Genomic DNA, 227835 nt, shown 5'->3' on the forward strand with positions numbered 1-227835 from the left:
GTGGCCTACGCCAAGAAGAAGAATGACGGTGGCGTGAACTTCTCGTCGTCGGGCGCCGGCAGTTCGCAGCATCTTGGCGGCGAGTTGTTCCGGCAAGAGACCGGCATCAAGGCCAGCCACGTGCCGTACAAAGGCTCCGCGCCGTCCATCGTCGCGATCCTGAGCGGCGAGGTCCAGTACACGTTTATCAATATCCCGTCGGTCATGGCGGTGAAGTCCAATAACCGCATGCGCGTGCTGGCCATCACCAGCGCCAGCCGCTCGCCGTTGATGCCCGATGTGCCCACCATGGTCGAGGCGGGCATGCCGCATATGACCATGGCCGCGTGGTACGGGGTACTGGCCCCGGCCGGCACGCCGGCGCCGATCATCAATCGGCTCAATGCGGCCATCAACAAGGCCGTGTCCGATCCGGCGTTCCGCGAGCGCATGCGGAGCGAGGGCGCGGAAACCATGATGGAGTCACCCGACTACTTCAAGCGCTTCCTGGCCGATGACATCGCCCGCTGGCACAAGGTTGTGAAAGCCGGCAACGTGAAGGTTCAGTAGGTTCAGTAACCCCCCGATTTTCCCCACCCCCGACATCATCCAAGGAGATTCCGCATGTCGATGTTCATGAACTGGCCCGATCTGCTCAACACGCTGAAGCGTTCCTACAACCGCCTCGGCAATACCAACCCGAAGATGCTGGAAGCCTATCGGAATCTGGCAGCAGCGCAAGGATCGAACGGCGCGCTCGACGCCAAGACGCGCGAGCTGATTGCGCTGGCCGTGGCCGTGACCACGCGCTGCGACGGCTGTATCTCGTCTCACGCCGCAGCGGCGGTCAAGGCCGGTGCCACAGAGGCGGAGATCAGCGATGCCCTTGGCACCGCCATCGCCCTCAATGCCGGCGCGGCCTATGTGTATTCGCTGCGCGCGATGGAAGCCGTCAGCCAGCTCAAGGAAGCCGCCTGATCCGGCGAATCGCGCGCACCAATAAGGAGGAGACAAACATGGCCGCATACGTCATCGACAGCGCCCTGTTCCGGGACCAGTTCAGTACCGCGCAGATGCGCGAGATTTTCAGTGATGAAACCACGGTGCAGCGGTGGCTCGATGTGGAAGCCGCGCTGGCCAAGGTGCAGGCGCGCCTGGGGATCATTCCCCAGCGCGCCGCCGACGAAATCTGCGCGAAGGCGCGGGTCGAGCTGATCGACCTGCCCGACCTGAAGCGCGAAATGGACCGTACCAGCCACCCGATCGTGCCACTGCTGCGCGCCATGAAGAAGGTGTGCAGCGGCGACGCGGCCGAGTACATCCACTGGGGCGCCACCACGCAGGACATCATCGACACCGGCACCATGCTGCAGGTGCGCGATGCGCTGGAGGTCATCGGCACCCGCTACGCGGAGCTGGAGGGCCATCTGGTGAAGCTGGCGCAGACGCACCGCGACCTGACCATGGTGGCACGCAGCCATGGCCAGCAGGCGCTGCCCATCACGTTCGGCTTCAAGGCTGCCGTCTGGGTCGAGGAGATGCGCCGGAACCAGGAGCGCTTCGCGGCCATGAAGCAGCGTGTGCTGGTGGGGCAGTTCTCCGGCGCGGTCGGCACGCTGGCGGCACTGGGCGACAAGGGCATCGCGGTGCAGGAGGCGCTGTTCGAGGAGCTGGGCCTGGGCTGCCCGCGCATCCACTGGCATGTCTCGCGGGATAGCATCGCCGAGCTGGCCTGCGTGCTGGCGATCTGCACCGGCACCATCGGCAAGATCGCGCATGAGGTGTACAGCCTGCAAAAGACCGAGACGGCCGAGCTGGAAGAACCGTTCGCGATGGGCAAGGTGGGCAGCAGCACCATGCCGCACAAGCGCAATCCGCCGACCTGCGAAACCGTGGTGGCGCTGGCCCGTCTGGTGCGCAACACCGCGCCGATGGCGCTGGAGTCGATCATGGCCGAGCACGAGCGCGACAAGATCGTGCTGCAGACGGAACGCGAGTTCATCTCGCGCCTGTGCTGCATGAGCGATGCGGCAGCGTTGAAGCTCGGCTACGTGTGTGCCAACCTGACTGTGCGCCCGGCCAATATGGAGAAGAACCTGTTCATCCAGCGCGGCCTGCTGATGTCCGAGGCCGTCATGATGGGCCTGAGCGACCGACTGGGGCGCCAGGAGGCACACGAGATCGTCTACGAGGTCTGCATGGACGTGTTCGAGCGCGGCGGTGACTTCCGCGAGGCGCTGCTGGCGAATCCGAAGGTGGCGGCCGGCATCGATGCGCAAACCATCGACAAGATGCTCGACCCGCACGGCTATACCGGCATGGCGGGGTTCTTTGTGGATCGGGTGGTGGGACAGCAAGCGCGCTGACACGCGCTGCGCAAGCAAGAAGCGGGTGCCGGGATTTTTCCGGCACCCGCTTTGCATTGCGGCGGTTTGTGGATAGGGATTACTGGCGGAAGTAGATAAAGCAGTCGGCGGCGTCGGCAAGGCTCTCGCAGGACAGGACCGTGGCGATCAACGCTTCCGTGCGCTCGGCGCCCAGCCCCGGCACCAGCAGCGTGCGCGCCTTGCTGGCGATGCGCGCTTCCTGCCGGTCGAGATCGGTCTCGGGACGGCTCGCATCGCTATGGCAGGCATGCACGCGGCCGTTTTCCAGCGTCACGGTCACCCGGGCGTTCGCGCGCGGCATCGCGGCTTCGCCATGCACACGAATGCGTTGGCGCAGCGCGGCCAGCGCAGGGTCGTCCAGCGCGGCGGTGAAGCTTTCCGCCGCAACGGTGCTGTGGCCGGCCAACGCCAGCGCGGCCATATGGGCGATGCTGAACTTGGCCTCCGATGGCGTGCTGGGATTGGCGATACAACACACATCCAGATACTGCGGCTCGATGGCGATCTCCACCGTCCCGATCTCGGCTGCTGCAGCGCCGAGCTGCTGGCGCAATTGCAGGCAGGCCTCGATCGGCGCCTGCGTGCCGTAGCAGGACGCGTGGTACTTGTAGACGATGCCGTGCACGCGCGAGGTGGTGGCATCGCACCAGATTGCGTCGGCATCCCACGCGCCGGCGTACAACGCCGCGAAGCCCTGCTCGCGCTCAAGGATGTCTGGCACTGCCTGGAAGCCTCGCGCCGCCAGCCGGGCGGCGCGCAGGCCAATCGCGGCAGCCTGCCCGGCGTGCAACGGCTTGCACATTGTGCCGAACAGCGCGCGCATGCCGCCCGCCTGCGTGGCGGCGATACCCAGCGCATGCGCGGTGCGGTCGACATCGAGTCCGAGCAGTGAGGCCACTGCCACCGTGGCGCCCAGTGCGCCGAGCGTGGCGGTGTTGTGCCAGCCCAGCCGGTAGTGATCTTCGCCCATGCACGACGCCACGCGGCTCTGCAACTCGACGCCTGCGGCAAAGGCCGCCAGCACCGCGATACCGTGATGCCGGCCCCCTTCGGCCTGCGCAAGAATCGCCGGCCACAGCGGCACCGACGGATGGACGCGGGACTGCAGGTGCGCATCGTCGAAATCGAGCACATGGGACGCCGTCCCGTTCACCAGCGCGGCCTGCACCGCGCTGGCGCGCGAGCCGTCGAGCAAGGTGGCGCATGGGTTGGCGCCCTCCTCCCGCACTTCGGCCAGCAGGATCTGGACCGGTGCCTCCCGCCACGCGGCATGCGCCACGGCGAACCAGTCGAGCAGGCTGTGACGGGCGATGCGCGCCACGTCAGTCGGCAGCCCGCCCGATGCCACGGACAGGCTGTGTGCCACCAGTTTCCGCGTCAGCCCTTGCGGCAGGCCCACGGGATGCAATGGAGGATGTGGCGCGTTCATTTCACCTCCATCGTCTTCAGCAGCTTGTCGCTGATACCCGCGCGGTAGCGGGCGATGTCATCGACAATGTACTGGCGGAACTTGCTGGTCGGCATGTCGACTTCACGGGCACCATCCTGCCGCACCACGCGTTGCAGTTCGGCATTGCGCAGCCCTTCCGACACGGCCTTGGACAGGCGCTGCACGATCGCATCCGGCGTGCCGGCGGGCGCCACCAGGCCGTACCACTGCGTCACCGTCACATCGATGCCCAGTTCGCGGAAGGTCGGCACATCGGGGAATGCCGGGGTGCGCTGCTCGCCCGTCAACGCCAGCAGCTTGAGCTTGCCGGACTTGACCTGCCCCATGATCGGCGGCGCGGTGGCGAAGAACAGGTCCGTGTGGCCGCCCAGCAGGTCCGTGATGGCGGGACCGGAGCCACGGTAGGGAATCGGCGCGATCTCGACGCCGGCCTTCGCCTTGACCATCTCCATGGTCACATAGCCCACGCTGCCGGGCCCGGACGACCCGTAGCTGATCTGCCGCACCTTGGCTTCGGCGAACGCAGCGGAGGCGTTCTTGTAGCGATGCGCGGCGGCGAACAGGCCATGCGGCGCCTGGACCAGCATGCCGATGGCGACAAAGTCCTCGGGTACCTTGTAGGGCAGTTCGCTGCCCCGGATCGCCGCCGCCAGCGACATGTTGCTGCTCATGCCCATCAGCAGCGTGTAGCCGTCAGGCTTGCTGCGCGCCACCTGCTCGGCCGCCATCATGCCGCCGGCGCCACCCTTGTTCTCGACGACCACGGGCTGGCCAAGCTTGCGCGAGAGCTGATCCGCGATGAGCCGGCCGTACAGGTCGCCACCGCCGCCCGGCGGGAAGCCCACCACGAGCTTGATCGGCCGATCCGGGTACTCCGCGTGCACAGCAGTTGCCGTGATGCATACCATCATGCACAGCAGCCAATGCACGCAACGCCATGCGCGTGTGGCCGCGCTTTCCCTATGCAAAGTCATCGTTGTCTCCTCCAGTCGTTATGCCGGCTGCCGCTGACGGCAAGCCTGCAACGATTCTGGACGAGCCCCTGCAAAGCGCACGGATGTTCCACGATTCGGAACGACGCGGCCATCAGGGCCGCGTTGCTGCAGGTGCGTCAATCGGCCGTGGCAGCCGTGACAATGATCTCCACCAGGATGTCCGGATGGCCCAGCTCGCACTGTGCGGTGGCCCGCGTGGAGGCGGCGTTCGGCGCCGTCCAGGCATCCCAGATCTCGTTCATGCCTGCGAAATCCCGCTCCAGGTTCTTCAGCCAGATCTGTGCCGTCAGCAAGCGGCTCTTGTCGGTGCCGGCTTCCGCCAGGAACTTCTCGATCTTGGCCAAGGTCTGGCGGGTCTGGCCGCGAATGTCCTGGGCGCGGTCGTCGGCGGTCTGGCCGCCTACAAACACCATGCCGTTGTACACCACGGCACGGCTACGTCGTTGATCCGTGGCGATTCGCCGGATTTCAGCCATAGGTTCCTCCTGATTGCAGGCTGTTGGTCATCATGCAGAAACGGTTGCAGCGGGGGCTTGCGCGGACTGGCTTGCGCCATCGTCGGCGCCGCCGGCCAACTCGCCCAACGTGATGGGCTTGAGCGGCGGGCGGATCCGGTAGTAGCCGACTTCCTGCGGCGGCACGCCCCGCCCTTGGGCGATCAGCTCGGTCACCGTCAGCCCGCAGAGGCGGCCCTGACATGGCCCCATTCCGCAGCGCCCAAACGCTTTGGTCTGATTGGGGCCCTGGCAACCCACCTCCACATACTTCCTGATCTGCCCTGCCGACACTTCCTCGCAACGGCAGACGATGACCGCGTCATCCGTCGGCATGCGATGGGCATCCTTGGGCCGGTACAGCGCGTCGAGGAACGGCCGGATGTGCAGGTGCTTCTGCAACGCGGCACGCACCTCTTGCTCCCTGAGCCGCCGGTCGGCCACGTTCGGTCGCTGGAGCCTGGAGGCAATCCCCATGGCGGCCAGACGCCCTTGCGCGGCGGAGGCCTTGGCGCCCACAATCCCCCGGCTGTCACCGGCGATATAGATGCGCGAGTCCTCGATCTCCCCGTACGCATCCGTCTCGGGAATCCAGCAAAGCTGCGAGTCGCTCCAGTTGTGTTTGGCCCGCAGCGCCCAGCTGATCTGGGTATTGGGCACCACGCCCTGATGGAGCAGTACCAGCGAGGTGTCGATGCGGTGCTGCATCCCCTGATGCGTAAAGCACAGGGCTTCGGCGCGATCCGTTCCCTCGATGGCGATCGCTTGTGCCCCCGCGTACACGGGCACGTTGTGACGGCGGAGCTGCTTGAGCAGGTCCATGCCCTTGCGAAGATCCCGCCAGCCGCGCAAGGCCGCTGGCAGGTGCGGAATGGCCCGCAGATAATCGGCGCGCTCGGTGGTATGCACCACGGCCTTCAGCGCGATGCCCGCCTGCAGGTACTGCGCCGCGAGCAGGTAGAGCAGCGGCCCGCAACCGGCGAGCACGGCGGGCTCCCGAGGCAGAGCGCCCGCGCTCTTGATCAGGATCTGTGCGGCGCCGGCGCCCATCACGCCGGGCAGGGTCCAGCCGGGCACTGGGAAGGGACGCTCCATGGCGCCGCTGGCGAGGACGATGGATCGCCCCTCGACGGCATGGCTGGCACCGTCGCGCAGATAGCTGATTGTCATGTCCCGGCCGACATTCCACACCGACGCGCCGGCGATATGCTTCGCCCCGCTCGCGGCGAAAGCCTGCGTGAGCGCTGCGCCCGCTGCGTAGTCTTCGCCGAGGATCGCGCGCAGCTTCGGGCTTGCCGCATCGACATTCCGATAGATCTGCCCGCCGAGAGCCGGCTGTTCATCGAGCACGGCCACGCTAAGGCCCCAATGTCGCGCTTCGATGGCTGCGGAGAGCCCCGCGGGGCCGGCCCCCACGACGACGAGATCGAGGAGTTCAGCGCTCATCGGCGTCACCCTCTTCCTCAATGGCAAGGGCCGAGGCGCCTTGCTGGCGCTTGATGACCATGCCCTCGCGCACCGTGGTCAAGCACGCCTGTCGGCTGGGCTTGCCGTCCACCTCCACCAGGCACTCGAAACAAACGCCCATCATGCAATACGGCGCACGCGGCGCGGCAGTGACCGGCGTGGTGCGAAACGGTGCCACGCCGCTCAACAGCAGCGCTGCGGCAACGGTCGCACCGGCCGGTACGGTCAGCGTCTGGTCCTCGAATGTCAGCGTGACGCTGCAGGAACGATCCGCCTCTACCGGCGCGAAGAGCGGCGCCGGGGCGGCATGATGATTAGTGGGCATTGGTAAAGCTCCTGCTCGGATCGCGGTAACGATCGCCGGCGAATTCCTCGATGTCGGCTGGCGCGGGTCCACGACCCGCAACCCAGGGACCGACGATGTAGCTGTGCGTGCCGGCCAGCGTCACGCCGCTGTGACTGGTGGCAACGAAGGCGCCCGGGCAAGTGGCGGATTCCTGGTAGATCGGGCTGCCATCGGGTGTCATCACGCGCAGTGCTCCCCAGGCGCGCACCAGGCGCACGTTGGCAAGGACGGGGAAGGTATCCACGGCACGCCGGGCAATCCATTCGATGGCGGACACGGTGGTCCCATCGTCAAAGCCCACGTCCTCGACGGAGTAGCCGAGCTGCACCGTGCCCTCCGCCGTCTGCCGCGCCTTGTTGGTGGGATACGGCAGGAACGGCTTGAGCCGTTCGGTGATCAGCACCTGGCCCCGGTTCGGCTCGACGGGCGCATAGAGCCCCACCTGCGGCGCCAGATGCTTGTTGCCAAGCCCGGCCGCGAGCACGACCCGATCGCCGCTCCAGGTCCGCTTGTCCGATCCCGTCACCACGAAGCCACCGCCCTTGCGCGGCGCCACGGCCGTCACATCGACGCTCGAGAACACCTGCGCACCCAGCGCTTTCAGGCCCGCGTGCAGCGCATGCAGCAGCTTGAGCGGGTTGACGTGGCCGTCCAGCGGGCACCAGCTGCCCCCCGCCACCTTGGGTCCAATCGCCGGGAGGCGGTGCTTCAGTTCGGCATGATCCAGCATCTGATAAGGCACGCCGGGGCCGGTATGCCGAAGGCCCGCCAGCATCGTCTCGCGGGCACGCATTTCCTTGTCGCTGAAACCGATCCAGAAGCCGCCCGTTTGCTGGAGGTCGACGTCGACCCCGGTGAGCGCCAACAGTTCGGCGGCAAGCGGCTGCCAATAATCGACAGCCTCCCGCGACCAGCGCGCGTACCGGGGAAATCCGTCACCCTTGCTCTGGACCCACACCAGCCCGAAATTGCCACGCGAGGCGCGGTTCGCATTGTCGCCCTGGTCCAGCAGCGTGACCGGCGCCCCGGCCTTGGCGGCGCCAAAGGCGATCGCCGCCCCCACCACGCCGCCACCTACAACAATCACTTCTTCCTTGCGCATGTCAGGCTCAATCGATACTGATGTGGCCGGCCTTGATGACCGCGCCCCATTTGGAGGCATCCGCCTTGATCAGGTCGGCAAACTGGGCCGGCGTACCCGGGGCAACCGTCGCGCCGAGGTTTTCGTGCTGCTTCATGATCTTGGGGTCTGCCAGGATCGCATTGATCTCGGCATTCAGCTTCTGCACGATGGCCGGCGGCATGCGGGCCGGCCCCACCACACCGCCCCAGGTCACCATCTCGACGGCAGGGAACCCGGCTTCCGCGATAGTCGGCACATTGGGCAGGAGCGGCGAACGGTTCGGACCGGTAATCGCCAGCGCGCGAATGCGGCCCGCGCGCACCTGCGGCTCCATCGAGGTGAAGTTGCTGATCATCATCTGGATCTGCCCGGCCGCCAGGTCCGATTCCGCAGCGGGCGCGCTCTTGTACGGCACATGGGTGATCTGGACGCCCGCCTTGGAGCGGAACAGCTCCGTCACCACATGCAGGGAGGTGCCGGTACCCGTCGAGCCGTAGAACATCTCGCCGGGATGGGACTTCGCATACGACACGAGGTCATTGACGTTGCTGATGGGAAGCGAGGGGGTGACGCCAAGCAGGTTGGGCTGCGTCCATTGCTTGGCAATCGGCGTGAAATCGTCGATGGCCCGGTACGGCAGACGCTTGGCGGCGAGGGCCGCCACCACGAAAGTGGAGAGATTGGCACCCCCGATGGTGTAGCCGTCCGGCTCCGCCTTGGCAATGACGTCGAGCCCGATGACGCCGGCCCCACCGGGCTTGTTCTCCACGATGAAGGGCTGGCCCAGGCGCTGGCTGAGTGCCGTGGTGAGAATACGCGCCGTCGTGTCGGCAGCGCCGCCGGCGGCCGCATTGACGATGAAACGGACGGGTCGATTCGGGTATTCGCCCTGCGCGAAAGTGGCGGACGCGGCAAGCGTCGCAATCAGCCCGATGGCCGTACGGCCGGCATTCAGCAAAGAAAACTTCACAACAGCCCCCCTTTTGGAAAGTCCATGGAGCAGATGTTATGAAGAAGCGGCCGCCGAACCCATGGCCCCGGCAGACGCGACCTATTCAGATTCGATATGGGTCCGGGCGCGTTCGGTCGCCTTCGAGACGTATCGGAGGAGATCCTGGGCCGGCTGGCTGAGCCGGGTGTCGCTCATCGCCGTGGCATAGAAGGTATAGCTCAGCGTGGGCTTCAGGGGCAGGACGATCCCACCCCGGGCGCGATGCAGTGCACCGGTCAGCGGATCGACAATCGACACGCCCATGCCGCGCAGCACCAGTTCGCTCATCGAATGGAACAGCGAGGCTTCCACGGTGATGTCCAGCTGCAGGCCCGTGGTGGCCAGCAAGGCATCCAGCCGCTTCTGGAACGTGCCGGACGGCCCCACGAAGGGCTTCCCCGCGAGGTCCTTCAGCTCCACGGCGGAAGCCTTGGGGGACAGCCATTTACGGGTGCCGATGCACACGCAGTCCGCACTGAACTCGGCAACGGTTTCCAGGTCCCCCAGGGAGAGAATGTCGGCCGTGAAGCCGATGTCGGCCTGGCGATTGCGCACGGCACGCGCCACTTCCAGATAGGAGGTCACGGACAGCGTGATGAAGACATCGGGATACTTGCCGCGCAGGAACTCGATGGCGTCCGGCATGATCGAGTGCCCGATGGACGGAATGGTGGCGATGGAAAGCCGCCCCATCTTCTGCTTACGCAACTGGTCCGAGAACCGCATGATCTCTTCCAGCCCGAGGAAGGACTGCTGGACCTTGGTCATGAGCGCGACCGCTTCCTCGGTCGGCCGCACCGTGCGGCCGTGCTTGAGGAATAGCGGAAAGCCCACGGTCTTCTGGAGTTCCGCCATTACCCGGCTCATGGAAGGCTGCGACATGCCGAGCGCATCGGCGCCGGCACTCATCCCGCCGTGCACGATGGCAGCGCGGAACGCCTCGATCATCTTGTGGGTAATGACTTTCTCGGACATGGGTCGCCCGCGGCCTGCTCAGGGGCCGCTTTGTCGCTGTACGGAGGAACAGTATAAGGGTGTGACCGGGAACGGCGCGGGGGTGACGGACACATGCCCGTCACCCCCGCCGGTCAGCCACCGCGTTGCACGGCGGCCGGAGGTATTACGAAGGCGATTACGAGCCGACCTTGAGTCGGCCGCCGCGGCCCAGGCCGCCCTTCACTTCCTGCGCCTTGTAGTTGCGCAGCGAGACCACCATGTTGTTGTAGGCGTCCATGAACGCTGCAACCGTGGCCTTGCCTTCCGGCGTGCGGGAGAAACCGCCAAGCCCGCCGGCCGCGCCGCCGCCAAAGGCGCCCAGTGCGGCGCCGAAGTTGGTGGCCGTGGCGTTGCCTTCGGAGATGGACAGCTGCACGCCCGAGCGGATGTCGAACATGGTCAGCGTCACGACCGATGCCTTGCTTTGCATCGCACCGCCAACCAGTGCGCCGGCGGCGCCGAACAGGCTGCCCACGCCGGCAGCCAGCTGGCCCGTGGCGTCGTTATCGATGATGATGGCCGGCTCCATGTAGAAGTCGGCGGCCACGCGCTGGCCCTTCTGCTGCTTCGAACCGGCCCGGAACTCGCCCGAATTGCGCTGCTTGTCGGTGATCGACGACAGCTTGCTTTCGGTGCGGTTATTGCCAACGGACGTGATCACGAAGCAGTTCGACTGCTGCACGGCCAGGCGGATCAGCGGCTCGATGGTCGTGATCTTGGTGGTGGCGCCGAAGCTTGCATACCACTCCTTGCCACGGCCATCGTCCACGGCGAGCGTGCCCAGCGGTGCGTCGCAGCGCTCCAGCGACGGATTGGCATTCACGCTGCTTGCGCCGCCCGCGGCGCCGGTGGCGGCCGTCGGTGCCGTACCAGTGGAGATGCTACCGCCGCCGCCCGGGACGGCACAGCCAGCCAGAACCAGGGACGCGGCCAGTGCGGCCAGGCGCAAAGAAGTCTTCTTGGGCATGAAATCGCCTGTTATTGGAAGTGATGGAAAGAGGAAGGGTGGGACGGCTTAGCGCAGATACCAGCCGGAAGGGCCCCACACCCAGTAATACGGGTAGCCGCTGTACCACGCGTACCAAGACTTGCGATACGCCTCACGCACCTGATACAGACTCTGTTCGTCCTTCTTGGCGGCCTGAGCTTGCGGAATCAGGTCGCGGGCTTCCTTGTTGCCCTTGGAGGCAGCGCGCGTCAGCCAGGCCTCGGCTTCCGCCGGGTCCGATCCCATTTCCTCGAAGCCCATCAGATAGATTCGCCCAAGCGCGAGCTGGGCCTGCACGTGGCCGTTGTCGCCGGCCTTGCGCATCCACTCGAGGGCTTGATGGCTGTTGCGCTCGACGCCGTCGCCGCGCAGGAGGCGCAGGCCCAGGTCATAGGCCGCGTTCGGATTGCGCTCCGCCACTTCGGTCAGGGCCTGCATGCGGCGCTCGGCCTCGGCATCGACGGGCGCGTCCCGGAATGTGCTCACGCGTCGGTCTTGTTCGGTGCAGGCATTGCCGTTGCACACGCGTACCGTGGGCGAGCGCGACAACTGCCCTTCCGCCGACTGCGCGGCGCAGCCCGCCAAGCCCAAAACTGTCACGAACAACAAAGGAACTGAAAAACGCATAGCAACCCACCCCGAACATATTTATTTTTTTTGCAATACCTCGAATACTTAGCTTTGTAAGTAAACGTGTAGATTGTAACGGCATTGCATGTGGGGATTGCAACACATCGTAATGCGAATCAGTGCTTTTGTTGCGTCGCGGACACGTTCTTATCAGGGTAAACCCCAGGAAAAGGAAGGAGGCAGGGCCTCCCGCCGCCCGGATCAGTCGATCTTCGCGCCCGATACCTTCACCGTCTGGCCCCACCGCTGTTGCTCTTTGATGATGGTCGCCGCGAACGCTTCCGGCGATTGCCACGCCGGCTCGGCGCCCTGCGCTTCCAGCTTGGCCTTGGTATCCGGGTCGGCCAGCACGGTGCGCAACGCGCCCGACAGCTTGTCGACGATCTCCCTCGGCGTACCCGCCGGCGCCAGCACCCCATAGAAGCCCACCACCTCGAAGCCCTTCAGGCCGGACTCCTCCATCGTCGGCACATCGGGCAGCGCCGGCGAGCGCTTGCCGGACGTCACCGCCAGCGCGCGGACCTTGCCTGCCCTGATGTACTGGGTGAAGAGCGGAATCGAATCGGCCATCATCTGGGCCTGCCCGCCCATGACATCCGTCAGCGCCGGCGCACTGCCCTTGTACGGGATGTGAACGATGAAGGTGCCCGATGCCTGCTTGAACATCTCCGGCATCAGGTGCGAGATCCCGCCGTTACCGCCCGAAGCGAAGTTGAGCTTGCCCGGGTTCGCCTTGGCATAGGCGATGAATTCCTTGAGATTCCGTGCCGGCACGTTGTTGTTGATCACCATGACCAGCGGGATCAGCGCGGTGCGCGCCACGGGCGCGAAGTCCTTCGGCATGCTGTATGGCAGCTTGGGATACAGCGAATTGTTGATCGACATCTGGCCCGTATTGGCGATCAACAGCGTATAGCCGTCCGGCGCCGCCTTGGCCACGCTGTCCGAACCGATATTGCCGGCCGCGCCGGCCTTGTAGTCCAGCACCACGGACTGGCCCAGCAAGGGCTGGAGCTTCTCCGACAGAATGCGCGCGTGCGTGTCCACCGGACCGCCAGGCGGAAATCCCACCACCATCCGGATCGGCTTCTCGGGCCAGGCGGCGTGGGCAACGCCGGCCGCGAAGGCCAGCGGGGTAAGGGCCAATACGGCCAGGGCTTGCCGGGCACGGCGGGCAGCGAACAACGTCATCGTCTTGTCTCCGGAGGCGGCCCCGCTCTACACGGCGGCGGACCGAAGCGCTATTGTGACGTTAATGTGACATTTTTGTGAAGGTCCATTTTTGTGAAGATCAGAACGCCTCATTGATCTGGAAATACACGCCTTTCGTATTGCGCCCCACGCCGGCATCGAAGCGAACATTGACCCGCGGCTTGAACTCGAAGCGGTAGCCGATGCCGCCATTCGGCAGCCAGTGCCCCCGGAACAGCGCCCCCACATTCGGGCTGACCGCCCCGGTGCCGAGCCAGAACACCATGCCCTGGCGCCCGGCGATATGCCAGCGGTACTCCGCCTGCACCCCCGCCATCACCTTGTCCCGGAACTGGCCCGAGAAGTAGCCGCGCATCCGCTTGTTGTTGCCGAGGGTAGCCATCATGTCCCAGGGCACGTCGCCCCAGTTCATGTTGGCGTAGGCGTCGAAGGCCAGCACATCGCGCTCGCGCATGCGGAAGTACTTGTTGAACGTGAGTTCCACGTTCTCCATATCGGTGTCGCTGCCGAGTTCGCGGCGGTAGACGGTGACGTTGGCCAGCAGCGATTCGCCCCGGTAGGGATTGGGGATGAAGTCCCGCGTGTCGTACGAGAAATGCGCGCTGACCCCGGAACTGAGCACGCGGGGGCCATGCGGGTCGGTCGCCAGCTTGCTGTCGGCGCCGCGCTCCAGCTTCACCGCATCGTCGTACTGCAAGCTCCATCCCGCCCCCACGTAGATGTTGGGACGCACCCGCATCATGATCTTGGGCTGCAGTACCACCTCCTTGCGCGTGAAGGCTTCCTTGTTGGCGTTGTCGATGGCACTGCCGTAGCCGATGCCCCAGTAGGCGGTGGGCATGTTGATGAGATCCGCCTCGATGAGAAAGCGGTAGCTGTCGTCGGCAAAGAACGTGTTGTTCTCGATCGAGATGCCGTAGGCGCCCTTCACGGTGCCGAAGCCGCGGATCGACAGCGTGGATAGCTGCGTCTCCTCTGCGGCGTTGCCCGGCTTGTAGAGGCCGATGGCCGCCGCGCCAATGCCGAAGCCCATTTCCGGGTTGTAGAACGGCCCCGGCAGCACGCCCAAGTCGATGCCCTGGCTCACGTCCACGGCGTCCGATGCGCCGAGCTTGGTGAGGATCCGGTCGATCCAGCCCTGCTTTTCTTCCTTGCTGGCCGGCGCGCCCACCGCTTCCACCACTTCCACCGGCTCGTCCGCCCGCCCGGGCATGGCGGCGCCTGCCAGGCCAATCGACACACATATCGACACACACAAGCGGCGGAGGTAACGGACATGCATGATGGAACCCCGAGATACTGCATCTTGGTGGAGCCACCGGGTGCATCCAAGTGAATCCTTTCGAAGCCGCCCTGCGTGTTTTTTTGCGATGTCCCGGGGAGGACTCGAATTCACTTAACGCGCCGCCCGAAAAGACTGAATTCCCTTGCCGGGCGGGCCGTCGCACAATCCGCGAATTGTCAGCCCCCGCGTGTGCCTGCGCGGGTTCGCCGCAAGGAGACCCCCACGATGAGCGCGCGCCGCTCCCGCCGCCGGACGCCTGCGCTGGGCCGCATCCTCGGCATGCTGGTGATGACCGGCGCCGCCACCACGGCGACGGCCTCTCCGTTCGACCTGCCGAGCACCATCCCGAACATGTTTGGGGTTGGCGTGGGCTCCACCACCGAGTACGCCGGCGGCAACGAACGCATGATCGGGGTGCTGCCGGGCCTGCGCTACACCACGGAAAGCGGCCGGCTGCTGGAATGGTATGGCCCCTACGCCCAGTTCAACTTCGGCAGCCTGACGGGCTTCCAGTACGGCCCCGCCGTCTCCCTTCGCCTGGGACGGAACGATGTGGATGACGCTGTCGTCTCCAAAATCCACGAGATCGACACCACCGGGGAAGCCGGCGGCTTCATCAGCTACGAGTACATCCATCCCGGCAGCATTCCGTACCGGCTGCGCGGGGGGATCAATGTGCTGACGAACGCGGGGATCGTGTATGGCGGGGCCCGCGTGTCGGCGACGGGCACCTTCTGGGTGCCCGTGCACACGCGGATGATGCTCGGGCTCGGTGTGGGCCTGACGTGGGTGAGCGGCAGTTTCAACCGGACCTACTTCGGCGTGACTGCGGAAGACAGCGCTGCCAGCGGCCTGCCCGTCTACACGCCCGGCGGCGGCCTGCAGCAGGGCACGGGCTGGCTCGGGGCGATCTATCGGATCGACCAGCACTGGTACGCGGGCGCGATGATCTACTACCAGCGCATCACCGGCAGCGCCGCCGACAGCCCGATCGTCACGCAGCGCGGCACGCGCAACCAGGTGACCTACGGCGCCGGCATCGCCTACGCCTGGCGCTAGGCCGCACCGCCTTTCATCACTTGGGAAACAGGAAGGTCACCACCGCGCGCCCGCCCCAGCCGTGCGGGCCGCTGACCGGCCCCTCGGCCCAGTACGTGGCGAACAAGGCGAAGCTGACCGGCCGATCCTTGAACTTGACGAGCTTGCTGATGCCCGCGTGAATCGGCACGCTCCATTGCGACTGCTTCCAGTCATACGTGGATTCCGTGTTCAGCGTGTAGGTCCAGGCCGTGGGGGTCGTGTACGAGACAAAGGGCTGGAGGAAGGTGCTGCTGACTGCCGGGCGCCCATTGTCCCCCGCCACCGACCAGATATGGTTGGCCAGCGCGCCATAGGTCCATGGCCCGTGCTGCAACAAGCCGACGGCCGTTGGCCCCAGCCCCCATTTCCGTCCGCTGAGTTGGTTCTCGGTGCCGGTCGGCAACAGCAGCGCCGGGCCTACACCCCAGATCAGCCCTGCTGCCGTAGGCTGCCTCGGCGAAAAGAACAGGCTTTGCAGCGTATCGCCAAGGCCGGTCTGTGTGCCGGAACCGGGGGCGAGGGACGATTGGTGCGTCACGGGCAGGATGGTGCGCGAGATCAGGTTCCAGTCCGCGTTGAGCGTGATCGGCACCACCGGCTGGATGTTCATCGTGAGCCGCTTGCCGTCATGCACGGGGCCGATGCCCCGGTCGTAGTTGAATTGCAGCGGCACGCTGATCAGGGCGGCCACCGGATTGCTGAGTTTCTTTGCCAGCTCCGCGGAGTCTTCGGCATGGGCCGGCAGCAGCGGGGCGATCAGGGTCAGGCCGGCAGCCAGCCGGCGGTCAAAAAGGGAAATCCGCATGCCCGTCAGTAAGGTGGATTCACAACCACGTATTGCGTGCCTTGCGGCTGATACCACGTGGTGCCGCACTGCTGGTACACCATGCCGCCATAGTTGACCGGCGCGCAGCCGGGCGGCACGGTGCGAACCATGGAGCCAATCACGGCGGAGGTCACGGCCACCGTGGCGGTCACGGCGGCGGCCGTCGCCACGGGGTGGTAGTCATTGTCCCAGCCGTTGTGGCAGCACCCGCCGCCCCCTTCCACGTTCACGTTTACGTTGCGGTTCGAATTGACGTTCACGTTGCGGTTGGAATTGACGCTGTTGACACTGTTGCTGCGCACGTTGTTCGCGCGCGCATCCACGTTCTGGTTGTTGACGTGCTGCGCGCCACCGCCGCCCCGCGCCGGCGCCGCCGCGGCACGATTGCCGCCGCCCGCGTGCCCGCCTCCGCCTGCGTGCCCGCCTCCACCTCCGGGACGCGCGTCCGCCAGAGGGGCCCACGCCGTGGCTGCGGCGAGGAAGATCACGGCCATCGACAGCAAGAAGCCCTTCCCAATAGCGTGGTGCATGATGCAGCTCCTTTACTGAGACTTCAGCGGAACGAACTTCGCCTCGGTGGCACCCTGGGGCGGCGTGAACGCGAAGCGGGATTCCTTGAAGCCCGGATTGATGCGCCACCGGATCAGCGAGACCGATTGCGGGCGTGCCTCATCGGCACGATTGGTGATGACCAGCTTGCGCGGCAGGGGCCGCGCGCCGGCGGCGATCCAGATCTGCCAGTCGACATTGCCCTGGCGGAAGGCATAGTGGTCGCAAACCTCGCCCTCCACCACGTCCTGGCCGGCATTCATCGCCGAGGTCATGTTGTCGAGCGGCGCCTGGGGCGTGCCCCAGAGGAACAGGTCCGCCACCGGCAGCTCGATGCCGTACCGCTCCTGCAGCCGGTTGCCCAGCGCGTCCAGGTTCTCCGTGAAGGGCGCCTTCGAGTAGTACTTCTGCTCGGGCAGGTAGAGCACGACCGTCTTGCCGTCGTAGATCAGGTCGCGCGCGGACCGTGCACTGCGCATCTCGGCGCGCAGCATGTTCGGGCGTTGCACGTCCACCTTGGCCGTGGCCATGTGGAGCAGCTTTTGGCCGTCCTGGAGCACCCGCTCGCCGGAGAGGTCCACCTGCGCCTCGAACGTCCGCAGCGTCTGGAGATAGGCGCCCATCTTCTGCAGCGCCTGCACCGCAGCCGGGTCCACGGCGTTGGCCGCCGGTGGTGCGGAGGAAGCCGGCGCCGGGGGCGGCGCGGCACTCGGTTGGGAAGCGCTGGTCGGCGGAGGGGCCGCCGGAGGCGTCGATGGCGCGTGGCTACAGCCCCAGAGCGAAACGGCAAGCACGCTCGATACCGCAATGCGTCTCATGGCAGGCTCCCTGAAATCTGGTTTCGTGCGTGATCGTTCCCCACTTCCTGCTCTGACGGAAGTCAATTTTTCTTAAATCGAATTAACAACAATCGATAATCGGGTAAGCCGCGCCCGCAGGCGAAAAAAAGGGCCGGCAGCGTCACCGCTGCCGGCCCTTCCCAACCAGACCCCTGGTCAGGCCTACTGCTACGTATTCGTCACATCCGTCAGCTTGGCTTCCGCGTCGCGCAGCGCGGTGCGCAGGCCCTCTTCCACCACCGGGTGATAGAACGGCATGGCCAGCATCTGGGCGATGGTCAGGCCCTGCTGGTACGACCACGCCAGCAGGTGGGCGATGTTCTCGGCACGCGGGCCCATCCACTCGGCACCAAGGAAGCGGCCCGTGGCGATGTCCGCATAGACGTGCATCAGGCCCTTGTTCTTCAGCATCACGCGGCTGCGACCCTGATCCTCGAAGCTGACCTCGCCGGTGACGAAGCTGCCCGGCTCCAGGCTGGCGAAAGTGTTGCCGACGATGGCCAGTTGCGGATCGGAGAACACCACGGCCAGCATGGCGCGGCGTGCCAGCGGGCGCACATCGGGCCAGCGCGCAGCGTTGTCGCCGGCGACCTTGCCTTCGTCGGCGGCCTCGTGCAACAGCGGCAGCACGTTGTCGGCATCGCCGGCAATAAACACCGGCGCGGTGCCGCACTGGAGCGTAAGCGGGTCGAAGACCGGCACGCCGCGCGCATCGAGCGCCAGCCCGGCATTCTCTATCGCCAGGTTGTCGACGTTGGGGCGGCGGCCCGTGGCGGCCAGCACGTAGGCAAAGCGCTCGGTCACGGGCTGGCCATCGGCATCCTCGAACGTGATCACCGCTTCGTCACCCTCGCGGCGCATGTCGGTCACGTGGGCGTCGGGCTGCAGCGAGAATTCCTGGTTGAACGCCTGCGCGGCATAGGCGCGGATGGCCGGATCGGTGAACGGGCCGACTGAGCCGCCCATGCCAAACACGCGCACCCGCACGCCAAGCCGGGACAGCGCCTGGCCCAGTTCGAGCCCGATCACGCCGGGGCCGAACACGGCTACGCTGGTCGGCAGGTCGTCCCAGGCGAATACATCGTCATTGACGATCAGCCGGTCGCCAAACACCTGGAACGACGGCGGCACGGCCGGACGCGAACCCGTGGCAATCACCACGCGGCTGGCGCGCACCGTGGTGTGGTCGTCGATCTCCAGCACCGTGTTGTCGATGAAGCGCGCGTGGCCGATCAGGCGGTCCGCCGCCGGAATGTTCTCGGTCCCGCGCACCACAAAGCCCACGAAGCGGTCGCGTTCGCTGCGCACACGGGCCATGACCTCGCGGCCATCGACGCGCACCGGGCCATCCACATGCACGCCGAACGCGCCGGTGTGGCGCGCCTCGTGGGCGGCCTCGGCGGCGGCGATCAGCAGTTTCGACGGCATGCATCCCACGCGGGCACAGGTGGTGCCGTAGGCGCCGCCTTCGATGATCACGGCGCGTTTGCCAGCCGCGATGGCGGCCCGGTAGGCCGCGAGGCCAGCGGTGCCTGCGCCAATCACGGCTACGTCGGTCTGGATGGTCGTCTTCATGATGCGATTCCTGGTAATGAGCGGTTTGCTGCTTTTTTTCTCAATCAGCGGACGGCATGACACCGGCGCCAGGCTGGGCGCCCGATGTCATCGGATCCGACGACTGTCGTGCTGCGGGAAATGTCCCCCCGGACACCGGCGGGAAGCCGGGCCAGGGGAGGCGTGGGGGGATGCGCTTAGCGCGTCAGGTACTGCTCGAGCGCTTCGGCGCCGCCGATCAGCTTGCCGTTGATGAAGACCTGCGGGGCGGTCATGTTGCCGGACACCGCGCCCAGCACCTTGCCGCGCACCTTGTTTTCCAGCGGCACGTCGATGTACTCGAAACCGTTGTCCGACAGCAGTTGCTTGGCCTTGGCACAGAACGAGCAGCCGACCTTCGAGAACACCACGACCTGGTCCGGGCCCTTCGCGTTCGGGGCGATGTGGTTCAGCATCGTGTCGGCGTCCGAGACCTTGAACGGGTCGCCCGGCTCTTCCGGCTCGATGAACATCTTGGCCACGACGCCGTCCTTGACCAGCATCGAATAGCGCCAGCTGCGCTTGCCGAAGCCCAGGTCCGCCTTATCCACCAGCATGCCCATGCCGTCGGTGAATTCACCGTTGCCGTCGGGAATCATGGTGATGTTCTGCGACTCCTGGTCCTTGGACCACTCGTTCATCACGAAGGTATCGTTCACGGACACGCACAGGATGTCGTCCACGCCATGCTTGGCGAACACCGACGCCAGTTCGTTGTAGCGCGGCAGGTGGGTCGACGAGCAGGTCGGCGTGAAGGCGCCGGGCAGCGAGAAGACCACGACGGTCTTGCCGTCGAACAGTTCGGCCGTGGTCACGTTCTTCCATTCATTGTTCTCACGTACACGGAAGGTGACTTGGGGAACGCGTTGGCCTTCGCGGGATTGCAGCATTGGTAAGACTCCTCTGGGTTGGATTGGCGCCACGTGTCGTAGCGATGGGATGGATTCTGACGATCGCCATGTGATTTGTACAATTCATCGTTCCTACCTCGGCGATTGATACAATCTATTATCAATCGGCGTTTTCCGATTGCTTTTCTCTATCGCACGGAATTTCCAAGGCTGCCCGGTTGACGTGAAATGTTGTAAAGAAGCGGGCCGCCGGGCTGCACGGCAGTTAGCATCCGGGCTTGTAAAGGCGGGTATGCCGCTTTTTGTGATGCATTTTTTGTTGCCCGATGTACGACTACATTTGCCCCGCACTGGTTACACGCGTATTTCCCACGCTACCGCCGCAAGGCGGACGTGGCGACATTCACGTGACGGAAACGATGCGCGTGGATGATGGCCTGGAGGTCGTCGGCATCGGCTTCGCCGACTTGCGCTATGTGATGTTCTTTGCCGATGTCCCCGAGGACTTGGCGGATGAGCCGGCAGGCCAGGCGGCCCGCTTCGTCACGGTGGTGCGCGTGGAGGCCGACCACGGCACGATGTTCCTGCCGGACTTCTGGCGCCTGCCCTGCCCGCACATGGTCTGGCAGTTCTCGGAGGCCCTGCTGCAGGCGATGCGCCACCATGTGGACGCCCACCCGTCGGTGCAGCAGTACGTCTGCGTGTCGCAGACCCGAAAGATGGATTTTTTGTGCGAACGCGTGATCCGGCAATTCACGCGCACGCCAGGCAGCGCGCAATTCCGCTGCGTGACGCGGCCGGAAGCTGACAGGACAGTCAGCAGCACAATCAAGAAGGAAGGACGCTATGGCTTTGCACGTCACGAATCATGTTCGGCCTGAGGCGCTCGCGCAGCAGAAACGCCTGATGTCCGGCATCCTGGCCCGGGTGGCCCAGGCCACGGCGGCGCCCACGTTCGCGCTGTCGCCGCGCCCGCTGTTCCAAGCGACCTTGCGCCTGCCGCCGCCCGCCACGCAAGGGCCGGGCTAGCCGCGTCCCCTTCCGAGAATATCTTTCAGAGGCGCTGCTTGCAGATGCCGAGCTGCTGCGCCATCAGGACGAGATCGGCGAACGTACGCGCACGCATCTTGCGCATGGCCTGCCCGCGATGAATCTTGACCGTGACCTCGCTGATACCGATCTGGCTCGCGATCTGCTTGTTGAGCAGGCCGGACACGGCCAGCGTCATGACCTCGGTCTCGCGCGGCGTCAGCGCCTCGTAGCTGGCGCGCAGCGTCACCGCCTGCCGCAGTTCCAGGCGGCGTGCACGATCCTTGTCGAGCGCGGCAGACACCGCGTCGAGCAAATCCTGGTCGCGAATCGGCTTGGCCATGAAGTCCTCGGCGCCAGCCTTCATCGCCGCCACGGTCATCGCAATGTCGCCGTAGCCGGTCATGAAGATGATGGGGATGTTGACGCCCATCTGGGCCAGCCGGGTCTGGAGGTCGAGCCCGCTCGGCCCGCGCAGCCGCACATCAAGCACGAGGCAGCACGGCACGTCGGGAATGGTGAACTCGAGCAGTTCGGCGGCCGAGGCGAACAGCGCCACCTCCATGCCCACCGAGCGGAACAGGTTGCCCAGGCCCGCGCGCAGCATCGCGTCGTCGTCGACAACCAGCACCAGCGCATTGTCGCGCGTGCTGTCGTCAGCGGGCTCCAGGCTATTCGATGTCACGTTTTCTCTCCCTGTCCGCGGGGGTGGTCCCGGGTATCTGCTGCGAATTATATCGAGGACAGCGAGATGCCCCGCCGGCCACCACGGACGCAGCGCCCCGCATTTCAACATAGTCAGCGCGGACATGCCATTCATACCATCGGGTTAGTTGGCCAAACGCGGCGCAGGCGCCACCATGTCATCCGCAAACACGACTGGCCGCGCGTGGCGGGTTTCCTGCCGCCCGGTGTCGACCGCCGCTTAGCCGATCGCACGAGAAACTAATACGATCGAACAGTAGCTGTCAGCGGGACAGGCGCTTAGTCTTCCGCCGGGCTGTTACCACCAGCATGCCCCAATCCCTTGCCAATGTTTCCTGGAGCAATACCATGTCCAATCCGAAGCTCGAAGTCCTGACCCCGCAAAACAGCCAGCTCATCATCATCGACCACCAGCCGCAGATGGCCTTCGGCGTCCAGTCGATGGACCGCCAGGCGCTGAAGAACAACGTCGTGGGTCTGGCCAAGGCGGCCAAGATCTTCAACGTGCCGACCACCATCACGACGGTGGAAAGCGAGTCGTTCTCGGGCTTCACGTACCCGGAGATCCTGGACGTGTTCCCGAACCAGAAGACGCTCGAGCGCACCTCGATGAACTCGTGGGACGACCAGAAGGTGCGTGACGCCCTGGCCGCCAACGGCCGCAAGAAGGTGGTCGTGGCCGGTCTCTGGACCGAAGTCTGCAACACCACCTTCGCGCTGTGCGCGATGCTGGAAGGCGACTACGAGATCTACATGGTCGCCGATGCCTCGGGCGGCACCTCGAAGGAAGCCCACGACTACGCCATGCAACGCATGGTGCAGGCCGGCGTGGTGCCGGTGACCTGGCAGCAGGTGCTGCTGGAGTGGCAGCGCGACTGGGCCCACCGCGACTCCTATGACGCCGTGATGAAGCTCGTCAAGGAGCACTCGGGCGCCTACGGCATGGGCGTGGACTACGCCTACACGATGGTCCACAAGGCCGCCCAGCGCACCGCCACGCCGCACGAGTCCGTGGCGCCGGTCGCCGCACGCTGATGTCCGCCGCCCCGCTGCCGCCTGCGGGAGCGGGGCGCTCCTCCGTCGCATCCTTCACATTCCTCGCCAGAACCGTCATGCAACCCCAAGAACAAATCGAAGCGCTCAATCCCTCGCGTCGCAAGCTGCTGGTCTCGGGCGCCGGCACCGTCGGCGTGGCTGCCGTCGCCGCGCTGTCCGCCACCACCCAGGCCAATGCAGCCGGCAAGCCGCAGGCTGGCGCCACCCATCACACTGCAGGAGGCAACACCATGAGCACCATCACCACCAAGGACGGCACGCAGATCTTCTACAAGGACTGGGGCTCGGGTCGCCCGGTCGTGTTCTCGCACGGCTGGCCGCTCAACGCCGACGCCTGGGACGCGCAGATGCTGTTCCTGGTGCAGAAGGGCTTCCGCGTGATCGCTCATGACCGTCGCGGCCATGGCCGCTCGGGCCAGCCGTCGCAGGGCAACAACATGGACACCTACGCCGATGATCTCGCCGCGCTGCTCGACGCGCTCGACATCAAGGGCGCCACGCTGGTCGGCCACTCCACCGGTGGCGGCGAAGTCACGCACTACATCGGCCGCCACGGCACCAAGCGCGTCGCCAAGGCCGTGCTGATCGGCGCCGTGCCGCCTATCATGGTCAAGACCGCCAACAACCCCAACGGCCTGCCGATGGACGTGTTCGATGGCATCCGCAAGGGCGTGACGGATAACCGCTCGCAGTTCTACAAGGACCTGGCCGTGCCGTTCTTCGGCTTCAACCGTCCGGGCGCCAAGGTCTCGCAAGGCACCATCGACGCCTTCTGGGCGCAGGGCATGGCCGGCGGCATCCTGGGCCAGTACGCGTGCATCAAGGAATTCTCGGAGGTGGACTACACCAACGACCTGAAGAAGATCGACGTGCCGACGCTGGTCATGCATGGCGACGACGACCAGATCGTGCCGATCGACAACGCCGGCAAGCTGTCCGCCAAGATCGTGAAGAACGCCACACTGAAGGTCTACCCCGGCGCGCCGCACGGCATGTGCGTGACCCACGCCGACCAGATCAACGCCGACCTGCTCGCCTTCCTCAACACCTGATCCCAGCCGCACCATGTCAGTTACCCGCCGGCATTTCATTGCCTCGGCTGCCGCACTCGGTGCGGCGGCTTCTTCGGAGCTCTTCGCCATGACATCCGCCACGCCAGACCTCATCCTTGTCAACGGCAAGTTCGCCACGCTCGACCGCGCCAACCCTCAGGCCGATGCCGTCGCCATCCAGAATGGCCGCTTCGTCGGCGTGGGCACGCGCCAGGACATCATGAAACTGGCCGGCACGCAGACGAAGATCGTCGACCTGAACGGCCGGCGGGCCATTCCCGGGCTGATCGACAGCCACATGCACATCATCCGGGGTGGCCTGAACTACAACATGGAACTGCGCTGGGACGGCGTGCGCTCGCTGGCGGACGCCATGCGCATGCTCAAGGACCAGGTCGCCCGTACCCCGGCTCCGCAATGGGTGCGCGTGGTGGGTGGCTTCACCGAGCACCAGTTCGCCGAGAAACGCCTGCCCACCATCGAGGAACTGAACGCCGCCGCGCCGGACACCCCGGTCTTCATCCTCCACCTGTACGACCGCGCCATCCTCAACGGCGCCGCGCTGCGTGCGGTGGGCTACAACAAAGACACCCCGAATCCCCCGGGCGGCGAGATCGTGCACGACAAGGCCGGCAATCCCACCGGCCTGCTGCTGGCCAAGCCCAACGCTACCATCCTGTACGCCACGCTGGCCAAAGGCCCGAAGCTGCCGCCGGAGTACCAGAAGAACTCCACGCGCCACTTCATGCGCGAAGTGAACCGGCTCGGCGTGACCGGCGTGATCGACGCCGGCGGCGGCTACCAGAACTATCCCGATGACTACAACATCATCGAGGAACTGCATAAGGAAGGCCAGCTCACGGTGCGGCTGGCCTATAACCTGTTCACGCAGAAGCCCAAGGAAGAACTGAGCGACTTCAAGACCTGGACCTCGACCGTCAAGCCGGGCCAGGGCGATGACCTCTACCGCCACAATGGCGCCGGCGAGATGCTGGTCTACACCGCGGCCGACTTCGAGGACTTCCGCGTCGAGCGGCCCGACATGCCCCCGTCGATGGAAGGCGACCTCGAGCCCGTGATCCGCCTGCTGGCCGAGAAGCGCTGGCCGTGGCGCCTGCACGCCACCTACAACGAGACCATCACGCGCGCGCTGGATGTCTACGAGAAAGTGGCCAAGGACATCCCGTTCGACGGCCTGAACTGGTTCTTCGACCACGCCGAGACCATCACCGATCGCAATATCGACCGCATCGCGGCATTGGGCGGCGGCATCGCCGTGCAGCACCGCATGGCCTACCAGGGCGAGTACTTCGTCGAACGCTACGGTGCCAAGGCCGCCGAGGCCACGCCGCCGATCAAGCGGATGCTGGAAAAAGGCGTCAAGGTGGGCGCCGGCACCGATGCCACGCGCGTGGCGTCCTACAACCCGTGGGTCTCGCTGTACTGGCTGACCACGGGCAAGACCGTGGGCGGCATGGCGATGTACCCGCAGGCCAACCTGCTCGACCGCGAAACCGCGCTGCGCCTCTGGACCGAGGCCAACACGTGGTTCTCGTCGGAAGTCGGCAAGAAGGGCCAGATCAAGGTGGGCCAGCTGGCCGACGTGGCCGTGCTGTCGCAGGACTACTTCAGCGTGCCGGGCGACGACATCCAGGACATCACCTCGGTGATGACGATCCTGGGCGGCAAGGTGGTCTACGGCGATAGCGAGTTCAACAAGCTCTCGCCCGAGATTCCGCCAGCCATGCCGGACTGGTCGCCGGCCCGCCACGGCAGCCAGTACCAGCCGCGCCCGCAAGCGAAGGCTCTCGCGCTGGCCACCGCCTGCGGCTGCGCCAGCTCCTGCGGCGTGCACGGCCACGCGCACGCCAAGGCGTGGACGTCGAGCGTGCCGACGGCTGACGAAAGCTCGTTCTGGGGCGCGCTGGGCTGCTCGTGCTGGGCGTTCTGATGCCCCTGTTCCTTGATTGCTGACCGGAGACCGGCCATGGCTGATACCACTTCCTCGATGAGATCGGCCACGGCCGGCTCGGGCATCCTGCCGCGCTGGGTGCGCTGGGTCGCGCTACTGCTGCTCTGCGGCGCCTATATCCAGGGCGGCCTCGTCAAGCTGTTCGACTTCCCCGGCGCGGTGGCCGAGATGGAGCACTTCGGCCTCACGCCGGCCGTGCCCATGGCCGTCGCCACGATCGTGCTGGAGCTGGGCGCCGCCGCGCTGATCCTGCTCGGCCGCTGGCGCTGGCTGGGCGCGCTGGCGCTGGCCGTGTTCACGGTCGCCGCCACGTTCATGGCCAACCGCTTCTGGAGCGCGCCGACCGAAGCCCGCTTCATGCTCGCCAACGCCTTCTTCGAGCATCTGGGCCTGGCCGGGGCCTTCGTGCTCGTGGCGTGGGAAGACCTCCGCAGACACTGATTCCATGGCCGATTCCCGCTCCTCCACCACCGCCGCCAGCCCTGCCGGCGGCACCTTCGCCCCGCTCGCCCAGAGCACGTTCGCCGTGCTCTGGGCCGCCACCATTCTCGGCAACATCGGCAGCTTCATGCGCGACGTGGCCAGCGCATGGCTGGCCACGGACCTTTCTTCCTCCCCCGCCGCCGTGGCCACGATCCAGGCCGCCGCCACGCTGCCCGTGTTCCTGCTGGCCATTCCGGCCGGCGTGCTGTCTGACATCCTCGACCGGCGCCGCTTCCTGATCGTCATCCAGTTCGGCATGGCGGCGGTCAGCGGCACGCTGATGCTGCTCGCCTTGAAGCAGGCGCTGACCATCGAAATCCTGATCGCCATGGCCTTCGCCGGCGGCATCGGCGCGGCCATGATGGGGCCCACGTGGCAGTCGATCGTGCCGGAACTGGTGCCGATGCAGGAGCTGAAGCGCGCCGTGGCGCTCAACGCGCTGGGCGTGAACATCGCGCGCGCCATCGGGCCTGCTGCCGGCGGCCTGCTGCTGGCCGCGTTCGGCGCGGCCACCACCTACGGGCTGGACCTGCTCAGCTATATCTTCGTGATTGCCGCGCTGCTCTGGTGGAAGCGCCCCGAGCGCGCCACCGACCCGCTGCGCGAGCATTTCTTCGGCGCCTTCCGCGCCGGCCTGCGCTTCACGCGCGCCCACAGCAAACTTCACGTGGTGCTGGCGCGCGCCGCCGTCCATTTCGCGTTCGGCAGCAGCATCTGGGCGCTGCTGCCGCTGGTCGCCAAGCAGTTGCTGCACGGGGGCGCCAGCCTCTACGGCGTGCTGCTGGGCGGCGTGGGCGCCGGCGCCATCCTCGGCGCGCTGATCATGCCCAAGCTGCAACGCCGGCTCGATGCCGATGGCATGGTGCTGCTCTCAGCCCTCGTCACGGCGGGCGTCATGGCGGTGCTGTCCGTGGCGCCGCCGGTCTGGATCGCCCTGCCGCTGCTGCTGCTGCTCGGTGCGGCATGGATTTCCGCGCTGACCACGCTCGGCGGCGTGGCGCAGGCGATTCTGCCGAACTGGGTGCGCGGCCGTGCGCTGGCGGTCTACCAGATGGTGTTCAACGGGGCGATGGCCGGCGGCAGCCTGCTGTGGGGCTTCGTGGCACAAGAGACCGGCACGCCGAACGCGCTGCTGATAGCGGCGGCGGGGCTGGTCGTGGCAGCGCTGCTCCTGCACCGCCTGCGCCTGCCGCAGGGCGAGGAAGACCTTGTCCCGGCACGGCACTGGCCTCAGCCGGAGATGGCGGGTGAGATCGCCCAGGACCGTGGCCCGGTCATGATCCTGATCGAGTACTGCGTCACCGCCGCGGACCGCGACGCCTTCCTGCGCGCCGTGCACAAGCTGTCCGACGAGCGCCTGCGCGACGGCGCGTTCAACTGGGGCGTGATGGAGGACCCGGCCGACCCCGAACTGCTGACCGAGTGGTTCCTGGTCGAATCCTGGGCCGAACACATGCGCCAGCACGAGCGCGTGCACCACGCCGACGCCGACCTCCAGCGCGATGTCACGCGCTACCACACCGGCGCCACGCCGCCCCGCGTGCGCCACCTGCTGGGCGTTGGCCTGCCCCCGGGCAAGCCGGCTGTCTGACCCCTCCCATTCATATCGAGACCATCATGAAGCTCTATCTCGTCTCCCTGGGCGCCGGCATTCTCGTCGGCATCATCTACGCGCTGATGCAGGTGCGCTCCCCGGCGCCGCCCGTGGTGGCACTGATCGGCCTGCTGGGCATGCTGATCGGCGAGCAGGTCGTGCCGCCGATCAAGCGCATGCTGGCCGGCGAGCCGGTCACCGCCGCGTGGTTCCACAGCGAATGCGTGCCGAAGATCACCGGCGCGCCGCCCAGCACGCTGACCGCCGCCAACAAGGCCGAGGCCGCCAACCCCAACGAGAGCCAGCGCTGACCCCATGCCGTACCGACGTCTTGTATCGCCGCGCGTCGCCGCGCTGGGGTTGGGGTTGGGGTTGGGACTGTGCGTGGCCGGCGGGCCTGCCGCAGCGCAGAGTTCCGTGACCATCTACGGCCGCCTCAACACGGCCATCGAATATAGCCGCGCCAGCACGGCCACCGACGGCACCGCGCTGGGCAGCGTGGTGCGGCAGACCAACTACCGCTCCGTGTTCGGCCTGCGCGGCGAGGAAGGTCTCGGCGGCAGCCTGAAGGCGCTGTGGCAGATCGAGAGCAACCTGTCGCTCGATACCGGCCAGGGCCAGATCGCCAGCCGCAACTCGCGCGTCGGCCTCCAGGGCGACTACGGCCTGCTGTTCATGGGGCACTGGCAGACGCCCTATACCGAGTCGACGGCGGCCTACGACCCGTACTACCCGACCACCGCCGGCTACATGGCGCTGATCGGCAACGGCTCCACGTCCTCGTCGGACAACGTGCAGGACACCAGTTCGTTCGATCGCCGCCAGAAGAACATCGTGCAATATCGCTCGCCGCAGTTCGGTGGCGTAAGCGTCTGGCTGGGCTGGGGGCTGCCGGAGGAGAAGACCACCGTGGCGCGCAATCCGGCGCTGTACTCGGCGGCGGCGGTCTACGAGCGCGGCCCGCTGAACGCCACCCTGGCCTACGAGGTGCACCAGCACTACCAGGCCGCCGGCCGCAACGACGACGCCATCAAGGTCGGCGTGGCCTACCAGCTGTTCGCCGGCACGCGCGTCTCCGCCATCTACGAGCACCTGCACTACCGCACCGACACCGGCGACCTCCAGCGCAACGGCTACTATGCCTCGCTGGTGCAGCAGCTCGGCCCCGGCAGCGTGCGGATCGGCTTCGCCTATGCCGCCAATGGCACGGGCTCGTCCACGGACACCGTCGGCTTTTTCCGGAGCGGCTCCGGCACGGGCGCCACGCAGGTGACGGTTGGCTACGACTACCCGCTCTCCAAGCGCACGGCCCTGTTCGCCTGGTATAGCCGGATCAACAACCGCCCGAACGCGGTCTACGACTTCGCCATCAACGAGCTTGGCGTCAGCGCGGGGGCCGATCCGCAGACCTTTGCCCTGGGCATGCGCCACTATTTCTGAAGCGCTGCAAGACATACCTAGGTATGAGTCCGCCGGCGCGGTCCGGCGCGGCTGCCGTGTGGGACGGGCGCCGACAATACCACCGTATGATATGGGCCGCGCCCGCCTGGCAGTATGCTGTGAGCAAGCGATGGGGGCCCCGAATCGGCCCCGTCATCGCTCCGGACTACTCAAGGAATCCCGTGTGACTGCCACCCCGGTGATCGCCATCGTCGACGACGACGCGTCGGTCCGACACGCCCTGGGACGGCTCGTGCGCTCGTTCGACCTCGCCGTCGCGCTGTACGGCAGCGGCGAGGAACTGCTGCAATCGGCCGCCCTCGATACGGTTTCCTGCCTGATAACCGACGTACAGATGCCCGAGATGAACGGGTTCGAGCTGTGCGAGGCCCTGCGGGCGCGCGACCTGCACATGCCCGTGATCTTCATGACCGCGTTCGCACAGGCGGGCTACGAAGCCCGCGCCGTGGCCGCCGGCGCGGCATGCTTCCTGCACAAGCCTTTCCTCGACACGGCTATCATTGCGTGCATCGAGCGCGCGCTGGCGCCCGCCCCGGAAGATCCCGGCGCCTAGCGCGGCGCAACGCCCCACCCCCGCCCCGTTGTCCGCACCAGCCCCACCGGTGCGGCGGCCAGCAATAGACGCCTCACGATGACGCCGTACGACACAAGCCAGGCCGCCGCAGTATCGCTGGACGAGTACGCCCTCACGCCGCTCTGCCACAACGGCATCGTCGCGCTCTCGCGCGGCTTCCACGTCGAGGATGGCAGCACCCTGCTGGTGGCGCACGCGGCGTCGGTACTCACCGAGGGCGAGGCCGTGCGCCGGTTCCACAATGAATTCGGTCTCGTCGCCCTGCTGCAACCGGCCTGGGCGATGGTGCCGCGCGCCTGCGTGCAGTACCAGGGCGGCGTGGCACTGGTGTACGAGGACACCGGCGCGGTGCCGCTGGCGAACTTGCCGCCCGCGCCGCTGCCGGTGACACGGCTGCTGTCCGTTGCCGAGAGTGCCAGCCAGGCCCTGCGCGCCGCGCACGAGGCGGGGCTGATCCACAAGGCGATCATGCCGTCGGCCCTGCTCGTCGACGCGCACGGCCGGTGCCGGCTCACGCGCTTCGGGCTGGCCGCCGCGCAGCAGTGTGACATCGCCGACGCGCTGGCGCCCCACACGCTGGCCGGGAGCGAGGGGCTGGCCTATATGTCGCCCGAGCACACCGGCTGCACCCGCAACGGGCTGGACGCGCGCAGCGACCTCTATTCGCTCGGCGTGGTGCTCTACCGCCTGGCCACGGGCCAGCTACCGTTCGCCGCGCGCGATCCGGCCGACGCCAACGAGTGGATCCACGCCCACGTGGCCAGCGAACCGCTGCCGCCCCATCGGCTGGCGGCCGGCGTGCCGGAAGCGCTGTCGCTGCTGATCATGAAGCTGCTCGACAAGCGCCCGAGCCGGCGCTACCAGTCCGCGGCGGGGCTGGAAGCGGATATCCGGCGTTGCCGGGCCGCGTGGAGCACGCTCGGCCGCATCGACGTCTTCGAACTGGGCCGCCGCGACCAGCCCGCCGAACTCGAACTGCCGGACCGGCTCCACGCCCGCGACGCCGAGCTGCGCGAACTCGCCGAAGCCTACGCGCACGTCGCCCTCACGGGCCAGCATGCGCTGGTGACGGTAAGCGGGCCGTCCGGCATCGGCAAGTCCGCCCTGATGCGGGCGTTTGTCGATGGCCTGCGCCAGCAGCAGGTCTGCTGCGCGGTGGGCAAGGCCGACCAGTTCCGGCACGAGACCCCCTACGCGGCTATCGCGGAAGCCTTCCACGGGCTGGTCATCGACATCCTCGGCCAGCCCGAGGAGCGCGTGCGCCACTGGCAGGCGCGCGTCAGCCACGGCCTGGGCCCGTATGCGCGCACCGCCGTGGGCATCGCGCCCGCGCTCGCGGCGCTGACCGGCCCGCTGCCCGCCCCGCCGAGGGGGAGCGGCGCCGATACGGCCGTGCATTTCGATCTGGCGATGCGCAACCTCGTCGGCACGTTCGGGCTGCCGGAGCGTCCGCTGGTGTTGGTGATCGAGGATTTCCAGTGGCTCGACCCATCTTCCCGGCAGCTACTGGCGCGCCTGCTGGACTGCGCCACGCCGCTGCCGCTGCTGCTCGTGGGCAGCACGCGGGCGGCGGGCGATGCGCTGGGTCAATCAGACGGTCGATCGGAAGATCCCCCACAAGATCGCCCGCAGGACCACCACCTCGCGCTGCAACCACTCGACGTGGAGGCTGTCGGCGCGCTGCTGGCCGAAACGCTGCGCGCCCGCCGCCGCGACCTCCAGCCGCTGGCGGGACTGGTCCACGCCAAGACCTTCGGCAACCCGTTCTTCGTCGGCCAGTTCATCAAGACCATGGTCGATGACCGGCTCGTCACCTACTCGCCCGACGAGGGCAGCTGGCAGTACGACTTCCAGCGCATTGCGCAGCACGCCTACACCGACAACGTCGCCGACATGGTGCTCCAGCGCCTGGAGCGGCTGCCGCCGCGCACGCGCCAACTGCTCGGCGGCATGGCGTGCCTGGGCCGGCAGTCCGACGTGGCGCTGGTCTGCGCCGCGTTCGAGGTGGAGGAAGGGGCGCTGCACGCCCTGCTGGCCCCGGCGCGCGCCGCCGACGCCATCGGCCTGCAGGAGCCCCACTACGTGTTCTCGCACGACCGCGTGCAGGAGGCCGCCCACGCGCTGCTGACGCCCGAGGAGCGCGACCGCGTGCACCTGCGCGTAGGCCGGCTGCTGCGCGATGCCTCCGATACGGCCGAAGGCACCCTGCGCGACGACACCCTGTTCCGCGCCACCGAGATGCTGGCGCAGGTGGTGGAGCTGATCACCGATGCCGACGAGGCCATCCAGTCCGCGCGGCTGAGCCTGGCCGCCGCCACGCGCGCACGCCGCGCCATCGCCTATCCGGCCGCGCTGGACGCCGTCACCGCCGGCCTCGCCTTCGTGCGCACCGCGCGTGTGCAAGGCCATGCCGGTGCCGGCGAGGTGGAATTCGCGCTGCTGCGCGAGCGCTGCGCGTGCCTGCTCCAGCAAGGCCGGCTACCGGAGGCGCTGACGCTGGCCGAAACGCTGCTCGATGCCGACGCGCCCGCCCGCCAGCTCGCCGAGGTCTACCGGCTCAAGACCGAACTGCATACCCGGCGCTCGGAGAACGCGCTGGCGGTGGAAACGGCCATCCGGGGGCTGCGGATGTTCGGCATTTCGCTGTCCGCGCATCCATCGGCAGCGGACGCCAACGCCGCCTACCGGGCCATCGGGGCGCGGCTGGATCGCCCTGGACTCAAGGCGCTGGCGCACCTTCCGCAGATGTCGGACCCCGATGTGAAGGCGGCCATGGCGCTGCTGGCCGCGCTCTCCGTGCCCGCCAGTTTCGTCGACGAGCACCTGGTTTTCCTGGAGCTGTGCGAGATGATGTGGCTGACGCTCGCGCACGGCATCAGCGGCCCGTCCACCGCTGCGCTGGGCTGGCTCGGCGTGCTGGTCTGCCACCGCTTCGCGGCCTACGAGGACGGCTTCCGCTACGGCGAGATGGCGCGGGAACTGGTCACGCGGCATGGCTACGTCGCGTATGAAGCCCGCACGCTGCTGCCGCTCGACCAGCTCAGCGTGTGGACGCAGCCGCTGGGCTACTCGACCGACTGCGCCCGGGCGGGCTTCGCGGCCGGCGTCGCCAACGGCGACGTGACCACGGCGTGTTTCCTCTGCTGCCATCTGGTGAGCAACCGGCTCGCACGCGGCGACACGCTCGACGAGGTTTCCGCCGAAATCACCAGCGGACTCAACTTCGTGCGGCAGACCGGCTTCCACGACGTGGAAGCCATCCTGCTGCTGCAACAGCGCTTTGTCGACGGGCTGCGCGAAGCCGAATTCCCGCTCGGCGCCGACGCGCCCACCGCGCTCGACGGCCACGACCTCGCCCGCACGCCGGCGCGGGAGCGCATGTCCACGCTGGAGTTCTGGTACTGGCTCTATCGCGCCACGCTGCAATACCTGGCTGGCAGGCACGCCGAAGCCGCCGCGAGCCTGGAGACGGCCGGGACGCTCGCGTGGTCCGCGCCGGCCCATATCCATCAGGTCGATTTCCATCTCTATCGCGCGCTGACGCTGGCCGCCAGCACGCCCGACGCGGCGGCGCGCGCCACGCTTACCGAGGACGCCAGCAAGCTGCGCCGCTGGGCCGACGCCAATCCGCTCACCTTCACCGACAAGGCGCTGCTCGTGGAAGCGGAGCTGGCGCGGCTCGATGGCGACGGACTGGGAGCGATGACGCGCTACGAGCAGGCCATCGCCCACGCCACGGCGCACGGCTTCGTGCACACGGCCGCGCTGGCGCACGAACGCGCCGGCCACTACTGCATGGCGGCCGGCCTGACCACCGCCGCACGCGGCCACCTGCGCGCGGCGCATGACCGCTATCGGCAATGGGGCGCGACGGGCAAGGCTCGCCACATGGCCGCCACCTACCCGCAATTGTTCGACGCGGGGCGTGGCCCGGCCTATGTGCTCGCCAACGGCAAGCGCATCCGCGACGTGGAAAGCGTGATCCGCGCCTCGCGCGCGCTGACCGACGAGATCCGGCTCGACAAGCTGGTGGACACGCTGATGACCATCACGCTCGAATACGCCGCCGCGCAGCGGGGGCTGCTGATCCGCCTCCATGGCAAGGCGCCGATCATCGAGGCGCGCGCCCACACCTCGCCCGCCGGTATCCGCGTGCAGCTGGCGCAGGGCGCCCCCGCCGCCGATGACCTGCCGATGTCGATGTTCCACACCGTCATCCGCACCGGCCGACCGGTGATGGTGGGCCACGCGACCGGCACCAACCCGTTCGGGCTCGACCCCTACTTCGCGGCCCACACGCAGTGCGCGGCCATCTGCATCCCGATGTCGCGCCACAACACGCTGATCGGCGCGCTGTACCTCGAAAATCGCCTGCTCGGCGACGGCTTCACGCCCGAGCAGACCGAGGTGCTCGAACTGATCGCCTCGCAGGCCGCTATTTCGCTGCGCACGGCACGGCTCTACGAAGACCTGCTGGCCGAGAACGACCGCCGGCAGCAAGTGGAACGCGCCCTGCGTGCGAGCCAGGCCTCGCTGAGCATGGGCGAGAGCGTCAGCCACACCGGTAGCTGGCGCTGGGACCTGCGGCTGCAAGCGATCTCTTGCTCCGACGAGATGCGCCGCATCTTCGAACTCGACACGGCGCGCGCCCACTTCGCGCTGGAGGATTTCGGCGCCCGGATGCATCCCGACGACCGCGCCGCCGCGCTGCACACCATCGTCCAGTGCGTGTCCGACAAGGTGCCCATCCACCTGGAGTACCGCATCGTGCGCGGCGACGGCGCGGTCCGCCATGTGGAAGGCATCGGCAAGCCGCTGGTGACGGACGGCGAGATACTCGAGTACGTCGGCACGGTCACGGACGTGACCACGCGCCGCCATGCCGACGACGCGCTGCGCAACGCGCAGGCCGACCTCGCGCGCGTGGCGCGTGCCACCACGGTGGGCCAGCTCACGGCCTCCATCGCCCACGAGATCAACCAGCCGCTGATGTCCATCGTCTCGAACGCCGGCGCAAGCCTGCGCTGGCTGGCGCGCAGCAAGCCCGAGATCGAGTATGCGCGCGAGGGCCTCCAGGCCATCGCCAGCGAGGGGCAGCGCGCCGGCGACATGATCCGCAGCCTGCAGGGGCTTACGCGCAACGCCGCGCCCGTGCTGGCCGAGGTGGACATGCACGAGTCCATCCTCCATATCCTCGCCATCTCGCGCAGCGAGATCGAACGCCGGCAGGTGTCCGTGCAACTGGCGCTGCATGCCGACGCCTTCTGCGTGTTCGGTGACGGCGTGCAGCTCCAGCAGGTGCTGCTGAACCTCGTGGTCAATGCCGTGGAGGCGATGGGCGACATCACCAACCGCGCCCGCCTGCTGACGATGGGCACGCGCATCGCCGGCGACAACATGCTGGAAGTCAGCGTTTCGGACACCGGGGCGGGTCTCGACGAGGGCGCCATCGACCAGGTGTTCGAGCCGTTCTACACGACCAAGGAGAACGGCATGGGCATGGGGCTGGCCATCTGCCGCTCCATCGTCGAAGCCCACAAGGGCCGGCTCCGCGCCACGGCGCGCACGCCGCACGGCACCGAGTTCTCGTTCACGCTGCCGCTGTGTTGGCCGCTGGGCGGGTGAGGGACCGGAGCGCCAGCCGCCGCACATTCCAGACATTCCATACCCGGGGATAGTCGTCACAAACCGATGCACAGGCGCCCCCATGCGCGGGGACGAGTGTGCTGGCGGCGGGACACGCCTAAGCTGGAGACCTGCCGGATGCCGGCCTGATCCCCGGAGAGATGTATGTCCCGAATCGCCTTCCCCTTCACGCTTCCTCTTGCGCGGCATGCCGGCTGACGCGGTACCGCTGGAGGCGCTCCCCGAGCTGTCCCGGGCGCGCGTGCAGTGGCTGGGCCTCGCGCTGGGCTGCGCAACGGGCGTGGACTTCGTCGCCACGTCGATGCTCGCCACCGGGACGCTCCACATCCGCGCCGGCATCTACGCCACGCCCGACGACTTCCTGTGGTGCCTGACCGCGTATGCCGGTGCGGCCATCGTCGCCAACCTGCTGACGCGGCGCCTCGCCGACGATCTCAGCTACCGCGGCTTCACGCTGCTCGGCCTCGTCATCGCCTTCGTCGGCTGCCTGCTGTGCGCCGCGTCGTCCAACGTCGCGGAGCTGTCCGCGGCACTGGCGGTGCAGGGGCTGGGCGCCGGCGGGCTGTTCTCGGCGTCGCGCGTGTTGATCCAGCTGATTGCCACGCCGGCGGAGCGCCCACGGCTGCTGACGGGCTTCGTGATTGGCACGATTGGCCTGCCGGCGATTGCGCCCTGGCTGACCGCCACGCTGATGCTCGACACCGGCTGGCGCATGATCTTCCTCGTGCAGGCGCTGCTGGCCGCGCTGACGGCCCTGTTCGTGTTCTGCGTCTACCCGCACCGCGCCCGCCCGCCACGCACGCCGGACCTCGACGACGTGGCCGGCATGGACTGGCTCACCGTGCTGCTGGTCGGCGCCGGCGCGCTGGTGCTGGTGCATGGCCTGGCCTCGCTGCGGCTCTATGCCACCGGCGACTCCCTGCGCGTGGCCGCCGCGCCGCTGGCCGGTCTGGTCGTCGTCGTGCTCGCCTTCATCCGGCTGCACCGCGCACCGGACGCCTGGCTCAGCCCGCGCCGCCTGAACGGCCGCCGCTACTTCACGGGGCTGGCCTATTACTCGATCTTTGCCTGCCTGAGTGGACTCTGGACCTTTACGGTCTCCAACGTGATGCAGCTCGGCCTCGGTTTCACGTTCGAGACCACCGGCATGGTGCTGACCCTGTCGGCGCTCGGCGGGCTGGTGGCCGGCGTCGCCTTCATGCTGATGGGATCGCGCCTGCCCGGCGCGCGGCGCTACCTGGCGCTCGGCTACGGCATGACGGCGGCGGCGGCGTGGCTGTTCGCCACGCGCCTGTCGGACGGGCTGCCCGTCTCCGCCGTCCTGCCAGCGCTGCTGCTGCAAAGCGTGGCGCTGCCGTTCACGCTGATCCTCGTCGCCAAACTCACCTTCATGGAGACCTCGCTCGAGGACTTCCCCCACGCGTACCAGTTCAAGAACATCCTCCGGCAGGTGGCGCTGATGGGCGGCACCGGACTGGCCGGGCAGTGGCTGCAGGCCGGGGAAGCCGTGGCGCGCACGCACCTCATTGGCCGTGTCACGCCCTACGGGCTGCCCGCCCCGCTCGACGCCACCGCGCTGGCCACGCTGTCGCAGTTAATCGACCAGCAGGCCGTGCTGGTGGCGTCGGCGAACATGCTGGCGGTGGTCGCCGTCATCTGCCTGGGCATCGCTGCCGTCGCCATCTGGCAGCGCGCGCTACGCTAGCGGCCTCTGGTTCGATACCACCTGGTCCTGCCCGGTCCGCGTACGCACGTCTACCGTCACGTACATCGACAACCCCACACGCAGCGGATGGGCGGCGAGTTCCGCCCGGTTCAGCGCGATGCGCACCGGCAACCGCTGCGGCGGCTTGATCCATTGGCAGATGGCGCCGTGGGCGGGTTGCGGCGTGAGCGCCGCACCGTTCCTTGCCGAGAATCCGGCCACCGTGCCGTGATAGCGCACCTTCGCACCATATGCGTCGGCGTACAACGTCACCGGCTGGCCGGCGCGCAGCCGCGCAAGCTGGTGCTTCTTGAACCGCGCATCGACCCACACCGCGTCTGATGGCACGCCCCGCGTGTCCGGGGCAACGATCGCCACCACTGCGCCGGCAGCGCGCGGCGCGGCATCCACGATCTTGCCGGCCACATAAGCGTCATCCGTGGATTCGAAATGGCGCCCCTCGATCCACCAGTGCCCGACAACGGCGGCGAGGCCCGCCATCGCACAGGCAGCGGCGCACGCGGCGGCAAGCGGCCGTCCCGCCGATGAACGCGACTGGATATTCATGACAACTCCTTGAATACGGGAACAGGACCCCCTCGGAGCGAATTGTTGGCACGCCGGTGCTGCGAGGATGGCGCGTCCGCCGGCTTTTTGTCGATTGGAACGCCGCTAGGGCGGGTGCCTATACCTTCGTGTCACACGCCGCAAACCTGTGGCCGATTGGCGGCATCCGGGCCCGCCCCTACGATGCGAAGACGCCTCCACCTCCCTGACGACCATGCATCCAACCTCCACCCCTCGCGCCGTGATCATCGGCGGCTCTCTCGGCGGCCTGTTCACGGCCCTCTGCCTGCGCGCCATCGGCTGGCACGTGGATGTGTTCGAACGCTCGCCCCAGGCGCTCGACAGCCGGGGCGGCGGCCTCGTCCTGCAGCCCGATGTGGCCGACGCACTCGGCTTTGCCGGCGTGCCGTTGCCCGAGGACTTCGGGGTGCCCTCGGGCGGCCGCATCTTCGTCACGCGTGACGGCGACGTGCGCCGCGTCTACATGCCGCAGACGCAGATCGCCTGGAACGGCCTGTACGGTCACATGCGGCAGGCGCTCGGCCCCCGCGCCGTGCATGCGGGCGAGACCTTCCTGGCGCTGCGCCAGCATGGCGCGCGCGTGACCGCCTGCTTCGCGTCGGGCCGCACGGAGACCGCCGACCTGCTCGTGGCGGCGGACGGGCCGCTCTCCACCGTGCGCGCGCAACTGCTGCCCGGCGCCGCACCGGCCTACGCCGGCTACGCGGCCTGGCGCGGCGTGCTGCCCGAGTCGGCCCTGCCAGACGCCACGCGCCAGCTCCTGCACAACAACTTCGCCTTCGAGGAAGGGCACGGCCACCAGTTGCTGACCTACCTGATTCCCGGCGAGAACGGCGAGACCGCCCCGGGGCAGCGCCGGCAGAACTGGGTCTGGTATCGCCCATTACCAAGCGGCCCGGCGCGCGACGCGGCGCTGCGGGACCGCGTGGGGCACCAGCACCTCCATTCGCTCCCGCCGGGCGTCATGCGCGACGGCGAGATCGATGGCCTGCGCCACGCGGCGGTGCGCGACCTCGCGCCGGACCTCGCCGCGCTGGTCACCGGCACGCCCGATCCCTTCCTGCAACTGATCCACGACTACGAGGCCCCGCGCATGGTGTTCGGCCGCGTGGTGCTGACCGGCGACGCGGCCTTCGTCGCACGCCCCCATACCGGCGCCGGCGCGGGCAAGGCGGCCGGCAATGCGGTGGCGCTGGGGCGTGCGCTGCACGCCAATCGCGGTGGCATCGACACCGCGCTGTCCCAGTGGGAGCGCACGCAGCTGCCAGCTGGCGCGCAACTCGTGCGCTGGGGCATGGCACTGGGCACCCGCATCATGGGCCGGCACGACGCCGCCTGACCCCCGGCGCGGTCGACGCGGGCGATGGAGGCGCTGCTATCATGCGCATCCATCACAAGACCCGTACGAGAGACATCGATGAACCGCCTGCCTGCCGTGCCGACCTCCCCCCTGCGGGCCGCCTTGCTGGCTGCCTTGCTCGCCCCGCTGCTCGCCATGTCGATCCCCGGCGCGGCGCTGGCCGAGACGCTGGCCAAGCCCGCGCTGGACCATCTGGTCGCCAGCCAGTCGGCCAAGCCGCCGGCCAGCTTCAACGCCTTCCTGACCGCCGCCGTGAAGACCGAGCCGAAGCTGGCCCCGGCCGTGCGGGCCTACCGGGCGAAGAAGCCGCTCAAGGGCGACGATCTCGTCAACATCGGCCGGCTGCTCGGTGTCTATAACCGGCTCCACAACGAAACCACCGTGCTGGACAGCATCACCGAGATGGTGGCGATCCGCACCGTGCGCGACGAAAAGGTGCCGCAGCACGAAAACCCCGCCATCATCGCGTTCGGCAAGGTGGTCGAACGCATGGCCCGGGACTTCGGCCTGACCTATCGCAACGTGGACAACCGCGTGTTCGAGGTGATCCTGCCCGGCACCGGCGCGGACACCTTCGGCATCCTCACGCACGCCGACGTAGTGCCCGTGGTGGCCGACGAATGGGTGCTCGACGATGGCACCAAGCTCGACCCGTTCAAGGTGACCCGCGTGGGCGACTACCTGTACGGGCGCGGCACCATTGACGACAAGGGTTCGATCGCGGCGGCAATGTACGCGATGAAGACCGTGCGCGAAAGCGGCGTGCCGCTGGCCCGCACGATCCGGCTGATGATCGAAACCACCGAGGAAACCGGCGGCGACGGCATGAAGTACTACCAGGCGCACACCACGCTGCCGGCGTACAACATCGTGCTGGACAGCAAGTACCCGGCGGTGGTGGCCGAGAAGGGCTCGGGCGCGCTGACGGTGCGCTTCGCGGACCGGCCGATGGACGGCAAGGCCCCCGCCATCGTGGCAATGGCTGGCGCGGCGTCCGCCAACGCGATTCCGCAGACCGCCACGGCACGCATCACGGGCGGCGATCCGGCCGCCGTGGCTGCCGCGCTGGAGAAGGCGCGCGAGCCGTTCATCGCCCAGCATGCCGCGCAGGGCAAGTTCTCGATCGACGTGACACCGGGCGCCGGCGGCGTGGACGTCAAGGTGACCGGCTCGTCGGCCCATGGCTCCCGGCCCGAAGAAGGCGTGAACCCGGTACCGCGCCTGGCGCTGTTCCTGCAAGGCGCCGGCGTGCCGTTCGCGGACAACCAGTACGCGCGCGCCATCCGCTACCTCGGCGACCTGTACGGCACCGGCTATCTGGGCGAGAAGATGGATGTGGGCTATCGGGACGATTTCATGGGCCCGCTGACGATGTCGCCCACGCTGATCCGCGAGCGCAACGGCAAGCTTGAAGTCACCGCCAACGTGCGTATGCCGCGCGGCGCCACCCCCGACGAACTGCGCGCCCGGGTGGCGACCAGGATCAACGCCTGGGCCAGCGCCACGCAGACGGCGGTCGAGATCCAGCACGACCAGGGCAACTGGATGGCGCGTGACCCCAAGGGCGCCTGGCTCTCTACCCTGCTGAATATCTACGGCGACACCACCGGGCTCGAAGCCAAGCCGGTGCCCACGGCCGGCAGTACCACGGCCAAGCTGATGCCGAACGCCATCAACTTCGGCCCGGCCATGCCCGGCAAGAAGTACACCGCGCACAACGCCAAGGAGTACAAGGAAGTGGCCGACCTGAACCTGGACATGCAGATGTTCACCGAGATGCTGGTCCGCATCGGCAATCTGGACACCATGCAGTAAGCCGGCGCCGGCAGATGCGGGCGGGGCGCGATGCCGCTTCCGCCCCCTGCCGGCTTTTACTCGCTTACAGCCCCAGGTCGCTCAGGCTCGGGTGGTCATCGGGGCGGCGGCCCAGCGGCCAGTGGAACTTGCGGTCCGCCTCGCGCATCGGGGCATCGTTGATGCAGGCAAAGCGCCGCTGCATCAGACCGTTCTGGTCGAATTCCCAGTTTTCATTGCCATACGACCGGTACCAGTTGCCCGAGTCGTCATGCCATTCGTACGCAAATCGCACCGCGATGCGGTTGCCATCGTGCGCCCACAACTCCTTGATCAGCCGGTAATCGAGCTCCTTCTGCCACTTGCGCGACAAAAAGGCCTCGATCGCGGCACGCCCCGTGACGAACTCCGCCCGGTTGCGCCATTGGCTGTCGACGGTATAGGCCAGCGCCACGCGCGCCGGGTCGCGACTGTTCCACCCATCCTCGGCCCCCCGGACCTTCTGGGCGGCGCTCTCGCGGGTAAAGGGCGGAAACGGCGGACGGGATTCGGGTTGGGTCGACATCGAAGCTCCTTGACGATGGGTTGGCTAGCGCCGGAATGAGACAGATCTGTCTACTATCGTGGAGTAGACAGATCTGTATGTCAAGGAGATTTTCGGGAGGTGGGCGACCGCGCCCGCCCCCCTACCGCTTCGTCGCCACCACCTCCAGGTACTCGCTCGGCACCACCATCGAATCCTTGCCGGCCACGTTCAGGCTGTTGAGCAACGTGGTCAGGTCGGCTTCCAGTGCGCTGGCCTTGTCGGCCGGCAGCGAGGCGAACGCCTTGTGGACCGGGCCGTACCACGTGCGGAACACCTCGATAAAGTGCGCCGCCGAGCGATAGCGGAAGTTGAACTGGCGCGGCGTCACGCGGACATCGACCCCATGCGGTGCGAACAGCGTGCGCAGGTGCTCCTCCACCCCCCATTTGGACGGCGGCGACACCCCCGCCGGAGGCGGCACGTAGGCGCCCAGCGTCTTGAACATCTGGCCGACGAAGCCCTGCGGCGTCCAGTTCGCCAGCCCGATGCGGCCGCCGGGCCGGGTCACGCGCGCCATCTCGGCGGCGCACTTGGGCTGGTCCGGGGCGAACATCACGCCGAAGGTGGAGAGCACGGCGTCGAAGCTCGCGTCGTCGAAGGGCAGCGCCTCGGCGTCGGCCTGCTGGAAGGAGACCTCCAGCCGCTCGGCCTTGGCGCGCTCGGCGCCGCGCTCCAGCAGTGCGCCGACATAGTCGGTGGACGTCACGATGCAGCCACGGCGCGCCGCCGCCAGCGTGGCGTTGCCGTTGCCGGCGGCCACGTCGAGCACGCGCTCGTCGCAGCGCAGGTCGCAGGCTTCAGCAAGCTGCTCGCCCACGATCTGGAGCGTGGTGCCGATCACGGCATAGTCGCCGCTGGCCCAGGCCACCTGCTGGCGGCCTTTCAGGGCGGCAAGGTCGGGCGAAGTCGCCGGGGCAGCGGCAGCGTCGGGGGTAGTCGTCATGATGGGAGTCTCCTGATTGTTCGCCCGGCAGGTCCGCCGGCTTACGCGCGCGACCGGTTGAACCCGGCCTCACGCGCGAGCACGATGGCCTGCGAGCGGTTTTCCACCTCGAGCTTCGAGAAGATGCTCGTGATGTGGTTGCGCACGGTTTTCTCGCACAGCCCGAGGTAGGCGGCGATCTGTGCGTTGTCGCGGCCCTGCGCGATCAGCACGACAATGTCGCGCTCGCGCCGGGTCAAGGTGTGGAACGCCGGGTCGTCGACCGGCACCGGCGCGGGCAGGAAGGCGCGTACTTCCTCGAGCCAGCGGTCCCATGCCGGCTCCGTCTCCAGCAGCAGGTGGTTGCCGCTCTCCAATGGCACGAAGCGCGCGTTCGGGATCATGCTGGCGATCAGCCGGCCTTCGTCGAACGGCACGCGCGCGTCGCGCACGGCGTGGAGCACCAGCGTGGGGCAGGTCACCAGCGGCAGCAGTTCCACCACATCAATGTCGTTGAAGATGCGCATGAAGCGCGCCGCGTTGGCCGGCGAGGTGGACACGCGCTCCAGCTCGTTGAACCAGCGGTGCTGCTCCGCCGTGCCGCCCGGGATGAACTGCGTGGTGAAGAACTGGCGGAAGGCCGGGTTCTCCTGCCCCCAGCCCAGCTCGGCCAGCCGCGCCATCAGCTCGGCTTCCTCGCGCATCTCGGCCCCGAGGTTGCGCTTGAGGCGCCCCCGGGCGTAGCCGCCGTGCAGCACGAGGTGGCTCACCCGTTCGGGATGCGCCACCGCGTACGCCACGGCGATCGACGCGCCCTGGGAAATGCCCAGCAAGGGGAAATGATCGACGCCGGTGGCGTCCACGATGGTTTCGAGATCACGCAGCCACGCCTCGAAGGACAGGTCCTCCACGTGGCGATCAGAAAGGCCACAGCCGCGTTCGTCGTAGCGCACGAGCGTGTGGTTCTCTGACAGCGCGCACAGCATGTGGCTCCAGACCGGACTCCCCACGTCGAATTCGAGGTGGCTCATCCAGTTGGCGGCCTTCACGAGCGGCGGTCCGCTGCCCGTGATGGCATACGCCAGTCGCACCCGGTCAAGGCTGGTGCAAAGGCGTATCTGCTGCTTCAGCATCGGCATGGTGGGATCGCGCGCGGGACAGGGTACGGCCGGTGCAGGGCGCCGGGGCGATAGCTCACCACGTCCGCTTGGAACGGGCGATTGACTAATCTTAGTCAACGATCCCCAGCGTGCAGGCAAAACCACGGCCAGCTGGCCCCGCGAAGTGCGGAAAGCCAGACGTGGTGCATACCGTGCCCGGCGCATTATCCGCGGTCAGGCGTTGCGCAGCAGACATCCGCCACCGGCAGCGCCCATCCGGGCCCCATCGGTGAACGGGTCGCGCTGACCCATGCGGGCGCCATCGGTGTAGGGGTCGCGCTGATCCATCCGGGCGCCGTCGGTGTAGGGATCCGGCTTGCTGGTGCGCAGGCCGTCCTGGTACGGATCGAACTTGCCGCCCTTGCAGGCAGACATGCCGGCCTGCGCCGCGGTGGTGGTGAAAGAGGAACGATCGCCGCCCAGCCCGGCATACGCCAGGTTGCACAGGCCGATGGCCAGCGAGGAAGCGGTCAAGAGGGTCTTGGCAAGATTCGTGTACATCGCAAACTCCAACTACAACGTCAGGAAGGCGATCACAGCTCAGGATGAAGGAACGGTGCGGGGATCGCCTGAGCCGCACTGCTCCTTGTTCGAGGGGCCGATTGTGGGCAGCGGGGTGCGGGCGAACATGAGGCGGGTGTCCCGGTTTGCGGGATTCGTCAGGGTCTATGCGGGGGGATTCCGTGGGACAAGGGTCCCGGGCGCGGGTAATTACCGGGGGGTGGCGGAGGCGCTGGCGCGCTTCCGCGGGGGCTTCAGCGAAATGAAGCGGCGAGAAACGGCAGTTAGAGGGTAAGCCCTAAAGCAGGACAACCGCCCCACTCCAAAACCCTCGAAGCGCGCCAAACCCGGGACACCCGTCTCATGTTGGCGGCGCGCGCCGCTGGAATGATCCGCCTACGTCCTGTCAGGCACCTTCTGCATGGACGCCGTTCATTCCAGAGGAGTTTTGCAATGCAAGCCGTATCCCTGTCAGCCGACACCGCCCGCTACGCCCGCTGTATCGCCGCATCCAAGCGCATCCGCTGGGACATCGACCGTGACGTCATCCGCGACCGCACCTTCGACCTCTCCCACAAGTTCCTGCCCGACGGGCTGTCCCTGACCGACGAACTGCCGTTCCTCAGCGCGGCCGAACGCCGCTTCGTGAGTCAGGTGCAAGGCCGCACCTACGCCAATATGTTCGGGCTGGTGGAGCGCTTCGTCTCGGCCAAGGTGGTGGAGCTGACGCAGGCCCACAGCTTTGGCGATCAGGTCGCGCTGGAGGCGCTGGTGCGCTTCACCGACGAGGAACTGAAGCACCAGGAGCTGTTCCGCCGCATCGAGCAACTGGCCGCGCAGGGCATGCCGGCGGGCTACACCTTCGCGGCGGACGCCAACGCCGTGGCTGCCTTCGTGCTCTCCAAGTGCACCTGGGCGGTGCTGGCGCTGACCTGCCATGTCGAACTGCTGTCACAGGCGCACTATCGCGGCAGCATCGGCACCGCGCCGGACCTGTCCGACCTGTTCAAGGACGTGTTCCTGTACCACTGGCGCGAGGAGTCCCAGCACGCCAACCTCGACGAGCTGGAATGGCTGCGCGAGGACGCCCGCATGTGCCGCACCTCGCGTGATGCCGCCATCGACGACCTGATCGCGCTGGTGGGCGCCGTGGACGAGATCCTGCAGGCCCAGGCCACCGCCGACGCGCACTACGTCATGCGCGTGATCCGTGGCACGCCGGACGCCCCGCGCGCCGCCGAGGTGGAAGCCGTGGTGCTCAAGGCGTACCGCTGGACCTACATCGTCTCGGGCATGCTGGAACCGCGCTTCAGCAAGCTGCTGGGCGGGATGGTCGATGCCGGGCAGATGGCGCGCATCGAGGCCGCCATGGGACCGCTGATGTACGCGATGCCCGCCGCCGGCGTGCCGATTCCGGCGATGGCGGCCTGACGGCGGTTCGATGATGGCGGACGGTGGCGTGGGCGGCCTGAGTACCGCCCGCGCCGCCTAGGCCACCGCCTGCATGGTCTGGCCGGCCTGCATGCCCGCCAGGTAGCGATGGATCTGCGCCACGACCGCAGCGCCCTCGCCTACCGCGGCGGCCACGCGCTTGGTCGAGCCCGAGCGCACATCCCCGATCGCGAACACGCCCGGCACGCTGGTCTCCAGCGTGTAGTCGGCGCGCTCGGTGCAGGACTGGTGGGCTTCATAGCCGGTCAGCACGAAGCCCTTGGGGTCCGTGGTCACGTTGCAGGACCGCAGCCATTCCGTGTTCGGCGCGGCGCCGATAAACAGGAACACGTGGCGCATCGGCCGGGAGATGCAGTCCGGGCCGCAGGAGCGCTCCCTGTAGCGCACCGTGGAGAGCCAGCCCTCGCCCTCCATCGCCGTGATCTGCGCGTGCGTGTGCAGGAAGACGTTCGGCAGGCTCTTCAGGCGGTCGATCAGGTAGCGCGACATGGTGGCCTCGAGCCCCTCGCCGCGCACCAGCATATGCACCTCGGCCGCGTGCGAGGCGAGATACACCGCCGCCTGCCCCGCCGAGTTGCCGCCGCCGACCAGCATCGCGTGCTCGTCCTTGCAGAGCTTGGCCTCCACCGGCGACGCCCAGTAATAGACGCCCCGCCCCTCGTACTGATCCAGCGATTCGATCTCCGCGCGCCGGTACTGGGCGCCGCTGGCAATCACCACGGTGCGCGTGGGCACCATGCGGCCATCGGTCAGCTCGATCCGGATCGGGTTCTCGCCGCAATGGAGCGCGCTCACCTCGAGCGGAATGGCCACGTGGGCCCCGAACTTGAGCGCCTGGACGAAGGCCCGCCCGGCCAGCGCCTGGCCCGAGATGCCCGTGGGAAAACCGAGGTAGTTCTCGATCCGGGCGCTCGCGCCGGCCTGCCCGCCCGGGGACCGGCAGTCGATCACGGCCACGGACAGCCCCTCGGACGCGGCATAGACCGCCGTCGCCAGCCCTGCGGGGCCGGCGCCGACCACCACCACGTCATAGATATGGTCCGGCGCGAATTCAGGCACCAAACCGAGGCATGAGGCGAGCTGGCCCTCGTCCGGCGCGCGCAGTATGCCGCCGTCGGGGCAAATCACCATCGGGAAATCGCTCGCGGGCGCGTTGCTGACGTCGAGCAGCGCCATGGCGTCCGGGTCGGTGTCGATATCGACCACCTTGTGCGGATAGCCGTTGCGGCGCAGGAAGGCTTGCAGCGCCAGCAGCAGCGGCTGGGTGCCCTTGCCGACCAGCACCGGGCCGCCGCCGCGCTCGATCAGGCCCACCCGGCGCAGGATCAGCGCGCGCATGATGCGCTCGCCCAGATCCGCCTCGGCCACCAGCAGCGCGCGCAGCCGTTCGGGCGGCACCACCAGCGCGGTGGAGTCCTCCAGCGCCACGGCATCCACCAGCGCCGGCTTGCCGGAGAGCTGGCCCACCTCGGCCAGGAACTGGCCCGGGCCCTCGTCGTTGATCGGGAAACTGTTGCCCAGCCCGTCGCGCTGGATGATCTGGAGCTTGCCGGTCAGGATCAGGTGCATGCCCGGCGCCGGGTCGCCGACGCGGAACAGCGTCTGGCCGGCCTTGAACGATTCCACCGCGCCAAAGCGCCGCACGCGCTCGATCTCGGCCGGCGTCAGGGTCGGAAACATCTGGTGCTTGCGGGTCTCCAGCACCGAAAACGGCGCCTCCAGCCCTACCACCGGCTCATGTGCGGCCTGATTGGCCACCTGATCGGCAACCGGGTCCGGACTGGCTTCGGGCTGCGAAGCTCCCTGCATCATCTCCATGCGACTCCCCTCAATTTCGGTCTAGGTAGGACAGGACTCGACTGCGTACTCGACTGAGATAGTAGCCGGCGTGGCTACGAAACACACATGAAGATTTTAGGAAGCGATGGCCACCGTTGCTTGCCGAATTGCCCGGCGCGCGGCACTTTGCACGGCGTCGTCACCCATGAAAAAACCGACTGGTTCCTAGAGATTTAAATCATGGTGAGAATATTCAGCGCTCGCTACACTGGCCCCGACAACGCCCCCACAGGCTACAGAAGCCAACAAGCAAGGAGACGAGATGTACCGTGATCGCATTCGCCTGGCCGCCCTGCAGGACCGGATCATGTCGGCCGATGCGGCCGCCGCGCTGATCCACGACGGCATGACGGTCGGCATGAGCGGCTTCACCCGCGCCGGCGACTGCAAGGCCGTGCCCTTCGCCCTGGCCCGCCGCGCCGCCGCCGACCCGCTCCAGATCACGCTGATCACGGGCGCCTCGCTCGGCAACGACATCGACAAGATCCTGGCCGAAAGCAACGTGCTGGCGCGCCGCCTGCCGTTCCAGTCCGACGCCACCCTGCGCCGCAAGATCAACGACGGCGAGGTCATGTTCATCGACCAGCATCTGGGCGAGACCGTGGAGCAGCTGCGCAGCGGCCAGCTCGCCCCGGTGGACATCGCCGTGATCGAAGCCGCCGCCATCACCGAGACCGGCGGCATCGTGCCGACCACCTCGGTTGGCAATTCGGCGAGTTTCGCGATGATGGCCAAGAAGGTCATCGTCGAGATCAACACCAATATGCCGGCCGCGCTGGAAGGGCTGCACGACATCTACTTCCCGGTGCAGCGCCCGTATCGCCAGCCGATTCCGCTGATTGCCGTCGAGCAGCGCATCGGCCTGCCCTATATCCCCGTCGATCCGTCACGTATTGCGGCCATCGTGCTCACCGCGCGCGACGACAGCCCGTCCAACGCGCTGCCGCCCGACGGCGACACGCGCCTGATCGCCGGCCATCTCAACGCGCTGTTCGAGCGCGAGGTGCGCGCCGGGCGGCTCTCCCCGTCGCTCCAGCCCTTGCAGGCCGGCATCGGCACGATTGCCAACGCGGTGCTGCACGGGCTTGTGGATTCGCCATTTCATGACCTGACGATGTACTCGGAGGTCTTGCAGGACAGCACCATCTCGCTGCTCGACGCCGGCAAGCTGCGCTTTGCCTCGGCGTCGTCGATGACGCTGTCCGGGCCGGTCTATCGCCGCGTGCTGGAGGAGATCGACCGCTACAAGTCGCGGCTGGTGCTGCGGCCGCAGGAGATCAGCAACCATCCCGAGGTGCTGCGCCGGCTGGGGTTGATCACCATCAACACCGCGCTGGAGTGCGATATCTACGGCAACGTCAACTCCACGCACGTGGGCGGCACGCACATGATGAACGGCATCGGCGGCTCGGGGGACTTCGCGCGCAATGCCTACCTGTCGGTCTTCGTGACCAAGTCCGTGGCCAAGGACGGGCGGATTTCCAGCATCGTGCCGATGGTCTCCCACGTGGATAACAGCGAGCACGACGTGGACATCCTCGTCACCGAGCACGGCCTGGCCGACCTGCGCGGGCTGGCGCCACGCGAGCGGGCGCTCCAGGTGATCCGCAATTGCGCCGACCCGGCCTACCGCGACGGCCTGCTCGACTATTTCCGCCGGGCCCAGACGCGCGGCGGCCAGACCCCGCACCTGCTGGAAGAGGCGTTTGCGTGGCATCTGAACTATCGCGAGCACGGCACCATGCTGCCGGCATCCCGGGCGACGGCCCTCGAGCCAATCGAAGCCGCGCCGCTGGCGGCCTGACGTTTCTGCACGACCGGGCGGTTTTTACATCCCGCCCGGCTGCCGGCTGCCTCCTACGGGCCTCCCACGGGCCCTTTTCGGCATGGAACGGCACTTGCACCGTGCCGGAAGGTGGCACGCTCCCGCCACCGCTGGAGACGCCATGCAAGAACCGGTTCGCCTGATCCTGATGTACGGCCTGATCCCGCTCTGGATCCTCGCGGGGCTGGGCGACTGGTGGTTCCATCGGCGCCAGCGCATCGAGATCAACGCGGGCGTGTGGGAATCGGCCCTGCACAGCCTGATGATGGTCCAGGTGGGCGTCCCGGTCCTGCTGGTGCTGTTCTTCGAGGTGAACGCGCTGCTGTTCGCCATCATGATCGTCGCTGTGGTGGTCCACGCGGTCACCGCCTGGGTCGACGTCCGATACGCGGTGACCCGGCGCACCGTGCCGCCGAACGAGCAGCACATGCACAGCCTGCTGGAGATGCTGCCGATCACGGCCGTGGTCATATTGGCCGCCGCCCACTGGGACCAGTTCCTGGCGCTGTTCGGCGCCGGCGCCGAGCCGCCCCGCCTCACCCTGACCCCGAAACGCGATCCCCTGCCGTCGTCCTACCTGATCGGCCTGTTCGCTGCGCTCGGCCTGTTCGTGGTGCTGCCTTATGCGGAGGAACTGCTGCGCTGCCTGCGTGCCCAAGCGGCACGCGCCAAGCCCGTGGCGCAGCACACCTAGCCCCGCTCGATGCCGGCGCCGGATGACCGCACCGGCAATGTGCCCTCAGCGCATCGATCGAAAAATTCGGCTAAATTGGCTGCCTTGGTCGTGCAAGCGACCTGAGCCACACACAACGTGAACGGGAGCGCCATGCGCGGTCATCACCTCGTAGGATGGGCACGTGTCGGTCGTCATCCCTAGCCGCCCCGCCGCCAGGTGGCGGGAGTTCGTCCGTTTCCTCGGACCGGCCTACCTCGTGGCCGTGGGCTACATGGACCCCGGCAACTGGGCCACCGACCTCGCGGGCGGTTCCGCCTACGGCTACACCCTGCTCTGGGTCGTGGCGATGTCCAGCCTCATGGCGATGCTGCTCCAGGTGCTGGCCAGCCGGCTCGGGCTGGTCACCGGCATGGATCTGGCGCAGGCGTGCCGGCACGGCGCCTCGCGCTGGTCGGCCTGGTCGCAATGGGTCCTGGCCGAACTGGCGATCTGCGCCACCGATCTCGCCGAAGTCATCGGCACGGCCATCGCCCTCAACCTGCTGTTCAACATCCCCCTGCTGGCTGGCGTGGCGCTGACCGTGCTGGACGTGCTGCTGGTGCTGATCCTGCAGCAGCGCGGCTTCCGGCGGCTGGAAGCCTTCGTCATCAGCATGATTACGCTGGTGCTGCTGTGCTTCGTGGCGATGCTGATCATCGCCGAGCCGTCCTGGTCGGAGGTGGGCTGGGGGCTGCTGCCTTCGCCGCGCTCGCTCACCGACGCCAACGCCGTGGTCATCGCCACGGGCATCATCGGCGCCACGGTGATGCCGCACAACCTCTACCTGCACTCGGCGGCGGTCAAGACGCGCACCGTCGAGGACAATGCGCCGGCGCTGCAACGGGCGCTGCGCTACACGGCCATCGACACGCTGGTGGCACTCGCCATCGCCTTCTTTATTAATAGTGCGATCCTGGTCACGGCGGCCGGCGTGTTCCACCGCAATGGCCACGCGGACGTGGCCGAAATCCAGCAGGCCTTCCACCTGCTCTCCCCGCTGACCGGCGCCGCCTGGGCCAGTGTGATCTTCGCCGTGGCGCTGCTGGCCTCGGGGCAAAGCTCGGCCGTGACCGCCACGCTGGCCGGGCAGGTGGTCATGGAGGGCTTTATCCGCACGCGGCTGGCGCCGTGGGCGCGGCGGCTGGTCACGCGCGGCGTGGCCATCGTGCCGGCGCTGATCGTGGCGTGGCTGTATGCCGACAAAGGCGTGGCGCAGCTGCTGATCGCCAGCCAGGTGGTGCTGAGCCTGCAACTGCCGTTCGCGGCGATTCCGCTGGTGCGTTTCACCAGCAGCCGCGCCCGCATGGGCGCCTACGCCAACCCACGCAGCGTGGTGATCCTGGCCTCGCTGACGGTAGGCATCATCATCGCCATGAACGCGGCCATGCTCGTGCTCACCTTCCGGGAATGGCTGGGTTAAAAAATTTTCGGAAAAGCTGTCACAAGCCGGGTTCACGGTACGTCTTACAGGGAAAGGCAAGCGCAAAGGGCGCACGCCAACTCCCTTGAACTACCGTGAGGAACCATCATGAGTGCATCGCGTATTAACTTCTTCCAGCTCGCCCCGGCCAACCTGAAGGCCATGATCGCGCTGTCGGGTACGGTCAAGCAAAGCTCGCTGGGCCCGCGTCTGGTGGAGATCGTGCAGTTGCGTGTGTCCCAGATCAACCAGTGCGGCGTCTGCGTGGACATGCACTGGCGCGACCTGATCAAGCAGGGCCTGGACCCGCGCCACGTGAACGCCATCGCCGGCTGGCGTGAAGCCCCCGCCTCGTTCTTCAACGCCCGCGAGCGCGCCGCGCTGGGCTGGGCCGAGGCCGTCAACGCACTGCCCCACCAGGACCTGACCGACGCCGCCTGGCCGGCCCTGCGCGAGCAGTTCAGCGAGCAGGAAATCGCCGAGCTGTCGTACACCATCGCCGCCATCCGCGGCTGGAACGTGATGAACCTGAGCCTGCGCAACCAGATTCCGGAAACGCCGGCTCCCGGCTTCTGATCGGGCTTTTGCTTCTCTAGCGCGCCAGGTTGGACTGCCGCGAGGCGCCGACAGCGGGATTCCGCTGCCGGCGCCTTTTTCGTATTTGGCGTTCGCTTGCCGCGTGCGGTGTCCGCATCATGCTTCGACCCCATCCCCTGCCAGCCGGCCTCTGCAGTCGCGCTAAATTGCCGGCGGTTAATTGCATAACAAGCGCTCGACACTCCCGCACTAACAGACTCTTTCGCTCCCGCCCGGAAGTGGCCTATGCTGTGGCCACTAACAGATCGAGAATCCGGGGAGGATGGCTCCCCGCGCGCCCAGCCATGGAAAAAACAGCATTCGTCTTTGCCGGTGGAGGCAGCCTCGGTGCCATCGAGGTCGGCATGTTGCGGGAACTGGTGAAGTGGGGCCTGGCGCCCGACATGGTGATCGGCGCCTCGGCCGGCGCCATCAACGGCGCGTATTTCGCCTGCCATCCGCACGAGGAAGGCACGGCCAAGCTGGAGAGCCTCTGGCGCGGCATTCGCCGGGCCGAGGTGCTGCCCTGGTCCTGGCGCAGCATGCTCGGCATGCTGGGCGGTCGGCGCGGGCATCTGGTCGAATCGTTCGGCCTCCAGAAGTTACTTTCGCGCCACTTCGGCGAATCCCGGCTCGAACATGCCAGCCTGCCGCTCTATGTGGTGGCGACGGACATGCATACCGGCGACGAAGTGGTGCTGTCCTCGGGCAATATCGTCGATGCGGTGCTGGCCAGCGCGGCCATTCCGGGCGTGTTTCCGCCGGTGCAGGTAGAAGGCCGCGCGCTGATCGATGGCGGCGTGGCCAACAACACGCCCGTTTCCACGGCCGTGCGGCTGGGCGCCACGCGCATCGTGGTGCTGCCGGCCGGCTTCGCCTGCGCCGAGCGCCGCCCGCCGCGCGGCGCCGTGGAACACGCGCTCAATGCGCTGTCCCTGCTGGTGGCGCGGCAACTCGTGCATGACCTGGAGCGCTGGGCCGACCACGCGCATATCGCCGTGGTGCCGCCGCTTTGTCCGCTCGATGTCTCGCCCTATGACTACACGCGCTGCGGCGAGCTGATCGACCGCGCCGCCGAAGCCACCGTGGCCTGGCTGCGTGCCGATGGCCTGAAGAGTCGCCGCGTGCCCGGCGCGCTGGAGCCGCATAGCCACGATGAGTCGTCGCCCAGCTGCAGCGCCGATCTTTCCCCGCCCCCGGAGGCGGACCACATCCACACGCACGCCGCCCCCAGCCACTCGCACAGCCACCCCGGCCACACGCATGGGTGACGGGGTACTGCCGGGCCGGCGCGACTGGATGCGGCGCGATGCGTCCGCCCAGCGCATGGAGCGGATCGAGGCGTTTATCGGCGGCCATGGCTACGACATGCATCGCCATGACACCTACGCGATTGGCCGCACGCTGACCGGCGTGCAGCGCTTTTCCTATCGGCGCGGCGTCTGCAACAGCCTGCCGGGCGGCACCATCGTCCTGCACCCCGACGAGCCGCACGACGGCCAGGCCGGCACCGAGGCCGGCTTCCAGTACCGGATGATCTATGTCGAGCCCGCGCACGTGCAGCGCGCGCTGGGCGGCCGGCCGTTGCCGTTCATCCCGGGCGGCCGATCGGACGACCCCCGGCTGTTCGCCGCCACCGAGACCCTGCTCCGTGCGATGGACAGCCCGATCGACCCGCTCGAGGAAGACGACGCGATCTACGACCTGGCCCACGCGCTGGCGGCCGTCGCCGGCGGCACTACGCCGGGGCGCCGGCAGGCGCTCGACTACCGTGCCGCCGAGACGGCCCGGACCTTCCTGCTCGACAACGTGGCGCGCATCGTCACGCTGGACGAACTCGAAGCCGCCACCGGCCGGGACCGCTGGCGCCTGTCGCGCGATTTCCGTGGACTGTTCGGCACCAGCCCGTACCGCTACCTGACCATGCGCCGGCTCGACATGGCCCGCCGGTTGATCGTGGCCGGCCAGACCCTGGCCGACGCCGCCGCGTGGGCCGGCTTCACCGACCAGGCCCATATGACGCGGCACTTCGCGCGCACCTTCGGCATCACGCCGGCGCGCTGGCTGCGCACGCTCGGGCGCACGCCGTAGCTGCACGATCGTACAAGACGGCCCGCCCGCCGGCGGCGCATGCTCGGGCCTTCATCCCATCCGAAGGAGCGCCCCATGTCCCCCACTCCCAATCCCACCCCCTATCGCGCCATCAACTTCGCCGAGAAGCTCGCCCTGTTCTCGGACCACTGGCAGCCGCGCGTGATTGCCGAGATGAACGACTACCAGTTCAAGATCGTCCGCATCGCGGGGGACTTCGTCTGGCACAGCCACGCCGACACCGACGAGACCTTCATCGTGCTGGACGGCCACCTGCGCATCGACTTCCGCGACGGCCACGTGGACCTGCGCGCCGGCGAGATGTACGTGGTGCCGCGTGGCATCGAGCACAAACCGTTTGCCGATGGCGAGGTGCGCATGCTGCTGATCGAGCCGCGCGGCGTGCGCAATACGGGCGACGACGTGGGCGAGCGCACTGCGCAAAACGACGTCTGGATCTGATGGGTGGAGGTTGGTGGGATGTTGGCCCGGCCCCAACCGTTCCTCGCAACGTGTTGGCCCACAACCCCCTGTTTTCCCCGTGAAAGTGGCCCGGCCTGCCCGCCCGGGGCCGAAATGATGGTGGCATGTTCCCTGCGAAAAGGAAGGACGAGCGCGGCGCCGCGATGCTCGTCCCGCAGCACCTTTTCAGCCGGAGCGAAAGCTCCTTTGGAGAACCATCATGAAGATCCCGCCACAGTTGCGCCCCACCGACGCCGCGCCCCTCCACCAGCCTCGTCCTCTTTCGCCTCTCACGCCCCTCGCCCTGCTCTACCGCATGCGTGGCGGCATCCTGCTGCTCCGCGTGCTGGCGCTCTGCGCCCACACGGCGGTGTATGCGCAGCCCGCGCTGGCCCCGGCCCCGGCCGTCACGCCCGAGCAGAAGTTCTCGCCCGGCTATCTCGAGGCGGTGTCCACCGGCTACGAGAACGGCCAGGCGCTGGGCGCTGTCGAAGGCATCGCCCCGGTGCGCCCGACCCGTACCGAGCGGACCGATCCCGCACCGGCAGCACCTTCCACGCCGATGATCCCGGCTGCCGTGCTGGCCCATCCGCCGGGCTCGCTGCGCCGTGTGACGGCCCATTAACCCGTCCCGGTTGCTCCCCTCCTGCTGCCGAGCAGTCTTTACACGCGCCCGCGCAAGGCTTGCATGGGCGTGAAGCGCACCCGCAGCACTCTAAATCCCGCAAGGCCAGCCCTGACAAGGGCCCGGCGGCGCGGTACGAATCTTGCCCCTCTTCTGGATTGCCAGTAATGGCACACCCGCAACTTCAGGAGATCAGCAATGGGCGACCACAACACCGAGCGTTATCGCCGGGGCCAGACCTGGCGGGCCTTTGAAAATGTCCGCGACGACGACGCTTACGATCCATGGCGCGACGATGCATGGAGCGACAACCAGGGGCTGCGTGCGCGCGATCAGGACTGGCAGCCCGAGTCCGCCCGCGATGAATGGGACGATGCCCGCCGGCGCCAGCGCCTGACCCCGGGACAAACCAGCGACGGCGGCCCGCCCCGCAGCGGCTATGCCGGCGCCTACCGCGACACTGGGTCCGGTTCGTCTTATCGGGAAGACAGGGAAGACAGGGAAGACCGAGGCGACCGTGACCATTGGCAGGGCAGCAACCTGCGCTATGGGCTCAACGGCGGCTACGCCAGCAGCGACTCCCCCGAAAGCGACGCCCAGCGCCGCCAGCAGGAATACCGCAGCCGCCGCCAGGCGAGCGAGTTTGGCGACTATGGGGACTTCGAGGACTACGGCGGCCCGCAAGGCAATCGCGGCAACCGAGGCTACCAAGGCAATCAGGGAGCACGCGGCTACGGCGGCGAGCGCGGATGGGAACAGGGTCGGGGTCAACGCGACTATCAGCAAGGGCAGCAAGGTCAGCGCGGCCAGCAGGGCTTCGGCAGCGCCGATCAGCAATGGCTGCGCCGCGCCCAGCAGCGCGAACCCTGGCAGGCCGGCGGGTCCGGGCATGACGCCTACTTCAACGACCTGCGCAGCGACACCCGCTACTGGACCGAGCCACGCGACGAGTGGGGAGGGTCTGATCGCTACGCCGGCCGCCAGCCCTACGCCCAGTCCTACGGGCGCGACTACCCTGGCACCAGCGCCGGCACCAGCGGCTACGACGAGGAACTCGGCTACCGCTCGCCACGGCGCTGGTCGGACGACGACGATGACCGCGATCAAGGCGAGGAGCACGGCGCGCTCTACAATCTCGGCCACCGGATCGGCGAAGCCGTCAGCAACTTCTTCGGCCACGACGACGATGACATCGACAAGCGCAACGTCCCGCGCGGCTACACCCGCACCGACGAGCGCATTCGCGACCAGATCTGCGAACGGCTGACCTTTACCAGCGGCGTGGATGTGGGCGAAGTCAGCGTCGACGTGGACAAGGGCAAGGTCACGCTATCCGGCACCGTCCATCAGCGGAGCCAGAAATATGCCATCGAGGACATCGCCGATAACACGTTCGGCGTTACCGAAGTCGAAAACAACATCCGCGTCGAGAAGCGCGAAGCGCCCGCCGGCGGCACCAGCGCCGGCTCCAACGGCTGGTAAGTCCATCCCCACCGGCCGGAGCCACCCATGGTGACGCGCCCGGCCGGCCAGCCCCAACCCCAACCGCAGCCCCAGCCACGCTCCTACGCGGGCTGGCTGTGGCTGGCTGCGCTGCTGGCAGCGGGCGCGCTGGGCTGGCCCTACGTCAAACCCTATATAGATAGTGCGCTGTACGCGGTGCGGCTGGCATCGATGCCGGCGCCCACCGCGCTGGAGATGCCGGTGCAGGGCGTGGCCCAGCGCGGGCTGCGGGACACCTGGCACGGGGCGCGCTCCGGCGGGCGCAAGCACGAAGGCATCGACATCTTTGCCGCACGCGGCACGCCGGTGCTGGCCGCCACGGAGGGCATCGTCTCGCGCGTGGGCACCAACAGCCTGGGCGGCAACGTGGTCTGGGTGCTCGGGCCGGGCCGTCAGATGCACTACTACGCGCATCTGGATGACTATGCCGATGTGAGCATCGGCGACCGCGTGGCGCCGGGCGCAGTGCTCGGCTACGTCGGCACCACCGGCAACGCGCGCGGCACACCGCCGCACCTGCATTTCGGCGTCTACACCGGGACCGGGGCGATCAACCCCTATCCGTTGCTGCGCGCGCCACCCGTGCCAACTTCCCCGCCATCCTCCTGATCAAGCCGCCAGCCGGAACACGCTGACGCTCTGCTCCATGCGCAGCGCCTGTTCCTGCAGCGCCTCGGCGGCGGCGGCGGCTTCCTCGACCAGCGCGGCGTTCTGCTGCGTGACCTGATCCATCTGCGTCACCGCCTGATTCACCTGCGTGATGCCGCCGCTCTGCTCGTGGGAGGCGCGGCTGATCTCGTCCATCATCGTCGTCACGCGCTGCACGGCCGTGACGATGCGCTCCATGGTCGCGGCGGCCTCCCCGGCCAGCGCCGTGCCCGCCGTCACCCGGCTGGTCGACTGCGAGATCAGCGCGCGGATCTCCTTCGCCGAATGGCCGGCGCGCTGGGCCAGCGTGCGCACCTCGCTGGCCACCACGGCGAAGCCCCGGCCCAGTTCCCCCGCGCGCGCCGCCTCCACGGCCGCGTTCAGCGCCAGGATATTGGTCTGGAAGGCGATGCTGTCGATCACGGCGATGATCTCGACAATCCGCTTCGAATCCGCCTCGATCTCGCCCATGGTCTCGCGCACGCGCGACACCGACTCCCCGCCCGCCACCGCAATCGCCGACGCCTCCGCCGCCAGCGCGCTGGCCTCATTGGCGTTGCCCGCGTTCTGCTGGACGATGGCGGTCAGCTCCTCCATGCTCGCGGCGGTCTGCTCCAGCGACGACGCCTGCTCCTCCGTGCGCTGCGACAGATCGGCATTGCCCTGCGCGATCTGCCCCGCCGCCACCAGCACGTTCTGCGCGCCGTCCTTGGTCTCGCCGATGATGCCGCGCCACGTCTCCACCATCGACATCAGGTGCCGTTTGACGTCGCTCAACTCGTCCCGGCCATGGGCGTCGATGCGCACGGTGAGGTCGCCGGCGTTGATGCGCGCCACCAGCGTCGCCACGTCCTGCACATCGGTGCGCATGCCCTGGCTGAAGCCGGCAAACAGGTAGAGCGCGCCGCCCACCGTGACCAGCGCGATGACGACCAGCAGCACCAGCTGGCGCTGCTCGGCGGCCACGCGCTGGGCCAGCATCTCGCCCGTCAGCGCGGCGAACTCCTGATTGAGCGCCGACACCGCCTCGATCGCCGCCGTGCCTTCGGAAAAATACGACTTCGCATCGATCGTGATGCCGCTGGAACCCAGCATGCTCACCTTGAGCGTGCGGTAGAAGTTGTCCATCGCGGCCAGCTTGGCGGTGGCGGCTTCCATGCGGTCCTTGAAGGCCGGCGCGCCGCGCTCGGCACGGGCGATGTCGCGCCGCACGGCTTCCAGGCCGTCCTGGATCTGCTCGGCCAGCGCGGCGAGATCGGCCTGCTGGGCTGCATCGGAATAGCCGCCCTGCGCGATGATGCCCGCGCCCCGGCCACGCGCCAGCGCGCTCAGCTCGGCCAGCTTCGGCATCGGGCCGACCATCAGGTTGATCAGGTAATAGGAGCCGGCGTCCGGGTCGAGCGCCAGCGAAGAGCGGTCCGCCACATCGCCAATAAACAGCCGCGTCTGCTTGACCAGCGCGGTATGGCGCTCGAACAGCGGCGCGGCGGGGGTTTCCAGACCGAGCTTGCGGATCTGCGCCCAGGCTTCGTCGAGCTTGGCCGCGTCCGGCTTCACGTCGAATGCCGTCACGCTGGCCACCTCGGCGCGAAGTGCGCTGAGATGCCCATCGGCCTTGCCGTTGGCGGCATCGAAGGTCGGCCGGAAGGTGGCGTTGCCGAGCAGCAGCCCATTGGCGGCGCCCCGGCGCACCTGCGTCTCGCGCATGAAGTCGAGCGCGCGGCCGACGAGCGTCAGGCCGCGCCGTTCATCCTGCGTGGCACGGATCGACTGTACCGACTGATTCAGCACCGCGACCAGCGCGCCGCAGAGCGGAATCAGGAACAGGATGGTCAGCAGCACCAGCTTGCGCGTGATCGTGAGACGCGCCATCAGATGCTTTGCAGGGGTGAGGAAAGCGGTCACGGGGCTCCTTGATGTCGAGGACTGATTTCACGCTGTATCGGTCCCGATTCGAAGGAATAAAGCCACTTTCCCCGCTATTTTTCGCACTGCACAAACACGGTGCCGCCGCCGCACGCGCACGGTGCGCAAAGCACGGCGGCGGGGCGAAAATCAGGCCGTGGCGCCGCCGTCGAGGCCGATCACCTGACCCGTGATGTAGCGGCCCGCCGGCGAGGCGAGCAGCACGGCCAGACCGGCTACGTCACTCGCCTCAGCGATGCGCCGCATCGGGATGGCACCGCTCAGGGCCTTCTCGCGCTCGGGGTCGCCCCACAGCGCGTCGCGCGAAAAATCGGTGCGCACCGGGCCCGGGTTGATGCTGTTCACGTTGATGTTGTGCGGCGCCAGCGTCAGCGCGAAGTTGCGCATCACGGCATCGATGGCGCCCTTGGAGACGCTGTACAGCGGCAGGAAGGCCGAACCGCGGCGGCCGGCGATGCTCGACATGAAGACGATCGAGCCATCGCGGCGTTCGATCATCTGCGGTGCGAGTGCGTTGACCAGCACAAAATTGCCGCGCACGTTGCCGGCCATCACGTCATCGAACTCTTTCTCGCCCTGCTCCAGCATCGAGCCGACCACGCCGCTGGCGGCGGCGTTGAGCAGGAGGGCATCCACGCGGCCGAAGGTGGACAGCACCTTGTCGGCAAAGGCGCGCACGCTGACGAGGTCGGCGATATCGCAGGGGATGCCGGTGGCGTCGATGCCTTCGGCCTTCAAGGTGGCCGCCACGCGCTCGGACACCGCGCCATCGCGGCCCGAGACCACCACGCGGGCGCCTTGCTGACCCAGCGCGCGGGCCATCTCGAGCCCCATGCCTTTGGTGGAGCCGGTAATCACCGCGACGCGGCCGGACAGGTCGAACAGTTTGGACATAGCAGGAATCTCCTTGGATCGATGGGACGACATGACAACAACGATGCCAGCCACTTATCTTAAATGATGATCAGCATCTATTGAATAAAGTATGGACGTCATCTAAACTGCGGTCAAGGCAAGTTTCAGTCAGATTTCCAGAGGGAGGCGTCAGATGGCGCGCGCATCACGAGCAGTGGCCAGCCAGCACAAGGTGGCCATCGAAGAAGCATCGGCAAAGTTGATCCGGGAACGCGGGCCGCACGCAGTCAGTGTGGCAGAAATCATGGCGAATGCCGGGCTGACCCACGGCGGCTTCTACGGCCATTTCGCGTCGAAGGACGACCTCGTGGCCGTGGCCTGCCGGCGCGCGTTCGAGGAAGGCGACCAGCGCTGGGACCGGCGCATCGCCAGCGCGGACGGCGACCGCCAGGCCGCCCGGCGCGCGCTGGTGGCGGCCTACCTCACCCCCGTGCACCGCGACCACGCCGCCGAGGGCTGCGCCGCCGCCGCGCTGGCCGCCGATGTGGCGCGCGAGGATGCCGACAAACCCGTGCGCCCCGTGTACCGCGAAGGGCTCTCGGCGCTGATCGACAAATGGCGCTCGACTGCCCCGGCCGACCTGCCCGAAGCCGACGCCCGCCAGCAGGCGCTGGTGGAGGTGTCGGCCATGGCCGGCGCGCTGATGCTGGCCCGCGCCACGACCGGCGACCCGCTCTCCGAGGCAATCCTCGATGCCACGCGTGCGTGGCTGCTGGGCGAGGATGTTGACGAACCGGCCGCCGAGCCTGCCCCCGAACCCGCTGCCGGCTGAGGCCGGCGCGGACACCTTTTCTCCACACATCCGACCCACCCAAACCAAGACCCCCATGTTTGCGCAAGCCCTTTCCAGCCGGCTGGACCGGCGCGGCATCCACTATGCGTGGATCGTTGCCGCCATCACCTTCTGCGTGATGCTGACCACTTCCGCCGCGCTCGGCCTGCCCGGCGCGTTCCTGAAACCGCTGACGCAGGAGATGGGCTGGAACACCGACCAGATCTCGTCGATCCTCGCCTTCCGCTTCGCGCTGTTCGGCCTGATGGCGCCGTTCTCGGCCATCCTGATGGAACGCTTCGGCGTGAAGAATGTGGTCTGTGCAGCGCTCGCGCTGATCGCGGGCGGCATGGCGCTGGCCACGGTGGCCACGGAGTTGTGGCAGTTGTTCGTCGCCTGGGGGCTGATGCTCGGCATCGGCTCGGGCATGACCGCGCTGGTGCTGGCCGCCGTGGTGGCCAATCGCTGGTTCACCGCGCGGCGCGGGCTGGTGATCGGCATCCTCACGGCGAGTTCGGCCACCGGCCAGCTTGCGTTCCTGCCGGTTGCGGCATGGCTGATCGAGTATATGGGATGGCGCACGGCGGTGGTTCCGGTGCTCGTGGCCTGCGCCGCGCTGGCACTGCTCGTCTTCGCGCTGATGCGCAACCGGCCCGGCGATGTCGGCCTGCCCGCGTTCGGCGAACTGCCCGGCACGGCGCCGGCGCCGTCCGGCCCGCCCATGCCGCTCACGCTGCGCGGCCCCTTCGTCGTGCTGCGCGACGCCGCGCGCACGCAGACCTTCTGGTTGCTGGCCGGCACGTTCTTTATCTGCGGATTGTCCACGAACGGCCTGATCCAGACGCACTTCATCGCCCTGTGCGCGGACTTCGGCATGACGGCGGTGCCTGCCGCCTCGGCGCTGGCCATGATGGGCGCATTCGACTTCGTCGGCACGATCCTGTCTGGCTGGCTTTCGGACCGGTACGACAGCCGCAAGCTGCTGTTCTGGTACTACGCGCTGCGCGGCCTCTCGCTGTTCTGGCTGCCGCATTCGGAATTCACACTCTACGGCCTGTCCATCTTCGCGATGTTCTACGGCCTGGACTGGATTGCCACGGTGCCGCCGACGGTGAAGCTGGCCGCCACCACGTTTGGCCGCGAGCGTGCGCCGATGGTGTTCGGCTGGATCTTCGCCGCCCACCAGATCGGCGCGGCCACGGCGGCGTTCGGCGCAGGGCTCTCGCGCACGCTGCTGCTGACCTATTCGCCCGCACTGTACGTGGCAGGCGGGGCCTGCCTGGTGGCTGCGTTGATGGCGCTCGCGGTGCGCCGCAAGGCGCCGGCCGCTACCCCGCCTCAGGCGGCGGCGCAGGCTTAACACCAGCCTCGCCAGGTTCGGTTGGCGGCGGTGCGACGGCCACGAAGGCGTCGATCAGCGCCGCCGCCGGGGCGCGCTTGAGCGCCGACTGCCGCACCAGCACGCCGATCTCGCGGAACAGCGGCGGGCCGGGCATCGGCACTTCCTCGATGTTCGGCGTCTGCCGCAACGGCACCAGATCGGCGGGGATGATCGCGCAGCCGAGTCCCTCGCCCACCATCTGCAGGATCACGGCCGGCTCGTCCAGCTCCATGCCTTCGCGCACCCACAGCCGGTGCCGCTTGAGGTAGCGGTCCACCAGCTGCCCGCCCGTGGAATGCCGGTTGTAGCGGATGAACGGCACGGTGGCGAGCAGCGTCTTCAGGTCCGCCGGGCCGCCCACCGGCGCAATCGCCACAAAGCGCTCGTGCAGCAGCGGCACCCATTTCAGTTCAGGCGGAATGCCCAGGCGGGGCTTCACCAGCACGGCGATGTCCAGCTCGCGCGCATCGACCTGGGTCAGCAGCTGCGTGGACATGCCGGGCACGATGTTGACGTGGGTGTCCGGGTAGGCCATGCGGAAGCGCTGCATCGCCTTGGGCAGCAGCGTCGACTGCACCGTGGAGACCGCGCCCAGATCCAGCGGCGCCGTGTCCGGCCGCGCCTGGGCGCTGCCCTTCATCGACGCATAGAGCGCCACGAAGCGCGTGGCGTCCGGCAGCAGTTGCCGGCCCTCCTCGCTCAGCGCGACGGACTTGCCCGAGCGGTCGAACAGCGCGTAGCCGAGATCCTCCTCCAGCCGGCGGATCTGCGTGCTCACCGCCGACTGCGTCAGGCCGAGCCGCGCGCCGGCGGCGGAAAACGACGCCGTCTCGGCGGCCATCAGGAAGGTGCGGAAGTAGCGGATCACTGGCGTGGGCGCACAGGCAGGGATATATCGAAATCTCTGATACTCAGACCAGAAATCATTCGTTTCATATTACGAGTTCTGCTGATTACAATCAACGCCAGATCAAAACATCCCTGCCCACGAAAGGATTGCCATGAGCACGATGCCCCTGTTCCACCTTGCCTTCCCCGTGCACGACCTTGCCGCCGCGCGCCAGTTCTACGGCGACCTGCTGGGCTGCCCGGAAGGCCGCAGCTCCGACGCCTGGGTCGATTTCGACTTCTACGGCCATCAAGTGGTGGCGCATCTCTCGCCGGACGAATGCGGCCATCGCGGCACCAGCGCGGTCGATGGCGACGATGTGCCGGTACGCCATTTCGGCGCCATCCTGCCGATGGAGACGTGGGAAGCGCTGGCCGACAAGCTGCGCGCCGCCAACACCAAGTTCGTGATCGAGCCGCATGTGCGCTTCAAGGGCCAGGTGGGCGAGCAGGCCACCATGTTCTTCCTGGACCCGTCGGGCAACGCGCTCGAGTTCAAGGCATTCGGCGACCTGAGCCAGGTTTTCGCCAAGTAATCGCCAAGTCGTCCCCATCAAACCCAGACCCACAAGAGAAGAGCGAGACATGACCGAATTCGTTATCCAGCCGGCCCCGCAGGCCAGCGTGGCCGTGGCCGGTAGCCAGGCCCGCTTCCCGATCCGTCGCGTGTTCTGCGTCGGCCGCAACTACGCCGCGCACGCCCGCGAGATGGGCAAGGATCCGGACCGCGAGCCGCCGTTCTTCTTCACCAAGCCGGCTGACGCCGTGGTGCCGGCCGAAGGCACCGTGGCCTATCCGCCGCTGACGGAGAACCTGCACCATGAGATCGAACTCGTGGTGGCCATCGGCAAGGGTGGCGCCAACGTCACCCCGGCGCAGGCGCTGGATCTGGTGTGGGGCTATGCGGTCGGCGTCGACCTCACCCGCCGCGACCTGCAGGACGTGGCCAAGAAGATGAGCCGCCCCTGGGACTGGTCGAAGGCGTTCGACGCTTCCGGCCCCTGCGGCCCGCTGCATCCGGTGTCGAAGGTCGGCCATCCGGCCAAGGGCGCGATCTGGCTCAAGGTCAACGGCGAGGCCCGCCAGCAGGGCGACCTCGACGAACTGATCTGGCCCGTGGCCGATGTGATCGCCTATATCTCGGAGAGCATGACGCTGGCCCCGGGTGACGTGATCTTCACCGGCACGCCCGCCGGCGTGGGCGCGCTGAACCCGGGCGACGTGGTCACGGGTGGCGTAGACGGCCTCGGCGAGATCGCTTTCACGATCGGCAAGCGCTGATCCGAGGCTTCACACGGTCGCCAGACGGCGCCGATCCACACGGGGATCGGCGCCGTTTTTCTTTATCAATCATCGATTTACGATGTAGACACGGGCGGCACACCAGACACCCCTCTGCCCCACAATCGAAATTTCTTTAAAAAGTCCTTGCCTATCTATCTAGTAGTAGATAATATTTGGCTCATGGACGGCGCTGCACCACCCGGCAAACAGAAACAAGCCCCGCGATGCAGTCCAAGTCCACGCAGTACATGTAGTTGGTTGGTACCGGAAGACGGTCTTTTTTTTAGCCCTGACCCTCTACCTACCAGTAGATAGCAGCAGCTAGGACCGTTACAACGCAGCAAGACATCGGCCCCGCGATCCACCTCTAACCGAGATCGCCCGGTCAAACCAAAGACAAGGAGCAACACCATGAACGCCAAGACCATCCTCTCCGCCGCCGCCCTCGCCGCCGCTTTCGTGACGGGCGCCGCCCAAGCCGCTCCCGGTAACAGCACCGGCGAAGTCTACGGTTACAGCTATCGCATCAACGACCAGCGCAGCCCCTTCACCGATGGCGCCCGTGCCAGCGGCGTGAACGAACCCCGCAACCCGTTTGTCGACGGTGCCCGCGTGAATGACCAACGCAGCCCGTTCAGCGACGGCGCCCGCGTCGGCAAGACCGACCCGTACACCGATGGTGCCCGCACCGTTGCCGGCCTGGACACCCAGGGCGTCTCGGCCAGCCCGGCCCGCACGGTGGATGCCTTCACTGACGGCGCCCGTGCCGGCAAGTTCGACCCGTACACGGACGGCGCCCGCATCGTGGCTGGCCTGGACCGCACCGGTGTGTCGAGCGAACCGTCGCGCAGCTTCGACGTGTACACCGACGGCGCGCTGGCCTGAGCCTAGTGCGGCGCCGCGCGCCCGGTAATCGCCTGGTAGCGAAACCGGGCGCACGGCCTAGATCGAACAAGGAGTTTCATCATGAGTTTGCGTGACAGCGCCCTGATCCTGGGCGGATGGGTAGTGCTCTGCATTGCCAGCGGATCACTGCTTTCTCTCGTCGCGCAGTCGCTGTCGGTCTGATCTGATCCGATCTGATCGGCGGCGGCATGAACCGGAGGGTCTCCCATAAGGGAGACAGTCGCCATGAAAACGCAACCCGTACGCGAGCAATTGCTGGAACACGCGTCAGTGCTGATTCGGCGCCGGGGCTACAACGGTTTTAGCTACCGCGATCTGGCGGAGCTGGTTGGCGTCAAGACGTCTAGCATCCATTACTACTTTCCGTCGAAGGACGACCTGGTACTGGAGGTGGTGCGGTGCTACCGCGAGACCGCCACGGCGCGGATCGGGGCCATCGACACCACGCTGCCGCTGGCCGAGCAGGCCCAGCGCTACATCGAGCCGCTGCGTGGCGGCTCGGACAACGGGCAGGTCTGTCTGGTCGGCATGCTGTCCGCCGAGGTGATGATGCTGCCGCCGGCCATCGGCGCGCTGCTGCAGGATCACTTCCGCATGCACGAGGCGTGGATTGCCGAGCTGCTGCGCCGCGCCGAAGCCGAGCGTGGCCAGCCCTACCCGCTGCCGCCGTCGGCCTTCGCCAAGGTGTTGTATGGCGCGATCCAGAACGGGATGATCACGGCGCGGATGTCGGGGTCGAGTGACCGCCTGGACGCGGCGGCGGATATGCTGCTTGGCGCCGTGGCGCACCCCGTGCCGGTATCGGCAAAGGCCGAAGAGGCCGTGGCGGTGTAAGGTCCAACCTCCGGAATCAGGCGCGTGGCGCCCGTCGCTTTGCGGCGGGCGCCTTTGTCGTTTTGGCTGGCGCTTTCCTGGCTGCCACTTTCTTTGCCGCGACCTTCTTCGCCGGCACCTCCCCCAGATCCAGTTCGATCCATGTCGGCGCGTGATCGCTCGCGCGCTCTTCGCCCCGCACCCATTTGTCCACACCGGCATCGACCATGCGCGGCGCCAGTTCGGCATTCAGCAACAGATGGTCGATGCGCAGCCCCGAGTTGGTCTGCCAGTGCTGGCGGAAGTAATCCCAGAAGGTGTAGATGCGCTCGTCCGGGTAGCGCGTGCGCAGGGCGTCCGTCCAGCCTTGCGCCAACAGGCGGCGGTAGCACTCCCGGCTCTCAGGCTGCAGCAGCGCGTCCTTGAGCCACGAGCGTGGGTTGTAGATGTCTTCGTCGGTCGGCACCACGTTGAAGTCGCCGGCCAGCACCACCGGGTGGCCGCTGTCATACAAACCCTGTGCGTGACGGATCAGGCGTTCGAACCACGCCAGCTTGTAGTCGAACTTCGGTCCCGGCTGCGGGTTGCCGTTCGGCAGGTAGAGGCAGGCCACCAGCACGCCGTTGATGGCAGCTTCCAGGTAGCGGCTGTGGGTGTCGGCCTCGTCGCCGGGCAGGCCGCGGCGCGCTTCGATCGGGTCCGTGCCACGGGCGAGGATGGCCACGCCGTTCCAGGACTTCTGCCCGTGCCAGATGGCGCCGTAGCCGGCGGCGCGGATCTCGTCGATCGGAAACGCCGTGTCGATGGTCTTCAGTTCCTGGAGACAGGCCACGTCGGGCGCCTCGCGCGCCAGCCAGTCCAGCAGCGCCGGCAGGCGGGTGCGAATGCCGTTGATATTGAAGGTGGCGATCTTGAAGCGGGACATCGGCTCTCCTGTGCGAAGTGGCAACGCCATCGGCAAGTTTCAGCAGGTTTCGATAGCGTCGCGTGCTTTCCTTCCGGCGCAAAGACTGTATATTTATACAGTTCTTTCGTTGCCCTTGCCTGCTGCGCCTTGTCCGCCACATCCACCCCAGAATCGCGTGCTCTGCCCCGCTACACGGTTGCCGTGCGGGCGCTGTGCGAGTTCACAGCCAAGGCGGGTGACCTCGACCTGCGCTTCACGCCTTCGCCCACCGCGCAGGAAGGCGTGGCCGGCCACGGCGTGGTCACGGGCCGGCGCGGCGCGGGCTATGAGGCCGAGGTGTCCCTCTCCGGCACGTTCGAAGGGCTGCACGTGCGGGGCCGCGCCGATGGCTACGACCCCACCGCCAATCGCCTCGAGGAAATCAAGACGGTGCGCGGCGAAGGCGTCGAGGTGCCCGCCAACCACCGGGCACTGCACTGGGCGCAGGCCAAGGTCTACGGCTGGCTGCTATGCCAGACGCGTGGGCTGGCCGAGATCGACATCGCCGTGGTCTATTTCGACATCCTGAGCCAGCGCGAACGCGTGGAGCAGGAGCGCCACGACGCCGCCACGCTGCGTGCCTTCTTCGAGGCCAGTTGCCGACGCTTCCTGCAATGGGCCGAGCGCGAGATCGCCCACCGTCAGGCACGCGATGCCGGGCTGGTGGCGCTGACCTTCCCGCATGGCGATTTCCGGCCCGGCCAGCGCGTGCTGGCGGAGTCGGTCTACAAGGCCAATGTGGCGGCGCGCACGCTGCTGGCGCAGGCGCCCACGGGCATCGGCAAGTCGATCGGCACGGTGTTTCCGGCGCTGAAGTCGATGCCAGGGCAGCGCCTCGACAAGCTGTTCTTCCTCTCCGCCCGCACCACGGGCCGCGCGGTGGCATTGCAGGCCGCCGCACAACTTCGGGGCGAGGGCGACCGGGGTTGCGACCCATTGCCCCTGCGCGTGCTGGAGCTGACCGCCCGCGACAAGGCGTGCGAACACCCCGATCTGGCCTGCCACGGCGAATCCTGCCCGCTCGCGCAGGGCTTCTACGACCGCCTGCCCGCCGCCCGCGAAGCCGCCGCCGTGCCGCTGCTCGACCGGGACGCCGTGCGCGGGATCGCCCGCCAGCACAGCGTCTGCCCCTACTACCTCGCCCAGGAGATGATCCGCTGGAGCGATCTGGTCGTGGCGGACTACAACTACTACTTCGACCGCAGCGCCATGCTGTACGCGCTGACCGTGCTGAACGGCTGGCGCGCCAGCGTGCTGGTGGACGAGGCCCACAATCTGGTGGAGCGCGGTCGCGCCATGTACACGGCCACCCTCGACCCCGCGGCCTTCCGGGGCGCGCGGCTGGCTGCGCCCAAGGCGCTGTCGCGGCCGGTGAACCGCCTCCATCGTGCATGGCAGGCGCTGGCGCGGGCCGAATCGTCAACCCGCGCGAACTTCGAAACCCACTCGACTGCCCCCACCGCGCTGGTGGAGGCGCTGGCCCACCTATGCGGCGCGATCCTCGAACATCTGAGCGCCCATCCCGGCCAGCACGACGCCACGCTGGAGCGCTTCTACTTCGACGCCCTGCACTTCCTGCGCCTGACCGAACAGCTACCCGACCACGGCGGCCAGCACTCGCTGTTCGAGATCACGCGCACGCCCGGCCCGCGCGGCGGCGTGCAGGCCCAGCTCTGCGTGCGCAACCTGCTGCCCGCGCCGTTCCTGCGTCCGCGCTTTGCCGGCGCGCATGCCACCACGCTGTTCTCGGCCACGCTCCAGCCGGCGGACTACTACACCGACATGCTCGGCCTGCCCGCCAGCGCGGTCTGGGTGGAGGTGCCCTCGCCCTTCCACGCAGACCAGCTCGACGTGCACATCGCCCGCCATATCTCCACGCGCTATACCCAGCGCCAGCGCTCGCTGCCGGCCATCGTGCAGTTGATGGCCGACCAGTACGCGCGGCGGCCCGGTAACTACCTCGCCTTCTTCAGCAGCCACGACTACCTGCGCCAGGCTGCCGATCTGCTGGCCGCGCAGCATCCGGAGATTCCGATCTGGGCCCAGGCGCGCGGCATGGACGAGGCGGGGCAAGCGGCGTTTCTCGGGCAGTTCGCGCCGGGCGGGCGCGGCATCGGCTTCGCGGTGCTGGGCGGGGTGTTCTCGGAAGGCGTGGACCTGCCCGGCGACCGTCTGATCGGCGCCTTCGTGGCCACACTGGGGTTGCCGCAGGTCAATGATGTGAACGAGCAGTTGCGCGAGCGCATGGCGTCCGCGTTTGGCGACGGCTACGCCTATGCCTACCTGTATCCGGGGCTGCGCAAGGTGGTGCAGGCCGCCGGGCGGGTCATCCGCACGCGTGAGGATCGGGGCGTGGTGTGGCTGATCGACGACCGCTTCGGCCGGCCGGAAGTGCAGGCGCTGCTGCCGGCGTGGTGGGAAATCGACACCCCGGCACGTAAATCTGTCGCGCCGATGGCAAAAACCGGTATCGGCACGCTGCACGCGGCGGCGCTGCCACTGGCAGAATGACGGCAGCGCCTCTGGCGCGGTTCTCGCTTGCCCTTACTTGCCCCAAAGGGGGTAAGCCTCGACGGAGACCCAAGAATGAGCATGACCAAGGCCTTTGCCGCCACCGAGCCCACCCGCGCGGAGATCGACGCGCTGCCGGGTGCCACGCTGCTGGAGTTCGGCGCGCCGTGGTGCGGCTTCTGCATGCGCGCCCAGCCGCTGATCGAGGCCGCGTTCGGCAAGCATCCGTCCATCCAGCACATCAAGGTCGAAGACGGCAGCGGGCGCCCGCTCGGCCGCGCGTTCCGCGTGAAGCTGTGGCCGACGCTGGTGTTCCTGCGCGATGGCCAGGAAGTGGCCCGGCTGGTGCGCCCTGCCGACGCGCAGGCGATTGCCGAGGCGATGGCGCAGATCGACGGCGCGTCAGTGACGCACTGATCACATAGATCAAGCCTCCAGCGGCATCGCGCTGGTGCACTTGATCTCGTCCAGGCAGACGCTGGACTTGACCCCGCTCACGCCGGGAATGCGCATCAGCGTGTCCAGCAGGAAGTCGGACAGCGACTTCAGATCCTTGGCCACCACCTTCAGCACGTAGTCGATATCGCCGGTGACGGAGAAGCACTCCTGGATCTGGGCGAGTTCCGCCACCAGCCCCTTGAACTTCGACAGGTCGCGGATATGACCGCGCTCCATCGTCACATGGATGAACGCGGTGACGCCAAAGCCCAGCGCGGTGCTGTCCAGCCGCGCCTCGTAGCGCTTGATGATGCCGTTCTCCTCCAGGCGCCGGTGACGCCGCAGCGTCTGCGCCGGAGACAGGCTGATCGCCTCCGCCAGTTCCAGATTGCTGGCCCGTCCGTTCTCCTGCAGCACCCCCAGCAAGCGGCGATCCGTGCGGTCTAGCTCGGTATTCTGCATTTCCGTTTCCTCAAAGCGCGATTTTGCGAAATCTTATCTCATATTTCAGGGTTTCCCTGCGTCCCGAACGAAATCCTATTTACTGGCGCGGGTTATACACTCGATTCCAGTTCGGACGGCTTTGAAAGTCGCTGAAATACGATTGCCAGCCCCCTGCTGGACTCCCTTGCCCCCACTTCCTTGTAGAGCACACCATGGCCGATCTCTTTGAAAACCCGATGCAGCTGATGGGCTTCGAGTTCGTCGAATTCGCTTCGCCGACGCCGAACGTTCTGGAGCCCCTGTTCGAAAAGATGGGCTTCTCGCTGGTGGCCCGCCACCGCTCCAAGGATGTGCTGCTGTACCGCCAGGGCGACATCAATTTCGTCATCAACAACGAGCCGCACAGCGAGGCCGCCTATTTCGCCGCCGAGCACGGCCCGAGCGCCTGCGGCATGGCCTTCCGCGTGAAGGACTCCCACAAGGCGTACAACCGCGCGCTGATGCTGGGCGCCCAGCCGATCGAGATCGCCACGGGCCCGATGGAGCTGCGCCTGCCCGCGATCAAGGGCATCGGCGGCGCACCGCTGTACCTGATCGACCGCTTCGAGGACGGCAAGTCGATCTATGACATCGACTTCGAATTCCTGGACGGTGTGGACCGCCGCCCGGTGGGCCATGGCCTGCGCCTGATCGATCACCTGACGCACAACGTCTACCGTGGCCGCATGGCCTACTGGGCGAACTTCTACGAACGGCTGTTCAACTTCCGCGAAATCCGCTACTTCGACATCCAGGGCGAGTACACCGGCCTGACCTCGAAGGCGATGACGGCGCCGGACGGCAAGATCCGCATTCCGCTGAACGAGGAGTCGTCCAAGGGCAGCGGCCAGATCGAGGAATTCCTGATGGCGTTCAATGGCGAGGGCATCCAGCACATCGCCTTCCTGACGGACAACCTGATCGAGGTCATCGACAACCTGCAACTGGCCGGCGTGGAGCTGATGACGGCGCCGAACGACTATTACTACGACGCGCTGGCCAACCGCCTGCCGGACCACGGCCAGCCGGTGGACCAGCTCAAGGCGCGCGGCATCCTGCTGGACGGCACCACCGAGGGCGGCAAGCCCCGCCTGCTGCTCCAGATCTTCTCGAAGGCCGCGCTGGGCCCGGTGTTCTTCGAATACATCCAGCGTGCCGGCGACGAAGGCTTCGGCGAAGGCAACTTCAAGGCGCTCTTCGAATCGCTCGAGCGCGACCAGATCGAGCGCGGCACGCTCAAGGTCTGACCCTCCCTCCGTTTCCCGTTTCACCTGTTTCACCTGGTCCGGCGTCCTCCCGGGACGCCTGACCCCTCCCCGCCGCCGGAGCTACCCGCGCCGGCGGCCTTTTCATAGCGTCCGACCTCCCGGGTCAAAAGAGACGTGATCGCCATTCCACCAGAGTGGCCAGATAGGTAGAGGACACAAACCCATGCACGCCCCCCAACAGGACGGCACGCTTCAGCGTGGCCTGAAGAATCGTCACATCCAGCTGATTGCCCTTGGTGGCGCCATCGGCACCGGGCTGTTCCTGGGCATCGCCCAGACCATCAAGATGGCCGGCCCGGCCGTGCTGCTCGGCTACGCGCTGGCCGGCATCGTCGCGTTTTTCATCATGCGCCAGCTTGGCGAGATGGTGGTGGATGAGCCCGTCGCCGGCTCCTTCAGCTACTTCGCCAATAAATACTGCGGCCACTTCGCCGGGTTCATGTCCGGCTGGAATTACTGGGTGCTCTACATCCTGGTGAGCATGGCCGAGCTGTCGGCCGTGGGCATCTACGTGCAGTACTGGTGGCCGGAGCTGCCCACGTGGATCTCCGCGCTGGCGTTCTTCGTGCTGATCAACGTAATCAACCTGTCGAGCGTGAAGTCGTTCGGCGAGATGGAATTCTGGTTCTCGATCATCAAGGTGGCGGCCATCGTCGGCATGATCGGCTTTGGCGGCTATCTGCTGATGTCCGGCGGCGCGGGCCCGGAGGCCTCCGTGGCCAACCTGTGGCAGCACGGCGGCTTCTTCCCGAACGGGCTGGGCGGCCTGGTGATGGCGATGGCCGTGATCATGTTCTCGTTCGGCGGCCTGGAACTGGTGGGCATTACCGCCGCCGAGGCGGACAACCCCGCGAAGAGCATCCCCAAGGCCACCAATCAGGTGATCTACCGCATCCTGATTTTCTACGTGGGCGCGCTGGCGGTGCTGCTGTCGCTCTACCCGTGGGAGAAGGTCGTCACCGGCGGCAGCCCGTTCGTGCTGATCTTCCACGCGCTGGATAGCGCGGCGGTGGCCCATGTGCTGAACCTGGTGGTGCTGACGGCGGCGCTGTCGGTCTATAACAGCGGCGTCTACTGCAACAGCCGCATGCTGCTGGGCCTGGCGCAGCAGGGCAACGCACCCAAGGCGCTGATGAAGGTGAACCGCCGCGGCATTCCGCTGGCCGCGCTGGGCGTGTCCGCGCTGGCCACCGGCGCCTGCGTGCTGATCAACTACTTCATGCCGGGCGAAGCCTTCGAGCTGCTGATGGGCCTGGTGGTATCGGCCCTGATCATCAACTGGGCCATGATCAGCCTGATTCACCTGAAATTCCGCCGCGACAAGCGCCTGGCCGGCCAGACCACGCGCTTCCAGAGCCTGGGCTATCCGCTGACCAACTACCTGACCCTCGCCTTCCTCGCCGGCATCCTTTATGTGATGTATCTGACACCCGGCCTGCGGATCTCGGTCTACCTGATTCCGGTATGGCTTGGCGTACTTGGCGTAAGCTATCGCCTCCGGCAAAAGAACGCCGCCGCCGCGCTGCGCGCCCCGAGCGTGCAGGCGCAATGAGTCTCCGCCCCCTGAAACACAGCCAGAGCTTTCCCATGTTCGAACACATCGAAGCCTTTCCGGGCGATCCGATCCTCTCGCTCAACGAGGACTTCCAGCAGGACCCGCGTACCAACAAGGTCAACCTGAGCATCGGCATCTATTTCGACGGCGAAGGCCGCCTGCCGGTGATGCAGGCCGTGGCCGAAGCCGAAGCCGCGCTGCTCGCGGACATGGGCCCGCGCCCCTACCTGCCGATGGCCGGCATTCCCGGCTACCGCCAGGCCGTGCAGGCGCTGGTGTTCGGCGAAGACTGCGCGGCCCGCGCCGAAGGCCGCGTCGCCACGGTGCAAACGCTGGGCGGCTCCGGCGCGCTGCGCGTGGGCGCCGACTTCCTGAAGCGCTACTTCCCCACCGCGCAGATGTGGATCAGCGACCCGAGCTGGGAGAACCACCGCGTGGTCTTCGAGCGCGCCGGCTTCCAGGTCAATGCGTACCCGTACTACGACCCCGCCACGGGCGGCCTGCAGTTCGACGCCATGCTCGCGGCCATCGAAGCCATTCCGCAAGGTGGCATCGTGCTGCTGCACGCCTGCTGCCACAACCCGACCGGCGTGGACCTGAACCAGGACCAGTGGCGCCAGGTCATCGCGGTGCTCAAGGCGCGCAAGCTGCTGCCCTTCGTGGACATGGCCTACCAGGGCTTTGGCGCGGGGCTCGACGACGACGCCTTCGCCGTGCGCGAACTGGCCCGCCAGAACGTGCCGGCGCTGGTGGCCAACTCGTTCTCGAAGAACTTCTCGCTGTACGGCGAGCGTTGCGGCGGCCTGAGCGTGATCTGCCAGAGCGCCGACGAAGCCAGCCGCGTGCTGGGCCAGCTCACCGGCGCCGTGCGCGCCAACTACAGCAACCCGCCCACCCACGGCGCCCGCGTCGTCGCCCGCGTCCTGACCACGCCCGCCCTGCGCGCCAGCTGGGAGCAGGAACTGGCCGCCATGTGCGAGCGCATCGCCCACATGCGCCAGGCCATCCACGACAAACTGCGCGACCACGTCAGCGGCGAGGCCCTCTCCCGCTACATCACCCAGCGCGGCATGTTCACCTACACCGGCCTCTCCGCCGATCAGGTCGAACGCCTGAAGGCCGAGCACGGCGTGTACATCCTCCGTTCCGGCCGCATGTGCGTGGCGGGGCTGAACGAGCGCAATGTGGGGGTGGTGGCGAGTGCGATCGGGGACGTGTTGAAGGGGTGAAAGCCTTTCCGCTTGTGCAGCATGCGAAACAGATCGGGCCGCTCTTGCGGCCTGTTTTGTTTTCTAGAGTGCGCTGGATTCGCCCCGGCAGCATTCCGCCATCCGGTTTACCATCGCGGATCTTCCCAAGATTCCGACAGGAGCCCGTGCATGGCCGCAGCAGATTTGTCCGCCTTCCCGATCACCCGCAAGTGGCCGGCGCAGCATCCCGAGCGCCTGCAGTTGTATTCGCTGAACACCCCCAACGGCATCAAGGTTTCGCTGATGCTGGAGGAGCTGGGCCTGCCCTACGAGCCGCATCTGGTGCGTTTCGACAAGGATGACCAGACCACGCCCGAGTTCCTGTCGCTGAACCCGAACAACAAGATCCCGGCGATCCTCGACCCGAATGGGCCGGGCGGCAAGCCGCTGGCGCTGTTCGAGTCGGGCGCGATCCTGATCTACCTGGCCGAGAAGACCGGCAAGTTCATGTCCACGGACCCGGCGGTCCGCTACGAGACGATTCAGTGGGTCATGTTCCAGATGGGCGGCATCGGGCCGATGTTTGGCCAGATCGGCTTCTTCCACAAGTTCGCCGGCAAGGACTACGAGGACAAGCGGCCGCGTGACCGCTACGTCGCGGAGTCGCGCCGGCTGCTGGGCGTGCTCAACGAGCGGCTCAAGGGCCGGCAGTGGATCATGGGCGATGACTACACGATTGCCGACATGACCACCTTCCCGTGGGTGCGCAATCTGGTCGGTTTCTACGAGGCCGGCAGCCTCGTCGGATTCGACGACTTCACCGAAGTGCGCCGTGTGCTGGACGCCTTCCTGGCCCGCCCCGCCGTGCAGCGCGCGGTGAACATCCCCAAGCGTCCCGAGTAAGACCCTTTCCCGGGCGCAGGAATCAGGCAGGAATCAGGCGGCGAAGCCCAGCAAGGTGCTCACCGCCGCCGCTTCCTCGCGCACCGCGCGGCCGGTCGGCCCGTCGATCGATGGGTCGAAGCCGCCCGTGGCACCCAGCGCGGTCAGCACCGCGCACACCCGCCCCGTGTAGTCCCGCACCGGCGCCGCCACGGCGCTGATCCCCTTCAGATTGGTATCGCGCACGGCCGCGCAGCCATCGGCGCGCACCGCCGCGCGTAGCGGGCCGAGCGGGTCCTGGGCGTCAAGCAGCGCGCGCTGCTCCGGCGTGGCCGCCTGCAGTTCCGCCTCCGCCAGCGCCTGCACGCGCTGGTCGTCGAGCAAACCCAGGAACACGCGGCCCGTGGCCGACCACAGCAGCGGCATCACCGATCCCACCCGCACGTTCACGGTCACCGGCAGAGCCGGTTCCTCGAACCGGACGATGGTCGGCCCCTTGTTGCCCATCACCGAGATGAAACAGGTGATCTCCAGCCGCTCGCGCAGCCGGATCAGCGACGCCTCGGCCAGCCGAATTGGGTCGGACTGCCGCATCGCGGCCAGCCCGATCTGGAGCGCCTCCAGCCCCAGGTGGTACTGCTGCGTGCCGCTCTCCTGCGCCACCAGCCCTTCCTCGATCAGGCTCGCCAGGTAGCGATGCACCTTGGCCGGACTTTCGTCGATATGGGCCGCGATGGCCGTCAGGCTGGCACGGCCGCCCAGGCGCGCCAGCCCCTTGAGCACGGCCATGCCGGTCTCGGCGGCCTGCACGCGCTGGCGGCGTTCGCGGGGGCGGGCTTCGGGCTCAGGACTCCCGGGAATGTCGGGTATGGCTGGCATGGCGTTGGGTTAACCCCCATTCAACGATTACGCATTGCGTATATGATTTACGCAAAACAAGGCCACATACTATCCGGCCAAATACCAAGGAGACAAGCACCCATGCCCCGCCATCGCGCTGCCGGCCTCATCGCGGCATCCCTGACCTTTGCGTTTTCCGCTGCCTTCCCTTCGGCCCACGCCGCCGACGCCTATCCGAGCAAGCCGATCCGCTGGATCGTGCCCTACCCGGCTGGCGGCGGCTCGGACTTCCTCGCCCGCACCATCGGGCAGGGGCTCTCCGCCAAGGTCGGCCAGCCCGTGGTGGTGGACAACAAGCCGGGCGGCAACACGGCGATTGGCGCGTCCGAGACGGCGCGGGCGGCAGCCGATGGCTACACGGTGCTCTCGGCCGATAACGGCACGCTGGTCTTCAACCCGGCGCTCTACAAGACGCTGTCGTACAACCCCGCCAAGGACCTCGCGCCGGTGACGCTGCTGGGCCGCTTCCCGATGATCCTGGTGGTTGGGCCGGGCACCACCGCCAAGACCGCGCAGGAGTTCATCGCCCAGGTCAAGGCCGCGCCGGGCGGCGTGAACTACGGGTCCGCCGGGGCCGGCAGCCCGCACCACCTGGCCATGGAACTGCTCAAGGTGGAGGCCCAGCTGACCATGACCCACGCGCCGTATCGCGGTGCGGCGCCCGCGCTGTCCGACGTGGCGGCCGGCCAGATTCCCGCGATGATGGTCGACTACGCCGCCGGCGCCGGCTTCATCAAGGGCGGCAAGGTGCGCCCGCTGGCCGTGGCCAACGCCACGCGCCTGCCGCAACTGCCGGACGTGCCGACTTTCGCCGAACTCGGCTACCGGAACGTGGAAGCCGCCGCGCTGGTCGGCATGGTCGTGCCGGCGGCCACGCCGCCCGAGGTGATCGCCACGCTGAACAAGCAGGTGGTGGCGGCCGTCAAGGAGCCGGCCATCCATAAGAAGCTGGTCGATTTCGGCGTGGAGCCGGTCGGCAACACCCCGGCGCAATACAGCGAGCTGCTGCGCAGCGAGATTGCGCGCTGGACCAAGCTGATCCACGACCTGAAGATCACGCTCGATAACTGAGGTTCGCTGTATGTCGTCATCCGCCACGCCCCCGTCGTCCTCGTCCTCCGCCACCGCCGCCCGCCCGGGCGGTTGTCCCATCGACCACACCGCGCTGCGGGCGCCCAACGGCTGCCCCGTGAGCGCCCACGCGGCCACGTTCGATCCGTTCGAGGACGGCTACCAGCAGGACCCGCCCGACTACGTGCGCTGGTCGCGCGAGCAGGAACCGGTGTTCTACAGCCCGAAGCTGGGCTACTGGGTGGTCACGCGCTATGACGACATCAAGGCGATCTTCCGGGACAACCTGACCTTCAGCCCGTCCATCGCCCTGGAGAAGATCACGCCCACGGGCGACGAGGCCAACGCGGTGCTGGCCACCTACGGCTATGCGATGAACCGCACGCTGGTCAACGAGGATGAGCCAGCCCACATGCCGCGCCGCCGCGCGCTGATGGAGCCGTTCACGCCCGCCGAACTGGCCCACCATGAGCCGATGGTGCGGCAACTGACGCGCGAATACGTCGATCGATTCATCGACAGCGGACGCGCTGACCTGGTCGACCAGATGCTCTGGGAAGTGCCCCTGACCGTGGCGCTGCACTTCCTCGGCGTGCCCGAAGAGGACATGGACCGGCTGCGCCAGTATTCGATCGCCCATACGGTGAACACCTGGGGCCGCCCCAAGCCCGAGGAGCAGGTGGCCGTGGCGCACGCGGTAGGCAATTTCTGGCAGCTCGCCGGCAAGATCCTCGACAAGATGCGCGAGAACCCGGACGCGCCCGGCTGGATGCAGTACGGCCTGCGCAAGCAGCGCGAGCTGCCCGAGGTGGTCACCGACTCCTACCTCCATTCGATGATGATGGCGGGCATCGTGGCGGCGCACGAGACCACGGCCAATGCGTCCGCCAACGCGATCAAGCTGCTGCTCCAGCACCCGGATGCCTGGCGCGAGATCTGCGCGGACCCGGCGCTGATCCCCAATGCGGTGGAGGAATGCCTGCGCCACAACGGCTCGGTGGCGGCCTGGCGCAGGCTGGTCACGCGGGATGCGCAGGTCGGCGGCATCGCCCTGCCGGCCGGCAGCAAGCTGCTGATCGTCACCTCGTCCGCCAATCACGACGAACGGCATTTCGCCGATGCGGACCTGTTCGACATCCGCCGGGACAATGCCAGCGACCAGCTGACCTTCGGCTACGGCTCGCACCAGTGCATGGGCAAGAACCTCGCGCGCATGGAGATGCAGGTCTTTCTGGAGGAGCTGACGCGCCGGCTGCCCCATCTGCGGCTGGCCGAGCAGTCGTTCAGCTACGTGCCGAACACCTCGTTCCGGGGGCCGGAGCATCTCTGGGTCGAATGGGACCCGGCGCGCAATCCCGAGCGCACCGATCCGTCCGTGCTGACCTGGCGCGACGCCGTGCGGATTGGCGAGCCCTCCGGGCAAGCCATCGCCCGCACTGTGGTGGTAGAGCGGATCGACCCCGTGGCGGACAACGTGGTGCGGCTGCGGCTGGTGGCGCCCGATGGCAAGGTGCTGCCGCGCTGGGCGCCGGGTGCGCACATCGACGTGGAGTGCGGCCATACGGGGATTTCGCGCCAGTATTCGCTGTGCGGCGATCCGGCCGACGCGGGCGCCTTCGAGATCGCCGTGCTGCGTGAGGTCGATAGCCGGGGCGGCTCGGCCTGGGTCCATGACGTGCTGCGCGCCGGAGACCGGCTCCGCATTCGTGGCCCGCGCAATCATTTCCGGCTCGACGAGGGCTGCCGCAAGGCGATCTTCATCGCCGGCGGCATCGGCGTGACGCCGGTCAGCACGATGGCGCGGCGGGCCCGCGACCTGGGCATCGACTATACGTTCCACTACTGCGGCCGCTCGCGCGCCAGCATGGCCCTGCGCGAGGAACTGGCCGCGCTGCATGGCAACCGGCTGCACGTCCATGCGGGCGACGAAGGCCAGCGCGCGGACTTCGCCGCGCTGCTCGGCACGCCCGACCCGCAGACGCAGATCTACGCCTGCGGCCCGGCGCGCATGATCGCGGCACTGGAAGACCACTGCGCCGCGTGGCCGGAGGATGCGCTGCGCGTGGAGCACTTCGTGTCGGCGCTCGGCACGCTCGATCCGTCGCGCGAACAGCCGTTCACCGTCGAACTCAAGGATTCCGGCCTGACAGTGGAGGTGCCCGCCCACCAGACGCTGCTCACCGCGCTGCGCTGCGCCAACATCGACGTGCAGAGCGATTGCGAGGAAGGCCTGTGCGGCTCCTGCGAGGTGCGCGTGCTGGCGGGCCAGATCGACCATCGCGACGTGGTGCTCACGCGCGGCGAACGCGAGGCGAACAGCCGGATGATGGCCTGCTGCTCGCGCGCGGTGGGCGGCGGGAAGTTGGTGCTGGAGTTGTAGCGCGCCACGTCAAGGCCGGCGCCCCCGCCATCCGTGTGCTACCGCACAGACTCGCCAGCCCCGGCGCCGTCACCTGCCGCGCCCACGCCTAGTATTCAAGGCTCAATCCCGGGCCTGAGGAGACCGTCATGGCGCGCTACCAGATTGCTGCTGCGCTGGCCCTGCTGCTTGCCGGCTGCGCCACGAGCCCGGGTACGCCCGGCAGCACACAGGCGTCGCGCACGGAGAACTGCAAGGCGACCTCCGAGCAGGAAATCTCGGCCCTGTTCGACCGCTGGAACCGCTCCCTGCAGACCGGCGACCCCCGCAAGGTGGTGGCCAACTACGCGGAACGATCGATCCTGCTGGCCACGGTGTCCAACAAGCCGCGCGTGACACCGGCCGAGAAAGAGGACTACTTCACCCACTTCCTGCAGAGCGGGCCGTCCGGCAAGATCGACTTCCGCACCATCGAAATCGGCTGCAACACCGCCGTGGATGCCGGGCTCTACACCTTCACCTTCGCCCGAACCGGCGCCACGGTGAAGGCGCGCTACACCTACACCTACCGCTGGGACGGCACGCAGTGGCTGATCACCAGCCACCATTCGTCGGCCATGCCGGAGAAGACCTAACGCGGCCCGATATTGCGCCGCAGCACGACTACCATCGGTCGCATCCGTCACAACACGCGCGTAGTTGCTATCCTGAAGTGGAGAGCCCACACACAGGAGACGCCCCCATGTGCCGCTGGCTGGCCTATTCCGGCCGTTCCGTCCCGCTCGAGGCTGTGTTGTTCCAGCCCGAGCACTCCCTGATCGACCAGAGCCTGAACTCCCGGCTGGGCCACACCACGACCAATGGCGACGGCTTCGGCGTGGGCTGGTACGGGCGGCATTCGGAGTTGCCGTTCCGCTATCGCGGCCTGCACCCGGCGTGGAGCGACACCAACCTGCGCGAGGCCGCCCGGGCGGTGCGGGCGCCGCTGTTCGTCGCCCATATCCGTGCGGCCACCGGCACGCCCACCCAGGAAACCAACTGTCACCCGTTCCGCTTCGGGCGCTGGCTGTTCGTCCACAACGGGCTGATCCGCGACTTTCCGCTGGTGCGGCGCGACCTGATGATGGCGGTGGCGCCGCATCTGTTCCGCTGGATCGAGGGTTCGACCGACTCCGAGGTGATGTTCTTCCTGGCGCTGACGTTCGGGCTGGAGCGCGACCCGCGCGGCGCGCTGGAGCAGATGGCCGGCCTGATCGAGGAGGTGGGGCATCGCCACGACGTGGAGCACCCGCTGAACATGACCGTTTGCGTCATGGACGGCCAGCAGATCGTGGCCGTGCGCTATTCCAGCGAAAACGCGTCGCGCTCGCTGTTCCACAGCACCTCGTTCCGGCAGCTACGGGCGCTCTATCCGGAAGACCCGCGCATCATCGCCGCCGGCGACGACGCCTTTCTGGTGCTGTCCGAGCCCCTGATCGACGTGCAAGGCGTCTGGGAGGAGATCCCCGAGGCCACGATCCTGGTGGGCAAGGGCGGCGAGATCCAGCACCTGCGGTTCACGCCCCGGCTGCCGGTGCGGGCCTGAGCGGGCCTGAGCGGGCCTGGGCGGGCACCCCCGGCCGGGCCCGGATCGTCGTTACCCGTCGCTTACTTCCCGGGCATTTTCATCAGCCGCTTGGCCTCTTCGATGTTCTGCTCGGCGCGCTGGGTCATCACGGCCAGCGCTTCCGCTTGCGATTTCTGGGCCATTTCCGCCAGTTCGCGCATGTTGTTGAACGCCGTCTGCAAGCCTTGCTGGACGAACTCGCCCTGCCGGGCCATGGCCGCGGCAGGATCGCCGCCGGCGGTCAGCTTCTGGGCCGCGGCCTGAATCTCCTGCATGCTCTGGCTCAGGATCTCGGCCTGCTTTTGCACCAGCGCCTGCATGCCTTCGTAGGCAATCTTGTTGGCCTCCGTGATGGCGTCGATATCCTTGCGCCGGGCTTCGATCACCGCCGTCATGTCGACGCCGGGCAGCTTGTACTGTTCGAGCAACTTGGTGAAATCGGTAAACGGATTGGGCGATGTTGCCATGACGCATCTCCTCGTTGAGGTGGGGGAAAGCCGAAAAACCGGGCAGATCGTGCTGGCCGATCGCGGCGCGGTTGCCTAAGTGTAGGTGCTACGGGCGACGGATACGATGCTCGCCGGCCATCCCTCAATGAAAATCCCGGCTCTCCGCCATCAGCTTGCCCAGCAGCGGGCTCAGGTCGACCAGTTCCTGCGCCACCAGGTGCCTGACCTCGCCCTGCCTTTGCCAGGTGCCGATCACGCCCAGCAGCTTGGCGCCGAGCACCTCCTTGCGCTGCCGCTCCACCAGGTCGGGCCAGATGATCACGTTGATCGGCCCGGTTTCGTCCTCGATGGAGGTAAAAATGGTGCCGTTGGCCGTGGAGGGGCGCTGGCGCACCGTGACGATGCCGCACGCGCGCACGCGGCGGCCGTTGCCCAGCCGCGATAGCTGCTGCGCCGTGAGGAACTTGAGCGCCGTCAGGCGGCGGCGCAGCAGGGTCAGCGGGTGGCATTTCAGGGAGAGCCCCAGGCTGGCGTAGTCGGCGGCCACGTCTTCGCCGATCTTCGGCTCGGGCAGCAGCAGCTCGGCTTCGGCCGGGGGTGCCTCGTGCAGCAGGTCGCGGTGCACGGACTGCACCGCCGCGCCGCGCGCCAGCCAACGCGCCTGGCGCCGGTGGCCGGCCAGCGACACCAGCGCGTCGGCCGCCGCCAGGACGTCGATGTCGTGCTTGTCCAGCCCCGCGCGCCGCGCCAGGTCTTCCACGCTCTCGAACGGCCGTTCGGCCCGCGCCGCCTCGATGCGCAGCGCGGCATCCTCGCGCATGCCGCGCACGCGGCCCAGCCCCAGCCGCACGTCGCGGTAGCGCTGGCCGGGGCGGCGGGCCTCCAGCGCGCTCTCCCAGCCGCTGACGGTCACGTCCACGGGCTGCGTCACCACGTCATGCCGGCGCGCGTCCTGCACCAGTTGCGACGGCGAATAGAAGCCCATCGGGTGGCTGTTCAGCAGGCCGCACAGGAAGGCATCGGGATGATGGCACTTGAGCCACGCGCTCACGTAGACCAGCTTCGCGAAGCTCGCCGCGTGGCTCTCCGGGAAGCCGTACTCGCCAAACCCCTCGATCTGCTTGCAGATGGCCAGCGCGAAGGACTCCGGATAGCCGCGCGTGGTCAGCGCGCGCACCAGCGCATCCTGGTGCTTCTTGAGATCGCCGCGCCGCCGCCACGCCGCCATCGAGCGGCGCAGCTGGTCTGCCTGCCCCGGCGTGAAACCGGCCGCGTCGATGGCGAGCTGCATCACCTGCTCCTGGAAGATCGGCACGCCCAGCGTGCGGCCCAGCACGCGGCGGATCACGTCGTTGAAGTAGGTCGGCAGCTTGCCGGTGCGGCGCAGCGCCTCGCGCCGCTTGAGGTAGGGGTGCACCATGCCGCCCTGGATCGGCCCCGGCCTCACGATGGCCACCTCCACCACGAGGTCGTAATATTTGCGCGGCTGCAGGCGCGGCAGCATCGACTGCTGCGCGCGCGACTCGATCTGGAACACGCCCACGGTATCCGCCTTGCAGATCATGTCGTAGGTGGCGTCGTCGGTCTCGGGCAGGTCTTCCATGCGGCACGGCAGCCCGGCCCGCTCGGGCTCGGGATTCGGGATCATCGCCAGCGCGCGCCGGATGGCGGTGAGCATGCCGAGCGCGAGCACATCCACCTTGAGCAGCCCCAGCGATTCGAGGTCGTCCTTGTCCCACTGGATCACGCTGCGGTCGGCCATGGCCGCGTTCTCGATCGGCACCAGCCGCGACAGCTTGTGCCGCGCGATCACGAAGCCGCCCACGTGCTGCGACAGATGGCGGGGAAAGCCGCGCAGCTGCTCGGTCAGGCTCGCCCATTGCCGCACGGCCGGGGAGTCGGGGTCCAGGCCGTAGCGCGTAATGCGCTCCAGGAACGCCGTGCCGCCATCCCACCACGCCTGGCCCTTGACCACCTGCTCCACCACGCTCGGGTCGATGCCGAGCGCGCGCCCCACGTCCCGCAGCGCGCTACGGGAGCGATAGGTGATCAGCGACGCCGCCAGCGCGGCCCGATGCCGGCCGTACTTCTCGTAGATGTACTGGATCACCTCCTCGCGCCGCTGGTGCTCGAAATCGACGTCGATATCGGGCGGCTCGTCGCGCTCGCGCGAGAGGAATCGGCCGAACAGCAGGTTGGCCTGCTCCGGGCTCACCTCGGTGATATTCAGGCAGTAGCAGACCAGCGAGTTGGCGGCCGAGCCCCGGCCCTGGCACAGGATGCCGCGCTGGCGCGCGAAGCGCACGATGTCGTGCACGGTCAGGAAGAACGGCTCGTAGTGCTTTTCCTCGATCAGTTCGAGTTCGCCCTCAAGCTGCGCCTCCCACTCGGGCTCCATGCCGTGCGGAAAGCGCTCGCGGCTGCCCCGCTCCACCTCCTTGCGCAGGTAGCTGATCGGCGTCTCGCCGTCGGGCACCAGTTCCTCGGGGTATTCGTAGCGCAGCGTGTCCAGCGAGAACCGGCACTGATCGGCGATCTTCAGCGTCTGCGCCAGCGCCTCGCGCGGATAGAGCCGCGACACCACCTGCCGCATGCGCAGGTGCGCCTCGGCATTGGGCGCCAGCGCCATGCCGCAGGCGGGCAGCGGCTGGCCGAGCCGGATGGCGGTCAGCACGTCGGCCAGCGGCTTGCGCGAGCGCACGTGCATGGTCACGGCGCCCGCCGCTACCAGCGGCACGCCGGTTTCCGCCGACACGGCCTGGAGCCGGGTGCGATGCAGCGCCTCGGCATGGCCCTGCAGCAGTTCCAGCGCGATCCACACGCGCGTGCCGAACGTCTCCCGGCACCACAGCGCCTGCGCGCGCAGCACATCGGGATCGGCGCAGTAGTCGGGCAGCAGGATGGCGAGGCAATCGGGCATGCCGCGCAGGTGCGCCTGATCCGGCTCGGGGCTGGCGAGGTCGGACGGATACAGCAGATAGCTGCCCTTCTCGGCCCGCGTGCGCCCCAGCGTGATGAACTCGCAGAGATTGCCGAAGCCCTCGCGGTTCTGCGCCAGCAGCAGCAGGCGCGGGGGCGGCATGGGCATGGCATAGGGCTCGGGGGGCTGCCCGGGGGAGGCCGTCAGCGTGAAGCGGCTGCCGAGGATCACGTTGAACGCATCGGCGGCGGCGGCGCGCGCCTCCAGCACGCGGTGGCGGTGCGCGGCGGCATCGGGGTCGTCGTCCGGGTGGTCGCCCGGGTGGTCGTCCGGGTGGTCGCCGATGAGCGGCAAGGCGTCGGGGTCGCCCTCCTCCATGTCGTCCACATCGTCCATCCCCTCCATTCCATCGGGTGTGAAGGCATGGACCAGCTCGGCATCATCGAACTCGCCGTCCGCCTGCCCCGCCGCCAGCCGGCGGGCGCTGCGCGCCACGGCCTCCCACATCTCCTCGCGCAGCACCTTGATGGCGTGATGCGCGCGCGCCGTGCCCGCCACCGAGCACTCGTCGGTCAGCGCCAGCCCGCTGTAGCCGAGCTGGAATGCGCGCGCGATCAGTTCCTGCGGATGCGAGGCGCCGGTGAGGAACGTGAAGTTCGACACACAGTGCAGCTCCGCGTAATCGGGCAGCGAGGGCAGCAGCGAGGAGAGGCCGGGAAGCGACGACAGCATGTGGAAAACGTCAGGAATATTCAGGCGAAATCAGGCGAACAGCCCGTGCAGGAACCAGCGGTATTCGCCGCCCTCTTCCTGCCCGCTGCGGGTGGGATGGCCGGGGCGCTCGCGATAGACCCAGCAGCGCAGCCCGTCCGCCCGTTCGGCGATGAAATAGTCGCGCGTGGCCAGTCCGCCATCCCACCAGCCGGCTTCGATGCGCTCGGGGCGGGTGAGCATGACCAGCGGGCCTTCGTAGACGGGCCGGTGCCGCTGCACGCGCAGCGGCCGGGGCGCCTCCAGCAGCCACAGCGGCCGTTCGGGCGGCAGCGTGCCGGTGGCGGGCGCGCGGGGCGGCGGCTCGTCCACCGGGCCCCACTGGTTGGCACATTCGGGGCGATGGTCGGCCAGCGGGCGAGGCTGCAGCACGTTGTCGCGGCCGAGGCGGGCCATCAGCGTATCGATCAGCCGGCCCAGTTCGGCCGGCGCCGCGCCGGGCTCCGGGAACAGCGAATCGCTCTGCGGCAGGCAGGTCTCCATCGCCTCCACGCGCAGCGCCAGGCCGCCCACGGGCGCGTGGAAGCGCACCTTGTCGAGCTTCTCGCGCAGCAGCTTCGACAGGTGCACCGGGTCACGGCTGGGCTGCGCCAGGCCCAGCGGCACGAGCGTGCTGTCCATGTCCTCGCCCAGCCGGTAGCGCTCGTGCTCCAGCACCAGCACGCAGCGCGTAACGCCGGCCTGCTGCGCCGCCAGCCAGCCGGACAGCGCCAGCAGCAGCCGCTGCGCGCCGGCCAGCACCCCGTCGGCCGCTTCGATGCGCCCCGGCAGCTCCATCCGCTGCGCGAAGGCGGGCGGCGCCTCGAACCATGCAAACCCGGCCGGCGCCTGATCGTAAGCCTGATCGAGCCGCGCCAGCAGTGCCGTGCCGATGCGGCGCGACAGTCCCGCGCGCGGCAACTGCCTCACCTGCCCCAGCGTGCGGCAGCCCACGCCCTCGAGCCAGCCCGGATCGGCCAGCGTCTGCAGGCACGCCACGGGCAGGGCATCGAGCAGGCGCGTCATGCGGGCAGGCTGGATGGCGCGGCGCGCGGGCCGCACGATCCCGCGCCGCGTCCGGCGCAGCGGCTGCCGGGCGAGCCAGGCCGCGCCCTGCGCCGTGGTGCCGCAGCCCAGTTGCGCGAACGTGCCGAGCTGCCGCACCCGCGCGCGGATGGCACGGCACAGCGCGCGGTGCCCGCCGAACAGGCGCAGGCTGGCGGTGACGTCGAGCATCACGGTGGCCGATTCGGCATCCGGGTCGATCGTCACGGCCGGCGTGAAGTGGAGCAGCGTCAGCGCCACGTCGGTCATCAACGCCTCTTCGGCCGGGAGGCTGCGCTCCAGTTGCACGACCTCCGCCGACAGCGCCTGCACGCCGCCGCGCCGCATGCCGTACGCCACACCGAGGGCCACGGCCGGGCCGTTGGCCAGCACCACGCGCTCGTGCGCCATCACCGCCACGGGCAGCGCCTGTTGCAGCGTGCCGGAGGCGGGGACGGACGGCGCACCGGCGGCCTCAGGCCAGCTCGGTTGCAGCGCGTCCAGCGGCAGGCGCGGCAGATGCACCGCGATCCAGAACGTCGGCAGCATGATGAGGGGGCACCACGGAAGGCGCGGTGGAGGTGACAGGAGCGGTGGGAATGACGGGCGTGGCGATGCGTGCGGGCACGTGCGCCATGCCGCCCAGCGACAGTTGCAGCGGCGCGTCCCGCACGGGGCCACGGCGCTTGTGGAAGGCAATCGACAGCATGTTGCCGGGCAACGGCGACAGCGCCAGCCGCAGCACGGCCGGCGACGATTCCTGGAGCACGCGCAGGGGCCGCAGCACCCAGACCACGGTATCGCCGGCCTGGGCCAGCACCTGAAGCCGGCGCAGCGCCTCGGGCCGCGCGGCGCCGAGCCACACCAGCACCGCGCCGAACGCCTGGCTGCGCAGCATCTGCTCGGCCGCCCAGAGCATGTCCGTGCGGCGCGAGGCCGGCGGGGTGGCCGCCGGCGGCCGTACCCAGTAGAGCTGGCGCGCCGGCAGGCCGGCCAGCCCCGCCGCCAGCCCGGCGGCATTCGGCAGATAAGGCGGATTGACGAACGCCACCCGCCGCCCCGCCGCGGCCAGCGTGCGCAACGCCGGCATCAGCAGGCGCAGTTCGCCCACGCCATCGTGCGCGAGCAGCAGCTCCGTAACCGCGCCAGCGGGCCAGCCCCCGCCGGGCAGCTCCTGCGCCAGCGCGTCATAGCCGCTCGGGCACACGGGCAGCCGGCCGGCATGGCCCAGTTGCCCGGCGCGCCACAGGCCGGGGTAGCGATGCTCGAGTTCGGCCACCGAGGCCCGGTGATCGGGCACGGGCTCGGGAGGCGAAGGCAGTGGAGACGCACCATCCTCCTCGGCAGGCAGGATGTGCGGGGGCGCAGTCATGGTGATGAATTCGGCACACGCGGCGGGCGTGCGCCATCGGAAGATTGACGATTACTGTATGTTTATACAGTATCGACGCTGGCGCAAGAGGGGCATGGCCGAAGTGGAACGCGCGCCGCCTCGTTGGGCGAAAAGTGGCCCAAAAGGCCCCAAATCTCCCACTACAGTGGGGCAACTGCCACGAAACGACGTGGCGGATTGCAAACAAATGTCAATCCGGATTGTGCAGCGCGGGGCAGGTGCGGAAAAATGCGCCCCTATGAAACGGAATACACGTCAATGTGTGCATCTGCTGATCGCCGGTTTGCAGCGCGAGGGTCCGCTGCGCCGCGACGCGCTGGCCGACGCCTGCGGCTTGTCCCCGGAGGAGACCACCCGGGCGCTGAAGGCCGCGCGGCAGATGAGCGTGATCGACCATGTGCCCTACGGCCCGGGCACCCTGCCGGCTGCCGTCTACTACCAGCTGACGGGGCGCGAACTGCCGCCCGCGCGCAAGAGCACGCGCATACCGCCCGCGCCCGACAACCGCTTCCAGCCCCTGCTGGACGCCTGGTGGAACAGCGACGAACTGGACCGGGTCTGAGGCGTCCGGCTTCGACGCCCCTCCCCGCGCCCTACTTCTCCCGCCGATACCGCGCCTGCATGATCTGCATCCATTCGCCGTCATCGCCCTGCATGAATGAGGTCAGCGTGCGGTTGTCATCGTCCTGGAAGGCGATCACGTCGCGGAATTTCGAGGTCTTGCCCGGCACCAGCTTGCCTTCCGGCGTGAAGGTCGGGCCATCGGCGCGCAGCGTCAGCGTGCGGCCATCGGCCTCGAGGTCACCCTCGTAGATCCACATGTGGGTCATCATCGACCCGATGAAGGTGCCCACGAAGTGCTTGCGCGTGGGGTCATAGCCCAGCGTCATCACCGTGACGGCCTGCCCGCAGCCGGGCATCTCGCCCTCGGAGCGGCCCTGCACCCAGAGGTCGCCCACGGCGCCCACCTGTTCGGGAATCTTCCACTTCTGCGGCGGGGTGTCCGGCCCCATCACCGCCTCGCCTTCGGCCATCCATTTGCCCACCAGCTTCTGCAGCCAGCGGTGTTCGTTGGTCGTTTCGGTCTGCATTGCAACGGTCTCCTGTTGATCGGTTTGATTCAGTCGATGATGTCGCTGCCTATTTGTGTACAGCGTACACAATAGCTTAGGAGATGGTCCCGTACGTGTAAAGACGCGCCAATGAAAAAGCCGCCAAGATGACAGCATTGTCATCTTGGCGGCTCGCAAACCCTTGTATTTACTGGGGCAGCCGTACCTTCGGCACGATGAACTGGTTGCCGGGCGCGCGCATGACATCACACTGGGCGTCGCCCTTGCGCGTCTCGCCGGCCTGGTTCACGAACTCGACGTTGCCGACCACGCTGTAGAAGTCCTCCGCCACGCGCCGCGTGGTGCCGCGCACCCAGCGGAAGCGGTCGGGGTTCGGCAGCCTGGCCTTGACGGCCTCCATGCAGGCCACGGGTGCCTCGGGTGCCTCGGGGCGTCCGCCGCGCTGGCCCAGTTCGATATTGACGGGCGCCTCGGTAGCGAAGGCGAAGGTCGAGAGCGTGGCAGCAGCCAGCGCCACCAGCATGCGGCGCCCCTGCCGTGAAACCGGCAACGTCATGGAATCCCTCCGAAAAACGAAAAACGGCCGACACGCGTGGCGTGCCGGCCGGCCGTCATTGTACTGCGACGTCAGGGCTCAACGTCAGGGCCAACGTCATACCGCGCCTACACCGACATGTCGCGCGGCTCCGGCTTGCTGTCGTCGAACCAGCGGTACAGCACCGGCACCATCACCAGCGTCAGCAGCGTGGAGGTGATCAGGCCGCCAATCACCACCACGGCCAGCGGACGCTGCACCTCGGAGCCCGGTCCGGTCGAGAACAGGAACGGCACCAGGCCCAGCATGGCGATAGTCGCAGTCATCATCACCGGGCGGAAACGCTGCGTAGCGCCGCGCACCACCGCGTTGCGCAGCGACATGCCCGACTCGCGCAGCGTGCGGATGTACGACACCAGCACCACCCCGTTCAGCACCGCCATGCCCCACAGCGCGATAAAGCCCACGGACGCCGGCACGGACAGGTACTCGCCCGTCACGAACAGCCCGATGATCCCGCCGATTGACGCGAACGGCAGCACCGTGATGATCAGCGTGGCAAAGCGCAGCGAGTTGAACAGCAGGAACAGCAGGAAGAAAATCGCGGCGATGGTGATCGGCACGATGATCTTCAGGTGGCCCATGGCGCGCTCCATGTTCTGGAACTGGCCGCCCCACTCGAAGTAGTAGCCCTCGGGCAGCTTGACCTTGCTCTCGGCCGCGCTCTGGAGTTCGGCCACGAAGCCGCCCAGGTCGCGGTCCTTCACGTTGATCATCACCACCACGCGGCGCTTGGCCATTTCGCGGCTGATCTGCGCCGGGCCGTCGCTGACCTCGATCTTGGCCACGGACTCCAGCGGCACCTGCACGCCGCCCGGCGCCGGCACCAATAGCTGGCGAATGGCCTGCACGTTGTCACGGAAGTCCTCGGGCAGGCGCACCGCCGCCGCGAAGCGGCGCTCGCCCTCGAAGATGTCCGTGGCGCGCTTGCCGCCGATGGCAATCTCGATGATGTCGTGGATGTCCGACACGTTCAGCCCGTAGCGCGCAATCGCCTGCCGGTCGATCTCGATCGACAGGTATTGCTGGCCCGAGATCCGTTCGATCCGCACGTCCTGCGAGCCCTGGATGCCGCCCGCCACGCGCGCGATCTCGCCGGCCAGCTCGCGCAGCTTGTCGAGGTCATCGCCGAAGATCTTTACCGCCACGTCGGAACGCACGCCGCTGACCATCTCGTCCACGCGGTCCGAGATCGGCTGCGCCATCACGACCTGCACGCCCGGAATGGCCTTGAGCTTCTCGCGGATGGCATTGGCGATGTCGTCCTGGGTCCAGCCGTCCGGCCACTCGTCGCGCGGCTTCAGGCTGGCGATGGGGGTGGACTCGTTCTGGCCCTGCGGGTCCGCCGGGCTCTCGCCCCGCCCCACGCCGGACACCACGGACTTCACGCCCGGCACCTCCAGCACCAGCTTGTTGGCCATCTTCTCGAGCTTGATCGACTCCTCCAGCGAGATGTTCGGCACACGGTCGATGGCGGGCACGATGGAGCCCTCCTTCATCTCGGGGATGAACGAGGTACCCAGCAGCGGCACGATCAGGATCGTCGCGACGAACAGCCCCACCGCCGACAGCACGGTGGTCTTGCTGTTCTGCAGCGCCCAGTGCAGCATGCGCAGGTAGTTGCGCTTCATGAACGCGATGAGCTTGGTGTCATGCTCGGCGCCGCCCTTGAGCAGGTAGGCGGACAGCACCGGCGACAGCGTCAGCGACAGGAACAGCGAGATCGCCAGCGCAATCGAGATCGTGAAAGCCAGCGGCGCGAACATCTTGCCTTCCATGCCGGACAGCGTCATCAGCGGCAGGAACACCAGGATGATGATGCCTACCCCCACGATCACCGGCGTGGCCACCTCCTGCACCGCCTTGACGAGGATCTCGGTGCGGGTCAGCCCCGATTTCTCGGCGTGGCCCAGCCGCTCGAACGCGTTCTCCACCACCACCACGGAGCCATCCACCATCAGGCCGATGGCGATGGCCAGCCCCCCGAGCGACATCAGGTTGGCCGACAGCCCCACCTTGTTCATGACGATGAACGTCATCAGTGGCGTGAGCACCAGCGTGGCCAGCACAATCACCGACGAGCGCACGTCCCCAAGGAACAGGAACAGCACGATCACCACCAGCACCACGCCTTCGAGCAGCACCTTGGTCACGGTCCAGAGCGCGGCGTCCACCAGTTCGCTGCGGTCGTAGTACGGCACGATCTGCAGCTTGCCGGGCAGCATGCCGCGCTCGTTGATCTCGGCCACGCGGGCCTTCACGCGGCTGACCACTTCCTTGGCGTTGCCGCCGCGCATCATCATCACGATGCCGCCCACGGCCTCGGTCTGGCCGTTCTTGACCAGCGCGCCCTGTCGCACCTCGTGGCCGATGGTCACCTGCGCCACGTCGCGCAGGTAGACTGGCGTGCCGTTGACCTCCTTCAGCACGATACTGCCGATGTCGTCCACGCCCTTGGCAAGGCCCACGCCGCGAATCAGGTACTGCTCGGCATAGTGCGGCAGCACGCCGCCGCCCGAGTTGGCGTTGTTGCGCGCCAGCGCCTGGTAGACCTGCTGGATGTTGACCCCGTAGTGGCGCATCCGCTCCGGGTTGACCAGTGCCTGGTACTGCCGCACGTAGCCGCCCTGCGAGTTGATTTCCGCCACGCCGGGGATCGAGCGCAGCAGCGGCCGCACCACCCAGTCCTGGGCGATGCGGCGCTCGGCCAGCTCCTCCTGCGTCAGTTCGCGGTTGCCATCGTCGGCGCGATCCAGCGTGTACTGGTAGACCTCGCCCAGGCCCGTGGAAACGGGGCCGAGCACCGGCGTCACGTCTGCCGGCATGCGCCCGCCCACCTCGATCAGCCGCTCCATCACCAACTGGCGCGCGAAGTAGACGTCGGTCTTCTCCGTGAACACCAGCGTGATCAGCGACAGGCCCGCCTTGTTCAGCGAGCGCATTTCCTCGAGGCCGGGCAGGCCGGTCATCGACATTTCGATGGGCACCGTGACAAAGCGCTCCACCTCCTCTGGCGAGCGCCCGGTGGCTTCGGTGGCGATCTGCACCTGGACGTTGGTCACGTCCGGGAACGCATCGACCGACAGCTTGCTGGCAGCGCGCAGGCCGAAGAAGAACAACACCACGGCAATCACGCACACCACCAGCCGCTGTTTGATAGCGGCTTCAACTAGGGATGTCATCATGGCCGCTTACCCCTGTTCCAGGCGCTTGCGTTCATTGTCCAGATGGAACGCGCCCTCCACGACCACGCGGTCGCCCGGCTTGATGCCGCCCTGCACGACGCGCATGCCGTCGCTCTCGGCGCCGAGCTTGACCTTGGTGATGCGGTACTGGCCCGGGGAGGTCTCCACGTAGACCTGCTCGTCGTTGCCATCGCGCACCACGGCGGACTCCGGCACCACGAGCTGGTCCACCGGCTTGCCTGCAATCAGCATGCTGGCCAGCATGGCGGGCTTCAGGCGCCCTTCCTTGTTCTCGAGTTCCGTGCGCACCAGCACCGTGCGCGACTGCGGGTTCACGGTGCGGCCGACGTAGATCAGCTTGCCCGTGATGCGGCCGGCACCATTGGCCACCGACGGCACATCGATATCGACACTCTGGCCCTCGGCCACCTGGGCGGCCTGCTGCTCGGGCACCTCGGCGACTACCCAGACGTGCGAGAGGTCGGCCACGGTGTAGAGCGCGTCGGCGGGCTGCACCACCTGGCCCTGGGCCACGTTGCGCTCCACCACGGTGCCCTGGATGCTGGAGTAGACCGGCGAGTACGAGTCGATGCTGCCGTTCTTGGCCAGCGTGGCGATCGACGCCACGGACATGCCCAGCACGCGCAGCTGATCGCGGTAGGCGCGCATCTCGGCGGCGGCGATGGCGTATTCGCTCTCGCGGCGTTGCAGTTCGGCGCGGCCGATCACGTCGGCGGCAAACAGCTGGCGCGCGCGCTCGGCATTGCGGGCCTGCAGCGTGCTCTGCGCCTCGGCCTTCAGGAAGGCCATCTGGGCGGCGCCCAGCTCGCTGCTGTGCAGGCGGGCGAGCACCTGGCCGGCCTTGACCTCCTGGCCGAGGATGCCGTACAGGTCCGTCACCCGGCCGGTCACGCTGGCGCCGATGCGGGACACGCGCTGTTCGTCGAAATCGATGCGGCCGGACACGCGCAGCATCTCGCTGAACGGGGACGTGGCGACGGGCGCCACCTTCAGCGTTTTCTGGAGGTTCTCTTCGGGCTTGACGATGCCGGGCGGCAACTTGGGCGCCTCGGCGGTCGGCTCGGGTTTATCGGAGCAGCCGGCCACGGCCATCAGCATGACCGCGGCGGCGATCAGGGAAAGCAGGCCACGTGGACGATAGGGATGATGGGGGCGCATGATCAGTTCGGAGTCGGCGGATTCGGGGAGTCGGACATCGACGGCGCAGCGGGTGCACCGGGCGCACCGGGTGCGACACCGGCAGCGGTGCCGGGGGCGGTCGACATAAGCTTTTCAATCTGGATGGCGGCAACCTGGAGTTCGTACTGCGCGGAAATCAGTTCGCTACGGGCGTTGCGCAGCACGCGCTGCGCGTCCAGGTAGTCGAGAATGCCCCGCTCGCCGAAGCGGTAGGCGGCCTCGGCCACGCCCAGCGCGGACTCGGCCTCGCGCACGATGCCGGACTCCAGCGCCGTGACCTGCGCCTGGGTGATCTCGTACTGGCGGTAGGCGGTTTCCAGTTCCTGGTTCAGCTCGAACTCGCGCGCCTCCAGCGCGGTGCGGGCCTGGGTGGCCTGCGCCGCCGCCTCGCCCACCGGGCCGCTGCGGCGGTCCCACAGCGGAATCGTCATCACCAGGCCAATCTGCGACACGTTGTTGTCGGGCTGGCGATCCGTGCTGGCACGCACGGCCACTTCCGGCCAGCGCAGCGAGCGCTGGTAGTCCACACCCAGCCGGGCGCGCTCCAGCTCCATGCGGCGCTGGGCCAGTTCCGCGTTGCCGGCCTGCATGGTGTCGCGCAGCACGGGCAGGTTCGGCACATCCGGCGCGTTGCCCAGGGTGCCGGTCAGGCGGAAGTTCGACGGCAGCGCCCCGCCCACCTGCTGGCGCAGCGCGGTCTTGGCCTGCTCGACGCGCAGCTCGGTGGTCTGGAGCGTCTTCTGGGCGGCCAGCAGTTCGGTCTCGGCCTTGATCAGCTCGTAGCGCGGCGCTTCGCCCACGTCCACACGCACCTTGGCGCGGGAATGGATCTGGCGCATCAGGGACAGGTCTTCCTGCGCGGCGGCCAGCTCGGTCTCGCGGCGCAGCACCTGGTAGTACGAGGTCTTCACGCGCGCGGAGAGGTCGCTGCGGAACCCCTGGCGCACGGCCTGCGAGGCTTCGAACCCGCGTCCGGCCATCTCCTGGCGCAGGCTGCGCTGCTGCGGATAGTCGAACTTCTGCACGAAGGCGTAGGACGGCGCGTTGCCGCTGGCGACACCGGCCTCCTTGCCGTGAAGTCGACCGTACATCACTTCCACCTGCGGATTCGGATAGGCCCGCGCGGTGCTGATGGCCGCGGACGCGGCATCGACATTGGCCTGCGCGGCCTCCACGCCCTTGTTGGTGGACTGGGCCAGCGAGAGCAGGTAAGGCAGGTCGAAGCTGTCGGCAGCGGCCATCGTGGCCGGTGAGGCGGCGCGCGGCAGCGTCACGGGGCCGGACGGCGCGGCAGGCTTGGTGGTGGCGGACTGCGCCACCTTGGGCGCGGCGGCGGAGCCACCGGGCACAGGCTGCGCGGCCATTGCCGGCGCCGCTACCAGCGATAGCGACGCGACCCAGGTCAGCGTTTTATTGATAGTCATGTCGGAATCAATCGAGCGATACAACTGCCCGACGCCGCCACGATGGCCAGGCGCGTCCTCGGCTGCGGCGGGCGCGAGAGGACCTGCATGGCATCACGCCGTGACGGCTCGGATCACGGACGCTTGGGGGCGCTCAGGGGCAATGGACGGGACGACGGACGGCTGGTTAAGAGTAGTCGCTCAATGCCATGAAGACAGAGGCGACCGTGTCAGAGACAGCGCGCGGGGTGGCCCGGGAGATCAGGCGAGGAGATTGGGCGGCCGGAACAGGCCGTCCGGTTGGGACGCGGAGCGTCCCGGCAGGATGGGCGCCACGTCGTCGATCGACTGGGCCAGTTTCATGTCGGGGAGATCGAACAGCGCGCTGGATTCCTCGATTTCATCGAGCAGGTCCAGCGGGTCGAGCAGATCGGCCGACCAGATATTGCAGTAGCCGGGCGGCGGCGCGTTGTCGAACAGCGCCTCGGCCTCCAGCGCGGCATCGCCGGGCAGGACGATCTGGGCGAGGTCGTCACCGGTTGCCAGCATCGCGTCATAGTCCGGCATGGCCGCCTCCACCTTCGGCGTGCCCGCGAGCGCACCCGCCGCTGCCGTAAAGGACAGCGCGGACAAGCACAGGGCAGTCAGCACGAAGAGGATGAAACGTCTCAAAACGGGGGCGCGATGGGCGTTGGGGCGATTGGGGGCACTCACCGGGACGGCGCTGGGGTTCTTGCAGAACACGCACCAGTACCGGCGTTGCTGCGGTACAGCATTGTAACCGAACGCAACAATTGACTGGTCAGACGGGGTAGTAGTTCCCCTAGGACCGTCGCCCCGATGCCCGCGGTCATCCCCAGCAGCGGTGCTACGATCGCCGCTTTGGAACCCGCAGCGCGCCGGCGCACGCACGCGCCGCCATCGTCATATGCATCGAATTTTCCGTAGATCGCTGATCCGGCTGACCATTTTCCTGAGCTTCGCCACCGGCACCCTCGCCGCCCACGCCGAAGGCATCGACCTCGACTGCGACCCCGCCCTGGCCGCCACCGCCCTCCCCGCCCACCGCCTGATCTGCGACCACGCGCTGCTATCCATGGGCTACCGCCGGATCTTCGCGGACCAGCAGCGGTTGCTGCGGGAGCAGAAGATTACGGACGCGGATGTGGCGGCGTTCCGCAAGCAGCGGGATGCGTGTACGTCTTTGGAGTGTCTGGATGTGGTGTTTTCGGGGTGGAAGGTGAAGGCGGGGGCGGTCAAGGGGAGAAAGCCCTGAGCTGGCGGCGCCTGGCGGGTCGATCTCTTCCCGCGTGTCGCGGCCAGCGCAGGCTCAACTCGCAATGAGATTCAGAAACCGTTGCACGCCAGGATTGTCGTTGCCGCGGAAGAACTGCTGCGGAGGCGCATCTTCCACTACCACGCCACCTTCCATGAATACGACGCGGTCAGCCACGTCCTGAGCGAAACGCACCTCGTGTGTCACCACCAGCATCGTCATGCCTTCCCGCGCCAGTTCGCGCATGACCACGAGCACATCCTCGCGGAGCACGGGGTCGAGTGCGGACGTTGGCTCATCGAACAGGATCACATCGGGATCCATGGCCAGGCCGCGTGCAATGGCCACGCGCTGCTTCTGGCCACCGGACAGGCGTGACGGATACTCATTGGCCTTGGCACTCAACCCTACGCGCTCCAGCAGCGCCATTCCCCGTGTCATGGCCACCTTGCGGTCGACCTTCTTGACACTCACCGGGCCTTCGATCACGTTCTCGATAACCGTGCGATGCGGGAAGAGGTTGAACGACTGAAACACCATCGCGGATCGCTGGCGGATCGCAGCGATCCGCTTCCTGTTCTCGCGCGAGAGCTCCCGATTCGGAAAGCACTCGACTTCCGTGCCGCAGACCCGTATGGATCCGGCGTCGGGCTGCTCGAGAAAGTTCAGCGATCGCAACAGCGTGGTCTTGCCAGACCCGGAGGGTCCCATGATCACGACGACCTCGCCCTTGGCGACGCTGAAGTCGACGCCAAGGAGTACCGGCGTTCCACCGAATGATTTGGTCAGGCCACGTACGCAGATTGTTGCTTCCGTATTGTTCATAGATAACGCTTCGACGCCCTGCTTTCCAGCACTGTCTGCAGGATCGTCAGGATCTGGTTCACTACCCAATAGATAAGCCCGACCATCAGGAACATTTCCATGTACCGGAAGGTGGTCGCGCCGACCTGCTCGGCGACCCGGGTCAATTCCACCACCGTGATCGTCGACGCCAGCGAGGTATCCTTGATCAGGGCGATCATGCGGCTGCCCACGGGCGGAATGGCAATGCGAAGCCCCTGCGGCAGGATCACGCGCGACATGGCCTTCCAGTACCCCATGCCGAGCGACATCGCGGCTTCCCATTGGCCCTTGTCCACCGCGCCGATACCCGCCCGGAAGTTCTCGCTCAGATAGGCCGCGGCAAACAGCGTGAGTGCAAGCAGTGCAGCGGGAATCGGGTCGAGCGTCACACCGTAGTGCGGCAATCCGAAATAGAGCAGCAGGATCTGTACGAGCAGCGGCGTGCCCCGGAAAACCGACACGTAAGCGAAGGCCAACGCCCGCAGCGCAACGAAGCGGGAGAGCCGGGCGAGGGCCAGCAGCAGGCCGAGGATCGACCCGAGCGTGAACGCGCCGAGCCCCAGGAACAGCGTCATCAGGACGGCGTCCTTGAGCAGTGGCAGCGAACGGAGGAATAGCTCGCCCATCACTTACTCCTTGTCTTCGTTTGCCCTGGCAATGGCACCACGCATGTCATAGTCACCACTTACCCACCGCTTCGCCAGCCGGTCGACCGTGCCATCCGCCAGCATCTCGCCAATTGCCTTGTTGATCGCCGCCGCCAGGGCTGGCTGGTTCTTCGCGAGCGCAGGCGCCGAGAGCTGGTAGGTCAGCGGTTCGCCGACCTCCTTCAGGGGAAGCTTGTTGACCGTCGCGTATCGCAGCCCGCCAAAATGCGACACGATCACCGCATCGATGCGCCCGTTGGCGAGATCGCTGAACAGCAGTCCGCCGTTGTCGTAGGAGCGCAGCTCGGAAGACGTGAGATGCTTGCGTGCCCAGGATTCGTTGCTGGAGCCCGTTGTCACGCCGACGCGTTTCGCGCCGAGATCGCCACGTCCCTTGATGGTCGTAGTGTCGGCACGCACAAAAATCCGGAAGTCCTCCGCACCGTACGGCGTGCCGAAGTCCACTTGCTTGCTGCGCTCGACCGTCGGGGTCAGGTCGTTCATGACCACGTCGTACTTACCCGCCTTCAGGCCTTCGATGAAGTTCTTTCCCGAGTCGGCGATGAACACGACCTTCTGTACACCCATGCGCCGTGCCACTTCCTTGGCGATCTCGACGTCGTAGCCGGCAGGCTGGTTCTTCTCGTCGAGCATGCTCCACGGCGGGCTGCTTTGGGTGTTGGCCACACGCAGCACGTTGTCTGCCTTGATCTTCGGAAGGAGATCGGTAGCGTGAGCGGCCGGCCATAGGCCCATCATCACACCCACCAAGAGTGCCTGCCTGAGTCGCATTGTCAGAGGCCAACGTTTCATTTTTTATCCTGTTGCTGTGTGTGTGGGGGGGGGGAGAAATCAGACCGGCCGATGGCCGGCATACTGTTCGAAGCCGTGCTCAAGGTCGGCGATGAGTCGCTGCGTGTCCTCAAGACCAATGGACACGCGGAAGATCGGCTGGTCGGTGGGTGGGAATCTGCGAGCCTTCTGGATCCCTGCCGGGTAGAACGCGATCAGACTATGCGTCCCGCCCCAGCTTGCACCGATCGAAAACACCTTGAGCGCGTTGAAGAACGCTGCGACCGCCTGTTCCGGGGCAGGTTTGAGCACGAATGAGAATAGGCACCCGGCAGCCGTGAAGTCCCGCTTCCAGATCGTATGCCCGGGGTCGTCTGGCAAGGCAGCGAACAGCACGCGATCGACAACTGGGTGGTGCCGCATCCATTGCGCCACCTCCAGTGCGCGCCTGCCCTGCTCGGCGAAGCGCAAGGGGAACGTCTCCAGACCGCGCAACACCAAAAAGCAGTCGTCCGCACTCACGGCAAGGCCCAGGGTGGCTTGCGCCTCGCGCAGTTTTTCGTACAGCGTGAAGTCGTTCGTGCTGATCGCACCCATCAGCAGGTCGGAATGCCCGCCGAAGAACTTCGTGGCGGCCTCGATACTCATGTCCACACCATGCAGGAGCGGCTGGAACCCAAGCGGACTCGCCCAGGTGTTGTCCATCATGGTGAGGATGCCGCGCCGCCGGGCCTCGGCGGCAATTTTCGGTACATCGGGCATTTCCATCGACACCGTCCCCGGAGACTCGAGGCAGATCATCCGTGTCGACGGCAGGATGTAGGAAGCGATGTCGCTGCCAATGTCGGCCGGATAGACATCGACATCCACACCAAGACGGGCCAGCCAGTCGCCCGCGAAGGCCTTCAGGCCGCCATAGCACGCGTCGGAAATCAGGATGTGGTCGCCGCTTTTGACGAATGGCATGATCGCGCTGACCAGCGCGGCCTGCCCAGACGGAACGACGACGCAGTGGCTGGCGCCTTCCAGCGCCGCGATCCTGCCCTCCAGCTCGCGGTGGGTCGGGGTACCAGTCACCCCGTAGCTGAATCCATCTGGCTGGCGTGATTTTCGCGCAACGAAATCTTCATACGAATCGAATACGATCGTGGACGCCCTGAATACACCAGGAGAAAGACTCTCAAAAGGTTGGTTACGGTAGTCGGCCGGTGGCGTGCTCATTTTTCAATGCCAGTGAATATGTGCCAGCATTTTTGACCACGATTTCAAATCCATCCACCTGCGGGACTTTTCAATCGAGAAGCCTGGCTTATTGGCCAATGAGCCATATCACCTTGCCTTGCGCCCGGGAAAATCCAGATATTCGCTATCTGGAATATCGCAATCAGTGGAATCCCCATCAGGGTATTGGATAAGCTTTCCGGCGGTGGGCGGGATTAGGCATCCAGATATCTGTTGATTTTGTCGGTCTCAGACTGAAGTTGCAGGCGCAGGTACCTCAGGAACTCCTGCCCGTTCGTGGAAACCGGCCGCCCCGGTCGCATGATGAGCAGCGTGCGCGCATCGATCGCCACTGCCAGGCGGCGGACCACAAGTCCGCGCGCCATATAGTCCAGCGCCGCAATCGGATTGACCAGCGCCAGGCCAACTCCCGCCAGTGCCAACTCACAGGCAGTCGCCGAGAGCGGCGTCTCGATGACACGGCGGAGCGTCACGCCATGTTCGACCAGCGCGCTCTCGAGGCGAGTCCTACCCAGATCCTCCGGGTTCATGTCGATGAAGGCGTCCGAAGCGAGGTCGCCCAGTTGAATCACCCGCCGCGCGCGCAGCGGGTGTTCAGGCGACATGGCAACCACGCCGGAAAACGTCGAAAACACCGAATGTTCGACACTCTGGGTCGCCACCTCATCATTCATGAGCCCGAAATCAACCAGGCCAGCGGAGACGAGCTGGAAGACCTCCTTCGAACTGCCGACCTGCAGAGACATTCGCACATCTCGCTTTTGCGGCGCGAAGGCGGCGATTGCCCGGCTCACGAAGGAAACGCCGAAGGCTGGGTACGAGGCCACCGATAGCCGCCCGACGCCGAACATTCTCAGGCTTCGGATGCGGTGTTCGATAGCCTCGTAGCCGACGAAGAACTTGTCCACCTCCGTCATCAGCGCGTGCGCTTCCTGGGTCGGCTGCAGGCGGCCGCCAATCCGGTCGAACAGACGCAATTCGGCCAACTCCTCAAGCTTGCGGATGGCCTGGCTCACGGCCGGCTGGGACACCCCAAGCAACCGGGCCGCTTTGCCGGTCGATCCCGACGTGATGACCGCCCGAAATGCCTCAATTTCCCTGATATACACCTATAAGCTCCGCTTCTGTATCAAGAAGGTAAATGAGTGGACTGCGAATATGGGGACGTGAAAAATCCGGCCACGCACAAGACGGCATCGAGATTTTCTGGATAACCGTTCTCCGGACAAGGCTCAAGAGAAAAGAGAAGCTCAAATCCGGTGCATCCGCCCACAACACCTGCACCATTATGGAACAGCACTCCATAATGGTACATCTCTCCCGGATGCTTGCGCGCATACCTTTCCACTAGTATCTCGGAGGACCATAATATGAAGAAGTCGCTTATCGCACTGGGATTAATGAGTGCAGCGGCGAGCCCCGTGTCGGCGCAAAATGCCATGACGTTGTATGGCATTATCGACGCAGGCATCACCTTTACCAACAATGCAGGCGGGCACCAGTTCTGGCAGGTACAGAGCGGCGTGGCCCAGGGGAGTCGCTGGGGGATAAAGGGCGCGGAAGATCTCGGCCAGGGCGTCAGGGCGATCTTTCAACTCGAAAGCGGCTTCAATGTCGATACCGGCAAGCTTGGACAAGGTGGCCTGATCTTCGGCCGGCAGGCGTATGTCGGGCTATCCGACAGCAAATACGGTACCGTCACTGTCGGCCGCCAGTACGATCCCGTTGCCGACCTGGTGCAGCCGGCTGTGATGAACGGCTCGAGCGGCGCCTTCTTCTCCCATGCGGGTGACATCGACAACAGCAACAACGGTTTCCGCGTCAGTAACGCCGTCAAGTACGTCACCGCGCCGCTGGGCGGGCTTACCTTCGAGGCACTCTACGCATTCGGCGAGCAGGCGGGCAACTATCGCGGCAACAGCACGGTCGGCGCGGGCGCCAGCTATGGCAGCGGCCCCGTCTATCTTGGCGCCGCATACTTCTACGCACGCAACCCGGCGACCCAGTTTCCCGATGGCAACTGGGCCCCCAACACGACGAATCCTGGCGTATCGGGTCGTGGGCCGTTCGGCTATGTCGGCAATCCCTCGAACATGGAAACGTACGCGGCCGGCGGCACCTATTCGTTCGGCCAGGCCGGCCTTATCGGCATGGACTTCTCGCATGTCAGCTTTGACGATGCCAACGGCGTCACCGGCAATACCGTGAAGTTCGACAACTACGAAATCTGGGGTCGATACTATTTCACGCCAGTCCTGCAGACGACGCTCGGATACACCTTTACACGGGCCAAGGTCGACGCCACGGGCGGGAGCCCTAAGTACCATCAGCTCAACGCACTGCTGGACTACTACTTCTCGAAGCGCACCGACGTCTATCTGATGGGCATCTATCAGCAATCCGCAGGTGGTGCCCGGGCCGATGTCTATGACGGCGCAACGGGAAGCCAGTCGTCCACGACGCGACAGGTGGTGGCGCGTGTGGGGGTTCGCCACAAGTTCTAAGCGTGCCGAACCTAAAAAAACGCCGCGATCCCTTCGGACCGCGGCGTGTCAATGTGCCGATCGGGCGGCACCCACTATGCCGCCCGTGCGCCTGTATCAGGCGCCGATCGGCTTGCCTTCGTTGTGCCGGATGACGACCGTGGACGAGCGTGCCGGGAGGCTGGCGCTCGGCCATTTGTCGTTCGGATGCTGGATGTTCACGAAGAACGTCGTCAGATCCGGCGTGTACGCGAGACCGGTGATTTCACAGCCGTGCGGGCCGACCAGGAAGCGCTTCACCTCGCGCGTGGCCTGATCCACGTAGTGCATCGAATTGGCGCCGAAGATGTTGGTCACGCTGGTCCCCGTGCCTGCATCGGTCTGCACCCACAGGCGGCCCTTCGGGTCCACGCGGATGCCGTCCGGGCTCGAGAACGTGTCGCCCACCATGTTGCCCTTCAGGTTCGCCGCCGCGATGGACGGGTCGCCGGCCAGCAGCAGGATTTCCCACGTGAACTTGACCGCCAGCGGCGAATCGCCGGTTTCCTTCCAGCGGACGATGTGGCCGTGCGAGTTGGTCACGCGCGGGTTGGCCGCGTCGGTCACCTGACGGCCGCCGTTGTTGGTCAGCGTGCAGTAGATCGTCCGGTCCAGGCCCACCGTGATCCACTCCGGGCGGTCCATCAGCGTGCCGCCGGCCACGCGCGCGGCGGCCTTGGTGTTGATCAGCACGTCGGCCTGGGTGTTGAAGTCGATTGCCACCGGCGCCGGCGGCACGACCGACTGCGTGAAATTGCCGGGGTCCGAGGCACCCGCCACGAGGCCATTCTTGCCCTGGGACAGTTCGATCCAGTCGCCCGACCCGTCGGCATTGAACTTGGCCACGTACAGCGTGCCGTTGTCGAGCAGGCTGGCGTTGTTCAGGCGATTGGTCGCGTCGAAAGCGGCGCTCGGGATGAACTTGTAGATGCAGCCCGGCGTGCCATCGTCGCCCATGTAGAACGCCACGCGATTGCTCGAATCGGTCATGAACGCGGTGTTCTCATGGTCGAAGCGGCCCATGGCGGTGCGCTTGACCGGCATGCCCGAGATCTGCTGCAGCGGATCGATCTCCACCACCCAGCCGTAGCCTTCCTCGGCTTGCGTCGGGTCCAGGTAGTTATCGGTGGTTTCTTCGCAGGTCAGGTAGGTGCCCCACGGCGTGTGGCCGCTGGAGCAGTTGTTCAGCGTACCGACCACGGTACCGCCCACCACGCTGGCGGCCGGGCCGGAGACGCGATACAGCGAGTTGCCGGTGTAGCGCTTGTTGTACGTCGAGTTCTTCTTGACCTGCCAGGCATTGGCGACGAATTCGACCTCGATCACGGACACGCCAACGGACGACAGCGCCAGGCGCTTCTGCTCGGGCGTGGCGGTGCCGGCGTTGTACGAGCCCGGGAACAGGATGGCGCTATCCATGGCTTCGTGATTCATCACGAGCAGGCCGCCCTTCTGCGGGTCCGTGCCCGGGATCTCGAAGTAGTGCATACCGTCGTGGTTGCCGCCGGCCTGGCGCTCGGTTTCGGCCGACGACTGGAACGCGCCCGTGTAGCCCAGCGAGCCCGCTTCCACCGGGTCGCCCGCCGAGAACAGCACGGTATATGAATAGTTGGTCGGCAGCGTCACGGTGTCGGCGGTCACCTTGTCGGCCACCGGCGTGAAGTTGATGCTGTAGTCCAGCGGCTGCACCGGGGTCGGCGTTGGGGCCGCGCCGGGTCCAGGAGCCGGCGCCGGCGCGGGAGCCGGAGCGGGATCATCATCGCCACCACAGGCCGCCAGCAGGCTGCCGCTGCCGAATGCCGACAGCAGCGACAGGCCCAGCCCGCCACGCAGCACCTTGCGGCGCTCGGGGTTGGCGGCAACGATTTCCTCCAGCGTCTGGCCAGGCACGGTGACCGAGCCCTGGGCTTCGCGGCGCGGGGCGCGGAACTTATCGGTGATGTACGACATGAGTAGAGACCTCCAGTTGTCAGGGAGACCGCCGGGCTTCTGTTGTCCCGGCGGCGACTTGCCGGGGCAGATACTAGCGATCACAAATGACGGTTTCGTTACATCATGTCTGCACATCAATGCATACCCGGCACTCCAGATTGAGAGACATTTGGGGCGACCATGATCGCCCACCTTTTTTGCACTTTTGCGACGCCCAGGGTGCGCATTCAAGTGATGGTTATTGCGCTTTCAACACCTTGTCACACTCCGTTCATAGCATGGCGTCCGGCCTGAACGATTAGAGGTCGTTCCCACTCGGCGACATGGCGAGCCTTGCCATCGGGTTGCCGACCACACAAAAAAGGACGAGAAAATGCTGGACAAACTCAACGCATCGCGCCGCAAGGCCCTGAAACTCCTCGCCGGCGCGCCGATGCTGCCGCTGGGCATGGGTTCCATTTCCCTGCTGGCCGGTTGCGGCGGCGACAGCGACGCTGCCACGCCGGGTACGCCGAACACGCCCGCCACGCCGGGCGCCACCCCCGCGACGTTCGCCTCCGCCGAATTCACGGGCATGGCCGCGCCGACGCTGGCCGATCCGGCCGCGATGTCCACCACCACGGTGGGCTCGTCGCTCAAGGTGACCATGAGCGACGGCACCAGCCAGACCTACAAGCTGGCCTACCAGCCGTTCTTCATCACCGGCGACCAGGTGCCTGACGGCAACGGCGGCAAGATCCTGGCCGGCGGCTACGTCAACATCAATAACCAACCGATCACGGACGTCTCGGTGGCCGGCAAGGAACGCCAGTTCTTCTCCGACTCGCCGGACGGCACGTCGCTGCTGAAGATCGATGGCGCCAAGGTGGCCGGCGTGACCGGCAACACCGTGTTCGCCGTGGTCCAGTTCGAATACAACACGGCCGACCAGGCCGGCGTGAGCACCTACGGCTGCCTGCCGTCGCCGATCGCCATCCTCACGCTCGACCAGAACCCGACCACCGGCAAGCTGTCGCTGGTCAAGTACCACAACGTCGACACCTCCAGCGCCAACGGCCTGTGGATTACCTGCGGCGCGAGCCTGTCGCCGTGGAACACCCACCTTTCCAGCGAAGAGTACGAGCCGGACCCGTGGACCACGGACGCCGCCCTGATCGCGCAGTACGCCAAGTACTCCACCAACCTGTACGGCAACGCGAGCATTCCGCTGAACCCGTACCTGTACGGCCACCTGCCGGAAGTCACGGTGAACGCGGACGGCACGGGCTCGATCAGGAAGCACTACTGCCTGGGCCGCATCTCGCACGAACTCGTGCAGGTGATGCCGGACAACCGCACCGTGCTGATGGGCGATGACGCCACCAACAGCGCCATGTTCATGTTCATCGCCGACAAGGAGAAGGACCTGTCCGCCGGTACGCTGTACGTGGCGAAGGTGGGTTCGGGCTTCTCGGTCGATCCGGCCGCCGCTGGCGCCGCGCTGACCTGGATCAAGCTCGGCCACGCCACCAGCGCCGAAGTGGAAGCCATGGCCAAGTCGCACCGTCCGCAGGACATCATGGACGTGAAGTGGGCGGATCCGGTGGACGCCAGCTACACCAAGATCTTCGCGAACGGCATTGCCCAGTGGGTCAAGGTCGTGCCGGGCAAGGAGCACGTCGCCGCGTTCCTGGAAACCCACCGCTACGCCTACCTGGCCGGCGGCAGCATGGGCTTCACCAAGATGGAAGGCACCACGGTCAACATCAAGGACAAGATCGCCTATTCCGCCCTGCAGAACGTTCAGGACTCGATGGTGCTGAACAACGCCAAGGGCTGGAACGCCGCCAGCAACATCAGCGTGCCGGCCGCGCTGAAGGCCGGCGTGGTGATGCAGCACAACCTGACCGGTGGCCAGACCGACACCAGCGGCGCTGCCATCAGCAGCGAATGGGTGCCGGTGCACACCAAGGCGCTGATCGCCGGCAAGGACATCGCCGCTGACGCGCTGGGCAACACGGCGGATCCGGAAACGATCGGCAACCCGGACAACCTGAAGTTCTCGGAAAAGCTGCGCACGCTGTTCATCGGCGAAGACAGCGGCCAGCACGCCAACAACTTCCTGTGGGCGTACAACATCGATACGAAGAAGCTGAGCCGCCTGATGTCGGTGCCGTCTGGCGGCGAGTCGACGGGCCTGCACGCCGTGGACGAACTCAACGGCTGGACCTACATCATGAGCAACTTCCAGCACGCGGGTGAATTCATCAGCACCATGCCCGCCGGCGTGAAGACCACGCTCGATCCGCTCGTGCGTGCCAACTACAAGGACAAGTTCGGCTCCGCCGTCGGTTACCTGACCGCGGATGCCACCAGCGTCAAGCTGGGTTGATGTCCTGATGTACCCGGGCCATCCGCACTGCCGGGTGGCCCGGTCATGTGGCAAAAATCCCACGCCCCCAGGGCACCATCCAGTCCAATTCCCGATCAACGCCAGCAATTCACGCGCAACGGGAATATGTCATCTTTAGCCTATTGAAGTCCTGAATAAGGGCGGATAAGGTTCGGCGAATAATATTTTCCACGGTGATATATGTTATTCGCGACATATATTGCACGCCCCAATCTGGAAATCCAAATGAGTCATTTCGAAACGGGACGCAGCACGCCTTCCTTCGCCCTCGATGCCGGCCCCCCCAGGTCCGTTGCGCACGCACGTCCGGTGTGTGCGGCCCCCGTTTCCACCGTGTAGTAATTGTCGGACCGCCCCGGGGCCACAAACCCTCTCAAAGCCCGGGGGCACCGACATTTCTGGGGGTAATTCGTCCAGGGCGTGACGGGGTCAACCGCGCTGCCGCCAGAGCAGCCGGGCGCGCCAGGCCAGTGGGGACGAACTACCCGGTATTCCCATGTCCCGGAGAATGTTCAACATGAGCAGCGTGATCAACGATGGTGGCAGCCCGTCCTACGGGCGAGCGCCGTTCTTTTCCAAGGAAGCGACCTACGCCAAACCGGGATTTTCCCGTTGGATGGTCCCGCCCGCCGCGCTGGCGGTGCACCTCTGCATTGGCCAGGCCTATGCTTTCTCGGTATTCAATGCCCCCCTTTCCAAGGTCATCGGTATTACCGAATCCGCGGCTGACGACTGGAAACTGACCACGCTGGGTTGGATTTTCTCGCTGGCCATTTTCTTCCTCGGCATTTCCGCCGCCTTCGCCGGCAAATGGCTGGAACGCGTGGGCCCGCGCAAGACCATGTTCACGGCGGCCTGCTGCTTCGGCGGCGGTTTCCTGATTTCGGCCCTCGGGGTCTATACGCACCAGATCGTGCTGCTCTACCTCGGCTACGGCGTGCTCGGGGGGATCGGCCTCGGCCTCGGCTATGTCTCGCCGGTCTCCACGCTGATCCGCTGGTTCCCGGACCGCCGCGGCATGGCCACCGGCATGGCCATCATGGGCTTCGGCGGCGGCGCGATGATCGCCGCGCCGCTGTCCGTGGCGCTGATGAACACCTTCAAGAGCGCCACCTCGGTCGGCGTGACCCAGACCTTCCTGGTCATGGGCGTGGGCTACTTCATCTCGATGACCATCGGCTCGCTGGCCATCCGCGTCCCGCCGCCCGGCTGGAAGCCCGCTGGCTGGACCCCGCCGGTCACCACCAACAAGATGATCACGCGTAACCACGTGCACATCGACCAGGCGCTGAAAACACCCCAGTTCTACCTGCTGTGGGTGGTGCTGTTCCTGAACGTGACCGCCGGCATCGGCGTGCTCGGCCAGGCTTCGCTGATGATCCAGGAAAGCTTCAAGGGCTCGGTCACCCCGGCTGCCGCCGCGGGCTTCGTGGGCCTGCTGTCGCTGTTCAACATGGGCGGCCGCTTCTTCTGGGCCTCGTCGTCGGACTGGATCGGCCGCAAGAACACCTATTTCGTGTTCTTCGCGCTGGGTGCCGTGCTGTACTGGCTGGTGCCGCAACTGGGTGGCGCCGGCAGCATCGCGCTGTTCGTGCTGGCCTACTGCGTCATCATGTCGATGTACGGCGGCGGCTTCGCCACCATCCCGGCCTACCTGGCGGACATGTTCGGCACGGCCTACGTGGGCGGCATCCATGGCCGTCTGCTGACGGCCTGGGCCGCCGCCGGCATCGCCGGTCCGGTGCTGGTGAACTACATCCGCGAATACCAGGTGGCGCACGGCGTGACCGGTGGCGCGGCGTACACCATGACGCTGCACATCATGGCCGCCCTGCTGGTTATCGGCTTCCTGGCCAACCTGCTGGTCTCGCGCGTCAGCGAGAAGCACCACATGAGCGACGCCGACGTGGCCGGCATGGCCGGTGTGGCGGGCGGCGCGCACTAAGTATCTAGAACGGAGTCATCCATGGAAAACCAATCTCTCAACGCGCAACCGACCAATACGGGTCTGCTGGCGGTGTTCTGGCTCTATGTGCTGGTGCCGCTGGTCTGGGGGGTGTCCAACACCATCACCCAGGCGCTGAAGCTGTTCCACTAATACCGGACAGCCAGTGACTCAGTGACGGAAGGGCCGCGGCAACGCGGCCCTTTTCATTTCCTCCTACACTTGTCGGGTTGCCCCGCGCGGGGCCCGTTCCTTCCTTTCCACCCAGTTGAATGGAGTCGCCATGAAGATCGATCTATCGGGCAAGACCGCCCTCGTCACGGGTTCCACGGCCGGCATCGGCTTTGCCACGGCCAAGGGGCTCGCCGAGGCCGGCGCGCGCGTCATCGTCAACGGCCGCAGCAGCGCCAGCGTGGAACAGGCGCTGGCCAAGCTGAAAGCCGCCGTGCCAGACGCCCAGGCGGTAGGCTTTGCCGGCGATCTGGTCGATGCGGCGGTGTGCGACAAGCTCGTCGGCACCCATCCCGACCTCGACATCCTCGTGAACAACCTCGGCATCTTCCAGCCGCAGGACTTCTTCGACATCCCCGACAGCGAATGGACGCGCTTCTTCGACGTCAACGTGCTGACCGGCGTGCGGCTCTCGCGCGCCTACGCCCAAGGCATGGCCACCCGGAAATGGGGCCGGATCGTGTTCATCGCGTCGGAGTCCGGGATCAATATCCCGGTGGAAATGATCCACTATGGGGTCACCAAGACCGCCCAGCTGGCCATCTCGCGTGGGCTGGCCAAGCGGCTGGCGGGCACCGGCGTGACGGTCAACGCGGTGCTGCCGGGGCCGACGCTGTCCGAAGGGGTGGAGGCGATGCTCAAGGACGAGATTGCCAAGACCGGCAAGAGCGCCGAGGAAGTGGCGGCCGACTTCGTGAAGGCGCACCGCAGCTCGTCGCTGATCCAGCGCGCGGCCACGGTGGAGGAAGTGGCCAATATCATCGTCTACGCGTGCTCGAAGCAGGCATCGGCCACGACCGGCGCGGCGCTGCGGGTGGATGGCGGCGTGGTCGATACGATCATCTGAGGCCGCCCGCCCCCAGCAATTCCACCGCACGCGCCAGCACCGGCGACGGGTTCCCCGGATGCCAGATCGCCGAGTACTGCGCGTGCGCCGGCGCCCCGGTGAGCGGCTTGAGCACCACACCGGGCACCGCCGCCGTGCCGAGCGTGCGCGGCACCAGCGCCACGCCCCGGCCCAGCGCCACCAGGCTGATGACGGACAGCAGGTGCTTGGCGTAGTGGCGGAAGTTCGGGCTGAAGCCGCCGGCCAGGCAGGTGGCCGCCGTCAGGTCGAAGTAGCCCGGCGCGCTCTCCCGGGGAATCACGATGAACGGCTCGTCGGCCAGCGCCGCCACGTCGATCTTCGCCCGACCGGCCAGCCGGTGCGTGGCGGGCAGCGCCGCCGCCAGCGGCACACTGGCCACGAGGTGCGCCGCCATCTCGCCCACCCCCATCGGCACCTGCGCGAAGCCCAGGTCGATGCGGTCCTTGCGCAGCGCCTCCACCTGCTCTGACGAGCCCATCTCCTCCCACACCGTTTCCACGCCCGCCAGTTCGCGATGCAGCCGGGCGAACAGCGCCTCGATGCCGATGTAGACCACTGCCGCCACGAAGCCGATGCGCAGCGTGCCGGTCTCGCCCTGCTGTGCGCGCCGCACCACCTGCAAGGCCACCTCGGCCTGATTCAGGATGCGCCGCGCCTCCTGCACCAGCGCCGCGCCGGCCGGCGTCAGCCGCACACTGCGCTTGTTGCGGTCGAACAGCATCACGCCGAGCTGTTCCTCGAGCTGCTGGATGTGCTTGGTCAGCGGCGGCTGCGAGATGCGCAGCCGCTCCGCCGCGCGGCCGAAATGCAGTTCCTCCGCCAGCGCCATGAACATGCGCAGGTCCCGAATCTCCATCGTCGCTTTCATGCTTCCCGCCCCCTTGCGTGCGCCACCGGACAGCGGCGCCAGTCATTCTATTTTGGAATCAGTCTGTTCCCAAAAATATATTGGACGCATCCAAACGCCATTTGCACAATGGCCGGATTCCAAGACAACCCTACAATTCCGGAGACAGGCGCAATGCCCCGCATCCCCACCCTGGCGCTGGACGCCATGACCCCTGCCCAGCGCGCCGTGCACGACACCATTGCCGGCGGCCCGCGCGGTGGCGTCCGCGGACCGCTGGCGGTCTGGCTGCAACGCCCCCAGCTCGCCGCCACCGCCCAGGCGCTGGGCCAGTACTGCCGCTACGACTCCTCCCTGCCGCCGCGCCTGTCCGAGCTGGCCATCCTCTGCATGGCCCGCGCCTGGCGCGCCGAGTACGAGTGGTACGCCCACAAGCCGTTGGCGCTGAAGGCCGGCGTGCAGCCTGAGGTGGTCGAAGCCATCCGCACCGGCCGCACCCCGGCTTTCGCCAACGAGGACGAGGCCGTGGTCCATGCCGTGATGCAGAGCCTCGACGAGACGCGCCGCATTCCCGACACGCTCTACAAGCACGCCATCGACGTGCTCGGCCAGGACGGCGTGGTGGACCTCGTCGGCCTCGCCGGCTACTACACGCTGATCTCGATGACCATCAACGCGTTCGAGGTGGTGCCGCCCGAAGGCACGCCCAGCGAACTCGATCCGCTCTGAACAGGAATCCCGAAACATGTCATCCACATCGTCCAAGAGACTCGAAGGCAAAGTCGTCATCGTGACCGGCGCGGGCTGCGTCGGCCCGGGCTGGGGCAACGGCCGCGCCGTTGCCGTGCGGTTTGCCGAGGAAGGCGCGCGCATCTTCGCCGTCGACAAGAGCGCCGACGCCATGGCCGAAACCCTGGAGCGCGTGCGCGCCATCGACGGCGACGTGGAAGCCCATTGCTGCGACGTGACCGACGCCGCCGCGGTCAACGCCATGGTCGAGGCCTGTATCGCCCGCTTCGGCCGGGTGGACGTGCTGGTCAACAACGTGGGCGGCTCGGCCAAGGGCGGCCCCGTGGAACTGAGCGAGGAGACCTGGGACGCCCAGCTCGACTTCAACCTGAAGAGCGTGTTCCTGACCTGCAAGGCCGTGCTGCCGCACATGGAGGCACAGGGCGGCGGCGCCATCGTCAACACCGCGTCCACCTCCGGCATCCGCTGGACTGGCGCCGCGCAGGTGGGCTACGCCTCGGCCAAGGCCGCCGTGATCCAGTTCTCGCGCGTGGTGGCCGTGCAGTACGCCCCGAAACGCGTACGCGTGAACACCGTGATTCCCGGCCAGATGCATACGCCGATGGTCGAAGCCCGCCTGGCCGGCCAGCGCGCCGGCGGCAACGTGGACGCGCTGCTGGCCCAACGCCAGGCCCGCATCCCGCTCGGTTTCATGGGCGACGGGCGCGACACCGCCAACGCAGCCCTGTTCCTCGCCTCGGACGAAGCACGCTTCGTCACCGGCACCGAGATCGTCGTCGATGGCGGGATGAGCGTGCGCTGCGACTGAGCAGCATATAAAAACAGATAGAGGAGACACCCGCTCATGGCATCGACACCGCGCGCCGCCGCTTCCCGGCGACGCATCCTGCTGGCCACGTTCCTGGCGGCCAGCCTCGGCCTTCCCTCTTTCACGCAGGCCGTCCAGGCCGACACCTACCCCGACAAGCCGATCCGCATGGTCGTGGCGTTCTCGCCGGGCGGCCCCACCGACATCATCGCCCGCGTGATCGCGCGCAAGCTTGGGGAACGGCTGGGCCAGCAGGTCGTGGTCGAGAACCGGCCCGGCGCGGGCGGCAATATCGCGGCGGAGCAGGTCGCCAAGTCCGCCGCGGACGGCTACACGCTGCTCTACAACAGCTCGTCGATCGCCATCTCGCCGGCGCTGTTCCAGAAGCCCGCGCTGAATCCGACCGAGATCTTCACGCCGGTGGCGTACGTGGCCACGGTGCCGCTGGTGGTGATCGTCAACGCCGCCTCGCCGATCCGCACGCCCAAGGACTTCCTCGCGCAACTGAAGGCGCGGCCCGGGCAGATGAGCTTCGGCTCGTCCGGCAACGGCACCATCGACCACCTGACCAGCGTGCTGTTTGCCGCGCGCACGGGCACGCAGTTCAACCATATCCCCTACAAGGGCAACGCCGCCGCGCTGCCAGACCTGCTTTCCGGCCGGCTGGACTTCATGATGTCCGGCAGCCTCAACGCCGCGCTGCCGTTCATCCAGGACGGCAGGCTGCGCGCGATTGCGGCCACCACGGCGCGGCGCGTCTCCGTGCTGCCCGATGTGCCCACGCTGGCCGAAACCATCGCGCCCGGGTTCGACTCCGGCACGTGGCAGGGCATCGTGGCGCCGCGCGGCCTGCCCACTACCGTCGTCACACGGATTCACCGCGAGGTGGCCGCCGTATTGAAGGACCCCGACACGCTCGCCGCACTGCACGCGCAGGGCGCCGAAGCCACCGGTGGCACGCCAGAGCAGTACGGCGCGCTGATCCGCAACGAATATGCGCGCTGGACCCGCGTGGTCAAGGAAACCGGCGCGCGCTCCGACTGACACCAATATGCCGACTTCTGCCGCCAGCACCTCGGGCATCTGGGACTGCCACTTCCATATCTTTGGCCCCTACGACGCCCATCCGCTGCCCCCCAACCCCATCTACACGCCGCCGCCCGCGCCGTTTGCCGAGATCCGGGCGATCCACGCCGCGCTGGGCATCGCCCATGGCGTGATCGTGCAGGGCGCCTGCTATGGCAACGATCACAGCGCGCTGCTTGCCGCGCTGGATACGGCCGATGGCACCTATCGCGGCATCGCGACCATCGATCCCGATATCGACGAAGCCCAGCTAGCCGACATGACGGCGCGCGGCGTGCGGGGTATCCGCCTCGGCCTGATGTCCCACCTCGGCGGCGCGCCGGACATGGGCCAGATGCGCGCCGTGCTGGAGCGGATTCGCCCGTACGGCTGGCACGCGCTGCTACACGGCCAGATCGACGATGTACTGGGCGCGCTCGCGGTGCTGGCCCCGCTGGGCGTACCGCTCGTGATCGACCACATGGCACGCGTGCAGGCGCGCGACGGCGTGGCCTATGCCGGCTTCGCGCGGCTCCAGGAGACCCTCGCCCTGCCCCACCTGTGGATCAAGCTCTCCGGGCCTGACCGCATCACCGATGGCATCGCGCCCTATCTCGATGCCGTGCGCGTGGCGCGCGCCCTGCTGGACACCGCGCCGGACCGCGCGATCTGGGGCACCGACTGGCCGCATCCGAACATCCGCTATCCCCGGCCCGACGAGGCGCAACTGCTGGACTGGATTCGCGCGCTGTGCGGCGACGCCGCCACCGCCGACGCCGTGCTGCGCCACAACCCCGCCCGGCTCTATGCCTGAAACAGGAACCCCCATGCACGACAACGACCGCATGCCCATCGGCCGCTATCCGGACGCCGCCGTCCAGGTCCTGCAGCCCGCCTTCGAGCATTACCGCCTGGTGCTGGCCGCCGTGGAGCGTATTGCCACCGGCGGGCGTTGGAACGAAGGCCCGGTCTGGTTCGGCGATGGCCGCTACCTGCTCTGGAGCGACATCCCGAACAACCGCATCATGAAGTGGGAGGAGGAGACCGGCGCGGTCAGCGTGTTCCGCGCGCCCTCCGGCCATGCGAACGGCAACACGCGTGACCGCCAGGGCCGCCTGATCACCTGCGAGCACGGTGGCCGCCGCATCACGCGCACCGAGTATGACGGGCGCATCACGGTGCTGATTGACAGCGTCGACGGCAAGCCGCTCAACTCGCCCAATGACGTGGTGGTGAAGTCCGACGGCTCGATCTGGTTCACCGATCCGCCGTTCGGCATCGCCGGCTACTACCAGGGCGAGCGCGCGCAAGCCGAGCAGCCCGAGCGCGTCTACCGCTTCGACCCCGCCACCGGCACCGCCGCCGTGATGGCCGACGACATCAGCGGACCGAACGGCCTGGCCTTCTCGCCCGACGAATCCACGCTGTACGTGATCGAATCGCGCGCCCGCCCGCGCCGCATCCGCGCCTTCCAGGTCAGCGGCGAAGGCAGCCGGCTCGGCGAATCGCGCGTGCTGGTCGATGCAGGCCCGGGCACGCCGGACGGCTTCCGCGTGGACGTGGACGGCAACCTCTGGTGCGGCTGGGGCATGGGCACGCCGGAACTGGACGGCGTGCGCGTGTTCTCGCCGCAGGGCGAGGCCATCGGCCATATCTCGCTGCCCGAGCGCTGCGCCAACCTCTGCTTCGGCGGGCGGCATCGCAACCGGCTGTTCATGGCGTCCTGCACGTCGATCTATTCGCTGTACGTCAACACGCAAGGCGCCGTGGGCGGCTAGACCCGCGCGCCACTGACCCTGTCAATCTGGAGGAGACCCCCATGCGCATCCGCATGCTTGCCCCGGCGTTCGCGCTCGCGGCCCTGGCCACGCTGGCCACCCTTGCCACTGCACCCGTCGCCCACGCGGCGCCCATCACGCGGCTCGTTGTCGCATTCCCGGCCGGCGGCCCTGCTGATTCGCTGGCGCGCGCCATCTCGCGCCAGCTGGAACTCGAACTCAAGCAGACCGTTGTCATCGACAACCGCCCCGGCGCCAACGGTGCCATCGCGGCGAGCTTCGTGGCGAAGTCGCCCACCGATGGCTCGGTGCTGTTCCTGACCAGCGCCGGGGCCATCGTCATCAACCCGTCGCTCTACGCCAGCCTGCCCTACAACCCGCAGAAGGACCTGACGCCGATCTCGCTGGTGGTGAACACGCCCGAAGTGCTGGTCGTGAAGCCCGACGCGCCCGCCGCCAACGCTGCGGCATTCGTCAAGCAGGCGCAGCAGGCGGCCAAGCCGCCGAGCCTGGCGTCCACCGGCGTCGGCAGCATGCCGCATATGACCATCGAGCTGTTCAAGGCAGCCACGCGCGTGAACTTCCTGCACGTGGCGTACAAGGGCGCTGCACCAGCCATCACCGACACGCTCGGCGGTCAGGTGGATGCGTTCTTTGGCGATGCGTCCGGGCTGATGCCGTTCATCACCAGCAAGCGGCTGCGGCCGATTGGCGTGGCGGCGCCGAAGCGGCTCGGCTTCCTGCCCGATGTGCCGACGCTCGGCGAGCTGGGCATCGCCAACGTCGAGGCCAGCAACTGGTACGGGATGATGGGGCCAGCCGGCACGCCGCCTGATGTGGTGAAGCGCGTGAACGAGGCCCTGCGCCGCACGCTCGACAACCCCGGCGTGCGCACAAACCTCGAACAACTTGGTCTGGTCCCCGCCCCGGGCAGCGCCGCCGAGTTCACCACGCTGATCCGCAACGACACCGCCAAGTGGGGCCGCGTGGTCAAGGAACACAACATCCACGGAGAATGACATGGGCACGATGACACTGTACTGGTCGCCCCGCTCGCCGTTCGTGCGGCGCGTGATGGTGACCGCGCACGAACTGGGCATCGCCGACCGCATCCGCTGCACGGACGCCGTGGTGGCCATGACCGCCTGCAACGCAGACGTGATGGGCGTGAACCCGCTCAACAAGATCCCGACGCTGGTGCTGGAGGACGGCGGCGTGCTGTCCGAATCGACGCTGATCTGCGAATACCTCGCGGCCGGCTCGGCGCTGGTGCCGCAGGAGCGCGCGGCCCGCCTGCGCGCGCTGCGCTGGCACGGCGTCGGCCATGGGCTGACCGATCTGCTGGTCTTGTGGCGCAACGAGCGGCTACGCCCGACGGCGCAGCAATCGGCACCCATCCTTGACGCCTGGGCCGCCAAGCTGGCGGCGACGCTGGCGGTGCTCGACGGCGAAGCGGCCATCCTGCGCGAGTCGCCCATGTCGCTCGGGCATGTCGCCATCGGCTGCGCGCTGGGCTATCTCGACTTCCGCTTTCAGGAACTTGACTGGCGCGCACAGGCGCCAGCGCTGGCACAGTGGTTTGCCACATTCGACCAGCGTGTGTCGATGCGCGAGACCGTGCCGTCGGCGTAGCTGCGTCAAGCCGCGTCGGTACTCCAAGACCGGATCAGGTCGACCGTGCCGGCATCCGCCGCGCAGGCCGCTTCGCCGATCTCCCGGCCCCAGTAGCGCTCCGAGCCATCGGCCAGCCGCCACGCGTGCAGGCGGCGCGTGAACAGTTGCAGGTCGTATTCCTCGGTCACGCCCATCGCCCCGTGCACGGCGTGGGCGCTGCCGGCCACCGGGGTCACCGCCTCGCTGGCATTGAGCTTGCCCACCGCTGCGCGCATGCGGTCCGGCCAGGCGTCGTCCGACGCGCACGCGATCTGCGCCGCCACGCGCGCCGCCGCCACCTGCTCGGCCATCACGCTGACCTGATGCTGGATCGCCTGGAACTTGCCGATGGGCCGGCCGAACTGCGCGCGGTCGTTGGCGTACTGCAAGGTCATGTCGAAGACGCGCGCCATCGCGCCGGCCATCTGCGCGGCGTGCAGGCAGGCGCCCAACGTGCGCAGCAGCCCCGGCGCCAGCGGAAAGGTCGTTGACGGGGAGCGGCCGATGGAGACCGTCAGGTCGCCGTGCACGCCGGTCTCGGATACGTCCGCTGCCTCGCGGGCGACCAGCGCGCCCTGACCGCCGTCCTGCACGAGGAACCACGCGGCGGCGGCCCCGCACGGCGCATGGGTGCGCGGCGCGCCGTCAAACGTCGCCAGCGCGATCGGCCCTTCCGGCAATTCGATGCCGGCCCGGTGCAGCACGGCCCGCGCGAACATCGTCTGCGCGAGCGGCAACGGCATCGCGTGCCAGCCCATCGTAAAGAACAGCGGGGCGACGTCCGCCAGCGAGAGCCCCGCGCCACCGGCGTCCTCCGGCAGCAGGCAGTCCGCAAAGCCGCTGTCGCGCAGCACGTTCCACAGCGACGCCGCGCCCTGCCCCGCTTCCACGGCGCGCACATGCGCCGGCGTGCAGTGGTCGCGCAGCAGGGCCGTCAGCGCGTCGGAATAGGCGTTATCCATCTCGAAACTCCTTCAGCGCAGGCCAAGCCCGCGCGCGATCATGCCGCGCAGGATCTCGCGGGTGCCGCCCCGCAGCGAATAGGTCGGCGAAATCTGGCTGACGTAGGCCGCCGTGCGATACAGCGCCGTGTCGGCGGCCAGTTCCGGATCCTCCCCGAGCGCCGCTTCGGCCAGCGCGCCCACCGACTGCTCCAGCTCGGTGCCGAGGTCCTTGACCAGCGCGGCCTCCACCAGCGGGCTTTCCCCGGCGGCGAGCCGCGCCGTCACCGCCAGCGACATCGCGCGCAGCGTGGCGAGCCGGCCGACCAGCCGGCCGACGGTGACCGTGTCGCGCCGGATCGACGGCAGCCGGCGCAGCGCGGCAATCCATGCATCGAGCAGCACCACGCTCGAATAGAGCCGCTCCGGGCCACTGCGCTCGAAAGCCAGCTCCGCGTTGACCTGCTCCCAGCCCGCGCCTTCCTGCCCCACCAGCGCATCGGGCGGCAGGGTCACATCCTCGAAGCTCACTTCCGAGAAATGCGCGTCGCCAGCCAGGTCGTGGATCGGCCGGATCGTGATGCCCGGCGCGGCAAGGTCCACGATGACCTGGGACAGGCCCTTCTGGCGGTCGCCCGCCTCACCCGAGGTGCGCACCAGCGCCAGCATGTACTGGCAGCGGTCGGCATTGGTCGTCCAGATCTTGCGGCCGTTCAGCCGCCAGCCGCCTTCCGGCAGCGGCACCGCGCGCGTGCTGACGCTGGCGAGATCGGAGCCGGCGTTCGGCTCGCTCATGCCGATGCAGAAGAACGCCTCGCCCCGGCAGATGCGCGGCAGGTAGAAGGCGCGCTGGGCATCGTTGCCGTAGCGCAGGATCAGCGGCCCGCTCTGCCGGTCCGCGATCCAGTGCGCGGAGACCGGCGCGCCGCATGCCAGCAGCTCCTCCACGAGCACGAAGCGCGAAAAGGCGTCGAGTCCGGCGCCGCCGTAGGCCGCCGGCAGCGTGATCCCTACCCAGCCGCGCCGCGCCAACGCACGGCTGAAGCTGGCGTCGAAGCCCATCCACGAGCGCGCGCGCACATCGGGCGGCAGCGCGGGCAGATGTTCGGCGAGAAAGGCCTTGACCTCGGCACGGAAGGCCGCAGCCTGCGGCGGCAGCGCCGTGAGCTGGAACGTTGCGAACAGCGCACTCACATCGAACTCCTGTTTCAGTCCAGCGTGACGCCGGAATCCTTGACCACCTTGCGCCAGCGATCCAGCTCCTGGGCCACGTACTTGCCGTAGGCCTCGGGGCTGGTCCCGCGCGGCTCGGCGCCCTGCGCGGCCAGGCTGGCACGTACCTCGGGCGCGGCCAGCGCCTTCAGCGTGGCGGCATTGAGCTTCTTGACGATCTCGGGCGGCGTCTTGGCCGGCACCATCATGCCCTGCCAGGCGCCCACCTCGAAGCCCGGCATGACAGTCTCGGCCACGGTCGGCACGTCCGGCAGTTGCGAGCTGCGCGTGAGGCTGGTCACCGCCAGCGCCTTCATGCGCTTGTCGCGGATGAACGGCAGCGACGAGTTGATCGTGTCCGTCATGAACTGCACCTGCCCGCCGGCAAGGTCGGTCAGGGCCGGCGCGCTGCCCTTGTAGGGTGCGTGGACCGCGTCCAGCCCGTTGGCCTGCAGGAACAGGAAAGCGGCCAGATGCGTGACATTACCGTTGCCGGCCGAGCCGTAGGTCATCTTGCCCGGGTTGACCTTGAGCCAGCTGACGAACTCGGCCACGGTGTTCGCAGGCACCTTCGCGTTCACCTCCAGCACCAGCGGCACCATGGCGGTCATCGCCACCGGCGCGAAGTCGCGCTTCACGTCGTAGGGCAGCTTCTTGTACAGCGCCGGACTCAGTGCGATGGACGAGGTGTTGTACAGCACCGTGTAGCCATCGGCGGGCGCCTTGGCGACCATCTCGCCGCCGATATTGCCGTTGGCGCCGGGGCGGTTGTCCACCACCACCTGCTGGCCGAGGTCTTCCGACATCTTCTTGGCGATCACGCGCGAGACGAGGTCTGTCGGGCCGCCCGGTGGGAACGGCACCACGAGCTTGATCGGATGATCGGGAAATTCCGCCGCGTGCGCCGGCATGGCGGCCGGCGCGCAGACCAGCGCGGCTACGGCGCAGATGCGGCGCAGCGTGGGGTGATGCCTGGCATTTTTGCTCTGAACTGGCATGTTGTCTCCTCCTGGGTATGCGTGGGGGCCGCCGCCGGCGGGCTAGCGCCCTGCCAGCAGACGGCGCGCGGTGTAGGTCATCACCAGCTCGTTGCGCTGGTTGAAGACCTCGATGCTCGAATCCACCACCGCGCGGCCGCTCTTCGACGTCGGGCGGATGCCGGTCACGGTCACGGTGGCGCGGATCGTGTCGCCCACCACCACCGGGCCGTGGATCTTCTGCGTCAGTTCCAGCATCGCCAGCCCGGTACCCTGGATCATGGTCTGCAGGATGAAGCCCTCGATCAGCGCATAGGTCAGCGCGGCCGGCACCGGGCGGCCCTGAATCGCACCGCCCTCGTAGCCGGCCTCGATAAAGATGGCCTCCAGCATGCCGGTGGTGGAGATGAAGTTGACCAGATCGGTCTCCGTCACGGTGCGGCGGAAGGTCTCGAAAGCCTGCCCGACCTCGATGTCCTGCCAGTAGTAGCCCTGCCCGAGGCGCTTGGGCTGTGCTTGGGTCATGTTCGTCTCCTTGTGGATCTTGTTTGGAATGGGGGTATCAGCGCGGCTTGGCCGCGAACGCCGCGCCGTCGCGCGTCAGGGCGTCGATGTCCTGCGCGTCCAGCCCAGCCTCGCCGAGCACGGCGCGCGTGTGTTCGCCGAGCCGTGGCGGCAGCGCCGCGCGGGCGCGCTCGCCGTCGAAGCGCACCGGCGCGCCCGGAAAGCGCAGCGTGCCCATCGACGGATCGCTAACCTGCTCGAAGAAGCCGGTGGCTTTCAAGTGCGGGTCATCGATCAGCTCATCGAGGTCGTTCACGCGCGCCACGGGAATCTGGAGGCTCTCGCAGATCTCGAGCCAGTCGTCCGTGGAGCGTTCCCTCACCAGTTCGCCGGTGATTTCGTAGAGGGTTTCGATATGGCGCGTACGCGCCGCGATGTCGGTGAAGCGCGCGTCGGCGGCCAGATCGTCGCGACCGGCGCTGCGGAAGAAGTCGCGCCAGTGCGCGTCGGTGTACGGCATCATGCAGACGTGGCCGTCGGCGGTCTGGTAGGGCCGGCGCAGCGGCGCCAGTACGCGCGGATAGCCGGCGGTGCCGCGCGGCGGCTCGAAATGCTGGCCGTAGAGATGCTCGACCATATTGAAGGCCACCATCGACTCGAACATCGGCACTTCCACCATCGAGCCCTTGCCGCCCTGCCGCGCGCGCCCGGTGAGCGCCGCCGAGATCGACAGCGCCGCCACCAGCCCGCTGGTCTTGTCCGCTGCGATGGTCGGGAAGTAACGCACCGTGCCGGTCTGCGCGGCCATCAGCGCGGCATTGCCGGACAGGCCCTGGATGATGTCGTCGTACGCGGGGCGCCCGCCGTAGGGGCCATCCTCCGCAAAGCCCAGCAGGCTCACGTAGACCAGTTGCGGATGCCGCGCCATCACGCTGGCGGGGTCCAGATCGAGCTTGCCCAGCTTCTGCGGCCGCATGCTGTGCATGAAGACGTCCGCCGTGGCCAGCAGCCGGTGCAGCGCGGCCTGCGCTGCGGGCAGCTTCAGGTTCAGCACCACGCTCTTCTTGCTGCGGTTCACGCCCAGGAAGATGGCCGACATGCCGTCTTCGGTGGCGGGGCCGGTGCGACGCGTGGAATCCCCCTCGGGCGGTTCCACCTTGATGACCTCGGCGCCCAGGTCGGCCAGCCACTGGCTGGCGTACGGGCCCATCACAACCGTGGACAGGTCTACCACGCGAATGCCTGACAGCGGCAGCATGGGCGTCTCCTTATATCTTTTGGCTTTGAGCGACGAGGTTACCGCTGGCGAACCCTTTCCGTCTAATATTAGTTTTTTAGGAACCGATATCGATTAGATATCGCCATCTCGCCATGGACCTGCGCCAGCTCCAGCAATTCGTCGTGCTCGCCGAAACCGGCAACTTCCACCGGGCGGCCGAGCGCCTGCATATGGCGCAGCCGCCGCTCTCGATCTCCATCCGCAAGCTGGAGGCGGATCTGGGCACGCCGCTGTTCGTGCGCACCACGCGCGGCGTGCGCCTCACCCAGGCCGGCGAGGCGGCGCTGGCCGATGCCCGGCGCGCGCTGTTCCACGCCGATCAGGCCCGGGCGGCTGCGCTCTCCGCCGCACATGGCGAACGCGGCGCGCTGCGCGTCGGATTTATCGGCTCGGCTACCTACGCGCTGCTGCCCCGGCTGATTCCGGCCTTCCGCGCGGCGCATCCCGGCATCGAACTGATCCTGCATGAGTCGACATCGGCCTCGATCCTGGACCGGCTCGAACGCGGGCAGGTGGATGCCGGCCTCGTGCGCTTCCCGATCCTGAGCGCCGGCCCCTTCACGCTCACACCACTAGAAGAAGACACCTTCGTGGCCGCCGTGCCGGCCGACAGCCGCTTCGCCACGCAGGAGTCCATCGCGCTCAAGGCACTGGCTGACGAGCCCTTCATCATGCATCCGAGCGCCGAGGTGCCCAACCAGCAGGCCGTGGCGATGCTGCTGTGCCAGCAGGCCGGATTCGTGCCGCGCGTGACGCAGGAGGCGGTGCAGGTGCAGACCATGGTCAGTCTGGTGGAAAGCGGCCTGGGCGTGGCGCTGGTGCCCGGCGTGACGGCCCGCTACACCAATCGGCGCGTGCGCTTCCTGCGGCTGTCGAGCCCCCGGCCCGCCGCGCGCATCGGCATTGCGCTGGCCACGCGCGAGGGCGCCGATGACCGCCACGTGCAGCACTTCACCACCGTGGCGCGGGGCATGATGCAGGACGGCTAGCGCCGTTCCGCAGCGCAGCACCGGTCATACAGGCCGTGCATGGCCGTAATGAAACTTGCGCCATGCGTGTCCGATTCACGTTGTGACCGGTGGCCGCCGCCCCTTACAGTCTGGCTTGCATCCCACGTCGTCAACCTCGGGAATCCAGCCAGTGAAGAAGCTTCTGATTGCAAATCGCGGCGAGATTGCGCTGCGTGTCCAACGGGCGGCCCAGGATCTTGGCATCGCCACGGTGGCCGTCTACGCCGCCGACGACGCCCAGTGCCGCCACCGCATGCTGGCCGACGAATCGGTGGCGCTACCGGGCAGCGGCCCGGCGGCCTACCTCGATATCGACGCGATGCTCGGCGCCGCGCGCGCCACCGGCGCCGATGCGATTCACCCCGGCTACGGCTTCCTGAGCGAGCGGGCCGACTTTGCGCAGGCGTGCGCCGATGCGGGCATCGTCTTCGTCGGCCCCACGCCCGAGCAGCTTGGGCTGTTCGGCGACAAGGGCCGCGCGCTGGCACTGGCGGGGCGCTGCGACGTGCCGGTCATGCCCGCCACGCCCGGTGGTGCCACGCTTGACGCCATCACGGCGTTCTTCCACGCCCAGCAAGGCAACGGGATCGTGCTGAAAGCCGTGGGCGGCGGTGGCGGGCGCGGCATGCGCATCGTGCGCGAGGCGGAGGCGCTCGCGGAAGCCTACGCGCGCTGCCGCTCGGAAGCGCGCAGCGCCTTCGGCGTGGACGAGATCTACGCGGAGCGGCTGGTCGAGCGCGCGCGCCATATCGAAGTGCAGATCGTGGGCGATGGGCGAGACGTGGTGGCGCTGGGCGAGCGCGACTGCACGCTGCAGCGGCGCTTCCAGAAGCTTGTAGAGATCGCGCCGAGCCCGGTGCTCACGGCGGGCCTGCGCGAGCGCATCCTCCATGCCGCCACGGTGATGGCGCGCGAGGTCGGCTATCGCAGCCTCGGCACGTTCGAGTTCCTCGTGGAGACCACGGAAGCCGGTGAGCCGCGCGGCTTCGTCTTTATCGAAGCGAACCCGCGCCTTCAGGTCGAGCACACGATTACCGAGCAGGTCACCGGCGTGGATCTGGTGGCGACGCAGCTTGCCCTCGCGCAGGGCCGCTCGCTGCGCGAGGCGGGACTCGATCCGCAGGCGCCGCCCGCCCCGCGCGGCTTTGCCATCCAGCTACGGATCAACGCCGAAGCCACCGACGCCCAGGGTCTCGCGCGGCCCGCGCAGGGCCGGCTCGAGCGCTTCGATCCGCCCAGCGGCCCGGACGTGCGCGTGGATACCCACGGCTACACCGGCTATGCCCCGCCGCCGGGCTATGACTCACTGCTGGCCAAGCTCATCGTCACCGCCGCCGCGCCGCGCTTCGACGACGCCGTGCGCCGACTGCGCCGCGCGCTGGCCGAGTTCCGCATCGACGGCGTGCCGACCAATATCGACCTGTTGCGGGCGCTGGTCGCGCGCGAGGACTTCGCCACCCAGCACGTGCATACGCGCCATTTCGAGGCGATCCTGCCAGAACTGCTGGAGCACGCGAGGCGCATCGCTGCCACGGCTGCCACCCGCGATGCCACCAGCGGCCAGCCCGCCGGCGTACCGGCCAGTGCGCTGGCAGCGGGCAGCGAAGCAGCGCCCGGCGAAGGCCTCATCGCCATCCGCGCGCCGATGAACGGCCGTGTGGTCGAGATGCGCGTCAACGAGGACGCCATCGTGCAGCCAGGCCAGACCGTGGCCATCCTCGACGCCATGAAGATGGAGCACACCATCGTCGCCGAGGCCGCCGGCCGCGTGATCGACGTGCGCCTCGGCGCCGGCGCGCAGACCACCGAGAACCAGATCCTGCTGGTGCTGGAGCCGATGGAGACCACCGGTGCAGCGCAGCACCGCACCGCAGGCGCCGATCCGCGCGCCGTACGACCAGACCTGCAGCGCGTGTTCGACCGCGACGCCTTCCTCGCCGACGCCGCCCGCCCGGACGCCGTGGCCAAGCGCCATGCCCGTGCCCAGCGCACCGCGCGCGAGAACGTGGCGGACCTGTGCGATGCCGGCAGCTTCGTCGAGTACGGCGCCTACGCGGTGGCGGCGCAGGCCAGCCGGCGCAGCGCCGAGGACCTGATCGCCAACACCCCTGCCGATGGCCTGATCACCGGCACGGGGCGCGTCAACGGCGCCCGCTTCGCACCCGAGGCAGCCCGCTGCGCGGTGCTGGCCTATGACGCCACCGTGCTGGCCGGCACGCAGGGCAAGCGCAACCACATCAAGACCGACCGCATCCTGCAAGTCGCCGCGGACCAGAAGCTGCCCACGGTGATCTTTGCCGAAGGCGGCGGCGGCCGGCCCGGCGATGTCGATTTCCCGACCGTGGCCGGGCTCTACCAGCCGTCGTTCGCGGCGTTCGCCAGCCTGAGCGGCGAGGTGCCGGTGATCGGCATCGCGGCGGGCCGCTGCTTTGCCGGCAATGCCGCACTGCTCGGCTGCTGCGACGTCATCATCGCCACACGCGACGCCAACATCGGCATGGCCGGCCCGGCGATGATCGAGGGCGGCGGGCTGGGGGTGTATCGCCCCGAGGACATCGGCCCCGCTGCCGTGCAGTTCCAGAACGGCGTGGTGGACCTGCTCGTCAACGACGAGGCCGCTGCCGTGCAGGCCGCCAAGCACTATCTGTCGATGTTCCAGGGCCGCACGCAGGGCTGGCAGGCGCCCGACCCGCTGCTGCTGCGCGGCGTAGTGCCCGAAAACCGCCTGCGCGTGTACGACACGCGGGCGGCCATGCAGGGCATTGCCGACGTGGACAGCCTGCTCGAACTGCGCGCCGGCTACGGCACGGGCGTGCATACGGCGCTCGCGCGCATCGCGGGGCGCCCGGTCGGCATCGTCGCCAACAACCCGCGCCACCTCGGCGGCGCTATCGACGTGGACGCCGCCGACAAGGCCGCGCGCTTCATGCAACTGTGCGACACCCACGGGCTGCCCATCGTCTCGCTGATCGACACGCCGGGCTTTATGGTCGGCCCCGAGATCGAGGCGCGCGCGCAGGTGCGGCACGTGTCCCGCCTGTTCGTGCTCGGCGCCAAGCTGCGCGTGCCGTTCATGGCCGTGGTGCTGCGCAAGGGCTACGGACTCGGTGCGATGGCGATGGCAGCCGGCGGCTTCCGCGCGCCGGCCTTCACCATCTCGTGGCCCACCGGCGAGTTCGGCGGCATGGGGCTCGAGGGCGCCGTGCGGCTCGGCTTCCGCAAGGAACTGGAGGCGCTGCCCGAAGGCCCCGAGCGCGACGCGCTCTATCAACAGCTGGTAGCGCAAATGTACGAGCGCGGCCACGCGATCAACGCCGCCGCCGGGCTGGAGATCGACGCCGTGATCGATCCCGCCGAGACACGCCGCTGGCTGCTGGCAGGGCTGGAACCCGCCCCGCGCGACATCCCGCCGCGCCGCTATGTAGACGCCTGGTAACCCCCTGTTCGTCCAACGCCCCGGAGACACGATGGAAGAGACTGCCTTCTTTGCCGACCTGGACGCCCGCCACGCCCGCATCTGGCCGGCTGGCCTGCCTATCGCCCCGCACTACCCGCACGGCGAGATCGGCCTGGGTGACACCCTGCGCGCCTGGGCGCGCGTGCAGCCAGACCGCCCGGCGCTGGTCTACTACGGCACCACGCTGACCTATGCCGAACTCGACGACCTCAGCGAACGCTGCGCGGAGCTGCTGCGCGGCCACGGCGCCGGGCCGGGCGAGCGCGTGGCCGTGCTGCTCGGCAACTGCCCCCAGTTCCATATCGTGTTCTACGCGATCCTCAAGATTGGTGCGGTCTACGTGCCGGTCAATCCGCTGTTCAAGGAACACGAGCTGGCCTACGAGCTGAACGATGCCGGCGCCACCACCGTCATCGCGCTCGATTCGCTGGTGCCGATGCTGATGGCCGTGAAGGCGCAGACGCCCGTGGCCACGGTGTTCCGCACCTCGCCGGGCGAGTTTCTGCCGGCCCAGCCGACGCTGCCGGTGCCCGCCGGGCTGGATGCGCCGCCCGTCGAGCACGCCGGCACCATCGACCTGATGACCGCCGTGCGCCTGTGCACCGGCAACGTGCGCGACGCGCAGGTGGATCTGGACGCCCTGGCGGCGCTCAACTACACCGGCGGCACCACCGGCATGCCGAAGGGCTGCATGCACACGCAGCGGGACATGCTCTACACCGCCGCCGCCTCGCTGGCGGTGGCCAGCGGGCAGGCGGGCCGCGACCCGGCCCAGCCCTCTTCGGACGTGATGCTGAACTTCCTGCCGATGTTCTGGATCGCCGGCGAGAACCTCGGCCTGATCTACCCGATCTTCAGCGGCGCCACGCTGGTGCTGCTGGCGCGCTGGGACCCCTCGGCCGTGATGGCCGCCGTGGACCGCTACCGCGTGAACCGGACCTTCATGGTGGTGGACAGCATCGTCGAACTGCTCCAGCACCCGGACCTCCCCCGCCACGACCTGCGCACGCTGCAACACACGCGCGTGGCGTCGTTTATCCGCAAGCTCACGCCGGACCTGCGCCGCCAGTGGCAGGCGCTGACCGGCGGCATCCTGGCCGAGGGTGCCTGGGGCATGACCGAGACGCACACCAGCGACACCTTCACCACCGGCATGCAGACCGACGACATGGACCTGCACGGCCGCCCGATCTTCGTGGGCCTGCCCGTGCCCGGCACGCGCATCAAGATTTGCGACTTCGAGACCGGCACGGTGCTGCCGGTGGGCGAGGAAGGCGAGATCGTGGTCAGCACGCCCTCGCTGTTCAAGGGCTACTGGGGCCGCCCGGAGGCCAACGCCGAGGTGTTCCGCAACGGCTGGTTCCATACCGGCGACATCGGCGCCTACGACGAGGCCGGCTATCTCCACTTCCTCGGTCGCCGCAAGGAGATGATCAAGGTGCGCGGCATGAGCGTGTTTCCGTCCGAACTGGAAGTGCTGCTGGGCCGGCATCCGGCCGTGCTCGGCTCGGCCGTGGTGCCGCGGCCAGACCCGGAGCGCGGGCAGGTGCCCGTGGCCTTCATCCGGCTGCGCCCCGAGCATGCCGCCGTTTCCGGCGACGACCTGCTGCACTGGTGCCGCGAGCATATGGCGAGCTACAAGGTGCCGGAGATCCGCCTGGTGGCGGAACTGCCGATGACGGCCACCGGCAAGGTCCGCAAGGTGGAACTGCAGGCGCAGTTCGAGCAGAACTAACAAGACAAAAGAGGAGACACCCGATGAACACGCCGCGACGCACCCTGCTCAAACTGTCCGCCGCCACGCTCGGCGGCCTGGCCCTCGGCCGCCCCGCCTGGGCGCAGCAGCCCACCCCCGCCGGTCCGATCCGGATCGTGCTGCCCTACCCGCCCGGCGGCTCCACGGACGCCATCACGCGCTTTATCGCGGACAAACTCGGTGCCTCGCTGAAGACCAGCGTGATCGTGGACAACCGCCCCGGCGCCGCCGGCATGATCGGCGCGGCGGCTGTGGCCTCGGCGGCGCCGGACGGCCGCACGCTGCTGTTCACCAACACCGCGCTGATCCAGAGTCCGCTGATCCAGCCGCAGCCGCTCTACAACCCGATGACCGACTTCGAGCCGCTGACGCTGGTGGCCGACGCCGCGCAGGTCTTCGTCGCCAGCGATGCCATCCCCGCCAAGACGCTGGCGGAATACGTCGAGTACGCGCGCCAGAACCCCGGTTCGGCCTACGGCAGCCTGGGCGTGGGCTCCACCGGCCATCTGTACGGCGAGCTGCTCAAGCGCCGCGCCAACCTCAACATCGTGCACGCGGCGTACAAGGGCGACACCGCCGCCATCGCGGACCTGCTCGCCAAGCAGTTGCCCGCCGGCTTCGTCTCCACGGTGATGGCCAAGACCTATGGCGACGCCGGACGCATCAAGGTGCTCGCCACGCTGGGGCCGGCGCGGGTGCCGTCCATGCCGAACGTGCCGACCTTCGCCGAAGCCGGCTTCACGGGCTTCGAGTCGATCGGCTGGATCGGCATGCTCGCCCCCGCCAAGACGCCCGCCCCGCTGGTGCAGCGGCTGTCCGCCGAGATCGCGACCATCGTCAAATCCCCGGCCGGCGCCAGGATGCTGGCCGATAGCGGCATGCTGCCGCGCGGCACCACGGCGCCGGAGTTCGGCGCCCTGCTCAAGCGCGACCAGCAGGTGTGGCAGGCGCTGGTCAGCCAGTCGGGGATCAAGGTGGCGTCGTAAGGCGATGCTATAGGCCGGCGTCTCCCGATATACTCCCCGCATCGTTTCGGGGAGAGCGCGCGTGGATCGATTGCAGGCCATGAAGACCTTTGTCACCGTGGTGGAAAGCGGTGGCTTCACCGCGGCCGCGCGCAAGCTCGATATTTCGCTGTCGGTGGTCAGCCGCATCGTCACCGACCTCGAAGCCCACCTTGGCGTGCGGCTGCTCACGCGGACCACGCGGCTGGTGCGCCCGACGGACACCGGCGCCACCTACTACGAGAACTGCCGGCGCATCCTGGACGAGATCGACGAGGCCGAACTCGCCACCACGGGCGCCCACGCGGCGCCGCGCGGGCAGCTGTCGATCACGGCCTCGGTGCTGTTCGGCCGCCGCTTCGTCACGCCGATCGTGGTCGAGTACCTGCGGCGCTACCCGGAGGTGGACGTCCACTGCCTGTTTATCGACCGCATCGTCAATTTCGTCGACGAGGGGATCGACGTCGGCATCCGCATTGGCGAGCTGCCCGCCTCCTCGCTCCAGGCGGTGCCGGTCGGCCATGTGCGGCGCGTGGTCTGCGCGTCGCCCGCCTACCTGGCGCGGCAGGGGGTGCCGGCCTCCCCGGCGGACCTGCCGGCGCACACCGTGATCCAGACCACCGGCATCTCCACCTTGCCGGAATGGCGCTTCCTCGCCGGCGGCGAGATGACGCCCACGCGCCTCGCCCCGCGCATGGCCACCACCACCAACGATTCGGCCATCGCGGCGGCCGTGGACGGCTTCGGGCTGGCGCGCGTGCTGTCGTACCAGATTGCCGATGAATTGCGCGACGGCCGCCTGCAGGTCGTGCTGGCCGACTTCGAGCCGGCGCCGCTGCCGATCAACGTGATCCATCGCGAGGGCCGCCACGCGATGCACAAGGTGCGCGCCTTCCTGGACCTCGCCATCGAGACGTTGCGCGCCGCGCCGTCCCTGCGCTAGAGCGGCTCGGCAGGCGGCAACTGGGCATTCTTCGCGTTGGCGCAAGAGTGCCTTCTGCCGGCGGCGGTTTTTCGTGCGCCGAAAGGCACCTATAGTCGGACCATCCCAACCAGGATCCGACATGAAACTGTATGCCTACCCCCTCTCCGGCCACTCCCACCGCGTGCGGCTGTTCCTCGCCCTGATCGGCCAGCCAGTCGAACTCATCGACGTGGACCTGCGCGCCGGCGCCCAGAAGGCCCCGGAATTCCTCGCCCTGAACCCGTTCGGCCAGGTGCCCGTGCTGGTGGATGGGGACACGGTGCTGCCGGACTCCAACGCGATCATGGTCTATCTGGCCAAAACGCTGGGCCGGACCGACTGGCTGCCCGAGACCCCCGCCGGCGCCGCCGCCGTGCAGCGCTGGCTGTCCGTGGCGGCCGGTGACCTCGCCGCCGGGCCGGCCTCGGCACGCCTGATTACGGTGTTCGGCGCGCCGCTGAACAGCGAGCAGGTCATTGCCCGGGCGCATCTGGTGCTGGGCCGCATGAACCGCGCGCTGGCGGGCCGCCAGTGGATTGCCGCCGATCAGCCGACGATTGCCGATGTGGCGCTGTACAGCTATACCGCCAGCGCGCCGGAAGGCTTTGTCGACCTGAGCGACTACACCCACGTGCGGCAATGGCTGGCGCGCGTGGAAGCGCTGCCCGGCTTCGTGCCGTTCCAGAAGACCGCCGTCGGGCTCGCCGCCTGATTGCTGCCCCCGCCATCCACCCTACCGGAGCCCAACATGTCCTCCCACGCCGCCCTCCTCCCGGATCTGCCCTGGCATACCGGCGAACGCCTGCTGCAGGAGCGCGCCGGCGTGCAGGCGCGCATGGCAGAGGTCGGCCCGCGCGTGGTGCGGGACTACATGCCCGACCAGCATCGCGACTTCTTCCAACAGCTTCCGCTGGTCGTGCTCGGCACGGTGGCGCCGGATGGGCGCGTCTGGGCGACGTTGCGCGCCGGGGCGCCCGGCTTCCTCCACTCCCCGGACCCGCGCGTGCTGGACGTGTCGGCGGCGCGAGAGCCCGCCGACCCGGCCGACGCCGGCATGGACGACGGCAACGCCCTCGGCCTGCTCGGCATCGATCCCATGACGCGGCGCCGCAATCGCATGAACGGCCACGTGCAGCGCACCGGCCCGGACGGCTTCCAGCTGGCCGTGGGCCAGAGCTTCGGCAACTGCCCGCAGTACATCCAGCAGCGCGCGTTCGATTTCACGCGCGACCCTGACGTGGCGTCCGACCAGCCGCCGCAGGTCCTGCCGGCCCTGGACGAGCGGGCGCGCGCGCTGATCGCCGGCGCGGATACCTTCTTCGTGGCGTCCTACGTGGATCTGGCCGATGGCAGCCGGCAGGTGGATGTGTCGCACCGGGGCGGGCCGCGCGGCTTCGTCCGGCTCGATGCGGACGGCGGGCTGACGATTCCCGACTACTCGGGCAACCGCTTCTTCAATACGCTGGGAAATCTGGCCGCCAACCCGATTGCCGGACTGGCCTTCGTGGACTACACCACCGGCAACCTGCTCCAGCTTTCGGGCCGGGCCGAGGTGCTGACCGACTCCCCGGAGATCGCCAACTGGGAAGGCGCCGAGCGCCTCTGGCGCGTGATACCGGACCGCGTAGTCTGGCGCGAGGCGGCGCTGCCGCTGGTCTGGCACGCCCCGGACGCTTTGCCCCGGCCATAGCCCTGTGACACAATCGCGCGACGCCTGGCCCCGGAGTCCGCGATCATGTCCCTGGAAGCGCTGCAAAACATCAATCCGCAATCGCTGCTCGATACGGCGATCAGCCTCGCCGCCGCGTTCGTGCTCGGCGGCATGATCGGCTACGAGCGCCAGTACCGCCAGCGCACGGCCGGGCTGCGCACCAATGTGCTGGTGGCCGTGGGCGCGGCGATCTTCGTCGATATGGCCAACCATCTCGCCGGCCACGATGGCGCGGTGCGCGTGGTGGCCTACGTGGTGTCCGGCATCGGTTTCCTGGGCGCCGGCGTGATCATGCGCGAGGAAGGCAATGTGCGCGGCCTCAACACGGCGGCCACGCTGTGGGGCTCGGCGGCGGTCGGCGCGTGCGCCGGGGCGGACCTGATCATGGAGGCGGCCATCGGCGCGCTGTTCGTGCTGGCCGCCAACACGCTGCTGCGGCCCGTGGTGGACCGCATCAACCGCCAGCCCATCGACACGCCCGCCGTGGAAGTCACCCATACCGTGCACGTGATTACTGCGCGCGAGCACCAGAAGCTCGCCATGCGGCTGCTGGAGGAAGCGCTGGATGCGGCCGACTTCCCCACCCGTGACCTGGAGGTGCGGGCGTTCGGTGAACAGGATGTGGAGATTGAAGCCGTGCTGGCAGCCGCCTCGGTGGAGGGCGACGCGCTCGACGCGATGGTGGCCAGGCTGGGCGCCACGAGCGTGGTCAGCCAGGCCTTCTGGAGCGCCAGCACCACCGAGTAGCAGCGCCGGCGCCGGGGTTCAGCGGCTTATGCGGCTTTAGCGGTTGGCGGCGAGCGCCGCCACGGCGGGCAGGGCCATCTGGCCAAGCACGCGCAGCACGGTGATCTGGTCACCGGTCCAGCTTTCCACGGCGGTCAGGTAGTTGAAGGTGCCGATCACCCGGCCGCCCTCGCAGAGCGGCACGTTGACCACGCCATTCAGGCCCAGGCCACGGATCACGGCGATGTCGTCGAAGACGGCGGCCAGCGCCGCGTCGCCCTCGCCGACGAACACCTCGCCGCGCACCAGCAACTGGCGCGTCCAGGACGTGTCGCCCTTGACCTTCTTCCCACCCACCGGGTAGGCGGCCGGATCGGACGACCACAGCCGCCCGATCTCGCCGGTCTCGGCCTGCCACGTGTTGATCGTCAGCAGGCCGGGGCCGAGCAGGTCCAGCGTGGCCTGCCCCACCGCATCCATCACGGCCACCGGCGTCGCCGCGTGGCGCAACTGGTCGCACAGCGTGTTAAGCCGCGCCAGATTGGCTAGATTGACCATCGCGACATTCGCAACCATCGACCCTTACTCCGCCTTGATGCCGAGTTCGCGGATCAGCTTGCCGTAGCGGTCCGCGTCGCGGCGCAGGATCTTGCCGAACGCCTGCGGCGTGGACGTGGTGGTCTCCACGCCGATGCTGTCCATCTTGGCCTTCACTTCCGGCAGCGTCATGATCCGGTTGATCTCGCTGTTCAGGCGCGTCACCAGCTCGGCCGGCATGTTCTTCGGGCCGAAGGCGCCGTACCACACGGACAGCTCATAGCCGGGCAGCGTCTCGCCCACCGTGGGTACGTCCGGCAGCAGCGGCGAGCGCTTGGCTTCGGTCACCGCCAGCAGGCGCAGCTTGCCGGCCTTCACGTGCGGCAGCGTCTGGGTGCCGGCGGAGAACAGCAGTTGCGTCTGGCCCGCCACGAGGTCCACCACGGCCGGGGCACCGCCCTTGTACGGCACGTGGAGCATGTCCACGCCAGCCATCTTGGCGAACAGCACCGCGCTCAGGTGGTTGGTGGAGCCGGAGCCGGCGCTGGCGTAGGCCAGCTTGCCCGGATTGGCCTTGGCGTAGGCAATCAGTTCCTTGACGTTCTTCGCCGGCACCGACGGATGCACCACCATGGTGTTCGTCACGTAGGCCAGCAGCCCCAGCGGGGTGAAGTCCTCCACGCCCTTGAACGGCATGTTGGGCATCAGCGAGGGGTTCATCGCGTGGGTGCTCATCGAGCCGATCAGCAGCGTGTAGCCGTCCGGCTGGGCCCGGGCGACCGTGGCCGAGCCGATATTGCCCGAGGCGCCGGGGCGGTTGTCGACGATGACCGGCTGGCCGAGCGACTTGGTCAGGTGTTCGGACAGCACGCGCGCCAGGATGTCCGTGGAGCCGCCGGCGGCCCAGGGCACGATCAGCGTGATCGGTTTTGTCGGATAGGCATCGGCGGCACCAGCCCCCGAAATGGCGGCGAACGACATTGCCAGCGCGGCGGCGCCGCACAGCAGGCTCTTGACTACGGACCTCATGACTGCAACTCCCTCTGTCTTCGTGCGGACCGCCCCGTGCGGGCCGACTGTTTGTGCGATACCGCTATCGCGATACCTTCCATGCCTGCCGCCCCGTCAGCGGCCCACGGCATAGCCTTGCATCCCACGCGCATTGGCGCCCGCGCGCAGCACCAGCCGGCCCTGGGCATCGCGCTCGCGCGAGCAGGCCGACATGCGGCCCTCGGACCAGTCGTCGCCCACGCGCACCTCGTGCCCGCGCGCGCGCAGCGCCTCCAGCGTGGCCGCCGGAAAGCGCGACTCGATGCTGATGCGGTTGAGCACGGTCTGGCGCGGCCAGAACGAACCCGGGAAATGATCGATATGCCAGGCCGGCGCGTCGATGGCCTCCTGGAGGTTCATGCCATGCACGGCATGACGCAGGAAGAATGCCAGGGACCACTGGTCCTGCTGGTCGCCACCAGGCGTGCCGAAGACCATGTACGGCTCGCCGTCGCGCAGCGCCATCGACGGCGACAGCGTGGTGCACGGGCGCTTGCCCGGTGCCAGTGTGTTCGGCAGGCCCGGCTCGAGCCAGGTCATCTGCAGGCGCGTGTTCAGCGCGAAGCCGAGCGACGGAATCGTCGGGCTCGACGACAGCCAGCCGCCGGACGGCGTGGCCGCCACCATGTTGCCGTGGCGGTCGATCACGTCGATGTGGCAGGTATCGCCCACGAACAGCTCGCGCTCGGCCCATTCGGTCACGGGCGGCAGCGCGGCAAAGGTGGGCTCGCCCACGCCGAAGCGCACGTCGGCGGTGGCCAGCGTGCGCGTGGCGACGTCGAGGTCCGGCATGCGCGGCGCCTCGCCCTTCAGCGTGCCCGCCGTCATGGTCAGCGCGGCCTGCTCGCCGATGCCCGCCGCGCGCGCGGCCAGGTAGTGCGGATTGAGCAGCGCGCAGAGCTTGCTTTCGGTGAAGCGGGGGTCGCCGTACCAGGCGGTACGGTCGGCCATCGCCAGCTTGGCGGCCTCGGCAATCTTGTGGACGAATTCGGGGGACGTGGGCGCGTGGGCTTCCAGCCCGGCGTGGCGCAGCATGCCGAGCTGCTGCAGGAACATCGGACCCTGGCTCCAGATATCGCACTTGGCCACGGTATAGCGGCCGAAGTCCAGCGTCACCGGGGCTTCTACCGTGGGCGCCCACTGGGCGAGGTCGTCGTAGCGCAGCAGGCCGGTGTGCTTCTCGCCGGTGGTGTCGCGCACCGGGGTGTCGCGGCAGTAGGCGTCGATGGCCTTGGCCACGAAGCCGCGGTACCAGCAGTCCATGGCGGCATCGATCTGGCCCGTGCGGGAGTCGCTCGCGGACTGGGCCGTCTCGATAATGCGGGTATAGGTGTCGGCCAGCACCGGCAGCCGGTGGAGCGCGCCGGGGCGCGGCACCTTGCCGTCCGGCAGCCACGTATCAGCCGAGCTGTGCCATTCGTCGCGGAACAGCGACTGCACGGCCAGGATGGCCTGCGAGATACGCGGCACCAGCGGGAAGCCATCGCGCGCATAGCCGATGGCGGGCGCGAGCACGTCCGCCAGCGACCACGTGCCGTGGTCGCGCAACATGGTCAGCCACGCGCCGAACGCGCCGGGCACGGTGGCGGGCATCAGGCCGATGCCGGGCATCAGCTCCATGCCCTGGGCGCGCAGCGCCTCGGGGTCCGCCAGCGCGGGCGCGGGGCCCTGGCCGCAGACCGAGCGCATCGCGCGCGTCTTTTCATCCCAATACAGGATCGGCACTTCGCCGCCCGGGCCGTTCAGGTGCGGTTCCACGACCTGGAGCACAAAGCCCCCGGCGACGGCCGCATCGTAGGCATTGCCGCCCCGCTCGAGCACGCCCATCGCGGTCTGCGTGGCAAGCCAGTGGGTGGAGGCGGCAACGCCGAAGGTGCCAACGATTTCCGGACGGGTGGTGAACATGGCCTAATGACTGGTATCGAATGCATTTGAGTATAGGAGCCCGAAATAACTGCAAACGGCGAAAAAATTATTGTTGCATTACCATTTGGTTATATCGCTCCTTCGCCATCATGCCCATTTCGTCCGACAAGCTGCTCCACAACGTGGTCTCGCGCCTGCGCCTGCGCCATCTGCCGCTGCTGCTGGCGCTCGAGCGCCAGCGCTCTGTCTCGCGCGTGGCCGCCGAACTCAATCTCTCCCAGCCGGCCGTGACCAAGGCGCTGCGCGAGATCGAGGACATTTTCCTGACGCCGCTGTTCACCCGCACCCGGCAGGGCCTGGAGCCGACACCGACCGGCGTGGCCGTGCTGGCCCACGCGCGCACGGCGCTGGCCGATGCCGAGGCGCTGGGGCGCGAGCTGACGGTGATCGAGGCCGGCCTGCGCGGGCGGCTGCGGATTGGCGTGATTCCCTACGTGGCGCGCGGCGTGCTCGATGCCGCGCTGGACTTCGGCCTGCGCCACACGCCGCGCATCTCGATGCTGGTACGGGAGGGGACCACCGACGAACTGGTCAACGCGCTGCGCCAGCACGAACTCGATTGCGTGATCGCGCGCTCGTTCTACCTGGCGGGCGAGGATATCGTCCAGCAGCCGCTGTATCGGGAGGAACCGGTGCTGGTGGTGCCGGCGGACGCCGCCGCGCGGCTCTCCCGGGCGGGGCTGGACTGGAAACGGCTGTCGGAGCGGGACTGGATCCTGCCGCCCCCGCACACGCCGGTGCGCCGCACCATCAATACGATGTTCGCGGTGGCCGGCGTGGCGCCGCCGCTGCCCACGGTCGAAACCTACTCGATCAAGCCGATGGCCACGCTGCTGCGCCGCCAGCCGGACGCCATCACCATCGTGCCGCGCTCGGTGGCCGCCGAACTGGTGGAACTGGGCGGTGCCGCCACCCTGCCCTTTGCGCTGAGCTGGGACTTGCCGCCCGTCGGCCTCATGTGGCGACGGGGGCTGGAAGACAACGAATTGATGACGTCGCTGGTGGAGGCGCTGCGAGAAGCGGCTCAATAGTCACTTCACTCAGAGTGCGTGCCCTCCGTGCGAGGGGACGCCATGTCTCATACATTCATGGACAATGTGCTTGTCGTGATTGACCCCTCGACATTTGTACCCGCACCCGCGACGGCTTCGTCGCGGGCTTTTTTTTGGTCAAAGCATCTTCCGCATCAGGGCGTTTTCCAGCGTCACGCCTCGACAGACTGGGAAATTCCGTTCGACCACGTGAAAACCGTGGCGCGCGAAAAAGGGCTCGGCCGTCTTGCTCACGTTTGAGGTGAGTGCCGTTATCCCCAGATTCACGGCCTCCTCGTGAATACGCGTCATCAGCAGGGTCCCGATTCCCTGCCGGGGATGGAAACCCGACACATAGAAGTGATCGATGTAGCCGTTGGGCTGAACGTCGGCATAACCGACGATCTCATTTTCGAGTTCGACGACGAAGGGCCGGAGCTTTTGGACCCGCGGTGCCCATAGGGCCATGTCAAAGTCGGCTGGCGCCCAGGCTGCGATTTGCTCGGGGGAATAGTCCCTGGCGGCGATTTCGTGGATGGCGGTGAAGAACACGCGGAACAACGCTGGTTCATCGCCTGGTTGGAATCTTCGGAGGTTCACGGGGGTCTTCGCAAGGCGACGTTGGAAAGCACGAGTCTGTCACACGTGAGCCGCGAGGCGGCGTGGATTGCTGTGGCGTACGGGGTGTGGATCGCGCTCCGCTAAGAGCGATTCGCGTGCGCTGTCTTACCGCATCATGCGTACCCGCCTTTCCGCAAGGTCATAGGGTCCCCGCTTGAAATTGCATACATTGCCAGCCGTTTCTGAGATGACATCCAGGGCCCGCGAGAAACCGGATTGCCGATATACGGCCGAGTAGATGAGGGGAGGAGGCATTGGATCGGTCCGGACTACGCGCAGCAGGCCGTCATTGATATCCGAGGCGAAGTAGTCGACCGCTAATTGACTGACGCCCAGTCCCTCGATCGTTAACTCCCGCAACACCGTGAGGCTGTTGGTGGAAAAGACCTTCTTGAACTGGAATCCGTGTTCACGGTTCCAGGAACCATAGAACGCATTCTTTGCAGAGCCGGCCGCCTGTTGCAACACCGGATATTCGGCAAGCTCATTGGGCTTGAGTGGGCGATCGGGGATGTCCAGCTTTGGGCTGGCCATCCAGAGATCCTCCACCCGGCCAACTTCGACACACCGGTAGGCATCGCCCCAGTACGTCCCGGGCAAAATGGTCAGATCAATCGTATTGGCTTCCAGCGCGGCGAACAGGCTTAGGCCAGCATCGACCACGGGCTCGATCTCGAGTGCGGGGTGCGTCAACTTCAATTCGCGCAACAGGCGTGTCAGCCATGTCAGCGCCACGAGTTCGGTCACGCCGATGCGGAACGTGCCGCGCACTTCGTTGTCCAGCCCGACCTCTCGCGCAATTCGGTCCTTGAGCACCATCGACTCTTCGGCAATCGGCATGAGCCGCGCGCCAGCCTGCGTAGGGACGAGACCCTTGGGCATGCGGTGCACCAGTTGCACGCCCAGTGCCTGTTCGAGTTCGATCACGCGCTTCGAGACGGCTGATTGCGTCGTAAACAGCTTGGCGGCCGCGACGGTGAATGACGCGCTCGTGACGCTGAAATAGAAGGCTTCAAGTTGCTTTAATGTCACATTCACGGTTTTCTCACCCATTGAATGACGGATTAGGCACCACTATGAAGCAATCCAGGAATTTAAAGAATAGCAAAGCAATCTTATTACTCGTTTGTGGCATGCGGAGAGGGCTCACATACTGGTGTCCATCGATCCACCAGTGAACCGCCCATGCTGAAGCTTGCCGACAGACTCAACCGCATCAAACCATCCCCCAGTTCCATGGCAGGGCAGCGCGTCCGCGAGCTGCGGGCCGCCGGCCGTGATGTCATCGGCCTGACGGCCGGAGAGCCGGACTTTGCCACGCCCGCGCACATCTGCGAGGCCGCCCTGGCGGCGATGCAGTCGGGCAAAACCGGTTACACCGATGTGGGCGGAACGTCCGAACTGCGAGAGGCGGTTGCGCGCAAGTTCTCACGCGAAAACGCGCTGAGCTACAGGCCCAGCGAGATCATCGTCAGCACTGGCGCAAAGCAAGTGATTTTCAACGCGATGCTATGCACGGTGCAGGCCGGCGATGAAATCATCATTCCCGCGCCGTACTGGGTGTCCTATCCTGACATCACGCTGTTCGCGGGCGGTACGCCCGTATTCGTTCCCGGCACGCCGGAAATGGGCTTCAAGCTAACGCCACAGTCGCTGGAGGGCGCCATCACGCCGCGTACCCGCTGGCTCATGCTGAACGCGCCGAACAATCCGAGCGGCGCCGCCTATAGCCGTGACGAACTGGTCGCGCTCGGCGAAGTCCTGAGCCGCCACCCCCATGTGTGGATCATGACCGACGACATCTACGAGCACCTGATGTACGACGGCACGGGGTTTTTCACCATCGCGCAGGTGTGCCCGCAACTGGCCGACCGGACGCTGACGATCAATGGCGTATCGAAAGCCTATGCCATGACCGGCTGGCGAATTGGCTATGCCGGCGGGCCGGCAGCGTTGATCAAGGCCATGACCAAGCTGCAATCGCAAAGCACTTCGTGCGCCAATGCCGTGGCGCAGGCCGCTGCGCTCGCCGCGCTGGAAGGGCCGCAAGCCTTTATCGCGGCGAACCGCGACGTCTATCGGCAACGCCGCGACTTCGTGGTGGAAGCGCTGAACCGTATCGAGGGCATCGCGTGCAAACCGCCAGCCGGTGCCTTCTATCTCTTCGCGTCATGTGCCGGCCTTTTCGGACGCCGGACCAGCGAAGGCCTCGCCATCCGGAACAGTGACCAATGGGCAGCCTGGTCGCTTGACGCGGCCAACATCGCCTTCCTGCCTGGCTCTGCCTATGGGGTCGATACCCATTTCCGGCTCTCGTTCGCCACCAGCATGGAAGTGCTGGCAGAAGGCACCCGGCGCATTGCGCACGCGGCCGAAACCCTGCTTGCGTAGCGCCGCCACGAAGACACCTTACAAACATGCAGAGATCCGCAGAGATCCGCCGACAGTTCCGCCAGCGCAACACTTCCTCTACAACGACGAAACGAAACATCATGCGCAGCCTGCCCAGCCCCCTGATTCGCCCAGCTTTTCTGAAGCTCCTTGCCGTCTGTGTCTCGCTTGCCGCCACAAGCGTTGCGACGGCGGAGGAAGCCTGGCCAACCCGGCCGATCCGCATTCTTATCGGCTTCTCGCCGGGGGGCTCGAACGATATCGTCGCCCGCTTGATCGCGCCGAAACTTGCCGATGCGTTGGGGAAGCAAGTGCTGATCGACAACCGGCCGGGAGCGGGTGGCAACATCGCCGCCGACACCATGCTCAAGGCCCCCGCCGATGGCCATACGCTCATGATCTGCACCACAGGCATGTTGTCGATCCAGCCAAGCCTGCAAAAGATGAGCTATGACGCCCAGACGGACATCGTGCCGGTGTCGCTGATTGCCAACACGCCATACGTGGCCCTGGTCAACGCGTCGCTGAATATCCACAACGTCAAGGAGCTGATCGCCTATGCCAAGGCGAACCCCGGCAAGCTCAACTACGCCTCTTCTGGCAATGGCACGGCGGGCCACCTCGCGGGCGAGATGCTCAAGCTGCGTACCGGGATTGATATCGTGCATGTGCCTTACAAGGGCACCGGCCAGGCCATGGCCGACCTGCTCGGTGGCCAGGTATCCCTCATATTTGACCAGCCGATCAGCTCCTTGCAGTACGCGAAGTCGGGCAAGTTGCGGGTACTCGGCGTCGCCGCCTCCCATCGGCTGGACGGGTTGCCCGATGTGCCGACGTTTGCCGAAGCGGGCGTGAAGGACTTCGAGCCCGTGGCCTGGACCGGCCTGTGTGCGCCGAAGGGGACGCCGGCTCCGGTGGTCGCACGGCTGCAAAAAGAGGTGCAGCAGGTACTGCGGCAGCCCGATATCGCGCAGCGACTGCAACAGGATGGCATGGAGGTCGTGGGTAACTCGTCGGAGAAGTTCCGAGAATTCCTGAAGGCCGACAGACAGAAGTGGGCGGGCGTGATCAAGGCCGCCAACGTTACCGCAAACTGAGAATCCCGATGAAAGACAGCCAGGACTTCCGCGCCATCGTGACCGATATCGCGCGTGTATCACCGGACCTCGTAGCACGTGCTTCGCAATTCGCCTCCTCGCTGCTGGCGGATGTCAATGGCCGCCGCGGCGGCATGCACGGCCGCGTGGCGCCGCTGGATCCTCGATCCCGCTTGTGCGGGACGGCGCTGACTGTCGAGGTTCGCCCCGGAGACAACCTCATGATTCATGCCGCAATTGCGATGGCAAGGCCCGGCGATGTCATCGTTGTCGATGGCAAGGCGGATCAGACGTGCGCCCTGATGGGCGCGATCATGGCGAACCAGTGCCGGGCCAAGGGCGTGGCAGGGGTCGTTCTGGACGCGGCCGCGCGTGATCGCGACGAGATTGGCGAACTGGGTTTCCCGATGTACGCCGTCGGGACGAATGCCAATGGCCCGACCAAGCTTGTCCCCGGCCTGATCAATCACCCGGTCCAATGCGGCGGCGTGACCGTACGCCCGGGCGATCTGATTGTCGGAGATGCCGACGGCGTGGTCGTGATCGAACGCGAGAAAGTCGCCACCATACTTGAACTTGCGGCGGATAAGCTGGAAGCAGAACGCAAACGGATTGCCAATATCCAATCCGGCGCGGAGACAAGCCCCGCCTGGCTTGCCTCTGCGCTATCGGCCTCGGGGGTGCTTGCGCCGGGGCAGGTGCTATAGAGCCCCACTACACAGGCCGCACCGTAAAAATAAAATCCACTTCTATCGACGCGCCTTTTGGCAATTGCAATACACCAACAGACGAGCGAGTGTGTATGCCGACGTCGCCAAGCACCGCATACAAGACGTCAGAGGCGCCGTCGGCGACTTCGCTTTGCATCGTGAAGTCTGGCGCGCTTCGCACAAATACGGTGATGCGCGGCACCGCCTGTATGGCGTCGAGCGTTCCGCAGCTTTTCTTGATTAGAGACAGGGCACGCAGCGTCGAAGTCCCTGCTGCACGACGCGCTTCGTCGAGCGAAATGGAGTCGCCCACTACGCCAACGAAGCGCACCGTTTCCCCAACTCGCGGGATTTGGCCAGCAACGTAGGCTACGTTCCCATCCACCAAAACAGGCGTGTACTTTCCACCGATCTTGATTTCCTCGTCCGGATCAAATCCGAATTCCGCCGCGATCTGCCGCAGCTTGTCGTCTCTTGTCATGAGCACCTTCACCAACGCTGTCGAAAGGGTAAAGCGTAATCGATTGCGCTGCGTTTGTCTGAGATGACGCCGGCCGTCTAATCGAATTCATCGTACTGTGGCAGTTGGTCAGTAATCGAATACCACGGCGCCTTGGAGCCCACGAAGATATGCGCACTGGGACGAATGCTGGGCGTGTCGGCGAGCGTGCCCAAGGTGACGTGGACGAAGGCGCCATCACGAACCACCGAGAACATCAGGCTTCCGCATCGCTTGCAACGGACATCGTGAGACGCCTTTGCGTCACCGAAAATCAATACCTCGTCCTCGCCTTGCGTGATCTGCAATTTTTCGCGCTCGATCCCTGCGAAGGGCTTGAACGCGGAGCCTGTCGAGCGCCGACAATTTGAACAGTGGCAGTTCAACGCGTAGGCGAATTCGTCATTTACCGAGTAACGGACCGCACCGCACAAGCATCCGCCAGCGAGCAATGGTTTCATGGCTGCCTCCTGGCTTCCGCACCACCCCCAAACCCCAGCCACACCACATGCCCGCGCACGTCCTCCGGCCAGCCGGCGATCAGTTCGTCCATGCGTTGCCGGTCATCCGCGAACAGCGCGCGGGACGCTTCCTCGAAGCCCGGAAGATCCCCGGCGATGGCGGACATGAAGTGATACGCGCGCTCCCGCGCTACGCGGCGGTTATCGCCATGGGCATTGGCGCGGCGTGCCTCTTCCACGAGCTTGCGCAGCGCCACGGAGGCGCCGCCCGGCTGCTGGGCGAGCCAGTCCCAGTGGCGCGGCAATAGCGTGACCTCGCGCGCCACGACGCCTAGTTTGGGGCGGCCCCTGCCGCGCGGCGCGTCCGGGGTGTCTTCCTGATCGGCGGCATCGGCACGCCCACCTTCCGGGCTAAAACGGGCGACGATGTCCGCATCGCTGCCGCGTGTGTCGATGTCGATGGTGCGCCCGGTGGCGTTGTCGAACACCAGCACCGGGCCGCTGGGTTGCCCGTCCATCGCCCGCCTGACCGCGAGCGCAACCACGCCGAACGGGCCGGAGGCGAGGCGGCGATGGCCTTCGAAGGCGGTATGGGACGGAAGATGATCGATTGGGCTCATGGTGGCTCCCCGTGATGACGTCCACAATTTATACCCGGATAAAATTAAAGTCAATATTACCCGGGTATAAATTTACCCTGAGGTGGCGAGGGAATAACAGCAGGGTGTCCTGCGTTTACGGGGCATGCGGCCGCAACCAGGCCGCCACCCTTCGCGAGGAGCCCCGTGCCCAGTCATCACCGATCCCCATCACCACCGCTAAAGTTCCTCCTGCCGTTATTGGCCGCCCTTGCGCTGCCCGCCGTCGCCGCCCCGCTCGCCGGCCCTGACAGCGCCGCGTTCCTGTGGGAAAGCGATGCCGCCATGACAAAAATGATGGACGACATGGCGGTCAAGCCCGGCGGCAACGTCGACGAGGACTTCGTCGCGATGATGATTCCCCACCATCAGGGCGCCATCGACATGGCCATGGCCGAGCTGCGCCACGGCAAGAACGAGCAGCTCCGACGCATCGCGCAGGAAATCATCGTCGACCAGTTGCAGGAGATTGCCGCGATGCGGCTCGCGCTCGGACAGCCCCTGCCCCCATCCGCGCCGGCGCCCACCCGCCCGGATCCGGCCCAATCGGCCAGCCAACCCACCACCCCCAGCCATTCCGCTCACGCGCACTGATGCGCCCACGACCATGACAAGACATTCCCTCAGGAACACCCTCTCCCTCATGCTGCTGCTCGGCGCGGCCAGCGCGGTTCTGGCCGGGCAGGCGCCGGGACCGTCGACGGCCCCGGACGTCCCCATCAGCCACCGCGACCGCCTCTATGCCGCCGAGCAGTTCTCCAACACGGTTTCCGTGACGGACCCGGCGGACAACCGGCTGCTGGGCGTCATCCGCCTGGGCGACCCTGCGCCGGGCAACTTCAGCCCGCTGTATCGCGGTCAGGTGCTGGTCCACGGGATGGGCTTCTCGCCGGATCACCGCACGCTTGCCATCGTGTCGATTGGGTCAAACTCGGTGTCGTTCATCGACACGGCTACCAACGCCGTCAAGCACGTCACCTACGTGGGACGGTCGCCGCACGAGGCGTTCTACACGCCGGACGGCAAGGAGGTCTGGGTCACCGTGCGCGGGGAGAACTACATCTCGGTGATCGACGCCGCCACGTTCCAGGAAAAGACCCGCATCACCGTGGCCGACGGCCCGGGCATGCAGATCTTCTCGCCCGATGGCAAGTACGGCTACATCTGCTCGTCGTTCAATCCGGAAACGGCCGTGGTCAGCGTGGCCGACCATCAGATCGTGGGGCGCGTGAAGCAGGAGAGCCCGTTCTGCCCGAACATCGCCGCCACGCCTGACGGCAAGCAGGTCTGGTTCACGCTCAAGGACGTCGGCAAGGCCCAGGTGTTCGAGGCCCGCCCGCCCTTCCGTCTGATCAAGACGCTGGAGACTGGCCCGATCACCAACCACGTGAACTTCGCCCACACGGCGGCGGGCGACTTCGCCTACATCACGGTGGGCGGGCTGAATCAGGTCAAGGTGTTCCGGACCGATGACTTCTCCCAGGTCGCCACGATTCCGGTGGGCAGCCTGCCGCACGGCATCTGGCCCTCGGGCGATGGCACGCGCATCTACGTGGGGCTGGAGAACGCCGACCAGCTGGCCGCCATCGACACCGCCACCAATCAGGTAGTCGCCAACGTGCCCGTCGGACAGGCGCCGCAGGCCATCGCCTATGTGCCGAACGCCGTGCCTGAGGGCGACGGCACGCAGGGGCTCCAGCCGCTGGGGGTGGCCGGGCAGACCACGCAGCTGAAGCTGCATGGCGTCGCGAACGGCAAGCCTGTGGCCACCGACCATGCGCCGACCAGCGTCACGCTGTTCGATCAGGGGCTGCTCCAGGTCCTGCAGGCATCGGCCACCGGGTTGCAGCCCAAGCGCCCCTATGTGCTGGCGCTCGCCACCCGCGCGGATGGCAGCGGCCCGCTGGAGCCGCTCGCCGCCTTCATGGCGAATCCGGCGGGCTCGGCCATCGTCAATGCGATTGGTCCGATCCGGCAGGTGGTGCGGGACGATGCGGGGGCCGGCGCGCGCCGCTATCTCGTGATCGCCCCGTCCGAGAACGGCAAACCCGGCGCGCCTGTGCAGGTGCAGGCGCTGTAGCCGGTCCGGGGGGCCGGGAAGGTACGGCGGATGATACAAATGGCACGACATTTGCGTAGTACCTGGCAAATGCGTAGTACCCATCCCGGCCGCGCCCCACATTCCCAGCACAATGCCCCTTTCCGCCTCAACCCTCGTCCTTCGGGCCAAGCAGCTCGAAATCGAGGCCGTCCGCCTGATGGCAAGCCGCGTGGAGTTGGCCGACCTGATCGGCCAGCTGATCCACGCCTTGCAGCGTGAACGGGGGGCCAGCAGCATCTTCCTGGCCTCCGGTGGGCAACGGCTGGCGCAGGAGCGCCAGACGGCGATGGGCGAGGCGGTCCACATCGCCTCCCGGCTGGGCGAGCGCTTCGCCAGCCAGCTGGAAGCGGGCCATACGGGCACGGCGTCGATGGTGTCGTTGATGGCCTGGGTCCAGCTCGATCTGGCCACGCTGCCGGCGCTGCGCCAGTCCATCGATCAATGCCAGACCACCGCGCACGACGCCGTGGCGGCGTTCAGCCGCCTGATTGCCGCGCTGCTGGAGCTGATCTTCCATCTGGCCGATGTGGCCATGTATCCGGGCATCGCCCGGCCGCTGGTGGCCTTCGTCTACCTCGTGCAGGGCAAGGAAGCCGCCGGGCAGGAGCGGGCCGTCGGGGCGCAGATGTTCGCCTCCGGCACCTGTGCGGGCACTGCGCCGCAGCGCGTGCAGCAGTTGGTGGAAGCCCAGCAGCGCAGCTTCCAGATGTTCGAGCGCTTCGCCGACCCGTCGCTGCTCGCCGCATGGCGGCAACGGCAGGCCAGCGCCGCGGTCGCCGCGCAGGACGGCATGCGCCGCACGCTGCTGACCACGCCGCCGGGCACGGCGCTGGTGCACGACGACAGCGAGAAGTGGTTCGAAGTCTGCAGCGAGGTCATCACGGGCATGTGGACGCTGGAGATGCAGGTGGTGCAGGACCTGCGCAAGGCCTGCGAGGCGCAAATCAAGCGTTCCCAGGCCGATCTCCAGGATTCGGCCGGGCTGCTGCGCCAGCTACTGGACAACCCACCGCCCCATACCCATGCCGTCGAGCGCTTTTTCGATGTGGCCGAGCAACCCGCCGCCGCCCCTGTGCTGCCGGGCATGCCCGATGCCGGAAACGGACCCGCCGAGGTGCACGCCACCACCGTCACGTCGCTGGAGCGCCTGCTGCGCCAGCAGTCGGCGCGGCTGGCCCAGACCGAAGTGGAACTCGATGCCGCCCGGCGCGCGCTCAAGGAGCGCAAGGTGATCGAGCGCGCCAAGAACGCGCTGATGACCCGCATGGGGCTCAGCGAGGACGCCGCGTTCCGGGCCTTGCAGAAGGCGTCGATGGACAACAACCGCCGGCTGGCGGACATTGCCGAAGCGACCCTCTCGCTCACCGGCCTCGCCCTGCCCCCACAGGACGACGATGAGCACCAGGATTGAACCCGCCCGGCCGCGCGCACCAAAAGCGGGCGGCCCATGCACTACCAACGCCCCCTAGATCGTCACTTGCCCCAACCCGGCCCAACCCGGCCCCACCCGGCCCCACCCGGCGGCGGGCATGGAACGTGCGTCAGCACTGACATCGGGCTGATGACGGCCCGGCAGTGCATCACCTTGTAAAGCATCAAGGATGACGGCGTCCTGTCACGTGCCGGCCATAGGCCGGGCGGACGGACGCCGTTTGTCTTTTCTGAGCCAAACGAAGGAAACGGAGAGGAATACCCCATGGCCTATCTCGCCCCCACCGAGTTCGTCACCAAGATGGTCGATGCCGGAGAGTCCAAGCTGCTGATGTCCACGCGTGACACGCTGATCCGGTCCTATATGGCCGGCGCCATCCTGGCGCTGGCGGCAGCCTTCGCGGTGTCCATCACCGTCAACACCGGCAACGCGCTGGTTGGCGCGCTGCTGTTCCCGGTTGGCTTCTGCATGCTGTACCTGATGGGCTTCGACCTGCTGACCGGCGTCTTCACGCTCGCGCCGCTGGCCGTGCTGGACCGCCGCCCGGGCGCCACCTGGAGCGGCGTGCTGCGCAACTGGGGCCTGGTGTTCTGTGGCAACCTCGCCGGCGCCGTCACCGTGGCGTTCTTCATGGCCATCATCTTCACCTTCGGCTTCTCCGAAGCCCCGAACGCCATCGGCCAGAAGATCGGCCACATCGGCGAAGGCCGCACCGTGGGCTACGCCGCGCATGGCGCCGCCGGCATGCTGACGCTGTTCATCCGCGCCGTGATGTGCAACTGGATGGTCTCCACCGGCGTGGTGGCGGCCATGATGTCGACCTCGGTGTCCGGCAAGGTCATCGGCATGTGGATGCCCGTGCTCGTGTTCTTCTACATGGGCTTCGAGCACTCCATCGTGAACATGTTCCTGTTCCCGTCGGGCCTGATGCTGGGCGGCAACTTCACCCTCATGGACTACCTGATCTGGAATGAAATCCCGACCGTGCTGGGCAACCTGGTGGGTGGCCTGACCTTCGTGGGCATCACGCTCTACAGCACGCACTACAAGTCGGCCAGCAAGCGCGCGCTGGGCTGATCGGATCACTACCCGGTATCGAGGCGACCGCGCCATGTCCGGCGGGCTCCAGGTCAGCGTTGGCCAACACTCGGACGCTGGCCGGAAGGCGGTCAACCAGGACTTCCATGGCGTGACCCACCCCGCCGGCCACCACCGCGTGACCAAGGGGGTCGCGCTGGCGCTGGCGGACGGCATCAGCAGCAGCGCGGTCAGCCAGATCGCCAGCGCCGCCGCCGTCCGCACCTTCCTCGAGGACTACTACTGCACCTCCGAAGCCTGGACCGTGCGGCGGGCGGCGCAGTGCGTGCTGGCCGCCGTCAACTCCTGGCTCCACGCGCAGAGCCGTCACAGCGAAGCCCGCTTCGACCGCGACCGCGGCTACGTCTGCACATTCAGCGCGCTGATCTTCAAGGCGCGGGAGGCCCACCTGCTGCACGTGGGCGACGCGCGCGTCTATCGGCTGCATCGGCACACGCTGGAGCAGCTCACCGTCGATCATCGGGTCTGCGTGTCGGCCTCTGAGGCCTATCTGGGCCGAGCGCTGGGTGCGAGCCCGTCTGTCGAAATCGACTATCGGACGTGGGGCGTGGAGCCCGGCGAGATCTACCTGCTGGCCACCGACGGCGCCTACGAATACCTGGAAGCCGCCGATGTCCACCAGGCCCTGACCGCCAGCGACGACGACCTGGACCGCGCCGCGCAGACGCTGACGGCGCTGGCCCTGACGCGCGGCAGCGAGGACAACGTCACGCTGCTGCTGGCCCGTGTCGACGCCCTGCCCGAGCCCGGCGCCCGCAACGCGATGGCGCAGACCGGGCACCTGACCCTGCCGCCGCCGCTCACGCCCCGCATGCAGTTCGAGGGCTACACCATCGTCCGGGCGCTGCATGGCAGCGCGCGCAGCCACGTCTATCTGGCGACGGACGACCACAGCGGACAACACGTCGCGCTGAAAACGCTTGCCGTCGATCAACGCGACGATGCGGCCCATCTGGAGGGCTTCCTGCTCGAGGAATGGGTCGCCCGACGCATCGACAACCAGCACGTGCTGCGCCCCCACGCGGCGGACCGGCCCCGCAAGCACCTGTTCGTGGCGATGGAGTACCTCGAAGGCCAGACGCTGGCGCAATGGATGATCGATCATCCCCAGCCCGACCTGGACGCCGTGCGCGGCATCATCGCCCAACTGGCCACCGGCCTGCAGGCGTTCCACCGGCGCGAGATGCTGCACCAGGACCTCCGCCCCGAGAACGTCATGATCGACCGCTCGGGCACCGTCAAGATCATCGATTTCGGCTCGGTCCACGTGGCAGGGCTGGCCGAGGCCACGCGGCCGCCCCACGCCGCCATGCCGGTCGGCACGCTTCAATACACCGCGCCGGAGTACTTCGTCGGCGATGACGGCACGGCGGCCTCCGACCTGTTCTCGCTGGCCACCCTCGCCTACCAGATGCTGACCGGCAAGCTACCCTACGGCCTGCAAGTCACGCGCATCCGCGACCGCGCCGACGTCCGCCGCCTGCGCTACACCAGCCTGCGCGAGCAGCGCCCCGAACTCCCGGCCTGGGTCGACGACACCCTGCGGCGCGCCCTGCACTCCAACGCGCTGAAGCGGCACGAAGCCCTGTCGGAATTCGTCCAGGCATTGCGGGCGCCCACCGAGCCGCTCTGGCAACGCGCCACGCCCCCGCTGCTGGAGCGAAACCCGCTGCGGTTCTGGCAAGCGCTGGCGGCACTGCTGGGGGTGGCGGTGGTGGTCTTGCTGGGGCTGCGGGTAATGGGGGTGTAGCGGAATGGACGTAAAAAACCCGCCCAGCCTTGCGGCCGGGCGGGAAATCGCTTCCACGGGAAGGTCGGCGAAAGGGTTAGCGCACGGGTTGGCGCACCGATTTGAATGCCGCGCGGAGTTCCTCGGCAAACAGTTGCGGCTGCTCCCAGGCGGCGAAATGCCCGCCCTTGGCGGCCTGGTGGTAGTACATCAGCGAGGGGTAGGCCTGCTTGCTCCAGCTTTCCGGCGCGCGGTAAATCTCGTGCGGGAATACGCTGATCGCCACCGGCACCTTGATCTCGCGCGTCTTCTGCGCGTCGGCGCTGAAGTTGTTGTTATTGTTTTCCCAATAGAAACGCGAGGACGAGGCGCCCGTATTCGTCAGCCAATAGAGGGTGATGTCATTCAGGATCGCGTCCCGGGACACCACGCGCTCGGGCACGCCGTCGCTGTCGCTCCATTGCACGATTTTCTCGTAGGTCCAGGCGGCCAGGCCCAGTGGCGAATCAGACAACGCGTAGCCAATGGTCTGCGGCCGGGTCACCATCATTCCGCCGTAGGCGGCATTACGGCCGAAGAAGGTGCTCAGCGACTGGTAGGCATCGCGCTCCGGAGCGGTCAGTTCCGACGGCGGCGCATCGCCGCTGAGAATCGACTTCATCAGCGGACCCGGCACGGTGGCGGGCATATTCAGATGGATGGCCAGCAAGCCCTTCGGCGCCTGCCGCGCGAGGGCATCGGAAATGACCGAGCCATGGTCGCCACCCTGTGAAACATAGTGCGTATAACCAAGCCGCTTCATCAGGACATCCCACGCGCGCGCGGTGCGGTCCGGCCCCCAACCCAGTTCGGTGGGCTTGCCCGAAAAGCCGTAGCCGGGAATCGACGGAATCACGACATCGAACGCGTCATCCGCCGAGCCGCCAAAGGCGGTGGGGTCGGTCAGCGGGCCAATCGTCTTGGTGAACTCGAAAACCGAGCCCGGCCAGCCGTGCGTCAGGATGACCGGCAGGGCCTTGGGGTTGCGCGAGCGGACGTGGATGAAATGAATATCCACCCCGTCGATCGTCGTGACGAATTGGGGCAGCGCATTCAGTTCCTTCTCGGCCTTGCGCCAGTCATATTGGGATCCCCAATATTTGACGAGTTCCTGAACCTGCGCCGTCTGGATGCCCTGGGATTGATCGCTGACGATTTCCTTGTCGGGCCAGCGCGTGGCCGCAATCCGCTTGCGCAAATCGTCGAGCTGGCGCTGGGGCACATGCACCTTGAACGGACGAATACTCTCGTCGGTGCTGGCGCGCTGCGCGGCGGCAGCCTTCGGCGCCGAATCCGCGGCAAATGCCGGCTGCATGGCGCCGGCAAAGCCAAAGGCCGCGAGCACTGCCGCGCCAGAAATGGCCCGGCGGGCCAATGCGAATTGCCAAACGGATGGGGTCACTGCACGGGACATAAAGATTTCTCCTGGTTGATTCGCCCAATGCAAAGAAGTGGGCTTGTAGGGGGCTTGTACGAACCCACGCAGTGTGACCGCCAAGTGCCCGCCCAACGTGTCGCCAATGCACGGTTTTGGCTCGCCATGTATCCTCACGCGGCCAGATACATTGCGATACAGAGTCGGATGGATGGCGCGCCGGCCGGCTGATATAACTGGCCCGAAATTCGGCACCGGTACTCCCTTCGTCCCCCTCCTCAAGACCAAGAAAAAAGTGATGAACTTCGAATCATTCGCCTCCCCCGCCTTTTTCACGAATCCGTATCCGCTGTACGACCAGATCCGCAGCGCGGGCGCCCTGCTGCCGCTCGGGCGCAACATCTTTGTCACCGGCCACTTCGCGGTGATCGATGCCTTGCTGCGCGACCGCCGCATGGGCAAGACCTACCTCCAGAGCGTGGAGGCGCGCTACGGCGAAGCCGCCACGCAGGACCCGGTGTTCCAGGCGCTGAGCCGCACCTTCCTGATGATGAATCCGCCGGCGCATACCCGGCTGCGCGCGCTGCTCATGCAGGCGTTCAATCGCAAGCAGGTGGAGGGGCTGCGAGAGATTGTCGAAACCACCACGCAGGCGCTGCTCGACCGTATCGGCGACAAACTCGGCGCCAACCCCGGCGACAAACCCGAATTCGACCTGATTGCGGATTTCGCCTTGCCGCTGCCGGTGGAGATCATCTGCCGGCTGCTGAATATCCCTGCCGCCGATGGCGTCGCACTCGGCACGGCCGCCAGCCGGCTGGCCTCCGCGCTCGACCTCGCGCCGCTCAACGCCACCCAGCTCGCGGCGGCGAACGAGGCAGCGCTCGAGCTGGAGGCGTATTTCCAGACCGTGGTGGCGCGGCGACGCGCACATCCCGGGGAAGATCTGATCTCCAGCCTGCTCGGGGCGGAGAACGACGGCGCCACCCTGAGCGAGGCCGAGATCATCTCGAACGTGATCCTGCTGTTCGTGGCCGGCCATGAAACCACCTCGAACATGATCGGCAACAGCATGATCGCGCTGTTCCGGGCGCCCGCCGAGCTGGCGCGCCTGAAGTCGCAGTTGTCTGACGCCCCGGCGGTCTCGCAAGCCGTGGCGGAATGCCTGCGCTATGACGGCGCGGTGCAGATGGTGGTGCGCACGGCATTCGAAGACGTCACCGTCGAAGACGTGACCGTACCGCGCGGCAGCATCGTCTTTATGCTGATCGGCGCCGCCAACCGCGATCCGGCCGTGTACACCGACCCCGACCGCCTCGACCTCGCCCGCGACGCCACGCCCTCGCTCGCCTTCGGCGGCGGCATTCACTACTGCCTCGGCACCCGGCTGGCCACGCTCGAACTCGAATCGGCGATTGCAGGCGTGCTCGCCCGCTTCCCGGACTTGCAGCCGGTTGACCTCGATCAACTGTCCTGGCACCGCCGCAACAACCTGCGCGGCGTGGAGACGCTGCGGGTTCGCACGCGGTAACGCGGGCGGCGGCTCCCCGGGGCTGGGGTATCCTTGCGTGTCCCTTCCGCACCTACCCCAGCCACCATGACCACCCCCACGCCCAGCACGCCCCCCGATATCCGCCTGACCAGCTTTTCCCATGGGGGCGGGTGCGGGTGCAAGATCGCGCCGGGGGTGCTGTCCGAGATCCTGCGGAGTAGTGGCGGGTTGCCGATGCCGCCGGAGTTGCTGGTAGGCATCGAGACCGCCGATGACGCGGCGGTCTACCAGTTGAACGACGACCAGGCGCTGATCGCGACTACCGATTTCTTCATGCCGATTGTCGACGACCCGTTCGACTTCGGCCGCATTGCCGCCACCAATGCCATCAGCGACGTCTACGCCATGGGCGGGCGGCCGATCATGGCGCTGGCGCTGGTGGCGATGCCGGTGAACCAGTTGCCGTTGGAGGTGATCGGCCGGGTGATGGAAGGTGGGCAGGCGGTGTGCCGGGCGGCCGGCATTCCGATTGCCGGCGGGCACACCATCGACTCGGTCGAGCCGATCTACGGGCTGGTGGTGATGGGTCTCGCGCATCCGTCGAAGATCCGCCGCAACCGCGACGCCCGCGCCGGCGACGTGCTCGTGCTCGGCAAGCCGCTCGGCGTGGGCGTGCTGTCCGCCGCGCTGAAGAAGGGCCAGCTTGCCGATGACGGCTACGCGCGGCTGATCGACACCACCACGCGCCTGAACACCCCCGGCATGGCCCTCGCGGCGTTGGACGGCGTGCATGCGCTGACCGACGTCACCGGCTTCGGCATCGCCGGCCACACGCTGGAGCTGGCGCGCGGCGCCGGGCTGCGCGCGGTGCTGGACTGGTCCGCCCTGCCCCTGCTGCCCGAGGTGGCGGCGCTGGCCGGGCAAGGCCATGTCACCGGGGCGTCGCGCCGGAACTGGGAGGGCTATGGCGCCGAGGTGCAACTCGATGCCGGCCTGCCTGCCATCGCCCAGGCTCTGCTGACCGACCCGCAGACCAGCGGCGGCCTGCTGGTCAGTTGCGCGCCGCAGGCGGTGGATGCCGTGCTGCGCATCTTCCGGGAACAGGGTTTCGGCGAGGCCGCCGTGGTCGGCCGCATGGAGGCCGGCACCCCCGGCCTGACGGTCCGCGCATGAAGCCCGTCGTCCGTGTGGAGGATCGGCACGCCTTCGATACGCTGATCGATGCCCGCTCGCCCGCCGAGTTCGCCATCGATCACATTCCCGGGGCCGTGAACTACCCGGTGCTGGACAACGAGGAGCGCCGCATCGTCGGCACGCTCTACAAGCAGGCCGGCGCCTTCGAGGCCCGGCGGGTAGGCGGCGCGATGGTGGCGGCCAACCTCGCCCGCCATCTGCGTGAAGCCTTAGCGGATCGCCCGGCGAACTGGAAGCCGCTGATTTATTGCTGGCGCGGCGGGCTGCGCAGCGGGTCGATGACGACGTGGCTGCGCCTGGTCGGCTGGGACGCCCAGCAACTGGCCGGCGGCTACAAGTCCTGGCGCCGGCATGTCATCGACACCCTCGCCGTGCAGGCCCCGCTGCTGCCGCTGGTGGTGGTGTGCGGCGCCACGGGCAGTGCCAAGACGCGGCTGCTGCACGCGCTGGCCGCGCAGGGCGAGCAAACCCTGGACCTGGAGGGGATGGCACGGCACAAGGGATCGCTGCTGGGCGCCCTGCCGGATCACCCCCAGCCCTCGCAGACCGCCTTCGAAACCGCCCTCGCGGCGGGGGTCGAAGGGCTGGATTTTTCGCGCCCTCTATATATAGAGGGCGAAGGCCCGCGGATCGGCCAGCTGAACCTGCCGGTGCCGCTGGTCGCCCGGATGCGCGCCGCCCCCTGCGTGGAGATCCAGGCGGCGCTGCCGGCGCGGCTGGACTTCCTGCTGCGGGACTACGCCTACCTCGGCGAGCGGCCCCAATGGCTGGCCGACCAGCTCGCGCATCTCAAGCCGCTGCATGGCAAGGACACCATCACCGCCTGGCAGGCCATGGCCCACGCCGGCAACCTGCCCCGGTTGTTCGCCGAACTGGCGACGCGGCACTACGACCCGGCCTACGCGCGCTCCCAGCGCAAGCACTTCTATGCGTGGGATGCGCGCACCGTGATCACGGCGGACGACCTGTCCCCCGAAGGGATCGTGGCTCTGGCGCGGGAGATTGCAGCAACAGAAGCGGCAAAGCGAGCAAAACAGGGCGGATAAGCCACCGCCAGCAAGCCGGGCGAACTTCCTTCACAATAGCGCCCTGACGCCACACCGGAGCACGCTGGCAGCCCCGAGGCAGGACACAGATCCCGCCCGCCAGTGCGTGGTGATCCATAAATGCTTGCGATCTCTCTCCTTATGTCCGCGCCCTCCGGAAACTTCGACACCCTACCCGACCTCTCCTCCGACTCCGACGCCTCCACCCCCCGCAACCGCTCGGCCGACCGCCGCGCGCTGCTGGCATTGGGCGTGGGCAGCTTCGCCATCGGCACCGGCGAATTCGTCATCATGGGCCTGCTGCCCGATGCCGCCCGCGACCTGGCCATCTCCATTCCCCAAGCCGGCCACCTGATCAGCGCCTACGCGCTGGGCGTGGTCGTCGGCGCCCCGCTGCTGGCCGTGCTCGGCGCGCGCTGGCCGCGCCGCAACCTGCTGATCGCGCTGATGGCGTTCTTCGCCGTCGGCAACTTCGCCAGCGCGCTGGCGCCGACCTATGCGTCGATGATCGTCGCGCGGCTGGTGACGGGCTTCCCACATGGCACCTACTTCGGGGTGGCGGCGCTGGTGGCCGCCGGCCTGGTCCCGCGCGAGAAACGCGCGCAGGCCGTGGGGCTGGTCATGCTCGGGCTGACCATCGCCACACTGATCGGGGTACCGATTGCCGCCGCCATCGGCACATGGCTAGGCTGGCGCGCGGCTTTTGTGATCGTGGGCGCCATCGGCGTGCTGACGGTGCTGCTGGTGCTGGCCTGGGTGCCCTTCGTGCCGCCTGACCGCCACGCCAGCCCGCTGCGGGAGCTGGGCGCGCTGGCGCGCAAGCAGGTCTGGCTGACGCTCGGCATCGGCGCCATCGGCTTCGGCGGCCTGTTCGCCGTGTTCAGCTATATCAAGCCGACCATGCTCGAAGTCGCCCACCTGCCCGCCGGCGGCATCCCCGTGGTACTGGCGCTGTTCGGCGTGGGCATGGTGGCGGGCAACCTCGCCGGCGCCAAGCTGGCGGACAAGGCGCTGATGCCGACCATCGGCGGCGTGCTGGTCTGGTCGGCGCTGGTGCTGGCGGCCTTTGTCTTCACCGCGCCGCATCCGTGGCTGGCGTCGATCAACGTGCTGCTGATCGGCACGGGCGTCGCGCTGGGACCGGCCTTGCAGATCCGGCTGATGGATGTGGCGGGGGATGCACAAACCCTGGCCGCCGCGCTCAATCACTCTGCCTTCAACCTGGCCAACGCGCTGGGCGCATGGCTCGGCGGCGTGACGATTGCCGCCGGCTACGGCTGGACCTCCACCGGCTGGGTGGGCCTGCTGCTGGCACTGGGCGGGCTGCTGGTCTTCGGGTGGTCGCTGCGCAGCACGTCCCGCCGGGGCGTTACGGCCGCTGCATAGCGGCGTCTTCCACCACGCGGTGGACGAATTCCAGCTTGGCCACCACCTGCGGGGACAGCGTGAACGGGTAGCTGTCCGGCACGCCCAGGCTCCGGTTCAGGCTGTTCAGCGCGTAGGTGAGCGGGAACCAGCGGTTCATCAGGCTGCGGAAGGACGAATCCTCCACCGGCGTCTGATCGGTCAGCGTCGGCTCCTGCGCCCCCTCGGGCCGCAGCACCAGCCCGCAGGACACGGCGGTATCGAGCGTATCGACGATATGGAGGTAGTGGGCCCAGGTTTCGGCCCAGTCCTCCCACGGATGCATGGTGGCGTAAGCGCTGATGAAGGCGTCCTGCCAGTCTGGCGGCAGGTTGCCCTCGTAGTAGTGCTGCAGGGCCGTGTTGTAGTCCACCCGCTCGTCGCCGAAGCGCGCGCGGAACGGCTCAACCCAGCGCGTGCCCACCACCAGCCGCGTGAAGTAGTAGTGCCCCACCTCGTGCCGGAAGTGGCCCAGCAGCGTGCGATAAGGCTCGTGCATGGCGGTGCGGGTCTGCTCGCGATGGGCGTCGTCGGCCTCGGCGATGTTGATCGTGATGCGGCCGTTGTCGTGGCCAGTCAGGACCCTGCTGTGGTCGTCGGCGTCCTGGAGGAAGTCGAACTGCAGGCCGCCATCGGGGTCATCGTCGCGCGAGTCGATCGGCAGGTTCAGGGCCAGCAGGGTATAGAGCAGGCGCCGCTTGGCCACCTCCAGCCGGTACCAGTAGAGCCGGTTGTCCGGCACATCGAGGTTGGGGATGGTATCGGTCAGCACGCAGGACTGGCACAGGGTCTCCTCGTTGTTCGCCGGCACCATCCAGTTGCAGACCGCCTCCACGCGATAGTTATGGCAACGCCGGTAGATCGTGCCGGCCGTGTCCGGTTGCAGGCTGCGCCAGCCGGCGTCGTCATCGCCCTCGAACGCGGCGATCTGGGAAATATCCGGCAGGAAACCGAGCGTGGCGTTGCAGCGCTCGCAGGTAACGTTTTCAAAAAAGACGAGGTTGCCGCAGCGATTGCAGTGGAATGTCTTCATGGTCAGAGAGTGTTGGCCAGTCGGACCCGGCCCCGGGTCAGCATATCGCAAGAGCCATGCCGGAGCGGCATGATCGACGCAAGATGACCGAAAAAGCCGTGTGATCCATCCGCTTGCGTATAATCCGGGCTTCCGTGGCCAACGCGCCACGGACCGGCCCCGGGCCAATTCAATACCGGTCGGCGCGCAGCGCCGCCCACCTTCGCGGAAGTGCATCAGCCCCCCCGGCGGCCGTCACTTCTTGTTGTTCCCCTTGTTGCTCCCCTTCGTGCCCCCGACATGCGCAAACTTCCCAGGCTCGCCCTCAGCCTTGTGCTGGTTGCTCTGATCCAGCTACTCCCGTTCTCGTACTCGTCAGCCTTCGCCGCCGAATCGGCGTCGGCCGCCGAGGCCCCCGCAGCCGTCACCCTGACCCACGTCGAGGCGATGGCCGAACTGAAGCGTCTGCAGATTGCGCAGGACGAGATCAAGCAGCAGGCCTCCGGCAATTCGAACAACCCCAAGCTCGACGGGCTGGACGACGCCCTGCGCCAGCTGGCCGCCGATGTGGACAAACTGACCGCCACGCTGACCGCCCAGCGCGCCGCGCTCCAGGCCCAGCTCGATGTGCTCGGTCCGCCACCCGACGCGGGCACGGCCAAGGAAGCCCCCGCCGTGGCGCGGCAGCGCGCCGAGCTGAACGCGCGCAAGGCGCAGCTCGACGAAGAGCGCAAGCAGACCGCCGACAGCCAGGAAAACATCGCCAACCTGAAGGATCAGGTGGCCAAGCTGCACCGCAGTCAGTTGCGCGACCAGCTCGCGCTGCGCTCGGACAGCATCCTCAATCCGCAGTTCTGGGCGCCGCTGGTCAAGCGCTCCGCCGAAGACCGCGAGCGGCTGGGCGCGCTGCGGGACGATGTGGTGCCGCTGCTGGCGCTGGCGTGGGAGCCCGCACAGCGCGTGGGCACGGTGCTGTGGCTGGTGTTCGCGCTGGCGGTGTGGTCGCTCGGTCGCCGGCTTTTGGAGCGCGGCGCGGCGTGGTTCTGCCTCACCCAACTGCCCGAGACCCGGCTGCGGCGCAGCGCGCTGGCGCTGGCCACGGCCCTGACCACGGTGCTGACGACGGCGCTCGCGGCGCAGATCGTCTTCTCTACCTTCACGCGCGGCTACGAACTGACGCCGGAATTCCAGGAACTGATCGCCCAACTGGGCAAGCTGATGATGACCAGCGCGCTGATCGCCGGCCTGGGCCGGGCGCTGCTGTGCACCAAGCATCCGTCCTGGCGCCTGCCGGCGCTGGCCGACCCCGTCGCGCTGGCCATGAAGCCCTTCCCGACCGTGCTGGCCGGGCTGTTGCTGGTCTCGGGCACGCTCGAACTGCTGAGCCGCATGGCCGATACCAGCGTGCAGGTCACGCTGCTGGGCCGGGGGCTGGTCTCGCTGGTGGTGGTGCTGACCATCGGCGCCGCGCTGCTGCGCGCCAACCGCGTGCGGACCGAACTGGCCGCGGCCGGGGAGCGCCCCGAGGCGCGCGCCACGCTGGCCGGCCTGATCCACGCCGCCGTGACCGTGGTGGTGATCGTGTCGATGGTGGCGCTGCTGATCGGCTATATCAGCGTGGCCCGCTTCCTGACCTACGAACTGGTCTGGTTCGACATCGTCCTGTGCACGCTCTACCTGCTCACCCAACTGACGCGCGATGTCTGCGAGACGATGTTCTCGTCGGCGCACCGCAGCGGGCGCGTGATCAAGCAGCTGTTCGGGGTGGATGACAGCCATCTGGACCAGGTATCGACGGTGCTCTCCGGCATCGGCGCCAGCCTGCTGTTGCTGGTAGCCGTGCTGGCGCTGCTCACAGGTGGCTTTGGCACCACACCGGCGGATCTGCTCAACACGCTGCTGACCGTGCTCGGCGGCGAGAAGCTGCGCAGCCTGAACATCATGCCGGACCGCATCCTGAACGCGGTGATCGCGCTCGTGGTGGGGATCTGGCTGATGCGCGCCGTGCGCCGCTGGCTGGACCAGGAACTGCTGCCCAAGGTGTGTGGCGAGCCGGGCCTGCGCGCCTCCCTGATCACGCTGTTCAGCAACGTCGGCTACGTGCTGCTGGTGCTGCTCATGCTGTCGCTGCTGGGGGTGAAGTGGGAGAACCTGGCCTGGATCGTCAGCGCGCTGTCGGTGGGTATCGGTTTCGGCCTGCAGGAGATCGTGAAGAACTTCGTCTCGGGCCTGATCCTGCTGACCGAGCGGCCGGTGAAGGTGGGCGACATGGTCAGCCTGGCCGGCGTGGAGGGCGATATCCGCCGCATCAACGTGCGCGCCACCGAGATCCAGCTCGGCGACCGCTCGACGGTGATCGTGCCCAACTCGCAGCTGATCTCCCAGAACCTGCGCAACGTGACGATGAGCAACAGCACGCAGGGGGTGGCCACGCTCCAGCTGACCTTCCCGCTGAACATCGACCCCGAGGAGGTACGCGACCTGCTGCTGGACGCCTACCGCGGGAACGAGGCCATCCTCGACATTCCCGCTCCCTCGGTCACCTTCAGCCAGCTGGCGCCGAACGGCATCACGCTGAGCGTGACGGGCTACGTGAACAGCCCGCGCATCGCCGCCAACACCAAGAGCGACCTGCTGTTCGAGATCCTCAAGCGGCTGCGCGCGGCCGATATCGCCCTGTCGGTGCCGCAGACGCTGCGGCTGGAGAACACCGCCGCCGCGCTGGGCACCTAGCCTGCGGTCCGGGTCGGACCCGGTGTAGAGTGCGGGAGGCCGCCAGCCGGCTGCCTCCCCTCCCCCCTTCGACAAGGAACCGGACATGACGCTGCAAATCGACCGCCTCGACCATCTCGTCCTCAACGTGAAAGACGTGGAAGCCAGCGCCGCCTGGTACGAGCAGGTGCTCGGCATGCAGCGCGAGGATTTCGCGTCGCGCACGGGCACGCGGGTGGCAGTGAAGTTCGGCCAGCAGAAGATCAACCTGCGCCCGGTGGGCGAAGACACCGTGGCGTGGTTCACCGGCGTGCACCCCACCGCCGGCAGCGACGACCTCTGCTTCATCACGCATATGCCGCCGGCCGAGGTCATGGCCCACTTCCTGGCCCACCGGGTGCCGGTGGAGGTGGGGCCGGTGCAGCGCTCGGGCGCGCTCGGGCCGATGACCTCGGTCTACTGCCGCGACCCGGATGGGAATCTGGTCGAGGTGGCCAGCTATCCGGCTGCGACCTGATTGCGACCTGGCCGGCTTTTAAGTCTGTCTTAAGCTTCCGTACCTACAGTGGGGCCATCCCACCCACCACCACACAGGTGACGCGATGACCCCTCAAGATACCCAGGCACTCGACAACTTCCTGACCCAGCTGACGCAGGCCCGCCTGCAGGCCAAGGACCCGCAGGCCGCCGCGATGATCGCCGACGCCGTGGCGCGCCAGCCAGACGCCGCCTACCTGCTGGTACAGCGCGCCATGCTGCTCGACCACGCGCTGGCCGACGCCCGCGCGCAGATCGCCGGGCTGCAACAGCAAGTCCAGCAACTCCAGCAGGCGCAGGCCGCGCAGGGCTACGGCGCGCGCGGCTTTGCCGATGGCGACGTGGCCTGGGGCAACAGCGTCGGGCGCGGCGTGGCGCCGGCCGCTCCGGTCCAGCCGGTTTCCGTCGCCCCCGCAGCTCCGATGCAGCCGGCCCCGCCCGCGCGCGGCGGTTTCCTCAGTGGTGGGTTCGGCAGCGCGCTGGGCAGCATCGCCACCACCGCGGCCGGCGTGGCCGGCGGCGCGTTCCTGTTCCAGGGGATCGAACACCTGTTTAACGGCGGTGGTAGCGGTGGCGGCAACAGTGGCAACGGCTTCCTCGGGGGCCAGCCGTCGGAAACCGTCGTCAACAACTACTTCGACGATGGGCAGGGCTTCGGCAGCGGCACGGCCGACAGCGGCAACCTCGACGCCGGGCTGGACGACTTCCTGGACGACGACTCGTCGCAGGTCTGAGGGCGGAGGAAGGTGGCGCTACACTGGCGCCACCGCCCACCTTCGCGAGCCCCTCATGTCCGAACAGCGCCTGCTCTATCCCCCGATCGAACCCTACGCCACTGGCATGCTGGATGTGGGCGACGGGCACGTGGTGTATTACGAACGCGTGGGCACGCCCGGCGCCAAGCCGGCCGTGTTCCTCCATGGCGGCCCCGGCGGCGGGATCTCGCCCGACCATCGCCGCCTGTTCGACCCGGCGCGCTACGACGTGCTGCTGTTCGACCAGCGCGGCTGCGGGCGCTCCACCCCGCATGCCGGGCTGGAAGCCAACACCACCTGGCACCTCGTGGACGACATCGAACGGCTGCGCGAACTGGCCGGCGTGGAGCGCTGGCTCGTGTTTGGTGGCTCGTGGGGTTCCTCGCTGGCACTGGCCTATGCCGAGACGCATCCCGAACGGACCAGCGCGCTGGTGCTGCGCGGCGTGTACACGGTCTCGCAGGCGGAGCTGGACTGGTATTACCAGTACGGGGTCTCCGAGATGTTCCCGGACAAGTGGGCGCGCTTTCAGGCGCCCGTGCCGGAAGCCGAGCGCGGCAACATGATGGCCGCCTACCGCAAGCTGCTGACCGGCGCCGACGAGGCGAAGCAGCTCGAGGCCGCGCAGGCGTGGAGCGTCTGGGAAGGGGAAACCATCACGCTGCTGCCCAGCCCGGACAACAGCGCCAAGCATGCCGACGCGCATTTCGCGCTGGCCTTCGCCCGGCTCGAGAATCATTACTTCACGCACCGCTGCTGGTTCGAGGACGGCCAACTGTTGCGCGATGCGCATCGGCTGGCCGGCATCCCCGGCGTGATCGTGCATGGCCGCTACGACATGCCGTGCCCGGCGCGCTACGCGTTCGCGCTGCACGCCGCGTGGCCCGAGGCGGAGTTCCATCTGATCGAGGGTGCCGGGCATGCCTGGACCGAGCCCGCCATCATGGACCAGCTGATCGCCGCCACCGACAAGTTCGCCGTGCAGCCCTGACGACTGCCGGTTTCCGATGACTGCAAGGGCGTCGCCGCACGCCCGTGTTGGGTAGCTCACAGACCCCTCGCGCGCGTGTCCGGCGCGAGCTTTCACCCCCCACGGCAGCGACCTATCCTGAACTCACGGGCGCCCCCGGCACCATGCGGCACCAAGCGGCGGCAGCCCGGATTCATCGAATGCGGGAGCGGTCATGACGCTGCGTAGCCTGTTGTTCATCGCCTCCATCGGACTCGCCTGGGCATCGCCCGCCCCGGCCGCCGGATGCCAGTACGACATGCAGTGCAAAGGGGAACGGATCTGCCAGATGGGGCAGTGCGTCTCCCCCGATGCCGAGGAGGCCGCCGAGCCCGCGCCAAAGCCGCCCGCCGCACCCGCCGCCCGCGCCACCCCTGCCCCCGCGCCCGCCGCTGCCCCGCGCCTGTGCTGCACCGTCGCCGGCAAGCTCAAGCTGGCCCCCGGCACCGACAACGGCCTCGCGGCCGGCGAGGCCTGCCAGGGCATGACCAGCTCGGGCAAGCCCGTGCCGGGGTCGATCTGCTAAGGATTGGCGGAGCGACGCGCGGCGGCAACGGCTGGCCCTCGGCGCTCAGCTCGTCGTGGCGGTACAGCTGAAGTTTGCCGCGTCGTTCTGCTGCGCCTGCGTCGAATTGGCCGGCCCCGTGTACTTCGGATAGCTGCCGTAGACGCACACCGGCCGCGTGCGACCGTTGGTCGCCGTGGTGCTGGCACCCTTGTTGCCGTCCGTCGCCACCAGGCCCGCCGGCGCCGCGCCGTTGACCACCCATCCGTCCAGCGCCGCGAGCCAGTCCACCGTGCTCTGGAACTGCCCGCTGCCGTGCCCAAAGCCCGGAATCAGGTAGAAGCGCGAGAACGTGTCCGCCGTGGCTTGCGTGTAGCGCTGCACGAGCCGCGTGTAGTAGTCGATCGAGTTATACGGCGTGATCGACGAATCGTTGGTGCCGTGGAACATCAGCACCTTGCCGCCCTTGGCGCGGAACGCGTCGAGGTCCACATAGCTCGCGTCCAGCATGTCGCTGACCTGTGTGATGCGATTCTTCCAGTCGGCCGGATCGAAGCCCTGGATCGAATCGATCGACAGATTCCTGGTGATGATGTACCGCACCGTCGTGTCCGAGATGGTGTACTGGAACGCGTCGCCGCTGGGCGGGGTGCTATAGGCCGGCTTGCTGCCGAAGCCTTGCTCGGTGAACGTCGTGCCGTCCAGGATCGGCCACTTGCCGTAACTGCTGATGCCGCCAGGCAGCGTGAAGCCGAGGTTGAAGCGCGAGTTCAGGTGCGCCACCGTGGCGATCTGCGCGTCGGAGAGGCAGGTGTCCCCGGTGTCGGTGCCGCCGGCGCAGCGCAGCGGGTTGCTGACATCGGTCAGGACGAACTTGCTGGTGAGTGCGGTGCAAGCCGCGCCGTTGGGGTTGCTCACGACGCCGTCGGCCACGCCGTCCAGCGTGTCGCAGGCATTCATCGCCGCCGTGAACAGCGTCTTCATCTTCGCCGCACTGATCCAGCCGGCACCGCCATTGAGATACAGCGCCTTGGCGAAGTCGTTGCTGGCCACGTGCATCATCGTCACGTTGTAGGCGGGATAGCCGGCCACCACGCCGTCGTAGTCCTCGGGGTAGAACTGCGCCGCAATCAGCGCCTCATGCCCGCCCTGCGAGCCGCCGACGAAGTAGCTGCGTGCAGGGGCAGCGCCATAGCGCGCCTTGACGATGGCCGCCACGGCGTCGTGCGTCTTCTTGATCTGCAGGCGCCCGAAGTTGGCGAGCGCCTCGTCGTTGAGCGCAAACGCGCCACCGCCCGAAGCATCGTGGCCGCTGTCGCTGCCGTAGGTGACGTAGCCCTGCCGGATGGCATTGGCCACGCTGGCCGGCTGCGCCGTGAACGCACCGTCGCCGGTGACGACAGTGCCGTCGAGCCCGCCACCGCCCATCTGCAGCGTCTTGCTGTTCCAACTGGTGGGCAGGTTGACCTGGAAGTTGATGTCGGGCGCCGTCACGTCGACGGGGCGGATCGCGCCGAGCACCTTGCAGTACTCGCCATTGACGTTGCCCGCGGCGTCGGCCGCGATCCATTGCGCCGACTGGACCACCGCGCCGCTGGTGCTCAGGCCGATGTCCGGCGCACCAATCCTCATCGTCGCCAAGGCGTTGCACTTCTCGGCGGCGCTGGCGTTGGCGGGTGTACTGGGGACGGTGGTCGTCGTGCTCTGGGAGGGGGCGGCGGCGTCATCGCCGCCACATGCGGCCAGCGACGCCGCGACTGCCGTGGCCAGCGAGAACGCGCCGACCGAGAAAACCTTTCGGGAATACGCCATGCTCAAGTCTCCTTCTCATCTCTTTTTGGACGACAACAGGCCACACCGTGCGCGCGGGGCGCACAGTGCAGTGGAAACCGTGAAGAGGGATGACGGGCCGCGCACGCGTCGTGGGCGACGCGGCGGGCCGGCTAGGTGGCGATCTACCTGGGCGTCGGGCCGCCGGCAGCCTGCCCGGCCCAGTCGGCGCCCTGGCCTGCCCCGCCGCTCACCGAGTAGAGCGCGCCGGGCGCGTTGCGGGTCTTCTGGAAGTCTTCGAGCGATTGCCCGCGCATCGCCGCGTAGATGTGGAGGTTCGAGACCCCGCTGACGGCGCCGAGCTTCTCCAGCAGGAAGAAGATCACGCCGTAGTGGATCATGCCGCGCCAGTCGCGCCGGGTGATGAGGTCGCGCTCCTCGGCGGTGAGGTCGGCTTCGTCGAACGTGGCCGCCGGATCGGCCCGGAAACGCTCGCGGAACGCCGGCAGCACCAGCTGGTGCAGGTAGCGGTTGATGCGGTAGGCGCGCACGCTGGTTTCCAGCGAGAACGGGTAGGTGCCTTCCAGCTGCTCGATGCCGCGTAGCTGGTGGCCGATGCGTTCGCGCTGGCGCTCGGCCCGGGCTTCCTGCATCGCGCGGTCGTCGGCGGCATGGTTTTCGTAGACGGCTACGGCGATGCCAGTCATCGACGGCAGGTAGTAGTCGCGATGCTTGCATTCGATGCGGGCCGCCATCGCGCCGCGCATCACCATCCACATCACCACCTCGGCGCTCTCGAAACCGCCCAGGCGCGCGTAGTCGGCATGGGTCAGCTCCAGCAGCGCCTCCGGGTCGGACTCGAACAGGTCCAGGAACTTGTGGTCCCACGCGGTGTTGTTGAAGCCGCAGCGCTCGCCATGCACCTGGTGCGACAGCCCGCCGGTGGCCACCACGGCCACGCGCAGGTCTTCCGGATAGCTCTCCACCGCCCGGCGGATGGCCTGACCAAGCTTGTAGCAGCGGCGCGCGGACGGCGCCGGGGCCTGCAGCACGCCCACCTGCAGCGGAATCACGCTGACCGGCCAGCCGGCCTCCGCGTCGTGCGGCACCATCACGGACAGCGGCGAGAAGCAGCCGTGATCCAGCGCCTTGTGCTGGAAGAACGACATGTCGAACTCGTCCGCCATCAGCGACGCGCCAACGTGCCGCGCCAGCGCCGGATGCCCGCTGACCGGCGGCAGCGCGCGCGGCCCGCCGCCCTCGTCGGCCGGCGACCACGACTCCCCCACGCCCAGCGCGAACGCCGAGTAGTGATCGAAGAAGAACGACGTGACGTGGTCGTTGTAGATGACCAGCAGGACGTCGGGCCTGGCTTCGGCCAGCCACGTGCTCACCGGCGCGTACGCCGCGAAAATGGGCGCCCAGGCGGGGTCCTGTTGCTTGCCTGCATCCAGGGCGAAGCCGATGGTCGGTGTATGGGAGGACGCAATCGCGCCGATGATGGTGGCCATATCAAGCTGTCAGGCAGTCACGGCGCGAGGCTGCGCCTTGGTGGAAACAATGGAGATCGCCGCCATGGTGGCGGGAATCGCCAGGATGGCGATCACCGCGCTGAAGCCCCAGCCCATGGACAGCAGCACGCCGCCCGCCATGGAGCCGGTGATGCTGCCGAAGCGGCCGATACCGAGCATCCAGCTTACGCCGGTTGCCCGCACCGGGGTCGGGTAGCAGGACGGGGCGAAGGCGTTCAGGCCGGTCTGCGCGCCGCTCATGCAGAAGCCGGCCATCAGCACGTAGAACGCGAACATGGCCGAGGTCACCGAGCCGGAGGCCAGCATCAGGATGAACACGGCGCCCAGCACGTAGGCGGTGCCGATCACGCGGCTCGGCGTGATGCGGTCCATCAGGAAGCCCACCACCAGCGCGCCAACGGTGCCGCCGAGCTGGAACAGCGCGGTGAGGTTGGCGGCACGGTCGATCGGCAGGCCGGCGTCCTTGATCAGCGTGGGCAGCCAGCCGCTCAGCAGGTAGATCACCAGCAGGCCCATGAAGTAGGTGATCCACAGCGACAGCGTCATGCCACGGAACGCGTTGGAGAGCAGCGTGCGCACCGGCTGCTTGCCCGAGACCTGGACCTCGCTGATGGTGAACGTCGTGTCCGGGGCGATGGTGCTGCCGCAGACGCGGCGCAGCGTGCGCGCAATCCGCTCCGGCGACATGTTCTTCACGACCATGAAGCGCGCCGACTCCGGAATCAGCAGCAGGTAGATCGGCAGGCAGGCCAGCGGAATCGCGCCGCCCACCATCAGCACCGCGCGCCAGCCGTAGTGCGGCAGCAGCGCGGCGGCGCCGAAGCCCACCAGCGCCGAGCCGAGGTTGAAGCCCGTGAACATGGTGGCCAGCAGCATGCTGCGCGAGCGCTCCGGCACGTACTCGGAGAGCAGCGTGGTGGTGCTCGGCATGGCGGCGCCCAGGCCCAGGCCGGTCAGGAAGCGCAGGAAGGACAGCATCGCCACGCTGTCGGCAAAGCCGCTCAGCAGGTTGAAGGTGCCGAACAGCGCGATGGAGCCAATCAGCAGCTTCTTGCGGCCGAAGCGGTCCGACATCGGCCCCACCAGCAGCGCGCCGATGGCCAGGCCGATCGGGGCGGCGCTCATCACCATGCCGAAGGCGGCCTTGGAGATGCCCCACTCCCGGGTGATGTCCGGGGCCAGGAAGCCCATGATGGCCACGTCCATGCCATCGGTGGCCACGATCATGAAGCACAGCACCAGCAGCAGCCACTGGTACCCCGACATTTTTCGCTCGTTGATATGGGCCCGGATATCGAGCCGTTGTCTGGTTGTCATGCCGTCTCCTGCAGCAAACCGCTCAGCGGTTCTTGTTATCGAGATGTCTAATCGCCGCGGGCGCGGCCCGCCGTGACGCAGCGGCTCACGGCAACGGCAGTCTACGTTTGGGGCGGCCGGGCAGTATTGCTTTCTGACTTGGGCCGCGTTGCCGTTTGCTTATCGGGACGGGAAAACGGGGGGGTGGGAAACCCTGATGTTGGCGGGCGAGGTGCCAGGGGTGTGCCGGGCGCCTCAGCGCCAGACGGCGCTGGACGCCCGCAGCTGGGCGATCAGCGCGTCGGCGCCAGGCGAGAGCCGCGCCCCCATCCGCGTGGTGATGCCGATGTTCCGGGAGGTGCCCGGCATCGGCAGGTCCAGCACGCGCAGCCAGCCGGCGTCGATCTCGTAGTGCAACTGGAGCGCGGACAGCGCGGTGATCATGTCGCCACGCAGCAGCAGGCCGCGCACCAGGGCGAGGTCGCCGGTTTCCACCAGCGGCTGCGGCAGGGGGTGGCCGTGGGCGGCGAAGACGTCGTCCAGCGCCTGGCGCGAGGGCGAGCCGCCGCGCGAGACCACCCACGGGTACGGCGCCAGATCGTCGAGCGAAAGCCGCTTGCGGCTGGCCAGCGGATGCGCGGCGCGCGCGATCAGCGAGATGCGATCCTCGAACAGCACTTCCGTGGCCAGCCCCTGCGACGGGTCCGGACGCAGCGCGCCGAGGATGAAATCGATGCGGCCGCTGAGCAGGCCGGCCGTCAGCTCCTCATAGGGGCTTTCCAGCGACTGGAAGCGCAGCTTCGGATGCCGCCCGTGGACCTCTGCAATCGCCATCGGCAGCAGTTGGGTCCGCCCCAGCGGCAGCGCGCCGATGGTCACCGCGCCTTCCAGCACGCCCTGCAGCGCCGCCATGTCCGCGCGGATATGGCGCAGATCGGCCAGCGCGCGCTCGAAGCGCACCACCCAGCGCGCGCCGTGGTCGGTCGGCACCATGCCGCGCGCCGTGCGCGTGAAGATCTGCTGGCCCAGCGCGTCCTCAAGCCGGGCAATCGCCTGGCTCACCGCCGACTGCGACACCCCGATGGCCGCCGCCACGCTGGGCATGTGGTGCACCTCCGCCAGCAGCGCGGCCACCTCCAGGCGCCGTTCATTGTGCAGCGCTTCCAGGCTGGCCACGGGGGCGCCCTGCCGGCCCCGCATGCGCATGGCGTCGTCCCGCACCTCGCGCAGCGCGGCCTCGATATGCTGCGCCCGCACCAGCACGATCTCCCCCGCCCGCGTCAGCAGCATGCCGCGCCCCTTGCGCTCGAACAGCGCCACGCCCAGCGCCGATTCCAGCGCGGCCACGGAGCGGGCGATGGCCGACGAGGCCCGGTGCAGCGATTCCGACGAACGGCGCACGCCCCCTGCCGCCGCGACTCCGGCGAAGACGTGGAGGTGATGCAGGCTGACGGTATCGGTGGAGAGCATGGGGGCGGATCGGGGCGGAGGGCTGGGGCGGTTGGCCGGGTGGCGCCCGGCGCGATAAGCAGATTAGAACAGTTGTCATGCGACATCGCAACCAAGCCCGCCGGGTGCGCGCCGATACTCGCTGCACCTTGTCGTACCCGGAAACCCGCCGCCCATGACGCACGCTTTCACCCTGGATTCGGATCTGCGCGCCGTGCCCTGCATGCTGATGCGGGGCGGCACCTCGCGCGGCCCGTTCTTCCTCGCCAGCGACCTGCCGGCCGACATCGCCGCGCGCAACCGCGCCCTGCTGGCCGCCATGGGCAGCCCCGACCCGCGCCAGATCGACGGCTTGGGCGGCGCACATCCGCTGACCAGCAAGGCCGGCATCGTCACGCGCGGCAAGCCCGGCCAGGCCGACCTCGATTTCACGTTCGCCCAGTTGCAGCCGGCCAACGACACCGTGGACACCACGCCGAACTGCGGCAACATGCTCGCGGCGGTGCTCCCGTTCGCGCTGGAGAGCGGCCTGCTGGCCGCCGAAGGCGACGTGACCCGCGCGCGTGTGCTGACGCGCAACACCGGCATGCTGTGCGACATCACCATGCAGACGCCCGGCCGCAGGCCGCGCTATGCCGGCGACGCCCATATCGATGGTGTGCCGGGCACCGCCGCGCCCATCGTGATCGACTTCCTCGACACGGCCGGCTCGGTGTGCAGCGCGCTGCTGCCCACCGGCAACGCCATCGACACCCTCGCCATCCGCGACCCGCAGACCGGCGAGCCGCTTCGCGTGGCCGCCACGCTGATCGACAACGGCATGCCGATGGTGCTGCTGCGCGCCGCCGATCTCCAGCGCACCGCCTACGAGTCCGTTGCCGAACTGAACGCCGACAGCGCGCTCAAGGCGGTGATCGAGGCGCTGCGGCTGGTGGCCGGCGAGATGATGGGCCTGGGGGACGTGTCGGCCAAGAGCTATCCGAAGATGTGCCTGATCGCGCCACCGCGCGACGCCGCCGCGAGCATCGCCACGCGCTGCTTTATCCCCCGCGTCTGCCACGAGGCGATTGGCGTGCTGGCCGCGATCACTGTCGGCACCGCCTGCGTGCTGCCGGGCACCGTCGCGGCGGGCGTAGCCGTGCTGCGCGGCGCCGGGCCGGTCCACACCATCAGCGTGGCGCACCCGACCGGCGAATTCACCGTAGAACTCGAGACCGACCCGGCACGCCCGGGGTCGATCGTCAGAAGCGCGCTGGTGCGTACCGCGCGTCCCATCATGCGCGGCGAGGTGTTGATTCCCGCCAGCGCGTGGCCCCTCCCCTGACTGGATTCCTGACTGGACCTGTAACGCATGATCATCGACTGCCACGGCCATTTCACCACGGCACCCAAAGCCCTCGAAGCCTGGCGCCAGCGCCAGATCGCCAGCCTGACCGCGCCGGCGCTGGCGCCCTCGCCGGACGCCCTGCACATCAGCGACGACGAACTGGCCGAGGCCATCGCCCAGAATCAGCTGCGGCTGATGCGCGAGCGCGGCTTGGACCTGACGATCTTCTCCCCGCGCGCCTCGTTCATGGCGCACCACATCGGTACCTTCGAGACCAGCGCCACCTGGGCGGCCATCTGCAACACGCTCTGTTACCGGGTCAGCCAGCTGTTTCCCGATCACTTCGTCGGCGCGGCCATGCTGCCGCAGTCGCCGGGCGTGGACATCGCCACCTGCATTCCCGAGCTGGAACGCTGCGTGCGCGACTACAACTTCGTCGGCGTGAACCTGAACCCGGATCCCTCGGGCGGCCACTGGACCTCGCCGCCGCTGTCGGACCCGTACTGGTTCCCGATCTACGAGAAGCTGGTCGAGTACGACCTGCCGGCGATGATCCACGTCAGCACGAGCTGCAACGCCTGCTTCCACACCACCGGCGCGCACTACCTCAACGCCGACACCACGGCCTTCATGCAGGTGCTGACCAGCGACCTGTTCCGGCGCTTCCCGACCCTGAAGTTCGTGATTCCGCACGGCGGCGGCGCGGTGCCCTACCACTGGGGGCGCTTCCGGGGGCTGGCGCAGGAGATGAAGCTGCCACCGCTGCGCGAGCACCTGCTCAACAACGTGTTCTTCGATACCTGCGTCTACCACCAGCCCGGCATCGACCTGCTGACGCGGGTGATGCCGGTCGAGAACGTGCTGTTTGCCTCCGAGATGATCGGCGCCGTGCGCGGCATCGATCCGGAGACCGGCCACTACTACGACGACACGCGCCGCTACATCGACCAGGCCGCGCTGACCGACGCCGAGCGCCAGCTGATCTACGAAGGCAACGCGCGGCGGGTCTACGGGCGGCTGGATGCCCAACTCAAGGCCAAAGAGCAGGCCAGGGAGCAGCGCACGGCCAGCTAGAACGATCTTTCACACGAGCCTTAAAAAAACCATAAGGAGGAGATGCATGAAACTGGGAAAACTGGGAAAACTGGGAAAACGAGGAACGGCGGCAGCGGCGCTTGCGCTGGCGGCCGGCGTGCCGGCGGTGACGAGTGCACAATCCGTCACCTTGTACGGGGTGGTCGACACCGGGGTCGAGTACATCAACCACGTCGGCGCGGCCGGCAACTCCGTCGTCAAGATGGCCAACCTGAGCGGCACGGTGCCGTCCCGCTGGGGCCTGCGCGGCACGGAGGACCTCGGCAGCGGCATGAAGGCCAACTTCGTGCTGGAGTCCGGCTTCGCGCCGGACAGCGGCACCTCCAACCAGGGCGGCCGCCTGTTCGGCCGGCAGGCGTGGGTGGGTCTCTCCAGCAACTGGGGGCAGGTCAGCTTCGGCCGCCAGTACACCATGCTGTTCTGGGCCACGCTGGACTCGGACATCCTCGGACCGAACGCCTACGGCTCCAGCTCGCTCGACAACTACCTCCCCAACACGCGCGCCGATAATTCGATCGCCTACAAGGGCAAGTTCGGCGGCTTCACGGTGGGCGCCACCTACAGTTTCGGGCGCGATACGGTGAACGCCGGCCCGAGCCCCTCCGGCGCCAACTGCGCCGGCGAGAACGCGGCGGACAGCAAGGCGTGCCGCGAATGGTCGGCGCTGCTGATGTACGAGACCAACTGGTGGTCGGTGCACGCCGCATACGATTCCCTGCGCGGCGGCCCCGGCGCCTTTGCCGGGCTGACCTCGAGCGGCCTCAAGGACGACCGCCTCTCGCTAGGCGGCTACATGCTGGTCGGCAAGGCCAAGGCCGGCCTCGGCTGGATCGGCCGCCGCAACGAGGCGCTGGCCGCCCTGCGCAGCAACCTGTTCTACGCGGGCGTGGCGTACGACATCGCACCGGCCGTCACGCTGGCGGCGGAGGGCTACTATCTCCAGTACCGCCACAGTAACGACAAGGCCTGGCTGGGCGCGCTGCGCGCCAGTTACGCGTTCTCCAAGCGCACGTCCGTCTATGCCACGGGCGGCTATATCGACAATCATGGTTCGCTGTCGCTGTCCGTCGACAGCGCGTCTACCGGGGCCAACCCGGTGGCGGGCGGCAACCAGCTCGGGGCAATGGTGGGGGTCAAGCACACATTCTGATGTGCAAGAGCGGTAGCAAATAGCAGCGACAGTGGTAGCGGCATGCGGGCCCCGCCCCCTTGGGCGGGGTGCCGTAGCCTGGTCCAGGCCAAAGTGCAGCAAAAAGCCAATGAATACTTTGGCGGGCCGATGTGACTGTTTTCGCGGAGGATGACGCACTGGTTGTACCTGCCGGATCGCTGGTCTAGACTGCACTCGGCGGCCTGTCAGGAGACCAACGATGCTGCCTACGCCCCTCTCGGAACGGATGCTCTCCCGCGGCATGCTCGACGTGCTGATACGGGCCGGCCTGATCGCCGTGCTCTCGGTGTTCTGCTTCCGGATCTTCTACCCCTTCCTCGACCTCGTCCTGTGGTCGGTCATCCTCGCCATCACGATCTATCCGCTACACGTCCGGCTACGCGCCCGCATGGGCAACCGCAGCGGCCGTGCGGCCACGCTCATCGTCCTGCTCTCGCTGGCGTTGATCATGGTGCCGGCCTACCTGCTCGGGATCGCGCTGCTCCAGTCAGCGGAGGAGGCCATGAACGCCGTGCGCGGCGGCAACATGCGCATTCCGCAGCCGCCGGACTTCGTGGCCGGCTGGCCGCTGATCGGTCAGCGCCTGCACGATGTCTGGATGCAGGCCGCCACCGACATGACCAGCCTGGTGCAGAAGTTCCTGCCCGAGTTGCGCGACACGAGCCTGCTGCTGCTGGGCAAGCTGGCCGGGCTGGGTGTGGCCATGCTGGTGTTCATCTTCGCGCTGATCATTGCCGGCGTGATCATGGCCTATGGCGAGACAGGACACCGCAGCTCGGAGCAGATCGCCTCGCGCATCTTCGGGGTTGACCGCGGGCCGCGCATCGCCGCGCTGTGCACCGCCACCATCCGCGCCGTGGCGCAGGGCGTGGTGGGCATCGCCTTCATCCAGATGCTGCTGATCGGCATCGGCTTCATCATGAAGGGCGTGCCGGGCGCCGGGGTGCTGGCGCTGGTGGTGCTGCTCCTGGGCATCATGCAGCTGCCGGCCACGCTGATCACCCTGCCCGTGATCGCCTACGTGCTCTACAAGGAAGGGCCGAACGTGGCGACCATTACCTTCGCGATCTACGAGTTCATCGCCGGGCTGGCCGACAACGTGCTCAAGCCACTGATGCTCGGGCGTGGCGTGGATGTGCCGATGCCCGTGGTGCTGATCGGCGCCCTGGGCGGCATGGTCACCGGAGGCGTCATCGGCCTGTTCATCGGCCCCGTGATGCTATCCGTGGGCTATCGGCTGTTCTGGCTGTGGGTGGAAGAGCCGCCCGTGGCCAGCGAGCCCGTGGCCATCGAGGTGGTGTCCGGCGCGCCCCTGCCCGGCGCACCTGGCACACCCACCGTTGCCCCCGTAGAGATCCCGCGGGCCTGACGCGGACGTGCGCGTCCATGCCCGGCCCGCTCCGCACAAGGCATCTGGTGCTGCTTGGCGTCTGTTGCGTGCACGGCTGCGCGCGGCTGGGCGCCGACATGACGCCGCAGCGCGAGGACTGGACCGCGACTTGGCGCAGCGAGGCCATCGACACGGTCACGGAAACCGGCGCGCAGCCTGACCTCCGCGAGTGGTGGCAGGTCTTTGCCGACCCGGCGCTCGAACGGCTTATGGCCGAGGCCGATGCCCACAATGCCGGGCTTCAGATTGCCGGCCTGCGCGTGCTGGAGGCGCGCGCCCAGCTTGGCATCGCGCAGGCTGGCCGCTTTCCGCAGGTGCAGCAGGTGGGCGCCGACGTGCTGTACACGGACCGCCGCCAGTCCGGCGGCCGAAATCCCGCCAACAGCCGCTTCTGGCAGTACAGCGCCAACTTCGATATCGGCTGGGAACTGGACTTCTGGGGACGCTTCGCGCGCGCCATCGAGTCCGCCGATGCCGCCTACTTCGCCGCGCAGGCCAATCGTGACGATGTGCTGGTCCTGCTCCACGCGCAGATGGCCGAGACCTACTACGCGCTGCGCACGGCCGAAGCGCGCCTGCGCATCGCGCGGGACAACGCGGCGCTGCAGCATCGCAGCTTCGAGATCACCGAGAAGCTGTTCCGCAGCGGCCAGACCGACGAACTGGACCTGCAGCAGGCGCGCACCCAGTACCTCGGCACCCTGAGCACCATCCCCGAATTCGAAGGCCAGATCCTGCGCACGCGCAACGCGCTGGCCGTGCTGATCGGCCGCCCGCCCGGCACGCTGCCGAACCTGCCGGAGCTGGCCGCGCATGAGGGCGAACTGCCGCTGATCGGCCGTGCCGTGCTGCAGGACGTGCCCGCCAACCTGCTGCTGCGCCGGCCCGACGTGCGCGCCGCCGAATGGCAGATCGCCGCGCAGTCGGCGCTGATCGGCGTGGCGCTGGCGGATCTCTATCCGTCGCTGACGCTGATCGGCAGCATCGGCTGGTCCGCCAGCACGCTCGGCGGCACGCCCAACAACTTCACGCTGCTGGGTGGGCCGAGCCTGCGCTGGAACGTATTCGACTACGGACGCATCCGCAACAACGTGCGGATGCAGGACGCGCGGCTCCAGCAACTGATCGTGGCCTACCAGGAGAGCGTGCGGCAGGCCGCGCGCGAGGCCGACGACGCGGCGAGCGGGCTGATCAAGGCGTTCGAGCGGGACGTGATCCTGCGCGATGCGGCCATTTCGGCGCGGCGCTCGCTGACGCTGGCCAATGCGCTGTACCGCGAGGGCTATTCCGATTTCCAGCGCGTGCTTGACGCGCAGCGCGCGCTGTCGGCCCAGCAGGACACCTATCTGGTCAACCGCGGCAGCGCCGTGTCGAACCTGATCGCGCTGTACAAGGCGCTCGGCGGCGGCTGGCACACGGACCAGATGCTCGTGGACGCCGCCACGCGCACCCAGATGCAGCAGCGCACCGACTGGGGCGTGCTGCTCGACGAACCGCGCCGCGTACCCACCGGTGCCGCCCCATGACAGACACCACGCAGGCCCCACCCCCGCCGACCTCGCCAACCGCTCCGCCTCCGCCCGCCGATCCGGCGCGCAAGGGCATCCGCTGGGTCGTCGTGCTGATCGTGATCAGCCTGGTCTGGTACCTGCTCGCCGACCGGCTCACTCCCTACACCCAGCAGGCGCGGATCCAGGCGTTCATCGTGCCGGTGGCCTCGGAGGTGTCCGGCCGCGTCACGCGCGTGCATGTGCGCAACAACCAGGACGTGCAGGCCGGCGCCATGCTGTTCGAGGTGGACCCGGGGCAATATCGGATTGCCGTGGACCGCGCCCGTGCGGACCTGGAGGCCACGCGCCGGCAGATCGGGGCCAGCACGGCCGGCATCGAATCGGCGCGCGCCTCGCTGCGCGCCGCGCAGGCGCTGGAGGTCAAGGCGCGGCAGGACAGCGACCGGCTCGAACGGCTCTATCGGGAGGACGCCGGCACCATCTCGCTGCGCCGGCTCGAAATCGCCCGTGCCGATCTGGAACAGGCCACCAGCAAGGTGGCGGCGTCCCGCGCCGAGGTGCAGCGCGCCATCGAGCAGGAAGGCGGCAGCGCGGAAGACAACGCCAAGCTGCGCAGCGCGGCGGGCGCGGTGGAGAAGGCCGAACTCGACCTGTCGAACACCCAGGTGCGCGCGCGTTCCGCCGGGCTGGTGACGGACCTGCGCACCGATACCGGCCAGTTCGCCGCCGCCGGCAACCCGGTGATGACGCTGATCACGATCCACGACATCTGGGTCACGGCCGAGATGACCGAGAACAACCTCGGCCATGTGCAGCCCGGCACGCCGGTGTCCGTGGTGCTCGACGCCCTGCCGGGGCGCATCTTCGAAGGCCGCGTGCGCAGCGTCGGCTATGGCGTCAGTGTCGGGCAGCCCGCCCCGCCCGGCACCCTGCCCACGGTGCAGAACAGCCGCGACTGGCTGCGTCCGGCGCAGCGCTTCCCGGTGGTCATCGAACTGGATACGGCCGAGCTGCGTGGACTGACCGGCATCCGCATCGGCGGCCAGGCCGAAGTCATGGCCTTCCCCACGCAGGGCAATCCGCTCAATCCGCTGGGCCGCGCGTTCCTCTACGTGATGAGCTGGCTGTCCTACATCTATTGATCGCCCACGCGCCGCCATGCCTCTCGCCCGCCCACCCCGGCAGCAACGTCCCATCCGGCTGGCGTTCGGCACGGCGCTGTGCATGGCGATCAGCTTCGGGCTGGCGCTGCCCGTGCCGATGCTCGCGCCCGTGCTGTGCGCCTTCCTGCTGGCGATGGTCAACCAGCCGCTGTCCTGGAAGGCCGGCGTGGCGCTGACGCTACTGGTCATGCTGACCACCGGCGTGGGCCTGCTGCTGATTCCCCTGTTGCAGTACGCGCCGTTCAGCGGCGTGCTGGTGGTCGCGCTGGGGCTGTTCGTCACCTTCCGCTATGGCCTGCGCGGCGGGAGCAACCTCGTGGGGACCTTCCTCGCCGTCGGCCTCACCTTGATTCCCTCCGCCGGCGTATTCGAGTTCAGCCTGGCGCTGGAGGTGGTCAGCGCGCTGGCCAAGGGCATGCTGATGGCGGTGGCGGTGCTGGCGCTCTGCCACTGGCTGTTTCCGGAGGCCGGCGGCGCGGCGGCGCCCAAGCCCGCTGCGCTGCCCGAACTACAGGCCACGTGGATTGCCCTGCGCGCCGCGCTGGTGGTGATGCCCGCGTTCCTGCTGGCACTGACCGATCCGTCTGGCTATACCCCGGTGCTGATGAAGGCCGTGAGCCTGGGCCGGCAGACCTGCACGACCACCGCGCGCGACGCCGGGCGCGAACTGCTCGGCTCCACGCTGCTCGGCGGCGTGCTGGCCATCCTGTTCTGGTGCGCGCTGAGCCTGTTCGTGCACCTGTGGATGCTCTTCCTGTGGATGCTGCTGTTCGCGCTGCTGCTGGCGCGCAAGCTCTACCGGCTCAGCCCCACGCGGCTGACGCCAGGGTTCTGGCTCAACACCCTCGTGACGCTGATCATCCTGCTGGGCCAGTCGATCCAGGACAGCGCCGCCGGCAAGGACGTCTACACGGCCTTTGCCGTGCGGATGGCGCTGTTCATCGGCATCACGCTCTATGCCTGGCTGATGGTCTACTGGCTCGAACGCAGCCGCTGGGCGCAGGCCGAGGCGCACCCCTCCGCCACGCCGCCACCCGGGTAAACACGGGCGATCTGGCACCCGGACTTGCGAGCCATTTAGTTATACTCCATAACAATTTCGGCATCGCAGATAACGGCCACCGGCGCGCCACGCCCGGACAAAGGGCCGGACAAAAGGCCGCGGAGGAGACCATGAAGACCCCGAAGATCGCCATCGCCGGCGGCGGCATTGGCGGGCTGACGCTCGCCTTGCTCTGCCATCGGCACGGCATGGATGTGGAAGTCTGGGAAGCCAGCGAGCAGATCCGCCCGCTTGGCGTCGGCATCAACCTGCTGCCGCATGCGGTGCGGGAACTCGCCGCGCTGGGGCTGCAGGACGCGCTGGCCGAGATCGCCATCGAGACATCCTCCCTTTCCTACTACAACAAGCTCGGGCAGCAGATCTGGCACGAGCCGCGCGGCATGGCCGCTGGCTATGCCTGGCCGCAGTTCTCGGTGCATCGCGGGCAGTTCCAGATGTTGCTGTACGAGACGGCGGTGCAGCGGCTGGGCGCGGACCGGGTCCATACCGGCCATGCGATCGAATCCATCGCCTCGGTGGGCGGCGGCAAGGCGGGCGAGCGCGCGCGCTTCGTGCTGCGGCGCCGCAGCGACGGCGCCACCGTCGAGGCCGACGCCGACGTGCTGGTGGGCGCCGACGGCATCCACTCGGCCGTGCGCCGGCACTTCTATCCGACCGGCGACGCACCGCGCTTCTCCCGCCGCCTGCTCTGGCGCGCCACCACCGAGGCCGCGCCCTACCTCGACGGCCGTTCGATGTTCATGGCCGGCCATCAGGACCAGAAGTTCGTCGCCTATCCGATCTCCGCACCGCTGCACCGGCAGGGCCGCTCGCTGATCAACTGGATTGCCGAGCTGCGCGTGCCGGACAGCTACCCGGACGAGCCGCCGCGCAGCGACTGGAACCGCGAGGTGGACAAATCCGTGTTCCGCGACGCCTTTGCCGACTGGCGCTGGGACTGGATCGACATTCCCGCGCTGATCGACGGCGCGCCGGCCATCTACGAGTTCCCGATGGTGGACAAGGACTGCCTGCCGCGCTGGACCTTCGGCCGCGTGACGCTGCTGGGTGATGCGGCGCATCCGATGTACCCGATCGGCTCCAACGGCAGCGCCCAGGCGATTGTCGATGCCCGCTACCTGACCGACTGCCTGCTCGGCCACGCCGACCTGGACTACGCGCTGCGCGAGTACGAGGCGGAACGGCTGCCGCGCACCGCCGGCATCGTGCTGCGCAACCGGATGAACGGCCCCGAGCAGGTCATGCAGATGGCCGAGGAGCGCGCGCCGCAGGGGTTTTCCCAGATCGATGCGGTGATTCCGCGCGCCGAGCTGGAGGCCATCGCCCAGCGCTACAAGAACCTGGCCGGCTTCGGCCAGCAGCAACTCCAGGCCGACGCCCCGCGCGCCTGAGATCTCATAACAACACAATAGGGAGACAACATGAAGCCGCAATCCATTCGATTCACCCTGCCGGCCCTGCTGCTGGCCGCCGGCCTCGCCCATGCCGAGGTCACCGTCGGCGTCAGCATTTCCTCGACCGGCCCGTCCGCCTCGCTCGGCATTCCGCAGAAGAACACCATGCCGTTCCTGCCCGAGACCATCGGCGGCGAGAAGATCCGCTACATCCTCATGGACGACGCCTCGGACCCCACGCAGGGCACCAAGGTGGCGCGGCGCTTTGTGACCGAGGACAAGGTCGACATCATCCTCGGCTCGTCGTCGGTGGCGCCGTCCATCGCTATCTCGGAAGTGGCGGACGAAAGCCAGACCGTGCAGCTCGCCTTCTCGCCCATCGAACTGAAGCCCGGGCGTGGCGCGTGGACCTACCGGCTGGCCCAGCCCGTGAAACTGATGGCCGACGCAGTGGCCGCCCGGGCGCAGGCCAATGGCGTCAAGAGCGTCGCCTTTATCGGCTTTGCCGACGCCTACGGCGAAACGTGGCTCAAGGAGTTCACCAGCGCCGCGTCGGCCAAGGGCATCCGCATCCTGGCCACCGAGCGCTACGCGCGCTCCGACACCAGCGTGACCGCCCAGGTGCTCAAGATGATGGCTGCCAAGCCTGACGCGATGCTGATTGCCGGCGCCGGCACCGGCGCGGCGCTGCCGCACACCACGCTACGCGAGCGCGGCTACACCGGCCCGGTCTACCAGACGCACGGCGCGGCCACGCGCGACCTGATCCGCATCGGCGGCAAGGCTGTCAACGGGGCGATCCTGCCGGCGGGGCCGGTGATCGTGGCCGAGCAGCTGCCGGCGGACAGCGCGCCGCGCAAACCGGGCCTCGACTACGTCACGCGCTACGAGAAGCAGTACGGGCCGGAAACCCGCACGCAGTTCGGCGCCCATCCGTATGACGCGGGGCTGGTGCTGCAGCGCATCGTGCCAGTGGCGCTCAAGCACGCCAAGCCGGGCACGCCCGAGTTCCGCAAGGCGCTGCGCGACGCCCTGGAAAGCGAGCGCGACATCGTCGTCTCCCACGGCGTACTGAACTACACGGCGCAGGACCATTTCGGCTTCGACAATCGCGGCCGGGTGATGCTGACCATCGACAACGGCAACTGGAAGCTGCTGAAATGACGCTCGCCCTGCCCACGCCGGCGCTGGAACTAGTGGCGGACTTCGAGATCGCCGTGGCACCCGCCACGGACCTCGGCGCGGGGCCGCTCGGCCAGCGCCGCGTGATCCCGATCCTGTCCGGCACGGCGTCCGGGCCGTTGCTCAATGGCCGCATCCTGCCCGGCGGCGCGGACTTCCAGCTGATTCGCCACGGCAGCGGCGACGGCTGGAGCACGGCCGACATCGAGGCGCGCTATGTGCTGGAAACTGACGACGGCGCACTGATCTATATCGTCAACGCCGGCGTGCGCAGCGGCACGGAGGCCGATATCGCCCAGCTCAACGCGGGCGGCACGGTGGACCCGTCCCGCCTCTATTTCCGCACCGCACCACGCTTCGAGACCGCCGCATCCGCCTACCTCTGGCTGATGCGCCACACCTTCGTGGCCACCGGGGCGCGCTACCCGGACCGCGTGGTGCTGCGCTATTTCGTCGTGCGCTGACGATGGCGGCAACAGGTAAGACGAGGACGACGCGCGAGCCGCTGGCGCCGGATCCGGCCCTCGGCGAGGGCGCAGACGGCGAGGGGCACTTCAACCCCCATCTGCCTGACGTGGACTACGGCGTGCTGGACACGCTGACCGGCTACGCCATCCGCCGCGCGCAGATCCGCATCTACGAGGATTTCGTCCGCTCTCTTGCCGCGTGGCAGATCACGCCGCCGCGTTTCTCGGCGTTGCAGATCATCGCGCGGAATCCTGGCGTGCGGCTGACGGACCTCGCGCGCATCCTCGGCATCGCCCGCTCCGGGGCGGTGATGCTGTTCGATGCGCTCGAAGCCATGCAGCTGGTCGCGCGCGAGCCTTCGCCCACGGACCGGCGTGCGTACGCGCTGGCGCTGACGGCCACGGGCCGCCAGACGCTGGCCGCCGTGACCGAGGCGGTCTGCGACCACGACGCCCGCATCGGCGCGCAGCTCTCCGAGGCAGAGCGGCAGACGCTGCTGCGCCTGCTGGACAAGCTGGCGCCGGGCGAACCCTAGCCGTCTTACGTGGCCGCGATGGCCCCGACAGCCGCCGCCAGCATCAGCATCAACGCCGCCGCGCGCTTGCGCGTGATGGCGCCGGTGACCTGGCCCCTGGCGCGCAGGCGGCGCAGCAGCCGCCCATCGAGATTGATCCGCGCCAGCAAGCGCGTGGCCAGGCGCAGGCCGACAGGCACCTCGCGCCGGCAGATCGCCACCTTGCGTACGTACTGGTCTACCTCCCAGTACCACGTGGTATGCGCCGGAAAGTATCCAATCGAGCCAGCCCGCAGCGTGTGGGTGCGTCCGTGGGCATCCGTCACGCGGGTCTCGCCTTCGAGGATGTAGACGATCTCGTCGAGCGCGTAGTGCCACTCGAAGGCGCCTTGTGTGCAGTCCCACACAGAGGTCCAGGCAAGTTCATCCGCCGCGGTCGAATGCTCGCTGTAGTGCGTCACGGGTTGGCCGCTGCGCACCCAGCCGGGCTGGATCTCGCAGGGCTTCATCGGGAGGGCACTGGCCTTGCTGAAGGCCCCGGTTTCGCGAATGGATGCAGGTGCCTGGTCAGCTCCGTGGGCCGCCATATGCTCGTCTTTCATCGGCAATCATTCCTGTTTGAGGTTGCTGACCGACGAAAGATAAGCCAGCGTGACACCCGCGCTCCGTGCGGGGCCGCACCATCGGTGACATTTGGAACAACAGTTTGGAACGGGGGTCCGAATCCGGCGAGCGCGGCGCCCGCCGGTGGCTTAAGGTATGCGGATGCGGACATCTTCCTACCAGCACGATCCGGCGCAGCGCGTGAGCGCGCTCGACTGGGACGCCATCACGCAAGACCTCGACGCGCAGGGCTGCGCAACCATCCCCGGCCTGCTCACACCCGCCGAGTGCGACGCGCTGGCCACGCGCTACGGCGACGACGCCCTGTACCGGTCGCACATCGTCATGGGCCGGCACGGCTTCGGGCGGGGCGAGTACAAGTACTTCCGCTACCCGCTGCCGCCGCTGGTCGAAGGGCTGCGCACGGCGCTCTATCCGCATCTGGTGCCCGTAGCCAACCGCTGGCACGCGGCCATGGGCATCGAACGGCAATTTCCGCCCGAGCACGCCGCCTTCCTCGACGCGTGCCACCGCGCCGGCCAGCGCCGGCCCACGCCGCTGCTGCTGGCCTATGGCGAGGGGGACTACAACTGCCTGCACCAGGACCTGTACGGCGCACAGGTGTTCCCGCTCCAGGTGGCGATCCTGCTGTCGGCGCCCGGCACCGGCTTCACCGGCGGCGAGTTCGTGATGACGGAGCAGCGCCCGCGCATGCAGTCGCGCGCGGAAGTGGTGGCGCTGGCGCAGGGCGACGCGGTGGTCTTCGCGGTCAGCCAGCGGCCCGTGCAGGGCACGCGCGGGCCCTACAGGGTGAACATGCGTCACGGCGTGAGCCGCCTGCGCTCGGGCATGCGCCACACGCTCGGCATCATCTTCCACGACGCCGAGTGACCGGCGGCGGCGCTACAATGCCCGCTTTCCCGACCCAACCGATAGCCGCCCATGCTTCCCGACGCCGAAGCCCTGCGCCTGCTCGTCACGCGCACCATGCCGTTTGGCAAGCACAAGGGCACGCTGATTGCCGACCTGCCCGGCAACTACCTGAACTGGTTCGCGCGCGAGGGCTTCCCGCCCGGCGAGATTGGCCGCCTGCTGGCGCTGATGCACGAACTCGACCACAACGGGCTGTCGGACCTGCTCAAGCCGCTGCGAGAGGGCGCCGGGCGCATCCCCCTCCCCAAGAAAAACGGGCCGCGCTAAGGCGGCCCGCTCGGGTGCATCGCCGTACGGCGATCCGTGATCAGTTGGCCGGCATCGAATCCGGCGGCAGTTGGTAGCTCCACGTCTCGCTGAGCACCTTGTCGCCGGAAACCAGCGCCTCGCGCATCTCCACCACCTTCTTCGGGTCCTTGACCTTGATCCGCAGCGTCACCCGGTAGCCCTTGGTCACCGGGTTCGGCTGCAGGATGTTCTCGATGACCTCGGCGTTGTCGCTGACGCTGAACGACGCGCGCACCGGCGCGTTCGGCGGCAGCTTGGCCAGTGCGCCGCCCTCGAAGTCGACCACGAAGCCCAGACTGCCATCCAGATGGCGGATCAGGTTGGCCTGCATGATCTCGCCCGCGCTGCGCAGCGTCTGCTTGACCCAGGCGAGGTCCTTGTCGACCATCGCGCGCTCGTCCATGGTCCAGTGCATGGTGTAGTCGGCCCTGATCGGCTGGCCCTTCGGCGGCAGCTGGTCAGGCGTCCAGAACGCGACGATGTTGTCGTTGGTCTCGTCCGGCGTGGGAATCTCCACCAGCTCGACCTTGCCGCGGCCCCAGTCGCCCTGCGGCTCGATCCACGCGCTCGGGCGCAGGTCGTAGCGGTCCTTGAGGTCCTCGTAGGCCGAGAACTCGCGGCCGCGCTGCATCAGGCCGAACCCACGCGGGTTGTTCACCTGGAAGGTGCTGATCGCCAGATGCTTGGGGTTGTTCAGCGGGCGCCACAGCCATTCGCCGTCGCCGGTGTGGATGGAGAGCCCGTTCGAGTCATGCAGCGCCGGGCGGAAGTTGTTGGCGTCGCGCTGCTGGTTCGGGCCGAACAGGAACATGCTGGTCAGCGGCGCAATGCCGAGCTTGGTCACCGCGCCGCGCATGAACACGCGCGCCTGGACCTTCAGCGTTGCGTCCGTGCCCGGCATCAGCTCGAAGCGGTAGGCGCCCGTGGCGCGCTGGGAATCCATCAACGCGAAGAACACCAGCGGCTTGCCCGGCGCCGTAGGCCGCTCGATCCAGAATTCGCGGAAGGCCGGGAACTCCTCGGCCACCGGCAGGCCGGTATCGATCGCCAGCCCGCGCGCGGAGAGCCCGTAGACCTGGCCCTTGCCGATCACGCGGAAGTAGCTCGCGCCCAGGATGCTCATCACTTCATCGAGCTTGTCTGGCCGGTTCAGCGGGTACAGCACGCGGAAACCCGCGTAGCCGAGGTTGTTGGTCGCGGCCTTGTCGAGCTTGAGGTCGCCGAAATCGAAACGGGTGGGCGAGTAGCGGATCTCCTGCACGTTCCTGCCGACGATCTCGTTGATCTTGACCGGCGTGCTGAAGTGCATGCCCTGATGGTAGAAGCCCAGCCGGTACGGCGTGGGCTGGTCCTTCCACTCCACCGCATCCATCTTCGGCTGGATCTTGATGTAGTCGGCAAACTGCATCTTCGAGAAGGCCGGCGGCAGGTTGCTGACCGGGGCCACATAAGGCTGGTCCGCCATCGATCTGGCGCGGGTGGTCACGTCGTCGAGCGAGAAGGCGGCGGCTGGCGTGCTGGCCACGAACGCGCCCGCGAGCGCGATGGCCGGCAAGGCAAGTTGCATCTTGTTACGTAATGACGCGGCAAAGACGGCAAGAACCACGAATCCCTCCAGAAAAATCGAATCGAAAACAGGCTGACAGCGCCCGGGAGGCAAAGTTGCCGTCCCATTTGGGTAAACTGCCGACGCAGTCCACAAAAATAACCGATTTCGCCCGACGTGCCGATCAGACGTTGGACGACAGCCGGCCGGCGCCGCTTCCTGCACCCTTGTGCACACTTTCAGGGCACTTCGGGGCATGATTGCGAGCCTGGCTCATTGGGGAAGACTCACCACATGCGATTGCTTTCGACGCTGGCCCTTGCGGCCAGCCTGGTTTGTACGCCGGCGCTGGCCGGCGCCGCACCGGCCGCCGCCGGCGACAAGAACGCGTTCATCGCCGACCTGATCGGCAAGATGACCCTGGAGGAGAAGATCGGCCAGCTGCGGCTCATCAGCATCGGCCAGGACATGCCGCAGCCGCAGTTGATCAAGGAAATCGCCGCCGGCCGCGTGGGGGGCACCTTCAACTCGGTGACCCGCGCCGACAACCGCCCGCTCCAGGACGCCGCCGCGCAGCAGAGCCGCCTGAAGATTCCCATTTTCTTCGCCTATGACGTGGTGCACGGCCATCGCACCGTGTTCCCGATCAGCCTCGGCCTGGCATCGAGCTGGGACATGGCCGTGGTCGAGCAGGCCGCGCGCATCTCGGGCAAGGAAGCCAGCGCCGACGGCCTGGATGCCACCTTCGCGCCGATGGTCGATATCTCCCGCGATCCGCGCTGGGGGCGCACCTCCGAGGGCTTTGGCGAAGACCCGTACCTCGTCTCCCAATGCGCGCGCGCCAGCGTGCGCGGCTTCCAGGGCGCCACGCCGGCCAACCCGGACAGCGTGATGGCCTTCGTCAAGCACTTCGCGCTGTATGGCGCCGTGGAGGGCGGGCGCGATTACAACACCGTGGACATGAGCCCGCAGCGTATGTACCAGGACTACCTGCCGCCCTACCGCGCCGGGCTGGATGCGGGTGCCGGCGGGGTGATGATCGCGCTGAACTCGGTGAACGGCGTGCCGGCCACGTCGAACAAATGGCTGCTGCGCGACCTCCTCCGCAAGGAATGGGGCTTCAAGGGCGTGACCGTGAGCGACCACGGCGCCATCGACGAGTTGCTGCGCCACGGCGTGGCCGACAACGGCCGCCAGGCCGCCCGCCTCGCCATCGAGGCCGGCGTGGACATGAGCATGGCGGATTCGCGCTACCTGGAGCAGTTGCCCGACCTCGTGAAGACAGGCGAGGTGCCGGTGCGGCTGATCGACGAGGCCGTGCGCGAGGTGCTGGGCGCCAAGTACGACATGGGCCTGTTCCAGGACCCGTATCGCCGCATCGGCACGGCGGCGCAGGACCCGGCCGACGTGAACGCCGAGAGCCGCCTGCACCGCGCGGAGGCCCGCACCGCGGCGCGCAAGTCGCTCGTGCTGCTGGAAAACCGCAACCAGACGCTGCCGCTGAAGAAGGGCGGCACGGTGGCCGTGATCGGCCCGCTGGCTGACGCGCCCATCGACATCATGGGTAGCTGGTCGGCAGCAGGCAAGGCCACCCAGTCCGTGACGCTGCTGCAGGGCATGCGCGACGCGCTGGCCGGAAGCGGCCAGGTGCGGTACGCGCGCGGCGCCAACATGACCGACGACGAACGCGTGGTCGGCTACCTGAACTTCCTGAACTGGGACAACCCCGAGGTGGTGCAGGACAAGCGCTCCCCGGGCGAGATGATTGCCGAGGCCGTGGAGACGGCGCGGCAGGCCGATACCATCGTGGTGGCCGTGGGCGAGTCGCGCGGGATGTCGCACGAGGCCTCCAGCCGCACCACGCTGTCCCTGCCGGGCAGCCAGCAGACGCTGCTGCGGGCGCTGCGCACCACCGGCAAGCCGCTGGTGGTGGTGCTGATGAACGGCCGCCCGCTGACCATCAACTGGGAGCGCGACAACGCCGACGCGCTGCTGGAAGCCTGGTATCCGGGCACCGAGGGCGGCCACGCCATCGCCGATGTGCTGTTTGGCGACGAAAACCCGTCCGGCAAGCTGCCGATCTCGTTCCCGCGCTCGCTCGGCCAGATTCCCACGTACTACAACCACCTGCGCATTGGACGGCCGTTCACGCCGGGCAAGCCGCCGAACTACACCTCCCAGTACTTCGAGGAGGAATCCGGCCCGCTGTATCCGTTCGGCTATGGCCTGAGCTACACCACGTTCAGTCTCTCCGACGTGGCGCTCTCGGGCCAGGCGCTGCCGCGCAACGGCCAGATCACCGCCAGCGTGACGGTGAAGAACACCGGCACGCGCGAAGGCGAGACCGTGGTGCAGCTCTATATCCAGGACGTGACCGCCTCGGTGGTGCGGCCGGTGAAGGAGCTGAAGGACTTCCGCAAGGTGATGCTCAAGCCCGGCGAGTCCCGCGTGGTGAGCTTCCCGATCGGCGAAGACAAGCTGCGCTTCTACAACGGCAAGCTGGAGTACGTGGCCGAGCCGGGCGATTTCAACGTGCAGGTCGGCCTGGATTCGGCCTCGGTGCGGCAGCAGCGGTTCACGCTGCAACGTAGATGACGCGTGACAGGGAGTCAGCGGTTGCCGTCGAGCAGTTCGTTCAGCAGATCGTCGAAGCCGGCCTGTGCGTCTTCGAGCGCCTGGAGCGCGGCGTCGAAGGTCTGGAGCGCCATCTTCGACGGCTTGCCGCTGCCCTGCGGCGGATACTGGCTCTGCAGCGCGGCAAACGCCACCTGTACCTGGCGCGTGGCGTTGACCACGCGTTCCATCGCCTCGTTTTCTTCCGCGCGCTTCTGTTCGTCGTTCATGCCAAGGTTCCTTCCATGTTTGTGAGGCGTATCGTACAAGAACTCGGCGACGCCTCTGGCGGTCGAACGCCCTCATCCCTCAAAATCAGGTAGCTTCGTCGCCACCTGCCGCCGCGCCTGCCCCATCGCCCCATGTCTGACCTTGACGCCCCCCGCCTCACCACGCTGCTCCGCCGCTCGGTCGCCGCCACGCTGCTGACCGCCGGCGGCTTTGTCTGCTACTGGACCTACCTGGCCGTGAACCAGGAAAAGCTGCTGTTCGATGCCCGCCGGCGCCCGCCGCGCGACCTGCCCGAAGGCATCGTCGCCTATTCGCACACCGTGCCGGGCGGCCTGTTCCGGGGCTACGTCTACCACGCGGACCACGAAGGCGTGCGGGACCTGCTGTTTTACCTGCCGGGCCGTGGCGAGGACGTGCTGGAAACCCTGCAATACGTGAAGTGGCTGGCGCCGGGCATGGGCTTCGCCACATTCGACTATCGCGGCCTGGGCCATTCTGACGGCATGCCTTCAGAGGCCGCCGCCGTGGCCGATGCCAGCCAGTTCCTGCTCCATATCCGCCGCGCCTTTCCCGGCGTGCGCGTGCACGTGGTGGGGCGCTCGCTCGGGACCGGGGTGGCCATCCAGCTCGCCGATCTGCAGGATTTCGAAAGCCTGCAGCTGATCACCCCCTACGACTCGCTGCTGGAAATCGTCCGCAAGCGCTTTCCCCTGGTGCCGCTGCGCCAGCTCATGCGTCACCATTTCGACTCGATTTCGCACTGCAAGAAGGTCGTGCAGAGCACCAAGGTGCTGCTGGCCGAGACGGACGACGTGGTCCCGCACGAGTGCTCGGAACGGCTGATGGCGGCCTGGCCGGGGCCGGTTTCGCTCCAGACCATTCCCGGCGTGGACCACTTCACCATCGTCGAACGGCCCGAGACGTGGCAGGCCCTCTGCGAATTCGCGCAACAAGTGCCCCATCATCCACACGAACGACCGACCGTCCGTGTGGATAAGGTGCCACCCATCGATCATTCAGATACCGGAGTGGCGTTGCCGCTACCTGCAGCACGGTAGAATGCGCGCCATGAAAAGATTTGCAGTCAAGGCTGCCGCCGTCACCGCGGCGCTGGCAGCGAGCGGCGTGTTGCTCGCCGGTTTTGCCGCGGTCATCAGCCTGCGGCAGCTCCCCAATGTCGATGCCTTGCGCGACTACCGCCCCGACGTGCCGCTGCGTGTCTACACCAGCGACGACGTGCTGATCGGCGAGTTCGGCACCGAGCACCGCGAGTTCATCCCGATCGAGCACGTGCCGCAGCGCATGTCCAATGCACTGCTCGCCGCCGAGGACGACCAGTTCTTCCATCATGTGGGCGTGGACGTGCCGGGCCTGTTCCGCGCCGCGCTGGCCAATCTGGGCGAAGGCTACGCGCAGGGCGCCTCCACCATCACCATGCAGGTGGCGCGCAATTTCTACCTCTCGCGCGAGAAAACGCTGTCCCGCAAGTGGTACGAGATCCTGCTGGCCTGGCAGATCGACCGCACGCTGCCCAAGGCGCGCATCCTCGAGCTGTACATGAACCAGGTCTACCTGGGCGAGCACGCCTACGGCTTTGGCAGTGCCGCGCAGACCTACTTCGGCAAGCCGCTCGCGGCGTTGTCGCTGGCGGAGTCCGCGATGCTGGCCGGGCTGCCCAAGGCGCCCTCCACGATGAATCCAGTGGTCAACTTCCCGCGCGCCAAGCGTCGGCAGGAGTACGTGCTGGGGCGCATGCTGGCGCTCGGCATGATCAACCAGGATGAATACCGCGAGGCGCGCGCCGCCCGGCTGGTGGTCAGCAACGCCGGCAATGGCCGCTTCGCGGGCCATGCCGAGTACGTGGCCGAACTCGCCCGGCAACTGGCGCACGACCGCTTTGGCGACGACGCCTATACACGCGGGCTGAATGTCTACACCACGGTGTCGTCGATGCGCCAGACGCTGGCCTACGACGCCGTGCAGGCCGGCCTGGAGCGCTATGGCAAGCGCCACGGCGCCAAGCCTGCCGATGCCCCTAACGCCGCCCTGCCCCAGGCCGCGCTGGTCTCGCTGGACAGCCGCACCGGCGCCATCGAGGCCATGATCGGCGGCGCGGACTTCGCCACCAATCGCTTCAACCACGCCACGCAGGCCCAGCGCCAGCCCGGCTCGACCTTCAAGCCCTTTATCTATTCCGCGGCGCTGGAGCGCGGCATCTCGCCGGCCACGCTGATCAACGACGCGCCGCTGGACAATCCGCGCTGGCAGCCGTCGAACGACGACAACCGCTTCGTGGGCCCGATCACGGTGCGCCAGGCGCTGGCCGAGTCGCGCAACCTGCCGGCCATCCGCACCTTGCAGGCCGTGGGCGTGCCGTACGCCATCGAGCATGCCGGCAAGTTCGGCTTCGCCACCAAGCGGCTGCCGCCCTACCTGCCGCTGGCGCTGGGTACCGGCAGCACCTCTCCGCTGCGGCTGGCGGCCGCCTACGGCGTGTTTGCCAACCACGGCCATCGCGTGGAGCCGTACCTGATCGACAAGATCACCGATGGCGAAGGCAACGTGCTGTTTACCGCCGGCACGGGCGATGCAGGTGCGGAACCGCCGCAAGTGATTTCCGCGCGCAACGCTTTCGTGATGGACAGCCTGTTGCAGAGCGTAGTCGATGCCGGCACCGGCAACGGCGTGCGGCGCTACCTGCGGCGCGGCGACATCGCCGGCAAGACCGGCACGACCAACGATGCCGTGGACGGCTGGTTCGCCGGCTATGCGGCCGACGTGGTCACGGTGACGTGGATGGGCTTCGACGACAACCACAGCCTGGGCCGGCACGAGTTCGGCGCCACCACGGCGCTGCCGATCTGGGCCGCCTATATGGAAGGCCGGCTGGCCGGCGTGCCGGAAGCCCCCTTCCCCCCGCCTGCGGACCTCGCCAAGTTCAACGGCGACTGGGCCTATGCCGAGAACGCGGACGGCGCGCACGGCATCGCGGCGCTGGGCTTCCCGCCCCCGCCCCCGCCAGCGGTGGCGGACCTGCCTGCCGATGCCGGCGTGCCGGTGACGCCGGGCCCGGCCGGCCCCACGCCCGCCGCGACCCATTTGCCGCCCGCTGCCCCGGCCAGCCCCGCCGCGCCGCTCTGAACCGACGACACGCTCCCTCCCATGCCCGGTGAACATGCCTCGATGATCTGGACGGTGGCCGCGGCGGCCACCGCCGGCGTGCTGCTGCGTCCGTTCCGTCTGCCCGAAGCCTTCTGGGCCATGGCCGGCGCGCTGCTGCTCTGCGTGGCGGGCCTGCTGCCCTGGCGCGAGGCGCTGGCCGCCGTGGCGCGCGGCAACGACGTCTACCTGTTCCTGGCCGGGATGATGCTGATCTCGGAACTGGCCCGCAAGACCGGCCTGTTCGACCATGGGGCCGCGCTGGCCGTGCGCGGCGCGCGGGGCTCGGCGCGCCGGCTGTTCGTGCTGGTCTACGGCTTCGGCACGGCGGTCACGGTGTTCATGTCGAACGACGCCACCGCCGTGGTGCTGACGCCGGCGGTGCTGGCGGCCACGCGCGCCGCGCGGGTCAAGCATCCGCTGCCCTACCTCTACGCCTGCGCGTTCATCGCCAACGCGGCGAGCTTCGTGCTGCCGATCTCGAACCCGGCCAACCTGGTGCTGTTCGGCGAGCGGATGCCGCCGCTGGCGGGCTGGCTCGCACGCTTCACACTGCCGTCCGTGGTCGCCATCGTCATGACCTTCGTCGTCCTGTACTGGACGCAGCGCCATGCGCTGGCGGAACGCATCGACTCGGACGTACCCGTGCCGCCGCTGACGCCGCAGGCATGGCTGACCACGCTCGGCATCGTCGGTACCGGGCTGGCGCTGCTGGTGGCCTCGCTGCGCGGCCAGGACCTGGGCTGGCCCAGTTGCCTCGGCGGGCTGGCCACGCTGGCCGCCGTCTGCGCCACGCGGCCCCGCCTGCTGGTGCCGGCGCTGAAAGAGGTTTCCTGGGGCGTGCTGCCGCTGGTGGCGGGGCTGTTCGTGCTGGTGGCGGGCCTGGAACGCACCGGGCTGGTCGATACGCTGGCGCACTGGGTGCGCGATCTTTCCACGATGTCCGCGCAGGGTGGCCCGGCCGGCCTGCTCGGCGCCGGGCTGGCCGGCGTGGTGGTGGGCGTAATCAGCAATATCGTGAACAACCTGCCGGCGGGGCTGCTGTCGGCCTCGGCGCTGGCGGCCGGCCACGCCTCGGACACCGTGACGGCAGCGGTGCTGATCGGCGTGGATCTGGGCCCGAACCTCTCCGTCACCGGCTCGCTGGCCACGCTGCTGTGGCTGACCGCCCTACGGCGTGAGGGCCATGCCGTGGGCGCCGGCACATTCCTGAAGACTGGCGCCCTTGTCATGCCGCTGGCGCTGCTGCCGGCATTGGCCGTGCTGCGCTAGCCGGTTTGCCCGCGCGGACGGGGCCGGTTGTGGCGCCCTGCCATCTGCCATATAGTGAAGCACCGCGCACCACTGCCCCAGCACCCGCTCATGCCACACAAGGATCATTCCGGGGATTCCCTCCCCGCGCCCGCCTCCACACCAGTCTCGGAACGCATCCGGGGCCGCCTGCAAGCCGCCGGCGAGCGTTTCCACGCCAACGACAACATCGCCCGCTTTATCGAGCACGGCGAGCTGGACGCGTTGCAGGCCGAAGTCGAGGCGCGCATGGAAGAGGTGCTGCGCACGCTCGTCATCGACGTGGACCAGGATCACAACACGCGCGAGACCGCGCGCCGCGTGGCCAAGATGTACCTGAAGGAGATTTTCGCGGGCCGCTACGCCAAGGCGCCGGAGGTCACCGAGTTTCCGAACGTCGAGCAGCTCAATGAACTGATGATCGTGGGCCCGATCCGCGTGCGCAGCGCGTGCTCGCACCACCTGTGCCCGATCATCGGCAGTCTCTGGGTCGGCGTGATGCCGAACCGCCATTCCAACCTGATCGGCCTGTCCAAGTACGCGCGCATGGCCGAATGGATCATGTGCCGTCCGCAGATCCAGGAGGAAGCGGTGGCGCAGATCGCCGATCTGCTCCAGGAGAAGATGAACCCCGACGGCCTGGCCATCGTCATGGAGGCCGAGCATTTCTGCATGCACTGGCGCGGCGTGCGCGACACCGACGCCAAGATGACCAACAGCGTCATGCGCGGCTCGTTCCTCAAGGACGACAAGCTGCGCCGTGAGTTCCTGACGCTGCTCAACCTGAATCGCCGCTGAGGATTTGCCGATGCTAGTCCGCCTGATCTACGCCAGCCGCGCCAGCGCGCCGATGGAACCGGCCATGCTGGACGATATTCTCGAAACCAGCCTCGCGCAGAACCTGCGCCATGGCATTACCGGGGTGCTCTGCCACGGCAACGGGGTGTTCCTGCAGGCGCTCGAAGGCGACCGCGAGGCGGTTTCGCGCCTGTACCTCAGCATTGGCCGGGACAAGCGCCACCACGACGTGGTGCTGCTGCACTACGAGGAAATCGCCGAGCGGGCCTTCGCCGGCTGGTCGATGGGCCGCGTCAACGCGAGCAAGATCAACGCCGCCACGCTGCTGCGCTACTCCGCCCAGGGCGAACTGGACCCGTGCCGGATGCCCGGCGCGTCGTCGCTGGCGCTGCTGAAGGAGTTGATCGCGGGCGCCGCCATTGTCGGCCGCGCGCCGGAACGCGGGCGGCACACGTCCTAGCGTCGGTCAGGACGCTGGCAGGCTGGCACTCCTGGGTGCCTGATCATGCACCGCCAGCGCCGTCAGACCGAGACCTGGCCGAACAGGCCGCACTCGAGATCGCTCTCGAACTCCTCGACCCATACGTTGCCGGGGCTGGCGTCGTAGACGCTTTCGGCCCCGGTGCGCTGCCTTCGCACGGTGACCTGCCGGGCCGACGTGCCATTGACGTCTGAGATCTCGAACTCTTGTGACGCAAGACCGACTTGCCGGAACACGGCCTCGACGTCTTGCCGTTCATGGGCGGGAAACTCGGAGAATGGGCGGTTTGCCATGGCACACCTCACCGTGGAAGAGCGTCGCGCCAGGATTGCGCGAGCGCCGCCACAGCATGCCACCAATCTGCCCGGCACGTGATGGCGGGCCAATGACCCCAATGGCGGTAGATGTATTCCCGGCGGGCCCTGGCGGGCGCCGCCCGGCACCGCCCCCTTCGCCAGCACCATCCCAGCACCTTCCCAGCCCCTTTCCAGCCCCACGCCAGACTGCGAACAGCGTCGAGTAGAAATCGATGATGGCAATCAATTTTTCGCCAAATTACGATTCTCTTCGTATCGAATTTATTGCGAAAATATCTTATCTTTCCGAATCTGAAATCGCCGGCGTCAACAATCTGCAAAGGGTCGATCATCGCGTTCCACGCCGCGGCATTGCAACAACACTGTTGCAATTGTCATGGACTTCGCAGATACGTCATCGATATCGGACTGGTCCTAATTCATCGGAAATTCAAGATAGACATCATCGCTATCCAGCAGGCATTTTCCTAAGCATTGCGAAAGCACTACACTTCACGCAACGCGCTGTCATTTCACTGTTTTATACCGAATGCGCTGCCAGTCAGCGAGAGGAAATCGAGGCATGTCCGGAAGAATCATTCGAGTTGCACTGGCCGATGATCACCCACTCGTGGTGGCAGCCCTGCGAGACTGCTTCCAGCGCACGCCTGGCTTTGTCATTGCGTGCGAATGCACGAACGGCAGCGAGCTGACCAGCGCCCTGAGCCACACCCCGGCGGACGTCGCCGTGACCGATTTCAGCATGGGCCACGGCGACCGCTCGCTGGACGGCTTCAACCTGCTGCGCCGGCTGGTGCGGCTGCATCCGAAGACGCCGGTCGTCGTGATCAGCGCCCAGACCAACACCGGTGTCATTCATCGCTCGATGAAACTCGGCGCGCGCGCCTTCGTGAGCAAGGAGGACGATCCGCACGAGGTGATCCGCGCGTGCATCCAGGTCACGTCCACCAGCGGCGATTTCTTTTCCCCCTCCATCCGCGCCGTGCTGGAGGCCGCGAGCACCGCCGCGCCATCCACCGAACTGACCGTGCGCGAACTGGAGATCGTGCGGCTCTACGCGCAGGGGCTGCAGCTCAACGAGATTGCCAGCAAGCTCGGCCGCTCGGTCAGCACGGTATCGAGCCAGAAGACCGTGGCCATGCGCAAGCTCAGCATCCAGACCAACACGGACCTCATCCGGTATGCCTACGAGCACGGGTTGATCTGATCCTTCATGCAGCAGATTCTCGACCGCACGCAAGAATCGCTCGCCCAGGCCTTCGCCTCGCTCGCGCGCAATGCCCGACGGCAGCAGCACCTCTACTACACCACCATCGGCCTGCTGATTGCCATTGTCGTCGTCTCCGCGGTGCTGCTTGCCGTGCTGGCAGCGGCGCGGGAGATCGACTACCGTCGCGGGCATGTCGCCCAGTATGTCAGCGCGATCTCGCTGCAATTGCAGGCCGAGGCGACCTTCCTGCGGCGCACCGCCCTGACCGTGGTGAATGTGCAGCGGTACCGGCCGGCCCCCAACCCGGCGCACGCCGATGCCGACCTGCCCCGGGCGCTGCTCCAGCAGGTCCACGCCAGCGGGATTGCCGCGCCGCCCGACGGCCGCTACACCCTGCTGATTCCCCCCGAGACGCGCGCCGCCTGGGGTGCGGCGCTGCCTGATCGACTCTGGCAGCTGCAGCAGGTGGCCAATGCCGCGCTGACCACCCAACAGGCGCTCGATCTCCATCACCCGGCCTATATCGTCGATGCCGACGCGGCCTACGCGATCGTCCTGTCGCCGGGTAGCACATCGGCCACCGCTCTCGCACTGCAGCCGGGCTTGGTGGCAACCTTGCGCGACAGTTTTGCCCAGGCGCTGCGGGCTTTGCCCGCCGGCCTGGCGCCGGGCACGAGAGGAGATCCCCGCTGGACCGGTCCGGTCGTCGACCCCATGCTCCAGTTGCCGGCGATGACCGCGCTCCTGTCCGTCCACGACGGCGAGCGGCCCGTCGCCTTCGTTGCCGGGAGCGTCCCGGTGGGCGCCCTCCTTGCCCAGTTGCAACGGCCCAGCGACCCTGCCACCTTGATGCTGGTGAACCATGCCCACGCGCAGATCGACGTGTCGCCGCCGTCCCCGCCCGCCCCGCCGGCGGTGGTTCGGCGCATCTTGACTGACGCGCGCGATCGCTCGTCCGACGCCTTTGCCTTCACCCGCGCCGGTATGGTGCTGATCCAGCCGCTGGGTCACGGCTTCGGCGCGCTGGTCTATCTGCTCTCGTACGGCCTCCTGTTCAGCGCCGTGGCGCAGGCGTTGGGGCTGATCGGTCTGATCGGGGCGCTGCTGATCGCTGCCATTGTCGTGACGGCGCGATATTGGGATGTCCACCTGCTGCGCCGCAGCCACGCGGAAGCCGCCCGTGCGCTGGAGAGCGAGACGATCAACCATATCCTGGTCAGCGCCACGCCGATCGGGCTGTGCATCGTCCGGCTCCAGGACGACGTGGTGCTGACGTCGAATCAGGTCGCCGATTCGCTATTGAGCCTGAACAAGGGCGGCCGGCTGCCCGCGCACGTGGTGCAGGCGCTGCGGCATGGCGCACGCCGTGACACGCCGGGCGATATCGTGTCGGTCGCGCAGGTGGTGGTACCCGCCCGGGAGCCGGACGACGCCCCCAAGCCGCACGACGAAGCACATCAGTTCCTCCAGATCACGCACGCGCGCGCCCGGTATCGGGAGGAGGACGTGCTGTTCTGCGCGATCCAGGACGTGACGGCCCAGCAGCAGATCGAGCACGAACTGCGCGCGGCACAGCAGACCTCCGAGGCGATGATGCGGGCCCGCTCGAACTTCTTCGCGTCGATGAGCCACGAGATCCGCACGCCGCTGAATGCGCTGCTCGGCAACCTCGAACTGCTTGCGCGCGATGAGGGCCTGGAAGCCCACGCGCCGCGCCTGCGCGCGCTGAACGCGGCGTCGGAGGGCTTGCGGCGCATCGTCAACGACATCCTCGATTTCTCCAAGATCGACGCCGGCGAGATGACGCTTGCCGCAGCGCCGTTCCGGCCCATCGACGAACTGGAAAGCGTGGCGCTGGCCTTCGCCCCGCTGGCGGCGGACCGGCCGATCCGCTTCCATGCCAACCTGATGCCGTCGCTCGATACCGTGCTCGTGGGCGATCGGACCCGGCTGGCACAGATCGCCAACAACCTGCTCAGCAACGCGTTCAAGTTCACGTCCTGCGGCAAGATCACGCTGGCCGCCGAGGTCAGCACCGATCCCCGGGGCAGGACGACGCTGGTGTGCCGCGTGCTGGATTCCGGCGTCGGCATGCCGCCCGAACTGGTCGCGCGCGTGTTCCAGCCATTCGTGCAAGGGGATGCCGGAGCGACCAGCCGCCATGGCGGGACGGGCCTCGGGCTGTCCATCTGCGCCCGGCTTTGCGAACTGATGGACGGCCGCATCGCCGTGGAGAGCGTGGAGGGCGTCGGCACGGCGTTCACCGTGGCGATTCCGCTCGAACGGGCCGCCGGCTGGGCCGCCCAGCCCCCGCCCGCGCCGGGCGGCCGCGCCATGGTCCTGTGCCAGGAAGCCGAGTCCGGCGAGGCCATCGACGCCTGGCTGCAATCGGCCGGATGGCAAACCCATGTCGCGTACACCCTGGGCGGCGCGCTGGCATACCTGCGCGGGAACCGGCCCCATGTACTGGTCGCAACCGGGGACTACGGCCTGCCGGAGCTCGCGGCCCTGCGCGAGATCCGCCCTGCCGGCGTGGCGTGGCTCACGCGCAACGGTCCTGATCGTCCCGCGCGCCGTGCACCGGGCGTGCATGAGGCGATGGTTTACAGCCACAGCGCGATCTTTGCAGCCATCGAGGCGGCGCTGGGCGATTCCGGCGAGGATGAGGGCGACGCCGACAATGCAGAGGACGAAGCCTCGGCAGCCCTCGCCAACGATGACAACCCCGCCCCGGGCCGGACGATCCTGGTCGTGGAGGACAACGCGCTGAACCAGACGCTGGTCGCCGAACAGTTGCAGACGCTGGGCTGGCATCCGGTGGTGGTGGGCGACGGGCGTCAGGCGCTGGCGATGCTGGAGCAGATGTCCGCCGAGCCCGACCTCGTGCTGACCGACATCCACATGCCGGTGATGGATGGCTACGCGCTGCTCGAGTCCCTGCGGCGCACGCGGCCCGCCCTGCCCGTGCTCGCCTTCAGCGCCGTGACCCAGACCGGACAGGCCGTGGATTGGGATACGCTGGGCTTCGCTGGCCATATCGGCAAACCTGCCTCGCTGCGGGAGATGGAACAGGTGCTGCGGACGTTCGCGATGCCGCTCCCCTCGGCACCGGCCGCGCCACCGGCCCCGCCCGTGCTGCCGCCCGCCGACATCTCGCGCTACCAGTCGCTGCTGCGCGAACACCTGCAGACCGATCTGCCCGACCTCACCCGGATCATCGCCGCGCACGACCCCGCCGGGTTGCGGCACTGGGCGCACCGGTCGGCGGGCGCGTTCCAGATCGTCCAGGCCCACGATATCGTGGGCGTGTGCCGAAACGTCGAACACCTGTGCGAGGCCGCTGCCACGTGGACGCCCGAGGTGGCTGGCCTCGCCGACCAGCTCCATACCGTGGTGCAGCACTATGCCGAGGGCGACACCGCGCCGCAGGTCTGAGGCCACCCGCGCCTACCACAAAAGCGCGATTTGCGGGGACGGCGGCACCGGACGATAATGGCGCGGCCGCGCCGGTCCGGTTCCCCCGGGGCCGGGGCGCGGCACGAATACGCCAGTCGCCCCCCTTTCATGCCGCCCGATCAAGGTCTTCCCCAGCCCCAGCGCACCTGGGCCATCCTCACGGTTTTCTGCGGCCTGATCATGGCCGTGCTGGACGGCTCCATCGCCAATATCGCGCTGCCGTCCATCTCGCGGGCGCTCGATTCCGATCCCGCCCGGACCATCTGGGTCGTCAACGCCTACCAGCTCACGGTCACCGTCTGCCTGCTGCCGCTGTCGTCGCTGGGCGACATCCTCGGCTACAAGCGCGTGTACCGGGTCGGGCTGGCCACCTTCCTGGTCGGCTCGGTGCTCTGCGCACTGGCCACCAACCTGCCGATGCTGGTCGCGGCGCGGGTGCTGCAGGGCATTGGCGGCGCCGGCATCATGAGCGTGAACACCGCGCTGGTACGGTTCATCTACCCGCCGACCAAGCTCGGGCGCGGTATCGGGCTCAACGCGCTGGTCGTGGGGGTGACGATTGCGGTGGGCCCGTCGCTCGGCGCGCTGATCCTCGCCGTGGGCAGCTGGCCGTGGCTGTTCGCCGTGAATATTCCCGTGGCGTTCGCCGCGCTGGCGATCTCACGTACCGCGCTGCCGGAGACGCCCGCCCAGCCGCGCGAATTCGACTACCCCAGCGCCGTGCTGTCAGCCATCGTGTTCGGGATGTTTGTGCTGGGCGTGGACGCGCTCGGGCATGCCCCGCTGCGGCTGGCCGGCGCGGCGGGCCTGGTCGCGGCGATCGGGCTCGGCTGGCTGCTGGTGCGGCGCCAGCGCGGGCGCCTCGCGCCGCTCGTGCCGGTGGACCTGTTCGCCAGCCGGGCCTTCACGCTGGCGGTGGGCACGTCGTTCTGCTCGTTCATGACCCAGATGCTGGCGTTTGTGTCGCTGCCGTTCTATCTGGAATACCAGCTTGCACGCAGTCTCCAGGAGACCGGACTGCTGATCACGCCCTGGCCGCTGATGGTGGCCGCGATGGCGCTGGTATCGGGACGCCTCTCCGAGCGGTATCCGGCGTCGATCCTGGCCGGTGCCGGCCTGATCTGCCTGTCCGGCGGCCTGATCGGACTGGCCCTGCTCGGCAAGGATGCCTCCAGCCTCGACATCGCCTGGCGCACGGCGCTCTGCGGCATCGGCTTCGGGTTCTTCCAGTCGCCAAACAATCGCGCGATGATCACCGCCACGCCGCCCGAGCGCAGCGGCGGCGCGAGCGGCGCGCAAGCTACAACGCGACTGCTGGGACAGACCACCGGCACGGCCGTGGTGGCGCTGCTGTTCGGGCTCGATCCGACCGGCGCCGCGCGCGGCGCGCTGTGCGTGGCCGCGGCAGTCGCCGCCATCGGCGCCGCCATCAGCCTGAGCCGCCTGCGCAGCCAGGACGACGCGCGACCCGCGGTTGCCCGCCCGGAACCGCCGGAACCCGATGCGTAGGCGATAGCCTAGGGCCCCCGGCCGCCCTCACGATGGCGCGCCTGACCGTCAGGTTGATGGCGGGTCGGGCCGTCATCGTGCCGAAGGTCGGGCAGCATGATCTTGCCGTGCCCGCCGGCATCCTGCACGCGGTTGTGGTCGCCACGGATGCAGATCATCGTGCAGCCGGAGAGCGCCAGGAGGCATGCCGCGCACGCCCACCGGCTCCATCCCACCCACCACCTCCGCCGCCGCCGCAGTCTGGCCATGGCGCCTCGCCCCACATCAGGTAGCCCGAAACAAAAAGCCGGGTGGGCGTCATCCTGCCGATGACCCGCCACCCGGAACCGCTACCGGGTCTTCACCCGGCCGTCTTCCCGGTTTGTCAGACCGGTCCCATGTCGTACCAGACCTTGGCGTCGCCCTCCGCATGGGTGGTCGTCACGTCAGGATCGCCCGGCTCCTGATCGGCGCCCGCCCACCACTTGGCCTTGTACTGATGCAGCCCCTGGCCCTGGTAGTTGTTGGTCACGATGGCATCGCCCGGATAGCCCTCGGGACGCCACGTGCCCTCGTCGCCGCTACTGCCGCCGGCCAGCACCAGGAGTTCCACGGTATCCGAGTCCCGGTCGCCGCTGCCGCCCGCGCCAGTCACCGTCACCGTCACCTGGATGGTGGTGTCGCGGTCGACGATCGGCGCGTTCCCGGTCACGGAGATCGTGTCGGCGCCATCGAACGACAGGCCGTTCGCGTCCCACGCATACAGCAGCGGCGCGGGGCCGGTCGAGTCGACGGCCGACAGCGAAATCGGCGCGCCTGCCTCTACCTGCAAGCGACCCGTGATCTTGGCCACCACCCCGCCGGACGGCGTCTCGCCAGGCACCACGGAGAGGAAGATCGCGCTCTGGTCGGTCTGCGTGCCATCGTTCACGGTCAGCTTGACCCAGTAGTCGGTCTGCTCGTCCACCGACGGTGCCGTACCCTCCACCAGCTCCTCGGTACTTCCGGAGAACGGCAGGCCCGGCGCGTCCCAGAGGTAGGTCAGCGGATCGTTGTCGGGATCGAACGACGCTTCCCCGGAGAGCGCGAAGGGCGTGCCGGCCTCGATCACCACCGAAATCCGCGATGTTGGCGGCGCCGCGGTGCGCGCCTTGACCTTCAGCGTCTGTGTCGCCGTGCTGGTGCGGTTGCTCCCGTCACGCACGGTCAGCGTGATGGTGTACGAACGGGCCACGGTGGGCAGCAGGCCGCCCACCGTCGACGTGGTCTTGTCGTCGATGAAGGTCAGACCCGGCGCGCTCCAGCTGTACGTCAGGTCAGAGCCCACCGAACGCAGCGCCGTGAATTCCACGTCGTCGCCCTCGAACGCCTCCGTGGGGCCGTCGATCACCGCTACCGGCGCCCTGCCGCCGTCCTGCACGTTGATACCGGAGAAGTAGAACGGGTCCATGTCGACGACGCGCGTCTGCACGGGTGCGCCCAACCCCTCGCGCGCGGCGTTGACCAGCACGCCGCTGTCCATGTCGATGGTCCACGTGAACAGGCCGCCGAGGTTGTGCTTGCGCACATACTCGCCCTTGGCGTACACCGAGCGCGGGGTATCGACGGACAGGAACAGGCCGCTCTCCGGGCTGTACAGATAGTCCGCGTCGGCCACCTCGTCCGTATAGACGTTGAAGCCGTTGATGCCGGTCTGGTGCTCCAGGTCGAGGTAGTTGTAGAGCAGGTCGAAGAATTCCGTGGTGCCCGACTCGAACGTGCCGGTGGTGGTGCCGGAGCCCGGGTTGTACGTACCCTGCAGCGGCGACCAGCTGTCGATCACGGCGTTGCGCCCGCTACGGCTGTAGGCGGCAAAGCCAATGTTGATATTGGTCGACGGCACGCCCTGTCCGAGCAGGTACTTCACGGCACGGTCAATGCTGTGGCCTTCGGGGTCCGCCGGATCGACATCGAACAAGTTCGAATGATGGGCGAGCTTGGGCGCCCACGGCGTGCCGAAGTAATCGTAGGTCATCAGGTTGATGCCTTCCACGCCCGACGCGATCATCCCCTTGATATCGGACGTCAGCAGCGTCGACATGGACGCGCCCGCGGCAATGCTGACCCGGATGCTGGGCAGGCGCTGCTTGAGTTCGCGCACCAGCGTCTGGAAGTTGCCAGCGTCCTCGGGGCCGTGCGGATTGCCGGCGCCCGCGTTGCCCGGATACTCCCAGTCCAGGTCGATCTCGGTGAACATCGGAAAACGCTGGACGATGAACGCCAGGCTGTCGATCAGCGTCTTGCGCTGGCTCGGATTCGCCGCCACTGCGTGGAACGCCTCGCTCATCGTCCAGCCGCCCAGGCTGAGCGACAACTTCAGGTTGGGGTTCTTGTCCTTCAGCTTTTTCAGGCCGCCGAGCACGCCCTGGGCCTTGCTCTGGATGAAGAGATCCTGGTAGTCATTGCTGACCCAGCTGGTGAACCCCACGTTCAGGAACGACGCCACATCGCCCCAGGGGTCAACGAAGGTGGCTTCGTGCAGCTTCTTGCCGAAGTCGACCGCAGCGTTGTCGATCACGTACTGCTTTTCGCCCTTGTCGCCGACGATACCGGCGAAGCCGATGATGATCTTGTCGTAGGCGGCGGCGTTCACCAGCATCATGTCCAGGCCGCGCCCGGCCGATGCATTGTTGAAGTTGCCCTCGAGGCGACCGTCGTACTGCGACCAGTCCGTGAAATACCCGAACACCTTGCGGCCTTGCGGCACGGCCCCGTAGGGGTTGTAGACGCGCTTGACCACGCGCGTGGCCGTGTAGGAAAAGTCCTCGGTCTCCGTGGCCGGATCGAACTTGTTCTGCTGGTAAGTGCGCTCCGTAGCACCTACCGATTGCGGCTTGGCGGGATCGCCAGGGTCGCCGTTGTACACCAGCGCACTGCCGGCGCGCCCGCCCTTCAATGCTTGCCTGCGGCCCTTGAAGCGCGACAGCGGCGTTTTCGGCGGCGCCTGCTCATCGGGAGCCCCATTCCGATATCCCGTGGATGCGAATCCGGTCCGCCCTTGCTGGCCCGGGTTGCTGTTGTCCGATACTTTTGCCATGACTATCTGTCCTTGCAGAATTAGATGAATGCCGCCGGTTCCCTTCGCGTTGACAAAACCCTCGCCAGGCGGCCATGCCATCTTTCTCTCGGGCCAGACTTAATGACATGGAATGGGGATTGAATATTCTGTGTCAGGATTAATCGCAGTTTCCTGAAAATAGATCCGAAGAAATCGTCATTCTGCGAGGTGAAGAATGGATGACGTGGATTTTCGTGAATCCACACTGTTATGTAACCGTGCCTTTGGGTACGCGGATGAGCAAGGAAGCCGGACCCGAATGGGTTATGATCGCCGCCACAAGCGGGATAGCACGATGTTAGATTGTTCGCGCGCGGCGCCGGGTTACGCCGCGCGGACAGCGTGAATTCCTGAACAGAATGGCGACAACCGTTGCGCACCCTGCCGCATTGTTTCAACCCCGTGTGATATTGCGGGTGCCACGTGCGACGGCGTCACCCGCTCGGGGCACATCGACACGAAAATATCTTCCATGGGAGCCGGTGAATCGCGCCCGTACGCTTGTCGTCCATCGCAGACGACATGAGGGTTGCGAAATGATCCGTAATGGCGATTCGGTATTTTTTGACTGGGACAATGACCGCGTGATTCGCGGCGGCGTGGAGACAACGATAACCGGCCAGCAAAAGCGCTTGCTGCGGTTATTGGTAGAGGAAAAACCAGCGGTTAAGCCGAAGGATTATTTACTGAATGGCGTCTGGGGCAAGCGTGCCGAACTGGTGGACGAGCTTTATCTCGTGCAACTGGTCTACCGGCTGCGCAAGGCACTAAGCCCCGTCGGCCTGGACGGGCACATCGTGACCGTGCCGCGCGAGGGCTACCGCTTCATCCCGGTGCCGAATGCGGTGCTGGCGCCCGATCCCGCCGGCCAGGCCCGTGCGGAACTCGAGCATGCGCGCGGCCTGGCGCATGTGCTGGCCCGGCTGGGCATGCCGCCCGCCACCCAGCCCTTGCCGGCCACGGAGGACGACCTCCATGTCGATGAGACACAGGGCGTCATTTCCTACGGCGGGGTGGTCGCCAAGGTCACGCGCTTTGAGCTACGCCTGCTGGCCGCCTTGATCGAGCACCGCGACACCGTGATGTCGCGGCAGCAGATCATCGAGGCAGTGTGGGGCGCCGACGCGATGGTCGATGAGAATTGCCTCACGCAACTGGTGTCGCGGTTGCGGCGGGCGTTGCACCCGCTCGGCCTCGACAACTGCGTGGCGGCGGTGCCCAAGGTGGGCTACCGCTTCCGCCAGCAGGGGTATGGCGGGGCGCGCCCGCCCGCCATGTAGCGCGCGCCTTACTCCGCCTTGGCGCCCGAGTCCTTCACCACCTTGGCCCACTTGGCGATTTCGCTACGCTGGTACGTGGCCAGCGCCTCGGGCGTGCCGAGCACGGGATCGAGCCCCAGCGTCTTCAGCTTGGCCTGCACGTCGGGCAGCTTGAAGATGCGGTTCAGCTCGGTGTTGAGCTTGGCCACCACGTCCTTGGGCGTGTTGGCTGGCGCGAAGACGGCGAACCAGGACTCGGCCTCGTAGCCGGGCAGGCCCTGCTCGGCAATGGTGGGGATGTCCGGCGCGGACGGCGAGCGCTTGGCGCTGGTCACGCCAAGCGCGCGCAGCTTGCCCTCCTTCACCACCGGCAGCGCCGAGGGCAGGTTGTCAAACATCATGGGAATGTGTCCGCCCAGCAGGTCCGGGATGGCCATCGCCCGGCCCTTGTACGGCACGTGGGTGATCTTGACTTGCGCCATCGTGTTGAACAGTTCCCCGGCCACGTGCAGTGACGTGCCGACACCGGGCGTGCCGAACTGCAGCGCGCCGGGCTTGGACTTGGCCAGCGCAATCAGCTCCTGCACGTTCTTCGCCGGCACGGACGGATTGACCACCAGCACATTGGGCGTGGACGCCAGCAGGATCACCGGCGCGAAGTCCTTGACCATGTCGTACGGCATCTTGCTGTACAGCGCGCCGTTGATCGAGTGCGTGCCGACAGTGCCGAGCGCCAGCGTGTAGCCGTCCGGCGCCGCATGGGCCACGGCCTCGCCGCCGATGTTGCCGCCCGCGCCGGGCTTGTTGTCCACCACCACGGGCTGGCCCCACGACGGGGAGATCTTCTCGGAAAAAATCCGCGCGAGGATGTCCGGCGCGCCACCGCTCGGAAATCCCACCACCATGCGGATCGGCTTGTTCGGATAGTTCTGGGCCTGGGCCTGGGCCGCCCCCGGCACCGCGGAGAGCGCCGCCGTCACTGCCACGCCCGCCATCGTGGCCATGGCGGCCATAAAGCGGCGGCGCGGGTATACACGTACTCGCATGAAGTTGTCTCCTGATTGTCTTGTCTTTTTTTGGGATGGGCGGCGATCTTCTGCCGCCTGTCATCTTATACGGCGATATTTCCGAATTCCTTAGACACCTGGTCGTGCAGGCGGCGCATGCCGCGCAGCCAGCGGTCGTAATCCTGGCCCTTGCGGCGGTAGTACTCGAGCACCTCCGGGTGCGGCAAAATCAGGAAACTCTCATTGGCCACGCCTTCGAGCGTCTTCTCGGCAACATGCTCCGGCGTGACGGAACCTGCCTGCAGGAAGCCCTTGCGCTCGCCGCCCTCGCCAAACAGCATTTTGGTCTGCACGCCCTGCGGGCAGATGCAGCTGACCCGGATGCCCTGCTCTCCATAGGTAATCGACAGCCATTCCGCAAAGCCGATGGCCGCGTGCTTGGTCACCGCATAGGGCGCCGAGCCGATCTGCGACAGCAAACCCGCCGCCGACACCGTGTTGACGAAGTAGCCCTCGCCGCGCTCGAGCATCTGCGGCAGTACCGCCTTGGCCGCGTGGATATGGGCCATGACGTTGATCTCCCAGATGCGCTGCCATTCGGCGTCAGTGGCGTCCAGCCCCTTGCGCAGGATGATGCCGGCGTTCGAGCAGAAGATGTCTACCTGACCAAAGCGCTCCGTGGCCGTATCGACAAGCCCCTGCACGGCGGCCGCATCGGCCACATCGACGCGCTGGGCGAAGATCTGGCAGTCGGGCGCCGCCGCCGCGGCCTCGGCGGCCACCTGGGCAGCGCCGGCGTGGTCGATGTCCGCCACGGCCACGCCGCGCGCGCCGGCCTGTGCGAACGCCAGCACCAGCGCCCGGCCGATGCCCGTGCCGCCGCCCGTCACGATGACGGTCTTGTTACGAATCTCCATGCTTGTCTCCTCTTGGTGTTCGAATGTTCGAGCGTTCGCGTGTTCGGTCGTCAGGCCGCCTGCCAGAGCCGTGCGGCCAGCGTATCGGCCAGTTCGCGGATGCGCGGGCCGAGATTGGTTTCGAGAATTTCGGGCGAAAGACGCGTGGACGCCCCGCCGATATTGATCGACAGTACCTCCGCGCCATCCTGCAGGCGCACCGGCGCGGCCACGCCGCTGACCGTGCGGTCCCACTCCGCATGGGCCAGGCAGAAGCCGCGCCGCGCGTGGTCGCGCAAGGCGCGATCGAGCTTGGCGCGCAGACCCGGCCAGCGCGGGCCGTGGTGCCGCTCCAGTTCCGCCAGCACCGCCGTGCGGCGTGCCGGGGCCAGCCCGGCCAGCCACGCACGCCCGATGGCGGACGTGGCCATGGGCAGCCGCGAGCCCGGCGTCAGGCGCATAACCAGCGCGCCGCGCGGCTGGCAGACTTCCAGGTACAGCATGTCGTGGCGGTCCGGGGCCGCCAGCGCCACGGTGCAGTCGGTCGCGAAGGCCAGCGACTGCATCAGCGGCTGGGCAATGTCACGGATGCCGGCGCCGGAAAGGTAACGCTGCCCGGGCAGCATCGCGCCCTGCCCGATGCGGTACTTCTCCTGTCCCTCCACATAGACCAGATAGCCGAGACTCGCCAGCGTGTAGGTCAGCCGCGACACCGTGGGACGCGGAATGCCGGTCCGGCGCGACAGCTCCGCATTCCCGAGGAAATCGTCGTGCGGCCCGAACGCGCGCAGCAGCTCCAGCCCGCGCGCCAGCGCCGTCACGAAATTGCGGTCCTCCCCGTCAGCGGGATGGGCCGCGTCGCCGGACAGGAGTCCGGCATCGGCCGGTTGCGGAATCGAGGTGGTGCGCTTCATGGCAGATTCATAACAGTTTCCGCGCGGCGGCACGCCCGCTATGCAGCGAAAACATGTGACCCGGAAACGGCGCTTATGACAACCGGACAGTCAACGCGACGTGTCTTATAGATAGCTTTTAGCTGAGTGAGTACGCGTTCAAGAGCCCTCACCCCTTCAAATTAGCCAGCAACTGTTCGGCCAGGAAATCGCATGGCGGACGGGCGGAGCCGGCGCTTCGGGCGAGGATCACTTCGAGCGGCGGCAGTTCCGGCAGCCCTTCCGCCGCCCCGAGGGCATCTATTTGCGCCGGGATGCTGCAACGGGCGAGCGGGGCGACGGCCAGGCCGGCGTCGACCATGCTGATCAGGCCAAGCAGGCTCGGGCTCTCGTAGGACATGCGAAACGGGATGCCGGCCTGCTGCAGCGCGTGGATGGCGCTGGCGCGCCCCGCGCTGCCCTGCGGAAAGACGGCGATCGGCAATGGCCGCTCCTTCCAGATCTGGGTTGCCCCTCGCGCGGCCACCCAGTCCATCGGCTCATATCGGAGGAACTCGCCGCTCACGCCACGCGACCTGGTCATGCAGGCGAGGTCGAGCGTGTTGTCCTTCAGGAGGGGAACCAGCGCGTGGCTGGGCATGCCGATGACGCGGATCTCCACGCGCGGATGGGCGGCTGCGAACTTGCGCAGGACGGAAGGCAGCAGGGACGACGCGTAGTCGTCCGGCACGCCAATCGTCACGCGGCCGCGAATCTCCGGCCGCACCACCGCCGACCAGGCCTCCTCGCGCAGAGCCAGCATCTGCCGGCCGTAGTCGGTGAGCATCCGGCCGTCGTCGGTCAGCGCGACGTTGCGGGTATTCCGCACGAACAGCGGCTTGCCCAGGACATCCTCGATCGCCTTGATCTGCATGCTGACGGCCGAGGGCGAGCGGTGCAGCGCCTCCGCCGCGCGAGCGAAGGAGCCCGCATCCGCCACGGCAACGATCATTTCCAGCACATCGAGGTCGAGCTTGCGCATGCGATTCAGATAATCTGATGAATCGCTTCAGTATATTCCGTTTTACTTAGGGATCGGTCCCCCCGACACTGTCTTCATCTCTCGGACGGTGGCAGACATGAAAGCAATGGTGGATTTCCTGGTGGTGGGCGGGCTGCTCGCCGTGACCCCGGGGCCGAACATGGTCTATGTGATGGCGCGCTCGGTTTCGCAAGGCACCCGGGCGGGCCTGATCTCGCTGGCGGGCGTCATGCTCGGTTATCTCTCGTACATGTTCGGCGCGGCCTTTGGCATCAGCGCGCTGTTCCTGGCGATACCCGGCGCCGCGCGCCTGCTGACGCTGTTCGGCAGCGGCTATTTGCTCTACATGGCGTGGCGGATCCTGCGCCCCGGCGGCCGTTCCCCGCTCCAGGTGGCGCAGGCGGATGCGCAACCGACACGCAGGCTGCTGGCGATGGGGGCCGTGACCAGCCTGCTCAACCCCAAGCTCGCCCTGGTCTTCATCTCCGTTCTGCCGCAATTCATCGACTACCAGGCCGGCGACGTGCTGAGGCAATCGCTCACGCTGGGATTGGCGCTCACGGCCGCCTTTGCCTCGGTGAATGCCTGCGTGGCGATTGCTTCGGGAAGTGCGGCCACGGCGATGGCCGGCCGTCCGGGCCTGCTCACCGCCCAGCGCTGGATCGTTGGTGTGTTGCTGGTTGGCCTGGGCGTGAAGCTGGGCGTCCAGGCCTGGTAGGCAGCCGCACTCAGCCCCTCATTCGAAATCCGACATCTCGTACAGCGGCCGGATTTCGATCTCGCTCGGCCCTGGCATGGGGTTGGGGCAGCGTTTCACCCAGGCGACGGCTTCGTCCATGTCCTTGACTTCCCAGAGCCAGAAGCCGGCCACCAGTTCACGGGTCTGGGCGAACGGTCCGTCGATGACCGTACGACCGGCACCATCGAACGCCACACGCCTGCCGTGCGACGAGGGCTTGAGGCCGTCCGCCGCGCGCAGGATGCCGGCCTTCGCCAGTTCCTCGTTGAACCTGTGCATCGCCTCGAACATCTCGGTTTTGGGCAGGTCGCCCCTTTCGCTGTCTTCGGTCGCTTTCACTAACACCATGACACGCATCGTCTGTCTCCTTGTCTTTCGATTTCACGGCGCCACGGCCTGCCCGTGGCGCAGCCCATCGACCGAAGTCACCGTGGCGATGGCCGCGAGGTTCTTCAGCGCGTGGCCGTGGTCTTCGTCGCTGCGCGCCGCGCAGGCGTCCTGGATGACGATGACCTGATCGTCCCGGTCATGCGCGTCGCGCGCGGTGGACTCCACCGACGTTGCGCAGCAGGTCTTGCGAACGCGCATGGGCTGCGGTGCCGCCGCCGGCAAGCTTGCCTTGGGCATCCACAATGTCATTGATCAGGTCGAGCACGAGCAAGGCGGTTCTCATGATGGCTCCCGTGCTCAGTCGTCGCTCTTGTACCGGGCGTCAAGCTCGTCGTAGAGCGGCTTCTTGACCAGGCGCTGGCGCTCGCTGAACGGTGCCACGATCGCGGGGTCCTCGTTCATCTGGCCGTTCGACTGCAACTGGCCCAGTGCCTGCTGCATGCCGCGTACCGCGCCCTGCAGCGCCGCGTTCGCGTAGAGGACCAGCCCGTAGCCGAGCCGCTGAAGCGCGTCTCGATCCTGAACGGGCGTCTTGCCGCCGATGACGATATTGATCAGCAACGGAATCTGGAAGAGTCCGGGCAGGCGCTCGATGTCGGGCAAGTCTTCAATCGCCTCGAGAAACAGGATATCGGCGCCCGCCTCCGCAAAGCGGTGCCCCCGGTCGATGGCGTCCTCGATGCCGTGCACCGCCGCAGCGTCCGTACGGGCGATGATCTGGAACGCGTCATCCTGCCGGGCGTCGGCCGCCGCGCGGATCTTGGCGACCATCTCGCTCGTGCTGACGACGTGCTTGCCCGCGAAATGTCCGCATTTCTTGGGCATCACCTGATCCTCGAGCTGGATCGCATCCGCCCCGGCGCGCTCGAGCGTACGCACCGCGTGCTGAACATTCAGCGCGTTGCCAAACCCTGTATCGGCATCGACGATCATCGGCAACGCCACGGCATCCCGGATGCGCGCGGTATGTTCGGCGATGTCGCTCAGGCCGATGAAGCCAAGGTCAGGCAGGCCGAATGACATGTTGGTGACGCCCGCGCCGGTCAGGTAGACCGCCTGGAAGCCCAGGTCCTCGATCACGCGCGCACTCATGGCGTTGAACGCGCCGGGCACCAGCAGCGCCTGTTTCGCCGCCACCTGTTTTCGGAATGCCTGTCGGCGGGAGGATGAAAGGGAGGTCATGGTGTCTCCGGTAGTGAGGTTCGATCGCCAGCCGGCAGATAGCGCTGCGACCACGCTTCAATCAGGTTCGCCGCGTAGGCCGCCGACGCCCGGTCCTGCAACAGATGATCGGCGCCATCGAGCGACACATAGCTCTTCGGCTGCGCCGCCGCGGTGAAGATATCGAGACCGTTCTGCACGCCCACGGTAATCGCATCACGGTATCACCGTTGGCGTTCAAGTCCCCGACGAATGCCAGTAAATGCCCTCCCCGCCACCTGCCTCCCACCCCAAAAAGTGACATTCATTTGAAATGTCTTTACTTTCAAACGGTCGCTTCGTATGGATTTGGTCACATCATTGACATATCAAGAAGACAGACTCCACGTCTCGCCCACCGGCACCCCACCTGAGTAGGGTGATCCTTGTCCATCAAGACATTGGCAGACAAAGGCGGCGTGGAATCCGTACGGAATGCGGGCGATTGCGACCCGATCCGTCACCTGAACTTCTCTGACCTAGAACCCATGACAACCACAAAACCTGTTCATTCGCGCATATACAGGCCGGTGCTCGGTGCCGGTGCACTGTGTCTGGCCCTGCTGTTGAGCGCCTGCGGCGGCGACGACAACAACACCCCGCCGCCCGCCCCGGGTGGCGGCGACGGTGGCAACGGCGGCCCCGGCACCACGCCCGCCGCCTGCACCACGGCGCACTGCGCGCCGGCTCCCTGAGCCCAAGCCCTGACTCCGCGCCGCCCGCGCCCTCCCCATTCAACCGACACCGACCCGGCATGACATTCAACCCGTCCAAGCGCAGCTTCCTGCGCAACACGCTCGGCACCGCGGCTGCGGCTGCCACGCTCGCATCGTTCCCGCCCAGCATCCGCCGCGCCCTGGCCATCGAGGCGAACAACGCCACTGGCACGATCCAGGACGTCAAGCACGTGGTGCTGCTGATGCTCGAGAACCGCTCCTTCGACAGCTATTTCGGCACGTTCAAGGGCGTGCGCGGCTACGGCGACCGCTTCGCGATCCCTCTGGCGAACGGCAAGAACGCGTTCTTCCAGACCGACGCCACGAACAACACGATCACGCCCTATCGGCTTGACGCCACGCTGGGCAATGCGCAGCGCGCGGGCAGCACCCCGCATACCTGGCCCGATGGGCAGGCGGCGTGGGACCACGGGCGCATGAATCGCTGGCCCGTGGCCAAGAACCGGCTGTCGATGTCGTACTACGACACCGCCGAGGTGCCGTTCCAGCGCGCGCTGGCCGATGCGTTCACGCTGTGCGACGCCTACCACTGCTCGATGCACACCGGCACGATCCCGAACCGCCTGTTCTACTGGACCGGCACGAACGGCCCGAGCGGCGCCAACGTGGCGGCCATGGTCAACGAGTTCAATGGCGGCAATGACGTGGGACCGTCGACCCAGGGTTGGACGTGGAAGACCTACGCCGACCGCCTGGTGGATGCGGGGGTGAGCTGGAAGGTGTATCAGAGCCTGGCCGACAACTACGGCTGCAACGAGATGATGAGCTTCCAGCACTGGCGCACGGCGATGGAGTCGATGCCGGTGGCACGGCGCCCGGTGGCGCTGCCCGGCACCTCGCCCGCCTACGATCCGACGATCGACGACGCGCTGAGCCCGCTCGCCAAGGGCTTTGGCAACACCATGCCCGACGGCCTGCTCCAGTCCTTCCGTGACGACGTGCAGAACGGCACGCTGCCGGAAATCTCGTGGATCATCCCGCCGTCGCTCTATAGTGAACACCCGGGGCCGTCGAGCCCGGCGCAGGGCGGCTGGTACGTGCAGCAGGTGCTGGACGCGCTGACCGCCAACCCCGAGGTCTTCAGCAAGACCGTGCTGCTGATCAACTACGACGAGAACGACGGCTTCTTCGACCACCTGCCGCCGCCCTCGGCCCCGTCGCGCAATGCCGATGCCACGCTCGCCGGCGGCAGCACGCTCAGCGATGCCGACATGGCCTTCGAGTATCACAACTACGCGCCCGCCACGACGAACCAGTCGGCCAGCGATGGCAAGCCTTACGGTCCGGGCCCGCGCGTGCCGATGTGGATCGTCTCGCCGTGGAGCCGCGGTGGTTTCGTCAACTCGCAGGTCTTCGACCATACGTCCACGCTGCTCTTCCTGGAAAAACGCTTCGGCGTGAAGGAGCCGCAGATCGGCGCCTATCGCCGCGCCGTGTGCGGTGACCTGACCTCGGCCTTCAACTTCGTCAGCCCGAACAAGGACGCCCTGCCGACGCTGGCGGGCCGCAGCACCAAGGTCACGGTCGACAACCTTGCGCTGACGCAAAAGGCTTCGGTCGCGATTCCCGTGCCGGCCACGCCCGTGTTGCCGCCGCAGGTGGCCGGCACGCGTCCCTCGCGCGCGCTGCCGTACGAGCTGCACACCACGTCCCGCATCGACGCCGGCGCCAAGACCGTCACGCTGATGTTCTCGAACACCGGCACGGCTGGCACGGTCTTCCACGTCTACGACAAGCTGCACCTCGACGCCATTCCGCGCCGCTACGTGGTGGAGGCGGGCAAGAGTCTGGACGGCCTGTGGAACGTGGCGGCCGACAACGGCAAGTACGATCTGTGGGTGCTGGGCCCGAACGGCTATCACCGCGAATTCGTGGGCGACCTGAACGAGCAGTCGGCTGCCGGCGGCACGGAAATCCAGGTCTGCTACGAACCGTGCGATCCGCCCGTGCTGCAGGTCAAGCTGTACAACCGCAGCGACAAAGCCTGCACGTTCAGCGCGAGCGCCAAGGCCTATCGCACGGACGGCCCGTGGGGCCAGAAGGTCGAGGCCGGCAAGGTGGGCGAGCTGACCTGGACGCTCGGTGACAGCGGCAACTGGTACGACTTCGAGATCAGTTGCGATCTGGCACCGTCGCTCCGCCGCCGTATCGCGGGCCGTATCGAGACCGGCAAGGATACGGTGAGCGATCCGGCCATGGCTCAGCTGTCGTAACCTGCCTTGGCTTGACCCGTCCGCCTTCTACGGCTGGCGGGTCATGCGCCACGGCGGCCTGGGCGCCAGCGCGTTGCGCAGCATCTCGACGAATCGTTGCGTGCGCATGGACGACTGGCGTGACTGCGGCACCAGCGCCATCACATCCGCATCGGGCAGCCGGTACGCTGGCAGCAGCGCCACCAGCCGCCCGGCGGCCAGTTCATCGGCCACATCCCATTCCGACCGCGCCATGATGCCCTTGCCGGTCAGGCACCAGTGATGAACCACGTCGCCATCATTGCTCTCCATCGTGGGACGCACCCGTACGGTCAGTTCCCGTGATCGCGCTGGGCGATGGTTCCTGTCGCCGTCGCCGTCGTCTTCGGCAAAGCGCCACAGCGTCACATCCTCGTCGTTCTCCCTGAGCACCAGGCAGGCGTGCCGCTCGAGGTCCGCCGGCGTCTCCAACGGCGGGGCCTTGGCGAGGTATTCGGGCGCGGCGCACAGGATGCGACGGTTCGGGGCAAGGCGATGCGCAATCCAGCGCGAATCCGGGATCGTGCCGATGCTGACCAGCACGTCGAAGGCATCGCGGCCATGCACGGGTTGGCGCGGCAGCATCAGGTTGTCCGACAGGTACAACTGCACCTCGAGATTAGGATGGGTGCTGTGAAACTGCGCCAACAGCGGTCCGAGGTAGCGGCGCCCGAAGCCAAACGGCCCGTGGACCTTCAGCTTGCCCGCCACAACCTGACTACGCTGCTGTAGCGCCTCTTCGATCACCTGCATCTGCTCCAGAACGCCAGTGGCGTGCTGCGCCAGGAGGTGTCCTTCGTGCGTCAGTTGCAGGCGCCGCGTGGTCCGCTGGGCCAGCCGGATCCCCAGGCGCGCCTCCAACTGGCTCAGCCGCTTGGTCACGGCCGGCGGCGTGACATTCTCTTCCCGGGCCAGGGCGGCCAGGCTCCCCAGACGGTCCAGCGCCAGGATGAACCGCAGATCCTCGATGTCCAGCTTCATTATTAACCTGTAGGTGAATGAAGCCATTCTATGGCATTAACCACCTGAGGGCCCGGCCCCTCTACACTGCAAGGCTCGAACCTCCAGCCCGTGCTGGCACACGCATAACGGATTCCCATGAACTTGCAAGCACTTGAAACGCCGGTCCTCGTGCTGGACCGCCTGAAGATGGAGCGCAATATCGCGCGGCTGCGCGACCGCCTTGCGCCCTTCGGCGTCACGCTGCGACCACACGCCAAGACCAACAAGTCCGCCGACGTCGCGTCTCGCATCGGCGCACCGGGCACGCCCATCACCGTGTCAACGTTGAAGGAAGCAGGCTACTTCCTCGACCACGGCTGGCGCGACATCCTGTACGCAGTGGGCATCGTGCCGTCCAAGCTGCCCCATGTCGAAGACCTTCTGCGACGCGGCGCCGCGCTGACGCTGTTGCTGGACAACGTCGAGGCCGCCCACGCACTCGCCGACTGGTGTCGCGAACGCGCCCTGAACGTGCCGGTGTTGATCGAGATCGATACCGACGGGCACCGCTCGGGCGTCAAGCCGGCGGACCCGGCATTGCTCGATATCGCCGCCGCACTAGGCAAGGACGAAGGCACGGGCGCCTGGCTCGCGGGCGTGCTCACCCATGCGGGCGATTCCTACAATTGCCGTTCAGCCGAGGCCATCGAAGCCGTCGCCGAGCAGGAGCGCGCCGGCGCGGTCCAGGCGGCGGAACGGCTGCGCGCCGCCGGTTACCGGGCGCCGGTGGTGAGCGTCGGCAGCACGCCTACCGCGCATTTCGCCCGCTCGCTCGAAGGTGTGACGGAGGTCCGGGCCGGCGTGTTCGTGTTCTTCGATCTGGTGATGCACGGCATCGGGGTCTGCAACGTGGATGACATCGCCCTGTCGGTGTTGTGCACGGTGATCGGCCACCAGCGCGAGAAAGGCTGGCTGATCACGGACGCGGGATGGATGGCGATGTCGCGCGACCGTGGCACCGCGAAGCAGCCGATCGACCAGGGCTACGGGCTGGTGTGCGATATCGACGGCAAGCCGCTGCCGGATCTGGCGATGGTCGACGCCAACCAGGAGCATGGCATCGTCAGCCATCGCACGGATCCGTCCGCCACGCCGATGCTGCCGGTCGGCACGCTGTTGCGCGTGCTGCCCAATCACGCGTGCGCCACTGGGGCGCAGCATGGCGCCTACACGGTCGTCGCGGGCAGCACTGTGGTGGAAGCGCAATGGCCTCGTTTCGGGGGATGGTGAGCGCGGTTTTGCGATAGCATGGCGCCGGTAACCAGGATCAGAAACACAAGGAGACCCGCGCTTGCCCGAAGCCCTCCCCGCCAGCCCCGCCGGCGAGATTCCCACCTTCGAGACATCGGATTTCGCGGGCGATGGGTCGTTCTACTTCGACCTCGTACGGCTGCAGGACCGCGACGACATCCCCCGCGGCTTCCTGCACCGGCACAACTACTATCACCTGCTCTGGATGACCCGGGCGAGCGGCACGCACATGCTCGACTTCGCGCATTTCGACGTGCGCGACCACTCGGTGTTCTTCCTCTCGCCCGGGCAGGTGCATGCCTGGACGTCATCCGTGAAGCCGCACGGCTACGTGCTGAACTTCAGCACTGACTTCTTCGCCCGGATGTTTCCGCGCGCCGACGACGCCGCGAAATTCCCGTTCTACCACCCCACGCGCGCCCAGAGCGCGCTCTATCTCACGCCCGACCAGCATGACGGCCTGCTGCCATTGCTCGACGAGATGGAGCAGGAGGCGCGGAATCGCCAGCCCGGCTTCCCGGACGTGGTGCAGGCCTGCCTGCTGATCCTGCTCACGCGCCTGCGCCGCCTGTGCCCCGAGAACGAGCCCGCCGGCGGCGTTGGCCCGCATCAGGCCCTCACGCGCCGCTTCACGATGCTGGTGGAAACCCACTACCTGCGCTTCGGCACGATCGGCCAGTACGCCGAGGCGCTCTGCGTGAGCGAGCGCCAGCTCAACGAGGCAGTCAAGCGCACCCTGGCGCGCACCGCCAGCCAGGTGGTACAGGAACGCGTGGTGCTGGAAGCCAAGCGCTGGCTCAGCAACACCGAAACCGGCATCGCCGAGATCGCGTTCCGGCTCAATATCGAGGATCCGGCCTACTTCGCGCGCTTCTTCAAGAAGCAGACCGGCCTCACGCCGGGCGATTTCCGCAGGAAGCACTGCCGTCCGCTCGACTAACGCGCGAAAAAGTCCAACTCAACGTCTGATCCGTCCTAACACTGCCGCCGCGCGCGTGCGTACAGTGCTCCTCATGGTGCATCCATAAGCACCAAAAAGTACCAAAAGCACAGGAGACAGACATGTACCGAGTCATCGCCCCGTTGCGGGGCCTTGCCGTGGCCGCCGTATTGGCCGTTATCCCCTTCAGCGCGATGGCGGAATACCCCGATCATCCCCTGCGCATCATCGTGCCGTTCGCCGCTGGCGGCGCCACCGACGTGATCGCGCGCACCGTGGCGCAGGCCATGTCGGCCCGGCTCGGGCAGTCGGTCGTGGTGGAGAACAAGGCCGGCGCCAATGGCAATATCGGCGCCGTCTCGGCCGCACGCGCGGACGCCGACGGCTACACGCTGCTGATGGCCACGTCGAGCCATGCCATCAACGCATCGCTCTACCAGAAGCTCAACTACAGTCTCACGCGGGATTTCGTAGGGTTGTCGAACCTGGCGTCCGTCCCCCTGCTGCTGGTGGTGAATCCGACCGTACCGGTCAATTCGGCGGCCGAACTCGCCGCCTACGCCAAGTCCAACGCCGGCCGTGTCAATTACGCGTCGGGCGGCACCGGCACCGCCTCCCATCTGGCCGGCGAGCAGTTCAGCACGCTGGCTGGTACGAAGATGACGCACGTGGCCTACAAGGGCGGGGCGCAGGCGCTCAATGACGTGATGGGTGGCCAGGTGCAGGTCATGTTCGCCAACCTGCCCGAAGTCCTCGCGCAAGTGCAGAGCGGCAAGCTCAAGGCACTGGCGGTGACGGGCAACAAGCGCCACGCCGCCCTGCCCGACGTGCCCGCCTTCTCGGAAACGCCGTTCCAGGGCATGACCGCGCGCTCGTGGTTCGGCCTGTTCGCACCGGCCGGCACACCGAAAGCTGCCGTCGAGAAGCTCTCGCAGGCCATCGTCCAGAGCGTGGCCGACCCCGCCGTCAAGGATCGGCTGAAAGGGCTGGGCGCCGACCCGGTCGGGGACGATCAACCCGCATTTCAGAAATACGTGAATCAGGAAGTGGCGCGCTGGGCCGTGCTGGTCAAGCAGTCCGGCGCCACCGTCGATTGACGCCACGCATCGCCATCGCCATCGCTATCCCTGGAGGAAACCCCATGCTGTACGACGTTCGCACCTACACCTGCCGCCCCGGCACGATCAAGAAACACCTGGCGCTGTATGCCGAGCACGGCTACGAGACCCAGAGCCGCCATCTGGGCAAGCCGCTGGCCTATATGCAAACCGAGACCGGCAATGTGAACAGCTACACGCACATCTGGGTCTATGAAAGCGCGGCCGACCGCGAGGCCAAGCGCCAGGCGCTGCAGAAGGATCCGGCCTGGGGCGAGTACCTGAAGATAAGCGCCGACGCCGCCTACCTGATCAGCCAGGAAAACCGGCTGATGACGCCGGTGTCGTTCTTCAAGCCCTAGCCGGCACGGGTGGCCTACAGCCGCCCGGCCCAGTACTCCCGGAACGCCCGGCGAGGATCCTCCTGCGCGCGGGTGCCGGAGGCCTCGCCATCGAATACCAACGTGGTGCGCCGCGTAGCCGAATACGCTGGCCATTGCGGGGTCTTGGCATTGGCGGGGTCGCCCGTCGCGGCGAAGCTGACCCAGGCGCTGGCCAGTTGATCGGCCAGACGCAGGCTGGTGTCGCTCGGCCCGTTCAGCCCCATGCGGATGTCGTGCAGACTCGGTCCGATATCGACGCCATGCGGCGCGCCATAGCGGCCGCCGTAAGCCGGGCTCGGCGTCTTCCACAGATATGTCCACACCGGCGCGCTGTTGCCACTGGCGTGCGCGGCGGCCTTGCGATCCGCCTGCAGCTGGGCGATGCGACGGAACGTCATGTCCGTATCGATCCGCGCCTGCAGCACGAACGGCGTGGCACGCGGGTCCTCATCCCGATACATCCCAACCAGACGCGACGCGTCGTCGCCCACGCGCGTCTGCGCGAATCGCAGCAGCCCGGCATCGTCGAGATCGAAATTGATCTGGCGGTACGCGCGCTCGTCCAGCGTCGTGCTGATGATCATCGGCACCTGCGACGAGATGGCCGGCGCATCCGGATCGAACGGATGGCGGGGAATCGCCACACCGTCTATCGACGGCGCGAAGGCGCGTGGCGCCTCGCCCTTCAATCGGTCTGCGGCTTCGAAGCGCATTTGCGCCGCCAGCAGTTGCTCGAACGGCAGCGTATGCAGTCGGTCCACCGAGCCCTTGCCGATCTGGAGCGTGGACAGGTACTTGGCCGCGACCTCCGTGGACTGCGCCGCCGTCAGCACACGAATGCCCGAACCGCTCATGACGCCAGCGCGATGAAACAGCCCCTGCGCCGACGGCATCGCCATCAGCGTGCTGGTCTTCAGGCCGCCGCCCGACTGGCCAAACACCAGCACGCGCGACGGATCCCCGCCGAACGATTCCACGTTCTCCCGCACCCAGCGCAGCGCCGCGACAATATCGAGCATGCCCACCGCGCCCGACTGCGCATAGCGCTCGCCGCCGGCCTCGGCCAGATTCAGATAGCCAAACGAGCCAAGCCGGTGATTGATGTTGATGAACACCACGTCGCCGAAGCGCGCCATCATCTCGCCGTCGAACTGCGGCGAATTGCCCGATCCCGCATAGAACCCGCCGCCGTGCAGATGCATGAGCACCGGCCGCTTCGCGGCCTTTGCGGGCGATGGCGTCCACAGGTTCAGCACCAGGCAGTCTTCGCCCATGCCGCCCGGCTGCAGATCGTAGGCGATCAGGTCCGCGTAGGCACGGCGCCGGTCGGCCGGCATCTGCGGCGCGTAGTTGCCGTAGGCGGTGGCATCGCGCACGCCGCTCCACTTCGCCACCGGCTGCGGCGGCATGAAGCGGTTGGCACCGCCTGTGTCGGCGCCGTAGCGCAGGCCCTTGAACACGTGCACGCCCCCTGACCGCAGGCCCCGCACCTTGCCATCGGCGGTCTCGACCACCGAGAACACCGGATCTTCTGCCATCGCGCGCACGCTTCCCGTGACCGCACTCCCCGCCGTCAGCACGGCAGCCGACTTCAGCCACTGCCTGCGCGACATTCCCTTGTGCTCCATCGCCCCTCCCTTTCTTTTGGTCTTGTGTTTGTCTGCTGCGTGATGCGACGTTACTTGCCCGTAAAGGCTGGCTGGCGCTTCTCCTTCCACGCCAGCGCCCCTTCGCGGATGTCTTCCGATTGCGTCGCGCGCCGGATGTCCTCGGCAAGCGCCGCGGTGTCCAGGTCTCCGCGCGCGATCGCGTTCAGATGCCGCTTCATGCCCTGCACGGCAATGGGCGCCAGCCCGGCGATGGTCCCGGCCAACTGCGCCGCACGCTCGCGCAGTTGATCCGCGGGGAGCAGTTCGGTCAGGAACCCACACGCCAGCATCTCGGGCGCCTGGATCCGTTCAGCGGTCAGGAACAGGCGCTTGGCCGCGTTCAGGCCCAGCCTCGTCACGTAGCGGCGCATGCCGCGCTCATAGAAATGCAGGCCCAGGCGCGCGGCTGGCATGAACATCTCCACGGCGTCGGTGCCGAGCCGGAAGTCGCACGCCAACGACAGGTCCGTGCCGCCGCCGTAGACGCCACCCTGGATTTCGGCGATGGTCACCGCGCGGCAATCCTCCATCGCATTGACCAGCGGCTCGAAGCCCGCGCCACGCTGGCCGGCGGCGAGCTTGCCGATATCGAAGCCGCTGCAGAAGTACTTGCCCGTGCTGCGCAGGATCAGCACGCGGACATCGCTGCCGTTCACGGTTTCAATGTGCTGCAGCAATGCCTGCAGATCGTCGGGGCCCAGCCGGTTGGCCACATCGGGGCGCTGCAGCGTCAGCGTGGCCACATGGGCGGCAATATCGAGCGTGGGAAGCGAACCTTCGGAAGCCATGCGTCAAATCTCCGGATCAAGAAAGGGTAGTCTCTCGCGCTCGCAGCGCGACGTCGAATCGTTCGATGCGCGCCTGCGCGAAGGCCGGACGCTGCTGCACGCGCTGCCACCAGTCGGCCACCGCCGGCATGCGGTCTGCCGCCATGGCCTCTGGCGCGAGTTCGGCGATCCGCGCGATAAACGGCACCGCGGCGATATCGGCCAGCGAATAGGGTGGGCCCATCAGCCAGGGCCCGTTGTCGAGCATCGATGCCATCTTCGGCAGCAATGCCAGCAAGGCGTCGAGCGCCGCGCGCTTCTCCTCGTCCGAGTACGGCTTGCGTGCGATACGGCGCCAGGCTTCGCGCCGCTCCGGCGTCGGGATGCGCGCAAGCTTCCCCGCCAGATCCGCATCGCTCCATTGCGACGCCACGGGCTGCAGCGCGATGCTCCAGTTCAGGATCAGCAGGTTAGGCAGCAGCTTGTCGTCGGTCCAGCGGACAAAGTTGCGCATCGTGGCCCGCGCATACGGGTCGGCCGGGCGCAGCGGGGGATGCGGCAGGACGTCGTCGAGGTATTCGCAGATCGTGCCGCTTTCGTACAGGAAACGGCCATCGTCCAGCACCAGCGCCGGCACCACGCCGTTCGGATTCATCGCCAGGAACGCTGGCGAATGGTGCTCCTGCGCGGCCAGATCGACAGGCACGCTCTCGTAATCGACGCCCTTCTCCGCCATACACAGCCGCACGCGGCGCGACGCGCTGGATAACCAGCCGTGGAACAGTCTCATGTGGGCGATCTCCGGTCAGGGAATCAGCACGGTGGCGCCTGTCGTGGCGCGGCCTTCGAGGCTGCGATGGGCCTCCCGGACGTCGGACAAGGCAAAGCGCTGCCCCACCTCCAATCGCAGGTGCCCTGCTTCCACCGCCGAGAAAAGCGCCAGCGCCGCGCGACGTAGCGACGCCGCATCGGCGATGAACGTACGCAGCGTCGGCCGCGACACGATCAGCGACTTCGCATGCAGTAGCTGCAGGTCGAATGCTTCCACGTCGCCGGACGCGGTGCCGTAGTTGATGGCCATCCCGCATGGCTTCAGGCATTGCAGCGATGGCACGAAGACGTCCTTGCCGACCGCGTCGTAGACGACGGCGACACCCTTGCCCTGCGTCAGCGCCATGACTTCCGCGACGAAATCCGTGTCGCGATAGCAGATCACGTGATGGCAGCCGTGGTCCAATGCCACGCGGCGCTTGGCTTCGCTGCCCACGGTGCCGATCACTGTCGCGCCGAGCGAGCGTGCCCATTGCGACAGCAGCACGCCCATTCCGCCGGCCGCCGCATGCACCAGCACCCCATCGCCGGGCTGCACCACATACAGCCGCCGCAACAGGTACTCGGCCGTCAGTCCCCGCAACAGGGTGGCGCCGGCCACCTCCTCGGAAATCGTGTCCGGCAGCGGCACGACGCGATCGGCCGGCACGTTGCGCGTGACCTGATACGCGCCCGGATACATGGCCGCCACGCGCTGCCCGACCACAACGCCCGACACCTCCCGCCCGACCGCCGTGACGATGCCCGCGCCGACCGATCCCAACGTGATGGGAAACGGCGTCGGCGTGTGCGGGCCATGCGCGCCGTTGCGCTGGTAGATGTCGGCGAAATTCAGGCCGATGGCCGATTGCCGGATCTGGACTTCAGTGGGCGTGGGCGCCGCAACCGGCACTTCGTCGAGTTCGAGCACGTCGGCGTCGCCATGCTTTCTTATACGGACTGCGTTCGTATGCATACGGTCTGTGGTCTCCAAGCCGGCGGGGGTATGCGCGGTTCCGCTGCCAAAACGTGGCCACGCGGGGCCTATTGGCCGTAAGTGGGCCGGGGGAAGCGTAGCGCATGTGCGGTCAAGTCGCATCATGGTAAATCCGTATACGTATATTTATGCTGCCTATTCGTATACTTTACCGGCGATAACGAATTCTCGAAGAGGACCGATGACTCACGACGCACCGCTGTCCGGCTACACCGTCCTGGATCTTTCCATCGCCCGCGCCGGCCCGGTGGCCGTGCGGCTGCTGGCGGACTGGGGGGCGGATGTCATCCGCATCGAACCGCCACCGCCGCGCGACCGCGGCTCGGTCACCGGGCGCCGCCGGGGCTCGGACGAACAGAATCTGCATCGCAACAAGCGCAGCCTCTGCCTGGACCTGAAGACGCCCGAAGGGGCTGAGATCCTGGCCACGCTGGTGCGCCGCGCGGACGTGGTGGTGGAAAACTTCCGTTCCGTGGTGAAGGAGCGGCTGGGCCTGACCTATGAACGCCTGAGCGCGCTGAACCCGCGTGTGATCCTGGCCAGCATTTCCGGATTCGGGCAGGACGGCCCGTACTGCGAGCGCCCCGGGCTCGACCAGATCGTGCAGGGCATGTGCGGACTGAGTTCCGTGACCGGCATGCCCGGGGACGGTCCGCTACGCGTGGGTATCGCCATCTCGGACACCACGGCCGGCATGTTCCTGGGGCAAGGCATCCTGCTGGCGCTGCTGCAACGCGAGCGCACGGGACGCGGCCAATGGGTCCACACCTCGCTCATCGAGGCGATGCTGAACAAGCTCGATTTCCAGGGCGCACGCTACACGGTGGAAGGCGTGGTGCCCACGCAGCAAGGCAATGCGCACCCCACGCTGGCCCCGATGGGCACGTATCGATGCCAGGATGGCGTCGTCAACATCGCCGCCAGCACCGACCGCATGTGGACCCACTTCTGCCAGGCACTCGGCGCGGATGCGCTGTTGGCCGATACCTCGCTGCACAGTGCCGCCGGGCGAAATGCACAGCGCGAGCGGGTCGACGCGGCAATCAACGATTGCACAGCCGCGTTCACCGCTGCGGAGCTGACGGACAGGCTCAACGCCGTCGGCGTGCCGTGCGGCCCGGTCTTCGATATCGGCCAGGCGTTCGAGGATCCGCAGGTCCAGCACCTGCGCATGACACGCCCCGCCGACCACCCCGAACTGGGACCGCTGGCGCTGCTACGTTCGCCGATCAACCTCTCCGCCGCGCCGCATCCCGAGCGATTCTTCAGCGCGGCGCCCGACCCCGGTGCCCATACGGACGCCATCCTGCGTGACCTGGGCTACGACGATGCCCGCATCGCCCGACTGCGCGATGGCAATATCGCGGCGTGACCGGCCGCACCCGACAAGCCAAAACAATAAGCGGAGACAAGCGATGAACCCTCGATACTTGCGCGCCAGGCGCGTACTCGCGATGGCGGCGCTGGCGGCAACGTCCGCCCCGCCCGCGCTCGCGGCCGACGACTACCCGAATCGCCCCATTCGCGTGCTGGTGGGCTACACGCCGGCCGGCGCGGCCGACTACGTGGCGCGCATCTTCGGCGAAGCCTTGTCCAAGCAACTGGGCCAGACCATCGTCGTCGATAACAAGCCCGGTGCGGGCAGCACGCTGGCCTCCACCGCATTGGCCAGCGCCCCGCCGGACGGCTATACGCTGGCGTTGGCCACGGCCACGCTGTATGGCATCGACCAGCGGCTCTACAAGGCGCGCTACAAAGGGGAGGATTTCACGCCCATCACGCGCCTGACCGTCTCGCCGTTGATCCTGGCCGTCAACAAGAACCTGGGTGTCGCGGACGTCAAGGCGCTCGTGGCCAAGGCGAAGGCCGATGCGGGCGGCTTCAACTACTCGTCGTCCGGCATTGGCGGTTCGCCGCACGTGGCGGGGCTGCAGTTCGAGAAAGCCACGGGCGTGCGCATGACGCATGTGCCGTACAAGGGCGGCGCGCCGGCCTTGCAGGCCGTGGCAGCCGGTGAAGTGCAAATGTCATTCGGGACGGCCGCCTCGGTGTTGCCGATGGGCACGCAAGGCGTCGTGAAGATGATTGGGGTGACGACGCCGAAGCCGTCCGAAGTGGCGCCCGGCCTGCCATCGCTGGCCGAAACCGGGCTCCCGGGGTTCAACTTCACGTTCTGGTTCGGTCTCTATGGCCCGGCGGGCTTGCCCCCGGAGATTCGGGACAAGATCTTCGCGGCCACGCGCAAGGTCATGGCCGACCCGCAAATCCGCGCCAAGCTGGCCGCCAATGGCAGCGAAGTGTCGCTATCGGAATCGCCGGCGGAGTTCGGCGCGTGGGCCTCCGCCGATGGGCGCAATGCGCTGGAGCGTATCGTGCAGGCCGGCGTGAAGCTTGATTGACGAAGATCCGACGATGAAGAGCCCCGGCGCCGATCAGCGCCGATCAGCGCCGGCCGCGCCCCCGCCCCGCACCGTCGCCGGGCATCGAGGCGATCATGTCCGCATAGACATCGCCACCCGTGGCGATGTGGCGCACCATGGCGGCCGCGGCGGCGTCCTCGCTGCCGCGCAGGATCGCTTCCAGCACTTCCTCGTGCTCCGCCAGCGAGGCGCGGATGCGCGCGGGCTTTTCGAAGCGCAGATCGCGCATGCCGCGCATCCGTGCGCGCATGGTGAGGATCTGGCGCGACAGGATGTCGTTACAGCTGGCTTCGTAGATGATGTGATGGAACGTGTCGTTGGCCTTGCGGTACGCCCCGCCATCGGCCTGCTCGGCAGCCGCCCGGCATGCCTCCAGTGCCGTCTGGATCGCCTTGCGCTGCGGCGCCGAAATGCGGCGTGCGGCCAGCCGGGCGGCCAGCGACTCCAACTGCACCAGGATCTCGCTCATCGCCACGTATTCGCGCAGCGTGATCGATGCCACGATGGCGCCCTGACGCGGCACCAGATCGACCAGTCCGGCGGATTCGAGCTGGATCAGCGCCTCGCGCACCGGGGTGCGCGACACCTTGAAGCGCGCGAGCAACTGCTGTTCCTCCAGCTGCGTGCCGCTGGGCAACTTCCCGCTCAGAATGTCTTGCTCGATCGCCGTACGGATGGTCTCGGACAAGCTCTTCTTTTCATCGGACATGGAACACTGCGAGCGCGCTGAGTGGGGATGGCGCGATTCTACTACCGCGCCCGCCCGCGTATGCGCAATTGCCCGCTATGTGCACAAAAGCGACGCCACTCAGTCCAGCGAGATCTTCCCCGCCTTGACGATCTCGCCGTACCGCACCGTGTCGCGCTCGATCAGCTTGCGGAAGGCCTCCGGCGTATCGCTGACCGGTACGAAGCCGAGCTCGGTCAGCTTCTTCGATACCTCGGGGCTGGTGGTGGCGGCGGCGATGGCCTTCGCCATGCGGTCCACCACCGGCTGCGGCGTGCCGGCCGGCGCCAGCAGGCCGGTCCACGAACTCATGACAAACCCGGGGAAGCCAGATTCCTCCATGGTCGGGATCTGCGGTTCGCCGGGCCAGCGCTTTGCCGACGCCACCGCCAGCACGTTGATCTTCCCGGTCTTCACGTGGGGCATGGGCACCAGCAGCGGATCGAACGCAATCGACACCTCGCCGGACACCAGCGCCGGCAGGATCGGCGCGCTACCGTTGTAGGGCACGTGCGTCATCTTGAGCTTCGACTCCATCGCCAGACGTTCGCCGGTCAGGTGCGCCGAGCTGCCAACGCCGCTCGAGCCGAAGGTCAGCGCGTCCGGGTTCTTGCGCCCATAGGCGACGAGTTCGCCGACGGTCTTTACCGGCAGCCGCTTGCTGGCAAACAGGAACAGCGGCAGTTCCGCCATCTCGGCCACCGGCACCAGGTCAGACGGCTTGTAGCTCAGCTTCGAGTAGAGCGACATGTTGGCGCTGTAGGCGGCCAGCACCGACACGAACGTATAGCCGTCAGGCGCGGAACGCGCCGCGACACCCACGCCAAGCGTGCTGTTGGCGCCCGGCTTGTTCTCGATGATGATGGGCTGGCCAAGGGTCTGCGAGACCCGCTCGAACACCACGCGCGACACGGTGTCGGTCGACCCGCCCGGCGTATAAGGAACGATGACCTTGATCGGCTTCGTCGGCCATTCTGCTGCGCTCGCCCCCTGGCCGATGGCCAGTCCCGCAATGAGGATGGCCGCCATGCGTGCGGCGCCCGTGGCGCGTGTCTTGATACTCAATTGCTGTCTCCGATTCTGTTTCTTTGAATTGCCGCGCGAGTCGGCGGCTCATTATGGGGGACGCAACGGCCAAACCAACGAGCGCCGCGCAAGTGGTGTTCGATATCCGGCCATCGGGGGGGCCCGGCGCGCCGCATTCGTTACCAACGCACAAAACTGTTGATCCGCGAGGTGTCTTCTTCGCTCGGCGCCGGGCAGCTAGATTGGGCCCGTGCCCCCCACCGATCGCAGACGTCCGCCGCAATGACTGAATCCGCCCCCTCCCTCCCCTCTCCCGCAACCCGGCACCCGACTGACAGCTACGTCGGCCGCAATGCCGCTTACTGGCAGCGGAATCTGGCGGTTGCCGTCTTCGGCTCCTTCACCACGCTGGTCAGCCTCAGCATGCTGCTGCCGTTCTTGCCGTTGTACGTGGAGCAACTCGGCGTGACGTCGCAGGACGAAGTGGTGCAGTGGTCAGGCGTGGCGTTCGGCATCACCTTCCTTGCGACCGCCGTGACCGCGCCCCTGTGGGGCAAGCTGGCCGACCGTTTCGGGCGCAAGCCGATGCTGGTACGCGCCGCGGTGGGCATGGCCATCGTGATGTCGATGATCGGGCTGGCCCACAACGTCTATGAACTCGTTGCGCTGCGCTTCGCCGCGGGGTTGATCGGCGGCTACGCGTCGGCGGCCACCGTGATGATCGGCACGCAGGCGCCGCCCGAACGGGCGGGCTGGGCGCTCGGCGTGCTGTCCACCGGTGCGCTGACGGGTAATCTGGTCGGCCCGCTCATTGGGGGCCTGCTACCGAACCTGATCGGGATTCGCGGCACGTTCTTCGCCGGCGGTGCCATGATCGGCGTGGCGGCGCTGCTGACGATCTTTGGCGTGCGCGAGGATTTCACGCGTCCGCCGAAGGCCGCCAGCCAACCCGTGCCCTCCGACGGTGCTCCCCGCAGCGCGCATCGCTTCGCGTTGCCGGCCTTGCTGGTGACCGCGGCGATGGTGTTGCTGGCCAATATGTCGATCGAGCCAATCATCACCGTCTATATCGGACAACTCGATGTACCGCACGACCGGCTGGCCACGGTGGCCGGCATCGTCATGGCGTGCTCGGCATTTGGCAGCGTACTGACGGCCTCGCGGCTAGGGGCGCTGGCCGACCGCGTCGGTGCCTGGCATGTCATCATCGGTTGCCTTGTGGCCACCGCCCTTGTCCTGATTCCCCAGGCGTTCGTGACCAACTGGTGGACGCTGGCCGCGCTGCGCGGCGTAATGGGGATGGCGCTCGCCGGGCTGCTCCCCGCCATCGGCAAGCTCGTACGCCAGGCCGTCAAGGAGCACCAGTCCGGCAAGATGCTCGGCTACCTGCAATCCGCGCAGTTCTCCGGGCAGGTGATCGGGCCGTTGATCGGCGCGCAGATCAGCGTGCACCTTGGCATGCGCGCGGTGTTCTTTGTTACCAGCGCCCTG

204 protein-coding genes and 1 pseudogene (2 of these 205 cut by a window edge) are annotated in these 227835 nt (G+C 67.5%); 119 read left to right on the plus strand and 86 right to left on the minus strand.

The window, feature by feature from the left end:
• The 3 genes in view from AC1DP9_RS09335 to purB are tightly spaced (at most 60 nt apart) and all read left to right on the plus strand, a layout consistent with a single transcriptional unit that may run on beyond the window.
• A protein-coding gene (locus AC1DP9_RS09335; protein ID WP_477107158.1) for a tripartite tricarboxylate transporter substrate binding protein crosses the window boundary here: on the plus strand, nt 1-549 show its 3' portion. The gene continues 441 nt to the left of window position 1, outside the view; the window shows 549 of its 990 coding nt (coding positions 442-990); the start codon falls outside the window, past its left edge; its stop codon occupies nt 547-549.
• A gap of 60 nt (nt 550-609) precedes the next feature.
• Complete coding sequence (locus AC1DP9_RS09340) at nt 610-957, plus strand: carboxymuconolactone decarboxylase family protein (RefSeq protein WP_477107311.1); 348 nt, start codon at nt 610-612, stop codon at nt 955-957.
• Between the two features lie 38 nt (nt 958-995).
• On the plus strand, nt 996-2345 hold the full coding sequence (gene purB / locus AC1DP9_RS09345) for an adenylosuccinate lyase (protein WP_454757920.1): 1350 nt from the start codon (nt 996-998) through the stop codon (nt 2343-2345).
• 79 nt (nt 2346-2424) lie between these two features.
• Here purB and AC1DP9_RS09350 read toward each other — a convergent pair whose 3' ends face one another.
• The 12 genes from AC1DP9_RS09350 to AC1DP9_RS09405 all read right to left on the minus strand — a co-directional run bounded on the left by AC1DP9_RS09350 (nt 2425) and on the right by AC1DP9_RS09405 (nt 14298).
• Nucleotides 2425-3795, minus strand: a complete 1371-nt coding sequence (locus AC1DP9_RS09350) for an MmgE/PrpD family protein (protein ID WP_477107159.1) — start codon at nt 3793-3795, stop codon at nt 2425-2427.
• Nucleotides 3792-4790: a Bug family tripartite tricarboxylate transporter substrate binding protein gene (locus tag AC1DP9_RS09355; protein ID WP_477107160.1), complete on the minus strand. Its 999-nt coding sequence runs from the start codon at nt 4788-4790 to the stop codon at nt 3792-3794. Before AC1DP9_RS09355 ends, AC1DP9_RS09350 begins: the two co-directional genes overlap by 4 nt.
• A 137-nt stretch (nt 4791-4927) precedes the next feature.
• A complete protein-coding gene (locus AC1DP9_RS09360) occupies nt 4928-5287 on the minus strand; it encodes a RidA family protein (RefSeq protein WP_477107161.1) in 360 nt (119 codons plus the stop codon).
• A gap of 30 nt (nt 5288-5317) precedes the next feature.
• Nucleotides 5318-6751 carry an FAD-dependent oxidoreductase gene (locus tag AC1DP9_RS09365; RefSeq protein WP_477107162.1) on the minus strand — a complete coding sequence of 478 codons (1434 nt, stop codon included), beginning with the start codon at nt 6749-6751 and terminating at the stop codon, nt 5318-5320.
• Nucleotides 6741-7097 (minus strand): (2Fe-2S)-binding protein, encoded by a 357-nt coding sequence (locus AC1DP9_RS09370; RefSeq protein ID WP_477107163.1) that lies wholly within the window; start codon nt 7095-7097, stop codon nt 6741-6743. Before AC1DP9_RS09370 ends, AC1DP9_RS09365 begins: the two co-directional genes overlap by 11 nt.
• The gene (locus AC1DP9_RS09375) at nt 7087-8220 is read right to left on the minus strand and encodes an NAD(P)/FAD-dependent oxidoreductase (protein ID WP_477107164.1); all 1134 of its coding nucleotides are present in this window, start codon (nt 8218-8220) and stop codon (nt 7087-7089) included. Before AC1DP9_RS09375 ends, AC1DP9_RS09370 begins: the two co-directional genes overlap by 11 nt.
• A gap of 7 nt (nt 8221-8227) precedes the next feature.
• The gene (locus AC1DP9_RS09380) at nt 8228-9211 is read right to left on the minus strand and encodes a Bug family tripartite tricarboxylate transporter substrate binding protein (RefSeq protein WP_477107165.1); all 984 of its coding nucleotides are present in this window, start codon (nt 9209-9211) and stop codon (nt 8228-8230) included.
• A gap of 81 nt (nt 9212-9292) precedes the next feature.
• Nucleotides 9293-10207, minus strand: coding sequence for a LysR family transcriptional regulator (locus AC1DP9_RS09385; protein WP_477107166.1), 915 nt, complete (start codon nt 10205-10207; stop codon nt 9293-9295).
• Nucleotides 10208-10364: 157 nt separating this feature from the next.
• Nucleotides 10365-11195, minus strand: coding sequence for a hypothetical protein (locus AC1DP9_RS09390; RefSeq protein WP_092294889.1), 831 nt, complete (start codon nt 11193-11195; stop codon nt 10365-10367).
• Nucleotides 11196-11243: 48 nt separating this feature from the next.
• On the minus strand, nt 11244-11702 hold the full coding sequence (locus tag AC1DP9_RS09395) for a tetratricopeptide repeat protein (protein WP_477107167.1): 459 nt from the start codon (nt 11700-11702) through the stop codon (nt 11244-11246).
• Nucleotides 11703-12047: 345 nt separating this feature from the next.
• Nucleotides 12048-13037 (minus strand): Bug family tripartite tricarboxylate transporter substrate binding protein, encoded by a 990-nt coding sequence (locus tag AC1DP9_RS09400; RefSeq protein WP_477107168.1) that lies wholly within the window; start codon nt 13035-13037, stop codon nt 12048-12050.
• 100 nt (nt 13038-13137) lie between these two features.
• Nucleotides 13138-14298: a BamA/TamA family outer membrane protein gene (locus AC1DP9_RS09405; protein WP_477107169.1), complete on the minus strand. Its 1161-nt coding sequence runs from the start codon at nt 14296-14298 to the stop codon at nt 13138-13140.
• Between the two features lie 270 nt (nt 14299-14568).
• Here AC1DP9_RS09405 and AC1DP9_RS09410 point away from each other — a divergent pair, with 270 nt between their 5' ends.
• Nucleotides 14569-15402, plus strand: coding sequence for a MipA/OmpV family protein (locus tag AC1DP9_RS09410; protein WP_477107170.1), 834 nt, complete (start codon nt 14569-14571; stop codon nt 15400-15402).
• A 16-nt stretch (nt 15403-15418) separates the two neighbouring features.
• On the opposite strand, the gene AC1DP9_RS09415 is transcribed toward AC1DP9_RS09410, so the two are convergent.
• The 5 genes from AC1DP9_RS09415 to AC1DP9_RS09435 form a co-directional block, all read right to left on the minus strand.
• Nucleotides 15419-16228 carry a transporter gene (locus AC1DP9_RS09415; RefSeq protein ID WP_477107171.1) on the minus strand — a complete coding sequence of 270 codons (810 nt, stop codon included), beginning with the start codon at nt 16226-16228 and terminating at the stop codon, nt 15419-15421.
• Between the two features lie 5 nt (nt 16229-16233).
• Complete coding sequence (locus AC1DP9_RS09420) at nt 16234-16779, minus strand: hypothetical protein (protein WP_477107172.1); 546 nt, start codon at nt 16777-16779, stop codon at nt 16234-16236.
• A 12-nt stretch (nt 16780-16791) separates the two neighbouring features.
• Nucleotides 16792-17616: a DUF2092 domain-containing protein gene (locus AC1DP9_RS09425; protein ID WP_477107173.1), complete on the minus strand. Its 825-nt coding sequence runs from the start codon at nt 17614-17616 to the stop codon at nt 16792-16794.
• 189 nt (nt 17617-17805) lie between these two features.
• On the minus strand, nt 17806-19212 hold the full coding sequence (locus AC1DP9_RS09430; RefSeq protein ID WP_477107174.1) for a dihydrolipoyl dehydrogenase: 1407 nt from the start codon (nt 19210-19212) through the stop codon (nt 17806-17808).
• 176 nt (nt 19213-19388) lie between these two features.
• On the minus strand, nt 19389-20120 hold the full coding sequence (locus tag AC1DP9_RS09435) for a glutathione peroxidase (RefSeq protein ID WP_477107175.1): 732 nt from the start codon (nt 20118-20120) through the stop codon (nt 19389-19391).
• Between the two features lie 368 nt (nt 20121-20488).
• Here AC1DP9_RS09435 and AC1DP9_RS09440 point away from each other — a divergent pair, with 368 nt between their 5' ends.
• Both AC1DP9_RS09440 and AC1DP9_RS09445 read left to right on the plus strand, forming a co-directional pair.
• Complete coding sequence (locus AC1DP9_RS09440; RefSeq protein WP_477107176.1) at nt 20489-20962, plus strand: hypothetical protein; 474 nt, start codon at nt 20489-20491, stop codon at nt 20960-20962.
• Nucleotides 20963-20987: 25 nt separating this feature from the next.
• A complete protein-coding gene (locus AC1DP9_RS09445) occupies nt 20988-21110 on the plus strand; it encodes a hypothetical protein (protein WP_255370820.1) in 123 nt (40 codons plus the stop codon).
• Between the two features lie 25 nt (nt 21111-21135).
• Here the strand turns inward: AC1DP9_RS09445 and AC1DP9_RS09450 are convergent, their stop codons facing one another.
• Nucleotides 21136-21795, minus strand: coding sequence for a response regulator transcription factor (locus tag AC1DP9_RS09450; protein WP_477107177.1), 660 nt, complete (start codon nt 21793-21795; stop codon nt 21136-21138).
• Nucleotides 21796-22163: 368 nt separating this feature from the next.
• Between AC1DP9_RS09450 and AC1DP9_RS09455 the strand changes: the two genes are divergently transcribed.
• From AC1DP9_RS09455 to AC1DP9_RS09500, 10 genes are all read left to right on the plus strand, one after another.
• On the plus strand, nt 22164-22850 hold the full coding sequence (locus AC1DP9_RS09455; RefSeq protein WP_092294830.1) for a hydrolase: 687 nt from the start codon (nt 22164-22166) through the stop codon (nt 22848-22850).
• 251 nt (nt 22851-23101) lie between these two features.
• On the plus strand, nt 23102-23923 hold the full coding sequence (locus AC1DP9_RS09460) for an alpha/beta fold hydrolase (RefSeq protein ID WP_092295101.1): 822 nt from the start codon (nt 23102-23104) through the stop codon (nt 23921-23923).
• 13 nt (nt 23924-23936) lie between these two features.
• On the plus strand, nt 23937-25874 hold the full coding sequence (locus AC1DP9_RS09465; protein WP_092294828.1) for an amidohydrolase: 1938 nt from the start codon (nt 23937-23939) through the stop codon (nt 25872-25874).
• Nucleotides 25875-25910: 36 nt separating this feature from the next.
• The gene (locus tag AC1DP9_RS09470) at nt 25911-26336 is read left to right on the plus strand and encodes a DoxX family protein (RefSeq protein WP_477107178.1); all 426 of its coding nucleotides are present in this window, start codon (nt 25911-25913) and stop codon (nt 26334-26336) included.
• Nucleotides 26337-26340: 4 nt separating this feature from the next.
• On the plus strand, nt 26341-27969 hold the full coding sequence (locus tag AC1DP9_RS09475) for an MFS transporter (protein ID WP_477107179.1): 1629 nt from the start codon (nt 26341-26343) through the stop codon (nt 27967-27969).
• A 26-nt stretch (nt 27970-27995) separates the two neighbouring features.
• Complete coding sequence (locus AC1DP9_RS09480) at nt 27996-28283, plus strand: XapX domain-containing protein (RefSeq protein ID WP_092294822.1); 288 nt, start codon at nt 27996-27998, stop codon at nt 28281-28283.
• 4 nt (nt 28284-28287) lie between these two features.
• Nucleotides 28288-29412: a porin gene (locus AC1DP9_RS09485; RefSeq protein WP_477107180.1), complete on the plus strand. Its 1125-nt coding sequence runs from the start codon at nt 28288-28290 to the stop codon at nt 29410-29412.
• A gap of 184 nt (nt 29413-29596) precedes the next feature.
• Nucleotides 29597-29986, plus strand: coding sequence for a response regulator transcription factor (locus tag AC1DP9_RS09490; RefSeq protein ID WP_255370819.1), 390 nt, complete (start codon nt 29597-29599; stop codon nt 29984-29986).
• 78 nt (nt 29987-30064) lie between these two features.
• Nucleotides 30065-35632 (plus strand): trifunctional serine/threonine-protein kinase/ATP-binding protein/sensor histidine kinase, encoded by a 5568-nt coding sequence (locus AC1DP9_RS09495; RefSeq protein ID WP_477107181.1) that lies wholly within the window; start codon nt 30065-30067, stop codon nt 35630-35632.
• 208 nt (nt 35633-35840) lie between these two features.
• The gene (locus AC1DP9_RS09500; protein ID WP_092294814.1) at nt 35841-37358 is read left to right on the plus strand and encodes an MFS transporter; all 1518 of its coding nucleotides are present in this window, start codon (nt 35841-35843) and stop codon (nt 37356-37358) included.
• Here the strand turns inward: AC1DP9_RS09500 and AC1DP9_RS09505 are convergent.
• Entirely contained in the window at nt 37350-37925 is a 576-nt protein-coding gene (locus AC1DP9_RS09505; RefSeq protein WP_477107182.1) for a hypothetical protein, read from the minus strand. The genes AC1DP9_RS09500 and AC1DP9_RS09505 overlap by 9 nt on opposite strands.
• Before the next feature lie 214 nt (nt 37926-38139).
• Between AC1DP9_RS09505 and AC1DP9_RS09510 the strand changes: the two genes are divergently transcribed.
• A complete protein-coding gene (locus AC1DP9_RS09510; protein WP_092294810.1) occupies nt 38140-39285 on the plus strand; it encodes an FAD binding domain-containing protein in 1146 nt (381 codons plus the stop codon).
• Nucleotides 39286-39363: 78 nt separating this feature from the next.
• Complete coding sequence (locus tag AC1DP9_RS09515) at nt 39364-41121, plus strand: dipeptidase (RefSeq protein WP_477107183.1); 1758 nt, start codon at nt 39364-39366, stop codon at nt 41119-41121.
• 64 nt (nt 41122-41185) lie between these two features.
• Here AC1DP9_RS09515 and AC1DP9_RS09520 read toward each other — a convergent pair whose 3' ends face one another.
• The 4 genes from AC1DP9_RS09520 to AC1DP9_RS09535 all read right to left on the minus strand — a co-directional run bounded on the left by AC1DP9_RS09520 (nt 41186) and on the right by AC1DP9_RS09535 (nt 44269).
• Complete coding sequence (locus tag AC1DP9_RS09520; protein ID WP_092294806.1) at nt 41186-41665, minus strand: nuclear transport factor 2 family protein; 480 nt, start codon at nt 41663-41665, stop codon at nt 41186-41188.
• Nucleotides 41666-41786: 121 nt separating this feature from the next.
• Complete coding sequence (locus AC1DP9_RS09525) at nt 41787-42629, minus strand: class I SAM-dependent methyltransferase (protein WP_477107184.1); 843 nt, start codon at nt 42627-42629, stop codon at nt 41787-41789.
• 41 nt (nt 42630-42670) lie between these two features.
• Nucleotides 42671-43747, minus strand: coding sequence for an alpha/beta fold hydrolase (locus AC1DP9_RS09530; protein WP_092294801.1), 1077 nt, complete (start codon nt 43745-43747; stop codon nt 42671-42673).
• A gap of 195 nt (nt 43748-43942) precedes the next feature.
• Nucleotides 43943-44269 (minus strand): hypothetical protein, encoded by a 327-nt coding sequence (locus AC1DP9_RS09535; protein ID WP_092294799.1) that lies wholly within the window; start codon nt 44267-44269, stop codon nt 43943-43945.
• Nucleotides 44270-44722: 453 nt separating this feature from the next.
• Here AC1DP9_RS09535 and AC1DP9_RS09540 point away from each other — a divergent pair, with 453 nt between their 5' ends.
• The gene (locus AC1DP9_RS09540; protein ID WP_477107185.1) at nt 44723-45700 is read left to right on the plus strand and encodes a hypothetical protein; all 978 of its coding nucleotides are present in this window, start codon (nt 44723-44725) and stop codon (nt 45698-45700) included.
• Nucleotides 45701-45757: 57 nt separating this feature from the next.
• Here the strand turns inward: AC1DP9_RS09540 and AC1DP9_RS09545 are convergent, their stop codons facing one another.
• On the minus strand, nt 45758-47539 hold the full coding sequence (locus AC1DP9_RS09545; protein ID WP_477107186.1) for an FAD-dependent oxidoreductase: 1782 nt from the start codon (nt 47537-47539) through the stop codon (nt 45758-45760).
• Nucleotides 47540-47822: 283 nt separating this feature from the next.
• Here AC1DP9_RS09545 and AC1DP9_RS09550 point away from each other — a divergent pair, with 283 nt between their 5' ends.
• The 10 genes from AC1DP9_RS09550 (at nt 47823) to AC1DP9_RS09595 (ending at nt 57386) form a co-directional block, all read left to right on the plus strand.
• Nucleotides 47823-49364, plus strand: coding sequence for an acetyl-CoA hydrolase/transferase family protein (locus AC1DP9_RS09550; RefSeq protein ID WP_477107187.1), 1542 nt, complete (start codon nt 47823-47825; stop codon nt 49362-49364).
• 142 nt (nt 49365-49506) lie between these two features.
• Complete coding sequence (locus tag AC1DP9_RS09555) at nt 49507-50079, plus strand: diguanylate cyclase (protein WP_477107188.1); 573 nt, start codon at nt 49507-49509, stop codon at nt 50077-50079.
• 163 nt (nt 50080-50242) lie between these two features.
• Nucleotides 50243-51520, plus strand: a complete 1278-nt coding sequence (locus tag AC1DP9_RS09560) for an Nramp family divalent metal transporter (protein ID WP_477107189.1) — start codon at nt 50243-50245, stop codon at nt 51518-51520.
• 108 nt (nt 51521-51628) lie between these two features.
• Entirely contained in the window at nt 51629-52096 is a 468-nt protein-coding gene (locus AC1DP9_RS09565) for a carboxymuconolactone decarboxylase family protein (protein WP_477107190.1), read from the plus strand.
• Nucleotides 52097-52401: 305 nt separating this feature from the next.
• Entirely contained in the window at nt 52402-53367 is a 966-nt protein-coding gene (locus AC1DP9_RS09570) for a patatin-like phospholipase family protein (RefSeq protein ID WP_092294785.1), read from the plus strand.
• Complete coding sequence (locus tag AC1DP9_RS09575; RefSeq protein ID WP_477107191.1) at nt 53360-54187, plus strand: AraC family transcriptional regulator; 828 nt, start codon at nt 53360-53362, stop codon at nt 54185-54187. The genes AC1DP9_RS09570 and AC1DP9_RS09575 overlap by 8 nt, the downstream gene beginning before the upstream one ends.
• 75 nt (nt 54188-54262) lie before the next feature.
• Nucleotides 54263-54649 carry a cupin domain-containing protein gene (locus tag AC1DP9_RS09580; RefSeq protein WP_477107192.1) on the plus strand — a complete coding sequence of 129 codons (387 nt, stop codon included), beginning with the start codon at nt 54263-54265 and terminating at the stop codon, nt 54647-54649.
• Between the two features lie 220 nt (nt 54650-54869).
• Nucleotides 54870-55274 (plus strand): hypothetical protein, encoded by a 405-nt coding sequence (locus AC1DP9_RS09585; protein ID WP_255370818.1) that lies wholly within the window; start codon nt 54870-54872, stop codon nt 55272-55274.
• Nucleotides 55275-55472: 198 nt separating this feature from the next.
• Nucleotides 55473-56756, plus strand: a complete 1284-nt coding sequence (locus AC1DP9_RS09590) for a BON domain-containing protein (protein ID WP_477107193.1) — start codon at nt 55473-55475, stop codon at nt 56754-56756.
• A 27-nt stretch (nt 56757-56783) separates the two neighbouring features.
• Entirely contained in the window at nt 56784-57386 is a 603-nt protein-coding gene (locus AC1DP9_RS09595) for a M23 family metallopeptidase (RefSeq protein WP_477107194.1), read from the plus strand.
• Here AC1DP9_RS09595 and AC1DP9_RS09600 read toward each other — a convergent pair whose 3' ends face one another.
• Nucleotides 57387-59297 (minus strand): methyl-accepting chemotaxis protein, encoded by a 1911-nt coding sequence (locus AC1DP9_RS09600; RefSeq protein ID WP_477107312.1) that lies wholly within the window; start codon nt 59295-59297, stop codon nt 57387-57389. It lies immediately after the preceding gene.
• A gap of 183 nt (nt 59298-59480) precedes the next feature.
• Complete coding sequence (locus AC1DP9_RS09605; protein WP_092294773.1) at nt 59481-60245, minus strand: SDR family NAD(P)-dependent oxidoreductase; 765 nt, start codon at nt 60243-60245, stop codon at nt 59481-59483.
• A gap of 154 nt (nt 60246-60399) precedes the next feature.
• Between AC1DP9_RS09605 and AC1DP9_RS09610 the strand changes: the two genes are divergently transcribed.
• Complete coding sequence (locus tag AC1DP9_RS09610; protein ID WP_477107195.1) at nt 60400-61038, plus strand: TetR/AcrR family transcriptional regulator; 639 nt, start codon at nt 60400-60402, stop codon at nt 61036-61038.
• Between the two features lie 55 nt (nt 61039-61093).
• Nucleotides 61094-62398 (plus strand): MFS transporter, encoded by a 1305-nt coding sequence (locus AC1DP9_RS09615; RefSeq protein ID WP_477107196.1) that lies wholly within the window; start codon nt 61094-61096, stop codon nt 62396-62398.
• On the opposite strand, the gene AC1DP9_RS09620 is transcribed toward AC1DP9_RS09615, so the two are convergent.
• On the minus strand, nt 62367-63287 hold the full coding sequence (locus tag AC1DP9_RS09620; protein WP_477107197.1) for a LysR family transcriptional regulator: 921 nt from the start codon (nt 63285-63287) through the stop codon (nt 62367-62369). The two genes, AC1DP9_RS09615 and AC1DP9_RS09620, sit on opposite strands and share 32 nt — an antisense overlap.
• Before the next feature lie 133 nt (nt 63288-63420).
• On the opposite strand from AC1DP9_RS09620, the gene AC1DP9_RS09625 reads away from it, so the two are divergent.
• From AC1DP9_RS09625 to AC1DP9_RS09640, 4 genes are all read left to right on the plus strand, one after another.
• Nucleotides 63421-63843 carry a VOC family protein gene (locus tag AC1DP9_RS09625; protein WP_092294765.1) on the plus strand — a complete coding sequence of 141 codons (423 nt, stop codon included), beginning with the start codon at nt 63421-63423 and terminating at the stop codon, nt 63841-63843.
• Between the two features lie 49 nt (nt 63844-63892).
• Nucleotides 63893-64588 (plus strand): fumarylacetoacetate hydrolase family protein, encoded by a 696-nt coding sequence (locus tag AC1DP9_RS09630; protein WP_477107198.1) that lies wholly within the window; start codon nt 63893-63895, stop codon nt 64586-64588.
• 414 nt (nt 64589-65002) lie between these two features.
• On the plus strand, nt 65003-65476 hold the full coding sequence (locus AC1DP9_RS09635; protein ID WP_477107199.1) for a copper resistance protein CopQ: 474 nt from the start codon (nt 65003-65005) through the stop codon (nt 65474-65476).
• 246 nt (nt 65477-65722) lie between these two features.
• Nucleotides 65723-66331 carry a TetR/AcrR family transcriptional regulator gene (locus AC1DP9_RS09640; protein WP_092294759.1) on the plus strand — a complete coding sequence of 203 codons (609 nt, stop codon included), beginning with the start codon at nt 65723-65725 and terminating at the stop codon, nt 66329-66331.
• A gap of 16 nt (nt 66332-66347) precedes the next feature.
• Here AC1DP9_RS09640 and xth read toward each other — a convergent pair whose 3' ends face one another.
• On the minus strand, nt 66348-67235 hold the full coding sequence (gene xth, locus AC1DP9_RS09645) for an exodeoxyribonuclease III (RefSeq protein ID WP_477107200.1): 888 nt from the start codon (nt 67233-67235) through the stop codon (nt 66348-66350).
• A 129-nt stretch (nt 67236-67364) separates the two neighbouring features.
• Here xth and AC1DP9_RS09650 point away from each other — a divergent pair, with 129 nt between their 5' ends.
• Together AC1DP9_RS09650 and AC1DP9_RS09655 are read left to right on the plus strand one after the other, a co-directional pair.
• Nucleotides 67365-69767, plus strand: coding sequence for an ATP-dependent DNA helicase (locus tag AC1DP9_RS09650; RefSeq protein ID WP_477107201.1), 2403 nt, complete (start codon nt 67365-67367; stop codon nt 69765-69767).
• Nucleotides 69768-69842: 75 nt separating this feature from the next.
• Entirely contained in the window at nt 69843-70184 is a 342-nt protein-coding gene (locus tag AC1DP9_RS09655; RefSeq protein ID WP_441592781.1) for a thioredoxin family protein, read from the plus strand.
• A 9-nt stretch (nt 70185-70193) separates the two neighbouring features.
• Here AC1DP9_RS09655 and AC1DP9_RS09660 read toward each other — a convergent pair whose 3' ends face one another.
• The gene (locus AC1DP9_RS09660) at nt 70194-70667 is read right to left on the minus strand and encodes an Lrp/AsnC family transcriptional regulator (protein WP_092294753.1); all 474 of its coding nucleotides are present in this window, start codon (nt 70665-70667) and stop codon (nt 70194-70196) included.
• Nucleotides 70668-70861: 194 nt separating this feature from the next.
• On the opposite strand from AC1DP9_RS09660, the gene hppD reads away from it, so the two are divergent.
• The 4 genes from hppD to AC1DP9_RS09680 all read left to right on the plus strand — a co-directional run bounded on the left by hppD (nt 70862) and on the right by AC1DP9_RS09680 (nt 75604).
• Entirely contained in the window at nt 70862-71935 is a 1074-nt protein-coding gene (gene hppD, locus AC1DP9_RS09665; RefSeq protein ID WP_092294752.1) for a 4-hydroxyphenylpyruvate dioxygenase, read from the plus strand.
• 184 nt (nt 71936-72119) lie between these two features.
• Nucleotides 72120-73508 carry an amino acid permease gene (locus AC1DP9_RS09670; protein ID WP_477107202.1) on the plus strand — a complete coding sequence of 463 codons (1389 nt, stop codon included), beginning with the start codon at nt 72120-72122 and terminating at the stop codon, nt 73506-73508.
• A 35-nt stretch (nt 73509-73543) separates the two neighbouring features.
• The gene (locus AC1DP9_RS09675; RefSeq protein ID WP_092294749.1) at nt 73544-74740 is read left to right on the plus strand and encodes an amino acid aminotransferase; all 1197 of its coding nucleotides are present in this window, start codon (nt 73544-73546) and stop codon (nt 74738-74740) included.
• 150 nt (nt 74741-74890) lie between these two features.
• Complete coding sequence (locus AC1DP9_RS09680) at nt 74891-75604, plus strand: glutathione S-transferase N-terminal domain-containing protein (RefSeq protein ID WP_477107203.1); 714 nt, start codon at nt 74891-74893, stop codon at nt 75602-75604.
• Between the two features lie 33 nt (nt 75605-75637).
• Here AC1DP9_RS09680 and AC1DP9_RS09685 read toward each other — a convergent pair whose 3' ends face one another.
• Nucleotides 75638-76462: an IclR family transcriptional regulator gene (locus tag AC1DP9_RS09685; protein ID WP_441592782.1), complete on the minus strand. Its 825-nt coding sequence runs from the start codon at nt 76460-76462 to the stop codon at nt 75638-75640.
• Between the two features lie 102 nt (nt 76463-76564).
• Between AC1DP9_RS09685 and AC1DP9_RS09690 the strand changes: the two genes are divergently transcribed.
• The 4 genes from AC1DP9_RS09690 (at nt 76565) to AC1DP9_RS09705 (ending at nt 81498) form a co-directional block, all read left to right on the plus strand.
• Nucleotides 76565-77554, plus strand: coding sequence for a Bug family tripartite tricarboxylate transporter substrate binding protein (locus AC1DP9_RS09690; protein ID WP_477107204.1), 990 nt, complete (start codon nt 76565-76567; stop codon nt 77552-77554).
• Between the two features lie 10 nt (nt 77555-77564).
• Complete coding sequence (locus AC1DP9_RS09695) at nt 77565-79934, plus strand: cytochrome P450 (protein WP_477107205.1); 2370 nt, start codon at nt 77565-77567, stop codon at nt 79932-79934.
• A gap of 128 nt (nt 79935-80062) precedes the next feature.
• Entirely contained in the window at nt 80063-80548 is a 486-nt protein-coding gene (locus AC1DP9_RS09700; RefSeq protein WP_092294740.1) for a DUF4440 domain-containing protein, read from the plus strand.
• 107 nt (nt 80549-80655) lie between these two features.
• On the plus strand, nt 80656-81498 hold the full coding sequence (locus AC1DP9_RS09705) for a class II glutamine amidotransferase (RefSeq protein ID WP_092294738.1): 843 nt from the start codon (nt 80656-80658) through the stop codon (nt 81496-81498).
• A gap of 62 nt (nt 81499-81560) precedes the next feature.
• On the opposite strand, the gene AC1DP9_RS09710 is transcribed toward AC1DP9_RS09705, so the two are convergent.
• The 4 genes from AC1DP9_RS09710 to imuA all read right to left on the minus strand — a co-directional run bounded on the left by AC1DP9_RS09710 (nt 81561) and on the right by imuA (nt 88054).
• Nucleotides 81561-81986 (minus strand): phasin family protein, encoded by a 426-nt coding sequence (locus tag AC1DP9_RS09710; protein ID WP_092294736.1) that lies wholly within the window; start codon nt 81984-81986, stop codon nt 81561-81563.
• Between the two features lie 124 nt (nt 81987-82110).
• On the minus strand, nt 82111-85620 hold the full coding sequence (locus AC1DP9_RS09715; protein ID WP_477107206.1) for an error-prone DNA polymerase: 3510 nt from the start codon (nt 85618-85620) through the stop codon (nt 82111-82113).
• 30 nt (nt 85621-85650) lie between these two features.
• A complete protein-coding gene (locus tag AC1DP9_RS09720; protein ID WP_477107207.1) occupies nt 85651-87231 on the minus strand; it encodes a Y-family DNA polymerase in 1581 nt (526 codons plus the stop codon).
• On the minus strand, nt 87158-88054 hold the full coding sequence (gene imuA, locus AC1DP9_RS09725; RefSeq protein WP_477107208.1) for a translesion DNA synthesis-associated protein ImuA: 897 nt from the start codon (nt 88052-88054) through the stop codon (nt 87158-87160). Before imuA ends, AC1DP9_RS09720 begins: the two co-directional genes overlap by 74 nt.
• A gap of 259 nt (nt 88055-88313) precedes the next feature.
• On the opposite strand from imuA, the gene AC1DP9_RS09730 reads away from it, so the two are divergent.
• Nucleotides 88314-88637, plus strand: a complete 324-nt coding sequence (locus AC1DP9_RS09730) for a hypothetical protein (protein WP_477107209.1) — start codon at nt 88314-88316, stop codon at nt 88635-88637.
• A 31-nt stretch (nt 88638-88668) separates the two neighbouring features.
• Here AC1DP9_RS09730 and AC1DP9_RS09735 read toward each other — a convergent pair whose 3' ends face one another.
• From AC1DP9_RS09735 to AC1DP9_RS09760, 6 genes are all read right to left on the minus strand, one after another.
• On the minus strand, nt 88669-89166 hold the full coding sequence (locus tag AC1DP9_RS09735) for a DUF1579 domain-containing protein (protein WP_092294728.1): 498 nt from the start codon (nt 89164-89166) through the stop codon (nt 88669-88671).
• A 169-nt stretch (nt 89167-89335) separates the two neighbouring features.
• Nucleotides 89336-89704 (minus strand): DUF2880 domain-containing protein, encoded by a 369-nt coding sequence (locus AC1DP9_RS09740; protein ID WP_143093892.1) that lies wholly within the window; start codon nt 89702-89704, stop codon nt 89336-89338.
• Between the two features lie 107 nt (nt 89705-89811).
• Nucleotides 89812-92928 (minus strand): efflux RND transporter permease subunit, encoded by a 3117-nt coding sequence (locus AC1DP9_RS09745; protein WP_477107210.1) that lies wholly within the window; start codon nt 92926-92928, stop codon nt 89812-89814.
• A gap of 6 nt (nt 92929-92934) precedes the next feature.
• On the minus strand, nt 92935-94107 hold the full coding sequence (locus AC1DP9_RS09750; protein ID WP_477107211.1) for an efflux RND transporter periplasmic adaptor subunit: 1173 nt from the start codon (nt 94105-94107) through the stop codon (nt 92935-92937).
• A 2-nt stretch (nt 94108-94109) separates the two neighbouring features.
• Entirely contained in the window at nt 94110-95552 is a 1443-nt protein-coding gene (locus AC1DP9_RS09755; RefSeq protein WP_092295093.1) for a TolC family protein, read from the minus strand.
• Nucleotides 95553-95792: 240 nt separating this feature from the next.
• Nucleotides 95793-96203, minus strand: coding sequence for an auxiliary protein of the heavy metal cation-transporting efflux system HmyCBA (locus AC1DP9_RS09760; protein WP_092294720.1), 411 nt, complete (start codon nt 96201-96203; stop codon nt 95793-95795).
• A 256-nt stretch (nt 96204-96459) separates the two neighbouring features.
• Here AC1DP9_RS09760 and AC1DP9_RS09765 point away from each other — a divergent pair, with 256 nt between their 5' ends.
• Nucleotides 96460-96807 (plus strand): hypothetical protein, encoded by a 348-nt coding sequence (locus tag AC1DP9_RS09765; protein WP_477107212.1) that lies wholly within the window; start codon nt 96460-96462, stop codon nt 96805-96807.
• Nucleotides 96808-96861: 54 nt separating this feature from the next.
• Here the strand turns inward: AC1DP9_RS09765 and AC1DP9_RS09770 are convergent, their stop codons facing one another.
• From AC1DP9_RS09770 to AC1DP9_RS09790, 5 genes are all read right to left on the minus strand, one after another.
• Complete coding sequence (locus AC1DP9_RS09770; protein WP_092294718.1) at nt 96862-97632, minus strand: amino acid ABC transporter ATP-binding protein; 771 nt, start codon at nt 97630-97632, stop codon at nt 96862-96864.
• Nucleotides 97629-98279: an amino acid ABC transporter permease gene (locus AC1DP9_RS09775; RefSeq protein WP_092294716.1), complete on the minus strand. Its 651-nt coding sequence runs from the start codon at nt 98277-98279 to the stop codon at nt 97629-97631. The genes AC1DP9_RS09770 and AC1DP9_RS09775 overlap by 4 nt, the downstream gene beginning before the upstream one ends.
• Nucleotides 98280-98282: 3 nt before the next feature.
• Nucleotides 98283-99113: a transporter substrate-binding domain-containing protein gene (locus AC1DP9_RS09780; RefSeq protein WP_477107213.1), complete on the minus strand. Its 831-nt coding sequence runs from the start codon at nt 99111-99113 to the stop codon at nt 98283-98285.
• A 39-nt stretch (nt 99114-99152) separates the two neighbouring features.
• A complete protein-coding gene (gene metC / locus AC1DP9_RS09785) occupies nt 99153-100313 on the minus strand; it encodes a cystathionine beta-lyase (protein ID WP_092294712.1) in 1161 nt (386 codons plus the stop codon).
• A gap of 215 nt (nt 100314-100528) precedes the next feature.
• Nucleotides 100529-101443, minus strand: a complete 915-nt coding sequence (locus AC1DP9_RS09790) for a LysR substrate-binding domain-containing protein (RefSeq protein WP_092294710.1) — start codon at nt 101441-101443, stop codon at nt 100529-100531.
• Nucleotides 101444-101704: 261 nt separating this feature from the next.
• On the opposite strand from AC1DP9_RS09790, the gene AC1DP9_RS09795 reads away from it, so the two are divergent.
• The gene (locus AC1DP9_RS09795; RefSeq protein WP_477107214.1) at nt 101705-102838 is read left to right on the plus strand and encodes a porin; all 1134 of its coding nucleotides are present in this window, start codon (nt 101705-101707) and stop codon (nt 102836-102838) included.
• 96 nt (nt 102839-102934) lie between these two features.
• On the opposite strand, the gene AC1DP9_RS09800 is transcribed toward AC1DP9_RS09795, so the two are convergent.
• Nucleotides 102935-104806, minus strand: a complete 1872-nt coding sequence (locus AC1DP9_RS09800) for a PhoX family protein (protein ID WP_477107215.1) — start codon at nt 104804-104806, stop codon at nt 102935-102937.
• 355 nt (nt 104807-105161) lie between these two features.
• Between AC1DP9_RS09800 and AC1DP9_RS09805 the strand changes: the two genes are divergently transcribed.
• The 4 genes from AC1DP9_RS09805 (at nt 105162) to AC1DP9_RS09820 (ending at nt 110203) form a co-directional block, all read left to right on the plus strand.
• Complete coding sequence (locus AC1DP9_RS09805; protein ID WP_477107216.1) at nt 105162-107159, plus strand: PhoX family protein; 1998 nt, start codon at nt 105162-105164, stop codon at nt 107157-107159.
• A 538-nt stretch (nt 107160-107697) separates the two neighbouring features.
• Nucleotides 107698-109125 (plus strand): L-lactate MFS transporter, encoded by a 1428-nt coding sequence (locus AC1DP9_RS09810; protein WP_477107217.1) that lies wholly within the window; start codon nt 107698-107700, stop codon nt 109123-109125.
• Nucleotides 109126-109146: 21 nt separating this feature from the next.
• On the plus strand, nt 109147-109278 hold the full coding sequence (locus AC1DP9_RS09815) for an MFS transporter small subunit (protein ID WP_092294702.1): 132 nt from the start codon (nt 109147-109149) through the stop codon (nt 109276-109278).
• Nucleotides 109279-109408: 130 nt separating this feature from the next.
• Entirely contained in the window at nt 109409-110203 is a 795-nt protein-coding gene (locus AC1DP9_RS09820) for an SDR family NAD(P)-dependent oxidoreductase (RefSeq protein ID WP_092294700.1), read from the plus strand.
• On the opposite strand, the gene AC1DP9_RS09825 is transcribed toward AC1DP9_RS09820, so the two are convergent.
• Complete coding sequence (locus AC1DP9_RS09825) at nt 110196-111092, minus strand: LysR family transcriptional regulator (RefSeq protein WP_177219917.1); 897 nt, start codon at nt 111090-111092, stop codon at nt 110196-110198. The genes AC1DP9_RS09820 and AC1DP9_RS09825 overlap by 8 nt on opposite strands.
• Before the next feature lie 153 nt (nt 111093-111245).
• Here AC1DP9_RS09825 and AC1DP9_RS09830 point away from each other — a divergent pair, with 153 nt between their 5' ends.
• From AC1DP9_RS09830 to AC1DP9_RS09860, 7 genes are read left to right on the plus strand one after another with little or no spacing between them, the layout of a single operon-like run.
• Nucleotides 111246-111800, plus strand: coding sequence for a carboxymuconolactone decarboxylase family protein (locus AC1DP9_RS09830; protein ID WP_477107218.1), 555 nt, complete (start codon nt 111246-111248; stop codon nt 111798-111800).
• A gap of 16 nt (nt 111801-111816) precedes the next feature.
• The gene (locus tag AC1DP9_RS09835; protein ID WP_477107219.1) at nt 111817-112629 is read left to right on the plus strand and encodes an SDR family NAD(P)-dependent oxidoreductase; all 813 of its coding nucleotides are present in this window, start codon (nt 111817-111819) and stop codon (nt 112627-112629) included.
• A 36-nt stretch (nt 112630-112665) separates the two neighbouring features.
• Nucleotides 112666-113673 carry a Bug family tripartite tricarboxylate transporter substrate binding protein gene (locus tag AC1DP9_RS09840; RefSeq protein ID WP_477107220.1) on the plus strand — a complete coding sequence of 336 codons (1008 nt, stop codon included), beginning with the start codon at nt 112666-112668 and terminating at the stop codon, nt 113671-113673.
• Nucleotides 113674-113680: 7 nt separating this feature from the next.
• Nucleotides 113681-114508, plus strand: coding sequence for an amidohydrolase family protein (locus tag AC1DP9_RS09845; protein WP_477107221.1), 828 nt, complete (start codon nt 113681-113683; stop codon nt 114506-114508).
• A 13-nt stretch (nt 114509-114521) separates the two neighbouring features.
• Nucleotides 114522-115472 (plus strand): SMP-30/gluconolactonase/LRE family protein, encoded by a 951-nt coding sequence (locus tag AC1DP9_RS09850; protein ID WP_477107222.1) that lies wholly within the window; start codon nt 114522-114524, stop codon nt 115470-115472.
• 41 nt (nt 115473-115513) lie between these two features.
• Nucleotides 115514-116491, plus strand: coding sequence for a Bug family tripartite tricarboxylate transporter substrate binding protein (locus AC1DP9_RS09855; RefSeq protein ID WP_441643732.1), 978 nt, complete (start codon nt 115514-115516; stop codon nt 116489-116491).
• Between the two features lies 1 nt (nt 116492).
• Entirely contained in the window at nt 116493-117104 is a 612-nt protein-coding gene (locus AC1DP9_RS09860; protein WP_477107223.1) for a glutathione S-transferase family protein, read from the plus strand.
• Nucleotides 117105-117109: 5 nt separating this feature from the next.
• On the opposite strand, the gene AC1DP9_RS09865 is transcribed toward AC1DP9_RS09860, so the two are convergent.
• From AC1DP9_RS09865 to AC1DP9_RS09885, 5 genes are read right to left on the minus strand one after another with little or no spacing between them, the layout of a single operon-like run.
• Entirely contained in the window at nt 117110-118087 is a 978-nt protein-coding gene (locus AC1DP9_RS09865; protein WP_477107224.1) for an acyl-CoA dehydrogenase family protein, read from the minus strand.
• A gap of 12 nt (nt 118088-118099) precedes the next feature.
• Nucleotides 118100-119260, minus strand: coding sequence for an acyl-CoA dehydrogenase family protein (locus tag AC1DP9_RS09870; RefSeq protein WP_454757961.1), 1161 nt, complete (start codon nt 119258-119260; stop codon nt 118100-118102).
• A 14-nt stretch (nt 119261-119274) separates the two neighbouring features.
• Complete coding sequence (locus AC1DP9_RS09875; protein WP_477107225.1) at nt 119275-120276, minus strand: tripartite tricarboxylate transporter substrate binding protein; 1002 nt, start codon at nt 120274-120276, stop codon at nt 119275-119277.
• A gap of 42 nt (nt 120277-120318) precedes the next feature.
• Nucleotides 120319-120780 (minus strand): MaoC family dehydratase, encoded by a 462-nt coding sequence (locus AC1DP9_RS09880; RefSeq protein WP_477107226.1) that lies wholly within the window; start codon nt 120778-120780, stop codon nt 120319-120321.
• 37 nt (nt 120781-120817) lie between these two features.
• Nucleotides 120818-122017 (minus strand): CaiB/BaiF CoA transferase family protein, encoded by a 1200-nt coding sequence (locus AC1DP9_RS09885; protein WP_477107227.1) that lies wholly within the window; start codon nt 122015-122017, stop codon nt 120818-120820.
• Nucleotides 122018-122130: 113 nt separating this feature from the next.
• Here AC1DP9_RS09885 and AC1DP9_RS09890 point away from each other — a divergent pair, with 113 nt between their 5' ends.
• The 8 genes from AC1DP9_RS09890 (at nt 122131) to AC1DP9_RS09925 (ending at nt 132687) form a co-directional block, all read left to right on the plus strand.
• Nucleotides 122131-123027, plus strand: a complete 897-nt coding sequence (locus tag AC1DP9_RS09890; protein ID WP_477107228.1) for a LysR family transcriptional regulator — start codon at nt 122131-122133, stop codon at nt 123025-123027.
• A 151-nt stretch (nt 123028-123178) separates the two neighbouring features.
• Complete coding sequence (locus tag AC1DP9_RS09895) at nt 123179-126484, plus strand: acetyl-CoA carboxylase family protein (protein ID WP_477107229.1); 3306 nt, start codon at nt 123179-123181, stop codon at nt 126482-126484.
• A 31-nt stretch (nt 126485-126515) separates the two neighbouring features.
• Entirely contained in the window at nt 126516-128240 is a 1725-nt protein-coding gene (locus AC1DP9_RS09900; RefSeq protein WP_477107230.1) for an AMP-binding protein, read from the plus strand.
• 23 nt (nt 128241-128263) lie between these two features.
• Nucleotides 128264-129247 carry a Bug family tripartite tricarboxylate transporter substrate binding protein gene (locus tag AC1DP9_RS09905; protein WP_477107231.1) on the plus strand — a complete coding sequence of 328 codons (984 nt, stop codon included), beginning with the start codon at nt 128264-128266 and terminating at the stop codon, nt 129245-129247.
• Nucleotides 129248-129308: 61 nt separating this feature from the next.
• Nucleotides 129309-130208: a LysR family transcriptional regulator gene (locus AC1DP9_RS09910; protein WP_477107232.1), complete on the plus strand. Its 900-nt coding sequence runs from the start codon at nt 129309-129311 to the stop codon at nt 130206-130208.
• 121 nt (nt 130209-130329) lie between these two features.
• Nucleotides 130330-130941, plus strand: coding sequence for a glutathione S-transferase family protein (locus AC1DP9_RS09915; protein WP_477107233.1), 612 nt, complete (start codon nt 130330-130332; stop codon nt 130939-130941).
• A gap of 36 nt (nt 130942-130977) precedes the next feature.
• Nucleotides 130978-131919, plus strand: a complete 942-nt coding sequence (locus AC1DP9_RS09920) for a pyridoxamine 5'-phosphate oxidase family protein (protein WP_477107234.1) — start codon at nt 130978-130980, stop codon at nt 131917-131919.
• A 45-nt stretch (nt 131920-131964) separates the two neighbouring features.
• Nucleotides 131965-132687, plus strand: a complete 723-nt coding sequence (locus AC1DP9_RS09925; RefSeq protein WP_092294664.1) for an MgtC/SapB family protein — start codon at nt 131965-131967, stop codon at nt 132685-132687.
• A gap of 36 nt (nt 132688-132723) precedes the next feature.
• Here AC1DP9_RS09925 and AC1DP9_RS09930 read toward each other — a convergent pair whose 3' ends face one another.
• From AC1DP9_RS09930 to AC1DP9_RS09940, 3 genes are all read right to left on the minus strand, one after another.
• Nucleotides 132724-133242 carry a GAF domain-containing protein gene (locus AC1DP9_RS09930; RefSeq protein ID WP_477107235.1) on the minus strand — a complete coding sequence of 173 codons (519 nt, stop codon included), beginning with the start codon at nt 133240-133242 and terminating at the stop codon, nt 132724-132726.
• Between the two features lie 6 nt (nt 133243-133248).
• Entirely contained in the window at nt 133249-134232 is a 984-nt protein-coding gene (locus AC1DP9_RS09935) for a Bug family tripartite tricarboxylate transporter substrate binding protein (protein WP_092294660.1), read from the minus strand.
• Nucleotides 134233-134328: 96 nt separating this feature from the next.
• A complete protein-coding gene (locus AC1DP9_RS09940) occupies nt 134329-136158 on the minus strand; it encodes a gamma-glutamyltransferase family protein (protein WP_092294658.1) in 1830 nt (609 codons plus the stop codon).
• A 110-nt stretch (nt 136159-136268) separates the two neighbouring features.
• Here AC1DP9_RS09940 and AC1DP9_RS09945 point away from each other — a divergent pair, with 110 nt between their 5' ends.
• A complete protein-coding gene (locus tag AC1DP9_RS09945; RefSeq protein WP_092294656.1) occupies nt 136269-137210 on the plus strand; it encodes a LysR family transcriptional regulator in 942 nt (313 codons plus the stop codon).
• A 138-nt stretch (nt 137211-137348) separates the two neighbouring features.
• Here the strand turns inward: AC1DP9_RS09945 and AC1DP9_RS09950 are convergent, their stop codons facing one another.
• The gene (locus AC1DP9_RS09950) at nt 137349-137810 is read right to left on the minus strand and encodes a GNAT family N-acetyltransferase (protein WP_477107236.1); all 462 of its coding nucleotides are present in this window, start codon (nt 137808-137810) and stop codon (nt 137349-137351) included.
• Between the two features lie 126 nt (nt 137811-137936).
• Nucleotides 137937-138884: a LysR family transcriptional regulator gene (locus tag AC1DP9_RS09955; RefSeq protein ID WP_255370812.1), complete on the minus strand. Its 948-nt coding sequence runs from the start codon at nt 138882-138884 to the stop codon at nt 137937-137939.
• Nucleotides 138885-139016: 132 nt separating this feature from the next.
• Between AC1DP9_RS09955 and AC1DP9_RS09960 the strand changes: the two genes are divergently transcribed.
• From AC1DP9_RS09960 to AC1DP9_RS09970, 3 genes are all read left to right on the plus strand, one after another.
• Nucleotides 139017-140222, plus strand: a complete 1206-nt coding sequence (locus AC1DP9_RS09960; protein WP_477107237.1) for a pyridoxal phosphate-dependent aminotransferase — start codon at nt 139017-139019, stop codon at nt 140220-140222.
• Between the two features lie 101 nt (nt 140223-140323).
• The gene (locus AC1DP9_RS09965; RefSeq protein ID WP_092294650.1) at nt 140324-141319 is read left to right on the plus strand and encodes a Bug family tripartite tricarboxylate transporter substrate binding protein; all 996 of its coding nucleotides are present in this window, start codon (nt 140324-140326) and stop codon (nt 141317-141319) included.
• Nucleotides 141320-141327: 8 nt separating this feature from the next.
• Nucleotides 141328-142026 (plus strand): RraA family protein, encoded by a 699-nt coding sequence (locus AC1DP9_RS09970; RefSeq protein ID WP_092294648.1) that lies wholly within the window; start codon nt 141328-141330, stop codon nt 142024-142026.
• A 7-nt stretch (nt 142027-142033) separates the two neighbouring features.
• Here the strand turns inward: AC1DP9_RS09970 and AC1DP9_RS09975 are convergent, their stop codons facing one another.
• The 3 genes from AC1DP9_RS09975 to AC1DP9_RS09985 all read right to left on the minus strand — a co-directional run bounded on the left by AC1DP9_RS09975 (nt 142034) and on the right by AC1DP9_RS09985 (nt 143609).
• On the minus strand, nt 142034-142510 hold the full coding sequence (locus tag AC1DP9_RS09975) for a RidA family protein (RefSeq protein WP_441592806.1): 477 nt from the start codon (nt 142508-142510) through the stop codon (nt 142034-142036).
• A gap of 77 nt (nt 142511-142587) precedes the next feature.
• Complete coding sequence (locus AC1DP9_RS09980; protein WP_092294646.1) at nt 142588-142989, minus strand: GFA family protein; 402 nt, start codon at nt 142987-142989, stop codon at nt 142588-142590.
• Nucleotides 142986-143609: a DUF2239 family protein gene (locus AC1DP9_RS09985; RefSeq protein ID WP_477107238.1), complete on the minus strand. Its 624-nt coding sequence runs from the start codon at nt 143607-143609 to the stop codon at nt 142986-142988. The genes AC1DP9_RS09980 and AC1DP9_RS09985 overlap by 4 nt, the downstream gene beginning before the upstream one ends.
• 165 nt (nt 143610-143774) lie before the next feature.
• Between AC1DP9_RS09985 and AC1DP9_RS09990 the strand changes: the two genes are divergently transcribed.
• The 5 genes from AC1DP9_RS09990 (at nt 143775) to AC1DP9_RS10010 (ending at nt 150008) form a co-directional block, all read left to right on the plus strand.
• Nucleotides 143775-144221 carry a DUF305 domain-containing protein gene (locus AC1DP9_RS09990; protein WP_477107239.1) on the plus strand — a complete coding sequence of 149 codons (447 nt, stop codon included), beginning with the start codon at nt 143775-143777 and terminating at the stop codon, nt 144219-144221.
• A gap of 13 nt (nt 144222-144234) precedes the next feature.
• Nucleotides 144235-145707, plus strand: coding sequence for a YncE family protein (locus tag AC1DP9_RS09995; RefSeq protein ID WP_477107240.1), 1473 nt, complete (start codon nt 144235-144237; stop codon nt 145705-145707).
• Nucleotides 145708-145819: 112 nt separating this feature from the next.
• Entirely contained in the window at nt 145820-147139 is a 1320-nt protein-coding gene (locus AC1DP9_RS10000; protein ID WP_477107241.1) for a nitrate- and nitrite sensing domain-containing protein, read from the plus strand.
• 285 nt (nt 147140-147424) lie between these two features.
• Nucleotides 147425-148237: a formate/nitrite transporter family protein gene (locus AC1DP9_RS10005; RefSeq protein ID WP_092294636.1), complete on the plus strand. Its 813-nt coding sequence runs from the start codon at nt 147425-147427 to the stop codon at nt 148235-148237.
• Between the two features lie 34 nt (nt 148238-148271).
• The gene (locus tag AC1DP9_RS10010) at nt 148272-150008 is read left to right on the plus strand and encodes a bifunctional protein-serine/threonine kinase/phosphatase (RefSeq protein ID WP_477107242.1); all 1737 of its coding nucleotides are present in this window, start codon (nt 148272-148274) and stop codon (nt 150006-150008) included.
• Between the two features lie 76 nt (nt 150009-150084).
• On the opposite strand, the gene AC1DP9_RS10015 is transcribed toward AC1DP9_RS10010, so the two are convergent.
• A complete protein-coding gene (locus AC1DP9_RS10015; protein WP_477107313.1) occupies nt 150085-151341 on the minus strand; it encodes an epoxide hydrolase family protein in 1257 nt (418 codons plus the stop codon).
• 358 nt (nt 151342-151699) lie between these two features.
• Between AC1DP9_RS10015 and AC1DP9_RS10020 the strand changes: the two genes are divergently transcribed.
• From AC1DP9_RS10020 to AC1DP9_RS10035, 4 genes are all read left to right on the plus strand, one after another.
• On the plus strand, nt 151700-152932 hold the full coding sequence (locus AC1DP9_RS10020; protein ID WP_477107243.1) for a cytochrome P450: 1233 nt from the start codon (nt 151700-151702) through the stop codon (nt 152930-152932).
• A 66-nt stretch (nt 152933-152998) separates the two neighbouring features.
• The gene (selD, locus tag AC1DP9_RS10025; RefSeq protein ID WP_092294630.1) at nt 152999-154066 is read left to right on the plus strand and encodes a selenide, water dikinase SelD; all 1068 of its coding nucleotides are present in this window, start codon (nt 152999-153001) and stop codon (nt 154064-154066) included.
• Nucleotides 154063-155133 (plus strand): tRNA 2-selenouridine(34) synthase MnmH, encoded by a 1071-nt coding sequence (gene mnmH, locus AC1DP9_RS10030; protein ID WP_477107244.1) that lies wholly within the window; start codon nt 154063-154065, stop codon nt 155131-155133. The genes selD and mnmH overlap by 4 nt, the downstream gene beginning before the upstream one ends.
• Nucleotides 155134-155274: 141 nt before the next feature.
• Nucleotides 155275-156519: an MFS transporter gene (locus AC1DP9_RS10035; RefSeq protein WP_477107245.1), complete on the plus strand. Its 1245-nt coding sequence runs from the start codon at nt 155275-155277 to the stop codon at nt 156517-156519.
• Here AC1DP9_RS10035 and AC1DP9_RS10040 read toward each other — a convergent pair.
• A complete protein-coding gene (locus tag AC1DP9_RS10040; protein WP_092294624.1) occupies nt 156503-157570 on the minus strand; it encodes a zinc-binding metallopeptidase family protein in 1068 nt (355 codons plus the stop codon). The genes AC1DP9_RS10035 and AC1DP9_RS10040 overlap by 17 nt on opposite strands.
• A gap of 279 nt (nt 157571-157849) precedes the next feature.
• Between AC1DP9_RS10040 and AC1DP9_RS10045 the strand changes: the two genes are divergently transcribed.
• From AC1DP9_RS10045 to AC1DP9_RS10065, 5 genes are all read left to right on the plus strand, one after another.
• The gene (locus AC1DP9_RS10045; RefSeq protein WP_441592814.1) at nt 157850-160282 is read left to right on the plus strand and encodes a DUF3772 domain-containing protein; all 2433 of its coding nucleotides are present in this window, start codon (nt 157850-157852) and stop codon (nt 160280-160282) included.
• 85 nt (nt 160283-160367) lie between these two features.
• On the plus strand, nt 160368-160778 hold the full coding sequence (locus tag AC1DP9_RS10050) for a VOC family protein (protein ID WP_441592815.1): 411 nt from the start codon (nt 160368-160370) through the stop codon (nt 160776-160778).
• Nucleotides 160779-160863: 85 nt separating this feature from the next.
• Nucleotides 160864-161532, plus strand: coding sequence for a DUF2076 family protein (locus tag AC1DP9_RS10055; RefSeq protein ID WP_477107246.1), 669 nt, complete (start codon nt 160864-160866; stop codon nt 161530-161532).
• 55 nt (nt 161533-161587) lie between these two features.
• Nucleotides 161588-162544, plus strand: coding sequence for a prolyl aminopeptidase (pip, locus tag AC1DP9_RS10060; RefSeq protein WP_092294616.1), 957 nt, complete (start codon nt 161588-161590; stop codon nt 162542-162544).
• A 193-nt stretch (nt 162545-162737) separates the two neighbouring features.
• Entirely contained in the window at nt 162738-163088 is a 351-nt protein-coding gene (locus tag AC1DP9_RS10065) for a hypothetical protein (protein WP_092294614.1), read from the plus strand.
• Nucleotides 163089-163133: 45 nt separating this feature from the next.
• On the opposite strand, the gene AC1DP9_RS10070 is transcribed toward AC1DP9_RS10065, so the two are convergent.
• The 4 genes from AC1DP9_RS10070 to AC1DP9_RS10085 all read right to left on the minus strand — a co-directional run bounded on the left by AC1DP9_RS10070 (nt 163134) and on the right by AC1DP9_RS10085 (nt 169135).
• A complete protein-coding gene (locus AC1DP9_RS10070) occupies nt 163134-164879 on the minus strand; it encodes a tannase/feruloyl esterase family alpha/beta hydrolase (protein ID WP_477107247.1) in 1746 nt (581 codons plus the stop codon).
• Between the two features lie 143 nt (nt 164880-165022).
• On the minus strand, nt 165023-166348 hold the full coding sequence (locus tag AC1DP9_RS10075; RefSeq protein WP_092294610.1) for a gallate dioxygenase: 1326 nt from the start codon (nt 166346-166348) through the stop codon (nt 165023-165025).
• A 9-nt stretch (nt 166349-166357) separates the two neighbouring features.
• Nucleotides 166358-167686 carry an MFS transporter gene (locus AC1DP9_RS10080; protein WP_477107248.1) on the minus strand — a complete coding sequence of 443 codons (1329 nt, stop codon included), beginning with the start codon at nt 167684-167686 and terminating at the stop codon, nt 166358-166360.
• Nucleotides 167687-167920: 234 nt separating this feature from the next.
• Nucleotides 167921-169135, minus strand: coding sequence for a LysR family transcriptional regulator (locus tag AC1DP9_RS10085; protein WP_477107249.1), 1215 nt, complete (start codon nt 169133-169135; stop codon nt 167921-167923).
• A 154-nt stretch (nt 169136-169289) separates the two neighbouring features.
• Between AC1DP9_RS10085 and AC1DP9_RS10090 the strand changes: the two genes are divergently transcribed.
• The 11 genes from AC1DP9_RS10090 to AC1DP9_RS10140 all read left to right on the plus strand — a co-directional run bounded on the left by AC1DP9_RS10090 (nt 169290) and on the right by AC1DP9_RS10140 (nt 181413).
• Complete coding sequence (locus AC1DP9_RS10090; protein WP_477107250.1) at nt 169290-170438, plus strand: 4-oxalomesaconate tautomerase; 1149 nt, start codon at nt 169290-169292, stop codon at nt 170436-170438.
• 27 nt (nt 170439-170465) lie between these two features.
• Nucleotides 170466-171515: an amidohydrolase family protein gene (locus AC1DP9_RS10095; RefSeq protein WP_092294604.1), complete on the plus strand. Its 1050-nt coding sequence runs from the start codon at nt 170466-170468 to the stop codon at nt 171513-171515.
• 46 nt (nt 171516-171561) lie between these two features.
• Entirely contained in the window at nt 171562-172686 is a 1125-nt protein-coding gene (locus AC1DP9_RS10100) for a porin (protein ID WP_477107251.1), read from the plus strand.
• A 220-nt stretch (nt 172687-172906) separates the two neighbouring features.
• Nucleotides 172907-174076 (plus strand): AI-2E family transporter, encoded by a 1170-nt coding sequence (locus AC1DP9_RS10105; protein WP_477107252.1) that lies wholly within the window; start codon nt 172907-172909, stop codon nt 174074-174076.
• A gap of 17 nt (nt 174077-174093) precedes the next feature.
• Nucleotides 174094-175623, plus strand: a complete 1530-nt coding sequence (locus AC1DP9_RS10110; RefSeq protein ID WP_477107253.1) for an efflux transporter outer membrane subunit — start codon at nt 174094-174096, stop codon at nt 175621-175623.
• Complete coding sequence (locus tag AC1DP9_RS10115; RefSeq protein ID WP_092294596.1) at nt 175620-176750, plus strand: HlyD family secretion protein; 1131 nt, start codon at nt 175620-175622, stop codon at nt 176748-176750. Before AC1DP9_RS10110 ends, AC1DP9_RS10115 begins: the two co-directional genes overlap by 4 nt.
• Nucleotides 176751-176766: 16 nt before the next feature.
• Nucleotides 176767-177813 carry a DUF2955 domain-containing protein gene (locus AC1DP9_RS10120; protein WP_477107254.1) on the plus strand — a complete coding sequence of 349 codons (1047 nt, stop codon included), beginning with the start codon at nt 176767-176769 and terminating at the stop codon, nt 177811-177813.
• Nucleotides 177814-177944: 131 nt separating this feature from the next.
• Nucleotides 177945-179225, plus strand: a complete 1281-nt coding sequence (locus AC1DP9_RS10125; RefSeq protein ID WP_441592821.1) for a flavin-dependent oxidoreductase — start codon at nt 177945-177947, stop codon at nt 179223-179225.
• 30 nt (nt 179226-179255) lie between these two features.
• Nucleotides 179256-180392 (plus strand): ABC transporter substrate-binding protein, encoded by a 1137-nt coding sequence (locus tag AC1DP9_RS10130; RefSeq protein WP_477107255.1) that lies wholly within the window; start codon nt 179256-179258, stop codon nt 180390-180392.
• A complete protein-coding gene (locus tag AC1DP9_RS10135) occupies nt 180389-180874 on the plus strand; it encodes a DUF3237 domain-containing protein (protein ID WP_477107256.1) in 486 nt (161 codons plus the stop codon). The genes AC1DP9_RS10130 and AC1DP9_RS10135 overlap by 4 nt, the downstream gene beginning before the upstream one ends.
• 2 nt (nt 180875-180876) lie before the next feature.
• On the plus strand, nt 180877-181413 hold the full coding sequence (locus tag AC1DP9_RS10140) for a MarR family winged helix-turn-helix transcriptional regulator (protein WP_454757977.1): 537 nt from the start codon (nt 180877-180879) through the stop codon (nt 181411-181413).
• Nucleotides 181414-181418: 5 nt separating this feature from the next.
• On the opposite strand, the gene AC1DP9_RS10145 is transcribed toward AC1DP9_RS10140, so the two are convergent.
• Nucleotides 181419-181994 carry a cupin domain-containing protein gene (locus AC1DP9_RS10145; RefSeq protein WP_255370811.1) on the minus strand — a complete coding sequence of 192 codons (576 nt, stop codon included), beginning with the start codon at nt 181992-181994 and terminating at the stop codon, nt 181419-181421.
• 163 nt (nt 181995-182157) lie between these two features.
• On the opposite strand from AC1DP9_RS10145, the gene AC1DP9_RS10150 reads away from it, so the two are divergent.
• Nucleotides 182158-182886, plus strand: a complete 729-nt coding sequence (locus AC1DP9_RS10150) for a 2OG-Fe(II) oxygenase (RefSeq protein WP_477107257.1) — start codon at nt 182158-182160, stop codon at nt 182884-182886.
• A gap of 51 nt (nt 182887-182937) precedes the next feature.
• Nucleotides 182938-183195 carry a DUF3820 family protein gene (locus tag AC1DP9_RS10155; protein ID WP_092294585.1) on the plus strand — a complete coding sequence of 86 codons (258 nt, stop codon included), beginning with the start codon at nt 182938-182940 and terminating at the stop codon, nt 183193-183195.
• A gap of 40 nt (nt 183196-183235) precedes the next feature.
• Here the strand turns inward: AC1DP9_RS10155 and AC1DP9_RS10160 are convergent, their stop codons facing one another.
• Nucleotides 183236-184783: a glucan biosynthesis protein G gene (locus AC1DP9_RS10160; RefSeq protein WP_177219914.1), complete on the minus strand. Its 1548-nt coding sequence runs from the start codon at nt 184781-184783 to the stop codon at nt 183236-183238.
• Nucleotides 184784-185056: 273 nt separating this feature from the next.
• On the opposite strand from AC1DP9_RS10160, the gene bglX reads away from it, so the two are divergent.
• A complete protein-coding gene (gene bglX, locus AC1DP9_RS10165; RefSeq protein ID WP_477107258.1) occupies nt 185057-187357 on the plus strand; it encodes a beta-glucosidase BglX in 2301 nt (766 codons plus the stop codon).
• A gap of 14 nt (nt 187358-187371) precedes the next feature.
• Here bglX and AC1DP9_RS10170 read toward each other — a convergent pair whose 3' ends face one another.
• Complete coding sequence (locus AC1DP9_RS10170) at nt 187372-187605, minus strand: hypothetical protein (protein ID WP_092294580.1); 234 nt, start codon at nt 187603-187605, stop codon at nt 187372-187374.
• 132 nt (nt 187606-187737) lie between these two features.
• Between AC1DP9_RS10170 and AC1DP9_RS10175 the strand changes: the two genes are divergently transcribed.
• The 5 genes from AC1DP9_RS10175 to AC1DP9_RS10195 all read left to right on the plus strand — a co-directional run bounded on the left by AC1DP9_RS10175 (nt 187738) and on the right by AC1DP9_RS10195 (nt 193313).
• Nucleotides 187738-188664, plus strand: a complete 927-nt coding sequence (locus AC1DP9_RS10175) for an alpha/beta hydrolase (protein ID WP_477107259.1) — start codon at nt 187738-187740, stop codon at nt 188662-188664.
• 10 nt (nt 188665-188674) lie between these two features.
• Nucleotides 188675-190747: a penicillin-binding protein 1A gene (locus tag AC1DP9_RS10180; RefSeq protein ID WP_477107260.1), complete on the plus strand. Its 2073-nt coding sequence runs from the start codon at nt 188675-188677 to the stop codon at nt 190745-190747.
• Between the two features lie 21 nt (nt 190748-190768).
• Nucleotides 190769-192037, plus strand: coding sequence for an arsenic transporter (locus AC1DP9_RS10185; protein WP_477107261.1), 1269 nt, complete (start codon nt 190769-190771; stop codon nt 192035-192037).
• A gap of 90 nt (nt 192038-192127) precedes the next feature.
• On the plus strand, nt 192128-192853 hold the full coding sequence (folE, locus tag AC1DP9_RS10190) for a GTP cyclohydrolase I (RefSeq protein ID WP_092294572.1): 726 nt from the start codon (nt 192128-192130) through the stop codon (nt 192851-192853).
• 10 nt (nt 192854-192863) lie between these two features.
• Nucleotides 192864-193313, plus strand: a complete 450-nt coding sequence (locus tag AC1DP9_RS10195) for a BLUF domain-containing protein (protein ID WP_092294570.1) — start codon at nt 192864-192866, stop codon at nt 193311-193313.
• Between the two features lie 62 nt (nt 193314-193375).
• Here AC1DP9_RS10195 and AC1DP9_RS10200 read toward each other — a convergent pair whose 3' ends face one another.
• Nucleotides 193376-193627 carry a hypothetical protein gene (locus AC1DP9_RS10200; protein WP_092294568.1) on the minus strand — a complete coding sequence of 84 codons (252 nt, stop codon included), beginning with the start codon at nt 193625-193627 and terminating at the stop codon, nt 193376-193378.
• A gap of 236 nt (nt 193628-193863) precedes the next feature.
• Between AC1DP9_RS10200 and AC1DP9_RS10205 the strand changes: the two genes are divergently transcribed.
• From AC1DP9_RS10205 to AC1DP9_RS10220, 4 genes are all read left to right on the plus strand, one after another.
• Nucleotides 193864-194343, plus strand: coding sequence for a hypothetical protein (locus AC1DP9_RS10205; RefSeq protein ID WP_477107262.1), 480 nt, complete (start codon nt 193864-193866; stop codon nt 194341-194343).
• Nucleotides 194265-194858, plus strand: coding sequence for a response regulator (locus AC1DP9_RS10210; RefSeq protein ID WP_477107263.1), 594 nt, complete (start codon nt 194265-194267; stop codon nt 194856-194858). The genes AC1DP9_RS10205 and AC1DP9_RS10210 overlap by 79 nt, the downstream gene beginning before the upstream one ends.
• A 6-nt stretch (nt 194859-194864) precedes the next feature.
• Nucleotides 194865-198296: an ATP-binding protein gene (locus AC1DP9_RS10215; protein WP_477107264.1), complete on the plus strand. Its 3432-nt coding sequence runs from the start codon at nt 194865-194867 to the stop codon at nt 198294-198296.
• 129 nt (nt 198297-198425) lie between these two features.
• The gene (locus AC1DP9_RS10220; protein ID WP_092294562.1) at nt 198426-199826 is read left to right on the plus strand and encodes an MFS transporter; all 1401 of its coding nucleotides are present in this window, start codon (nt 198426-198428) and stop codon (nt 199824-199826) included.
• A gap of 364 nt (nt 199827-200190) precedes the next feature.
• Here AC1DP9_RS10220 and AC1DP9_RS10225 read toward each other — a convergent pair whose 3' ends face one another.
• The gene (locus AC1DP9_RS10225) at nt 200191-202881 is read right to left on the minus strand and encodes a glycoside hydrolase family 18 protein (protein WP_477107265.1); all 2691 of its coding nucleotides are present in this window, start codon (nt 202879-202881) and stop codon (nt 200191-200193) included.
• Nucleotides 202882-203438: 557 nt separating this feature from the next.
• Between AC1DP9_RS10225 and AC1DP9_RS10230 the strand changes: the two genes are divergently transcribed.
• On the plus strand, nt 203439-204182 hold the full coding sequence (locus AC1DP9_RS10230) for a winged helix-turn-helix domain-containing protein (RefSeq protein WP_477107266.1): 744 nt from the start codon (nt 203439-203441) through the stop codon (nt 204180-204182).
• Between the two features lie 8 nt (nt 204183-204190).
• Here AC1DP9_RS10230 and AC1DP9_RS10235 read toward each other — a convergent pair whose 3' ends face one another.
• The 4 genes from AC1DP9_RS10235 to AC1DP9_RS10250 all read right to left on the minus strand — a co-directional run bounded on the left by AC1DP9_RS10235 (nt 204191) and on the right by AC1DP9_RS10250 (nt 207978).
• Nucleotides 204191-205165 carry a Bug family tripartite tricarboxylate transporter substrate binding protein gene (locus AC1DP9_RS10235; RefSeq protein ID WP_477107314.1) on the minus strand — a complete coding sequence of 325 codons (975 nt, stop codon included), beginning with the start codon at nt 205163-205165 and terminating at the stop codon, nt 204191-204193.
• Between the two features lie 107 nt (nt 205166-205272).
• Entirely contained in the window at nt 205273-206085 is an 813-nt protein-coding gene (locus AC1DP9_RS10240) for an SDR family oxidoreductase (protein ID WP_092294554.1), read from the minus strand.
• A gap of 50 nt (nt 206086-206135) precedes the next feature.
• The gene (locus tag AC1DP9_RS10245; RefSeq protein ID WP_477107267.1) at nt 206136-206978 is read right to left on the minus strand and encodes an IclR family transcriptional regulator; all 843 of its coding nucleotides are present in this window, start codon (nt 206976-206978) and stop codon (nt 206136-206138) included.
• A gap of 148 nt (nt 206979-207126) precedes the next feature.
• A complete protein-coding gene (locus tag AC1DP9_RS10250; RefSeq protein ID WP_477107268.1) occupies nt 207127-207978 on the minus strand; it encodes a LysR substrate-binding domain-containing protein in 852 nt (283 codons plus the stop codon).
• A gap of 97 nt (nt 207979-208075) precedes the next feature.
• Between AC1DP9_RS10250 and AC1DP9_RS10255 the strand changes: the two genes are divergently transcribed.
• Entirely contained in the window at nt 208076-208696 is a 621-nt protein-coding gene (locus tag AC1DP9_RS10255; protein ID WP_477107269.1) for a LysE family translocator, read from the plus strand.
• Nucleotides 208697-208720: 24 nt separating this feature from the next.
• Here the strand turns inward: AC1DP9_RS10255 and AC1DP9_RS10260 are convergent.
• The 4 genes and pseudogenes from AC1DP9_RS10260 to AC1DP9_RS10275 form a co-directional block, all read right to left on the minus strand.
• Nucleotides 208721-209074, minus strand: a pseudogene (locus AC1DP9_RS10260) (YciI family protein); the annotation flags it as partial.
• A gap of 24 nt (nt 209075-209098) precedes the next feature.
• The gene (locus AC1DP9_RS10265) at nt 209099-209344 is read right to left on the minus strand and encodes an isochorismatase family protein (RefSeq protein WP_477107270.1); all 246 of its coding nucleotides are present in this window, start codon (nt 209342-209344) and stop codon (nt 209099-209101) included.
• Between the two features lie 60 nt (nt 209345-209404).
• Nucleotides 209405-210289 carry an isocitrate lyase/PEP mutase family protein gene (locus AC1DP9_RS10270; protein ID WP_477107271.1) on the minus strand — a complete coding sequence of 295 codons (885 nt, stop codon included), beginning with the start codon at nt 210287-210289 and terminating at the stop codon, nt 209405-209407.
• Nucleotides 210286-210474 (minus strand): hypothetical protein, encoded by a 189-nt coding sequence (locus tag AC1DP9_RS10275; RefSeq protein WP_177219911.1) that lies wholly within the window; start codon nt 210472-210474, stop codon nt 210286-210288. The genes AC1DP9_RS10270 and AC1DP9_RS10275 overlap by 4 nt, the downstream gene beginning before the upstream one ends.
• 219 nt (nt 210475-210693) lie before the next feature.
• Between AC1DP9_RS10275 and AC1DP9_RS10280 the strand changes: the two genes are divergently transcribed.
• Nucleotides 210694-211002, plus strand: coding sequence for a hypothetical protein (locus AC1DP9_RS10280; protein ID WP_441592831.1), 309 nt, complete (start codon nt 210694-210696; stop codon nt 211000-211002).
• A 59-nt stretch (nt 211003-211061) separates the two neighbouring features.
• Nucleotides 211062-213257, plus strand: a complete 2196-nt coding sequence (locus AC1DP9_RS10285; protein WP_441592832.1) for a phosphocholine-specific phospholipase C — start codon at nt 211062-211064, stop codon at nt 213255-213257.
• A 27-nt stretch (nt 213258-213284) separates the two neighbouring features.
• Here the strand turns inward: AC1DP9_RS10285 and AC1DP9_RS10290 are convergent, their stop codons facing one another.
• Nucleotides 213285-214283, minus strand: coding sequence for a LysR family transcriptional regulator (locus AC1DP9_RS10290; protein ID WP_477107272.1), 999 nt, complete (start codon nt 214281-214283; stop codon nt 213285-213287).
• Between the two features lie 90 nt (nt 214284-214373).
• Between AC1DP9_RS10290 and AC1DP9_RS10295 the strand changes: the two genes are divergently transcribed.
• From AC1DP9_RS10295 to AC1DP9_RS10310, 4 genes are all read left to right on the plus strand, one after another.
• Nucleotides 214374-215507 carry a DSD1 family PLP-dependent enzyme gene (locus AC1DP9_RS10295; RefSeq protein ID WP_477107273.1) on the plus strand — a complete coding sequence of 378 codons (1134 nt, stop codon included), beginning with the start codon at nt 214374-214376 and terminating at the stop codon, nt 215505-215507.
• A 61-nt stretch (nt 215508-215568) separates the two neighbouring features.
• Nucleotides 215569-216468: a helix-turn-helix domain-containing protein gene (locus AC1DP9_RS10300; RefSeq protein WP_441643771.1), complete on the plus strand. Its 900-nt coding sequence runs from the start codon at nt 215569-215571 to the stop codon at nt 216466-216468.
• Between the two features lie 122 nt (nt 216469-216590).
• Nucleotides 216591-217565, plus strand: a complete 975-nt coding sequence (locus AC1DP9_RS10305) for a Bug family tripartite tricarboxylate transporter substrate binding protein (RefSeq protein WP_092294532.1) — start codon at nt 216591-216593, stop codon at nt 217563-217565.
• 44 nt (nt 217566-217609) lie between these two features.
• Nucleotides 217610-217927 carry an NIPSNAP family protein gene (locus AC1DP9_RS10310; protein ID WP_092294531.1) on the plus strand — a complete coding sequence of 106 codons (318 nt, stop codon included), beginning with the start codon at nt 217610-217612 and terminating at the stop codon, nt 217925-217927.
• 14 nt (nt 217928-217941) lie between these two features.
• On the opposite strand, the gene AC1DP9_RS10315 is transcribed toward AC1DP9_RS10310, so the two are convergent.
• The 4 genes from AC1DP9_RS10315 to AC1DP9_RS10330 all read right to left on the minus strand — a co-directional run bounded on the left by AC1DP9_RS10315 (nt 217942) and on the right by AC1DP9_RS10330 (nt 222150).
• A complete protein-coding gene (locus tag AC1DP9_RS10315) occupies nt 217942-219561 on the minus strand; it encodes a carboxylesterase/lipase family protein (RefSeq protein ID WP_477107274.1) in 1620 nt (539 codons plus the stop codon).
• Between the two features lie 65 nt (nt 219562-219626).
• Nucleotides 219627-220385, minus strand: coding sequence for an enoyl-CoA hydratase/isomerase family protein (locus AC1DP9_RS10320; protein ID WP_477107275.1), 759 nt, complete (start codon nt 220383-220385; stop codon nt 219627-219629).
• 16 nt (nt 220386-220401) lie between these two features.
• Nucleotides 220402-221154 (minus strand): glutathione S-transferase family protein, encoded by a 753-nt coding sequence (locus AC1DP9_RS10325; RefSeq protein WP_477107276.1) that lies wholly within the window; start codon nt 221152-221154, stop codon nt 220402-220404.
• Between the two features lie 15 nt (nt 221155-221169).
• On the minus strand, nt 221170-222150 hold the full coding sequence (locus AC1DP9_RS10330; RefSeq protein WP_477107277.1) for a quinone oxidoreductase family protein: 981 nt from the start codon (nt 222148-222150) through the stop codon (nt 221170-221172).
• 202 nt (nt 222151-222352) lie between these two features.
• Here AC1DP9_RS10330 and AC1DP9_RS10335 point away from each other — a divergent pair, with 202 nt between their 5' ends.
• Together AC1DP9_RS10335 and AC1DP9_RS10340 are read left to right on the plus strand one after the other, a co-directional pair.
• Complete coding sequence (locus tag AC1DP9_RS10335; protein WP_477107278.1) at nt 222353-223543, plus strand: CaiB/BaiF CoA transferase family protein; 1191 nt, start codon at nt 222353-222355, stop codon at nt 223541-223543.
• 43 nt (nt 223544-223586) lie between these two features.
• Entirely contained in the window at nt 223587-224570 is a 984-nt protein-coding gene (locus tag AC1DP9_RS10340; protein ID WP_477107279.1) for a Bug family tripartite tricarboxylate transporter substrate binding protein, read from the plus strand.
• A gap of 43 nt (nt 224571-224613) precedes the next feature.
• Here the strand turns inward: AC1DP9_RS10340 and AC1DP9_RS10345 are convergent, their stop codons facing one another.
• Together AC1DP9_RS10345 and AC1DP9_RS10350 are read right to left on the minus strand one after the other, a co-directional pair.
• The gene (locus AC1DP9_RS10345; RefSeq protein ID WP_092294518.1) at nt 224614-225300 is read right to left on the minus strand and encodes a GntR family transcriptional regulator; all 687 of its coding nucleotides are present in this window, start codon (nt 225298-225300) and stop codon (nt 224614-224616) included.
• 99 nt (nt 225301-225399) lie between these two features.
• Nucleotides 225400-226347 carry a Bug family tripartite tricarboxylate transporter substrate binding protein gene (locus AC1DP9_RS10350; protein ID WP_177219924.1) on the minus strand — a complete coding sequence of 316 codons (948 nt, stop codon included), beginning with the start codon at nt 226345-226347 and terminating at the stop codon, nt 225400-225402.
• Between the two features lie 279 nt (nt 226348-226626).
• Here AC1DP9_RS10350 and AC1DP9_RS10355 point away from each other — a divergent pair, with 279 nt between their 5' ends.
• Nucleotides 226627-227835 carry the 5' portion of an MFS transporter gene (locus AC1DP9_RS10355; protein WP_477107280.1) on the plus strand. 45 nt of this gene lie beyond the right edge of the window, so only the first 1209 of its 1254 coding nucleotides appear in the window; the start codon lies at nt 226627-226629; its stop codon lies beyond the right edge, outside the window.

The sequence above is a fragment of the Cupriavidus sp. 01L43 genome, assembly GCF_056399925.1.

Bases quoted from the DNA above. Each gene is read 5' to 3' on its own strand.
- AC1DP9_RS10220 (WP_092294562.1), top strand. From the start codon at position 198,426: ATGCCGCCCGATCAAGGTCTTCCCCAGCCCCAGCGCACCTGGGCCATC.
- AC1DP9_RS10145 (WP_255370811.1), bottom strand. From the start codon at position 181,994: ATGAAAGACGAGCATATGGCGGCCCACGGAGCTGACCAGGCACCTGCA.
- AC1DP9_RS10045 (WP_441592814.1), top strand. From the start codon at position 157,850: ATGCGCAAACTTCCCAGGCTCGCCCTCAGCCTTGTGCTGGTTGCTCTG.
- AC1DP9_RS09695 (WP_477107205.1), top strand. From the start codon at position 77,565: ATGTCGTCATCCGCCACGCCCCCGTCGTCCTCGTCCTCCGCCACCGCC.
- AC1DP9_RS09745 (WP_477107210.1), bottom strand. From the start codon at position 92,928: ATGATGACATCCCTAGTTGAAGCCGCTATCAAACAGCGGCTGGTGGTG.
- AC1DP9_RS09675 (WP_092294749.1), top strand. From the start codon at position 73,544: ATGTTCGAACACATCGAAGCCTTTCCGGGCGATCCGATCCTCTCGCTC.
- AC1DP9_RS10175 (WP_477107259.1), top strand. From the start codon at position 187,738: ATGTCTGACCTTGACGCCCCCCGCCTCACCACGCTGCTCCGCCGCTCG.
- metC (WP_092294712.1), bottom strand. From the start codon at position 100,313: ATGAGCACGCCACCGGCCGACTACCGTAACCAACCTTTTGAGAGTCTT.
- AC1DP9_RS09940 (WP_092294658.1), bottom strand. From the start codon at position 136,158: ATGTTCACCACCCGTCCGGAAATCGTTGGCACCTTCGGCGTTGCCGCC.
- AC1DP9_RS09570 (WP_092294785.1), top strand. From the start codon at position 52,402: ATGGAAAAAACAGCATTCGTCTTTGCCGGTGGAGGCAGCCTCGGTGCC.
- AC1DP9_RS10245 (WP_477107267.1), bottom strand. From the start codon at position 206,978: ATGAAGCGCACCACCTCGATTCCGCAACCGGCCGATGCCGGACTCCTG.
- AC1DP9_RS10110 (WP_477107253.1), top strand. From the start codon at position 174,094: ATGCCCGGCCCGCTCCGCACAAGGCATCTGGTGCTGCTTGGCGTCTGT.
- AC1DP9_RS10345 (WP_092294518.1), bottom strand. From the start codon at position 225,300: ATGTCCGATGAAAAGAAGAGCTTGTCCGAGACCATCCGTACGGCGATC.
- AC1DP9_RS10135 (WP_477107256.1), top strand. From the start codon at position 180,389: ATGACGCTCGCCCTGCCCACGCCGGCGCTGGAACTAGTGGCGGACTTC.
- AC1DP9_RS10315 (WP_477107274.1), bottom strand. From the start codon at position 219,561: ATGTCGCGCAGGCAGTGGCTGAAGTCGGCTGCCGTGCTGACGGCGGGG.
- AC1DP9_RS10065 (WP_092294614.1), top strand. From the start codon at position 162,738: ATGACGCTGCGTAGCCTGTTGTTCATCGCCTCCATCGGACTCGCCTGG.
- AC1DP9_RS09735 (WP_092294728.1), bottom strand. From the start codon at position 89,166: ATGCAGACCGAAACGACCAACGAACACCGCTGGCTGCAGAAGCTGGTG.
- AC1DP9_RS09545 (WP_477107186.1), bottom strand. From the start codon at position 47,539: ATGGAGATGATGCAGGGAGCTTCGCAGCCCGAAGCCAGTCCGGACCCG.
- AC1DP9_RS09825 (WP_177219917.1), bottom strand. From the start codon at position 111,092: ATGAAAGCGACGATGGAGATTCGGGACCTGCGCATGTTCATGGCGCTG.
- bglX (WP_477107258.1), top strand. From the start codon at position 185,057: ATGCGATTGCTTTCGACGCTGGCCCTTGCGGCCAGCCTGGTTTGTACG.
- AC1DP9_RS09980 (WP_092294646.1), bottom strand. From the start codon at position 142,989: ATGAAACCATTGCTCGCTGGCGGATGCTTGTGCGGTGCGGTCCGTTAC.
- AC1DP9_RS10295 (WP_477107273.1), top strand. From the start codon at position 214,374: ATGAACTTGCAAGCACTTGAAACGCCGGTCCTCGTGCTGGACCGCCTG.
- AC1DP9_RS09550 (WP_477107187.1), top strand. From the start codon at position 47,823: ATGTACCGTGATCGCATTCGCCTGGCCGCCCTGCAGGACCGGATCATG.
- AC1DP9_RS10120 (WP_477107254.1), top strand. From the start codon at position 176,767: ATGCCTCTCGCCCGCCCACCCCGGCAGCAACGTCCCATCCGGCTGGCG.
- AC1DP9_RS10235 (WP_477107314.1), bottom strand. From the start codon at position 205,165: ATGGCCACGATGGCGGGCGTGGCAGTGACGGCGGCGCTCTCCGCGGTG.
- AC1DP9_RS09655 (WP_441592781.1), top strand. From the start codon at position 69,843: ATGAGCATGACCAAGGCCTTTGCCGCCACCGAGCCCACCCGCGCGGAG.
- AC1DP9_RS10035 (WP_477107245.1), top strand. From the start codon at position 155,275: ATGTCCGCGCCCTCCGGAAACTTCGACACCCTACCCGACCTCTCCTCC.
- AC1DP9_RS10205 (WP_477107262.1), top strand. From the start codon at position 193,864: ATGATGGCAATCAATTTTTCGCCAAATTACGATTCTCTTCGTATCGAA.
- AC1DP9_RS10095 (WP_092294604.1), top strand. From the start codon at position 170,466: ATGATCATCGACTGCCACGGCCATTTCACCACGGCACCCAAAGCCCTC.
- AC1DP9_RS09975 (WP_441592806.1), bottom strand. From the start codon at position 142,510: ATGACAAGAGACGACAAGCTGCGGCAGATCGCGGCGGAATTCGGATTT.
- AC1DP9_RS09470 (WP_477107178.1), top strand. From the start codon at position 25,911: ATGGCTGATACCACTTCCTCGATGAGATCGGCCACGGCCGGCTCGGGC.
- AC1DP9_RS09445 (WP_255370820.1), top strand. From the start codon at position 20,988: ATGTCCGGCATCCTGGCCCGGGTGGCCCAGGCCACGGCGGCGCCCACG.
- AC1DP9_RS10340 (WP_477107279.1), top strand. From the start codon at position 223,587: ATGAACCCTCGATACTTGCGCGCCAGGCGCGTACTCGCGATGGCGGCG.
- AC1DP9_RS10195 (WP_092294570.1), top strand. From the start codon at position 192,864: ATGCTAGTCCGCCTGATCTACGCCAGCCGCGCCAGCGCGCCGATGGAA.
- AC1DP9_RS09840 (WP_477107220.1), top strand. From the start codon at position 112,666: ATGGCATCGACACCGCGCGCCGCCGCTTCCCGGCGACGCATCCTGCTG.
- AC1DP9_RS09365 (WP_477107162.1), bottom strand. From the start codon at position 6,751: ATGAGCGCTGAACTCCTCGATCTCGTCGTCGTGGGGGCCGGCCCCGCG.
- AC1DP9_RS10070 (WP_477107247.1), bottom strand. From the start codon at position 164,879: ATGGCGTATTCCCGAAAGGTTTTCTCGGTCGGCGCGTTCTCGCTGGCC.
- AC1DP9_RS09400 (WP_477107168.1), bottom strand. From the start codon at position 13,037: ATGACGTTGTTCGCTGCCCGCCGTGCCCGGCAAGCCCTGGCCGTATTG.
- AC1DP9_RS09815 (WP_092294702.1), top strand. From the start codon at position 109,147: ATGGAAAACCAATCTCTCAACGCGCAACCGACCAATACGGGTCTGCTG.
- AC1DP9_RS10050 (WP_441592815.1), top strand. From the start codon at position 160,368: ATGACGCTGCAAATCGACCGCCTCGACCATCTCGTCCTCAACGTGAAA.
- AC1DP9_RS09640 (WP_092294759.1), top strand. From the start codon at position 65,723: ATGAAAACGCAACCCGTACGCGAGCAATTGCTGGAACACGCGTCAGTG.
- AC1DP9_RS09515 (WP_477107183.1), top strand. From the start codon at position 39,364: ATGAACCGCCTGCCTGCCGTGCCGACCTCCCCCCTGCGGGCCGCCTTG.
- AC1DP9_RS09715 (WP_477107206.1), bottom strand. From the start codon at position 85,620: ATGCTGTCGTCGCTTCCCGGCCTCTCCTCGCTGCTGCCCTCGCTGCCC.
- AC1DP9_RS10020 (WP_477107243.1), top strand. From the start codon at position 151,700: ATGAACTTCGAATCATTCGCCTCCCCCGCCTTTTTCACGAATCCGTAT.
- AC1DP9_RS09705 (WP_092294738.1), top strand. From the start codon at position 80,656: ATGTGCCGCTGGCTGGCCTATTCCGGCCGTTCCGTCCCGCTCGAGGCT.
- AC1DP9_RS09720 (WP_477107207.1), bottom strand. From the start codon at position 87,231: ATGCTGCCGACGTTCTGGATCGCGGTGCATCTGCCGCGCCTGCCGCTG.
- AC1DP9_RS09415 (WP_477107171.1), bottom strand. From the start codon at position 16,228: ATGCGGATTTCCCTTTTTGACCGCCGGCTGGCTGCCGGCCTGACCCTG.
- AC1DP9_RS09925 (WP_092294664.1), top strand. From the start codon at position 131,965: ATGTCCCTGGAAGCGCTGCAAAACATCAATCCGCAATCGCTGCTCGAT.
- AC1DP9_RS09390 (WP_092294889.1), bottom strand. From the start codon at position 11,195: ATGCCCAAGAAGACTTCTTTGCGCCTGGCCGCACTGGCCGCGTCCCTG.
- AC1DP9_RS10305 (WP_092294532.1), top strand. From the start codon at position 216,591: ATGTACCGAGTCATCGCCCCGTTGCGGGGCCTTGCCGTGGCCGCCGTA.
- AC1DP9_RS09845 (WP_477107221.1), top strand. From the start codon at position 113,681: ATGCCGACTTCTGCCGCCAGCACCTCGGGCATCTGGGACTGCCACTTC.
- AC1DP9_RS10310 (WP_092294531.1), top strand. From the start codon at position 217,610: ATGCTGTACGACGTTCGCACCTACACCTGCCGCCCCGGCACGATCAAG.
- AC1DP9_RS09635 (WP_477107199.1), top strand. From the start codon at position 65,003: ATGAACGCCAAGACCATCCTCTCCGCCGCCGCCCTCGCCGCCGCTTTC.
- AC1DP9_RS10350 (WP_177219924.1), bottom strand. From the start codon at position 226,347: ATGGCGGCCATCCTCATTGCGGGACTGGCCATCGGCCAGGGGGCGAGC.
- AC1DP9_RS09580 (WP_477107192.1), top strand. From the start codon at position 54,263: ATGTCCCCCACTCCCAATCCCACCCCCTATCGCGCCATCAACTTCGCC.
- AC1DP9_RS09770 (WP_092294718.1), bottom strand. From the start codon at position 97,632: ATGAACAATACGGAAGCAACAATCTGCGTACGTGGCCTGACCAAATCA.
- AC1DP9_RS09885 (WP_477107227.1), bottom strand. From the start codon at position 122,017: ATGCTGCCGCTGTCAGGCATTCGCGTGGTAGACCTGTCCACGGTTGTG.
- AC1DP9_RS09680 (WP_477107203.1), top strand. From the start codon at position 74,891: ATGGCCGCAGCAGATTTGTCCGCCTTCCCGATCACCCGCAAGTGGCCG.
- AC1DP9_RS10005 (WP_092294636.1), top strand. From the start codon at position 147,425: ATGGCCTATCTCGCCCCCACCGAGTTCGTCACCAAGATGGTCGATGCC.
- AC1DP9_RS09510 (WP_092294810.1), top strand. From the start codon at position 38,140: ATGCATCCAACCTCCACCCCTCGCGCCGTGATCATCGGCGGCTCTCTC.
- purB (WP_454757920.1), top strand. From the start codon at position 996: ATGGCCGCATACGTCATCGACAGCGCCCTGTTCCGGGACCAGTTCAGT.
- AC1DP9_RS09740 (WP_143093892.1), bottom strand. From the start codon at position 89,704: ATGACGTTGCCGGTTTCACGGCAGGGGCGCCGCATGCTGGTGGCGCTG.
- pip (WP_092294616.1), top strand. From the start codon at position 161,588: ATGTCCGAACAGCGCCTGCTCTATCCCCCGATCGAACCCTACGCCACT.
- AC1DP9_RS09435 (WP_477107175.1), bottom strand. From the start codon at position 20,120: ATGCTGCAATCCCGCGAAGGCCAACGCGTTCCCCAAGTCACCTTCCGT.
- mnmH (WP_477107244.1), top strand. From the start codon at position 154,063: ATGAAGCCCGTCGTCCGTGTGGAGGATCGGCACGCCTTCGATACGCTG.
- AC1DP9_RS09520 (WP_092294806.1), bottom strand. From the start codon at position 41,665: ATGTCGACCCAACCCGAATCCCGTCCGCCGTTTCCGCCCTTTACCCGC.
- AC1DP9_RS10325 (WP_477107276.1), bottom strand. From the start codon at position 221,154: ATGAGACTGTTCCACGGCTGGTTATCCAGCGCGTCGCGCCGCGTGCGG.
- AC1DP9_RS09810 (WP_477107217.1), top strand. From the start codon at position 107,698: ATGAGCAGCGTGATCAACGATGGTGGCAGCCCGTCCTACGGGCGAGCG.
- AC1DP9_RS09890 (WP_477107228.1), top strand. From the start codon at position 122,131: ATGGACCTGCGCCAGCTCCAGCAATTCGTCGTGCTCGCCGAAACCGGC.
- AC1DP9_RS09500 (WP_092294814.1), top strand. From the start codon at position 35,841: ATGCCGGCTGACGCGGTACCGCTGGAGGCGCTCCCCGAGCTGTCCCGG.
- AC1DP9_RS09855 (WP_441643732.1), top strand. From the start codon at position 115,514: ATGCGCATCCGCATGCTTGCCCCGGCGTTCGCGCTCGCGGCCCTGGCC.
- AC1DP9_RS09425 (WP_477107173.1), bottom strand. From the start codon at position 17,616: ATGAGACGCATTGCGGTATCGAGCGTGCTTGCCGTTTCGCTCTGGGGC.
- AC1DP9_RS10180 (WP_477107260.1), top strand. From the start codon at position 188,675: ATGAAAAGATTTGCAGTCAAGGCTGCCGCCGTCACCGCGGCGCTGGCA.
- AC1DP9_RS09555 (WP_477107188.1), top strand. From the start codon at position 49,507: ATGCAAGAACCGGTTCGCCTGATCCTGATGTACGGCCTGATCCCGCTC.
- AC1DP9_RS09455 (WP_092294830.1), top strand. From the start codon at position 22,164: ATGTCCAATCCGAAGCTCGAAGTCCTGACCCCGCAAAACAGCCAGCTC.
- AC1DP9_RS09935 (WP_092294660.1), bottom strand. From the start codon at position 134,232: ATGAGGTCCGTAGTCAAGAGCCTGCTGTGCGGCGCCGCCGCGCTGGCA.
- AC1DP9_RS09800 (WP_477107215.1), bottom strand. From the start codon at position 104,806: ATGTCGTACATCACCGATAAGTTCCGCGCCCCGCGCCGCGAAGCCCAG.
- AC1DP9_RS10200 (WP_092294568.1), bottom strand. From the start codon at position 193,627: ATGGCAAACCGCCCATTCTCCGAGTTTCCCGCCCATGAACGGCAAGAC.
- AC1DP9_RS10285 (WP_441592832.1), top strand. From the start codon at position 211,062: ATGACATTCAACCCGTCCAAGCGCAGCTTCCTGCGCAACACGCTCGGC.
- AC1DP9_RS09615 (WP_477107196.1), top strand. From the start codon at position 61,094: ATGTTTGCGCAAGCCCTTTCCAGCCGGCTGGACCGGCGCGGCATCCAC.
- AC1DP9_RS09530 (WP_092294801.1), bottom strand. From the start codon at position 43,747: ATGCCGATGCTGAAGCAGCAGATACGCCTTTGCACCAGCCTTGACCGG.
- AC1DP9_RS10270 (WP_477107271.1), bottom strand. From the start codon at position 210,289: ATGACCTCCCTTTCATCCTCCCGCCGACAGGCATTCCGAAAACAGGTG.
- AC1DP9_RS09535 (WP_092294799.1), bottom strand. From the start codon at position 44,269: ATGTACACGAATCTTGCCAAGACCCTCTTGACCGCTTCCTCGCTGGCC.
- hppD (WP_092294752.1), top strand. From the start codon at position 70,862: ATGGCCGATCTCTTTGAAAACCCGATGCAGCTGATGGGCTTCGAGTTC.
- AC1DP9_RS09480 (WP_092294822.1), top strand. From the start codon at position 27,996: ATGAAGCTCTATCTCGTCTCCCTGGGCGCCGGCATTCTCGTCGGCATC.
- AC1DP9_RS09915 (WP_477107233.1), top strand. From the start codon at position 130,330: ATGAAACTGTATGCCTACCCCCTCTCCGGCCACTCCCACCGCGTGCGG.
- AC1DP9_RS09610 (WP_477107195.1), top strand. From the start codon at position 60,400: ATGGCGCGCGCATCACGAGCAGTGGCCAGCCAGCACAAGGTGGCCATC.
- AC1DP9_RS09700 (WP_092294740.1), top strand. From the start codon at position 80,063: ATGGCGCGCTACCAGATTGCTGCTGCGCTGGCCCTGCTGCTTGCCGGC.
- AC1DP9_RS09605 (WP_092294773.1), bottom strand. From the start codon at position 60,245: ATGTCCAAACTGTTCGACCTGTCCGGCCGCGTCGCGGTGATTACCGGC.
- AC1DP9_RS09385 (WP_477107166.1), bottom strand. From the start codon at position 10,207: ATGTCCGAGAAAGTCATTACCCACAAGATGATCGAGGCGTTCCGCGCT.
- AC1DP9_RS09860 (WP_477107223.1), top strand. From the start codon at position 116,493: ATGGGCACGATGACACTGTACTGGTCGCCCCGCTCGCCGTTCGTGCGG.
- AC1DP9_RS09965 (WP_092294650.1), top strand. From the start codon at position 140,324: ATGCGCAGCCTGCCCAGCCCCCTGATTCGCCCAGCTTTTCTGAAGCTC.
- AC1DP9_RS09630 (WP_477107198.1), top strand. From the start codon at position 63,893: ATGACCGAATTCGTTATCCAGCCGGCCCCGCAGGCCAGCGTGGCCGTG.
- AC1DP9_RS10150 (WP_477107257.1), top strand. From the start codon at position 182,158: ATGCGGACATCTTCCTACCAGCACGATCCGGCGCAGCGCGTGAGCGCG.
- AC1DP9_RS09625 (WP_092294765.1), top strand. From the start codon at position 63,421: ATGAGCACGATGCCCCTGTTCCACCTTGCCTTCCCCGTGCACGACCTT.
- selD (WP_092294630.1), top strand. From the start codon at position 152,999: ATGACCACCCCCACGCCCAGCACGCCCCCCGATATCCGCCTGACCAGC.
- AC1DP9_RS09805 (WP_477107216.1), top strand. From the start codon at position 105,162: ATGCTGGACAAACTCAACGCATCGCGCCGCAAGGCCCTGAAACTCCTC.
- AC1DP9_RS10125 (WP_441592821.1), top strand. From the start codon at position 177,945: ATGAAGACCCCGAAGATCGCCATCGCCGGCGGCGGCATTGGCGGGCTG.
- AC1DP9_RS10330 (WP_477107277.1), bottom strand. From the start codon at position 222,150: ATGCATACGAACGCAGTCCGTATAAGAAAGCATGGCGACGCCGACGTG.
- AC1DP9_RS10015 (WP_477107313.1), bottom strand. From the start codon at position 151,341: ATGCAGCCGGCATTTGCCGCGGATTCGGCGCCGAAGGCTGCCGCCGCG.
- AC1DP9_RS09660 (WP_092294753.1), bottom strand. From the start codon at position 70,667: ATGCAGAATACCGAGCTAGACCGCACGGATCGCCGCTTGCTGGGGGTG.
- AC1DP9_RS09955 (WP_255370812.1), bottom strand. From the start codon at position 138,884: ATGGGTGAGAAAACCGTGAATGTGACATTAAAGCAACTTGAAGCCTTC.
- AC1DP9_RS09835 (WP_477107219.1), top strand. From the start codon at position 111,817: ATGTCATCCACATCGTCCAAGAGACTCGAAGGCAAAGTCGTCATCGTG.
- imuA (WP_477107208.1), bottom strand. From the start codon at position 88,054: ATGACTGCGCCCCCGCACATCCTGCCTGCCGAGGAGGATGGTGCGTCT.
- AC1DP9_RS09960 (WP_477107237.1), top strand. From the start codon at position 139,017: ATGCTGAAGCTTGCCGACAGACTCAACCGCATCAAACCATCCCCCAGT.
- AC1DP9_RS09730 (WP_477107209.1), top strand. From the start codon at position 88,314: ATGAAACGGAATACACGTCAATGTGTGCATCTGCTGATCGCCGGTTTG.
- AC1DP9_RS10130 (WP_477107255.1), top strand. From the start codon at position 179,256: ATGAAGCCGCAATCCATTCGATTCACCCTGCCGGCCCTGCTGCTGGCC.
- AC1DP9_RS10290 (WP_477107272.1), bottom strand. From the start codon at position 214,283: ATGGCTTCATTCACCTACAGGTTAATAATGAAGCTGGACATCGAGGAT.
- AC1DP9_RS09475 (WP_477107179.1), top strand. From the start codon at position 26,341: ATGGCCGATTCCCGCTCCTCCACCACCGCCGCCAGCCCTGCCGGCGGC.
- AC1DP9_RS10255 (WP_477107269.1), top strand. From the start codon at position 208,076: ATGAAAGCAATGGTGGATTTCCTGGTGGTGGGCGGGCTGCTCGCCGTG.
- AC1DP9_RS09485 (WP_477107180.1), top strand. From the start codon at position 28,288: ATGCCGTACCGACGTCTTGTATCGCCGCGCGTCGCCGCGCTGGGGTTG.
- AC1DP9_RS10215 (WP_477107264.1), top strand. From the start codon at position 194,865: ATGCAGCAGATTCTCGACCGCACGCAAGAATCGCTCGCCCAGGCCTTC.
- AC1DP9_RS09495 (WP_477107181.1), top strand. From the start codon at position 30,065: ATGACGCCGTACGACACAAGCCAGGCCGCCGCAGTATCGCTGGACGAG.
- AC1DP9_RS09410 (WP_477107170.1), top strand. From the start codon at position 14,569: ATGAGCGCGCGCCGCTCCCGCCGCCGGACGCCTGCGCTGGGCCGCATC.
- AC1DP9_RS10320 (WP_477107275.1), bottom strand. From the start codon at position 220,385: ATGGCTTCCGAAGGTTCGCTTCCCACGCTCGATATTGCCGCCCATGTG.
- AC1DP9_RS09985 (WP_477107238.1), bottom strand. From the start codon at position 143,609: ATGAGCCCAATCGATCATCTTCCGTCCCATACCGCCTTCGAAGGCCAT.
- AC1DP9_RS09875 (WP_477107225.1), bottom strand. From the start codon at position 120,276: ATGCCAGTTCAGAGCAAAAATGCCAGGCATCACCCCACGCTGCGCCGC.
- AC1DP9_RS09370 (WP_477107163.1), bottom strand. From the start codon at position 7,097: ATGCCCACTAATCATCATGCCGCCCCGGCGCCGCTCTTCGCGCCGGTA.
- AC1DP9_RS09355 (WP_477107160.1), bottom strand. From the start codon at position 4,790: ATGACTTTGCATAGGGAAAGCGCGGCCACACGCGCATGGCGTTGCGTG.
- AC1DP9_RS09525 (WP_477107184.1), bottom strand. From the start codon at position 42,629: ATGACGACTACCCCCGACGCTGCCGCTGCCCCGGCGACTTCGCCCGAC.
- AC1DP9_RS10040 (WP_092294624.1), bottom strand. From the start codon at position 157,570: ATGAAGACATTCCACTGCAATCGCTGCGGCAACCTCGTCTTTTTTGAA.
- AC1DP9_RS09360 (WP_477107161.1), bottom strand. From the start codon at position 5,287: ATGGCTGAAATCCGGCGAATCGCCACGGATCAACGACGTAGCCGTGCC.
- AC1DP9_RS09585 (WP_255370818.1), top strand. From the start codon at position 54,870: ATGAAGATCCCGCCACAGTTGCGCCCCACCGACGCCGCGCCCCTCCAC.
- AC1DP9_RS09945 (WP_092294656.1), top strand. From the start codon at position 136,269: ATGCCCATTTCGTCCGACAAGCTGCTCCACAACGTGGTCTCGCGCCTG.
- AC1DP9_RS09565 (WP_477107190.1), top strand. From the start codon at position 51,629: ATGAGTGCATCGCGTATTAACTTCTTCCAGCTCGCCCCGGCCAACCTG.
- AC1DP9_RS10185 (WP_477107261.1), top strand. From the start codon at position 190,769: ATGCCCGGTGAACATGCCTCGATGATCTGGACGGTGGCCGCGGCGGCC.
- xth (WP_477107200.1), bottom strand. From the start codon at position 67,235: ATGTCCCGCTTCAAGATCGCCACCTTCAATATCAACGGCATTCGCACC.
- AC1DP9_RS10155 (WP_092294585.1), top strand. From the start codon at position 182,938: ATGCTTCCCGACGCCGAAGCCCTGCGCCTGCTCGTCACGCGCACCATG.
- AC1DP9_RS09505 (WP_477107182.1), bottom strand. From the start codon at position 37,925: ATGAATATCCAGTCGCGTTCATCGGCGGGACGGCCGCTTGCCGCCGCG.
- AC1DP9_RS09575 (WP_477107191.1), top strand. From the start codon at position 53,360: ATGGGTGACGGGGTACTGCCGGGCCGGCGCGACTGGATGCGGCGCGAT.
- AC1DP9_RS09775 (WP_092294716.1), bottom strand. From the start codon at position 98,279: ATGGGCGAGCTATTCCTCCGTTCGCTGCCACTGCTCAAGGACGCCGTC.
- AC1DP9_RS09685 (WP_441592782.1), bottom strand. From the start codon at position 76,462: ATGCCAGCCATACCCGACATTCCCGGGAGTCCTGAGCCCGAAGCCCGC.
- AC1DP9_RS09820 (WP_092294700.1), top strand. From the start codon at position 109,409: ATGAAGATCGATCTATCGGGCAAGACCGCCCTCGTCACGGGTTCCACG.
- AC1DP9_RS09350 (WP_477107159.1), bottom strand. From the start codon at position 3,795: ATGAACGCGCCACATCCTCCATTGCATCCCGTGGGCCTGCCGCAAGGG.
- AC1DP9_RS10115 (WP_092294596.1), top strand. From the start codon at position 175,620: ATGACAGACACCACGCAGGCCCCACCCCCGCCGACCTCGCCAACCGCT.
- AC1DP9_RS09970 (WP_092294648.1), top strand. From the start codon at position 141,328: ATGAAAGACAGCCAGGACTTCCGCGCCATCGTGACCGATATCGCGCGT.
- AC1DP9_RS10000 (WP_477107241.1), top strand. From the start codon at position 145,820: ATGCCCCTTTCCGCCTCAACCCTCGTCCTTCGGGCCAAGCAGCTCGAA.
- AC1DP9_RS09710 (WP_092294736.1), bottom strand. From the start codon at position 81,986: ATGGCAACATCGCCCAATCCGTTTACCGATTTCACCAAGTTGCTCGAA.
- AC1DP9_RS09540 (WP_477107185.1), top strand. From the start codon at position 44,723: ATGCAAGCCGTATCCCTGTCAGCCGACACCGCCCGCTACGCCCGCTGT.
- AC1DP9_RS09830 (WP_477107218.1), top strand. From the start codon at position 111,246: ATGCCCCGCATCCCCACCCTGGCGCTGGACGCCATGACCCCTGCCCAG.
- AC1DP9_RS09670 (WP_477107202.1), top strand. From the start codon at position 72,120: ATGCACGCCCCCCAACAGGACGGCACGCTTCAGCGTGGCCTGAAGAAT.
- AC1DP9_RS09430 (WP_477107174.1), bottom strand. From the start codon at position 19,212: ATGAAGACGACCATCCAGACCGACGTAGCCGTGATTGGCGCAGGCACC.
- AC1DP9_RS10265 (WP_477107270.1), bottom strand. From the start codon at position 209,344: ATGCCCAAGGCAAGCTTGCCGGCGGCGGCACCGCAGCCCATGCGCGTT.
- AC1DP9_RS10085 (WP_477107249.1), bottom strand. From the start codon at position 169,135: ATGCTCTCCACCGATACCGTCAGCCTGCATCACCTCCACGTCTTCGCC.
- AC1DP9_RS09880 (WP_477107226.1), bottom strand. From the start codon at position 120,780: ATGACCCAAGCACAGCCCAAGCGCCTCGGGCAGGGCTACTACTGGCAG.
- AC1DP9_RS10075 (WP_092294610.1), bottom strand. From the start codon at position 166,348: ATGGCCACCATCATCGGCGCGATTGCGTCCTCCCATACACCGACCATC.
- AC1DP9_RS09340 (WP_477107311.1), top strand. From the start codon at position 610: ATGTTCATGAACTGGCCCGATCTGCTCAACACGCTGAAGCGTTCCTAC.
- AC1DP9_RS10170 (WP_092294580.1), bottom strand. From the start codon at position 187,605: ATGAACGACGAACAGAAGCGCGCGGAAGAAAACGAGGCGATGGAACGC.
- AC1DP9_RS10090 (WP_477107250.1), top strand. From the start codon at position 169,290: ATGACGCACGCTTTCACCCTGGATTCGGATCTGCGCGCCGTGCCCTGC.
- AC1DP9_RS10250 (WP_477107268.1), bottom strand. From the start codon at position 207,978: ATGCGCAAGCTCGACCTCGATGTGCTGGAAATGATCGTTGCCGTGGCG.
- AC1DP9_RS10240 (WP_092294554.1), bottom strand. From the start codon at position 206,085: ATGGAGATTCGTAACAAGACCGTCATCGTGACGGGCGGCGGCACGGGC.
- AC1DP9_RS10230 (WP_477107266.1), top strand. From the start codon at position 203,439: ATGATCCGTAATGGCGATTCGGTATTTTTTGACTGGGACAATGACCGC.
- AC1DP9_RS09905 (WP_477107231.1), top strand. From the start codon at position 128,264: ATGAACACGCCGCGACGCACCCTGCTCAAACTGTCCGCCGCCACGCTC.
- AC1DP9_RS10335 (WP_477107278.1), top strand. From the start codon at position 222,353: ATGACTCACGACGCACCGCTGTCCGGCTACACCGTCCTGGATCTTTCC.
- AC1DP9_RS10105 (WP_477107252.1), top strand. From the start codon at position 172,907: ATGCTGCCTACGCCCCTCTCGGAACGGATGCTCTCCCGCGGCATGCTC.
- AC1DP9_RS09600 (WP_477107312.1), bottom strand. From the start codon at position 59,297: ATGGCGCGTCTCACGATCACGCGCAAGCTGGTGCTGCTGACCATCCTG.
- AC1DP9_RS09795 (WP_477107214.1), top strand. From the start codon at position 101,705: ATGAAGAAGTCGCTTATCGCACTGGGATTAATGAGTGCAGCGGCGAGC.
- AC1DP9_RS09780 (WP_477107213.1), bottom strand. From the start codon at position 99,113: ATGAAACGTTGGCCTCTGACAATGCGACTCAGGCAGGCACTCTTGGTG.
- AC1DP9_RS09865 (WP_477107224.1), bottom strand. From the start codon at position 118,087: ATGGATAACGCCTATTCCGACGCGCTGACGGCCCTGCTGCGCGACCAC.
- AC1DP9_RS09750 (WP_477107211.1), bottom strand. From the start codon at position 94,107: ATGCGCCCCCATCATCCCTATCGTCCACGTGGCCTGCTTTCCCTGATC.
- AC1DP9_RS09920 (WP_477107234.1), top strand. From the start codon at position 130,978: ATGTCCTCCCACGCCGCCCTCCTCCCGGATCTGCCCTGGCATACCGGC.
- AC1DP9_RS09850 (WP_477107222.1), top strand. From the start codon at position 114,522: ATGCACGACAACGACCGCATGCCCATCGGCCGCTATCCGGACGCCGCC.
- AC1DP9_RS09375 (WP_477107164.1), bottom strand. From the start codon at position 8,220: ATGCGCAAGGAAGAAGTGATTGTTGTAGGTGGCGGCGTGGTGGGGGCG.
- AC1DP9_RS09765 (WP_477107212.1), top strand. From the start codon at position 96,460: ATGCATCGAATTTTCCGTAGATCGCTGATCCGGCTGACCATTTTCCTG.
- AC1DP9_RS10160 (WP_177219914.1), bottom strand. From the start codon at position 184,783: ATGCAACTTGCCTTGCCGGCCATCGCGCTCGCGGGCGCGTTCGTGGCC.
- AC1DP9_RS09995 (WP_477107240.1), top strand. From the start codon at position 144,235: ATGACAAGACATTCCCTCAGGAACACCCTCTCCCTCATGCTGCTGCTC.
- AC1DP9_RS09930 (WP_477107235.1), bottom strand. From the start codon at position 133,242: ATGGTTGCGAATGTCGCGATGGTCAATCTAGCCAATCTGGCGCGGCTT.
- AC1DP9_RS10140 (WP_454757977.1), top strand. From the start codon at position 180,877: ATGGCGGCAACAGGTAAGACGAGGACGACGCGCGAGCCGCTGGCGCCG.
- AC1DP9_RS10055 (WP_477107246.1), top strand. From the start codon at position 160,864: ATGACCCCTCAAGATACCCAGGCACTCGACAACTTCCTGACCCAGCTG.
- AC1DP9_RS09465 (WP_092294828.1), top strand. From the start codon at position 23,937: ATGTCAGTTACCCGCCGGCATTTCATTGCCTCGGCTGCCGCACTCGGT.
- AC1DP9_RS09755 (WP_092295093.1), bottom strand. From the start codon at position 95,552: ATGACTATCAATAAAACGCTGACCTGGGTCGCGTCGCTATCGCTGGTA.
- AC1DP9_RS10100 (WP_477107251.1), top strand. From the start codon at position 171,562: ATGAAACTGGGAAAACTGGGAAAACTGGGAAAACGAGGAACGGCGGCA.
- AC1DP9_RS10225 (WP_477107265.1), bottom strand. From the start codon at position 202,881: ATGGCAAAAGTATCGGACAACAGCAACCCGGGCCAGCAAGGGCGGACC.
- folE (WP_092294572.1), top strand. From the start codon at position 192,128: ATGCCACACAAGGATCATTCCGGGGATTCCCTCCCCGCGCCCGCCTCC.
- AC1DP9_RS09690 (WP_477107204.1), top strand. From the start codon at position 76,565: ATGCCCCGCCATCGCGCTGCCGGCCTCATCGCGGCATCCCTGACCTTT.
- AC1DP9_RS09900 (WP_477107230.1), top strand. From the start codon at position 126,516: ATGGAAGAGACTGCCTTCTTTGCCGACCTGGACGCCCGCCACGCCCGC.
- AC1DP9_RS09460 (WP_092295101.1), top strand. From the start codon at position 23,102: ATGAGCACCATCACCACCAAGGACGGCACGCAGATCTTCTACAAGGAC.
- AC1DP9_RS09420 (WP_477107172.1), bottom strand. From the start codon at position 16,779: ATGCACCACGCTATTGGGAAGGGCTTCTTGCTGTCGATGGCCGTGATC.
- AC1DP9_RS10010 (WP_477107242.1), top strand. From the start codon at position 148,272: ATGTCCGGCGGGCTCCAGGTCAGCGTTGGCCAACACTCGGACGCTGGC.
- AC1DP9_RS10080 (WP_477107248.1), bottom strand. From the start codon at position 167,686: ATGACAACCAGACAACGGCTCGATATCCGGGCCCATATCAACGAGCGA.
- AC1DP9_RS09590 (WP_477107193.1), top strand. From the start codon at position 55,473: ATGGGCGACCACAACACCGAGCGTTATCGCCGGGGCCAGACCTGGCGG.
- AC1DP9_RS09595 (WP_477107194.1), top strand. From the start codon at position 56,784: ATGGTGACGCGCCCGGCCGGCCAGCCCCAACCCCAACCGCAGCCCCAG.